Raw genomic sequence first — 230,686 nt, forward strand, 5'->3', positions numbered from 1 at the left:
GCCTTAACATAAGGTGTAAGTATTGCGTTCTCTTTGTTGATGTTGATGTTTGCAATGTTGTAAATTGCGGTTAAAGCAGCAGACCATTCAATTTTTGTTTCATAGCTAGAACCACTAAGGTAGGTATTGTCGCCATTGGCATCCAATCCTCCGGTGTTAGACCTTAAACCTTCAACTTTCCCCCTTAGGAAGTCGGCCTGGATTCCTAAAGACGGAAGTACCTGCTTTTTAATGAAGCCGCCATAGCCGATGGTTTCTTTAGCAGTTTGAAAATCGCGCTCTTTACCGTTGAAAATTGTATTCTGACTAAGTACGCCGCCATGTACACCTACAGACCAGGTACGAAATGACTTTTCGGAAAACCTTCCTGAATCCTGAGCAAATAATTGCGTCGATAACCCCATTAGGGACAGCACTAAAGCCGTTTTTGTAATTTTTGAGTTCATATTGATTTTGTTAGATGTTTAATCTTTCGGCTTTCAGTCCGAATGCTTACGTGCTTGTAATAATCCTGCCAAAGCCATTTTTTTGAATCAATAATCGGGAACTTACTAGAAATCAGTGTTTTATTTTAGTGCTTTGCTTCGCTTTAAAAAAGGAGCTCCTCAGCTAAATCCTAAAAAATATGTATAGTATTTGCTACAGAATTGAGGTTTTATTTGAAATTATAATTCGAATGATTCTCCTTTTTTCGGAATTGTAACGGCATAATTTTCTTCCTGAAGGCTACCGGAGAGTGCTTGCAGGCTTTTATGCTCTCCATGTACCAGGAATACCTGCTTTAATGTTGAAGGGTTTTGCTGCCTGACGATATCCATCAGGTCGTTATGGTCACCGTGCCCGCTTAGCAAGTCGGTCTGCTTTATTGTAGCATATACCATAAGGTCACGGTTTCGCAACCTGATAATCGGATCTCCACGCAAAAGCCGTTCGCCCAAAGTTCCTTTGGCGCAGTAACCTATGAACAAAATGGTGCAATAGTAATTTTGAAGGTTATAATATAAATGGTCCTGGATGCGCCCTCCTTCCAGCATGCCCGCAGAAGATATAATAATGCAGGGCTCGTGGTAGTTGGCTACAGCAATGCTTTCGCGTTTATCCTGAACATAAGACAGTTCTTTGAAACCGGAGTTGTTGTTTTTATCTGCGTAAAAATCCTGTGCCTCCCGATTCAGGAGCTGCGGGTATTTCTGATAGATTTCGGTGGCAGCACCGGCCAGCGGGCTATCGATAAATATTTTAACGGGCGGAAGCAGTCCCGTGCTGAAGATTTTGTTTAAGGTATAGGCCAGGGCCTGTGTCCGCCCAATGCTAAAAGCCGGGATAATGAGTCTGCCGGGGTACTTGATGCAGGATTCGCTGATGATGTCGATCAGCTTTTGGGTCAGGGTGGTATCTCTGCTGTGCAGCCTTCCCCCATATGTTGATTCTGAAACCAGGTAATCTACCGGTGGGAGGGGTTCTGGGTCGCTGAGCAGGGGATAACCTTTTCTGCCTATGTCACCTGTAAAGGCAATCTTTTTTGTTGATCCATTTTCTGTTACCGTTAAAACTATAGCCGCGGCGCCCAACAAGTGCCCTATAGGAATTAAGGTTAGCGTTACATTTTCATGGAGGCGAAATTCTTTATGGAAAGCAATGGTAACGAAACGGTCTGTCGTTTCCATGACCTGCTTTTGCTGGTAAAGAGGTTCCGGGCCGGTTCTGCTTCTTTTTGAACCTGAGCGTTTGTTTTGTTTGCTTAGAAAAACATTTACCGAATCGAGCAGCAGCAATTCGCTGAGTTCAGCGGTAGGGGCTGTGCAAAGAATCTGGCCGTTGAACCCCATGCTCACAAGCGTAGGCAGGTTTCCCGAATGATCAATATGGGCATGGGTTAATATTACTACATCTATTGTGGAAGGATCAAAAGGGAAATACAGGTTCTCATGCTGATAAGTGTCCTTTTCGTAGTCCAGGCCACAATCTATCAATATATTGTAATTGGTTAATTGCAAGAGGTGCATGCTGCCGGTTACCTGTTCTGCGGCCCCTAAAATTGTGAGTTTCATATTTCTGTTCTAATGATTTGTACGGGCATTAAGCCAGCTGATCCAGTTTGTAACCTGGTAAGTATAATTTAATAAAGGTAGATGGATGCTTGAAATTATTTTCCATTTTAACAGTTCATCTTTAAAAACCGGTGTAGTTAAATTTGCATTTTGAGTTGCAATGGTATAAAACTCCTGTTTGGCAGGATGGTGAGGACCGCAGGCATTGAATAGCTGCCCGTATGCCTGTCTGGCCATTAAATTCAGACTGAAACCAATACAGTCGTTAAGATGGATGAGGTTGACAGGCGCTTGTCCGTTGGGTATATCGGTTTTTCCGCTAAAGAACCTTCCCGGATCCCTGCCTGGGCCGACCAGTCCGGCAAAGCGGATAATTGTTATGGTAATGTCTGTTTGGTTTTGCAGTAATGTTTCTGCTTCCAGTATTGCTTTTCCTGAATCTGTTTCGGGGGACGGGCTGTTCAATTCGTTCAACTCAGTATTCGTGTCGCCGTATACAGCTGTAGAACTTATAAATACAGCATTTGTTATTTTGTAACGTTTTGCCGCCTGGAGGATGCGCTGGATTTTATGCGGATAATCTGATTGCAGGCCTGCGGCCTTTTTTGGGGGGATGCAGATAAACAATACATCTGTTTTAAAAAAGAGCGGATCGTAGTGTTCAGCATCCTTTTCAAAATTGACGTTGAAGGCTTGAATGCCTTGTGCCGACAGGTGCTTTAATTTTTCGGGACTTGTAACGGAGCCCTTTACCTGATAACCCTGTGCAATCAGCGCTTTAGCCAATTCCATTCCATACCATCCGCACCCAAGAATACTTACTGTCGTTGATCCTGTCACTTAACTTTTTGCATTGTGTGCACACCTTGATACATATTGGACGTGAAAGTAGCCAATTGGTGTTTAATATCATAATTTTTGAACTTATCCGGCGTTTTCATTGTTGAAACATCTATGAAAAAGAGAGAAAAAAAATGGAAAGCGAAAGGTATGAGCAGTTCCGCTTGCGATGAAAATTTGGGGCTGGATGCTGACGGGTCTTCTGCCGATGATACTTTGTATAACAATTTGAATAACGATAATGACCGGATTTCCGGAAATCCGGACGGTGAAGATGATAGTCATGATACTACAGAGCCTGCAGGGCACTCCCCAATAGCCGATAAGTGATTTTGGCATCATTTTTTCATGACTAAACATGTTAACTAAAAACAAATGAAGATGAAAAGGATAGTTTTGGTATGTATAGCAGGGGCAATGCTAGCTGCTTGTACAAATAACAATGCTCATGAGGAGGCATTAGTGAAACAAAAGGTGGTGGCTGCCATTAAAGATAGCTTAAAACTGGACAGTTTTAAAAAGGCAGAAGCCAAAATAAAAGAAAAGGAACAGGAAACGCAGCGACTGGCCAAAATAAAAGAGGAACGTCGCATGCTTTTGCTTTCAGAGCGGAATGAAGCTGCGCCTGCACGGTCTTATAACAGTGAAGCGGCAGTTCCTGCAAAGAAAAAAGGATGGAGTCAGGCTGCCAAAGGTGCAGTTATTGGCGCTGGTGCCGGTGCCCTTGGCGGTGTACTGCTGGATAAAAAGGATGGCAGGGGTGCGATTATAGGAGGGGTTGTTGGTGCCGGAACAGGGTACCTGATTGGTAGGGATCAGGACCGTAAATCTGGTAGGGTACAACCTAAGAACTAAAATGAAGGCCTGGAACTAGATCAGGATTTAAGTAAAAACAGCTATCGGACGATGAGTCCGATAGCTGTTTTTATTTCCTCCTGGGTTTGTACGAGCAAGTCATTCACTTCAGTTTCGTTGTAGCTGTTTAATGATCCTATTTTTTTAGAGATTACCGCAAGGGCGGTAAGTCCGGATACGATAGCTGTATCGTACATTTTTTGACCCAACTCCTGTATTCTTCCCAGGTCTTTATTTGACACATGTTCTTTAAAATCCCTGGAGAAATTCATCAGCTCAGTTCTTAATAAGGATAATACTTTGGTTAAAACGGAGGCATCATTGCCAACATATTCTTTAAGCAATTCTATGTTAAAATGGTATGCACTGTCTTCCGAGGCCGAAAGCGACAATTCACTATGTGGATCTTCTGCAGGATTTTTCAGCCATTTTTTTAGTGACAGTGCAATGGTGTGCGCTACCACTGGTTTGGATATAAAATCGTCCATTCCCGCCGCAAAACACTTTTCCTTCTCACCTTTAACATTTCCTGCGGTGAGTGCAATAATAGGTATATGTGGTTTATGCCTGATGGACCTGATCTTTTTGGTGGCCTCATAGCCATTCATCTCTGGCATTTGAATATCCATTAAGATGATGTCTATTTTTGTATCTTTATAACATTCTAATGCTTCCAGTCCTGTTTTCGCTTCAAAAATAGTTGCATTAGGCGCAATCCGTCTCACAATTGTTTTAGCAAGCAACATATTTACCGCGTTGTCTTCCGCAATTAGTACCTGTATAGGGTCATCCATCCGGTCTGCTTCCTGTACAGCTATATTTTGTTTTTCAGCTTTTTTAGAAATTACACTGAATAGGGAGCTGTACAGATCCTTAAGTTTGATGGGTTTAAGCAAACGATGGTGTACATGCAGCTTTTCGCAGGCCGCGATGATAGATTCATCCGACGAGCTATGAAGCAGTACAATTGCCTGTTCTTTTGGTGAGTCTTTTAAGATTTCCCTCATTCTCTTAATGGTTTCCAGTCCATCTAAATCTGGCATATGGTAGTCCATCAGTATCACGTCAAACCGTTCCCCTGCATTCAGAAGGCCAATAGCCTCCATGCCATTGGCAGCTTCCACGGAGGTGATTTGCTTAAGGGAAAGCATTTTGTTGATGATAAGCCGGTTATTGGTATTGTCGTCTACGATCAGTACTTTTCTAACGGTATCCAGGTTTTGGATTTCGATGGACTCTCCAGCTTCCGATTGAAGGGTAATCTCGAAATAGAAAATACTTCCTTTGCCCATCACACTTTCCACCTGAAGCTTGCTGTTCATCAGACCCAGCAGTTTGTTGGAAATGGTTAGGCCTAAGCCTGTACCGCCATATTTTTTGGTGGTTGAAGCGTCCTCCTGCGAAAATGCATCAAAAATTTTGAGCCTTTTATCCGGATTGATCCCAATTCCAGTATCCCTAACAGAAAAGCGGTATTTAATTTCTGGTAATTCGGGATTGCTTAAAGCTTCTACCTTAAGTTCTATTTCACCTTTTTCAGTAAACTTAACCGCATTGCCCAATAAATTAATGAGAATTTGTTTAAGCCGGAGCTCATCGGCCCATATATACTTTGGGAGGTCTGCTGAAATATTTAATAGTAATTCCAGTCCTTTACTTTGCACCTGATATTTAATGACATCTGCAGATTCTTCTGCCATTTCATACAGATTGAATTTAGACCAGTTCATTTCGAGTTTACCGGCTTCGATTTTTGAAAAGTCTAAAATATCATTGATGGTATTTAATAAGGCATTTCCTGATTGCGTTACAATGGAAAGGTACTGCTGTTGGGTTTCATTGAGCTGTGTTTTGATCAGTAGATCAGTAAAGCCTATAATTCCGTTTAACGGTGTTCTGATTTCGTGGCTCATGTTTGCCAGGAATTCAGACTTAGCTTTATTTGCAAGCTCTGCATCTTCTTTTGCGGAGATGAGGCTGGCTTCCATGTTCTTTATCTTGGTAATGTCCTGAACAGTTCCTCGTATTTTGTAGCATCTGCCTTCCATGAATTCGGGAATACCGATTGATCTTATCCAGATATCGTTGCCTTTGGCGGTGGAAAGCTCCAATTCAAGATCCCAGCCTTCCCCTTTAAGTACTGCTGTGTTAAGGGCATTAAACCGGTTATCCCTACTGGTACCTGGTTTGTAAAACAGAAGTTCATTTTCGGGGTTAGGATCAAAATCCGGTTCAATTTCAAATATCTCCCTCGTCACTTCAGACCAGGCCAGTTTTTGTTCTATCAAATCGAGTTCCCAGCTGCCAAGACGGGCAATGTTATTTGCCTGCTCCAGTTTTTTATTCTTGTTCTTTAGTTCTTTAACCAGATTGTGCCGTTCCGTGATATCAATCGAATTGCAAATGACATACGGTTTGGTAGCTAAGTTGTTTTCAAGGACGGAGTTAAATATCCATATCACATGATTACCCTTTTTGTGTTGGGTGGTCATTAAGCCCTGAGCGGTGCCGTTGAGCTTAATTTCATTCAGGTAATTGTTAACCAGGGGGTGATGGCTTTTTGGAATAATGTCAAACAGCCCCATGTTTTGCAGTTCCGTTTTGGTATAGCCCAGGTGTAGTGCACCTGCGTTATTGATGAACATAAGATTTCCCGAGAGGTCGTGCGTAAACATGAAGCCCTGGGCATTCTCAACAAATGACTTTAGTTTACTTTCGCTGCTCAGGATCTTTTGCTGAAGGTTTCTGTCCCGGGTAATGTCACGTGCAATTGCAAGTATTTTATGCGAACCTGTTTCGGTTGTTGCACTCCATTGTAATGTTCTGTATTCTCCTTTTTTTGTTTTAAAACGGTTGGTGAAGTTTACGGCATTTTTTCCGTCCGACAGTTTCTTAAGTTCGTCGTTGGTAAGCTGCAGGTCGTAAGGATGAATAAAATTATAAAAGGAATTGCCTAACAGATCCTCTTCAGCCCAACCCAGTGTAGTTGTGAAAGCAGGATTGACCCTTTTTAAAAGGCCGTCGGTATCTGCTTCACAAATCAGATCGTGCGATGATTTATAGAGTTTAAGAAAGTGATTGAGCTCTTTTTTGCTTTTTACTTCATTTACCAGAGAAACTATTTCAACAGAAAGGAGTTCGAGCAGTCTTTTCTGTTTTGTGGTAAGCTCTTTTTTAGGTTTCGTATCAAAAACAGATAAAGTACCAATGGTAGTGCCATTGGAATCGATTAGTGGAAACCCTGCATAGTACATCATTTTGATGTACTGATGATTGGCGTTTATTTTAAACCTGACATCACTGGAAGTATCCTGTATTTCCAGGAAACCTGAATTCTTTACGGTCTGGCGGTAGAAATCATTTTCAATAGAGATTTCTTCGGCAGTGAAAATCTTATTTGATCTGTACCACTGTTTATTTTGATCAATTAAAGTGATAAAGGCAATTGACGTGTCGCATATGGAAGAAGCAAGTTCTGTGATCCGTTCAAAATGGGCCTCGTATGCAGGGTCAAATACCTGAGCATTTTGTATTACCTTCAATCGTTCTTTCTCATTTTCGGGAAGAGGTGTGTATTTCATATGAAAAAGGCTGTTGATAAGCTGTTCTCAACAGCAGAGTAAAAATAGTGATTTATATATGATATAGATAAGTAAAATCTATAAAAAAGCATCTTAATGAGTTTGTTTGGTTATGGTTTGAAATTCAGGGTGCTAATATACTCATTATAAGTGTTTTGTTGGTTGATTTTTGTTGAAGTTTATTTTTTATAGGTGATATGACCGTCGTTCGGATGTTCTTTATACCTATAATTGCTCTTGTTTTAAGAAATCGCGTTAAAGAATAAGTGTTTACTTATTTATAATATTGATGAAAAAAATCCACATAGTGGGGATTTTTATGGGGAAAATTAAAGGGTTGCTAAAAAAGTAAAGAGACCTTATAGTTAGTGAAGATTTGGGGTTTTGGGCTCGTAAAGAGGTTCTGGCTATGTTTTTCAGTTTGAATAAGTGTAGAATCACTATTGTTGTGTTAATGGCCTGATTTTTTCAATGGGATTCGTGAAAAAGTAATAAAAAATGAAAATCTCAACCACCCTATTGATTCTTCTCATTTTGTCCTTTTGCAGCTGTAAGAAGGAGTCACTTACCAGTGATTTGTCGGATGTTGTGCTTAATAATAAGGGAATCCTGAGAGTAGAATGCAGCGATTGTCAAATCAGCTATTCTGTTCAAAATAAAGACTACAATGTAAACGTAAAAGATGGCAGTGAAGACATAGCCTTTTTTTATGCTTCAGATTTTAACTTAAAAACCCAGGTGAAGTCCCTCGAAGCTCAGGGTATCCGTTTAATGGTCATAGATTCCTACGGAAGGGTTGTTTCCAACGAGCTAAATTCCTGTGCCAAGGGAGAAGTTCGGGAAGGATCTTTCAGGATCAATGCCAGATAACCTCATAGGCAGTTTGCCCGAACTTGTTTTTTACCCAAATTAAAACATTTTGAAATCAATTACTGAGCATGTATTTAAGTACTTGCAAGAAGAAATTCTTGTGGATAAATGAGATTTTGTCCATGTATTTAAAAGAGTTGAATTATTTAATATTTTATTGTGAGAAATGTTATTTTTATGCCTAACTAAATAAAAACTTCATTGAAGCTATGAAAAGCTTAAATAAATGAAGTTAGTTGGAATAATTTGTTTACGTTTGAATTAATTATAATAAGCTAAAAAAACGCCCTAAAAAGTCATGGAGAGTAAGGACGGTAGTAAAAAGACAATACTCGTTGTAGATGATGAGCCAAGCATACTTAAGTTGTTGAATTTTATACTATCTGCTAAATATACTTTGGTGATTAAAACAAGTGGGATCGAGGCAATTGCATGGCTGGAAGAAGGAAATGATCCTGATTTGATTATATCTGATTTAATGATGCCCTATTTTGACGGAAGTACACTGATAAAAAATCTAAAAATCAGCGGATTTTATAGAAATACACCAGTAATACTGTTATCTGGGGCAGATGATTTGGAAGATAAGGTGAAAGAAATGCCATTTAAAATTGACCGCTTTATGGAAAAGCCTTTTAATCCAACGATTTTAAAATCTCATATAACAGAACTACTCTCATGATGATAACTACAACCATGAACAGGCCTGAGATCAATGCAAAAATTGTGTATTTTGGCAAACTTCTTAAAAGCGTAGTTTTTGAAGATTTTGATTCAAATTTCAACGTAGAGCATCTTGAAAATGCCGATGATTTTAAAAAATACCTGGACAACAGGTCGCTGCTGAGCTTACCGGATATCATACTAATTGAAGTGGATGACAACAAGGACTGCTTTGATCAGGTAAGCTATATAAAAAATAACCCCCTGCTTCATGGGTTGGTTATTGTGCTGCTCGGAATAAAAGAAAATAAGGAATGGAGAAGCAAAGCATTAAAGCTGCAGGTAAATGATTACTATACTTATCCTTTTCCGGTAGAAGATTTTTATGAGAGGCTTAATTTTTTGATCAAATTCAAACTCATCAAACCGAAACTTCTGGAACTTTCCAAACAAATGGATGTGGAATACCAGATTCCTTTAACAAAAAGGGTATTTGATGTGCTAACTTCCGGATTTGCATTGTTGTTTTTGACACCGATTTTCATTCTGGTGGCCATACTTATTAAACTGGAATCAAAAGGCGCTGTTATTTATAAAAGTAAAAGGGTAGGTGCAGGATATAAGATATTTGACTTTTACAAATTCCGGTCAATGCGGAGTGATGCAGATCAAATGATTGCTTCAATAGCAGATTTGAACCAGTATTCTAACGAATCCAACAAAAAGAACGGTAAAGCTGCGTTTGTTAAGTTCAAGAACGACCCAAGGATTACTAAACTTGGTTCCTTTTTAAGACGAACCAGTATTGACGAACTGCCTCAGTTGATTAATGTATTTGTTGGAGATATGTCGTTGGTAGGGAACAGGCCCTTACCTTTATATGAAGCAGAACAATTAACCACAAATGAATGGTCCACCAGATTCCTCGGGCCGGCTGGTTTAACCGGTTTATGGCAGATCAGTAAAAGGGGAAAAAAAGACATGTCTGAAACAGAAAGAAAAGAATTGGACAATTATTATGCAGCCAATTATTCTATCTTTTTAGATCTCAAAATCATACTTAAAACCATACCGGCACTCATACAGAAGGAGCAGGTTTAATTTGTTCTAATAATCAATTGAAAAATTAATATACTCAATAAACTAATAAAAAATATATGAAAAAGTCATTACAAATTATTTGCATATTTTTAATGTTCCTGAGCGTAAACGCTGTTGCCCAGGAGTCTGTAATTCCAGAAATCAAATATGCTGATCTGGAAAAGTACATTGCCCTGGCAAAGGAAAATTACCCTAGAAAGAAGATTTTTGAAGAAAGACAAGTTGGTATCAAAACAGGAATTCCAATTTCATATGTATCTTTCTTTGATATGTTTAATGCTTCCTACTTTTATCGTCCTGATGATAAGTCGGTGATTGATCCTATTAACCCTTATAACTTTAACGGATTTCAATTGGGTGTCAATGTAAATTTAGGCAATGTGCTTCAGAAACCGTTTATGGTTAAAAAAGCAAAGTCAGATTTTAAAGTTGCACAGCTGGAGACACAGGAGTATATCATGCAGCTGGAAACTGAAGTGAAAAAAAGGTATTATGATTACATTTTGCAACTGAACCAACTTAAACTTGCTACACAGAGTGCTTTAGACAATAAAACAGTTACAGATGGGCTGCGCAATAAATTTGAAAAAGGTGAGATTACCCTGGATGCATATAGCACTGCAAAAATTAATCAAACTGCTTCAAGTACAGCGAGGATCCAGACCGAAATTAATTACCTAAAGGCAAAAGATTCATTGGAAGAAATTATTGGGAAAAAACTGACTGACGTTAAATAATTAGATTAACCTGTTATCATACATGGATATTAAATCATTCCTGAAATTATTGTTTAAATATAAATGGGCACTTATAATGGTGCCCGTTGTTGCTGTTGCGATTACGTATTATTTTGTTCAGAACCTTCCAAAAGAATACAGTTCGGAAGTTCAAATCTCTACCGGTTTGCTGGATCCTTCCAAACAAGTTCTTGCTGACCAAAATATTGATTATTTCAAGGTAAATCAGCAATTCAATAACATCATGGAAAAATTGAAGATGAAGCGCATCATCAATATTCTTTCCTATAATCTTATTTTGCACGATCTGACTTTACCTCAAAAGGCTTTCAGAAAGAATATTCCACTGATTGATTCACTAACAGCGACTGAAAAACAAGAAGTAATCAGACTATTTCAGGAAAAGTTATTGAGCAAAAATATCCTCACCCTGGCAGACAATAAGGGAAAGTACAAATTACTTGATATCGTTGCTTCGATAGGTTACAGTGAATATGCTTTGGGCAAAGGGATAGAAGTTAGCCATGCGGATAACAGTGATTACATCAATATACAATTTGTTTCAGAAAATCCCGATTTGTCAGCTTATGTAGTAAATACACTGGCCTCCGAATTTATAGCGAATTACAGTTCAGACGTAAGTACAAATCAGAACAATTCTATTGTTCTGCTGGATTCATTGCTGAAGACCAAGCAGCATATAATGAATCAGAAGAATACAGCTTTATCTGATTTTAAACGTCAGAAAGGCGTATTGAACCTGGATGAGCAATCGGCCATTGTTTATGGGCAGATATCTGAATATGAGGCACAACGTACACAAGCCCTCAAGGAAATTCAATCCAATCAGGGAGCGATCAGTGTTATTGAAGCGAAATTAAGAGGAAGCGACCCTTTACTGGCAGGAAGCAGCCGGGCTGATAACAGGGAAATCATCAATTTGAAACGGCAGCTTGAAGTGGCAAATTCTAATTTGATTGATGGAAATTTTAAAGCTTCAGACCAAAGAAAGGTCGATTCATTAACCAGATTGCTGACCATAAAGGGGAACCAGAATGCGGATGAGAATGTGACAGATCCGCGTGCATCGAAACAATCGTTGATTCAGCAGAAGTTAACATTGGAAGTCGCTATGCAGCAAGCAAAAAGCAGCATTAGTTCATTAGACAGACAGCTGGGAATACTAAGGGCAAGGTACAGTGGTATGGTGCCTTATGATGCTGATATACAGAACTACCAGCGGGATGCTGAACTTGCAACTAAAGATTATATGGCAGCACTGGATCGGTTTAACAATACCAAAACCGAGCAGAATATGAAACTTAAGCTGCAGATCGAGGAATTGGGCATGCCCGGTTTGCCATTGCCGTCAAAAAAAATACTGTATCTGGGCGGTGCTGGGGCTGGGAGCTTTTTACTTACGTTCGGGGTGGTATTTTTGCTTTTCTTTTTAGACAGGTCTATAAATACTTCCAGTCAGTTGGCTGCTGCAACTAAAATGCCGGTACTAGGCAATTTGAATTTTCTGTCGGGCCCTGATAGGGGTATTCGCAGTATATGGAACCACGAGGAAAACCAAAAGGAATTTGGTATTTATAAAAACCTGCTCAGGTCCTTGCGTTTCGAAATCAGCAATCAGCTGGTGGCTGATGAAAGTAACATTCTTGGGGTTACCAGTTTGAATGATACTGAAGGTAAAACAACCATTGCCTACAACCTGGCCTATGCCTTTGCAATGGTTGGTAAAAAAGTGCTGCTATTGGGTGAGGAGCCTAGAAATGCAGGTGATCCGAATGCCAGAAGCCTTGTCACAGGTCAAAACTTTGAAGCTTTCCTGGTTAAGAAAGAAATTGTTGCAGAAGATCTGATTACAGTTTTAAATAAAAGCGTAGCTAATGCTTCTTTACTGGAAATGCAAAACGAGCGCAGCCTTAAAGCAGGTTTTGATGTACTAAAAAGCCAGTTTGACATGATTATTATAGATATCAATAGTTTGCGTGATACCAACATCGCAAAGGAATGGCTTTCTTTCACTGAAAAGAATATTGCAGTTTTTGAAGCAGGAAAATCTATTAGTGACAGTGATAAAGAATTCCTTACATTATTGAAGAAAAGCAATGGGTTTTTAGGATGGGTTTTAAACAAAATTAAGTTAACTGATATTAAGACTAACCAGTCTGCAGGTTAATTTCACCTATGGCTGCGAAAAGGATACTCTATTTATTACTGATCTATTGTTTTACCTCATGGTTAATTACCAGAGAGTTAAGCCTGGTTTTTCCTGCCGGAACCTTAATAGAAGGTTTTCTGATCCTAACGTTTATAGCGGCTATATTTTCGGTAACCAAAACCGGTTGGGCCCAGGTAAATACAGACATGTTTTACCTGCTGTTATTCTGGTTCTTTATCAGTGTTGCCGAAGTAGCTAACCCCGAAGGGGCAAGTATAATGGGATGGTTAAAAGAAATAAGGTCTGCAGCCTTGTATCCTTTAATGATTACGTCACTCACACTGATTGTATTTGACCGCGAAAAGGACCTCAATACCTTTATTTTTATTGTACTTTTCTTTTCTACAATGGCCGCGCTTGACGGCTTAAAGCAAAAGTATATTGGATTATCGCAAGGTGATTTTAATTTCCTGGCCTATGGCGGGGCGCAGACACATATTATTTTTGGCAGGCTAAGGATATTCTCATTTTATTCAGAAGCTGCGCAATTTGGCGCGTCACAGGCCCATATTGGGCTGATGGCATTGGTGCTTGCATTGGGGCCAATCCAAAAGAAGTACAAAATCCTTTTATTAGTTATTTCTGCGTTGATGCTTTATGGGATGTTACTTTCAGGTACCAGGGGTGCATTGTTTGCTTTGGTACCAGGTGCGTTTTTCGCAATTATACTCACCAAGAAATTTAAGGTATTGATTTTGGGTGGTGCAGTTGCTATTGGTTTTTTGTGCTTTTTGAAATTCACTTATATTGGAAATGGCAATTACGAAATTTACAGGCTCAGATCGGCTTTGAACCCTGAAGACCCTTCATTAAATGTCCGGTTTAACAGCCAACGGATCTTAAAAGAATACATGAGTTCACGGCCATTTGGTGGTGGGTTGGGTATTATAGGCGCTAACGGAATGGAATATAATTCCGATAAGTTCCTTTCGAAAGTTCAACCCGATAGCTATTGGGTTAAGATATGGGCCATGTACGGAATAGTGGGGTTTATCATCTGGTTTGGTATTATGTTATATATACTGGGGAAATGTTGCGGCATCACCTGGAAAATTGAAGACCCCGGGCTTAAGATTAAATCAATTGCGCTTACTTCCGGATTTGGGGGGATTCTATTTTGCAGTTATGGAAATGAAGTGATCAATACCATGCCTTCGGCAATAATTGTTTTTATGTCCTGCGCATTTGTTTATAAAATGCCGAAATTTGATCGGGAAATAAAAGAACGGAAAACTTTAACTGAATAGCTATTATGCCATATGAAATTTTTGCATTACCGGCTTTAATCTGTTTTATCATCGGTTTTGTTCGGGGGCTAAAGCATCTGTACGAACCGGAAGATGAAATCGTAAACTGAAAATCCAATGTCACTTACAGCTAAAATAAAATCCAATCCAAGGCTTAAGAAATTTTTTCTCAAGTTACTGATCCCAGCTAATGATCATAGGCCACGGCTTTGGGTAAGGCTGTTTGTTAACCCCTTTATTCATAAAAAGGGAAAGCATTCCATTGTCAGAAACAGTACCAGAATGGATGTTTTTCCTTTCAATAAGTTTAGCCTAGGGCATAGATCTATTATTGAATCGTTTGCCACCATTAACAATGGCGTGGGGGATGTACATATAGGGAACGATACCATTATCGGGATTGGCAATGTGGTTATTGGGCCGGTGAATGTGGGTAATGATGTGATGTTTGCACAAAATATTGTTGTTTCTGGCCTTAATCATGGATTTGAAGATATTACTGTTCCCCCATCCAAACAAAAAGTAAACTGTAAACAGATAGTGATTTCTGATAACGTATGGATTGGGGCTAATTGTGTTGTTACTGCTGGTGTAACCATTGGCAAGCACAGCGTAATAGGGGCAGGAAGCGTAGTTACCAAAGATGTTCCGCCGTTTTCGGTAGCAGTGGGTAATCCGGCAAAAGTTATCAAACAATACAATAGTAATTCGGGGCTGTGGGAACGGGTTTAGGTAATAAAAAAACAGACAATGAGTACAACACCAACTTATTTTGAGGACGTTTCCTTAATGGTCACCCATTACAACAGGAGCCAGTCGTTAGAACGTTTGCTTTCAGAAATGAAACGTGTCAATTGCCAGTTTAAAGAGATTGTAGTTTCAGATGACGGCAGCAAACAGGAACATCTGGATTATATCGCTCAGCTTAAAAATAATTATGATTTTAAACTGGTAACTACACCAAAAAATAAAGGCTTGGGAAATAACCTGAATAAAGGGCAGGACGCAGTTGAAACCCCATACACACTTTACATTCAGGAAGATTTTATCTTGCTCAATAATTTTGCTTCAAACCTGGCCAATGGGTTGGCCTTGCTTAAGGAACATCCTGATTTTGATATGGTAAGGTTTTATGCCTACAACAAATATCCTTATCTGAAAAAATGCAGGGACGGTTTTTCGGAGATGCTTTTTAAATGGTGGTATCCGGGCCTGGATAAATTTGCTTATTACAGTGATCATCCCCACCTCAGGCGTACTACTTTTCCAGAAAAGTTTGGGCGTTACCGCGAAGGTGTATCCGGAGACAAGACTGAGTTTGCAATGATGATGTCGTTTTTGAAAAATAAAGGCAAGGCTTTTTTTTATGATGCCCATAAATCTGCACTTGAGCAGGTCAATTCAGCCGAAGAACCAAGTACCATGCACAGAAACAGGTGGAGAAACAGTGATAACTTCTTCATACGTAATTTGCGCACAATATACCGGTACTTTAATTGCTATTCAGGATTGTTTTTTAGAAAATTTTAAATGCTTTTTATGCCGGACAAGATTAAGGGAAGAGATATTATTGTTGTTGGACAGCAGCCCTGGGATACGGAAATTGGAAGTAATTGCAAAAATATTGCCCTGGAATTTAGTAAAGACAACAGGGTTCTGTATATCAACTCGCCGCTGGACAGGATTACTTTATACAGAAGTAAAAATGACCCTAAAACTCAGAAGCGCCTGGAAATTATCAAAGGAAAGCAAGAAGGCCTCATCCAAATTGAACAACAGCTCTGGAATTATTATCCAGATTGTATGGTTGAATCTATAAACTGGATTGGAAGTACCCGCATATTTGATTTTTTTAACAGGTTAAACAATGTTAAACTGGCAAAATCTATTGCAAAAGCCATATCAGAATTGAATTTTAAGGATTTTATCCTGTTTAATGACAATGAGATATTTAAAGGTTTTTACCTGAATGATTTTCTAAAACCGGCAGTCAGCATTTATTATTCCCGTGATTATATGGTTGCTGTTGATTACTGGAAGAAGCATGGTGAAAAACTGGAGCCCCAACTGATTGCAAAAAATGATATTTGTGTAGCCAATTCAACATTTCTGGCCCAATACTGTCAAAAATACAACCCCAATTCTTATTATGTAGGTCAGGGCTGCGAACTTGATATTTTCTTTCCAGAGAAAGCCAAGGATCTCCCTGCTGATCTGTCGGGCTTAAAAAGACCTTTAATAGGTTATGTTGGTGCGCTGCAAAGCATACGGCTGGATATTGAACTGATTGAATATATTGCATTTGCACGTCCCGAATGGACTATTGTACTGGTAGGGCCAGAAAACGAAGTTTTCAAAAACAGCGGTTTGCACCAATTGGGCAATGTTATCTTTACCGGCGCCAAAGCCGTTGCCGAATTACCAGATTATATCAATGCCTTTGACGTTTGTATCAATCCGCAACTGGTAAATGAAGTAACGATAGGGAATTACCCGCGGAAGATTGACGAATACCTGGCCATTGGCAAGCCTGTGGTTGCTACAAATACCAAAGCAATGGAAACATTTAAAGATTTCGTTTATCTTGCAGCATCTAAAGATGATTATGTAACCCTGATAGAAAAAGCCCTTAAAGATGACAGTGAGCAGGAGCAGCACAAAAGAAGGGAATTTGCACTGGGGCACACCTGGGAAAATAGTGTTTCCGCAATTTATCAGGCAGTAATCGGTACAGGTAAATGAGTTAATAAATAATACTTTATGACGAGATTGTTCCTTATTCTTTTCTTTACTGTACAGGTTCTGGTTGCCGCTAGTTTGATGTTTCCGTTTTTGCTTTACCTCTTTAATTTTTTCAGAAAAAAATTCAGGGCAGGTATTGCGGCAAGCTCCGATCCGGATTATGCAGTTATTGTAACAGCCTATCAGCAAACCGGGTTGATCCCGGCGGTAGTGGATTCTATATTGAAATCAAACTACCAAAATTATATGGTGTATGTGGTAGCCGATGCCTGTGACATTAGCGGGCTCAACTTTTCTGACGAACGGGTTGTAGTACTCCGGCCAGAAGAGACCCTTTCAAGTAACACCAGGTCACACTTTTATGCCATCAGGAATTTTAAAAGAGCACATGAGTATTTGACAATTATTGATAGCGATAACCTTGTTGAGCCAGATTATTTTAATGAATTGAACAAATATTTCCTGAACGGTTTTATAGCTGTTCAGGGCGTAAGAAAGGCCAAAAACCTGAATACCAGTTATGCGTGTCTGGATGAAGCGGGTGATATGTATTACAGGTTTATTGATCGTAAACTGTTGTTTGAAAGCGGTTCGTCAGCATCACTTGCAGGTTCGGGAATGGCATTTACTACCGCCTTTTACAGGGAATGCCTGGAATTGTTGAACATTGAAGGCGCTGGTTTTGATAAGGTGCTGCAAATGGAAATTCTAAATCGTGGCATGAGGATTGCCTTTGCGGAAACCGCTGTGGTTTATGATGAAAAAACCTCCAAATCAGACCAATTGGTAAATCAGCGGGCAAGATGGATCAACACCTGGTTTAAATACGCAGGGAAAGGTATTGTGTTGGCTATAAGGGGTTTAGCAAATCTAAACTGGAACCAGTTTTTATGCGGTCTGGTATTCTCCAGGCCACCCTTGTTTATCGTTGCAGCATTAACAATGCTCAGTATAATCATTGATTTTTTTATATTTCCGGAGTTTCTTTTGCTTTGGCTGGCTGCAGTATTGTGTTTCCTGTTTATTTTCTTTAAGGCATTAAGCTATTTCAAAGCGCCGCGTGTTATTTACACAGCACTGAGCCGGATCCCTGTGTTTATGTTCCTGCAGGTGATTTCCCTGTTTAAAGCAAAACGGGCAAATCAGATATCCACTGCCACCGTTCATTACTATGAAAGTAACATCAACGATCTGGAAAAAAAGGACACACCATGAGCACAAATAAAAAGATCAGGATTTTACACGCCATCAGGCAGGGGAAAGTAGGAGGTGGCGAAACCCATGTACTGGATTTGGTAAATGCACTCGATAAAGATCATTTTGAATCGGTTATATTGTCTTTTACAGAAGGTCCAATGGTAGATAAGCTGCGTGCCGATGGTTTTAAAACCTATGTTGTGCATACTGAAAAGCCCTTTGATTTTAAGGTATGGACCGCCGTAAAGGGAATTGTGGCAAATGAAGGAATAAACCTTATTCATGCCCATGGCACCCGTGCAAATTCAAACACATTTTATGCTGCCAGATCACTAAAAATTCCATTGATCTATACCGTTCATGGCTGGTCTTTTCATCCAGACCAAAGTAAACTGGTGAAAATGATCAGGACGCAAAGTGAACGTTTGCTGGTTTCCCTGGCTAATAAAACCATTTGTGTGTCAAAAAGCAATCTGGAAGAGGGCAAAAGAAAATTCAATATGCCGCGTGCCACTGTAATTGTCAACGGCATTAACCAGGTAAAGTTTAACCCGGATAAGGCATATAGGGATGTTAGGGCTGAACTCGGAGTTGATAAAGATCTAATCCTGGTCGGATATGTGGCAAGAATTACCGCTCAAAAGGCACCTTTAACTTTTTTAAAGGCTATCGCTGAGTTGCCTGAGAACCTGCCGGTCAAATTCCTGATCGTAGGAGATGGGGACCTTAAGCCACAAATGCTGGCCCTTGCCAGCGAATTGAAATTGAATTCGAGGATTATCTTTCAGGATTTCAGGAGTGATATTCCTGATGTATTGGCAGCAGTAGATATTTTTTGCCTGCCATCCTTATGGGAAGGATTGCCTATTGCCTTACTTGAAGCGATGGCGATGAAAAAAGCCATTGTTGCGTCAGAAATTGACGGGATTAATGACCTCATTGTACACATGAAAAATGGCCTGCTGGTACCGGTTTTAAAACCAGGCCTGTTAAAAGATGCCCTTGAAACTTTGGTGAGCGATGCCGGTTTAAGAGAAAGACTGGGAAAGGAAGCTGGGGCAACTGTAAATGAAAAGTACAACGTTCAGCTGATGACGGAAAACATAGCGTCGGTTTACAGGCAGGTACTTCAGGAATTTGCCACTAAAACAAAAGCATAGCCTTTAAGTACTTCTCTTCATATGTTTAAAACTCAGGTTTTTAACCAGGCGATCAAATGTTGCTTTAAAAAAACCACCGTCAAGCTGTATACGCCGGTCGGTAGTCCACACTATACTTCTGTTATGTGTTACCCAATGTAGTTTGCCATACCCTTTAGTTCGCAGCTTAATGGCCAGCCATCCATCCTCGTTGGTTTGGGGAGGATGGTTAAAACCATCTACATCCACACATTGTTGCCGCCGGCAGGCAGAATTAAATCCATATACATTTAAAGCCTCTTCCTTGAACAACTGGCAGATTTTTCTGTTGAAATCTGACAGGTACTCGTAAAAGAAGTAAACAGATCTGGGGGTGCCTGCAGTTGGAACAAAAGAAAACTTGCCATAGGTTAAACAAATACCTTCATTTTTTAGTAAAGGGCTAACCATGTCATCAATCCAGTTGGGCGGATAGATGGTATCTGCATCCGCATTAACAAGATAGGTGCCTCTGGCGTGGGCAAGGCCGCCATTCCTGGCATTGGTAATGCCCTGCTTGGTTTCTTTTATACAGGTTACATTGCAGGCCAGGGCCAGGCTTTCTGTTTCATCAACAGAATTGTTGTTTACCACAATTACTTCAATTCCATGTTTCGAATTAGTGAGTGATAGTGAATACAATGTTTTAAGAATATTTTCTTCCTCATTATAGGCGGGGATCACAATCGAAATTAGCGGGGTATCACTGTTGATCTTACTGAAATTTTTGGCAATTTCCGGTATTTTGTCCAGCAGTTCGGCTTTTCCCTTATTAATGGCTGATATTCCTCCAGGAATGGAAAATGGTCTCATGAAACGAATCTAGAAAAATTTTTCCATTAATTTATACTTACTGATAACCCAGGGCTGAAATTTCAATTCCAGCAAATAAGCTACTCCAAAAATGAGTATAGATTTAATAACCAGTACGCCATAAATATGATCAATAACGGGTATTTCCAGCTGAATGATTGGGAAATGTACTACATACAGTGCGTATGAAATTGGTGCAAGCCGGGCAAATGCGCCAAGCAGAAAGTCGAAGCCATACAATTTAAACTGCCACCATATTTTTCCGATCAGGATAAATAAAAATGCTTCGACAAAGTGATACAGGTAATTGGTGAGTGGGTATTGACTGTTAATTTGAGCTATGCTCTTGTGGTCCAGCAATAAGGCCTTGGCTACAGGCAGGCCAATTAAGGCCGACAGGAAAAACAAACTGCCCAAAACAGGTAACAGATCTTTCCAGCTAAAGGTTCCGCTTTCCAGGTAAATTTCTGCACAGTAGTAGCCGGCCCACCACAATAGGAAAAAGTTCAGTACCAGGAAAAAATGATCCGGCAAAACCAGGAACAGTAGCCAGGCTACCACAGCTATTGCTGTTAAAGTATAAATACCCCTAAGCTTCCTATTGCCCCCCATTTTTCTGAACAAATGGAACAAAGGGAAAAAAAGCATATAAAACCACCATTCGTAGGCAAGCGACCAAAGCGGGTAATTGTTAAGAAAAGTAGGGAGCTTAAAGCCAGGCTCATCTTCCATTCTTTGAAACTGGAGCAGGTTACCCACAAGGTTTTTGACGTCAGTGAAAGAAAACTGGTAACCGTTTGCCCAGAACACGACTGTAGATAGCAGGAAAGTCATGAGCAGGATAGGATAGATCCTTAAAAACCTTTTTTTAAAATACCGGTAAAAACTGTCCTTGCCGTTCTTTTGCATCGAGAGGCAGATTACAAAACCAGAAAGCAAAAAGAATATCAGTACAGCTTCTCTACCAAATCTGAAAAGCAATTTTAAGAATTCTGGTGTGCTGCTGTACAGTGGGGTAAATAGGATCAAATGATGTATGACTACATAAAAGGCTACAAAACCGCGTATTGCTTCTAATTTAACTACTTTCATTGATCTCGACAGCATTATGCTGATGTTTCAAAAATAAAATATATTTCGGGATAATATCCATAATTTTATCGCATCTTCACGTTTGTTTTAAAACGTGTATACAAACAATATATGAGGTTGATCAATAAGCTGCTCTCTGCTGCCAGAAACATACATTTCCAGTCTCTTGTTGGCAATGGGATCATGTCTGTTTTTGGAATGCTTACCGTAGCCATCCTATATCGTGCCCTGTCGCTTACCGATATCGGTATCTATGTTTTTTTTATGACTGTTCTGGGCCTTATAGATACCATCAGGTCTGGCTTTCTTACCAATGCTTTCATCAAGTTTTACTCCGGTACCGAGCCAAAACGGGCAAACGAAGTAGCAGGCTCTGCCTGGGGCCTTGCCATTGCCATTACCGTGGTTTGTATTGTGCTAAATGTAATCACTTTTTTTGCATCCAGGTACATTACCAACGAAAGCATCATTCTTTTTCTTAAATATTTCTCCCTGATTTCTATTGCTACTTTACCTTCTTTTATGGCTAATCTTGCAGTACAGGGCGATAAAAGGTTCGACAGACTTTTATGGATGCGGCTCATTAACCAGGTTTTATTTACCGGCAGCGTAATCGTTTTAACCATTTTAAAGAAATCAACACTGATCACGGTAATCTGGGCCTATATAGGTTCCAATTTTATAGCGAGTATTGTTATTTTGTTTCTGGGCTGGACCAAGCTGGGTACACTTCGCTACTTCAGTATGGATAGTTTTAAAGAGATTTTTCATTTTGGTAAGTACAGCATGGCAACCAGTGTCAGTTCAAACCTGTTTAATGTTACCAATACCTTCTTTATCAACTTTTTTATTGGCCCGGCAGGATTGGCAGTGTATAACCTTGGGGGGCGCCTGATCCAGATTGTGGAAATTCCTCTACTTAGTTTTGCTGCCTCTGGTATGCCAAGTTTATCTGGCTATTACAACCAGAATAAAAAAGAGGAGATGATGTATGTGATGAAAAAAATGGTGGGCATGCTTACTATAGTGATTGCCGGTATTGCGGTTTTGTCCATCATTTTTGCAAACCCAGTTATTTTATTGCTGGGAGGCGAAAAATACCTGCATACAGAGGCCCCAAACCTGTTCCGGATTTTTATGACCATGGCTATTTTGTACCCGGCTGATAGGTTTTTTGGACTGACTATAGACGTTATCCATATGCCAAAAATAAATTTTTATAAAATTATAGTGATGCTGGTCATTAACCTTGTGGCCAACTATGTAGGGGTATCCATCTTTCATTCCATTTATGGTATCGCTTTTGCTGGCATATTCCCCATGTTGTTTGCCATTATTTTTACGTATATTCCGCTTAACAACTACTCCAAATTTAATTTCTGGAGTGTGTACGTGGTTGGATATAAAGAGGTAATTTTGTTTATCAGGCAGCTTTACAGCAACCTTACAGGAAAAGAAAAGGCCGCAAACTATTAATGTTTAGTTACGTTATTTTAAATTAAAACCATCATTAAATAAAGCTTTAAAATGAAAAAAGAGCACATCTCAATTGTTGTAGCAAGTGACAATCATTATTCCATTCTAATTGCTGCACTTTTAAAATCCATAGATGTAAACCATCATACGGACGAGCATATAGATTTTCATATTATTGATGATGGTATTTCAAGCAAAACCAAGGAGAAGATCCAAACCATTGCAGATCCTTCCAGGATTACCATTAAATGGTTTAACAGCAAAAAAATTATACCAGATAGCATTGTAATACCTGTAGATAATTCTGCTTTTCCACTTACTGTGTATTTGCGGGTATTTTCGCCCTATGTGGTTGACAAGGATGTAGAAAAGCTAATTTATCTCGATGTAGATACCATTGTTCAGGACGATATCTCTAAATTGTGGAATACACCTTTAGGCGATTATATTGCCGGGGCCGTACAGGATGTTGGCAAAACAATGGATTGCGAATGGGGTGGGGTACCCAATTATAAAGAATTGGGCTTTACTGCAGATACCAAATATTTTAATTCGGGTGTTTTAATGATCAATGCTAAACGGTGGAGAGAAGAAAATTATTCTGCACAGGTAATTTCGGCTTTAAGCAAGTACAAGGAGCATGTAAGACTGGCAGATCAATATGGTTTAAACGTTGTTTTGGCCAATAAATGGCTCGAGCTGGATCCGAAGTGGAACTGGTTCGCTTTTAAAGAAAATGAAGATCCGTCCATTGTCCATTTCCTGGATATTAAACCTATATTTACTTCTTATAATTCTAAAGAAGTATACAGGGAAGAGTTTTTCAGGTATTTATCAATGACGCCATGGAAAAACTTTAAGCCAATTAGCGGTAACAAAAGAAACATCCGCAAGATTTATAACAAAATAAAGAAGGCTTTTTTAAAGCTTTAACTTTCATCCCATAAAAAAGGGCTATTTCAGAAATGAAATAGCCCTTTTTTATGGGATGAACAATATTTTTGAGTTATTTCTGTATTGCAAGCGAGTTTATGTTCGATATGCCCGCCTCCTGAGCACTATTGTAATAGGTGTTGTTGGTCACAGTAGAGGCTGTATTGGCTTGTGTGTTTGTAAATTTACTTGCCGGGCTAGGGGCCGGGAAATTAAAGCCTATGTTGTTGTATACCTCACACGAACCGCCAGCCAGGCTGTAAATGTCGAGAATAACACCAACCCAGTCTTTGCTCAAATTCAGGTCGCCGCAAATGTTGTCGTACACTTTAACATTTGCATAGGTGGTTTTTCCGGCCGAAATCTCGTTGGCAAAAGATTGCACCTCAAATGCAGAGTACTTTCTTGAGTTCACCACCGTATTGTTATAAATTAATATATTTTTAGGTGTGGTGCCCAAACTTCTGGACCACGCCCTGATGGCATTTCCCTGGTGGTTTCTGATGAGGTTATGGTGGAAAGAACCGCTTCCTTTTATGGTAAAGATACCGTTGTGGTTGTTGTTGGTGCTGTTGATGTCGGTTACTGTATTGTGGTGGATATTGTAATCGTCGGCATTGCCTACAAAAATAATGTTGCCGCAATTAGAGTTCTTGAAATTCAGGTAGCCTATTTCCAGGTTTTTTACCAGGCGGGTAAGTACCCCGTTTTCAGATCCGCCGTCTATTTGCAAAAACGTAGAGGTGTTATCGCAGTCTATATTCAAAAATTTCAGGTTATTGGTATAGGTGTTAGGATCTGATGGTGAATACACTACATCTGAATACACAAAGTATACCACATAGTCGCCTATATTCTTGAAAGCAAAGTTTTCGATGGTCAGGTCGTTTATTTTTCCGGATAAGATGATCGAGCGGTGTTGGTCATTATCCCTTGATACAAAACCTTTTGCAATGTTAGCATCTCCTGTTCCTGAAATGGTAAGGTTGCTTACATTTGAAAGATTCCAGTGGTCTGAATTTCCGGTTACCTCTACAAGCCCTTTGTTCTGAACTTTAATAGGGCATCCGGTATTGATGTTTTTTATGGTAATGCTTTTATAAGAACCACCTTGTATCAAAATAACATCATTACATTGCAGGCTAAAAGTTGAACCATCAATTACCAGATTTCCAGATCCTGTACCAAAAGGAATGTACCTTACGTTTGTAACAGGGGGTACGGGTGTGGTGGTGGTAGTATCTTTTCCTGGTTTACCTGGGGTTTCAGGTGTAACAACCTGTGGCTGCTCTGTAATTATCGGGTTCTTTTTGCACGCTGAAAAGGAAACAAGAGCGATTAATGCTGGCAGTGCCAATAGTTTTAAACCTGTCGTCATATTTATTTTCTCTTTTAGAAAAATTTTTACTTTGTATTGGCTAAACTCCCTATTTGTAAACCAAGTACGAATTGTAATTCGGGTCAATGATAGGAAAAAAAAATGAAATACAAGAGTAATTTTGAGAAATTATGTAATAAAATGATTACAAAGTGTGGAAAAGTGTGGATTTTAATGCCCATTGGTGTGCGTTGGAACGATTTTTTTCTGAAAAACGCTGATGGTAAAATCAATGTTTTAACTTATAAATTCTGTAGAATTTAAGTCGTTGGGATTAAATGAAATTTTGAAGAAAGGCATCGAAACTTACTTTATCAGTGTTTTTGATGCTTGTGCTAAAGGTAATTATTATATTTATATTTTTAAGTTAAATTTTTGTTAATTTAATTAAATTGTGGTATTTATTCTACAGTATTTTTGAGTTTTAAAAAGGAAACTTTTAAGGCTGGAAGTATAGATAAAACAGCTGTAAACTATTTCAAATTTGAATCTCGGCCCCGAATAACTATATTTATCGCAAATTGCTTTTATATTGAACAGAAGAACTTATTTAAAGGGCATTGGTGCTGCACTTACTTTAGGGTTGGTGTCTGTTCCTGCTTATAAATGGATAAGCATGAACAGACCTGTAAATGCTGCTGTTTTAAAAGAAAAAGAACACCTTATTGCTGAGTTGGCCGAACTGATCATTCCTGAAACAGATACCCCTGGTGCAAAACGTGCCGGTGTGGCTGCCTATATTATTGGTGTGATGGGCAATTGTATGGATGTGAGACAGCAAAATAAGTTTGTAGGCGGAATTGAGAAACTCGAGGAGTATTGTCTGGCACATTATGAAAAGGAATTCCTAATGTGCAGCGAATCCCAGAAACAGGAAGTTTTAACTTATTTTGCAGATCATGATGGTTATCCATTTGCTATACTGAATAAAATAAACAACAAATTTTTAGGTGGCTCATTTTACAATACACTAAAGAATTTAACCGTTGAAGGCTATTGCACTTCTATGCTTGGGGCAACCCAAGGGCTTGCCTACGACTATATTCCGGGAACATTTGAAGCCTGCATCCCGCTTAGGCCAGGTCAAAAATCGTGGGCTACAAAATAAACTATGTATATAACCGGAAACAACAAAGCAGCAAATACCTATGATGCCATAGTGATAGGATCTGGTATAAGTGGTGGCTGGGCTGCCATGGAACTTTGTAAAAAAGGGCTTAAAACACTATTGCTGGAGCGCGGCCGTGATGTAAAACACATTACCGATTACCCCACCGCCAATCTGAACCCATGGGATTTTAAGTATGGCCTTAACAATACGCTGCAGGACCGTGCCGAAGACCCGGTACAAAGCAGTGCCTACAGCCCGGCCGATAAGCACTTTTATGTAAGGGATAAAGAACATCCGTATATACAGGAAAAGCCATTTAACTGGTACAGGGGCTACCAGGTTGGCGGCCGTTCGCTGATATGGGGCCGGCAGTGTTACCGCTGGAGCGATCTTGACTTTGAAGCCAATTTAAAGGATGGGAACGGGGTAGACTGGCCTTTGAGGTATAAAGACCTTGAGCAATGGTATGCTTATGTTGAATCTTTTATTGGGGTAAGCGGTAAACAGGAAAACTTAAGGCAGCTGCCCGATGGCGAATTTTTGGCCCCCATGGAATTGAACTGTATTGAAAAACACCTGGGAGAGGCCATAAAGAAAAACGATGAGACCAGGCTCCTGACCATTGCCAGGGTAGCCAACCTTACCCGGGGATGGGACAACAGGGGCCCTTGCCAAAACAGGAACTTATGCAACAGGGGCTGCCCCTTTGGTGGGTATTTTAGCAGCAACAGTTCTACCATTCCGGCTGCAGCTGCTACAGGTAACCTTAAATTAAGGCCTTTTTCAATAGCTACCGAAGTGATATACGATGCGGCCACAAAAAAGGCAAGCGGTGTACGTATTATTGATTCCCTGAGCGGGGAAACACACGAATTTTATTCGAGAATTGTTTTTGTAAATGCTTCTACTATAAATACAACTGCGTTGCTGTTAAACTCTACTTCAGCGCGCTTCCCCAATGGGTTTGGGAACGACAGCGGGGCATTGGGGCATTACCTTATGGACCACCATTCATCGGCAGGGGCATATGGGGTACACGATCAGTATACCGACCAGTATTACAAAGGCAGGCGCCCATGTGGCTTTCTGATACCGAGGTACAGAAACTTATCAGTTAACGAAAACCTTAACTTTAAACGCGGGTATAACATACAAGGGCATGGCGAGCGCCAGGAATGGTGGGACAAATCCGGAAACATTAAGGGTTTTGGAAAAGATTTTAAGGCCCAGCTGGGTACGCCCGGGCCCTGGACAGTATGGATGGCCGGCTGGGGCGAGTGTTTGCCCTATAAAGAGAATAAGGTAAGCCTGGAAAAAGGCCAGACCGATAAATGGGGGCAGCCGCTCATTAAAATTGATTTTTCATTTAAAGACAATGAAAACCGTATGATGGATGACATCAAAACCAGCTCTGCTGAAATGCTGGAAAAGGCAGGATTCAAAAACATCAGCAGTTTTAATTACAATAAGCCGGGTGGCTCAACCATTCATGAGATGGGGACTGCGCGGATGGGAAAAGACCCTAAAACTTCGGTCTTGAATGCGTTTAACCAAGTTCATGCTGTAAATAATGTATTTGTTACCGATGGAAGCTGTATGACTTCCTCGGCATGCCAGAACCCCTCATTAACCTATATGGCGCTTACTGCAAGGGCTTGTAATTTTGCGGTTGAGGAAATGAAGAAAGGGAACATATGAAAAATAAGAGCCTTGTACTGCTTTCTTATGGCAGAATATCTGAATATAAAAGGGCAATTTTTTGCATATTAAGCTTATGGGCGTGGGGAAAGGAACATTTGCCGGATTGGAGAATTTTAATTTATACAGACCAACCTGATTTTTTTAAACCTTATTTAAAAGGGCTTAATGTACAATATGTTCATCTTACAGACGAACTGACCACGGCAATGCTGGCTGGTACAACGTATTTTCACCGGCGTAAGGTTGCAGTTATCGACATGACCTTTAAAATGTTTCCTGGGGATGCATTAATGTTTATTGATTCGGATACATTTTTTATTACTGAACCGGCAAAGCTATTGAACAGTTTTGAGGTAGGAAAGTGCTTTATGCACAAACGGGAATATATGCTGAAAGATGGGCTTGCGCTTTTTTCTTCATTTAACCAGGGTCAGTATCCCGAAGCTTTTTTAAAATATATTGCCGGCAGGTCATTTGAAATAGGAGGGCTTATAGAACAGTTCAGTGATTTAGATTACAGCTGGAATTCTGGTGTGCTGGCTTTGGATCAAAGCTTTGCAACCTATATGCCAGATGTGTTTCGTTTAACAGACGAATTTTATGCGAATTCAGAATGGTTTATTAGCGAGCAGCTCGCTTTTGCGCTTGTTCTGCAGAAAAGAACAGAAATACGCAGTGCCGAAGAGTTTGTTTTACATTATTGGGGGGCACAACAAAAGGTACTGCTGGATGGCTTGCTGGATAAACTTTTTGAAAGTACACCTGCCGCTGAGCTTTTTAACAAAACCCAGATATGCGCTTTGACAAAAAAATGGGAGCGGGCGGTAAAAATAGATATGGCTGTAGAACAGATCAATATTGCATATGCCAATCAGAACACCATTTATGGTATAAAACAGAGCGTAAAGCTGGTGTTGCAAATGCCATTGTACCCTCAGGTTTACAAAAGTTTATTTAAAACGCTCAAAAGTAATTAAGGCTGGTTTTTAACTGAAGCTTTGATGAGGCTATCGGTTTTATACGTAAACTTTTTTGCCCCTTTTTCATTTAAATGGTCTGCATCATAAAAATCGGCTTTGGTGAATGAGGGGTCTTCCAGTAAATCAAAATAATGTACATTTTTGTAGTTTACAGCTAGTTGTTTTGCAGCGTTAAGGCTGCGTGTAAGCTGTACCTGGTTAAGCCGGTCGGTATAAGTTTTATAGGCTGGCGAGGTAATCAGAAATACATCAATTTTGTTCCTTTCTGCAAATTCAATGATTGTTTTCAGCTTTTGTAAATTTTCATTAAAATTTCTATCGTCTTTGGAGGTATGCCTTATTGCAGCCTGTTTTCCTGTTTCATCAAGGTCATTTTTTGTTTTGGCGGTATAACCCGTGCCCCAGCCTAAGGCTGAACAGGTAATGACCTTGTCGTGCTGAAAATAGTAATTGTTAATTTTATGCAGGTTGTTTTTAAACTGGCTTAAAACTTCCATATGATCGGCAATTTCAGTTTCTAAGTGTATCCCATAATAAATGATGTAATTTTTTTTTCTCCAGCTTTCCACTCCATCTTCCAGTTTTCCATACAGGGAAAGATAATCTACCGAAATTACAATTTGCCGCAGGGCAGGCCAGTTGTACTTTTGCAATATGGCCAGATCGTAATTGAGGTACTGCGCCACATAGGCGGCATTGAATGTATTAGGGGCCAGGTATACCGGGTCGATACCGTAATAGATATGGGAATTGCCCAGGTAAAGGGTTTGGATAGCTGTACTATGCTGGTCCAGGTATTCGCTTTTGTATTTATAATCGTTAGGTATTTTGCGCAGCAATACTTCTAAAATGATACCCAATACAAGAACAGGAAGTAAAAAAGCGAGTACACCTTTTATGAAACGGTTCATAATTAAAATTGAAAGTAAATAAATTGTTGTTCACCGCCTGCGAAAAGAAAAATCGCAATCAAAATAGCATAGTAGGTTGCCCACCTGAGTGGCCTTGGCCAGCTTGTGCCAAAATGTGCCAGGGCATATTGCCCTTCGCGGCCCAGCCATTCTACAATTAGAAATACCAATGCAAGTGCCAATAATAGCGGCTTAACATAAGGGACGGTAAACAATGAAGGAGAAAAAATTTCTCCGATATAGGTAAAGGCGGCTTCAACGCTTTCGGCCCTGAAAAAGATCCAGGCAAAAACCGTAAGGCCAAACGTGATGACCATAGCTATAAATTCTCTGGTAGTGGGAAAAATTTTTCCCTGGGCCACAATATCGAGGTGGTTTCTGTTGGTGTTAAAAATGATGGAAGGCATAATGTAGAGTGCGTTTAAGAAACCCCATATGATAAAGGTCCAGTTGGCACCATGCCAAAAGCCGCTTACCAGGAAAATAATAAAGGTATTCCGTATTTTTAGCCACATGCCACCTTTGCTTCCGCCCAATGGTATATACAGATAGTCTCTGAACCACGTAGAGAGCGATATGTGCCACCTTCGCCAGAATTCGGCAATATCCCTCGAAAAGTAAGGGAAACTAAAATTCCTGAGCAGCTCAATACCAAATAACCTGGCCGTACCAAGTGCAATATCAGAGTAGCCAGAGAAATCACAATAAATCTGAAAGGCAAAAAAGATGGCCCCCAGAATATGTGTGCTGCCCGAATAATCGGTATGGTGGTTAAAAATCTGGTTAACATACTCGGCACTTCTGTCTGCAATCACAACCTTTTTAAAAAGCCCCCATAAAATTTGCCGAAGCCCGTCTATTGCCCTCGCATAATCGAAACTTCTTTTTTTCTGGATCTGTGGCAGCAGGTGTGTTGCCCTTTCAATTGGGCCGGCAACCAGCAATGGAAAAAAGCTTACAAATACAGAATAGTCTACAAAATCTTTTTCCGGTTTGATCCTTTCTTTATAAATATCGATAACATACGATAAGCCATGAAAAGTATAAAAAGAAATACCCACCGGAAGGATAACTTTTAATGTCCAGGGGTTAAATGACATGCCGAGTTGCCCTACGGCTTCGGCAAAAGAGCTGATGAAAAAGTTGTAGTATTTAAATACCCCAAGAAAACCCAGGTTAACGGTTATACTTAACCAGAACCAGAATTTCTTCATGCTCTTTTTTTCGGAGGAAGCAATTTTTAAGCCGGTGTAGTAGTCAAGCGCTGTAGAAAATACAAGCAGGAACAAAAATCTCCAGTCCCAGCAGGCATAAAAAAAGTAACTTGAAACCAGCAACAGGATGTTTTGCGCTTTAAGGTTTTTGTTGGTTACAAACCAATACAATACGAATACGATCGGCAGGAATATAGCGAAGTTAATCGAATTAAAAAGCATTTGCTAATATATAAAAATTTTCACTTGGGCTCGGGTATTTCGGCTGCAGGATATAAAACAAAAGAATAAGGGTTAGACAGGGGGCTGGTATAAGGATTGTATATGCCCAGGTAACTTACCGTTTTGCGCTCATCTGCTTTATTGGTAAAGAAATCAGTGGATAGCAGGAAATATTTGATCAGGTCCCTGATGCGATCAGATTTTTCCCAGTTGTAACCCAGATAGTACAGTGCTTTCCACTTTACTTTTGATAAAAGATCGTTTCCTGTTGCATTGAAATAATCTTCTACAAACTTTGCCGCGCTGCCAGGGCTTAATTTTAGGTAATGTAATTCTTTTTCAAGCAGTTTAACGGCAAACTGTTTTACTTCGGGGGCAACGTAATATAGTGCAGGTGGCAGCAGCACCATCCCCGAGGCAAGTCCTGCCAGTTTAATAAAATTTCGTCTTTTCATATCAGAACACTTTATCGGCAGCAAAAAGAGACAATGCGCAAACGGTTAGGGTAGGGTTTGAAGGCCCGTAGGTGGTAAAGGCCCCGGCACCTAAAACAAATAGATTGCGGTATTGATGATGGATCAGGTGACTGTCTACCACTCCTGTAGTTTTATCCCTGCTCATTCTTGTGCCGCCTAAGATATGGCCTTCGTTGGGTTCGGGAGGAAGGTGTTTGATGTCTTCTACCGGTAAACAGGATAGAATTTCAGGTAACTTTATTTTCATCTGCTCAACTGCTTTTAGCGTGTATGCCGAACGGTCTTTGAAATGGGCAACCGGTACATGCTTATTTTCAGAGGTGGTGATGTAGTTGCTTTGAAGCGGCAGATCTTCAAAGACCATTCTGAAACTGGCCATATTAAGGTATTTGCCCCGCTCTACCCTGATGTTATATGGTGCATTATTAACCTCTATAAGGCAGGCGGCATGATCCTTTCTATGCGCACCATCGTATAACATATAGCCATTGGCATTTACCCATGAGCTTCCGCCAACATTGCTCATGCCATCCAGGTAAATGAGCGCCTGCATGCCAAGTTGCTCACCAAAACCAACTCCTGTTAAAGGGTTTTTATCGCCGGCATTGAGCAATATATTGACATTGAAAAAAGGATTGGCGCCCAATACAAATGCCTCAGCTTTAACCGAGTATTCCTTACCATCTTTTTGGAACAATATTGTCTTTACCACATTATTTTCAATATCCATACTATAAACCGAGCAGCCGTATAACAGTTCTACACGGTTGTCCTGATAGATCGACATTCCGGAATTTTCGATGGTAAATTTAGCATCTACAGGGCAGGTATGACAGGTGCTGAATGCCATACAGCCATTTCGTTTGTTTAATGGACGGCTTGCCCTTGCGGTAGGTTGGCTGATGTATTGCGTACCATAAGTTTTATGGAGTATTTTGTCGACCAGGCTAAAACTATGTGCCGGCAGGGGGTATTTGCCTTTTCTGGGAAAAGGGGTGTTGTCCGGGCCGGATATGGACATGATCTCTTCAGCTTCGTAATAATAAGGATCGAGCTCTTCATAGGTTACCGGCCAGTCCTGTTCTATCCCAAACAAAGATTTCATTTTAAAATCGGAAGGCATGAAACGTGGCGTGCAGCCCCACCAGCAATTGGAAGAGCCCCCATAGGAAGTGCTGAACTGCCATACTTTTTCTTTATTGGGGTTTACAATATTGTTGTACCAATGCGATTCGTATTTTTTATAAGATGATGGCTGGCCCCTTAATATCTTTAACCGTTCGGCAGAAGGAAAAAAATGCCCTTTTTCCAGCACCAGTACTTTCTTTTTCTGATCTGTTTTTGATAAATATTTTTTTAGAAAAAAACTGGAAGCAAATCCTGTACCTACAACAACTAAATCGTAATGCTCGTATTTCATGGGGTAAATAATGATATTTAATAATTGTTGGCATTTTTAAGAAACCAGTACAGCCACGGAATATCTACAAACATGAGCACACAAAGCATAATGGTAAACAGTATGAGATACAGCATAAACCATTTCCTGGTATAGAGTTTCTCTGATCCCTGTACAGGTGAGTCTTTAAGCAAACCGATACGAAGGTACCATGAAAACAGCAATGCAAAAAATGGAAAGCTGAGCAGAAGCTCAATCCTGTCTTTAATCAGGAAAATGCCCATAAAAAAAGCGCAGGTGATGGCATAGAAGAACATAGAAACCAGCAGGCTGTTTTCTGTATAAAATTTAAAAGACCTGCGGTACTGGCCTGCAATTTCAGGATCGCCAATTAGCCTGTATTCTGCAAAACGCTTGGTAGCCATTAAAAAAGCCCCGCCCATCCAATAAGCAATGATGATGCTAACAGGTGGGAAGGTATTGATCCAGTCCAGGTCCCATTTGCTGCTCGGAATTCCAAGGGCCGGGGTAAATATGAACCAGCCTGCGGCAAAACGTATTGGGTTGTTAACAGACTCGCTCAATACATCCAGGAAAACGCGGTCTTTACTTCTTAATGGCCTTACATTATAAATTATGCCCATAATGAGCAATAGCAGGGCCATAGATAAAAACTTCAAAGAAACCAGGTAAGCAATAAGCAGTCCCGTTGCCCCCAGTAAGGCATACTCCAGGTATACAATTACCGGGTTAACCTCTGATACTACAGACGACCTTTTGTTTTTAAGCGGATGGTATTTGTCATAGCCGGCATCGAGATATTCATTGATGACATAATTTGCTGATGCGACAAGGCAGATGCTGACTATACCATACAAAATTTTTAGCAGCAGCTCATTGCTAAATGGTGTATGAAATATGGACAGGGCAAATAACATGCCCGGTACCATAAAGATGTTTTTAACCCAATTGTCGGGCCTGGCTATGGCAATGTAGTCTTTTAAAGTAGCAGTTTTTTTATGTGTAGTTGTTGCTGATGACATTTTACCTTGATCTGATTTTGTTGGAAAGCAATGGATAAAAATTTGTTTTGGCAGCGGTTTTATCCAATAGTAAAAAATTAACCCCTGCGTTTCTGGCGCATGCACCATCAAGCTCGTCGCGGTCTCCGATGAAAAGGCAGGTTTCTTTATTTTGTATACCAAGTTGTTCAAGAATATATAAAATTCCATTTGGGGCCGGCTTCAGTGCGTTGATGGCAGGATCTGTTGAATTCACAACCAGGTCGGCTTTAAGGCCCATCGCTTTCAATTTTTGAGCAGCCGGGTAATCGGAATATATGGCTGTTGATATGCCTTGTTTTTGCAGCTCATTAAAAAAAATACCTACACCAGGGTACATGTAGTGTTTTAAGTACTTATTGGGATGTTCAAACATCCATTTGTTGGTTATTTTTTTCATTTCTTTAACTGAAAACCGTGTTTTGGCACTACACCAGTTGTATTGTTTCGCTTCCAGATCGCTTGCCGCAAAGCCCGCTTTTTTTTCTCTTTCTTTTCTGAAATGGTAAAGAAACAGGATTTCCCTGAAACGCCATGGCCTTAATATATAATACCCTAGAATTGCAAAAAGCATTCTTTTTCTCAGCGGTTTCTGATGATAAAGTGTACCGTCTACATCAAAAATGACTAATTTTAGCTGATTAAATAGCAGGTTTTCCAATTATTTCTATTTGATTTGTAAAACTATTAAAAAAATTAACACTTAGGCATATATGCGCTTATAAATGAATCTGATAAGTACAAAAATATTTACTGATCCGATCAATTGGAAAAGACTGACTACTTTTTTTTTAATTACAGGCTGCGCTATCAGGCTGTTTCATTTTTTTTCAGACCGTTCTTTATGGCTGGACGAAGTTTACCTGGTTTCGGGTTTGGTTCATCTTGATTTTAAGGGACTGATTAACGGGCCATTGGATTACCAGCAGAAGGCACCTGTGTTTTTTTTGATTTTAGTTAAAATCGTTATTAGTTTGTTTGGAAACAAGGAAATATGGCTTCGCCTGGTTCCCCTGATATCGGGGCTTGCAACATTGTTTCTGTTTGTGCTGGTGTGCAGATATTTCTTAAACAAACCAGGTTCTCTTGTGGCCATAGCGGTTGTCTGTCTTTCACCTGCCTTTATTTACCATAGTGTAGAAATTAAGCAATATGCAACAGAGTTGTTTGGTTCAGTACTTTCTTTGTATTTATTTGTCAGGTATAAAGATAGCCTGTCTGTCACACGCCTATTGATCTGGGGATTTGCTGCCGGCCTGATTTTGTGGTTATCCTATTCCGCTGTTTTTATTCTTGCCGGTATAGCTGTTGCATTGAGTATAGACAGTCTGTTAAAAAAAGAATGGCAGGCTTTTTTTTATCGCCTAATTCCTTTTACCATTTGGCTGGCCAGTTTTGCAGTCAACTATCTGTTATTTACGCATAAACATGCCGATGAAGACTGGGTTGTTTACTGGTTCAGGTTCTATCAGAATTTTATGCCTATGCCGCCCCAATCGTTTTCAGATTTGAAATGGTTTGCTGTAACATTTTACAGAATGTTGGACTATCCGCTGGGGCTATTGTGGAATTGGAATGTTGTGCTTAAAATGTCGATTGTTCCGATTGCGCTGATTTTATTAGGAAGTTATAAGTTCATTAAATCTGAAATGCTGAACGTACTGGTGCTTTTTTGCCCATTATTATTTACCCTGCTGGCTTCCGGGTTAGAACTTTACCCGCTTACAGAAAGGTTTTGGTTATTTATAGCCCCTGTTTTTTTATTGATTATCGGTAAAGGGTTTGATGTGGTATGGACCAGAATTCAGTATGGTTTCTGGAAATGGATTTTCTTTATTGTAGTGGTTACAGGCCCGGCCAGCCAGGCAATAGCTTCGGTTTTACAGCCCCAAAATTTTTACATGCATAAAAAATCCTATCAGAAGGAGACTTTAAATTATATTGATCAGCATTACCAGGAGGGAGATGCGGTGTATGTTTACTGGAATATTTTACCCCAGTTCAGGCTGTATAAAGAACTGCACCGATATCGGTTTAAAGCTGTAGAAGGACGGGACTTTAGAAGTTCCTCTGTTGATATAAGCTCCTATAAAAAACATCTGGTAACAGATATTGCCCGGCTGAGGGGTAAAAAGCGGGTTTGGTTGATTTTGAGCCATAAGTTTCTGGCCGATATTGGGGACCGTATTAATGAACCGAGCTGGTATTACAAAAAAGAAGGAAACCCAACCAACATTGTTGTTGAAGAATTCCTTAAATTAGGCCGGCTTAATGAAAAGATGGTAACCACAGATGTTACTGTGTTTTTGTTTACCATGAAATAGAGATAAGAAAGCTAATGCGTATAGCACATGTTATAATGGCTCATCATGTGTAACAGCTATTTCAAGTCTTACATACCTTTCAGTATTTCCAACGTCTATTTTTGGAAGAGCGACAGCAGAAGAAATAGTTTTTTCTGTTGTAGCTTTAGGGGTAGACTGACTGCAGCCGGAAAAAAAAGAAACCAGGAAAATTAAGGTAACGCCAATGGTTCCTGAAGGAATATTGAATGTATTCATTTTTTTCGGATTAAAGTAAGGATAGCATACATATAGTCGTAAATGGCCAGCCATAAAACATAAGGAAATAATAAAATATGTACGATAAGTACTGTTATGTTCAGATGATCTGTAAAGGAGGCCGCTAATAAAAGCGAAAGCGGCCAAAATAACTGGTAATAATCGGCCATTAAAATCTGAAATGGGCGGTCATCTTTTTTCATGACCAGTATGATCTGGTTTTTATAAACCAGGTAACGGATACATACCAGTGAAATGTATGCTGCCATTGCTAACAATGGCCCTATGTTAGCCAGTTGATACAACATTACACATAAGGCCATTAGCTCAATAGCAAACAGCCATTTGGCCTTATGGTAAAAAGAATCGGGCCGGACCTTACTGGCATATGTATTGAGTTTTACTTTAATATCGTTGTCCCTGTCTGCAAACTGATGCCACAAAATTCCCCTTAGACCGTAGGAAAAGGACCAGGTACCCACTGCAATAAACCACACCAGGTTTAGTTGCTGGCCGGTAATATAACTTATGGTCGATACCATCAATAAACCTGGAAAAACGTGTGAGCCGCAGGCATCGGCCAGGACTCCCCATATTCCCCGGTTTTTTAAACGAAAAGGTTTAATGGAGTAAAGGCTAAAAACGATCCAGGAAAGCAGATAAAGGAGACAGGATAAGCGATCCGGATACATCAGAAATGTACAGCCTATACCTATAACGAGGCAAAGCACCGGGATTAGCCATCTCCATTCAGGACTTATGCGCTGAATCCTGTTTGATTTTCCGCTGGCAAGATCCTCATCTAAATCTGTAATGTCGTTAATGACACTGACATAAATAGCCCCAACCACCAAAGAAAACAGCAGAAATATAAGCCATATAGCTGTTTGGTATAAATGGATTTTGGACATTAAAGCCGTAGCATAGCCAATGGCAAGCAAAGGGGGCAGTTTATGTGCCCACCATTCCTGTGACCTGATAATACTTAATAGATTCATATTTTCAGACTTTTTTGGTAAAGCGCAAGTGCTTCCAGGCAAAAACCTGTTGTAGCTTCTTCTGATCCGTAACATTGCAGTTTTTTGGGCCCTCCATAATAGAGTGCCCAACGTGGCCATTCCCCATTTTTTTCTTGTTTGGAAATGATAAAATTCACAGCTGCCCTAAGTACTAAATTGTTCTCATAGCCCAGGTTAATCAGGCTTATCACTGCCAGTGCCGTGTCCAGCACTCCATTTCCGACCGCCCCGTTTTCCTGAACTTTAGCCAGTATGCGTTCGGTAACAGGTAGCTTTATAGCTTCCAGTTCTGTTAGTCCGGCAGCGTAATTCCTTGAAAAGAAATAATAAATAGTAAAAGGGTTTCTATACCATTTATCGCAGTCATTTTCTTTATTCGTTAAAATGATATCCTTTATGAACTTAATTATAGGCCGTGTACTGTCTTTTAATCCCAGGTAAAAAAGCACATTCGCATTTACCGCGCCGTCAATATCGTATTTTCCCGCTTCATTTTTAGTCCAGAATATCCAGGAACTTAGCGGAAACCTTAATTCCCGCAAAATTAACATCCAGTAGTCGCGGTTCCATACCTTATTTGGCCTGAAAGTAAACCAGGTATAAAATAGTCCTTTATTATTGCGGTTTAGCAACAGGATCTGTTCATTATTGGTAAACTCACGTTGTAACCTTTTCAATACTATTGAAGCGCATGCGGTGTTATCTACATCTGCCGGGCATATTTTAAAATATTTGTGTGCTTTGGTAAAATTATTCCAGACACCGGCCCGCATACTTTGGTATTGAAGAAAAGACGCTGTGAGCTGTAATATTTCGTCTACCTCGTCCAGATGTGCCAAGGGTAATAATGAAAAGCATATTAAAGAAGTAGGAAAGATGTTATTATCGGGTACTGTATCTTTCATACTGTCTTCATTACCTATATAACAGCAAAATTCACCATTGGGCATCTGATGCTGATGGAGAAACCTTACACCTTTTAGTATTGACTGATCAATATCCGGCTGATACATGTAGCTCTTATTTGTTAACCAGGTTTAAAATTATTTGTGCGAAATCATTTTCCGGGCATTTTGGAACATTTGCGCGGACAAATGCTGCAGCCTTTTTTCCGATTTGTTCCCATTCTTCACGTCTTTCCCAAGCCCGTTCCATAGCTGCCTCAAATGAGGCTTCATCGGGATATCCAATAAAACCTGTAACACCTTCTTCCACCAGTTCGGCGTTGCCCCCGGCATTGGATATGATTACCGGTCTTCCTGCCGACATTGCTTCTACCATTGATAAGGGCAAGCCTTCACTTCTTGATGGGAGGATCAGTGCATGATATTCTCCCCACATATGTTCTATATCATGTATATGCCCCCTGAAATCTACATTTTTTACACCAAGCAGGGCTGCCATGTCTTTCAGGGCCGCTTCGTCATCCCCCTTGCCAATAAATGACACGGTAAGGGGGCGCGCCTTCCATTTTTCGGAAGCAAGGATGCGGATCAGCATATCCTGTCCTTTATCCAGTAAAAACAGGCGGCCAAGACAAGCCAGTTTGTACTGACCTGAAGTGTTGGGAAAAGGAACGATATTTCCGGAAAGTTTTACAGGATTGAAAATAACTTTACCATTGGGAAGCCTTTTTCCAAACTGTTCTTCTGTTAAACGTAGGTTATGCTTAGAGACAAAAAAGGTATTTCTTGCACCTAGCAAAGCCTTTAACATAAAATCGCGGTCATTTTTATGCGGCCAATAAAAGTCGACCGCTTTTTGGGCAATTACTACATAGGGGATTTTTAATAGCAGACATTGATAGGCCAGCTTTAAACCGTCGAAATTAATGCCTTGTGAAATAATGACCAATGAAGGCGACTCCTTACGGATAATCCGGATAAAGCTGGTAAAATCTTCGGGCCTTGGGGGGCTTTTTGTGATGGCCACCATTGTTTCATGATAGGTTTTTACCAGCTTTTTTCCTATTCTCTTCAGCATATCATGGGCCGGAAAAATCTCTATCAGTTTTACCTGTCTTTCTGCAAGTTTTACAAATTCAGGGTGGTTCCTGTTGATGTAGTATTTTAATACTGAAACATTAAAGCCAGCAGCTTGCAATGGGGGGATGCTTCGGCCCCATAGTTCCTCACTACCTCCCCAATCTTCTGTGCATGTACTGATAATAGCTATTTTTTGCATAAGGTTTTACGTTGTTCCGGCTTTGCTGTTGAATAATTGGTAATATGTACCTTTTAAGGCCAAAAGTTCTTCATGCGTTCCTGATTCTGAGATACAGCCTTCAGTAAGCATATAAATATAATCTGCGTGTTTAACCGCCGATTGCCTGTGGCTGATGATCAGGGCAGCCCTGTTTCCAATCCTTTCCCTTAATGAATCAAATAACTCCTGTTCAGACCGTGCATCTAGGGCACTTGTAGCTTCGTCTAATATAATAAAGCGGGAATTGCTGTAAAATGCCCTGGCTATAGCTAATTTCTGCCATTGGCCTATGCTCACTTCATGCCCATCTTCAAAAATGCGGCCCATAACCGTATCGTAGCCCTCCGGGAATTTATCAACAAACATATCGGTACCTGAGTTTCTGGCCGCCTCTACAATTTCCTCCGGTTTTCTTGATAAACTATGGATGTCACCAAACCTGATGTTGTCTGCAACACTGAGGTTGTATTTTCCAAAATCCTGAAAAACAGCACAGATCTGCTTATGATAATCTGTACTGCTGAAATTTCTGATGTTCTTGTCATCCAAGGTAATTTCTCCTGAAGTTGGGTCGTAAAGTCTGCAGAGCAATTTCATTAAGGTTGATTTACCAGCTCCGTTGCTGCCTACTATTGCAACAATTTTTCCTGCAGGCAGTTTTAAACTAATATTGCTAAGGGTAGGTTTTGTGGCATGTGGATAAATGAAATTTACCTGCTTTAGTTCCAGATCTACCTGCTGGGCGGTAGGAAGGGGCAAAGGTTGCGCAGGTTCGGGTAAATTGCTTTTCAGGTCAAATAATTCAAATAAACTCTTGACAAAAATATTATTTTGATAAAGCGTAGAGATACCTGATGACAGATTTTGTAAAATGGTAAAGGATTGGGGAAATGCGATAAAAAACAAAGCAATATCACCTACGCTTGTTGTTCCGCGAATGCTGCCTATTGCGATGTAGGCAATGCAGGAAAAAAAGCCAAGTGTAGCTATCGACGAGGTCATGATCTCCTTAAATGTTCGTTGTCTGCTGATCTTAAGCCGGCCCTCCAGCAATTCCAGACGGATGGCAACGTATTTTTTTCTGATGTAATGCCCCAATCCGAACCCACGTATTTCTTTTGCATGTATATCAGAAGTGATCAATGAACTCATATAGCCTGATTTCCTTTCCAGCGCGGTTTGTGAAAGCCTGAGTACATTTTGAATATCTGCAAAATTGATTCGTACCCATAGTGTAGGTATAACAAACAGGGCCAGGATTGGAAATAGTCTCCAGTCAATCGAAACCAGCATTGAACCGATAAGGATCAGCATTACGGAATTTTTTGCAATATCTACCATTGTAGCCACTATAAGATTGGGACGGTCGCTTCCCATATCCCTTGCCCTTTTTAGGATATCGAAATACTCAGGGCTTTCATAAAAAGAAAGGTCCAGGGCAATAGCGCTCCGGTGAATCTTATCGTCAACATATTCGGCCACCTTTGCTGCTTGTTTTTCGATAATATAGGCAGATATCGCTTTTACAGAAACATACAAAATAGCTGACAGTGCGGCAAGTAGCAAAAGATTTACTACCATAGGTTCATCCTTCAGGTTGTTGGCACCATGTTTTGAAAGTGTGTCTACCAGCAACTTTATCAGGTAAATAGAAGCGTAAAACAAAGCACTTTCAATCAGGATAAACAAAATAGAAATCAACATCCATTTTTTAGATGCAGTTCCAATTAATTTAAGTATTCGGATGATGTTTAAGTTAGTGCTTAATTTCTGAACTTTACTGGCAAAGGATTTTATCATTGTACAGGCAGGAAAGTATGGGTTTGTAATGAATAAATACCAAAAGTAGCAAAATTACACTTCTGTTACCTGCTTTTTTTTATTAAAGAAACTGAAAAACGTATGTAGGATATAATTAGCAAACCTGGATAAGGGCTTTTCAATGACAATGTGCAACAGCCATGAAACTATCAGTATTACAAAAAGCAAACCGAATAAAAGCAGGTCGGCCTGAACTTTGTTACTTAAATACCAATAAAAAACAAGGAAATAGACGTGGAAAAGATAGAAAGGATAAGAAATTTCTCCTAAAATCCTGGTAAATGCACTTGCCCTGATGTTTATTTTGTTGGTTGTTATGAGATAAAAGACCAGATAAATTAAGGTAACCAATGCGCAAAATATTTCATAACTGAACTTTATCTGGTCCCTGAAAAGGTCTTGAAGATCAAGCGCCATCATTTTTCCGGTTACAAGTGTAATGGACAAGCAGGCAATAAGCAAAATGTACAGTGGCCATTTGGTGCCAGCTTCTTTTTTAAGTAAATAAAATAGCATTCCAGCTGCGCAGGATGGGAAAAAGTTTTGTAAACCCGCTTCTCGGTCGAGTGCATGAAATGCACAATAGACCAGTACCATGGCAATCACTACAAGCACTCTTTTCCAGAGCTTAAAGAGGATAATAAACCCGATAAAAAAATAGAAGAGCAATTCGACGATAAGTGTATAAAAAACGGGGTTTATGATGGGGGCACCCAGAAAGGGGGGAATCATTGTTAGATTGGCCAGAAATACTTTGAATGAGCTGTATTCCAGGTAGCTGTGTCCAACAAGCCGTGGCAAAATAAAGGCTGCCAGGCAGCTAACCCAATACAAGGGGTAAATTCTAGACAAACGCGCAATGGCGAAATCTTTCAGGCTACGGTTTATGGAGGTCATTGTAATGACATAGCCGCTGATTATAAAAAGTATCAGCAAAGCCACACGTCCGTACCGAAATACAGGTGCCCATTTAAGGTTTTCGGGTACAATCTGATAGCTAACGTTAAAGGTATCTGTATAATGGGCAAAGAAAACAATAATAACGGCCAGGAAACGAAGCAGGTCAAGTGCTCCATCCCTTGTATTTTTTTTGGCTGTGGTTTGGTTCATCTTATAAAGATATATTTTCTTTACTGATCAGGGTTTATGCATATGCATTCAATAGATCTATAACATGTAATATATCGGCCTCTGTATGCGCAAAGGAACAGGGCAGGCTTAAGGTTGTGCTGTGTATTTCTGATGAAAGCGGGAAATCCATCTGGTTCATTGCTGATAAGGCTTTTTGTTGATGCGGTGCAATAGGGTAGTGGATTTCGGTACCAATGCCATTGTCACTCAAATAAGATTTGATGCGGTCACGTTCGGGATGCCTGATATTGAAAATATGGTAAACGTGTTTGAAATCCTGATCAACAACAGGCCTGATAAAAGTCTCCTTCAGTTTTTCATGGTATAAACCCGCAAGTTTAATTTTGTGTGTATTGATCTGATCCAGGTAAGGTAGTTTAATACTTAAAAATGAAGCCTGTATTTCGTCCAGCCTGGAGTTATAACCAACAAGGTTGTTGTGGTATTTTTTTTCGGACCCATAGTTCCTCAGCTGCCTCAGGATTTCATAATCGCTTTCAGTTTTGCATATTACAGCGCCGGCATCACCTAGTGCGCCCAGGTTTTTTGTTGGATAAAAACTGAATGCCGCAAAATCGCCAAATGTTCCTGCAAGCCTGCCTTTGTAAGTTGCCCCATGCGCCTGAGCGCAATCCTCTATCAATTTCAGTTTTATTTTTTTTGTGATGGTAAGTATCGGGTCCATTTCACAGCATTGTCCGTACAGGTGTACCACCATAATTGCCACTGTTTTGGCGGTAATGGCTGCTTCTATTTTTTTTGGATCAAGGTTATAAGTCTGGATATCCGGCTCCACAAAAACAGGTATCAGTTTACATTGTAATACAGCAAGTATACTGGCGATATAGGTATTTGAAGGTACAATAACTTCTGAACCTTCAGGAAAATTGCAGCACCGGAGGGAAAGCACCAGTGCATCAAGGCCATTTGCTACCCCAACTGCATACTTTTCATGATGATAGGCTGCAAAATCCTTTTCAAATACAGCCACCTCATTACCAAGTATATACCAGCCATGCGCTAAAAAATTATTGAATTTCGTTTTAAATTCAGTTTCAAAGGGCTTATTGAGCGTTTTTAAACTTTCGTATGGTATTGTAAGGCTCATATATGTAGTCTTTTGGGTCAAATTCGGTAGATGCCAGTACAAGCAGTATAGCATCCTCGCTAAAGTCGTGCATCACATGCCAGTCAACCGGTTCAAGGATCAGGCATTTTTCGGGACTATCAAGAACGAAAGTCTCAATTTTTTTATTGTTGTCATTTGTAATACTGCATGAACCTTTTATACAGATTGCTGCCTGGTGGGTGTCGTGATGGCGGTGCCCGCCACGGTCAGAATTGTCGACAGCATAGATATAAAAAAGCCGCTTGATTTCAAAATTTACAACTTTGTCTAACACCGTAAGAATTCCCCGGGTATCTTTAAATGTTTTCAGGTTAATGATGTGCGCCATAGGCGGCTAAGATAATATATATTGGCAGAAAATTACTTGCTGATTTTTACAAACAAAAGAATTACTTTTATCATCTGAATGAATATAACCTCCATCATTACGGTAAACTATAACCAGCCGGCAGTTACCATCGATTTTTTGAAGTCGGTTAGAGCAAATACAGACCAGAATAATGTTGAAGTGATTTTGGTTGACAACGGCAGCGTAGAAAACCATGAAGCTGCTTACAGAGCAGCCTATCCAGCGCTTGTTTACATCCGCTCGGAAGAAAACCTGGGTTTCGCAGGAGGAAATAACCTGGGTATCAGGGTGGCCAAAGGAGACTATCTTTTGCTGCTGAACAATGATACCGAGATTTCGGACAACCTGGTTACTGCAATGGTTGCTGAATTTGAAGAACATCCAGAAATTGGCCTCCTATCTCCACTGATTCTCTATTATGAAAATCCGGGAGTAATACAATATGCGGGTTTTACACCTATGAATTATATGACCTGCAGGAATGAAGGGATAGGGAGTTTTGCAAAAAACAATGGTCAGTATGATAACGATAGCCGCGAAACCGCCTATTGCCATGGGGCGGCAATGATGTGCCGCAGAACAGATCTTGGGCAGGTAGGATTGATGGCGGAAAACTTCTTTTTATATTATGAGGAACTGGACTGGTGCGAAAAATTTAAAAAAGCAGGTAAAAAGATCTGGTTTACAGGAAAAACAAAAATATATCATAAAGAATCGATGAGTGTAGGTAAAGAAAGTAACATCAAGACCTATTTCATGACCCGTAACAGAATGCTCTTCATCCGTAGGAATACAGGGCCGTTGAATACGCTGTTTTTTAGCCTGTATTTTATTTTGATTGCCGCTTCAAAACAAATGGTACTGTATTTAATGAAGGGGCGCGGGGACCTGGTAAAATGGGTGATAAAAGGGCTATGGTGGAACTTTACCCACAGTAAAAATAGTAATGAACTCGGATTTAAAATTGTATAAAATAAATGATTATCGCATTCTGGATCAGCCTCTTTTTGGTTATATATACTTTTATTGGCTATGGCATTGTATTGTACTTATTGGTGAAAATTAAAAGAATATTTACAAAAACTGCTGAATTTTCTAAAACTGCCGATCTTCCTGCGGTAAGCTTACTTATTGCCGCTTACAATGAAGAAGACATCATTATAGAGAAAATAAACAATACACTTGACCTTAACTATCCAAAAGACAGAATACAATTTCTGTTCATTACCGATGGATCTTCTGACCGGACGGCTGAACGGGTAAGGGAATTTAGGGAAGTGGTTTTATTACACGAAGATGCACGTTCGGGAAAGATGGCAGCGATAAAGCGGGCAATTCCTTTTATTACGGGAGATATCACCGTATTTACCGATGCCAATACCTTCCTGAATAAAAATGCAGTACTTGAACTGGTAAAGCATTATCAAAACCCAAAAGTAGGGGCGGTAGCAGGCGAGAAAAGAATTCTGGTAGAAGAGAAAGCAGATGCAAGCTCTGCTGGCGAAGGATTTTACTGGAAATACGAATCCCTGTTAAAAAAATGGGATTATGAACTGTATTCAAATGTTGGCGCTGCAGGAGAATTGTTTAGCATCCGCACCGCGCTTTACCCGCCGGTGGAGTCGGATACGATAATAGACGACCATATGATCGCAATGAGAATAGCGGAAAAGGGATATATTATTGCTTATGAACCTGGGGCCTATGCCATGGAAACTGCGTCTGCAAATACAGCCGAGGAACTAAAGCGTAAAATAAGGATTGCGGCAGGAGGTATCCAATCTATACTCAGGTTAAAGAAGGCCGCCAATCCATTTTATTATCCTGTGCTTACTTTTCAATACATCAGCCATAGGGTATTGCGGTGGACTATTACCCCCTTTTTATTGATTCTGGCTTTTATCCTTAATGTAGTTATTGTAGCGTCTGCGGGTAATCCGCTTTACCAGGTTACCCTGGCACTACATGTATTGTTTTATATGCTCAGTTTAGCAGGATTGGTTTTTGAATCCAAAAATATCCGTATAAAGGCTTTCTTTGTGCCGTACTATTTTTGCTTGATGAACTATGCAGTGATGGCTGGCATATTCAGGTACTTCAGAAAAGCGCAGAGTGCCGCCTGGGAGAAATCGAAAAGAAAATAGATTGCTATAACACAGTCCAGTAACTGCAGGGATTGTGGTTGCTAAGTGCAAGTGTAAATAAGCAATCGGATTGAATAAAACTATGAAGCTGATACTGTTGGCCTATTCTGCTGGGTGTGTCTGAAAGTATATTGACGAGAAAGAGCTGATCTGTTAAGCCTTCGCCACTGGCCTTAAGTAAGGCTTCTTTACGTGTCCATAACATATAAAAAAGCTGGGATCTGACAGCTGCGTTGCTGTTGATGAAACGGATTTCTTCGGTATCAAAAAGTTCGGGCAAAAGCAATTCAAAATCAAAACCTGGGTTGAGCATTTCCGCATCTATTCCTACCGGGGAAGAACTAAATGCAAGAAAGACATAATTTCCGGTATGACTCACATTAAACTCAATTCCTTGTGTGTATGGCTTTTTTTTTGCAGATAAATTGAATTTTATATCTCCTGCGGCGCAGTTGAGAAACCCTCCCAGAAAATCCCGCAGGAGATATTTGCTGACCAGGTACCTTTGCTGGTCACTTTGATTCAGGTATTTTGAAGCTTTAAGTACCTCTCCAGCCGTTAGGGTTTTGCTATACAAATCTCCCATTCGGGAAAAGTAGCGGTCAATCGCGACCTTAAACACATGATTTTCATTTAAATCCAGGTTCCATTGAACCGGAAGCGGTTTCCAGTTTACCTGGGATTGGAGTTCAGGTCCATTCATCCCGCATAGGTTCAATTTGTTTCGCGGCCTGGTCGAGTTGTTCCTGCAGCTTATCTGCAAGTATGGAAACAAAGCGTGGTTCAAAGAAATCGAGATGTCCTATTGGTACATTTATCCTTGTAAGGCCTTTACTTAAAAATGGCCCCCATCCGTTACTTTCATAATTGTTAAAATAAGTAGTTTCCGGATCATTGCTTTTAAACAAGTAAGCATGCCCGTCATAAGGCTTGAAATGGTAATTTTTTAATGAACGGTCATGTGATTCTGCCAATTGTCGGATAGCATATTCAGGGTCATCCTTATTTATTTTTTTCTTTGGTTTGAGTCTGGCGTATATATTGTAAAGTGTGCCTGCAGTAAAATTGAATTTATCAATAATAAATGCTTTTGGATGACGTATAAAGAATTTGGAATTGACGATCTGTTTTTTGATAAAATACGATACCATCTGTAGTATTTTACCTTTTTTCTTTAATTCACAGTAATCATTGATGGTTACAAAAGAATCAAAAAAAGCAAGAAATGCCACTTCTTTTCCGAGCTCTTTAAGCTGCCTTGCCATTTCGAAGGCGACCACTCCGCCCGAAGAATAGCCTGATAGAAAATAAGGCCCTGATGGGTTATGAAGCATGATTTCATTCACATAATGGGCTGCTGTTTCTTCCGTGGTATGAAAAAGCACATCGCTGCCATTTAACCCTTTGGCCTGCAGTCCGTAAACAGGTTGTTCCGGATCTGCAACATTGGCCAGGTTGCGAAAGCCTAAAACATTGAGTCCCCATCCATGAACAATATAGAGTGGAGGTTTACCGCCTGATGTTTTAATTGGAACCAGAGAGTCCCAACTGATCCCTTCTTCATCAGCGTTCAGCAATTTTGCCAGTTTTTCGATACTCGGGTTCTCAAATAATGCTGCCAGGGGCAACCTTTTACCGGTTTCAGCTTCAATGGCCACCATTACTTTTACAGCAATCAAAGAATGCCCTCCGATTTCAAAAAAATCACTGTCGATACTGATGTTACTGATGCCGAGTGCATCAGACCATATTTTTGCCAGTATAATTTCCTGGGGTGTTTTTGCAACTTTCAGCACTTTAGTTTGCTGGTCGGAAAAATGGCTAAGCTTTGGTATTGCCTTGCGGTCTATTTTTCCGGTTGCAGTTAAAGGGAACTCCTTTAACAACACAAATTCAAAAGGTATCATATACTCCGGAAGATTACTGCGTAGGTTATCTTTCCATTGTTCAATGTTTTCCTGGCTTAAACTGCCAAGCTGGTGGGCTGTAAGATTTGCGATCAATCTCGTGTTTCCGGATTGGTCTTTTTGTACGGTAACTACCGCCTGTTTGATCTCCGGTTCCTTGTTCAGGTAAGCTTCAATTTCTCCAAGTTCGATCCGGAAACCGCGTATTTTAACCTGGTTATCTTCCCGGCCCAGAAACTCAATATTACCATCAGGCTGATATCTTGCCAGATCTCCCGTTCTGTATAGCCGAAGCCCTGGGAAATTCTTTTGTTCCAGTGTAATAAACTTTTCATTTGTGAGTTCCGGTAAATTCACATAACCCTCTGCTAAGCAGGTTCCGGCAATGCAAAGTTCACCTACCACACCAGCAGGCTCTTCTTTTAACTGCTTGTTTAAAATTAGGATCTGGGTATTGTCAATGGGTTTTCCAATAGGTGGCAGATTTGGCCATTGTTCAGGATCGCCGGTCAGTTCCAATTGCGTAACTACGTGCGCCTCTGTGGGGCCATATTGATTAAACAGCACACAGCCTTTTATTTTTTTAAAGAAGGAAACAATTTGCGGCGTAATTTTTAGCTGCTCGCCTGCTGTCATTACTTCTTTTAAAGCGTCTGGATAGGTACCTGTTGCTGCCGCACTTTCGGTCAATGACTGTAGCGCAACAAAGGGGAGGAAAATCCTGTTGATGCCTGTTGATTTTAAATGTTCGAGTAAACTTCTCGGATCGAGCCTGACTTCATCAGAAATTAATGACAGGTAACCACCTGTAAGTAGTGTAGAAAAGATTTCCTGAAAAGAAACGTCAAAAGGCAGGGGAGAGAACTGCAGGGTTTTACTGCCTACGCCAGCAATTGAACACTTAGCTTGCCATTGAAGTAAATTTACCAGGGCATCGTTGGCCATGCAAACGCCTTTTGGTTTGCCGGTTGAGCCTGATGTATGAAGCACATAAACCGGGTTATTGTCCGGTATGATCAATTTCGGTTCTGTATCCGGATAAGTTTTGCTGGCTTCAATTACATCATCAATGTAAAGCTTTCCTTCAAAACCTACATAGTTTTCGGCCCTATCTTTCTGGACGATAAGTAACTCAGGCCTGGCATTTAGCAGGATTTGAGAAATCCGTTCTTTAGGGTAGTTAATGTCTATTGGTAAATATGCTGATCCGGCTTTTATTATGGCCAGCAATACCACGATCATATCTGGCGTGCGATCTAATGATAATGCTGTAAAATGGCCGGGTTTAATTCCCGATTCAATAAGATAATGCGCAAGCTGGTTACTGCGCTGGTTTAACTGTTGATAGCTAAGGGTTTGATTTTTAAATAAAAGCGCTGATTTTGCTGCGTATTTTTTTGCAGCTTCGTTTATTAAGGTACCAAGTGCAGGCAGAACGGTTTTTTCCGCAGGTGTCTTTTTTTGAATAGATAGATCATCTGCAACGATCAGGGATATTTTATCCAGTAAAAGTGCAGGGTCTTTTGTAATCTGGCTGAGCAGGCCCGCAAAGCGCTGATGAAATAAATAGATCGTTTGGGGCGTAAATAAGGATTTGTTGTAATCCCATCTGATGGTCATGCTATCTACGTACTCTACTACATCCAGGATCAGCTCGAAATTCTCAAATGATTTCCGGTTTTCAACAAGTTCATTTCTGACACCCGAAAATGAAGCGCCTTCATCCATCCAGAGCGCAGTATTCATCACCACTGAAATCAATGGTGCGCGCGACTGGTCGCGGCTGGTATTTAAAATTTCGAGCAGGTGACCAAAAGTAATATCCTGATAACTGTAGGCTTCCAGGATTTCTTGTTTTCGCCTGTTTAAATAGCTTAAAAAAGCTGCATCTCCGTCAAGACTGGTTCTGAGCGGCAGCATGTTTACACAGTGCCCTATTAGGTTGTCTTTTACCTCCACCAGCTGACCTGCTACCGGCAGGCCGGTGATGATATCTTCCTGGCCGGTAAGGCGGTATAAAAGTACTTCAAGCGCTGCCCTAAGCGTAATGGCAATACTTGTGTTTGCAGAAACTGCTATTTTTTTTATGCCTGAAGCGAGTTTCGAGTCTATCGTATACGTAACGCGCTCACTTTCATAACTGCGGTTTTTGGGGCGTGGAAAATCAAGCGGGAGTTCCATCACAGGTAATTCTCCCTGAAATTTACCCAGCCAATAGTTTTCAATGTCCTTATAATCTGCAGTACCGTAATATGCCTGTTTTTTCAGGGCATACTCACTAAACAGGGCCGGTTCATCAAGGCCGGTAGGAGTGTTATTTACGATTGCCGAGTATAAAATGCCAAGTTCGTGCATCGCAACCCCATAAGACCAGCCGTCGAAAACGATATGGTGGGTTGCTATGGTAAAATAATGCTGCTGATCTGATAGTTTTATCAGAAAAGTTCTAAAAAGAGGCCCTTCGGAGAGATCAAATGGCGTACTGGTATTTTTTACAGAGAGTTCCTCAATAAACTGATTTTGATCTGCTTCAGATTTTAAAGAAAGATCATAATAGTGCCAGTCAGCCTTTAAATGCTCACTGATATGCATTTCTGCACCATGTTTATGAAATGTTGCCCTTAGCGATTGATGCCGGTTAACCAGTTGCTGTATTGAAGATTTTAACGCATCAGCATTGAGGCTGCCATGAAAATACTGTGAAAATGACAGGTTAAATGCTTTGCTGGCATCCGTGCCGCCGAGTTCACAGGCCAGCCAAATCTCTTTCTGAGGATCTATAGTTGGTACATGAATAATATTGGGGGTACCCCCACCGGGAAAAGGGTCGTCCTGATCGCCAGGGCCGCCCTCATCATCACCGCCATCGGGTGAGTCGGGGGCAATCACTTTAGCCAGTTTCTGAATGGTGGAATTCTCAAACAATGTGGTAATCGGCAAACGGATACCCGTTTCTTTTCCAATTGCCAGCATCACCTTAACGGCGATAAGCGAATGCCCGCCAAGCTCAAAGAAATTGCTGGTGATGCTGATCTTTTCAATGTTTAACAGCTCAGACCAGATGCCTGCAATCATTTTTTCAGTAGCTGTGCGGGGTTCAACTACACTGCCTTCATTTTCCTGACGGGATTCATGATCTGGCTTAGGCAGGTTTTTACGGTCAATTTTCCCGTTACTGCTAACCGGCAACTTATCCAGGGCAACGTATTCACCTGGTATCATATACTCGGGGAGTACATTTTTTAATTCATTTTTCAGGAGCTGAAGCTGGTGTTCCGGAATATCGATGACGTTTACCTCATGATCGTTTTCCAAGCCATATTCTTTTGCCGATTTAACCTGTAGTTGTTCTGGTTTTGAAGGAATAGCATTTCCGTAAGCCTCAGGAATAAACACAGCTTCAACATTTCCATCTTCGCCATTGGCAGACCAGCGTACATGGGTTTTGTAGCCTGATTTTTCGCCCAACTCCCAGAGATCGGTAGGGTTAATGCCAGAAACAGGAAGCTGCTGAAGCTTCTCTTTCAGCTGTTTTACACTTGTTTGTGCATCAGCCCCTTGCACCAGCTGCATTAAAGCCACGTCTTTACTTACCCTGCGGTTTGGAATGGCAGTAACCTGTACCACTTTTCCTTTGTTTGCCGACAGGCATTCTGCTATCCAGCCGATGCCGGCACCTTCATATTTCAATGATACCTCAGGGGCAACTACATTTGGAACATCGCCGCCAATATATAACCAAACGTCGTAATGGCACTTAGTGGCTTCGTTGGAATAATCACCACCCCGTATTTGAACATCTACGGCTTTTATTTCCGGCAAAATGTTGGGCAGGAAGTAGAAGAAATCAACGTCAATGGAAATTTCTTCTTCTTTTCGGATACGGAAATCTGAGATCTTTTTAAAATCGGCTACAGAAACGTCGTCTTTCGTAATACCAAGCTGGTCATGATAAAAGTGCATGGTAATGGCATCTAAAGTCTGCGGGTCCCCAATGTAGATACAACCACCAGCTCTTACTGCTTTTACCGCACCTTCAATTACTTTAAGCACATAACTTAGGCTTGGGAAATACTGAACAACCCCATGGAAGAATACCAGGTCAAATGAATTGTCATCAACGCCGGTAAAATCATCAGCAAGTGCTTCATATGCGCGTACATGTTTCCATTTTTCAGGTGCAAGGGCCAGCTTTTCTTTAAGTTTGCTAATGGCAACATGAGAGTAATCTGTAGCTACATACTTGTTTACTTCCTGTCCCAGGGTAAGCATCAGGTGGCCTCCGCCAGTTCCAAGCTCCATAATATCATTGGCTTTTAATGCCCTGATACGTTTTAAGCCTTCATTTGTCCATTCAATTCCATGTTCTCTTATATTTTCATCAGTATTGTATTGAGAAATAATGGCAATATCCAGGTTCTGTTCTTCCAAAGGAAGGTCCTGTTCATTCTGAACACCCAGCTGGTAAAGGTCTTCCCATCTTTCCTGCCAACCGGTACCATCTTTCTGGTCGGGAACAATATAAGCTACCAGACGCTGATCGCCAGCTTTATCCTCTCTTGCAATAACTACAGCTTCTTTTACACCTCTTTGTTTAATGAGGTGGTGTTCAATCTCTCCTGGTTCTATCCTGAACCCTCTGACCTTCAATTGCTGGTCAACCCGGCCAAGACATTCAATATCATTGTCCTGGTTCAGTTTCCCTAAATCCCCTGTCCGGTATATCCGTGTTGGGGTAGGGTTAATGAAATTATTTGAAGCAAAACTTTCCGCAGTCAATTCCGGACGGTTCAGGTAACCGCGTGCAAGTCCGGCCCCTGCAATACAGATTTCGCCCGGCACACCATCGTTGACCGGATGCCCATAAGCATCAAGAAGATATACCTGCGTATTGTTTATCGGCTTCCCGATGGTAGTACTTTTACTGTCTTTTTGCAGTTGCTTGATGATGGAATAAACGGTGGTTTCGGTTGGGCCATACATATTCCACACTGCATCACAAAGATCCAGCATACACCCGGCCAGATCAGCAGGGAATTGTTCGCCTCCGCAGAAGGCGCGTAATCTGGAATTAGGTTTCAAACCGGCTTCCACCAGAATTCTCCATGAAGAAGGTGTAGCCTGAACAATGCTCACGTTTTGTTTCTCTATGAGGTCCAGAAGGAGGCGGCCATCCTTGATGTCGTTCGTTTCTGCCAGAACGATGCTGGCACCGCTGATCAAAGGCAAATACATTTCTACCCCGGCAATGTCGAATGATATGGTTGTAGAGGCCAGGAAGCGATCAGAGGCCTGAATCCCGGGAGCTTTTTGCAGGCTCAGCATTAAGTTGGTAATGCTGTGGTGCTCAATTAACACGCCTTTAGGCCTGCCGGTAGATCCTGAGGTATACAAAAGGTAAGCGAGGTCCTTGCCAGTAACTTTTAATGCAGGAGGCTGGTCAGAAAGCCCATCCGATCCAGACCAGAGTTGTTCCAGTTGAAGAATTTTTGCAGATGACGCAAATACCGAGTCTTTTGGCTGGTCTGTGAGCAGAAGGGATGCACTGGAATCAGTCAGCATAAATTCTATACGCTCGTTAGGAAGTTCCGGATCTATAGGCAAATAAGCTGCCCCGGCTTTCAGGATACCTAATATGCTGATGATTAACCTTGGCGAGCGTTCTAGCTTTATGGCTACAATATCTCCTGTTTTAAGACCTTCTTTCCCGATAAAATAATGCGCCAGCTTATTGGATTGCATTTCGAGTTCCTTATAGCTGATTTCCTGATCTTTAAAGTATATGGCCGTTTTTAAGGCATTCTCAGTAGCAGATTTACCAATCAGTTCTGCTATTGCGGTATCTTCAGGGTAGGCGACTTTAGTATCGTTGAAATTGGAGGTTTGCCCGGTTTGTTTCTTATCCAGTAACGAAAGTTCACTAATCCTGATGTCTGGGTTGTTTACCACTTCCTCCAGCAGAATGGTAAATTCCTCCATCATTCTTTTGATACTTTCTGCTTTGAACAGTTGGGTGTTGTACGACCATTCCAATGTCATCGATTGCTGTGTCCCTGTGGCATTCATGAAAATTTCAAAACTCTCGTATGCCCTTGGATTGGAGATCAGCTGGTGTTCAAGCCCATAGAATGAAACATTTGCATCCATTCCCATATCGATGTTGAACACCACTGGAACAAGCGGAATTCTTGAACTGTCGCGCGCCATGTTCAGTTTTTTCAGCAAGCTGCCAAAAGTAAACTGCTGGTGTTCATAATCGTTAATTACTTTCTGCTTTCTGATCTTCAGGTATTCCATGAAGGATTGATTGCCTTTAGGTTTACTCCGTAAAGGCAAAAGGTTTACGCAATGCCCCACCAATACATTATGGCCCGTTGCAGATTGCCCTGCGGCCGGCAGGCCCAATACAATATCGGTCTGACCTGTTAACCTGTGCAGGTAAATTTCAAAGGCAGCCATTAGTGTACTTACCAGACTACTTCCTGCTTTTGCACCGGTTTTCCTTACAGCCTTAAGCAAGTCCTGGTCAAGCGTGAAATCGTCACGCCTGCTTTTATAGGTACGTAATGATGGACGGGGATAATCTGTAGGCAAATCCAGTACGGGTACATTCCCAGAATACTCATTTAGCCAATACTGCTCAGTTTTTTTATGTTCGTCAGATTGCGAAAAACGTTCGAGCTCGTCAGCATAGTCGCTAAATGGAACTGGTGTCTCCATTACTGGCTGCTGTCCCTGAGCATAAGCCGAGTATAATTTTCCAAGATCTTCCAGGATGATACCGAATGACCATCCATCGCATATAATGTGGTGGGCGGTTAACCTTACAACATGTTCAGTCTCGCCCAGTTTATAAATAACCGGGTTGAAAAGGGGGCCATCCATTAAGTTAAAGGCAGATTCAGCATCTTCCTGATCAATTTCTTTCAACCGCTTTTGTTGCTCAGCAGCAGGCAGGGCCGAAAGGTCTTCATAGGAAATAAATATTGGATTGTCTTTATAGATACACAGGCTTTTTCCATCTGCGCTTATGGTTGCCCTTAAAGCCTCATGACGGTTTGCAACTTCATGTATTGCCTTTTCCATGGAATTGTGATCAAAAACACCGCTCAGAATTAGCGAAACCGATTCATTGTACGAACGGTTCGCATCTTCTCCACCTATTGCACAGGAAGCCCATATCTCTTGCTGTGACTCAATCGCAGGGATACTTTTGTCGAGTTCACCACCTTCAAAGGGATTAAAATCTACGGATGTCAGGTTATAGTCGTTATTCATTAAGTTCGTTTATAATTAAGATTGTACTTGCAGGTATTTTCCAGGATTATTTTCATCTCTAACAAACCAGGCAGGGTTTCCTTCTCTGTCTTTGCCAAGTCTGGCACCTGGAACAGGAGGTTTTCTGGGATCGTGATGTGTATTCTCTTTGGTGTTTTCCCATATATGTTGAGGAATCAAACCTACGTGTTTAAGTTCTTTCACACTTTCTTCGAATGTTGAAATGATCCGATCAATATCGGCTCTCTGGTGTGCTGTGGTAAGGAAACAAGGGAAGCCATCTAAAATATGGATGCCTTTATCCCGCATCAGTGTAAAGAGCAATTCGCTGTAAGCATATTCTGTATGGTACTTGATTTTCCATACAGAGCAGAACTGGGCAATATACATCGGTGTCTGATATTGCCTGCAGATATGGTTTAGCTGGTCGGCAAGATATTGTGCATTGGCGTTCAGGTTTTCCTGCAGTGCAGGCCCTTGTTCCTTCATATAGGTTAGGGAAGCCCTGGCGCTGGCCAGTGCCAGCGGGTGCCGGACAAAAGTCCCTGCAAAATAGGTAACGCCAGCTTCGGGAGCTGAATCGTCTCCAAATTGCCATGTGCCACCATCAAGTGCATCCATGTAAACCTGTTTGCCGGCAATAATACCAATAGACATGCCCGCACCAACAACTTTACCGTAGGTTGCAATATCGGCTTTAATGCCAAACATGGCCTGTGTACCTCCAGGATGGAACCGGAAACCAGATACCACTTCGTCAAATATCAATGCCGTTTTAGAGGCTTCAGTAATTTTTCGTATTTCTTTAAGGAAATCTATCGGCTGGAATTCAGGGCGCCGGCTTTGAACAGGCTCTACCAGTACAGCAGCAAGTTCATGCGCCCGTTCTTTAATAATTTTCAGGGATTCCTCAGTACCGTAGTCAAGAATCAGCATGTTTTGTACCGCTTCTGGCATGATACCGGGAGCAGCAGGGAAGGATTTCAGTTTTTTGCTGCCCCTTACAATTACTTCATCAACAATACCATGATAAGAACCTGTAAAAGCGACAATCAGTGATCGTCCTGTAACTGTTCTGGCTATGCGCATGGCACCCAATACAGCTTCGGATCCGGTGTTACATAAACCGGCCCTGTCAAAACCCGAAAAATCGCAGATCAGTTTGCTCACTTCTCCGGCTAATTCGTGCTGTGGGCCTATCTCATATCCTTTTTCAATCTGATCTATCAGCGCTTTTTTTATGAAATCAGGCTGATAGCCGAGCATGTTTGAGCCAAACCCGTTCAGGGCATCGATAAATTCATTGCCGTCAATGTCCCAAATGCGGCAACCTTTTGATTTTTCAGCAACAATAGCATATACCAGCTCTTTTGTGGCGGGCTTGAAGCCCGAAACCACACGCGGGTCGGCCATATAAGGTCTATGTTTTTGGGTATAGGCCTTACTGCCTTTGGTTTTTTCGTTATATCTTTTTGTAAGATTGCTCAGAAAATCCTGCTGTGCGCTGGTCAGTTCCGCAGATTGCTTCTCTATTCTTGCTGTAGCACCAAAAGGTTTCTTAATTTCTGCCAGTTCCTCAGAAGAAAGTTCATTCAAAGAACTGTCATGGATATGGTTGTTTGCATTGTTTTGTGGTACATGGACAGCAACGGTTGGGGAAGAAACACCGTTTTGCAAAACCGCGATCTGTTGCGCCAGAAACTGCAGCTGTTGTCCGATCAGGTCTATTGCAGGGTTATTTCCGTTTGAACTGAACTGAACAGCTTGCGGCTGAAAGGATGTTGCCAGGTTTTGAACCGGGGCGCTTTCGACGGGAAGTTTTTTATCCAGGTGACTGGCCAGGGCGTCCATCGTATTTAGCTCTTCGTTTAGCTGACGAAAGGTAATGTTCTCATTAAATTCTTTTTTTAAGAGCAGTGCTGCCTGGGTTAGCAGCAAAGAATCGAGCCCTGCTTCCATAAAATTCATTTGCGGCGTAACTTCATTCATTTCGATTCCGGAAGCATTTTCCAGGATTTCTCTGATCTTACTTATCAGATGCTCTTTTCTCATAGGTTTTGCTAATGTTTTTGAATTGTTTGTTAAGTCTGAATGATTTTGAATCATTGGCTTTTCCGGTATTGCAGCAGCACGGTTAACCGTCAGATTTGGTTTCAGCCAATAGGTCTTACGTTGAAAAGCATAAGTTGGAAGATCAGAAATACGGTTACCTTCCTGATCTTTATAGAATGAAGACCAATCAATTTCCTGCCCGCTTACCCAAAGCTGGCCCAATGATTTCAGCAGGGTCTGACACTCTGCCAGTGGTTGTGATTTGTTTTCAATGGATGACAACACTAGGAGGTTACCGGTACTTTGCTGCCTCATAAATGTTGAGGTTACTGTCCCAGGGCCCATTTCTATGAAGACTCTTTTTCCGTCGCTGATCAGCATTTTTGCCGCATCCTCAAACAAAACGGTCGATCTTAAATGATGTGACCAATAGGAGGGGTCTGTAGCCTGCGCTTTAGTTAGCCAATCGCCGGTTACGGTGGATGCGACAGTTACAACCGGCTCATTTAATGTTACAGTACGTACAATTGCTTCAAAAGGTTCAATTACGCTGTCCATCATTGCTGAGTGGAAAGCATGACTGGTATTTAGCAGTCGATTGGGGATATTATTGGCATCCAACATAGCTGAAAATGCTTCAATAGCAGGTGTTGGGCCAGCTACTACCTGTAAATTAGGACTGTTTACTGCTGCTATTGAAATAGCAGCGGGCAGCATTGCACGGAGTTGTTCGGTTGTTGTTCTTACAGAAAGCATGCTCCCGGCAGGCAGGTCACTCATCATCCTGCCGCGGGAAGTAATTAAAAGTACTGCGTCCTCTAATGAGAATATACCCGAAAAATGTGCTGCCACAAACTCTCCGATGCTATGGCCGATGAAAGCGGAAGGATGTATGCCCCAGCTCATCCATAATTTGGCCAGTGAATACCCTAAGGCAAATAATGCCGGCTGGCTGTATCTTGTATTCTGCAATTTCCCGGCGGCATTTTCCACGGTTTCGGCAGGATAGATAACGGCAAGTATATCTTCTCCCATTTCTTTTGAGATGATCGCGCAGCATTCATCCATAGCCTGGCGAAATACGGGTTCTGCATTGTATAAATCACTTCCCATGCCAGGATACTGCGCGCCCTGTCCGGGAAACATGAATGTAATTGGCCTGTCTGTGGTGTCTGCAGTGCCTGAATTGGCGGCCACAAGTGTTTCATTACTTAAAATTTCGGTCAGCTCTGGTGTATTACCTGATAAAACGAAATTCCTGAACCTGAACGCTTCTCGATAACTGCTGAGGTTGTAGGCGAGATCGTTAAGAGAGGTATCTGGATGTTGAGATAGGTAACTAGCCAGTTTTGTTGAATATTGACTCAGACTGGCTTCATTCATAGCCGACCAGCTGACCAGTTTCAGTGGTCTTGATGTTTTGCTGTGCTGAAGGGTAGCAGCTTCAGCTTCTTCAAGCACCACATGTACATTTGTTCCGCCTACGCCAAATGAGCTCACACCAGCACGTCTTGGTCCATTGCTTTGCCATGTTTTTAAGGTGTCATTTACAATAAAGGGACTATCGGAAAAGCTGATGTACGGATTTGGTTTACTATAATTAATTGATGCTGGGATTTGTTTGTGGTATAGTGCGAGCGTTGTTTTAATGAGACCTGCAACCCCTGCAGCATGTGTAAGGTGCCCCAGGTTACTTTTTACGGATCCGATAGCACAATACTGCTTTTGGTCGGTCTCACCAAATGCCAGTTTAAGCCCCTCTATTTCAATAGGGTCGCCGAGGGGAGTAGCAGTACCGTGTGCCTCTATATATGAAACTGTAGAAGGGGCAATTCCTCCGTCTTCAAGGGCCATAGTGATGCATGCCGCCTGGCCTTCGGCACTTGGTGCAGTAAAACTGCCTTTTTTGCCACCGTCATTGCTCAGGCCAACTCCTTTTATTACCGCAAATATCAGATCTCCATCAACCTCTGCCTGTTTTTTGCTTTTTAGCACAACCACTCCTGCGCCATCACTGAATAATGTACCCCGGGCATCTGCGTCAAACGGCTTGCAATGACCATCTTTGCTTAACATGGCCCCTTCTTCATAAAGGTGTCCACTATTTATTGGTGAAGTAATGGATACCCCGCCTGCAATGGCAACATCACATTGGCCTTTTCTAATACTTTCTACCGCTTGGGCAACGGCCAGCAACGATGTTGAACAGGCTGATAATACAGTTACAGCAGGACCTTTTAAATCCAGCGCATATGCAGCCCGAGTTGATATATAATCTTTATCGTTTACGGTTACCACTTGCAGTCCACCTGCGTTTTCAACCATTTCTGCGTTGCCGATCACGTTGTTTACCAGGTAGGTGTTGTTCGCACAGCCCGCATATACCCCTATGGCACCTTCATAACGCTGGGGCATGTATCCTGTTCGCTCTAATGCCTCCCAGCAGATCTCCAAAAAAACACGGTGCTGCGGGTCCATCAGTTCGGCATGTTTCGGTGTAATGCCAAAAAAAGAAGCATCAAAATCTGTAGCATGGTTAATGATTCCGCGTGCTTTTACATAGTCAGCAGAATTTCTTACGGTCGGGGGAATGGAAGAGTCCAATTCGTCATCTTTAAAGAAATGTATCAGTTCCTTTCCCTGAATGAGCGCTTCCCATAATTCTTCTATGCTGTCTGCCCCGGGAAAACGTCCTGCCATTCCAATAATGGCGACGTCATTATCCTGCTGATTATCTTTATGCAATTTTTTCTTTTTATGTTGTGGCTTATTTTTACGACCATCTATAAAAGCCGCAACACCAGCTACAGTTGGGTACTGGTATAATTTGGTAACCGGCAACACCAGGTTCTGCTCCTTTAGTATGGCAACTGTTTTTTGGGCCAGCAATGAATTCCCACCCAATTCGAAAAAATTGTCGTGGGCGCCAACACGCTTAACGCCAAGTAAAGTTTTCCATATTGTCGCGAGTTTAATTTCGGTTTCGCGCTTTGGTTCTGCGAAAACTGTACTTAGCAATTCTGACGCATCCGGATTCGGAAGTGATTTTTTGTTTACCTTTCCATTACTTGTAAGCGGAATCTCTTTTAAGGGTACCAATAGCTGAGGTACCATATAATCAGGTAGTTGTTTTTGTATAAAGTAAAGAATAGCATCTTTATCGAAAGCGCCAGATGGAACTACATAACCGATAAGTCTGTTATCGCCATTATGCTCACGCGCAATCACAATAGCATGCCTTACACCGGGGGCCTGTTGCATCACGTGCTCAATTTCGCCCAATTCAATCCTGAACCCACGGATTTTAACCTGATCATCTATCCGGCCGAGATATTCCAGCGTACCATCTGGCAATTTTTTCGCAAGATCACCTGTTCTGTACAACCTTGCTCCGTTATTGGCACTGAAAGGGTCTTTTATAAACCTCGATGCGGTCAGTTCAGGTAAATTCAGGTATCCCCGGGCCAGGCCATCACCACCAACATACAATTCACCCGGCCTGTCATCCTCAAGTAGTTTTTGCTGTTCGTCCAGAATAACGGCATATAAGGTAGGTATGGGGCCGCCAATCACACTGATATTGCTCTCTAAATGTCTTTCCTCTATTTGCTGGTAGGTTACATGTACGGTTGTTTCTGTAATCCCATACATGTTAATTAACCTGCAATGAGGGTAAAGCAGGTACCATGGTTTAATCTTGCTGGGATTTAATGCCTCACCTCCAAAAATAACATATCTGACCTTCAATTCGCTTCTGTTTTCTCGATGTATCACGTGCTCCTGAAGGATGTAGAAAGCTGATGGCGTTTGATTCAGTATAGTTACTCCTTCCCTTATCATCAGCCCGGTAAATAGTCCTGCGTCTTTAGCTGTGTCTTTGGACACGACAACCAGTTTTCCACCATACAACAAGGCACCGTACATTTCCCATACTGAAAAATCAAAACAAAATGAGTGAAACATCGTCCATACATCGGTTTCATTAAAATCAAATAACGGACGATCATTAATGAACAAGCGGTAAACATTCCAATGCGTGATCATTACACCTTTAGGTCGTCCTGTTGAGCCAGAGGTATAAATAATGTAGGCCAGGTTATTACCGCTCAGTTCATAGTTAATATCCTCTACCGGCTCCTTGTCAATAAGGTGCCAGTCCGTATCCATGTTCAGCAAATGCAGATGAACACGTTCAGAAAAAATAGAGTTGTTAACAGATTGGGTAATTACTACTTTTTCGCCAATATCGTCAAGCATATAGGCTATTCTTTCAGCAGGGTAGTCTGGGTCAATCGGCACATACGCAGCTTCAGCTTTCAAAATGCCCAATATTCCTACAATCATATTCAGTGACCTGTCGAGGCAAATGGGGACAAGACTTTCTTTTTTTATGCCATTTTTTTTCAGATATCTCGCAAGCTGGGTAGATCGGGTATCAAGTTCTTTGTAAGTGAGCTGCGTATCTTCAAAGACAACAGCTATGTTTTCAGGCGTTTTTTTTACCTGTTCAGAGAATAAATCAACAATAGTGTTTTTATCAAACATATGTAAAACTGAGCGCTTAATTTCTAATTATCCGGTTATAGCATGCTTGAATTTCCCTACAAACAGATTATCATTTTGAAATCACTTCGCTATGAGCTCGTTTCGTTTGCGGTAATTCTGCTTTAAAGATAAAGAAAATATCCTATAACGAGGATAACGAAAATGATACAGAAGGCGAATTCCGTAAAAGAATAAGCCATTTTTTGAATACCTTAAAGCTTTATTATATTTAAAAGTTCTTTGATCCTGTTTTTATAAGTGTTGCCAATCGGGATTTGCAAACCGTTGTTAAGGAGTATTTTTCGTTTTTGTATTTGTTTAATTGCGGAAGTTGAAATTATGAAAGATTTATTTACACGGATAAAATCTCCCAAAGAACTCAGTTTATGTTCATAGTCCAGCATTTTTGCATATGTAATGTAGTTCTTCTGGTCCAAAGTATGAATTTGTACGTAATTGGAAGCTCCTTGTACGGCAATAATGTCATTTACATATATTTTGGTTACTTCGCTGATATTTGATTTAATGAAGAAGTATTCGTTTCGCCTGACGTCTTCAAGCTTTCTTTTCTCCTTTTCTACAATCTTCATTATTGTTTCCCAAAGTTTTTGCTTGAGTATTGGCTTTATTAGATAACCGCGGGCATTAACATCAAATGCATCCAATACATAAGATAGATCATACGCTATGATAATCAGGTATTTAATTTTATTCATTAGCAACTTCGCTAATTGGATTCCGCTAATTTGACCTTTAAGTATTCCGATAAAAGCGATGTCTGGTATATCGTTTTGTTGGATTTCTGCCAGTGCTGTTAGCGGATCTGAATAGGTCTTAATGAGTTGAACGTAAGCTTTGAACTCGATAAGGTGACTTGAGAGAAGGTTGATACAAGGTTTGGAGTCATCTACAATGATGCAGTTTAATACCATAGTTGAGGCGTTTGTGTTGATGCAAAATATCCAATTGAATCAACAATGACAATAGCATTTGCAGCAAAGTTCATTTTGCATAAAAGATGTTGCATTTCACATAAAAAAAAAACTTTATAATATAATGTTGCTGATATTCACCCAAAAGTTAGTACTGATCAATTACTTAAAACCTTAATATAATGCGGATAAAAAACAACAATTTAATCAGTAAGTTCCCTTCCTTGCAGACCGGATTTGGGTTCTGGAACGACTCAGAAGTGTGGGATGATAGTGAAAACTGGACGGATTAAATATTTATTTAACATATATGGCACAGACATTCAATAATGGCGAAAGCAACGCGAGCGTAAGAGCTAAATTAAATGCGAACGCAACAGAGTTAAACAGTACAACGGCCGCTTCTACCAATGCAAGCGCATTAACTACCGGCACTTTGCCTGATGCAAGGTTGTCAGCTAATATCCCAAAAAAGGTAGATGGGTTGATTTTAACGTCGGATTTGCCAAATGCGTTATTATCACCCGATCAGTTTGAGATGTTACCCAATGGTACCATTGGCATCAAAACATCTTACCTTGAATCTTTGGGGCTTGGGGGGTTACCAACGCCTACAGCGCCTACAGTAACAGTGTCGGGCAGAAATGTGTCCGCTATTCATCCGGCTTATCCTAATCAACTGGAATATAGTTTAAATAATGGTGCTTTTGCCAGCTATGTAGATGCAACGCCTATCGACGCCGGGCCGAATGAAGTGCTGGCCAATTACTATCGTTTTCGGGTAAAAGCGTCTTCAGGTGTAAATAATGCCGGGGCGATAGCTGGAAACCCGTATATAGCACCTGCATCAGGTAGTTATGTAGTGGAAAACACTATAATCGCCAACTTCTCAAGCGAATACGCCGGACCAGCAACAAATCCGCCTTTCAACACCTTAAATCCACCTTCGGCAGACTTACAAACGGCTAACGGATATACTTCGCCATTGCTGGAAAACACTACCGGCGTTGAATCTGCCATTACATTAACAAATTCGGGTGCCTTTGCTGGCCAGGTTGCACTAGTAAGTGCCAGCCAGGATGCTGTCGGAAATACTGGTGTGTTTGAAAACGCTGTTGTGAACACCGCCTGGACAGTTAATGGGGGGACCTCAGCCGCCTTGCTTATATCTGGTTTAAATTCGTCGAAATTTTATCAGTTGTATTTTTTGATGCCTACTGATAATCCGGATGCTGTAAGGGGAGTGACGATTAACAGTGTGACAAAAAATAGGACAGCAACTACTGTACTGGGGAGTTTTGGCCAGGCAGCTAACGGTTTAAACGATTCGGAATGGATTGTTTTTAACAACATTACAGGTATTACCACTGTAACAGCACAAATTAATAGGGTTAGTGGAGATTATGGGGCAAATTTAGCTTGTTTGGTTGTTGAACAGTCAAATGTCGCCAAGTCATGATAAAACAAGCGAGAAATTATGTTATCAGTGGTTTGCCTGAACCCAAACATACAATAAAGACTATTGTGAGGTTCGCTGCTCCCGCTACATTGGCGGTTGCGAATATAGCACCCTGGAAATACAATAAGAAAAATACAATGGCTTTTGAATGGGATGATGCAAGTATAGGCGCGCTCACTGGTCTGAATATTTTAAATGCAGCTTTTTATACAGACGGTTGTGGGAATAACATCAATTATTCAGCTACATTGGCTATTAATGGTGCAAATGAAACAACTGGCATCCCTTACACTTATGATGGGACAGATGGCAGGGTAAGTGCTGCTCAGATGATCAGTATGATCAATGCAGGCTGGGAGATCAGTGATCATGGATACTACCATGACCAGGTGGGGTTCGGAGCAACAGTTAACCCATTACAAAGCACCATTCTGATGCAAAGTTTTATCAAAAACTTATTGAATTACTGGACAAGATCTAAGGTTGTTCCAAATGCCGATGCAGGACATGCCCAGGCAGCTCATGATATTGGTTATTTGTATTCGACTTCGCAGGGGACATTCGACACATTTACTCCGGTATGGATGTTCGTTCCTCCGGGCAACTATAATGACGTGCCGCCGTTGTTTGGTGCATTAAGAAGGTATTTTACCGATCAGCTGGCTGTAGAACTTAATGATATTAAGGCAATTATTGATACCTTGTTGTCAGGAAATAATACTTTTTTCAGGCTGGCAAGTCACACTATAGATCAAACTGCGTTTCAAAACCTGGTCGATTATATTGAAACCAATGCTGAAGATGAACTGTGGGTAGCATCGCACAGGGAGGTTCTGGAATACAGGGAGATGAAGGCCTTACCAACCTACCAGGAATTTAATGGGGATACCCTTACCATTGTTACAGATATCACATCTTTGACCAATAAAAACCGTTATAAGGACCTGTCGTTTAATATCGCTTCGGATCAACCTATATTGTCGGTTACCACAGACGGGGATAATGCTACGTTTAATGCAACTACAGGATTGGTGAATATATTCAAACAGAAAAAACAATGGTTGGATACGGATGTTGACTTGTCTTTATATTTTGACCATATTTATGATTCTTCTAAGGCAAGGAACGGGAATAGTTTGCAGGTAGCTGATGGTGATATTGTGGCCAGTATTCCGGATTTAGGTAAAACCGGTGGGAAAGATATGTATTATACCGGGCCCGTAAACCCTGTATTAACTCAGGCTCCCCCGCGGTACCGTAGTCAGGTTGGTGGGTACATTCAGTTTCACAACCAGTTCGGTACAGCATATGTATCAGAGCAATATGCTGTAAATAAGCCTTTTCCAAGGGAGCTGTTTTTTGTAGCGAATCAGGCCAAATTTAATACCTATGAAGCTTTATGGAATAGCTTCAACAGTCATTACGTAGGTGATTTCGGTGATAACGCAATCAGGTTGAGGGGCGCTACAGATGAATCTCCTGTCGGTTTTCCCAACACAATACCAATAGGGTTTCCTATCAGGCAGAATTATTTGTTTCATATCAAATACATATTGGATGTACTTGGGATTAGATGTGAGGTGAGAATTAACAAATCGCTGGTAACGGGCGACCCGGCATATACCTATTCAGACGGCCGGTTAAACAAGCCAAGTTTTGCATGGGGAGCTGATACCAATTCCGGTAACTTTGGGGCTTGTTTTCAGGCCTGGAGTTTTACAGAGCTTACTGCGGATCAACGCACAATCATCGAAAATGAATTGTATGCCAGGTATAATATAGGTGTTCGTCTGGCACTGCCTATGGCAGAAGGCCTGGCAGGTATAAAAAATGGTACCCAGTATACTGCAAGTTACAATTATGTAAATCCTTTAGGGTACGCCGAAGATACCACAGCGAGATCTGTAAAATGGGTTATTTATAACGCAGGGATTCAATCTGGTACTTACTTTACGGCAGTTGATGGCTTGTTAACCTGGAATTCTAATACCTATCCATTGCCTTCAGGTTATGAGGTAGGCAGTGTAGAGGTAATTTGTGTTGACGTTATAGGTAATCGGTTCCATGTGCCCGAAAAGGTGTTTACTGTGGGCTCTTAACAAACCAGTTACTTTGCCAGTGAAACCACGTAACGTGTCAAAACCACCGCATTCATAATCGTATCGGTTTTCTTTTTTGCCTTCAGGGTTATACTATAAGTTTTGGGCGTATTAGCTAAATGGTATCTCAGCGAATCCGCAGAAATACCAACAGTCAGCGCAAGGTTACCAGTTGCGGCTTTGGTTGTAATAGTAGTGCTGCCCATTGTTGTTGTCTTGCCGCCGCTGTTGATGCTGAGCTTTATTGCGCGCAGGTTTGCCAGGTTGTTGCCCGTGTCGATCTTAGTTGTATTTAACGCAATGATCAGGTTGTTGAGCTTTATGGATCGGATATTACCAGAGGTAAAGCTCTTTGCCTGTTCCCTAATCTCAGTTTCAAGATCTGCCCCTGTTATTATATTCGGTATCGTAACAGGGGCAACCGTGTCCAGTGGCTGAATATCAAAAAATGAAGTGTCGTTAATAATAATGTCCCGTTCAATACTTTCCGATATTTTATTGCAGGACATATAAAGCAAAACTAAAATGGGCAGGCTTATGAACAGGATTTTATTTTTCATGACTTTATCTGGCAGGCAGTATGTGTTTGGCAAATATTCTAAATAAAACCCGGATTGGCAATTTCAAATCTCTCCTTTTGTAGAAAACGTAGAAATACGGTGAAAAGTGCCGGACTTTAATTTTATTTGGTATTTTTATATGGAAAAATTATATTTTGTACTAATTTATAACTATTTAAAATTCAAGTGACTTATTGTTGTCTTTCTAAAGTTTAAGTTAATAATGATTACAATGGTTTTTTATTTTTGCTGCTGAAATACAGAATTATATTCTGGTTTGTATTTAATAGGCTTGTCTTACAGTGATTTGGTGTTTTTATTTAAATTAATACTGCTGCCTATTGTAAGCCTCCGAAAAATCTTTGCGCATTTCCTTAAAACGTTCCACTACTGTAGTAATGAAAGCCTCATCCAGGATCTGGAAAATTTCATTTGCCCCGCCTCCCGTAAGGTCAAGCTCCGATAATTTATAACTCTGTTCCAGTGTGCCTTGTTCAAATTTTACAATGTATTTCTGGTTCATGTTAAACAGGGTGATCTTACAATCCGGATGTGGCAATTCTGCTAATACTCTCATATGTTTTTATGTTTAAAAAAAGCCATCCGCTCATGAGAGGGATGGCTATAAGGTAATTTATTTAGGGACTATATTTTTACGCCCATTTCTTTTAAAAGGAAGTTTGCCTTGTCAATTTTTGCGGCCACCCACAGTACATAACGAATGTCGACCCCGATAGATCTGCTGTAACTTTCGTTCCAAGCGTAATCGTTAATCGTAGCGCCATAAGCACGGTCGAAATTTACGCCGATCAGCTCGCCATTGGCATTCATTATTGGAGATCCCGAGTTGCCTCCCGTGGTATCCATGTTATACAAAAAGGCAACAGGCACATCTTTAAGATCTTTTTTCTCAAAAGGACCAAAATCTTTGGCTTGCCATAGCGCCCTGATCTGCGCCGGGTAATCAAATTCCGGGTTTCCGGTAGCGCCTTTTTCCAGTATTCCTTTTATGGTAGTGTAAGGGCGCATGTAAGAGGCGTCCGCAGGCCAGTAACCCCTAACATAACCGTAGGTAAGCCTTAATGTGCTGTTGGCGTCAGGAATAAAACCTTTCTTTAAAAACTTCTCCTTAACACTCACGTAGTCACCCATTAATTTGTTTAAAACACCCTCTCTACGGTCTTTCTCCGGCTTCAGCTCGGCAATTTGTGCCGCAACCGTTTTTTCAAATGTCAGAAGGGGATCACTATATTCTTTTAGCGACTTCGGTGAAGCAAGTAAAGTTTGAAATACATAATTGCTGTCTTTTAACCTGCTGGCGGCAAAAACGCTGTTGATGTAAGCATCTATGGCTTTTTCATCGCCAGTAATGCCGTTAGTCGCATTTACCCTTTGATTTGCCGGGAGTACTGCAGCATCAATAAGCATTCGCTTAAAGTTATTTCTATCGGCGGCCAGGTCAAATGCTTCGTAATTTCCAGACAGAAATTGTTTTAAGCGGGGTAGATTCTGGCTAAAAAACGCTTCCTGTTGTGCTGCTGGATAAGCTTCCATTGCAGTTTTAAATACGTTTATGTTTTTAGATAGTCCAAGCAGGCTGGTTGAGTTGTAGATCTGGGCCAGCCATAAATCCCTTTTGGCATCACCATTAATGAGTTTATAAAGGTTGTCAATATCGGTCATCAGGTTGCCATACTGAGCTTTTACAGCTACGTTGCCGTTGATAAAGCTGGCCAAGGCAGCATCTTCTTCTTTCTTTTTGCCAACAAGGTCAATTCCCTTCAGTCCCTGCAGTTTTCCTCTGTAATTTTTAAGTACATTGGCATTTCTTTTAATGCGGGTAGCCAGTTTGATCTCTGTTGCCTTATCTTTCTTTCCTGCTTCTTCCATGGTTTTGTTCTGGAAATCGTACAGGTCAGAAACATATGGCAATACAAATTGCTGTTGGTATTCAATAAACTGTGCCGGGCGATGGCGGAAAGTTCTGCCCGGATACCCCAGTATAAATACAAAATCCTCTTCATTGGTGCCATTAGCATTAACCTTCAGGAATTTTTTAGGGCTGTAAGGGATATTGTTCTTTGAGTATTTGGCTGGTTTTCCGTCTGGTGCTACATAGGCGCGCATAAAGGAGAAATCGCCGGTATGGCGTGGCCATACCCAGTTGTCGGTTTCACCTCCATATTCGCCAATCTGCCGGTTTGGTACATATACAAGGCGCACATCCTGTATGGTTTTATAACGGAACAGTACATAGGTCTTTCCAATAAACATTTCCGATACTTCGGCCTGTATGGAAGGGTCTTTTTTTTCGGCGTCCGAGGCAATGTTTTTCATCGCATCGTTAATCAGTTTCAATCGGGAAGCAGGGTCAGTCACCTGCGTTACGGCACCCAATACTTTGTTTGATACATCTTCATAACTATCAGTTATACGGCAAGTTAAACCTTTTGCTTCAATCTCCTCTTTACGCGTGCCCGCTACAAAGCCATTGGTTAGGTAATCGTGCTCAGGTGTGCTGGCTAGTTGCACTGCGCTAAAAGCACAGTGGTGGTTGGTGATGATCAGCCCCTGATTAGAAACAAACGATCCTGTACATCCGCCTACGTTAACCAGGGCGTCGACCAGGCTGGTGCCATTGGGATTATAAATTTCATTCTGACTGATCTTTAGTCCTGCTTTCTTCAAATCAAGCTTGTGGATCTCACTTAAAGGGAACATTCCTTCTTCCCAGGGTTTGTAGCCCGACTGTAACACACCAACTGTAAGCAGTGAGCAGGTCAACAGCGAAGTAACTAAGGTTTTTTTATTCATCTGTATTGTTTATTGTTAGTTAGCTGATATACCATCTTTGTTGATGCAATGGCAACCGAAAATGACAAATTTAGTTATTTTAATTTGAGTGGCTGATAAAGTAAGTTTCTTATTTTTGCTTAAATATTCTTGTACTATGGCCGAGGACCTAACGATAATAACCAATACGGATAAAGAAACCCAATATCGATCTTTAATCCCCCAGATAGCCGCTTTAATAAACGGCGAGGACGATCATATCGCCAACATGGCCAATATCACTGCGGCCTTAAAGGAACAGTTTGGCTGGCTTTGGGTTGGTTTTTACCTGGTTAAGGGTGATGAACTGGTATTAGGGCCGTTTCAGGGGCCGGTAGCCTGCACACGCATTAAAAAAGGAAAAGGCGTTTGCGGTGCTTCCTGGCAGCAGATGGAAACTTTAATCGTACCTGATGTAGAGGCCTTTCCGGGCCATATCGCATGTAGTTCCGCCTCGCGCTCTGAAATAGTGCTCCCTGTTTTTAAACAGGGGCAGGTAACCGCTGTTCTAGATGTGGATAGTCAATATTTGTCTCATTTTGATGTGATTGATGCTAAATACTTAAAGGAAATTGTAAGCTTGTTAAATGTCTAAATTGCCTTTTTCTTTCTATCAGAACGACGACGTGAACAGCCTTGCAGTTCAGTTGCTGGGAAAACAGTTGTTTACATATGTTGACGGGCAATTAACCGGGGGTACTATCGTTGAAACCGAAGCTTACAAAGGGGTTATCGATAAAGCATCGCATGCTTATGGAGGGAGGTTTACCAACCGTACTCAGGTGATGTATGCAGCCGGCGGATTATCTTACGTTTACCTTTGTTATGGCATTCATCACCTTTTTAATGTGGTCACTGCTCCGGAAGGAACACCTCATGCGGTTTTAATCAGGGGGCTGGAACCGATTACAGGTGTAGATGTGATGTTGAAGCGCAGGAACATGATAGCATTAAAGCCTAATCTGACAGCCGGGCCGGGCGCCTTGGCTAAAGCCTTAGCTATCGATAAAGTTTTAAATGCCAGAGACCTGCAGGGAGAGGAAATCTGGATAGAGGATAAAGGAATGCATATAAAACCTGAACAAATTGCCGCTGTGCCGAGAGTTGGAGTAGATTACGCAGAAGAGCATGCACTGCTGCCCTGGAGATACTATATTAAGGGCAATAAATTTGTAAGTAAGCCTAATCGTTAATGGGAAAAATGTTCTGGTAGAGCCTTTCCAGGAAGAATATTTTGAGCCGTATATGCGCAGCACTTTTAGATCTTTGCTAGACCCCTTCTAGGTCAAATGATCTTGTAATATCCTTGTAAGGATTTAATAAGGTTTAAATCGTGTGCAAAGTATCTGGAGAGCGGTGCACGCTCAGCCGTATTATTTTAAAAATGTGCATAAATGCTAAGTAGTTTTATATAAGTTTGAAACCACGAATTTTGGGCGCATTACCAGGCGCATTTTTTAACAGAATAGTATGATCAATTACAATCCTAAAGACTGGGTAACTTTTATATTTCATGTGCATAAAGCAGACACCATCAGAACCTTATGGCCATTAATGCTTAGTGTTGCTGCATTTTCAGGTCTTATTGCTTACCTGGAATTGAATTATCTGAAACTTGCAGAAACAACTTTTGTTAAAAACATAGGGATGATGCACAATCTTCTGGGTTTTGTCATTTCCATGCTGCTGGTGTTCCGGACCAATACATCTTACGACAGGTGGTGGGAAGGCCGTCGTTTGTTAGGGGCGCTAACCAATGTGAGCCGCAACCTGGCCATAAAGATCAAATCGCTAAAGCTAAGGCCAGAACATAATGAGTTTTTTGATTATGCCATTCCCAAATACGCTTTTGCGTTAAAGGAGCATTTAAGGGAAAAACAGTATTTTGGAAAGAACAGCTTGCTGATCGAAGTAGATGCCGGAAAGCATATTCCTAATCAGGTGGCAACCAGTATTTCATCAAGGGTTTTTGAGCTGCAGGCTAGCGGGGAGATCAGCCAGGAACAGCTGCTTATACTTAATGCAGATGTTCAGCAATTCACTGATATTTGTGGTGGCTGTGAGCGTATTAAAAGAACGCCAATTCCTTATTCTTATAGCGCATTCATTAAAAAATTTATATTTATATATGTCATCACGCTCCCTTTTGGCTGGGTGTTTAGTCTCGGGTATTTTGTGGTTCCTATTGTTCCCTTTATCCTGTACGTACTGGCGAGTTTGGAGCTGATTGCAGAAGAAATTGAGAATCCTTTTGGAGAAGACGCCAACGATTTGCCGGTAGATGAGATTTGCAATAATATTGAAAAGCATGTAGGGGAGATACTGAAATAAGATGGTGAAAATTGCATGGCATCCGCTGTATGCACATCCATTGCCAGAGGGGCACCGTTTTCCGATGGTAAAGTATGAATTGATTCCGGAGCAGTTGCTTCATGAAGGAGTGATTACAGCAGCCAATTTATTCTCGCCCGAAGCCCTTGATGAAGAAATTGTACTGTTAACCCATCAACAGGCTTACTGGCAGCAATTGAAGGAGCTTAGTTTGCCGGTAAGGGAACAGCGCAGAATAGGCTTCCCCTTAACAGGACAATTGGTAGAAAGGGAACTCAGGATCGCGAAAGGGACAGTTCAGGGCGCATTGTTTGCGCAGCAGGTTGGGATTGCATTTAATGTAGCTGGAGGTACACATCATGCTGGAAGTAACTGGGGTGAAGGGTTCTGTCTATTGAACGATCAGGCCATCGCAGCAAACTATTTGTTAAAAACAGGGCTGGCAAAGCGTATCCTTATCATCGATCTGGATGTGCACCAGGGAAATGGTACAGCTGAGATTTTTTACGATAAACCCGAAGTGTTTACTTTTTCTATGCATGGCGATAAGAATTTTCCCTTTAGAAAGGAAACCTCCGATCTTGATATAGCACTAGAGGATGGGACTGCGAACGAAGTGTTTCTGGAAAAATTAAAGGCAATACTTCCCGTACTTTTAGCCCATCAACCCGATTTTGTTTTTTACCTTTCGGGTGTGGATGTGCTGGAGACTGATAAATTGGGTAAACTGGCTTTGACTAAGGCCGGATGCAGGGAAAGAGATAGGATAGTGCTGCAGTTTTGCAAAGACAACCGTTTGCCGGTTCAGGTCAGCATGGGCGGAGGGTATTCTCCAGCCATAAAAGATATTGTTGATGCACATTGCAGCACATTTAAAATTGGTTTAGATATTTTTGAATAATTATGAAGATTGTTATTGCAGAGAAACCTTCGGTAGGGCGTGAGTTGGCAAAGGTTTTTGGTGCTACAACTAAAAAAGATGGGTATATTGAGGGAAAAGGCTATTCTTTTACCTGGGCGTTCGGGCATTTGTTACAGCTGGCCCCACCGCAGGAATATGGATTTATTGGCTGGAGAAGGCAGCATCTGCCCATGCTTCCTAAGAAGTTTAAGCTGGCCATACGGAAAATAAAGACCAAAGATGGGATGGTGGAAGATCCAGGGGTGAGGAAACAACTGGATATCATTAAAAAGCTCTTTGATGAGGCTACCGAAATCATTGTTGCAACCGATGCCGGGCGTGAGGGAGAGCTTATTTTTCGGTACATCTATTACTTTTTAAAATGTAAAAAGCCTTTTAAAAGATTGTGGATATCCTCTCAAACAGATGAAGCTATAAAAGAAGGCTTCAGAAATCTGAAACCGGGAACAGATTACGATACCCTGTTCAATTCGGCACATTGCCGTTCTGAGTCGGATTGGCTGGTGGGGATGAACGCTACCCAGGCACTGAGCATCTCGGCTGGTAACCGCTCGGTTTTATCGTTGGGTAGGGTGCAGACGCCTACATTGGCCATGATCTGCTCTCGCTACCTGGAGATTAAAAATTTTGTGCCCCAAACCTATTACCAGCTAGCCATACAGCTGGATAAGGATGGGCAACTTTTCAGAGCAATGTCTGTCAGCAATTTTGATAAAAAAGAGGAAGCAGAAGAACTGCTGGCTAAAATTGAGGATGTGGCCTCGGGATTTAACAATGGGGGTAAAATCTTAAATGTAGAAGCTAAACCGCGTAAAGAACCGCCTCCGCTGCTACACGATCTGAGCAGCCTGCAGCAGGAAGCCAATAAACGTAAGGGCTTTACAGCCGATCAGACCTTGAGTTTGCTGCAGGGGCTATACGAAAGCAAGCTGGTTACCTATCCGCGTACCGGCAGCCGCTACATTGGTGATGATATCTTTGCAGGTGTGCCTAACCTGATAGAGAAAGCTAAAGCGCATCCTGATTTTAGCCGGCAGGCAGAGTTTCTGCTGACTGTTCCTTTGAACAAGAGGAGTGTCAATGCAAAAAAAGTGACCGATCACCATGCTATTCTGCCTACAGGCGAATCTCCTTACCAATTAAGTGGTGATAAACAGGCCATTTATGATATGATAGTAGGACGAATGCTCGAAGCATTTCACCAGGAATGTGTGAAAGAGATCACCAAAATATCTGTAGAATCAGGCTCCCTGTTTGTGGCAAACGGAACCGTGATCCGCTCTGCGGGATGGCGTTCGGTATTCAATGAGGCCGATGAAGAAAAGAAAGATGAAGACAATCCGGCGCTGCCCAAAGTAAAAAAAGGAGAGGAACTGCCCGTTACCAATAAGGCCCTGCTGGAAAAACAAACCAAACCTAAGGCCATGTATAACGAAGCTTCTCTATTGAAGGCATTGGAGACCTCGGGTAAGGACATTGAGGATGAAGAGTTGAGATACGCCATGAAAGACAGCGGACTGGGTACACCTGCAACCAGGGCGGCAATTATAGAAACACTGATCAACAGGGAGTATGTGAGCCGGGAAAAACGGAACCTGGTGCCTACAGCAAAAGGTTTGGCGGTATATGATGTGGTTAAAGACCAGAAAATTGCCCAGGCTGAATTAACTGGGCAATGGGAGAAACGCCTAGAAGAGATCCGTTCGGGAGCTTCGGTTGTTGATTTTAAAGCTGAGATTGCCGATTATACAAAACTGATCACCAATGAGCTTTTGCTTGCAGGCAACACCCTGGCCCAGAAACTGGCCGAACCAAAAGAAGAAAGTAAATGAGGAAAGCTATGTATTCCATATTAATTGTTATTGTTGTATTGGCTTTGCTGACCGTATGGGTATTGAGCTGGCCCGTATTTGGGACTGCCCCTAAAGGCGAACGTTTGGCGCGTCTTTCAAAATTGGCTAATTTTAAAGATGGTACACTTTCAAACCTATCGCCAACTCCAATGAAGCCCGATAGTATAAGTTATTGGGATATGATTGTGGGGATGATCAAGGGAAATGAAAATAGTGCACCTAAAAAGACGCTGCCCCATGTGAGGCCCGACTTTTCTGAAACGGATAAAACCAGGATTACCTGGTTTGGGCACTCTTCTTACCTGATACAGGTGGATGGCGTTAAAATCCTGGTAGATCCTGTTTTTAGCAAGCGTCCGTCGCCTTTTTCTTATATCGGTACGGGAAGTTATATGGGGACTGACTTCGTTAAATGTGAAGATTTTCCTGAACTCGATATTGTGCTGATTACGCACGATCATTATGATCACCTGGACTATCAAAGTATCCTGAAGCTCAAAAGCAAGACCCGGCTTTTTATTACCTCGCTTGGCGCGGGTGCGCATCTGGAATATTGGGGTGTGCCTTCAAAACAGATCGTTGAACTGACATGGGGGGAAGAAACGATTGCTAAAGGGCTGAAATTTACAGCTGCTCCAGCACGCCATTTTACCGGCAGGGGCTTTAAAAGGAATCAGAGTTTATGGTCTGCCTTTATTTTACAGGCTTCTAAACATAAGCTGTACCTTGGTGGGGATTCGGGCTATGACACTCATTTTAAAAAAACAGGGAAGCAGCATGGACCTTTTGATCTTGCCATTCTGGAGTGTGGACAGTACAATGCCTACTGGCCGCTGATACATATGTTTCCTGAACAAACTGTACATGCCGCCAAGGATTTAAATGCAAAAGTGTTGCTGCCGGTTCACTGGGCTAAGTTTACGCTGGCCATGCATGCCTGGAACGAACCAGCCATCCGTGTAACCAGGAAAGCCCGTACAGAAAACCTGAAAATCACAACGCCATTATTGGGAGAACAGGTTATATTAGATGAAAGTTATCCGTCGAAAGAATGGTGGCTGGATTAGTGTTTTTTGGTAAACAAAATTCTGCAAACAATGTTGTTCAGGTAGTAGCTTTTCAAACCGGTTTTAATAGGATCATTATGGCAGTAAAGACAGATTTTATAGAAATATTTCAAACCATAAGGGCGGTGCTCCAGCCTTATGCTACCTTGGGGTTCAGCAACAGGATCAATAGTGAAGTAACCTATGACCTGTGGAGTGACAAGAATGTGGAAATTGAAGGGCAAAAAAGAAATGAAATATACTTTGCCGGCCTGATGATCAAAAAAAGCCATGTCGGTTTTTATTACATGCCGGTATATGCAGAACCCGAGATGAAAAAGATTTTTGACCCCTCACTGTTAAAGTTATTAAAAGGGAAATCCTGCTTTCACCTCAAAAAACTGGATGACGAACTTCTGGGACATATCGAAAGTGCTTTGGCTGAAGGCTATAGGTTATATAAGGAAAAGGGTTGGGTGTAGAATTGAATTGGCAGGGCAGTGTCTTACTGGCCTTGAAGGATAAGGGGATTGAGGTGCAGTCATTTCTGCACGAAAATTACAGTATGCTGTTATGTAATGGTCTGGTGGCAATTCACCTGATTCCACTTGGCAATGTTTATAAGGCTGAGGAATTAATAGTGCTGCAAAGGATGTATCAGCTTAAAGGGGTTACGGTATTGCAACTCTGGCAGGATGTATGGTACAGCAGAAGTGCCCAGGTGCTGGGTAGGATTAAATCTGTTTTGGGCCTAAATAAACGTCTATATGGTCGTAAAGCTAAGGTTGTGTCGATCAATCAGCAACAGGCAGATGATTTTTTAAATGACAATCACCTTCAGGGATCTGCAAAATCAAGGTATAAGTATGCACTTGTGCTGGAAGGGGAGCTTATCGCAGTAGCCTGTTTTAGTAATGTCAGGTATATGAAAAAGATTGCACCAGGCTATCGCTCTGTGGAATTGATCCGGTTTGCTACGCGCATAGGCTTTACAGTTACGGGTGGCTTTACCAGGCTGCTAAAGCATCTGATCAAAACAATTGGGCCTGATGATGTGATGAGTTATGCAGATCGCGATTGGTCGTTGGGCAATGCCTACCAGCAGGCGGGTTTTAAACTGACGGAAGTAACCTTGCCAGCATCCATTTGGCTTCGCAGGAAGGATATGCAGCGTTTTTTTTCACATCGTTTACCAGCAGACGCTTTGCCTGGCAGAGATGCAGATCTTTTAGCTGTGCCGGCGGAGAGGGCATTTATTCCGGTCTTTAATACCGGTAATCTCAAATATTTGTTATACTTGAAATCACGACAGCATTAAATTATGGATAGGGAAATGAGCGAATATAAAAAGCCATTACTGGTTGTGTTGGGGCCTACCGCTTCAGGTAAAACCAAGTTGGCTGTCAATCTGGCAAATACTTTAAACGGGGAAATTGTGAGTGCCGATAGCAGGCAGGTGTTTGAGGGAATGGATATTGGCACAGGGAAAGATCTGGATGAATATGTTATTGCCGACAGGAAAGTTCCCTACCATTTAATCAATATCAGGCAGGCGGGTGACAGCTATAATGTAAATGAGTTTAAAGAGGATTTTTATAGCATTTTTACAAAAATAAGCGACAGAAATCTGCTTCCTGTACTTTGCGGAGGGAGCGGGATGTATATTCACAGTATTTTTCAGGATCATCAATATACCGCCATTCCGCCAAATCATACACTCAGAGCATCTTTGTCTGATTTGGAACTGACAGTATTGCGCGAGCTTTTGTCAGGTTATTCTCATAAATTCCGCGCACATGCCGATCTCTCTTCCAGAAAAAGAGTAATCAGAGCCATAGAAGTTTCGGATTATTTATCCTCAAATACACTGGAAAAAAAAGAACGCCCGGCTTTCGATTCTTGTGTGGTTGGTCTGGCTCCGGAAATTGACCAGCGTCGTAAAAAGATCATCGACCGGCTTTCGGTCAGGTTAAAGAAAGGGTTAATTGAGGAAGTGGAAGAATTGATAGCTTCGGGGGTTTCAAAAGATAAACTGATATTCTACGGTCTTGAATATAAGTTTGTTGTAGCTTATCTTTCGGGCAAATTTAATTACAATGAGCTTCAGGAGAAATTAACTATTGCGATATGTCAGTTTGCGAAGCGCCAGATGACCTTTTTCAGAAAAATGGAAAAGGATGGGGTGAAGATTAACTGGATAGATTCTCCGGATCAGGCCGAACAGTTTGCCTGGGCCATGGCCATATACAATGGCCATTTCAATAACCCTGTTTAATTTTAAGGGTAAAAACAGCAAGCTTAACTTTATTGTTACAATTTGTTAATAAGAAAAACATAGACAGCGTTGGCATGCTGTTTGTGTAAAGGGGTGTAGTAAACAGTTTTGATTTATGAGGTACTGAAATTTATCCATAATAAAATAACTGTTTGTAACACACAAGTACAATTAATAAAATAGAAATTAAAATGAAAAAAGTTACAAAAATTTTCGCGATTGCAGCAGGTCTTTTTATTTTGAGCGCAACAGCAACTCAGGCACAACAAAGAGAAAATGCTAAAGGTGTTCGTTTAGGTGTGGGTATCAGTGCCGGTGCGCCAACTGATGGTTCTCCATTTAAACTGGCTTACGGTGCAGACCTGGGCTTCCAGTTTGAGTTGTCAAGGGAACTGGCGCTTACGGCTACAGGTGGTTATACTTCATACAAAGCAAAAGACGGACAGGGAGATGATTATAACATGATCCCCGTAAAAGGTGGTGTTAAGGTATTTCCTCAAATTGGAGGTTTATATTTATCAGGTGAGGCCGGTTGTGGTTTCGGTACCAAGAAAGATGTTAAAGAAGCTTTCATTTATTCAGGTGGTATAGGTTACCAGACTGCTGGTGGTTTTGACATCGGTGCAAGATACGAAGGTGTTACTCAGCAAAAAGAGTCGATTTCTTACAGACCACAAAACGGTCAGTTTGCATTGCGTTTAGCTTACAGCTTCAAACTGTAATCAAAAAAATACCAATTTAAAAAAGCTCCTGAGCAATCGGGGGCTTTTTTTGTTCAGCGGCCAGGTAATGGCATGCTGTTTGTAATTACGATGCTATGGTGGCAAAAAATCCATCTTAACCCTAAAGTAAACATTATTAATATGAAAAGAACTATTCGATTTATGGCCATTACAGCAGCTGTTGTGGCGGTATTTTCTTTTACAAATGCAAATGCTCAATCTGCAGATTCCAAAGCGCTTCGTTTAGGTATTGGTCTTAATGCAGGTATTCCTACTACTGAAGGTGCCAGTTTTGTAATTGGTGGCGATCTACGTCTGCAAAAAGACTTCAGCTCTAATATTTCTGGCTTGCTGTCTGCCGGTTATAACCACTGGACACTTAAAGATGATGCCGGAAGCTTCGGTATGATCCCTGTAAAAGCTGGTGCGAAGATCTTTTTTGCTGAAAGCGCTTACTTTTCCGGTGAGCTTGGAGCAGGATTTTCAACGGAGAGCGGAGGTAAAACCTCGTTCTTATGGGCACCTGGGATAGGTTACGGTTTTGATAACGGCCTTGATCTGGGATTGCGTTATGAAGGAGCCGAAGTAAGTGGCGGTTCTTTGGGGCAGGTTGCCCTTCGTGTAGCCTACGGATTTAAACTTTAATCCGGTTTTTCAATAATTTTTTAAAAGCTCCTGATTTTTTCGGGAGCTTTTTTATTTATTTAAAATTAAAATGCTATTTTAACCACAAAAAACAAAACAATGAGGAAATACCTGGCAGTAATGCTAATCACAGGGATAGTTTCCTGCACAAATACAGAGAAAAAAGTAGCAGGGAATTCGGATACAACAGCAAAAGTGGAAGCTGCCGTACAAAACAACGTAGAATTGAAAGATGCTAAAGTGCAGGCCATTTATGATGGTTATATTGCATTAAAAAACACACTGGTAAATACCAATTTCGATGAAGCAAAAAAAACTGCAGCAGCACTCGGACCTGTTTTGGCCGCTTACAAAGGATGTGAAAATACCGCTTTGATTGCCGATAGAATTGCTTCTGCAAAAGATGTAGCTGCACAGCGTAAAGAGTTTACTGCTTTGAGTACTGATGTGATTGCTTTGTTTAAACATGCCGACTTGAAAAAAGGATCTATTTACGTACAGCATTGTCCAATGGCCAATAATGGGGATGGAGGCGATTGGCTGGCTGCAGAAAACAAAATCCAGAACCCATACTATGGAGATGAAATGATGGAATGCGGTCGTGTTCTGGAAGAAATTAAACCTGCTATGTAGGTTTTCTTACTTGTTTTTGACGCTCATTTAATAATAATTTAACAGCTTTGTTATAGTTAGCTAAAGGCTAATCCGAATAGATTAGTTAAGTTTGTTTTTATAAATTTAAGAATATATATGTCAGATATTGCAGAAATTAAGATTGATGGAAAGGTGTATGAATTTCCCGTTATCACTGGTACCGAAGGGGAGAAAGCTATAGATATTTCTAAACTCAGGGATTTAACGGGACACATTACTTTAGACTTTGGGTACAAGAATACGGGATCTACAAAAAGCGCGATTACTTTTTTGGACGGTGAACTTGGGATTTTGAAATACCGTGGCTATCCTATTGAAGAACTGGCTGAGAAATCAAACTTTTTAGAGGTTGCATATCTGCTGATATATGGTGAGTTGCCTACACAAGAGCAGCTGACAAATTTTCAAGCGCAAATCAGCAGGCATACACTTATCCATGAGGACATGAAGAAATTCCTGGATGGATATCCGTCCAAGTCTCACCCTATGGCCCAGCTTGCATCACTGGTTTGTTCCTTATCTACATTTTATCCGGAATCTTTAAAAGCCAATTCATCGCCTGAAACAATGGACCTGACGATGATCAAGCTGCTCGCAAAGTTCCCCACAATCGTTTCTTTCATTTATAAAAAATCCTTAGGTCACCCGCTGATCTATCCAAAAAATAAATACGACTATGTAAGCAACTTCCTGTATATGATTTTTGGTCAGCGTACAGAAGAGGTAGAAATTGATCCTGTAGTGGTAAGCGCTATGAATACTCTGCTGATTTTGCATGCTGATCACGAACAAAACTGCTCAGCATCAACAGTTAGAATGGTAGGCTCCTCCGACTGTAACCTTTATGCTTCTGTTTCAGCTGGTATTGATGCTTTATGGGGGCCGCTTCATGGTGGTGCCAATCAGGCGGTAATTGAAATGCTGGAGTTGATTAAAGAGGATGGAGGGGATACCGAAAAATGGATCAATAAAGCCAAAGATAAAAATGATCCTTTCCGTATGATGGGCTTTGGACATAGGGTATATAAAAACTTTGACCCACGTGCCAAAATCATTAAAAAAGCCTGTGATGATGTACTTGAGAAACTAGGTATCAACGATCCGGTACTGGAAATTGCCAAGAAACTGGAAGAAGCCGCATTGAGCGATCCTTATTTTGTTGAGCGTAAACTTTATCCTAACGTGGATTTCTATTCAGGGATCATATACAGGGCGCTAGGATTTCCTACGGATATGTTTACGGTATTGTTTGCCCTTGGTCGTTTACCGGGATGGATTGCGCAGTGGAAAGAAATGCATGAAAACAAAGAGCCTATCGGTCGTCCACGTCAGATTTATGTTGGATATACCGACAGGACCTTCACTAAAATTGAAGACAGATAATATCTGGTTATTTAATTCAATAAAAAGGCCGGTTAGTATTTTACTAACCGGCCTTTTTATTGATAGTAATCAATGTCCCATGGCTTTGATGGCAGTTTCCTCAGCCTTATTGTGTTTGTGCTTAAACATAACAGCAAATACAATGGTAATGATGAGTGCATAGCAGGTAAATGAGAGCCAGATGCTGTGCCAGTCCTTAATGTCCAATACACGGCTCAGGCTGCCATTTTCCAATATACTGATGCCTTTGTTTTTCAGAAAGCTTAGCAGATGCTCATTTTTAGCATCCGTTTGCGCGTAAGTTGCAAGAGATTGGACATCGCTATACGATCTGGTAAAGTACTTATCTATCATCCAGCCGGAAACCAGGCTGCCAAATACGGCACCAAAACCGTTGGTCATCATCATAAACATGCCCTGTGCAGAAGATCTTGTTTTGGGGGTAGTGGAGGTTTCTACAAATAGAGAGCCTGAAATGTTAAAGAAATCGAAGGCCATGCCATATACAATACAAGACATGACGATCATCCACAGATTGCCGGTAGGATCGCCATAGGCAAAGAACCCAAAACGCAATACCCAGGCAAACATGGCAATTACGATCACCTTTTTAATTCCGAACTGCTTCAGGAAAAAGGGAATGGCCAGGATGAAAAGGGTTTCGGAGACCTGTGATATGGACATAATGATGGTAGAATACCGGATCACAAAAGAATCGGCATATACCGGAAACAATTTGAACTCGTCCAAAAACACGTCTCCATAGGCGTTAGTAAGCTGTAGGGCACCGCCTAAAAACATAGAAAAGATAAAAAACAAAGCCATTTTATAATTGGCAAAGAGTTTAAAAGCTTCCAGTCCGAATGCCTGGGCAAATGTTTTTTTCTCAGCTATAAGGCCCCTCAGGGCGGCAATTAGGAAGCGTAAAGGCATACAAGCCCAGTGCCAGTGCAGCGATACCGGCAATGTAAAACTGGTACGCGGTAGCTTTATTGCCGGTAAGATTGGTCGTCCACATGGCCACAATAAAGCCTATTGTTCCCCAAACCCTTATCGGTGGGAAGTTTTTGATAATGTCTAGCTGGGTTAATTTCAGTGTAGTGTAGGAAATGGAGTTGCTCAGCGAAATGGTGGGCATATAAAAACACATGGCCAGCAGCATTACCCAGAAAAACGAATCCGGACTATTTACCTGAGGCAGATAAAACAAAACAGCAGCATACATTATGTGGAGGATTCCGTACAATACTTCGGCATTTACCCATTTATCTGCAATAATCCCTGTTAAAGTTGGCATGACCAGCGAGGCAAAGCCCATGGTTGCGAAGATGGCCCCGAACTGCGTTCCGTCCCATTGTTTTGTCCCAAACCAGTAATTTGCAATAGTAATGAGCCAGGCACCCCAAACAAAGAATTGCATGAAACTCATCAGGGTTAAGCGAAACTTAACGTTCATCATAAGAATGGTTTAGTTTATTTTGAATTTCTTTTGTTTAGCTCATCCCGGATACGTGCGGCTTTTTCATAGGCTTCTTCTGCAATGGCTTCCTGAAGCTTTTGATTGAGTTCTTCGATAGATAATGATTTATAGTTTGAAGAAGGTATGGAAGAGATGTCTTCAGTCCCCTGTTCTTTGGATAGACTGTCCATGTTTTCGAGGAACAGAAAGTCGTTCCCTTCTATTACAATACCTGCTGAAGAAAGGATAAATTCGTAGGTATAAATGGCAGCGTTAAACCTTACTGCCAAGGCAATGGCATCAGAAGTGCGCGCATCAATTTCTTGTGTGGTTGTGCCATCGGTACAGATCAGTTTCGCATAAAAAACACCCTCTACCAAGTTATAGATCAGGATTTCTCTGATTTCGATGTTGTAGATCTGCGCAAAGGTTTTGAACAGGTCGTGCGTCAATGGCCTGCTTGGGGTCATCTTTTCTATTTCTATGGCAATGGCCTGTGCCTCAAACGCACCAATAATAATCGGCAAACGCCTTCTGCCATTTACCTCTCCAAGCACGAGGGCGTAGGCACCCGATTGCGTCTGGCTGTAAGATAAACCAACAATGTCTAGTTTTACTTTTTTCATTTTATTGAAATGTCATTTCGAACCTGTTAAATGCATATCTGTACTTCAACAGGTTCAGTATGACAGTGATCTAACCTTTATGTGCTTTTAATGCTTCTATTAATTTTGGTACTACTTCAAATGCATCCCCAACAATTCCATAATCAGCAACTTTGAAGAAAGGAGCTTCAGGGTCTTTATTGATCACCACGATCACTTTAGATGAACTTACTCCGGCAAGATGCTGGATGGCACCTGAAATGCCGATAGCAATATAAAGGTTCGGACTGATGGCAATCCCTGTCTGGCCAACGTGCTCTGAATGCGGCCTCCAATCGGCATCAGAAACCGGCTTGGAACAGGCTGTTGCTGCACCCAGCAGCGCCGCCAGTTCTTCGATCATTCCCCAGTTTTCTGGCCCTTTCAAACCTCTTCCTGCCGAAACTACCAGTTCTGCGTCCGGTAAGGATATTTTATTGGTGGCCCTTACAATTTCTTTTACAATAGCTGCGAGATCCGTCGATTTAATTTCAGGACTAAAAGTTTCAATAGCTGCATCAGCAGCATTTTCCTTAACCCCAAAGGCATTCGGGTTAAGTGCAATTACTTTAACAGCTGAAGTTAACTCGGTAAGGGCAAATGCTTTTCCGGAGAAAGCAGTTTTCTTTACCTGGAATTTTCCTCCATCCAGTTGTGGTAGTTCAACTGCGCCATCCACCAGCCCTGCTTTAAGTTTTACTGCAATACGCGGTGCTAAACCTTTACCGGAGAAGGAATTGGATAGTACCACTACATCAGCATTTTCTTTTTTTGCGGCTTCTGCAATTACAGCAGCATAAGCTTGGTTTACAAAGTTTTTCAGCTGGTCATTCGAGACATTTAATACTTTAGCAGCACCATATTTTCCTAATTCCTTTAATTCAGCATCGGCAACATTCCCGATAGAAACAGCTGTTAAATTACTATTTTGTTTGTCTGCAATGGCTTTTGCATAAGAAACTGCTTCAAATACAGATTTCTTAAACTTACCATCTACTTGCTCTACATATACTAAAACTGACATAAGCTCTTTATTAAATGATTTTTTTAAAATTTGAAACAGAATAGATTAAATTACTTTCGCTTCCTGATGCAGCAGGTCTATCAATCTGGCAGTTTCTTCTGCCGGAACCAGTTTAACTGTACCGCGGGGAGGCGGGGTTTCAAATTGCTGTATTTTACTGAGTTGTTCTACTTCTTTGGCTTCAACCACCAGCAGCGGTTTGGTACGGGCCGACATGATCCCTCTCATATTTGGTATCTTGGGCTCTGCAGTGCCTTCTGCGCAGCTGGCAATAAATTTCCCGCTTACGGTGATGACTTCCTTACCACCTTCAATTTCGCGTTCTATGGTAGCAGTGCTACCATCATAGTCTAGTTTTTTAATGATAGAGATAGAAGGGATGTCCAGAAATTCTCCTACCATTGCTGCTACCTGTGAGCCATTGTAATCAATAGATTCACGGCCGCATAATATCATGTCAAATTCATTGCTCTTTGCATATTCAGCGATCTGGTAAGCTGTAAAATAAGCATCTCTTGGCGCTGCATTGATCCTTACGGCATCATCTGCACCTATAGCGAGTGCTTTTCTTATGGTTGGTTCAGTAGTGTTTTCGCCAACATTAATTACGGTAACTGTTCCTTTGCCACCTTCACAAAGCTCAATTGCCCTTGACAAGGCAATCTCATCATAGGGATTCACAATGAACTGAACTCCGGATGTATTGAATTGTGTATTATCGTTGGTAAAAGTTATTTTTGTCGTTGTGTCTGGCACATTACTGATACAAACTAATATTTTCATAGAGTTATAAATTATAAATTTGTTTTTAGGTGATGAAAGTTCTTACGAACGATACATTGTCTTTTGCAAATCTAATTAAAAAAGCAGGGATTTAAAATGCAAAGTACCCGATTGGCAAAGTTATTGGAGTTTTTACAAAGTGACCCTAATGATCCTTTTGTATTGTATGCGCTCGCTACAGAATACAATACATCAAATGATACGGAAAAGGCACTGGAATATTATTTGAAATTAACCACGGATCATCCGGATTATGTGGGAACTTACTATCACCTGGGTAAACTTTACGAAAAATTGCAGCAAAGCGATAAGGCGATAGTTGTGTATCAGAACGGAATGGCTGTTGCGCGCAACAAAAGGGATATGCATGCCTTTTCCGAATTGCAGGGTGCTTATAATTCTGCCGCCGGTTTAGATTACGAAGACGATTAATCAGGGAAGCAGGTGGGCAAAAGGAAATTGTTGTTTCTCAGGAACGTAGTTCTTTTCACCTTTACTGCTTTTGGAGGTGCCCAGGCACACCTGGCACTGCTGCTTAAATATTTTGTTAAAAATTCCAGGTTTGTTTCCGAGGAAGAGCTGCTGGAATTAAACGCGCTGGCACAGGTATTACCAGGACCGGCATCTACACAAACCCTTGTAGGTGTTGCGTATAAGGTTGGTGGGCTAAAGCTTTCTATTATTACTTTTCTGATCTGGATACTGCCTTCTGCAGCAGTGATGACCTTTGCTGCTATCAGCTTTGCCAGGCTGGATCAAAAGGAGAAATTTACCGAGATATTGGAGTATATCCAGCCCATTGCCCTGGGAATTGTAGCTTATGGTGCTTTTAACCTGGCTAAGCGGGTTCTGGTATCACAGCTAACCATTTTTCTGGCTATTTCTGCTGCTATTGTTACCCTGGTATTAAGAAATGCCTATGTATTCCCAATGGCTATTTTGTTGGGTGGGATGGTGTCATCTGCTATCGGCACCCCGGCCGAGGAAAGTACCATTCGCTTAAAGCTGTTCTCCAATATCAACCCTAAAAAGTTGACCTATTTTTTTGGTGTATTGTTGTTCCTGGCATTGCTTGGTGCAATTATCAACAGGACATCACCTTTTAGCTTGCCCATCAGGTTGTTCGAGAACTTTTACCGTAACGGTATCGTAATTTTTGGAGGCGGACAGGTGCTGGTGCCGCTGATGTTTACAGAGTTTGTACAGATGAAGCAATATCTGAGTGCTTCAGGCTTCTTATCGGGTTTTGCACTACAACAGGCCTTACCTGGGCCTACATTTTCATTCACCAGTTACCTGGGCGCGTTGAGTATGCGGAACTTTGGTTTTGGGATAACAGGTCAGATTTTAGGTGGCCTGGTGGGTGTAATCGGGATTAATTTGCCTGGATTGATCCTGGTATTGTTTATCGTTCCTTTCTGGGAGGATTTAAAGAAGATCACACGCATCAAGTATTCACTAACGGGTATCAATGCAGTAAGTGTGGGCTTCATTATTGCTGCTTTTGTACTTTTGCTGATCCCTGTTGCGCTAAACGGGCTGACTATAGGCATTATGGTTGCTACCTTTCTGATCCTGAATTACACAAGGATCAGCACCCCCTTTATCGTGCTGGCCGGTATACTGCTGGGTTACTTTTTATAGTTGCGTTAAAATGGTGCATCATCGTGCATGTCATCCATGCGCGAAGGTTTAATGATGACATTTCCCGCAGGTCTGTCAAAATCCTGAGATGGAGACATACCTGCGCTTGGACTATCCATAGAGAATGAAGTAGGGGCTGCAAAACTTTCTTCAAGATCGGCAAACTTAACATACTTACCAATAAAGCGGAGTGGTACAATTCCGGTTTCACCATTACGGTGCTTGGCAATGATTACTTCACCCACACCAGCCTGCGAACGTCCCTGTTCATCTTCGGTGATTCCATAGTATTCAGGTCTGTATAGAAACAATACCATGTCCGCATCCTGTTCAATAGATCCGGATTCACGCAAATCCGATAGCATTGGCCTTTTTCCATTTACACCCGGCCTGCTTTCCACGGCACGGCTCAGCTGCGAAAGCGCCAGCACAGGTACGTTGAGTTCTTTGGCTACTGATTTTAGTGCCCTGGAAATACTACCGATTTCCTGCTCCCTGTTACCGCCGCCACCCTGGCCTTCACCTTTACCATGCATTAGCTGCAAATAATCTATAATAATCAGCTGGATATCATATTGTGCTTTCAACCTCCTGCATTTAGCCCTGAATTCAAAGATATTTAATGCAGGGGTGTCATCTATCAGGAGTGGGGCCTCAGTTAGTCCGCCTATCTTGCTGTGTAATTGCTGCCATTCCCATTCAGCCAGGTTTCCTTTACGGATCTTTTCCTGTTCAATTTCTGCTTCACCTGAAATCAGACGATTCACCAGCTGTACTGAAGACATCTCTAATGAAAATACTACCGCAGGGCGTTTAAACTGAACGGTGGCATTGCGCGCGCAGGTAAGTACAAAGGCTGTTTTTCCCATCGCCGGACGGGCAGCGATGATCACAAGGTCAGAAGCCTGCCAGCCTCCTGTAATGCGGTCCAGATCTGTAAAACCCGAAGGTACACCGGTCAGACCGTCACTTTTGGTTCGCAGTTCTTCCAATGTGGCAAGCGATTGTTTAACGATCTCGTCCATTTTCTGGGTATCCCTGCGCAGGTTATTCTGGGCGATGTCGAACAGGTTCTTTTCCGCATGGTCCAGCAGGTCAAAAATATCTGTAGTGTCTTCGTAGGCATTTTGAATAATCTCCGAAGAAATCCGGATCAGCTCACGCTGTATATATTTCTGAGAGACAATACGGGCATGAAACTCTATGTTGGCCGCTGACGCAACCCTATTGGTAAGGTTGGTGATGTAATAGGCGCCACCAATCATTTCCAGGAGCCCCAGGGTACGCAATTCTGAAGTAACGGTGAGAATGTCAACAGGCTTTGATTTCTGAAATAGCCCTTGTATGGCTTCAAAGATTTTCTTATGCCCTTCGTGATAAAACATGTCGGGCTTAAGAATATCGATAACAGTAGATAAAGCATCCTTCTCGAGCATCAAGGCACCTAAAATTGCTTCTTCAAGATCAGTAGCCTGAGGAGGTATCCTTCCCATGGTGTTCATGGTATTGCTTAACCTTGCCTTTCTTGTACTGAAATTTGTTTTATCCTGGGATGAAAGCTGATCGTTACTCATAAAGGCAAAATTAGGTAAAAAATAAGTCCTTTCTTTATTTCTTTATGCACATTTCCACCAGTTGCAATACAAGCATAGCTATAGCGCTTTCTTGAATTTTACCTTTTTGCTAACAAAACTATGTGGAAAAGAATGCCTATTTTTGCCGCTCAATTTTATAGAAATGGAAAATTTCAGAAGACCTTCAAGACCTAAAGAAAATAATGAGTTTGTGTTTGGTATACGTGCTGTAATAGAGGCTATTAAAGCTGGAAAAGATGTGGAGAGCATTTATGTTCAACGTGGCCTTACAGGAGGGATTATTCTGGAACTGAAGGCTTTGCTGAAGGGGAGTGACATTCCGGTGCACAATGTGCCTGTAGAGAAGCTAAACCGCATGACACAGAAAAACCACCAGGGGGTAATTGCTGTAATTTCTGCCATTACCTTTCAGAAGATTGAAGACATCATTCCTCAGATCTATGAAAAAGGAGAAACACCATTGGTATTGATACTTGATGGGGTGACTGATGTCCGGAATATGGGAGCCATAGCCAGGACAGCAGCCTGTGCAGGGGTTCATGCATTGATTGTGCCTTCTAAAAATTCTGCTCAGATCAATGCCGATGCCATTAAAACTTCTGCTGGCGCTTTATTCAGCATTCCAGTTTGCCGGCACCAGAGTTTACACAAGGTTGCTTTGTACCTGCAGGAATGCGGTTTACAGGTGGTTGCCTGTACAGAAAAAACAAACGACCTCATTTATGCGCCGGATTACACTGCCCCAACAGCCATTGTAATGGGCTCTGAAGATGAAGGAATCTCCAATGAAATCATGCGTATGGCAAATTACCTGGCAAAAATACCGATGTCAGGTGAGATCAGTTCCTTAAATGTATCTGTATCTGCCGGGGTTATTCTTTACGAAGCCATAAGGCAGCGTCAGTAATGTCGTTTAAATAAACTTTGAACCAAATCTGTTTTTAACATCAGCTACGATCTGTTTGATGCTTTGTTCCTCAGATCGCGGACAAATCAGTAATGTATTATTCGATTCGACTACGATGTAGTCGTGCAGGTCCTGTAAAATGACCAGTTTGTCTTTGGGTACGTTCACCATACAATTCGATGAGTTGAACATCATCACTTTCTCGGCAGGTATTACTGCATTTCCAACATAATCGTGTTCTGCAATATCGTATATGGATGCCCAGGTGCCCAGGTCAGACCAGCCAAAATCAGCAGGCAGCACATAAACATTATCGGCTTTTTCCATAATTCCGAAATCTATGGAGATGTTGGTACATTGCTGGTAAGCATCGCTGATGAAACTTTTTTCGTTCTGGGTGTTGTAAACAGAACTGCCCTGGGTAAAGATTTCATGCATATCGGGCAAATGTTTCGAAAAAGCCCTATTGATGGACTTGGCAGACCAGATAAAGATTCCGGCATTCCAAAGGAAATCACCGCTCTGAATGAAGGATTTCGCCAGTTCAAGATTTGGCTTCTCTGTGAAGATTTTTACCTTATGGATCTGTTTGTCGGTTTTCAAAGTGTTTTCGATGTATTGGATATAACCATAGCCTGTGTCAGGACGACTTGGTTTGATGCCCAGGGTAATGAGGCAGTCGTTCGCCGAAGCCGCTTGTAAAGACTGTTCAATGGCTGCTATGAACGCGTCCTGATTGGTGATGGTATGATCGGAAGGAGCTACGACAATAGTTGCATCAGGATTCAGGCTGGCAATTTTCATGGAGCCATAAGAGATGCAGGGAGCGGTATTGCGCATAATCGGCTCTGCAAGGATCTGGTTTGCATGCAATGCCGGAAGTTGTTCCTGAATGATGTCTGTATAAATTTCATTGGTGACCACAAAGATGTTTTCTGCAGGGCAGATCTTCAGAAAGCGGTCGTATGTACTTTGTATCAGTGTTTTTCCAACACCAAAAAAATCAATAAATTGTTTTGGATATTCAGTTCTGCTTACCGGCCAAAAACGGCTGCCAACGCCGCCAGCCATTATTAATGCGTAGTTATTTTTATTCATGTCTATTGGAAAGGGTTAAATAATACCTTCCTGGAGAAGGTCGTGCAAATGTACAATGCCAAAATAACTTCCGGCATCGGTAACCAACAATTGGGTAATGTTATTTTCTTTAATAATTTCGAGTGCATTTATGGCTAAAAGGTCCTTCTCGATCTTTTTAGGATTAGGGTTCATTAAGTTGCTCGCTTTTATATGGGTTAAATCTGAATGTTTTTCCAGCATTCTTCTGATGTCACCATCAGTAATGATGCCCAGAATCACATCACCATTCATAACAACCACGGTACCCAAACGGTTTTGGCTAATTTCAACGATGACATCTTTTACGGAAGCATCTGGATGTATTCTTGGCTTTTGGTTTTTCAGGGCCAGATCGCCTGTTTTTAAATAGAGCTTCTTACCCAGTGAACCGCCCGGATGGTATCTGGCAAAATCCTGCTCATTAAAATTTCGGGCGTGGAGGAGGCAGATGGCCAGCGCATCGCCCATAGCCAATTGGGCTGTGGTACTGGTAGTTGGGGCGAGGTTATGCGGACAGGCCTCTTTTTCTACATGGGTATTTAAGATCAGATCGGCCTGCATGGCGAGCTCAGAGTTCAGTTCTCCAACCATTCCTATCATGGTATTTCCAGACTGTTTCAGTAAGGGCGCAAGTACTTTTATCTCGGGTGTATTGCCGCTTTTAGAAATGCAGATCACAATGTCTTCTTGCCGGATCATGCCCAGGTCGCCATGCACTGCATCCGCGGCATGCATAAAGATAGCTGGAGTGCCTGTGGAATTGAAAGTTGCCACTATTTTTTGTGCAATAATTGCACTTTTTCCAATACCGGTAACGATAACACGACCCTGGCTTTCAATTATCAGCTCAATAATTTTAACAAAATCATCATTTATATTTTTGACCAGACCTAAAATGGCCTGGGCTTCCAACTGTAAAGTGCTGACACCAGCCTCGATAATAGATTTTTTACTTTTCAAACAGAATTAATTAGTATATTGATGCTTTGAATTAGTGCAAAATTATGTTATTTTGAAGTAAAAATAGCACTGAATATTTTATAGACGAAATGGATGTGAAAAAGTCGTTGTTTGACAACTTACAAACCTTTTTTGGTTTTGATAATTTTAAAGGTGATCAGGAGTCAATAATCACCAATGTTCTTGAAAAGAAGAACACTTTTGTTATTATGCCTACTGGTGGGGGAAAATCCATATGTTATCAGTTACCTGCTTTAATGAACGAAGGAACTGCAATTGTTATATCCCCATTAATCGCCTTGATGAAGAACCAGGTGGATCAGCTGCGGGCTTTTGGTGGAAGTGATAGTATAGCACATTTTTTAAACTCTTCTTTAAATAAGACAGAAATCACCCAGGTAAAGAGTGATTTATTAAACGGGCAGACAAAGCTGCTGTATGTGGCACCTGAGTCACTTTCGAAACAAGATAATATCGATTTTCTGAAACTAATCAAAATATCTTTTGTAGCGGTAGATGAAGCCCACTGTATTTCTGAATGGGGGCATGATTTCAGGCCTGAGTACCGTAAGATCAGACATGTCATCAGCGGCCTGGGAGAGGGTATCCCTATTATTGCTTTGACTGCAACGGCAACGCCAAAAGTACAGCAGGATATCATTAAGAACCTGGGCATGAGCGACGCCACCTTGTTTAAATCTTCTTTTAACAGGCCAAATCTTTTTTATGAGATCCGCCCCAAGCGCGATGTGTTAAAGGAGATCATTCGCTACATTAAGTACAATACCGGTAAATCGGGGATCATTTATTGTCTGAGCCGTAAAAAGGTAGAGGAAGTTGCCGAATCGTTAAATCTGAATGGCATTAAGGCATTACCTTACCATGCCGGACTGGAGCCCAAAGTAAGAGCGGAAACCCAGGACAAGTTCCTGATGGAAGATGTGGAAGTAATTGTGGCTACCATTGCTTTTGGTATGGGTATAGACAAACCAGATGTTCGTTTTGTGATCCATCACGACATTCCAAAAAGTATGGAAGGCTATTACCAGGAAACCGGAAGGGCTGGCCGTGATGGTGGTGAGGGCGTTTGCATCGCATTTTATACGCAGAAGGATGTAGATAAACTGGCCAAATTTATGAAAGACAAGCCGGTATCTGAACGTGAAATTGGTACCCAGATCTTAAAAGAGGTGATCGATTATGCCGAATCCGGCGTCTGCCGAAGGAAGCAAATTCTGCATTATTTTGGCGAGAACTTTAATGAGACAGGATGTAACAGCATGTGCGACAATTGTAAAAAGCCTAAAAAGCTTTTTGAGGCAGAAGAATCCCTGCTGGTACTCTTGAAACTGATCCGTAACATGGGAGAGAAGTTTGACGACGCGCACATCATTAATGTGCTGATGGGCCAGGAAACTGCTCAAACCATTGCCTATGAACACAGTAAGCTGAAGGAATTTGGTTTAGGGGTTGTAGAGGGCGAAAATCATTGGAAATCATTGGTGAGGCAGGCCGTGTTGAACAACTTCCTGTCTAAAGATATAGATAATTATGGCTTACTTGGCTTAACCAATTCGGGCCGGGATTTTATAGAGAACCCATATAACCTCAAATTTATACTAAACGAGCCTATTGAAAATGCTGCAGACGATGATGAAGATGACGTAAAACATGGCTCAGGAACATTGGATACCCAATTGCTCCAGCTATTAAAGGATTTACGGAAAAAGATTGCCAAGCAAAAAAATGTACCGCCTTTTGTGGTTTTCCAGGACCCATCGCTGGAAGAAATGTGTACACATTATCCCATTGCGATGGACGAACTGAAGCAAATTTCAGGTGTAGGTAATGGTAAAGCCCTTAAGTTTGGCGCACCTTTCCTCGAACTGATCAAGAAATATGTGGAAGACAATGATATTGAGCGTCCTATAGATCTGATCATTAAAACCCAGGCCAATAAATCGCAGCTCAAAGTTTCTATCATTCAGAACATTGACAGGAAAATTGGACTGGAAGATATTGCGAGGGCAAAAGGCATCACTTATGATGACATTTTAAAAGAGATTGAAGCAATTGTGAATTCAGGAACCAAACTGAACCTCAACTATTTTGTAGACGAGGTGATTGATGAGGACCGTCAGGATGAGGTATTTGATTATTTCCAGTCTGCTGAAAACGATTCTATTGATGAAGCCCTCAAAGAACTGGGAGAAACCGACTATTCTCGTGAAGAGATCCAGCTGATGCGTATAAAATTCATGTCTGAATTAGGTAACTAATAGCATAACGATAATAATGACCAACTTTTTAATAGATAAATTAAAAAATACAAATTCCGGTAATTTCTTTTTAATGGCGGGTCCTTGTGCAATAGAAGGAGAAGATGTTGCCTTTCGCATTGCCGAAAAGATTGTCACCATTACCGATAAATTGCAGATTCCTTATATTTTCAAAGGTTCATACCGTAAAGCCAACCGTTCCAAAGGTGGTTCTTTTACAGGCATAGGCGATGAAAAGGCACTTAAAATACTGGAAAAAATAGGAAAGACCTTTGACGTACCTACGGTTACAGATATACATGAAAGTGGAGAAGCGGCCATGGCTGCTGCCTATGTAGATGTGCTGCAGATTCCTGCCTTTTTATGCAGGCAAACAGACCTGCTCATCGCAGCTGCAAAGACCGGTAAAGTAGTGAACGTAAAAAAGGGACAGTTCCTTTCTGCCGGGTCGATGAAGTTTGCGGTAGAAAAGATTGTGGAATCGGGCAACAACAGGGTGGTCCTCACCGACAGGGGCAATACCTTTGGTTACCAGGACCTGATTGTAGATTACCGCGGACTACCCGAAATGCAGAGTTTTGGGGTACCTGTAGTGATGGACTGTACACATTCCCTGCAGCAACCCAACCAAAGTTCTGGAGTTACGGGTGGTAAGCCGGAGTTAATAGAGACCATAGCCAAAGCAGCCATTGCTGTGGGTGCTGATGGCTTATTTATTGAAACACATCCGGATCCGGCGAATGCAAAGTCCGACGGTGCGAACATGCTCCATCTTGATCTGCTGGAGGAATTGCTGGTTAAACTGGTGAAGATAAGAAAAGCGGTTATTTAACCGCTTTTATATTTTAGTGACCACAAAAGATGTTCTGCGATTTTGTTTCCTGCCTGCCTCAGTATCGTTTGAGACGACAGGTTTGGTTTCTCCATAGCCTTTAAACGTCAGCCTTTCCGGGGCAATCTTATTTGCGATCAGGTAATCGTAAACGGATCTGGCCCTTTGCAAGGATAATTTTTCATTTTGAAGGTTGTTGCCCACATTATCTGTGTGGCCCTGAACTTCTATATGAAGCGTAGCGTTATTGGTCAGCAATTGGGCAAGGGTGGTCAATTCTGTTACAGATGCAGGTAGCAGCTGGTATTCATTGGTATTGAAAAAAATGTTCTTCAATACCATATTTTTACCATTAACCAATTTTTCCAACCCAACCGCTACCAGAAAAGGCCTGCTGATATAGGCGCTGTCGAGCTGGTAATTTTCTGAATAAAACAGATACCCGTCTGCAGTTACATTAAATGCATAGTTTTCGCCCAGGGGCATAACCGCCAGGAATTCCCCCGTAGCTGCAGAAGTATAATCCTGATATACCATTTTCCTGGTCTTTAAATTTACCACCTGCACATGTGCCTCCAGAAAGGCCTTGCTCTCCTTATCGGTCACAATTCCTTTAACATAGGTAATCGGCTGGGGCTTTTTAGCATCGGGCATTTTAAACTGATAAATGTCCATATCGCCCAGTCCACCTTTTAAATTGGAAGAAAACAAGGCATGGTTACCATCAGGTGTTACAATCAAACCAGTTTCTTCGTTAAAAGTATTGATTGGATAACCCAGGTTTTCAGGGATTGTCCATTTGCCCTGCTCATCTAACCTACTTAGAAAAATATCCTTATTGCCCATTCCTGGCCATCCATCGGATGAAAAATACAGGGTCTTGCCATCGGGATGCAGAAAGGGGGTATGCTCATCATATGGGGTATTAATTTCCGGACCCAGGTTTTCTGGCTGCGACCAATAACCATCCGCTTTCAATGAACTTTTCCAGATGTCATACCCTCCCAGCCCCCCCGGTCTGTTGCTTACAAAATAAAGTGTGCTGCCATCAGGACTAATGGCTGGTTGTGATTCCCAGTATATGGTGTTGATCGGGGCACCCAGATTAAATGGCGCCCCCCAATCTTTGCCCTCTTTATGGCTTAAATAAATGTCGCATCTGCCCAAGCCATCTGGCCGGTTACAACCTGTAAAAAACAGGTACATTCCGTCGGGAGATATGGATTGCGCACCTTCATTGTATTTAGTAGTGTTGATTTTTTCACTTAAGGGAACAGGCTTGCCCCAGGCGTTATCTTTCATCCTCGAGATAAAGAAATCTTCATTTCCATTGATGTTGCGACTGAAAATCAGTTGTGCACCGTCGGCTGTTACTGAAGGAAAATAATCCCGGTATACAGAATTAATTTCGGGCCCCATGTTTACAGGGTCGTAATTTACTGGTTTCTTTAGGGCTTCAATGGCAAATTCACAATCCTTTTGGTATTTTTTTGCCCTGTTCAGAAAATCAGGATCTGTACCTTTATAATTTTGGATGAAATAAGTGATGTTTTTTAGCGCTGATGTGTAATCGCCGGTATTTATACCAACTTCCGCAAATCCATAATACATCCTTGGATCGGGATTGCCTCCAAGTGCTATTGCACTCATATAGCTGGCTTTTGCCCGCTCATATCTCTTTAACCTTCTGCTGAGATCGGCAAGCTGTATGAAAGCGAACTGAAAGGAAGGGTCTGCTTTTACAGCTTCCTCAAGCAGAGCGGCTGCCTGTTCAAAGTCGTTGCTTTTAAGGTATTCCTGTGCTTTGTCAAAACTACCTTGCGCTTTTTTTACAGATGAAGTTTGTGCAACAACAGCTGGCATAAGGAAAAGCAGGAAGAGGATAAGCGTAATTTTCTGCATCAATGCTACTAATTTAATAATAGATTAAATGTAGCTAAAAAATAACAGGCTATTAAGGGATATTTAAAAACTTATGTGTTTGCAGGGAAATCTCCCATTTAGGGTTGGCCATTACATAATCAATGATCAGAGGGGTGATCTCTTTGGATTTTGACCACTCTGGCTGGAGATAGAGCTTACAATTGGGTGAAACCGTTTCAGCATATTTCTCTGCCCAATCAAAATCACTCTTGTTGAAAACAATTACTTTTAGCTCATTGGCAAAAGGGGTAATATCAGGGCGAGGTGCTTTAAACTTTTTGGGTGATAAACAGATCCAGTCCCAGTTTCCCGAAAGGGGGTAGGCACCCGATGTTTCTATAAAAGTCAGAATCCCTTTCTGTTGCAGGGCTGTGGTCAGATAATCCAGGTTGTAGATCAGCGGCTCACCACCTGTGATGACTACCGCTTTACCGGGAAAACCGGCAGCTTTTTCTACAATGGCATCGGTGGGCGTTAAAGGATGTAATTCTGCATCCCAGCTTTCCTTCACATCGCACCAGTGGCAACCTACATCACAGCCACCCAAGCGTATAAAATAGGCAGCTTTTCCTGTATTAAATCCTTCGCCCTGTATCGTGTAAAACTCTTCCATTAAAGGAAGTAATGTGCCGTCTTCCGGTATTTGATGTGCCATATAAAGGCTGCAAAGGTAAATAATTATCCCGTCAAAATAAGATTATATGTATCTTCAGTGGAAGATATGACCAATGGATGAATAAGTTAAAGTGGCATAAAATTGATTTTGAAGCAACTGAACAGGATTTTGTGCGGCAAATTCAGATAGAGGGGAAAAAGCTATGCCTGGTAAAACATCAGGGTGAATTTTTTGTTGTACAGAATTATTGTCCGCATGCCGGAGGTGTACTGAGCGGCGGCTGGTGTAAGGACGGGTACCTGGTCTGTCCGATCCATAGATGGGAATATAACCTGCACAATGGGCGTGGGGCAGAGGGACAGGGCGATTATATCGACACCTATCCGCTTGAGATGCGTGATGACGGCCTATATGTTGGCCTTAAGGAAAGTTGGGTAAAACGTCTTTTTGGAGGTTAAGGCTGCTAACTGTAAATTTCTTTTTTGGCGGAAGCCAGGGTATTTTTCAGTAAGCCTACAATGGTCATTAAACCTACACCACCCGGAACAGGGGTAATCCACGAAGATTTAGGGGCTACATTTTCAAAATCAACATCACCAAATAATTTATAGCCCGATTTGGTCTGTTCCGAAGTCTCCCTGTTGATGCCTACATCAATAATGATAGCACCAGGTTTCACCATATCTGCAGTAACAAAATTCTTTTTACCAATGGCAGCCACAATGATATCGGCCTGTAAGGCCAGCTCTTTTAAATTTGCGGTGCGGCTATGGGTGAGCGTAACGGTACAGTTGCCCGGATTGGCATTACGTGCCATTAAAATGCTCATAGGGCTACCTACAATATTGCTACGTCCTACAACCACACAGTGTTTGCCGGCAGTGTCAATCTGATAGGCCTGCAGCATTAACAAAATGCCATAAGGCGTTGCCGGGATAAAGCAGGGCAGGTTGCGCATCATTCTGCCCAGGTTTACCGGGTGAAAGCCATCTACATCTTTACGGTAGTCGATTTTCTCAGTTACCTTTTCAGGATCGATGTGTTTGGGCAGGGGTAACTGAACAATTAACCCGTCTACACCCGCATCCTGATTTATTTCTTCAATTTTTTGCAACAGTTCAGCCTCTGTTACGTCAACATCATACCTGATCAGGGATGACCGGAAGCCAACCTTCTCACAGTTTTTCATTTTACTGGCCACGTAAGTTTCACTTCCGCCGTCGTTACCTACTAAAATCGCTACCAGATGTGGTTTTCTACCGCTCTTAGCTAAAAAATCTGCAGCTTCCGCCGCTATCTCCTGTTTTATTTTTTCTGATGCGAATTTTCCGTCAAGTAACTGCATGAATTGATGATGTTGTTTTAAGGTTCAAATATAGTCAGCAAGATTTTACATTGCATGAATTAATCCAGTTTTAATACGGCCATAAAGGCAGTTTGAGGAATCTCTACGTTACCCACCTGGCGCATGCGCTTCTTTCCCTGTTTCTGTTTTTCCAATAGCTTACGCTTACGCGAAATATCGCCACCATAACATTTTGCGGTAACATCTTTACGTAAAGCACTGAGTGTTTCCCTGGCAATAACTTTTGCACCAATAGATGCCTGGATCTTGATTTCGAACTGCTGCCGCGGGATTAACTCTTTCAATTTCTCGCAGATTTTCTTTCCGAAATCGTAAGCATTGCTACGGTGGATCAGTGAAGATAAGGCATCAACAGGCTCTTCGTTCAAAAGCATATCCAGCCTTACCAGATCCGATTTTCGGTAACCTACCTGGTGATAGTCAAATGAAGCATAACCTTTTGAAATGGTTTTTAGCTTATCGTAGAAATCGAAAACGATCTCTCCCATAGGCATCTCAAATACAAGCTCTACACGATCTGATGTCAGATAAGACTGGTTAACGATGATCCCCCTTTTCTGGATACAAAGTGACATTACAGGGCCTACAAATTCTGCCTTGGTAATGATGTTTGCTTTGATAAAAGGCTCTTCTACTGAATCCAGTTTGCTGGGATCAGGTAAATCAGAAGGGTTATTTACAATAACCTCGTCGCCTTTGGTGGTGCGCGCAATATAAGATACGTTGGGGACAGTTGTAATTACTGTCATGCCGAATTCACGCTCCAGACGTTCCTGGATAATCTCCATGTGCAGCATACCTAGGAAACCACAGCGGAAACCAAAACCCAGTGCCGCAGAACTTTCTGGCTCAAAAACGATAGAAGCATCATTCAGCTGCAGTTTATGCATCGCTTCACGCAATTCTTCAAACTCGTCTGTATCTACAGGATAAATCCCTGCGAATACCATTGGTTTAACCTCTTCAAATCCCTGGATAGATTCCAGGGCCGGTCTGTCTACTGTTGTGATGGTATCACCTACTTTTACTTCACGGGCTTCTTTAATACCGGAAATGATATAACCCACATCGCCGGTTTTTACCGCATTACGTGGCGCCATATCCAGTTTAAGGATACCTACCTCATCGGCAAGGTATTGTTTACCTGTATTGATGAATTTAACTTTATCCCCTTTTTTTATTTCACCGTTTACTACTTTATAATAAGCGATGATTCCCCTGAATGGGTTAAATACAGAGTCGAAAATCAGTGCCTGTAAAGGTGCCTGAGGGTCGCCAACAGGAGCAGGAACGCGGTCTACGATCGCCTGGATAATATCAGGGATTCCCATACCGGTTTTACCGGACGCAGGGATGATATCCTCACGTTTACAGCCAATCAGATCAATGATCTGGTCTTTTACTTCTTCAGGCATTGCCCCTGGTAAATCCATCTTATTTAAGATGGGGATAATTTCAAGGTCGTGCTCTAAAGCCAAATATAAATTTGAAATGGTTTGTGCCTGAATACCTTGTGAGGCATCTACGATAAGCAATGCACCTTCACAGGCTGCAATAGAACGAGAAACTTCGTAAGAAAAATCCACATGCCCCGGTGTATCGATCAGATTGAAGTTGTATTCAATGTCTCCAACCTTATAATTCATTTGTATGGCATGGCTCTTTATGGTGATCCCACGCTCACGCTCCAGGTCCATGTTATCCAGCAACTGGGCCTGTGCCTCGCGCTGGCTAATGGTTTGGGTGTATTCCAATAAACGGTCAGCTAAAGTGCTTTTGCCGTGATCAATATGTGCAATTATGCAAAAATTACGTATGTGCTTCATCAGTGGCGCAAATATAAGATTTTGCCTTGATTATTTTTTTTGAATTTCATCAGGGGCTTAGCTGGCCTGGTTTGCCAGTTCAATTAAGCGTTGTACCGTCTCGCTATCAGTCTGTTCATAGCTAAATTCATCGGCTACCGCACCCATATTCAGCCGGGTGTTCCTGAACTGCATCCTGCTCTTAACAGGCCCTTTTGCAGAAGCATGAAATTCTACCGCCCCCGTAGTTTGGATGAGCTGGATGATGTTGTTTGCAGAAACACCGGCACCGGGCATCACAATGATTCTGCCTTTTGCCTGATGGATCAGTGCTGCGATGTTTTCTGCCCCTTTGATGGCCGAAGCTTCCCCACCGGATGTAAGTACCCTTTCGCAGCCAAGCGCAATGATGTCTTCAAGTCCTTGCCGTAAGTCATTACACATATCGAATGCGCGGTGAAAAGTTACCGGCATAGGTCTGGCCAGCGCAATCAGTTCTGCACATCTTTCTGTATCAATGCTGCCGTCGGCTTTCAGAATTCCGACAACTACACCATTGCAGTTCAGTGATTTACAGGTTAGAATATCGGCTTTCATTAAGTCAAACTCTAAATCTGAATAAAGAAAATCACCACCCCTTGGACGAATGATGGGATATACCTTTATAGTCAGTAACTTTTTTGCCAGGGCAATCTGGGCATAGCTGGGGGTGGTTCCACCTTCAGGTAAATTGTCGCACAATTCTACACGTATAGCTCCGCCTGCTTCTGCTGCCAGTGCCGATGCCACAGAATTGGCACAAACTTCCATATTTACCATTGTATAAAATTAAAGGTTATTAATAATGGCTTTTTCCGGGAACGAGCAGATCGTTTTTCTGTTCTGTACAAACAGCGTAGCTAAAGCCCTGCTGTATGGCATAGGCTCCGTATTCGCCTTTTTTGTTTAAGGCCAGGAAGCCGACCTGAATCTTTTTGGCAGTTTCGGGTTTTTTCCTGATGATCCTCATTACAGCTTCTTTACAGGCCTCTTCAGGTGGGTATCCCTGCCGCATCAATTCTACCACCAGGAAGCTGCCGACATTGCGGATCACTTCCTCGCCAACGCCGGTCGAAGTTGCACCGCCAATTTCATTGTCTACATACAGGCCCGCACCGATAATCGGACTATCACCTACACGTCCGTGCAGTTTATAAGCCATCCCACTGGTGGTACATGCTCCGGAAAGATTTCCTTTGGCATCAAGGGCCAGCATGCCAATGGTGTCGTGGTTGTATTGATTTCCGGGTAGCCTGGTAGGCGCTGCTTTGTCATAGAGTTTGTTCTCAATATTCATGACCGGCTCATACTTTGCTGTTTTAAGCCATTCTTTCCATGCTTTTTCACTTTCTTTAGTCAGCAGGTTCTGCTTTTTAAAACCATTCTCCAGGGCAAACTGCAAGGCGCCATCCCCAACCAGCATTACATGTGGGGTCTTATCCATCACCAGGCGGGCTACAGAAATGGGATGCATAATGTGTTCCAGACCTGCAACTGAACCACAATTGCCGAATTCGTCCATGATGCAGGCATCTAAGGTAACACGACCGTCCCTGTCGGGTAGTCCGCCATAACCTACAGATTGGTTTTTAGGATCTGCTTCAGGTACATGAACTCCTTTTTCTACAGCATCAAGGGCCCTTCCACCAGAAGAAAGTACTTTCCAGGCAGCCTGGTTGGCTGCTATACCAAAATCCCATGTTGAGATGACTATAGGCTTAGCACCTGTATGGACCATAGCAGGCGCAAATGCTGCAATAGTTTTTTTATCAATCGCCAGCAAGGATGCTGATGCGACACTTGTTTTTATGAATTTTCTGCGGTTGAACATTTTACTGCTTAAATGATCTTAAAATTATCAGCATCCTTTAAAAAAGGAAAGCTTTCCCGGGTTCTGGCAAGCTCCTCGTATCCTATACTGAAAGTATAAAGGTCTTCATCTTCAGGCTTGTAATAAACCGTTTTTCCCATAGGGTCCAAACACATGGAATGTCCGCTGTAATAAACTTCTTTGCCATCGTGGCCCATACGGTTGGTAGCTATCACGTAGCACTGGTTTTCAATGGCACGTGCCGGGATGAGTGCCTTCCAGTGAGCGGACCTTTTATCCGGCCAGCTGGCTACCAGCAACAGGATGTCGTATTCCTCATTCTGGTTGCGTAGCCATACCGGAAAGCGAAGGTCGTAGCATATGGCCAGGCGTATTTTCCAGCCTTTTAATTCAACAATTACCTTGTCGTTTCCGGCGGTGTAGTTTTTATCTTCTTCACCCAGTCCAAACAAGTGCCTTTTATCATAATGGCTGGAGGTCCCATCCGGCTGCATCCAAATCAGACGGTTGTAAAAATGTCCGTTTTCCTTGATGATCAGGCTGCCGGTCACTACACATTCATATTTATCAGCAATCCCAGCCATCCATTGCATCGTTTTTCCATTCATTTCTTCGGCAAGTTCAGCAGCATTCATGCTAAAACCTGTGTTGAACATTTCAGGTAAAACGATCAGGTCTGTTTTCTCTTTTACGCCCATTGACAGTCGTAAAGAGAGGTTTTGCAGGTTCTTATCAATGTTTTCCCAGAAGAGGTAAGCCTGAAAACTGGTGACTTTAAGGTTACTTATATTTGGACTTTCCATTATGCTAGTTTAAAGGGATATAGATTATAATTTCATTAGTCTTTCAACGGCTTTTTCCAGGGTTTCTTGTTTTTTTGCGAAACAAAAGCGTAATACCTGATGATCAGTGCCTTTTGTATAGAAGGCCGAAACCGGTACACTGGCTACACCATACGTTTTTACCAGTTTTACCGCCATATCTGTGTCTTTTTCCTGGTTAAGGTGCGCATAGCTAACGCATTGAAAATAAGATCCATTACAAGGTAGCAATTTAAAACTTGTTTCAGAAAGCAGGGAACGGAAGAAATCACGTTTCTCCTGGAAAAATGCTGACAGACCCAAATAGGTGTCTTTGTTCTTAAGATAATTGGCTATTCCAACCTGCATAGGAGTATTTACGCTGAAAACGTTAAACTGATGCACCTTTCTAAACTCTTTGGTCAGCCATTCCGGGGCCAGGCAATACCCGAGTTTCCAGCCTGTGGCATGCAGCAATTTCCCGAATGAAGCTGTAATGAAACTCCTTTCCCTTAATTCGGGATATAAAGCAATACTCTGGTGTTTCAGGCCATCAAATATGAGGTGTTCATAAACCTCATCACTTAAAATCAGTATGTCCGTATTTTTGGTGAGTTTAATCAGCGCTTTGATGTCTTTTTCTGATAAAGTACAGCCGGTAGGGTTTTGAGGACTGTTCAGGATGATCATTTTGGTATTAGCGGTAAACAACTTTTTTACCATTTCCCAATCTATCTCGTAGTTTGGCGGTGCCAGTTCGTAAGGTTTAACCAAACCGCCTAGCAATTTTACCGTAGGGGCATAACAGTCGTAGGCTGGTTCAAAAATAATCACCTCATCTCCCGAATTGATAACTGCGCTTAAAGCCGTAAAAATAGCTTGGGTACCACCTGCTGTAATGGTTACTTCGTTATCAGTATGATAATTGGCACCATATAAATTGCTCACTTTTTCGGCAATCAGTTCCCTCAACTCCGGAAGTCCGGGCATAGGGGCATACTGGTTAAAACCTTTTTTCATGGCTTCGTTTACCAGGGCAATCAGTTTAGGATCGCAATCATAATCAGGGAAGCCCTGGGAAAGGTTAATGGCCTGGTGTTCTTCGGCCAGTTTAGACATTACAGAAAAAATTGTAGTGCCGGTATGGGGTAATTTTGATTGTATAGATATCATGCTCCAACGAAAATAGAAATAAAATATTTATCCCTTTATATCAGATTTATTTAATAATTTCAGCCTGCTATGAGTTTTAAAACAAAAGAGAGCAAACTTTTGCTCGTTTTAGGATCTTTTTTTGTTGCCAATGCTATTTTGTCCGAGTTTATCGGCGTTAAAATATTCACGGTAGAAGGAACATTGGGAATAAAACAATTTGACATCAGTTTACTCGGCGTACCTAATTTGTCATTTAACATGTCGGCCGGTGTACTGACCTGGCCATTGATCTTTATCATGACTGATATCATCAATGAGTATTATGGGGTCAGGCAGGTTAGGTTTTTATCTGTATTGACAGCGGTTTTAATTTCCTATGCCTTTATTATTGTAGGGGCAGCCATGCACCTTACCCCATCCGGGTTCTGGGTAAACCAGAACATCAACGGACAGCCCGTAAACATGAACGCGGCCTTTGCAGGGATATTCGGACAGGGCATGTGGATTATTGTAGGTTCTATCATAGCTTTTTTAGTGGGACAGATTGCCGATGTACTGATCTTTCACCGCATTAAAAAGATTACTGGTGACAAAGCGCTGTGGCTGCGTGCTACCGGCTCAACGCTGGTTTCACAATGCATAGATAGCTTTGTGGTGATCTTTATTGCATTTTACCTGAACCCGCAGTATAATTGGAGCTGGCAAATGGTGGCTGCCATTGGCTTGGTTAACTATACCTATAAATTTATTGTAGCCATTTTGATGACCCCGATATTGTACATGGTTCATGGCATTATCGATGGTTACCTGGGCCGTGACCTGGCCCAGCGGATGATCAAAATGGCTGGTAGGAGGTAGTGTAGTGGGCTTATGGCCTGTTAACTGCCAGAATTTTAAATTCTTGTATGCCATCAGGCATCTCCCAATTGATGCTGTCACCCGTTCTGTAGCCAAAAAGTGCAATGCCGATGGGTGCAAATACCGATACTTTCTGCATTTTAATGTTTGCTTCTTCGGGCATAACCAAAGTGAAGGTAAACTCTTTACCCGTTTTTACATTTGCTATCCGGGCTTCTGATTTCAGGCAAACCACGTCGTCGGGAAGTTCTGCTTCAGTATAAATAGTGGCCGATTTAAGCTCTGCCTGTAGCTTCTCCTTATTGTAAGCGCTCATGTTTGATTTTTCCAGGTGCTCTTTTAAAAGTTTGAAATCGCTTTTTGACAGTGATAATGATTTTGTTTCCATGATTGTAATGTTTTGATGTATTTGATAAATGATTTGCCCACACGTAAGCAGACAAAAATGAAATCCAGAGGCCTTTCAGGTTAAAAATTTAAATAGAATGATTGATCAGAAATTTCTGAGCCCCTGAATCGAAAAAGGTAAAAGAAAGGATTCGGGGCTTAACTGATAAAGTCTTTACTCGTTGTATGAAAGGTAAAGCCCAGTGGGTAGTTCTCTCTGGAGAATTTTTTGAACAGGGTATAAGCCTGCAACTGACTTTTGTTGTAAGTCGCTATTAGTGCTTTATGAATCCCTTTTTGTTTCATTTCTGCTAAGGTCGTTAGCTTTTTTCAGAATTCAAAGGAAAATGAGCATCCTTATGCTTTAATTCTGCGATCAAACACAAAAGTCTCTGATTTTAACAATTTAATGGCATTAAAATCGGGGTGGAGTGGATTGATCAGGTAATTGTACTCCGCGTTGATAATAGAAGAGGGAACTTTTAATACAGCAGATTTGTTGTCCTTTATCCATTCTTCACCTAATTGCTGAGTAAGGGGAATGTGCTGAAATTCAGTCCAGTCTGCAGGTAATTTTTTTTGCTCAATGCTAAGAATACAAATGTCATCTGGTATTTGGATGGTCATTACTTTGAAATACTGGTTCAGTCCGATCTGGTTTCTGTGCACTACGTTTTCCAGGCAGGCCAGGGAGCGGGAAGAGGCCGTGTAGATCATTTCTATATCGTTGGGATTCCAGCGGGCCGCCCTTCCTGAGGCTGTCAGTTTAACAGCATATTTAGCCAGGCAAATACGAAAGACCTGCATCTTATGCTAAATCGCCGTATTCAATCCTAATCAGCTCTTCTTCAATAAGAGAAATACCCGTAATGGTATCCATCAGATCAAAAGGAATCTGGTTTCCCAAACCATAAGCAGGCATATTTAACCATTGATGGAATGTTTTGGCAGAACCAAAAATTTCTATCCCTTTGTCAAATAAAGAAAATGACTTTAAAAGCTTTTCGCTTAAAGCAGCATCCAGTTTTGATGAATTGCTTACATAATTCTGTATGGTTTTGACATTTGTTTTAAAGGTATCCTGAAATTCTTCTTTGCTGAAACCTGAAAGGTTTAAAAAATCGAGGGCTGCTTTTGCTGACAGGCCCTTTTTAGAACTGGTGAGCAGACTGATAGGATTATCATATAAAGATTGATATGTTGCAATCAAGGCAGATTCAGCAACTATAGAAACTTTTGCTTTTGTTTTATAAGGTTTTGGTGTAGCAGCCATATCACATGTAATTTAGTGTATATGCAAATATAAGAAAAAATTCCTTTTGTGTTGGAATATTTTCTTTATTAGGCTGGTAATTGTTTTTTGACCCTTTGAAGAAAATAATCGAGATCAAATGGTTTACTGATGAAATCGTCTGCACAAGCCTCTTCCAGCACCGATTTTTCGGCAGCATGGGCAGACATAATAATGACGGGTATATGTAGTGTTTCGCTGCTTGTTTTTAAATCGCGGCAAATGGCAATCCCATTGCCATCGGGAAGCATAACATCTAAAATAATCAAATCGGGCTTATCATTCTGTATTCCCTTAATGAACTCCTTGGCGCCGCCAAAGGATTCTACATCGTAATTTTCGTCTCTCAACAGGTATTCTACGATAAATCTAATGTCTTCATCATCTTCAACAATGTGTATACGTTTTGCCATAAGTAAATTGTGATACTTCTCTAATTAAAATCAAGGCATTTGCAAAAACAACCCATTTTGAGGGCTAAAAGTTTTGAAAACAAAAAAGTTTAAATAGAAAAAATGCAATAGGGGGCAAGTTCTGTGCGTTTATTTGCAAAATAATATATATTTGGCTCAAATTAAAAAATCAAAACATGAGGGGCTGCCCAGGCAACTTCTCAACAATTAAAAGAAAACATGGAAAAATTCTCAAAAGTTAAAGAATTGTTAGCTTCAGTTGAAGCAGATGCAGAAAAATTTTATAATGCAGGTAACAGCGCTGCAGGTACAAGAGTACGTAAAGCAATGCAAGATTTAAAAGTCCTTGCTCAGGAAATCCGTACAGAAGTTACTGAAAAGAAAAACAGCGGTAAATAATAACCTTTTGAAAAATCAGCAGCCAGGGCATGGCTGCTGATTTTTTTATTTCTAAAATATGTCATATATACCCAATCCCTCCCGATATTCAAAAATGGAATACCGTCGCTGTGGCAATAGCGGGTTAAAGCTACCTGCTATTTCTTTGGGGTTATGGCATAATTTCGGTCATGTTGACCAGCTGGAAAATTGCAGTAACATTTTAAAACTGGCTTTTGATAACGGAATTACGCATTTTGACCTGGCCAACAATTACGGGCCACCTCCGGGCTCGGCCGAAGAGAATTTTGGCCGGTTGTTAAAACGCAATTTCTCTGGTTACAGGGATGAAATGATCATTTCTACAAAAGCAGGATATACCATGTGGGAGGGCCCATATGGTGACTGGGGCTCTAAAAAATACCTGGTATCCAGTCTGGACCAGAGCTTAAGGCGAATGAACCTTTCTTATGTAGATATTTTCTATCATCACCGTCCAGATCCTGAAACCCCGATTGAAGAAACCATGTCGGCGCTTAACCTCCTTGTCAGGCAAGGCAAAGCCTTGTATGTGGGGCTTTCCAATTACAAACCGGCAGAAGCGGCCCGGGCCATCCAGATCTTAAAGGAACTGGGGACACCTTGTCTCATTCATCAGCCTAAATACTCCATGTATGAACGCTGGATTGAAGATGGCTTACTTGATCTTTTAGGGAACGAAGGTGTAGGATGTATTCCTTTTTCGCCACTGGCGCAGGGGATGCTTACCGATAAATATTTGAAGGGCATTCCTGCTGATTCCAGGGCGGCCAAAGCGCATGGTTTTTTAAAACCGGAGCAGGTTACATCTGAGAAAATCAACCAGTTGCAGCAATTGAATGCACTTGCAGCGGAAAGGGGTCAGAAACTGGCCCAAATGGCTTTGTCCTGGATACTTCGCGATCAGCGCATTACTTCGGTGCTGGTAGGGGCAAGCAGGCCAGAGCAGCTGGCCGATTCCTTAAAATGCCTGGATAATATTACATTCAGCCAGGCAGAACTGGATAAAATAGACCGTATCCTTTGATTTATTTCTATATTTAGAGATGGAACCATCACAAAAATTACCAATTTTAGATGGTGTTGAGCTCCGTGTACTGGGTGTACTCATGGAGAAGTCGAAAACAACACCGGAATATTATCCCATGACTATCAATGCCATTACCCTGGCCTGCAATCAGAAAACCTCCCGAAAACCAGTGGTCCAATACGACGATCAGACAGTAACACTTGCCCTGGATACCCTCAAAAGAAAAAGCCTGGTATCTACAGCAACCGGAGGTTCGAGTCGCAGTGTAAAGTATAAACACAATTTTGCTATAGTATTTCCCGTGCTGCCACAAGAAGTTGCCATCATGTGTTTGCTGATGTTGAGAGGACCGCAAACCCCAGGTGAGTTGAATACCAATTCGGGGAGGATGTTCGAGTTTGAATCCCTTGACGAAGTGCAATCTGTGCTGGAAAGACTCTCTGATCCGGAAATGCCTTATTTAATGCAACTGCCTAAACGTGCGGGGCAAAAGGAAGTACGTTACATGCATTTATTAGGAGGTGAGCCAGATCTGAGCCAGATTGAGCAGCAGGAAGAGGGATACAGTAAGCCAGCAGGAGAACTGGAAACAAGACTGGCCAAAGTAGAAGAGGAACTGGCTGAATTGAAGGAAGCCTTTGAAAAATTAATGAAAGAACTGTACTAACGGGTAGTTAACATTTTTTAAAATTAATTTAGCAATTAAAAATTAAAATTCTATCTTTGCACCCTCTTCAAACAGAAGATGATTCCGTAGCTCAGCTGGTAGAGCATTACACTTTTAATGTAGTGGTCCTGGGTTCGAATCCCAGCGGGATCACAGAAAAGCACACCATTAGGTGTGCTTTTTTTGTTTAAACTCGATTCGAACATACCTGAGCTCATCTAATAACTCGATAATCTGTCCCGGTTTCTTATTCAGTTGCGCTAAAGGCAGCCGCAGGGAATGTTCGTCTTTAAGTCTTACCACAAGCGTCTTTTCACTAGCTGTTCCATGGCCGGTATCGGCAGAAAAGTAAGTGTAGCTGCTTTCTTCTACGAAATAGGATTCAATATTTTCCCAGGGATAAAATTCCTTATTGTCTACAATCAAACCCTCAGTTTTTATAGTGATGTGGCTGTAGAGCCGTAAAGAAATGATCACATAAAATGCGATAACAGTAACAATGAGCAGATAAATGAGGGATAAGATAAAGACCACCATATTACCCCAATAGGCGAACATCAAATACAGTCCGCCAAATACGGCCAGGCCGGTATTCATCAGCTCAATTGGTACTGTTTTCCAAGTTTTTTTAATTACAACGGGCTTCATTTTTAGGAAGGCTTTTACCTGTAACTAATATAGAAAATTAGCAGGAGAAAAGAAATGGCGGCGGGAAAGATGGAGCCCAGGGTTAGCGGGCAAATAAAAGGCAAGGGCACATTATTCCCGTTTATTTGACGTAAACCGTTTTGATGTTTACAAATTCATGGATGCCAAACATACCCAGTTCGCGGCCATAGCCGCTTTGGTTGATGCCTCCAAAGGGCAGGTGTGGATCTGATTTCACGAGCGAATTCACAAAGCATGATCCTGCCTGTAACTTGTTTCGTGCAATTTCTTCTCCAAGCTGCACATTACTGGTAAACACGGCAGCACCGAGTCCAAACGACGTATCGTTTGCCAGGCTGATTGCATGTTCGGTATCCCGGGCTGTCAGGATAGCCGCAACGGGCCCAAACAATTCCTCACTGTAGGCCGGCATGCCTTTTTTTATGTTTGTAAGTACTGTAGGCTCATAATAGGCATGTTCGCCTTTCCTTGCCGGTACCTTGCCTCCCAGTATACATTTGGCCCCCATTTCTGTATTCTTCAATACCTGCGCGTGCAGCTCATCACGCAGATCGGCCCGTGCCATAGGGCCTAAATCTGTTCCGGTCTCAAAAGGGTCGCCTATTTTCCTTTGCTTTATCCTGTCTACAAAAAGTGACGTAAACTCCCTTTCTATTTTTTTAGCCACAATAAATCTCTTGGCTGCTATACAGCTTTGCCCGTTGTTGATGAGCCTGCTGCTGGCGCATACATCAGCCGCCATTTCCAGGTCAGCATCCTCAAGCACCAGGTAAGGGTCACTTCCTCCAAGTTCCAGCACAGTCTTCTTTAACAAGAGACCAGCCTGGGCCGCAACTTTTGTGCCGGCAACGGTACTGCCGGTAAGTGTAACCGCTTTTACAAGCGGATGCTCAATTACTGCAGCTACGGCCTTACTGCCAATCAATAAGGTTTGAAAGACATGGGCAGGGAAGCCTGCATCTTTAACCATTTGTTCAATGGCCAGTGCACAACCCGGTACATTTGAAGCGTGCTTCAGTACTCCACAATTGCCCGCCATCAATGCAGGGGCCAAAAACCTGAACACCTGCCAGAAAGGAAAATTCCAGGGCATAACGGCCAATACTGTTCCTAAAGGCTGGAAGCTCACATAGCTTTTTGCGGCCTCAGTAGTTACCAGCTGGTCCTGAAGAAAAGCGCTGGCATTGCCGGCATAATACTGGCAAACAGCAGCGCATTTATCTATTTCTGCCAGGCCATCTTTCAAAGGTTTGCCCATTTCAACAGCCATAAGCGCCGCCAGCTTGTCCCTTTCTGCATGTAGCCGCGCAGCAAGTTTATCCATTAAAACGGCCCGCTCCCCAAAACTACTTTCCTTCCAGCTCAGCCATGCTTTATGCGTTTGCCCAATTTTCCTAATCACCTTGTCCGGCGGGTCTTCCCTGTAAGATTTAACGATTTTTCCGTTGGCCGGGTTAACAGATTGTATGCTCATAATGAAAGTACTATAGGATCAATGAAAATAGCACATAGCTGAAACCACTACCACAGCACTAATGTTTTCCTTTTTGTAAAGATGTTCCTTAATGAAGCGGATAGCGTTTACCATGTGGCTGTTCACGGTTGCTGCTGTAATGCCAAGTATATCTGCGGCTTCCTGGTAAGATTTACCTTCGATTTTGCAGAGTATGAAGACTTTTCTGCGCGATTCGGAAAGGCTGTTAATAGCTTCCTGTATCATGCCCGAAGTTTCCTTGTTAATGAGGGCCTCCTCGGTTTGCATGTAATAATCTACCGCATTTACCAGTAAACGCGCATGCAGGCGCTTATCTTTTGAAATCTTCCTGAAATAATCGTAAACCAGGTTATTGGCCACAGTATGCAAGAAAGAAACAAATGATTGCTCAGGCCTGATGTCTTCCCGTTTTTCCCATATTTTCAAAAACAGGTCCTGCAAAAGCTCATCTGCAACAGATTCATCTTTCACAACACGGTTTATTTTTTTATACAATGGTTTACTGTAGGTCAGGTACAAAGTGTTAAAGGCCGGTTCATTGCCTTGCTTCAATTGCAATAACAAAGCTGCTAATTCTTCTGCTGCTAAAAACTTCATTGATCTTTGTATGCTGATTTCGCCCTGTGCTAAATTACATATTTAGTCATAAAGCATTTTCAATGATATTGATTATTTTTTGAATAACCGCGCAACGTGCTAAAATGCCAGGATCTGTTAATTTTATTTTGTTGATTATTAGCTTATTATTAAATAATTGTAAATATTTTCATATCAGCATCAATGTATTTCCACGCTGCTCCGTATTGGTTTATATAAGGGCATCCCTAACTGCCTTTTAAACTTATGGACCATTTAAGACCACTTTTTACAAAATATATGGACGACAGCTGTACCACAGCTGAGATCGGATTGCTGATGCAGTATTTTAATGAACTGGAAAATGAAAGCGGGCTCAAAGCGCTGATTGCCGCTGAAATGGCAAAAGATGTTGAAGAAGAAACCGATGAATCTGCACTCGACAAGCGTCTGCTAAAGATTTATGATCAGTTACAAACAGACCTTATTCCGGCCGTACCTGCAGCAGCTGTCATCCGTCCAATACGTAATTATTTTAAATATGCAGGTGCAGCGGCCGTTCTTCTCATCGTTTCGGCGGTCTTGTATTTTTATGTGCAGCGCAACCAAAGCAGCAATGTGTCAAATTTAACAGCTGGGCAGCTGGCCAGGGATGTCGGTCCCGGGGGTAACAATGCCATTTTAACGCTGGCCGATGGGTCGGAAATTTCGCTTACAGATGCCGGAAATGGTGAATTGGCCAGCCAGTCTGGCATTACCATTACTAAAACCAGGGATGGGGAACTGGTTTACGAAATCGCAAAAGGTAAAGCGCTTGGTGCAACACAATACAATAGCATCAGTACGCCAGCAGGCGGTCAGTACCAGGTTAATCTTCCCGATGGCAGTAAGGTATGGCTAAATGCGATGTCTTCCTTAAAATATCCCACTGTGTTTAGCGGAACCGACCGTAGGGTCACCCTTAGGGGGGAAGCTTATTTTGAAGTGGCCAAAGATCAGGGCAGACCATTTGTAGTGGCTTCCAGCGCGGCGGGAAAGTCCCAGGAAATTACTGTTCTGGGTACACACTTTAACATCAACAGCTATGCAGATGAACCTGTCATCAAAACTACGCTTCTGGAAGGGAGTGTAAGGGTAGCAAGCGGTACCGCCTCAAAAGTGCTCCGGCCAGGGCAGCAATCGGCTGTTTCGGAACGGATTATACTTACAGAAGTGGATGTTGACCAGTTTGTTGACTGGAAAAATGGTAATTTTTATTTTGATGATGAAAATATTGAATCCATTATGCGCAAGCTGGCACGATGGTACGATATAGATGTGGTTTACCAGGGCAAAATACCGGACGCCGTATTTGGTGCAGAGATATCCCGGGCAAAAAGACTGTCAGAAGTCCTGAAAGGGCTGGAAACGGCCGGAAAAATCCACTTTAAAATAGAAGGAAGGAGGGTTACCGTTATGCAGTAAGCTCTACACCTGTAGTTGATCTACACATCGGTAAATCAAAATAAAAAAGGCCAGGAGTGCTTGGACCCACCCCTGGCCATAAGGCCTGATTTACCTACAATAATGTTTCGCACACTATAATTAACTAAAACCAAACCAAGAGCCCTAAACCTAATCAGGGCCCTAAAATTCAAATGTATGAAATTTTATGCGCTATTTAAACGCGGGTATTTTGCCTGCGTGGCACAAACAATTTTGTGTATTATGGATTCGGTTATACACCTGGTTCGTAATACAGATCAAAGAAAACTGATTATGCGAATCAACCTCACCGTAATCCTGTTAACCAGCTGCTTGCTCCAGGTAAGTGCCAGCAGTTATGCACAGAAAATCAACCTGACCAAAACCAATATCTCACTTACCGAGGTATTTAAAGAGATCAGAAAACAAAGCGGATACGATTTTATCTATGCCACACCACAAATTAAACTGGCCAGAAAAGTAGATGTTTTTGCCCGCAATGCCTCTTTAACCGAAGTACTGGAAAAATGCTTTGCCAACCAGCCATTTACCTACGAGATCCAGAACAAAACCATCGTTATCCGCGAACAGAATGATTTTACAAAAGTAAAGATCATCAGGGGGAAGGTGGTTGACAATGCTGATGGCAAGCCGCTGCCAGGGGTAACCGTACTCATAAAAGGTACAAAAAGCGTAGCCCAAACTGATGAAAAGGGAAATTTTTCCCTCAATGTTCCCGATGGGGCACAAACGCTTGTGGTGCGGTTCATTGGCTATAAAACACAGGAAATAGCACTCTCTAACTTCATGATGTTCAACATCAAAATGGTAGAAGATCAGCAATCGCTGAGCGATGTAGTGGTAACAGGTGTATTTGAACGTCCGGTAGAGAATTTTACCGGTGCGGCCAGGACCATCGATGGGCAGGAGTTGAAAAAGGTAAACTCCAACAGTATTTTCGCTGCCATAGCAGCGATTGATCCTGCACTGCGACTGGTACCCAACAATGTCATGGGCGGAAACATCAATACTTTGCCTGAAATACAACTCAGAGGGGCCAATTCCCTGCCTAACCTGACGGGCGAGTTTGCCGACAATCCCAACGCACCGCTGTTCATCCTGGATGGTTTCCAGGTAGGGGCACAGCGGATTTTTGACCTTGACATGAACATGATCAAATCCATTACCATCTTAAAAGATGCCTCCGCTACTTCCATTTATGGTTCAAGAGGGGCTAACGGCGTACTGGTCATTACCACAATCACGCCAAAGGCAGGAAAGATCCAGGTAACAGTAAACAATGACTTCAGGTTAACCACCCCCGACCTTTCGGTATACCATCTGCTCAATGCCGCAGAAAAGCTGGATTTTGAAAAACGGGTGGGCTTTTATTCCGCTGCTCAATCCAACCAGCAATATATGCTGGACGAAATTTACAACAGCAGGGCCAGGGCAGTGGCCAGCGGGGTAAATACCGATTGGCTATCCTTCCCGGTACAAACAGGTACCAGCAACAGAACTTCGGTATATGTTGAAGGTGGCGATGAATTTATCCGCTATGGGCTCCAGATGACCGGCGATTTCCAGAAAGGAGTAATGAAAGGTCAGAACCGGAACAACTATTCGGGGCAGTTCGACCTGAGCTATAACGTGAAAAAGCTGCGTTTCAGAAACTCTATCAGGCTTTTTCAAAATATGTCCAATGAATCACCTTACGGTGCGTTTTCCCAATATGCCCTCATGAACCCATACTGGAAACCCTTTGATGAAAATGGCAACCCCTTAAAGGTCATGGAAAGCAATCTCATAGGTACCTTCAGCAATCCTTTATATGATGCCCAGCTGAACACCATCAACAAATCGCAATACTTTGGCGTGTCCAATAACCTGCAGGTCCGTTGGAACATCATGCCTTCTCTGTATTTAGAAACCGCATTTAGCCTGAACAAACAAACAGGTTCTTCCGACAAGTTTTACCCGGCCCAGCATTCGCTGTTCAACAACGAAAAAGACCTGAAACGAAAGGGCTCTTATGATGTAAGCAATAACAATTCCCTGGGTTTTGAAAGTTTAACCACGGCCAACTACAACAAAAGTTTTGGAAAACACCTGATTTATTCCACGCTGGGGCTCAATATCGCCAGCACCTCCAGTAATTTTTATAATGTGCAAACCGTAGGTTTCCCTTTTGATCAGCTGGATAACCTACTTTTTGCTACGCAATATAAACCAGAGGCGCGCCCAACAGGAGATGAAAGCACAGTTCGGCGCCTGGGCTTATTGCTCAATGGCAATTATGCCTACGACAACCGCTACCTGGCCGATGTTTCGGTGCGAAGGGATGGATCATCCCAGTTTGGGGCCAACAAACGCTACGGGATTTTCTGGTCTGCCGGCCTGGGATGGAACGTACACAATGAAGCTTTCTTTAAAGAAAACCCTAATGTTAACCGCTTAAAACTAAGGGCCAGTTATGGATCTTCCGGCTCACTCAATATCCCGGCATACCGTTCGCAAACCAGGTATACCTTTGGTGTAGAGAATGTTTACGATGGCGATCTTGGTGCGGCCATTATGGGGCTGGGCAATAAAGAACTGGGCTGGCAGGATGTGCGTACGCTAAACCTGGGCCTGGATATGACCTTGTTCAAAGAACGGCTGGATATGCGTTTTGACCATTACAGGAGCATAACGCACAATACCATTACCAGCGTTTCCCTGGCACCATCTAATGGTTTTTCAGATTACTCAGAAAACCTGGGTAAAATCCAGAATACCGGTTATGAGCTCTTTGCCCGTTATAAAATCATCGACAACAAACAAAAAGGACTGCTCTGGTCGGTTAATGCTGCCGCGGTAACCAACAAAAACATCCTTAAAGAGCTTTCCAATAAACTTAAGGCCAGCAATACAAAGGCAAATGCCAGCAGTAACCAGAAAGCCCCAAATATTATGCTGGAAGAGGGGCAGGCCATCAATACACTTTTTGTAGTGCGCTCGCTCGGGGTAGACCCCATAACCGGGGCCGAAGTGCTGGTTAAAAAAGATGGTAGCACTACTTTTACCTGGAGCGCGGCCGATAAAGTTGCCCTTGGTGTAACTGATCCTAAATGGAACGGGACCTTTGGTTCTAACCTGAACTATAAAGGTTTTGAGTTGGGCCTCATCTTTAGCTACCGTTTTGGCGGACAGATTTACAACCAGACCCTGGTTGACAAGGTGCAGGGTGCCGATACGAAATACAATGTAGACAGGAGGGCATACGACCTGGGCTGGACTAAACCGGGTGATGAATCCATGTTCACAAAATTTGGGACCAACCCGGTGCTCACCAGGTTAAGCTCAAGGTTTGTACAGGACGAAAACACGATGAGCCTCAACTCGGCTTCTGTAGGTTATAACTTTTACAAACATGCTTTTGTAAAACAATTGGGATTGAATAGCTTATCGCTTACTGCAAGCACCAATGATCTCTTTACAGTCAGTTCTGTTCAGTTGGAACGCGGTACAAATAATCCATTTTCACGGACCTATTCCTTATCCATACGGGCGGGTTTTTAACATGAATTGTATTGATATGAAAACAAAAACAAAAATATTTGCCCTGCTTACCATTTGTCTAGTGGTTGGGGGCACAGGATGTAAAAAATTTCTGGAAGTTGATCCTAAATCAACCGTGGGGGAGGATCAGCTTTTTAGCTCAGAAATTGGCTTTCAGCAGGCACTCACAGGGCTATACTCGCAAATGGCCAGCCGTGATTTGTATGGCAATAACCTCACTATGGGGTTCAGCAGCCTGATTGCGCAGAATTACAGCACAACCTTAAGCGGCGTTTTTTCCTTTCCAACAACCGTTGCGCTCAATTTTAAAGGTGCCGATGCGGTGCCGCTGGTATCCGGAATCTGGACAAAAGGCTACAATACCATTGCCGCGGCCAATAATATCCTCGAGAAGATTGATGGCAGGCAAAACCTGTTCACAGGAAACCACTATGCGCTTGTAAAAGGTGAAACCCTGGGGCTGCGCGCTTATCTGCATTTCGACCTACTGCGCTTGTATGGTGCTAATTTTGCCACAAACCCCACAAAAAAGGCCATTCCTTTCCGTACCGAACTGAATGCGCTGTCCAAAGTCCCTTCAACCGTTGATGAAGTGTCTGCCGCTATTCTTGCAGATCTGAAAACGGCCGAGGTACTGATGAAAGATAAAGACCCGATTTCAACAGAAAAAAGCAGACGTTTCCGGATGAATTATTATGCCATAAAGGCGCTGCAAGCTAGGGTATATTTGTTCAGGGGCGATAAAGCAAATGCTGCTGCCGCGGCAACTGAAGTGGTAAATTCCGGTATATTTACCCTTATAGACCCCAAAAGTGTTTCAGCAGCCGCCGCTGGCCGAGACCGCACCTTTTCTACAGAACAGGTATTTGCCATCAGGGTAAAAGATATCCGCATTTGGGTGGAGACGGATAATGCCTACTTTAAATCGGTATCTGATAACAGAAACAATCTTACCCGAACGCTGTCCGATTTTCAAACCTTATACGAAACCAGTACCGGTGGTGGTACGGATATCCGTTTTGCCAACCTGATTGAAGCGGATGGGCTGACCTATTTTTGTACAAAATACTGGCAAACCTGGGTGGGCACGGTTGAAAATGACCGGCTGGACCAGAATGTTTCTTTAATGCGCTTGTCGGAAATGTACTATATCCTCGCCGAAACGGCAGCTACGCCTGATGAAGGGTTGGTGTTCCTCAACAAGGTGCGCGAGAAACGTGTCATTCCTGTCATCAGCCCAGGGCTTACCGCGCAAAAATTAACTGATGAGCTTACCAAAGAATACCAGAAGGATTTTTATGCCGAAGGGCAGCTGTTTTATTATTACAAGCGTAAGCTGTTTAACAGGATGCAGTTTTCGACAAGGAATTTAACCGAAGCCAGCTACATTGTTCCGGTACCCGATAATGAGCTCGAATTCAATCCAAACTATAACTAAAGCAACAGGAAATGAATAAGATATTAACTCTATGCGTGCTGCTGATGGTATTGGCATCATGTAAAAAAGACCCGCAGTCTGTATTTTCCGGAAAAGATGGCATCACTTTTTATTACAAATCTGGCCTGGAGCAGGATAGTGTCAGCTATTCCTTTAAGCTAAACCAGGTGCCCAAGACAAGGGATACCGTGTGGGTCAAAATGCGCCTGGTGGGTAAATTGTCCAAACAGGTAAGGCAAATCAAGATTATTGCCGGCCCGGGTACCACAGCCACAGAAGGAAAGCACTTTATACTGCCCGATTTTTCTCTTCCTGCCGATTCTTTCCAGGTAAAATACCCGCTGGTATTGCTCAGTACATCCGATCTGGACAGTAAAGCAGTAAGACTGGTGATGCAGATCGCCGAAAGTGCGGACCTGATTGTGGGCACAAGAGGGCAGGCCGATGTGTCAACTGCCAATACCGTCCAGTTTAAAGTCAACTTCAGCAACCGGCTGATAAAGCCCGATTACTGGAACTATATCGCTTATTACATAGGCGAATACAGTGCCGTAAGGTATCAGTTTATGATCGACACATTTGGGATGTCCGATTTCAGGCCAGATACCAAAGGCGGGATCATTGGTTATGCCCAATGGGTAAACATCAAAGGAAAGCTGAGAAATGCCCTTGATGCATATGTGAGCAAGAATGGGCCATTGATAGATGAAAACGGGGGAAAAGTAGAGTTTCCATTGTAAAAATGAAAGTTATGCGAATTAAAGAAATCATATCAGGGGCACTAATTGGCTGTACCCTGCTGTTTGCCTGTAAAAAGGACAACAATAAATATACCTACAATGAGGTCAACGAACTGACCATCACCGGGCCCCAGCAGGAAATCCTGGTTGTGCAGCGTGATACCATCCGCATCAATCCTGTCATTGCTGAATCGGTAAGTGGCGGCGGGCCATATACCTATCAATGGGAGGTTTACCGTTCCAAAGACCTGAACAGCTGGGAAATTACCCCTATTAACCCGGCTACCACCTCAACAACCCTCTCTACCGAAAAAAACCTGAAGGTTCCCGCCCTGGTTGCCCCCGGAACTTATATGCTGCAGTATACAGTAACCGATACCAAAACAAACCTGCGTAAGTCGGTCCGGTATCCGTTAACAGTGAATGGCAAATATTATGAGGGCTGGCTGGTAACGGCCGATATAAGTGGTAAAACCATGCTTTCCTTTGTACGGCAGGACGATGTAGTCTTCAACGATGTAATTGGCGCTTCCAATCCTTCGCTGGTCATTGCCGGCAAGCCGCTGGCAGCGTTCTCAGGCATACAGGCCAAACTAGAGGATGTCAACGTGTTTACCGACCAGGGCATGTACCGCTTCAGCGCCAACGATTTTTCTTTCAGCGGTAAGTCGCCAGATCTTTTTGAAACGGCCATCAATCCGGTATCAGGTCCAACGTATGCCGTGAACAGTGTTAATTTCGACCAGTATGTAGTTAGCAATGGCAACGTATATGGTACGCTGGCACCAAACCAGGGCATCGCCAAATATTCGGAGCGCTTTAACGGCCCTGCGGGTTATTCGGTGTTTCCGTATTTTATGAGCGGAACCCAGTATTGGACCCTGTTTTATGATAACAATGGCAAGCGGTTCCTGCACGCTACTTATACCAGCCGCTCGTTCAGCACTTTTCCTGCTGCGGCTGATGCAAGCGCTGTCTTTAACATGAGCAACGTAGGCAAAACATTGGTAGGGGGTGATAAAGGGCCAAATACAGAGTATTACCTGGTGATGAAAGATGCAACCGGTTATTACCTCTGCTCGGTATTGCCCAACAACAAACAGGCGGCGGGGCTGATGGACAAAATGGACAGCGCACCTGAGATTGACAAGGCCTCTATTTTTGCGGCTTCGGAACTGAATAAACAGCTGTATTATGCTGTGGCCAACAAAATTTACCTGTACGATGTGCTGGCCAGAACTGCACGGTTGGTCTATACTTTTCCTGCAAATGTCCAGATCAAAGACCTGAAGATGTTTAAAGGGCTGGGCTGGGGCAAAGCCAATACCGCCTACAATACCCGCCTTGTGGCGGCAACCTATAATGGAACAGAAGGAGCGCTTTACTACCTCGATTTGCTGGCCATAGGTGATGTAGCCAACGGCACCTACAGCAAAAAATTCGGTGGCTTTGGCAATATTGTCCATATCAATTACCGTATCCCTAACCTGTAAACCAATTACAATATGAAAAAAAATATCACAACAGCTTTGGCCATGCTTCCGTTACTGGCCATGGCACAAACCAATACTTATACTTTACAAGGCAAATTTAAATCTGCATCCGTTGCGGGTAAGGTCTATATGCAATATTACAAAGGCGGAATTACCAAAAGAGACAGTGCAACTGTCAGCAAAGGTGCTTTTGAATTAAAAGGGCCTTTAGACGGGCCACAACAGGTATACCTTACTTTCTTCAGCAAAGATGCGCCAGCAGATAAGCGAATGCGAAACCAGGATGCCCGTTCTATGTACCTCGATCGGGGCCTCATCCGTATGGATATTTCCGATTCCATCAAAACTGCCAGCCTTAGCGGGACCATCAATGCCGATCACAAAAAATACGAACAGGTCTTGAAAACAAAAGAAGGACAGGAGGCCCGGCTTACCGCTTTCGTAAAACAAAACCCTGATTCCTATTTCAGTCTGCAGGCACTCCTTAAACTGGCGGGGGCTTATTTTGATGCTGCTAAGGTAGAGCCCTTATTTAAGGGGCTTTCTGCTGGAAATCGCAATTCCAAAGAAGGACAGGCATTTGCAGCTACTATTGCCGCTTCCAAAGCTACTGTTGCAGGCAATATGGCACCTGATTTTACACATAATGACACCAATGGCAAGCCGGTAAAATTGTCTGACTTTAAAGGAAAGTATGTATTGCTCGATTTCTGGGCATCCTGGTGTGGCCCTTGCCGAGCTGAAAACCCTAAAGTATTAAAGGCCTATAATGCCTTTAAAGACAAGAACTTTACCGTTTTGGGGGTATCGGTTGACAGGGCCGAAGACCGTGATAAATGGCTGAAAGCAATCAAAGATGATGGAATGCCATGGACACAGCTCAATGACGCCGATCATACCGATCTCAAGGGGGCGGGTAACCTGTACGCTATTAAAGCCATCCCATCCAATTTTCTGATTGATCCCAGCGGAAAGATCATCGCTAAAAACCTGAGGGGCGATGCCCTGGAAAAGAAACTGGAAGAAATGATAAAGTAAAAACAAAAGAGCCGGCTTGCCGGCTCTTTTGTTACTTTTCAACGATGGTTTTCAATTTATCCAGACCACCCTGTAAATCCTTTCCGATCATCTCTTCCATATTCATACAAAGCAGCATGAGGTTCATTGGCCAGGGCATTTTTCCTGTAAAACCCCATTTAACTTTGGTTTTATCTGCACCAATGGGCTCTGTAGTCATATAGGCATTGTCTTCGGCCTCAAACGGTTCTTTAAAACGCAGCTTCATTTCAATACGCTCGCCGTCGGTAATTTTAGTGATCTCCTGCTCACCCTTACCCGCATTTTTGTTGGTGCTGTCCCAGGCATAAATAAAGCCAACCGTACCATCTGTTCCGGTATAACTCTTTTTCATAGCCGGATCTATATTGTTCCATACACTGTACTGGTCCTGGTTCTTCACAAATTTGATAAAATCAAACACTTCCTGTTTAGGTTTGCTGATGGTGACTTCTCTTTCAACCGCATAATCTTTTTTGGTAAAGAGTGCCACAACCAGGGCCAATACAATGATCCCCAGAATGACAAACAGAATTTTTTTCAAAATTTTCATAATAGTAAGTTTTGGTTACATAAAGATGATTAATTTTTTTCAATTGCCAATAACATTTAGACGGCTCCGAAGCTAGCTGGCAGGGATATTGCCCTGCTTCATGAATGAAAAAGTTATTCCTATTTATGTTTATAAGTGTGTTTGGCCTGCAGTTAAGGGCGCAAGATAACACTATTAGCACCAGACCGGTAGCTGTAAAATTAGATAAAAGCCCCCAGGCGCTGGGAATTGCTCCGCAGGTAAGCGCCAGACTTAAAACCATAACAAATCCGCCCACAAACATAGCGCTGTTTGCTGTAGATAAACGCCAGGAACAGGATAAAGCAAACTCAGATGTGATTATGGTTATTTCTGTTGATCAACAGAGCGGAAAGATTAAAATGTCTTCCATCATGAGGGATGCCTATGTGAATATAGACGGACATGGAATGGATAAAATCAATGCTGCTTATGCCTTCGGCGGACCGCAACTGGCTATAAAAACCATCAATCAGAATTTTGGCCTTGACATTAAAGACTATATTAATGTTGATTTTTACAGTGCAGCGAAGATTGTGGATGCCTTGGGAGGGGTAGATGTGAATGTAAAAGAGGCAGAGCTTCCGGTATTGAACAATTATCTTGATGAATTGGCCATTTATGAGAAAGTACCCGCAGTACACGTGAATACTGCCGGCTTGCAGAACCTAACAGGCAGACAGGCCGTAGCTTATACACGTATAAGAAAAGTGGGCAATGGTGATTATGAAAGAACCGAAAGGCAACGCTCGGTGCTTGTAGCTTTGTTCGGTAAAATGAAAAGCTCTGGTCAGCAAGCTTTTCCCGCCTTCGCTTCGCAGATTCTACCTAATTTAGAAACAAGTATGGGTAGCATGACGCTGTTAAATTTTGCGGGAAACGTGCTGAATTCAAAACATAAAGTGATTGATGAGGCAAGATTTCCGTTAGATGGGCAAAGCGCGGGGAAAAGGATCAACAACGTCTGGTACCTCACTACCGACTTAAAAGCAACATCCGCAGCCATTCATAACTTTATTTATAAAGGAATAAAACCTGTTTCTAAATAGAAAACGGCAAATAATCCGACAAAAAAAATACAAATCAGTTGCCTGCTATTTAAACGGTAGCCCTTATATTTGCGGCAATACCAATATAAAGCGATACAAACCAGCTGATTATGTTTAAGAAAATAGCAGGCTTATTGATTCTACTTTCCTTTTTATTGATAAAAGGGGCGCCGTTATTTGCTGCATGGCAACATACTCAAAATGCTGTGGCTTGCTGTACTGATCAGACAACTGATGATACCAGCGATGCTGAAAAAGAAAACAAACAGCTGGAAACCCCTGATGAAGATTTTGGAGGGCAGCCCGTTCTGGAGCCTGCTTCTTTAACTATTGCTAAGAAAGCAAGGCACATCATCGTACCTGACGTAAGTGCGCCTTATATTTCATTGCCTTACCCGCCCCCCAACAGCTGTTCATAATTGCAGAACAGATTCCCTGGTTGTGATCTGTAATAGGTCATGCAACCCATATTTATATATTAACACAAAATTTTATTTTATGAACTATCCTTTGTTTAAAGGTTCTGTAATGGGACTTTTATTAGCTGCGGCTACATTAACGGCCAGTGCGCAAAAAATTAACGAGCAGGAACTGAAAGTTAATGTTGGTAAAATTTCCAATTCAACACAGCATTTAAAAAACCTTGAACCTGTCACATTTAAGTACGATGTAAGTAAGTACAAGCACCTGAAGCTCCCTTCCGGAGAGCAATATGGTTTCCTGGCCAGTAATGTACAGCCAGAATTTCCGGCAATGGTTTACGAAGCTTCAAAAACTTATGAAGCCGGTAAAAACAACGCTAAGGTAGCCCGGTATAACGAAGTGCAGACAGAGAACCTGATCCCTGTACTTGTAGCCGCCATTAAAGAGCAGCAGGCAGAAATAGAGCTTTTAAAGAAAGAAGTGCAGCTGCTGAAACAAAAATCCAAATAAATACTTTTTTTTAGTTTAAGTGTTTTGGGAAGTCATCCGTAAGGATGGCTTTTTTTGTTAAATTAGTAACCATGAACACAAGAACAAGGTATAAATTTAAGCTGCTGTTTATCCTGACTTTATCCTGGCTGTTTATAGGATTACTGATTGCCATATACGATTACCTGGTCCTGCATACACACACTTCAAAGGGTGCTGATCCTGCTTATTCTTTTCTCTTTTCTGTTGCGGTAAATATGGGTTCTGGCTTAATTGGCGCTTTGCTGGGCGGAAGCCTGCTTATATTTTTTATCAATGTAAAGTATCAGGATAAGTCCTATGGCTATACCGTAATCACAGTAACCTCGTTTTTTATCCTGATCATCCTGCTCATCAATGTTATTTTAAGAAGTATTGGTTACGCCGATACTGCGAGGCTTTTCAAAAGCGGACTGGTCTGGGCTGTGGTTGTTGCCATTACCCAGCTGCTGCTGCAGATCAACAGTAAGTTCGGGCCGGGCGTTTTCTGGAACATTGTCCGCGGAAAATACAATACCCCCAGGGAAGAGTCCCGGATCTTTATGTTTTTTGATCTCAATTCCTCTACCTCTACCGCAGAAAAACTGGGCGACAAAAAATATCATGCCCTGCTTAAAGATATTTTTACTGATGTAACCAACCCTATACTGGACAATAAGGGCGAGATTTACCAGTACGTGGGCGATGAGGTAGTGGTGGCCTGGACCTATAAAGATGGGATTGAAGACAGCAGGTGCATCCAGTGCTTTTTTGACATTAAGAACTACCTGGAAGAAAGAAAAGAGAAATACCTGCAGCAATATGGCCTGCTGCCCACCTTTAAAGCCGGCATCCATTGCGGCAGGGTAGTGGCAGGTGAAGTCGGGATCATCAAAAGGGACATCACCTATTCGGGCGATGTCCTGAATACGACTTCGAGGATTTCCGGACTATGCAGGCAGTTCAATGCCGAAGTTATTGTATCTTCCGATCTGGCATCCATACTGCAGCTGGGTAACTTTGCTACCCAGTTACTGGGGGCCATCAAACTAAGGGGCAAAGAAAAGGAAGTGCAGCTGATTTCGCTCAGGCTGGCAGTTCCTTAAACTTTGCATGCTTTTTAATTATTTACCAGTTTTAATGCACCTTCACTATACCTGGCGCCAGTATTTGGATACTTCGCCGTTAATTCTTCAATAGCGCTTAAGTCGGCGGCCGACAATGACACCTCTACTGCTCCTGCATTTTCTTCCAGGTATTTACGTTTTTTAGTACCCGGAATAGGAATGATGTCCTCACCTTTTGCCAGCACCCATGCCAGGGCCAGCTGTGCAGGTGTTACATTTTTCTGTGCGGCCAGGGCAGCAAATTCTTTTGTCAGCGATTGGTTGTTCTCATAATTTTCGCCATTGTACCTGGGCAGCGATTTACGGAAATCTGTTGCGGCAAGCTGATCTACCTGAAGTGTATTGGTAACCAGGCCCCTGGCCAGCGGAGAATAAGGCACCAGCGAAATGCCAAGCTCCCTTACCGTATCCAGGATTTCCCCCTCAACATCGCGGGTAAGCAAGGAGTATTCACTTTGCAAAGCGGTAATGGGGTGTACGGCATGTGCTTTACGGATAGATGCAGGAGAAGCTTCGCTCAAACCCAGGTAGCGCACTTTTCCCTCTTTTACCAGCTGGGCCATGGCACCCACAGTATCCTCTACAGGAACGTTCGGGTCTACCCGGTGCGCATAATACAGGTCTATCGTATCTATTTTTAAGCGCTTCAGGCTACGCTCTACTGCTATTTTTATCCATTCCGGCGATCCGTCGAAATAAGTGCCCCCTGCTGCATAGCTGTCGCCCGCAACGTCGTCCTTAAAGAGGAAGCCAAATTTGGTGGCAATAAATACTTTGTCGCGGTTAGGCACCAGAACTTTCGATATCAGTTCTTCGTTTGCCCCGTTCGCATACATATCGGCAGTATCCCAAAAGTTGATGCCCAGGTCTAATGCTTTATGTAAAGTGGCAATACTCTCCGTATCATCAGTAGGCCCGTAAGCAAAGCTCATGCCCATACAGCCCAATCCTATGGCCGATAATTGCGCTGTGGTAGTTCCAAGTTTTCTGTACTTCATGTCTTTATTTTTTTGATACAACAAATTTACTGCACACAATTGCAGTCTGATGTACAGTATTCAAACGGATACTTATAAAATTCAAACCAATGTATTTCTTACCTCGCCGGGTGTGGCACCAGTCATCTTTTTAAAGAAATTGTTAAAATAAGCGGGGTATTCAAAACCCAGGCTATAGGCAATTTCAGATATGTTCCAATCGGTGTGCAGCAACAGGGCCTGGGCTTCCTGTACAATCCTGAGGGCAATGTGCTCAGTAGTGGTTTTACCCGTAACCTGCTTTACCGCACGGTTCAGGTAGTTTACATGTACAGACAGGTTAAGGGCATAATCGGCGGCCGTATTTAACTTTAAGGCCCGTTCCGGACTATCAATCGGAAACTGCCTTTCCAGCAGTTCCTTAAAAAGATTGCTGATGCGGAAAGCTGCATTGACTGGTTTCTGGTAATTTTGGGCAGGGATCATTTTCATGGCCTGGTGGATCAGTAAATGCAGGTAGGTATATAACAGGCTGTATTTCTGCGGATAATCGGAGCCGATCTCCTCCATCATTTTCCTGAATATGCCTGAAATTTCGGCCTGCTGCTGCTCATTTACAAAGAAGACCGGGCTACCGCCCAGCTTAAACAAGGGCGATTCCTGTAAAATCCCCTGCTGCTGGCCCGGCTGTACAAAAGCTTCGGTAAACAGGCAAAACCAGCCATCCTGTATTTCCGATTCTGCTTCAAAGGCATAGGGGATCACCGGATTGGAGAACAACAGGGCAGGGCGGTCAATCTCTATCCATTTATCGGCATAATGCAGTTTACCTGTACCAATGATCAGCGAAACCTTGTAATAATCGCGCCGGCTATAAGGCGAAACAAAGGCGCAGGCCGATCTTGTAAACACATTTACGTGTCCTGCGCCAGCATTGTTTAAAGAAAGATTGAGCGGGTTGGCCGCCGGAATCCGATCGTAAAATTCTTTTACACTTTCAGTATGGTCCATACCTTAAAGTTATAAAAATCAAACTACCCTTTATACATCTTGCTGTAATATTCTGCTGCCATCCGGCCAGCTTCAAAAGCAGGAACAACATCTGCTGCAGCATTTTTAACCATGCCCAGCCATTTATCCGGACTGTTGTAATACAAAGGCAATACAGTTTGCTCCAGGGTATCCATCAGGCTAAGGTTTTCCAGTCTGTCCTGGTCCTGCTCTGAAGAACCATCCGGTGCCGGCTGGATCAGGAAGCTGTTTATTTTATCCTTAGCAAATTCAGGTACCCAGCCGTCGGGCAGGGAAAGGTTAATGCTGCCGTTCATCGCAGCGGTCATGCCACTGGTACCGGAAGCTTCGCGGTACATCCGGGGATTGTTTAGCCAGACATCCGAACCTTTTTTTAGCAGGGCAGACAATTCAAGTTCATAGCCCGTAAGTACCGCACAATTTTTTAAAGGCAATGCACGTGAAATGATCTGGTTAAACAAACCAATTGCACCAAAATCCTCTGGATAAGGCTTTCCAGCCCAGATAAACTGCACCGGAAGCTTTTCATTTTCAACCAGGCTTAAAAAACAGTTCCAGTCCTGCATCACCAGATCGGCCCGTTTGTATCCCGCAAAGCGCCTGGCCCATACAATGGTAATTACATCCGGACTAAAGAGCTTACCGCACTGGTCGGCCACTACTTTAAACAGTTCGGCCTTCATTTCTTTTTTTCGCTGTACAAGGTCTTTGTCGTTACTGGCAGCTATCGCTTTTCCAAAAACCGGGTCCTCCCAGTAAAGCTGGTTCTGGGCATTGGTAATGGAGGTGATCTCACATACACCAGGGTAGTGGCTCCACATGTCCCTTGCAACTTTTCCATGCAGTTCAGATACGCCGTTGGCCTTTCTGGAGAATTTTAATGCGGCAAGCGTATAGCTAAACTGATCGCCATCCATGCCCAGTACAGATTTTACTTCGTGTTCCTGTAAATGATAAAAGAAAGACATCTCTTTTAGCAGACTGTATTTATGCTCCTCATTACCGGCCATTTCAGGCGTATGCGTAGTAAATACCACTCTTTTTTTAACCTCTTCAAGGCTTTTGTGCATGGCATAAAGGTAAAAGTTAAGTGATACAGAATGGCCTTCGTTCATGTGGTACAGATCGGGTGTCATGTTCAGTATGTCCAGCAGCATGGCGCCTCCCGTTCCAAGAATGATGGATTGGGCAATGCGCGTGGTTTCGTGCGGGTCGTACAGCCGGTGTGTAATGGTGCGCGAAAGGTAGTCGTTTTCAGGCACATCGGTACTCAGCAAAAATAAGGGGGCAGTGCCAAAAGTTTCGGGTTTAAGCAGGTATGCCCTTACGTGTACAGGCGCATCATGTACCGGTACGGTAAAAAGCATGCCCGTATCTACCAGGTAGGGGTATTGTTTTTCAGTATAAGCGGGTTTCATGAGCTGGTCCTTATCCCTGGTCTGGTCGTAATAGCCATATTTCCACAGCATGCCAATGCCCAGCAGGTTTTGTTTCAGCTGGTAAGCACTCCTTAAATGTGAGCCTGCCAGGAAGCCTAATCCGCCACTGTATATCTTTAATGCCTGGTGAACGGCAAATTCCATAGAAAAATAGGCCACAGCAGTACTGTACTGCTGATCTGGCGTGTAACCGAAAATGTCTTTTTTAGATAGCATGCGCTTAAATTAGGAAATTTTACCTAATAAAGTACTTCGGCTTCAATTATGTGTTACCTGAATATTATTTATGACGCGGGAAAGCTTTCCCGACTGAAAAAAGCCAGCATTTGCTCCAATGCCGTTCTGGAGTGCATGATTTCGGTATTTTCCAGCGTATCCCGCGTTGCTGCCGCTGCCCTTTTAACCATTTGTTTTTCAAAATGCGAGATGGCCGCCTTAATTGTTATGAATTTATTGCTCGTTAAACACTCTGCCAGTTCAAAGGCGTCCTGCATCGCTACGTTTGCACCTTCACCCGCAAATGGCGGCATACAGTGTGCGGCATCACCAATCATGGTCAGGTTTTCCTGTGTTTCCCAGTTTTGATCCAGTGGAAAATAGTACTGTGGCCGCAGGATAAAATGTACCTCATCGTTTGTGAAAAACTCATGCCATTCCTCAGCCCAGCCAGAAAATGTTGCTTTGAACCAGGCGAAAACCTGGGCTTTATCTTTAAAATCAATATTTAGTGCCGGATGCTCCGGTGCTTTGAAACTTGCGACAAACATCATCGAGCCATCGCCTTTTGTACCATATCCAATAAACCGCTCATTGCCAAAAGCCATAACCTTTCCTCCCTTTGTAAACCCGGATAGCCTGGGCACATTTTTTTCTGCATGGTAGATATTTCCTTCTATTAAGGTAACACCAGCGTAAACAGGGGCCTCTGCACTTAAATAGGGGCGAACTTTTGAGTTTGCCCCATCGGCTGCAATAACCAGATCGGCATAAGCGCTCGTCCCGTTCTTAAAATGCAAAAGCCAGCCATCGCTTTGTCTTTCCATGGCAGAAAAGTGGCTGTCCCAGACCACGGTGTTGGGTTTCAGCGAGTTCAAAAGGAGATCGCGTAAGGGGCTACGGTCAATTTCAGGACGCTGTTCTGCAATGTTGTTTTCGCTGTCATGGTCATCAAACCTGATGTTGAGGCTTTGGTCTACAATGCGCATCTTGCTTGCAATCGGGCGATAGTACCTATAAAATTCGTCTGTTAAGCCTGCACGCGCTATTGCTTCCAGACCAGAGCCTACGTGCAGGTCCAGTGTAGAGCCCTGAACACGGACATTGCGATTAAGGTCCCTTTCGTAAATTTTTACATTTACATTCTTCATTTGCAACAAACGGGCTAAAGTCAATCCGCCCATTCCTCCACCAACAATGGCAACTGTTTTATTTTCTACCAGCATTATTCTGCAATTTGTTTTATAAAAGCAAAACTATTTCTTTGGTAATGTGGATAATAGTATAAATCGGTCGTTTTTATTTTTGAACAGTTCTTTGGGCACTACACCCGAAAACTTCTTTATTTCTTTGATGAAGTGGTTTTGGTCGGAAAAATTCTCTTCAGGGTAGAGTTTTCCTTGTGCAATATGTTCAAGCGAAGCTCTGAACCTTAAAACATTGCAGTAGGCCTTCAGTGAAATGCCAAATTGCTGATTAAAATAGCGGTTAATTTGGCGGCTGCTCCAAAATACCCTTTCTGAGAGTTCATTTACCGTAATGCCACCCTTTGTTTCATAAATCAATCCGAACAGCTTTCGCTTGCGCTCATCAATTTCGTTCGGCAGAAGGGATTGGATTTTTTGCGCTGCCTTTTTTATAAACTGGTCAAAATCATCCATGTCATTTGCTGAAAAGCCCCAAAAATCATCAGGCAGAAATTTTCCGTTGTTCAGCAGGTCCGAAATTGTTTCCTGAAAAATGTATTCAATGGCAAGCAATTTAAAGCTGACGGCAAAGATTAAACCTTTAGGGGGTATGAAAGCCGGCTCGTGTTGCCGCGTGCCCAAGCCAAGCAGCACGATACGGAAAGGCTCACTTGCCGATTGAAATAGAAACAAGTCTACACGTCCGTCAGGTAAGCCTGTAGTTTCTTTGCTTTTGTCCGATTGGTTGTGTACAAACCAAAAACTATCTACAAAGTCTGAAAGCGGCGGCCCGGGTTGAATGACGCTATATTTCAGGTCCTTATCCATATACCAGGTGAATTTCTCATTTAATTGGAATAAAGCTAATAAAAAGCGCAAATAACAATACCTGCATACTAATTTCTTACAAAAAAAACTTAATATAGCATCAGGAATACAAGCACATAAATCAGCAGATGGTATGGTGAATAATATACAGTTTGGTATTGATGTTCTTTTGGCCCAACAGCCGGTTTGGAAAAGCAAGCGCATCGCTTTAGTTACCAATCATGCGGCTACCACCCGTCAATTTCTTCCCTCGCGCCTGGCCCTGTTACAACAGGGATTTAATATAGTGAAATTGTTCTCGCCCGAACATGGACTCGATACAACAGGCGCTGACGGCCAGGCTATGGACAATGCAATAGATACCCTTACCAAACTGCCGGTAATCAGTTTGTACGGCGATAAACTGGAGCCATCCCGGTCGGATCTTGTGGGTATTGACCTGGTGTTATTTGATATTCCTGATATAGGCAGCCGGTTTTATACCTATTTATGGACAATGTCGTATGTATTAGAGGCCTGCGCTGCTTTAAACATTCCCTTTATCCTGGCAGATAGGCCCAACCCTTTGTCGGGCAATCTGGGGCTGGCAGAGGGGCCGATGCTGGATGAGCAGCAGTGCAGCAGTTTTATAGGCCGTTGGTCGATACCAGTAAAACACAGTTGTACAATTGGAGAGCTGGCCCTTTATTTCAACAGCTCAAGAGGGATCAACTGTTCACTTGAAGTTATCCCCTGTGTGAATTGGCACCGAAATATGTACTATGCTGACTGGAGTGCTTCCTTTGTGCCGCTATCACCAGCTATCCCTGTTTTTGAGTCGGCATTGCTATATCCCGGACTTTGTTTTCTGGAGGCTACCAATTGCAGTGAAGGAAGGGGGACAGCCAGTCCTTTTCGCATGGCGGGTGCGCCCTGGTTGCTGGGCACTGAAACTGCAGGTTTGTTCAATACCATGATACCGGCCATTTCGAAGGATGTATATGCCCGTCCGGTTGTCTTTACACCAACAGAAGGCAAGTATGCCGGGCAACGATGCGAGGGTATTATGCTGCATGTTGCCGATTCGTCGGCCTTTCTTCCGGTAGCTACCGGATGGTTACTGATCAGGATTATAAAGGAACTTCACCCGAAAGATTTCCGATGGGCAGCATATCCAACGCATGTAAACCCATCTGGTAAAAAACACCTTGATCTTTTATCCGGCATATGGAATACGGAAAGCCTTTTTGATGAAGCTTTACCTGATTTTGTTTCGGTTGTAAAGCGCTGTATTGTGCTTAACGATTGGTCAATGCAGGTACAACCTTATTTGTTATATTGATTTAGTTTTAGGGCTGATAAATGATAATTTACAACTGCTGTCTGCTACCACGGTTGAAAACGGGCAACGTACTGAAACAGATTATACCAAAGGCAGGCGTATGATAAAGATTATCAACGATACCCATTTTGCTTTCTTAAACCATGAGCTGGAAACAGTCAGAGACAGTAGCAATCATTTTGATGAGTTTTTAGACTTTTATAAGGATAAAAACTGGGAGGGTAAAACTTTAAATTTTAAGGTAAGCATCCAAAACGATACTTTGATTCAAACAGGAGTAGAAAAGTAGCAGCTGCAGGGATAGACCGTACCATAACCGAAAAATATTTAAGAATAGAATGACGATACCATCTAAAGAACAATTCTGGGATTATTTTATACTTAGTGCAAGGATATTGCTTGCCTTTATCCTTTTAAGCTATGGTTTTGCTAAATTAACAGGCAACCAATTTGGCGTCTCAAATGAGACTATGCAACTTCCGCTAAAGGATGTTGGTTTGTTTAAGGTGTCCTGGTATTTGGCCGCCCATGAGCCATTTAAATCATTCATAGGGCTTTCCCAGATTTTAACGGCCCTGCTGATGTTATACAACCGTACAGTTATTTTAGGGGCATTTATGGCCATTCCTATCTGGTTAAATATACTGGTCTGGGATATTACATTTATGGGATTTTATACTCAATTCACAACCAGGCTTTCGTTTTATCTGGTATTGACTTTTTTAATACTATGGCATTACAGGGACAAAGTGCTTCCGGCAATACAAAGTTTGCTCAAAAACACCACTACAAAATTTAAATATCCAATTTGGGCATACTTGATCCTGCCCTTGTTCGCCGCGGCTTTAGAACTTATTGGAACAGTACCTAATTTCATCATTTATGCGATTAGATATCTTGTTAAATAAGAATCAAGGAGTCCGTTGTACCATTTTTTCCGACAGATTCTTTTTTATTGAAGTGGCATAAAATTTGACGAAAAAACACCACACACAAATATAAATCAAATGAAAAAAACAATCCTCTTTATGGCAGTTTTTGCCATGATTGCTTCCTGCAAGAAGAAATCTGATGAAATTGCAAAACCCGATGAGCAAGAGAATTTAGCCAGGGATATTGAACTGGTGGTTAAGGGAGCGACCCAAGAAAGCAAACCCCTGTATGAAAGGCCTGAAACCTATAATTTTCTAGGGTTTGGATACGATGTTGCAGATAAGTTCAATGATGAGGAATCTGTAAGGGCAAGTGTTGTTGATGTTTTAGCTTATGCAGCTAGTGGACCCCAAAAAATTAACGTTAATAGAAGTACTAACGGATCATGGGAAACCATTCAAGCTAAAAATGCGGTAGAGCTCGCAGAGAAATTTTCTAATTCATATAAAGAAACCAGAGGTTTGAAGCTTTTTGGAAATACCATCGAGAAAACATTTCCCGGAACCGTCGTCACAGATAAAAAGTATATTTATGGATATTATTCCAATTATGCCGTATGGAGAAGATATTCATTTTATTATGAGCAATCTGTAAATAACTTTTTAACAGCTGGTTTTAAGCGCGATATGATACTATTAAGCGCCAGCGAGCTCGTTCACAAATATGGTACACATGTGCTAGCCGGGATAGAAATGGGGGCAAAATTTGATGTTGTGTATCAGGCAGTAGCACCGGAGGTCAATAGAGAAAATATCATTATGGAAGGGTTACGCTATGCGCTAAAACGAACATTCGGCTTACCGACGGGTTATCTGGATGAGGTGAATTTACGCGACTTAAATGCTAATTCTTCAGCCCAAATCTATTATAGCTCTATTGGAGGTGACATGAGCAAATTGCAAACTGAAATTATAAATAATAGATTAATGTTGAATATTACAAACTGGCGCTCAACTGCCACAGAAGATAAGGCTCGGTTTATAGGTGTTTTTGGCGATCGTTTGGTTCCCCTTTATCATTTTATTGATGATCCCGCAAAAAAGGCTTTGGTAAAATCTTATCTCGAACAATATTTTGCCGAAAAAGCAGTGAGATTGACAAATTAAAAATAAAAAGCCTTGCAATTATTGAATTGCAAGGCTTTTTGTTTCTGGTGATCCCGCTGGGATTCGAACCCAGGACCACTACATTAAAAGTGTAATGCTCTACCAGCTGAGCTACGGAATCATCGTTCTATTTGAACTGTTTACTTTATCGTTTCCGTTAAAGTGGTGCAAATATAGGATTACGCCATTTATTCTGCAAATTATTAATTCATAAATTATTTAGTATGCTGATTTAAAGATAGATTATTATAGTTTTACCTAGTTGTTGATCATGATTTCGAGATTTTCATCCTTGTTTCTCAAATCCAGGCCACCCTCATAAACAGATTTTAAGTTGATCAGGTAAAACGTCCAGCCAGAGGCGCAGCCCAACCTTATGTACTGCTTGGATTCATCATCTGTAGGAATATTTTTATGCGTAAGTTCTACAATGGTGTAATCACGTTCTGTGGTCAGCTTTACCTCTACAATACATTCCCCTTCAAAAGTAAAGCTGAAAAAATCCTTGCCATTTGCTTCCAGTATCCTCCCTTTCATCAGGTCATCATAGATGTGCCATTTCCATTTGTAGGTAAAGCCGGTTTCAGCACCTTGTTGGTTTGTGGTGCGGCTCTTATCCAGATCGTAGAATTTTACTTCTTCTAAAAACCATCTTTCCAGTTCTTCTGGTGTAGTCCAGGCGGCATAAATTGCACTTAGTGGTGCTTTAACAGCAATTCTTTTTGTAAAACGGGTCCAGTCAAAATTTTTCATTCGTTCAGATTAATATTTGGTAATGTAATTTAAGTATTTTTTTTAAAGTAGGCATAATCATTGCTCGTAACTTCTACCTATGAAACTGTATGTATGAAAAGTTTAAGAACAGTACTTATACTAGTTGTTATTGCGCTGATTGCAGGCAATAAGACGCTTGCGCAGATTGGTAACCCTGGCTTGATGTACCAGGGGGCTTTTAACAATGCCATGTTCCTGACCACCAAAGGGGCAATTGAGCGCGGCATGAAAAGCAGGCCTTCTGCTGTAAACACGGCAAAATCCAGCCTGAACTTCGTTTCCACCCCTGAAGTACACAATAAGGTATTGGAATTGATCGCATCGCTGGCTGCAAAGGGAGATAAGGATAAAATTAAATCTGCTGCTGCAATAATTGAAAAAGCAAACTTTCTTGATGAATTCGATAAAGTGCTCAAGCCATACGGTTTCAACAGTCATAATATGCCCGATGTTTTTACCGCATTTATAGTTCTTTCCTGGCAGGCGGTTAAAGGTAGTGATGCCTCAAAATATCCCGAAGGCATTCAGATCTTCAGAAAGCAAATCCATAGCGTTATGAATGGCAATGCAACTTTGTCGAAATTTACGAACGCGCAAAAACAGGAAATGTCTGAAACTTTGGCTTATATGGCTATGCTTTTTACTTATGGTAATCAGAACCAGATTAAAAGTGGAAATACCGCTGCATTGGCTGCTACGCGTGAAAATATACGGCAGGGAGTAATCAAAGTATCTGGAATTGACCTGACAAAATATACGCTTAGCAATGAAGGCTTCAACTGATTTGTTATTGAAGATGACCTGAACCGCTATTTAAAATTTCGTCCCTCATGAAATATCCCGCTGCCGTTGTTTTCCACTTCGGTGAGGGCATTCAGATAAGCAGACTGGTCACTACAACAGGTAACCACAACATGTGTTACTTCACCTTCCCGTTGCAGCTTTCCTTCAACCATTAAAAGTTTAGCCCTTAAAATCTCTTTACGGTATTTGTCGAACCATTTTTTAAAGACAACCAGGTTGGCAAAACCGGTTTCATCTTCAATGGTAATGAAGCAGACTCCGGTGGCGGTGCCCGGTCTTTGCCTTACCAACACCAGTCCCGATACCTTTACAATATCACCATCGGCATGCTGGTCGAGTTCTCTAATGGGCAGTACTTTAAGCAGGTTCAGTTTTTCGCGTACAAAACTCAGCGGATGGGCCTTAAGGGAAAGTGTTGTCGAATTATAGTCCTGCACAACATGTTCAGATAAGCTCATGACGGGCAATCCGACCTCTTTTTCGTGCCTGCTTTCCTGGACTTGCCCCTCAAACATGCCCACAGGGCTATCGCTAAGCGCCGATACTTCCCAAAGCGCCTGTCTTCTGTCCAGCCCCAGTGAGCGGAAAGCATCGGCATCGGCAAGCCTTTCCAAAGCTGCCAGGGAGACCCCGGCATTCAGCAGGGCATGGATACTGGTAAAAGGGGATTGCCGGGCTGCAAGCAAAACCTGCATTTCTTCTTCGTTCAGGCCTTTAATCTGCCTGAAGCCAAGCCTTATTGGGTGGTACCTGCCACTTTTGGTTTCCAGCAGGTTGTCCCAGGAAGAATGATTGACATCTGCAGGCCGTACTTCAACCCCATGTTTCCGGGCATCAATCACAATCTGTGCAGGCTGGTAAAAACCCATAGGCATGCTGTTCAGTAAAGCGGTAGCAAATACATCGGGGTAATGGCATTTTATCCAGGAGGAGATGTAAACCAGCAGGGCAAAACTGGCGGCATGGCTCTCGGGGAAACCATAGCTCCCGAAACCTTCCAGCTGCTTAAAAACCCGCTGGGCAAATTCCTCTTTATAGCCTTTGGCCACCATTCCGCTTACCAGCTTATTGCGCCATTCACTTACCTTGCCATGCGATTTAAATGTGGCCATGCTGCGGCGCAAACCATCTGCCTCTGCCGGGGTAAAGCCTGCAGCAACAATGGCAATTTCCATGGCCTGCTCCTGAAACAGGGGGACGCCTAAGGTCCGGCCCAATATTGTTTCCAGTTCTTTTGATGGATATTCAATAGGCTCCTCGCCATTGCGCCTGCGCAAATAGGGGTGTACCATATCGCCCTGTATAGGCCCAGGCCTTACAATGGCCACTTCAATAACCAGGTCATAAAAGCATTTGGGGCGTAAGCGGGGCAGCATAGACATTTGTGCCCGGCTTTCGATCTGGAATACGCCCAAAGTATCGGCATGACTGATCATTTCGTATACTTCAGGGTCATCCTGTGGTACATTGGCCAGTGTAAGGTTCAGCCCATAATGCTGTTTGGCCAGATCAAATGCCTTGCGGATGCAGGTGAGCATGCCCAGGGCCAGTACATCTACCTTAAGAAAACCGAGGGCCTCAATATCATCCTTGTTCCATTCCAGGCAGGTCCGGTTTTCCATGCGTGCATTCAAAATAGGGCAGAGGTCAGTTATTTTCCCCCTGGTCATTACAAATCCTCCGGTATGCTGGCCCAGCTGACGCGGGAAACCGATATACTGCTGTGTAAGCTCCAATACTTTTTTCAGGTGCGGGTCGCTGGCATCAAAACCTTCACTCGAAACTGTCCTGCCATTGTGCCATTCATCTGTAAATTCCCATGCCGAGCTGGCCAGGCGGTTAATGGTATCAACAGATAAGCCCATTACCTTGGCCACATCACGTACGGCACCCCTGTAATGTACCTGGGTAACTGTAGCCACAATGGCGGAACGGTCGCGCCCGTATTTGGAGTAGATGTATTGCATCACTTCTTCGCGGCGCTCGTGCTCAAAATCTACATCAATATCAGGTGGTTCATCCCTGGCATCGCTCATAAACCGGGCAAACAGTACTTTAAACTTGGAGGGATCTACAGAGGTGATCCCCAGGCAATAACAAACCACTGAATTGGCCGCAGAACCCCGTCCCTGGCATAAAATGTTCTGGCTCCTGGCAAAACGCACAAAATCGTATACCGTAAGGAAATAAGCCGCATAGTTCTTGCGCTCCATAAAGTCCAGCTCATACCGGATGGTTTCGCATATTTCTGGAGGGATTTTATTACCAAATTTTTCTTTTGCACCTTGCCAGGTAAGGTGTACAAGCTCCTGTTGTGGGTTGCGCCCCTCAGTTGTAAGCTCTTCGGGATAGACATATTCGAGACTGTCTAAAGAAAACTGGCATGCTTCGGCAATCTCCTGTGTACGCTCAAGGGCCTGCGGGTACTGGCTAAACAGACGGTGCATCTCTGCAATGGGTTTCAGGTACCGTTCTGCATTCTGGTGCAGGCGGAAACCAGCATTGTAAATGGTACATTTTTCACGGATACAGGTAAGGATATCCTGTAATTCCCTTCGCTGCGGAATGTGGTAATGCACATCATTGACCGCAATCAATGGGATTCTCAGTTCATCCGACAGCTGTGAGAGCCGGAACAGCCGTTTGCCGTCATTGGCCTGGTAAGAGCGGCTTGCTGCCAGGTAAAGGTGGGTACCTAATGCCCAGCGGTATGTTTTAAGTGCCTGTTTAAACTCAGGGTCAAAATCAAAACCGCTATTCAGGTTAATGGGTGCTATGGCTATAAACTTTATGCCTTCGGCATAACGGTACACATCGGCCTTGTACAGATGGCATTGTCCTTTTTCTGCACGTAGGTTACCTTCAGACAGCAATGTTGAAAGCCTTGAATATGCCGCCCGGTCTGTCGGATAAGCCAGCAGCGGAGGGCCATCCAGCAATTCAAGGTGGCAGGCAGGAATAACACGGATGTTTTTACCCCTGGCTGCAACGTGCGCCCTTACAATACCTGCAAGCGTATTGCGGTCGGTTATGGCAATTTCTTTATGGCCTAACGCTGCAGCTTGTTTAACCAGCTCTTCGGGATGCGAGCCGCCCCTGAGGAAGCTGAAATTGGTGGTTACCTGTAATTCGGTGTACTGCATAAGCGGTTCTTCTAAGCAAAAAATCCATGTATAAACCATTCAGGGTCGTTATCGTTGTAATGGCCCAGGCGAAAAAGCCAGTAACGCCCACCCATATCATCTTCCACGCAATAATAATCCCTGTACAGCCCCTCTTCAATCCACCATTCCTGTTCTATTCTTTCCGGACCATCAGCTTTGCTTACTTTGAAAACCTTGCCCTTATACCGGAACAGTATAGGTGGATAATCGGGCAGCGGCACGGTAACTTCAATGGTTTCGGGCTTAGGCAGCAGATGAACAGGCCTTGGTAAATCTTCAGGCCAGCTTATTGCGGGCTTTTCATCAAAATCGGCCGCAGGTTTTACCGAGCGTTCCGGCCAGTGATGTTCCTGCGGCAAATAGCGGCGGATGCTATGGCCGCCCACCTTACCGGCCAGCCTGTCCAGTAGCTCAGCTACTTCAGCATTGTTTTGGTTAACAGTATTCCATAAGGCATTCTGCGCTGCAGGTATAGCTTCTACTTTAGTAGCTTCTATCAAAAAAAGCTCAAAGCCAAGTGCCGGTTCCAATGTGGTAATTTTAATTTCAAACAACTTAAACAGGTGTGCTGCATGGTTAGAAACTCGGTTGGTTCCTATCTCAATTTGCTGAATATTGCCATCTATACGATAGGCCTTAAATGTACAATTGCGTAGGCCCAGGCCTTCTTTGTCAAGTCTGTGGCAAAGCAGATCCAGTAACTGCTTAAGTGCAATTTCTATTGCCGTTGCTGTTTTTATGGGTTCAAGAACGGGCAGGCGTTCCTGGTAGGGTGCTATAGGTTTTATGGGTTCTATTACTTCTGGATGCTGCCCCAGGGCCTGTTCCAGTCTGCTGAGTAATGGCATGCCGAAACGCCTGCGCAGCGCAGACCGGGGCATTTTAATGAAGCTGCCGATGGTATATAAGCCCAGTTTTTCCAATCGTGCTGTAATCAGCGGATCAAGCCGAAGGGCGGCCGGGGGCAAAGGGAGCAAGGCATCTGATTGATGGCCTGGTTCAATAACGGTCTTGGGTTTTCCGAACCTGGCCACTGCCCATGCAGCACCAATGGTGTCGGCCATGGCTGCTTTTACATGATAGCCGAAAGCCCCTAGTTTGCCAAGTATATCTGTGAGGTAGGCATGCTCTCCAGCCCACAAATGTGCACAACCACTGCTGTCTAGTACCAGGCCCTCCGGCAAATCGGCTGCTACAATGGGGCTGTAACGCAGGCACCATTCTGCCAGGGCATTCAATAACTTCTCTGCTGTTCCGGGTATGTCGTCAATTACCTGTAATGCAGGCAATACGGCCCTGCAGTCTGCCACTGTCATACCGGCACGTATGCTCTGGGCCTGTGCAGGTTTACTGGCAGCTTTTACCACTACGCGGCCCCTTTCGGAAGCCGCTATAACAAAAGCAGTATCTTTAAGTTCAGGCCTGCGGCGTATAAGCCAGTCTGAGGTAAGATCGGGGAACCATATGGCAACATAGCGGGGCATATTATCCGGCTTTTAGTTTCTGGATTTCCGGTAGGGCCTGCTCCTTCACAGAGTGATGCCTGAAACCGTATTCAAACCACTCTACCTGCCATTTGCCGGGCTGTCCGTTTTTTACTTTAAGGAGCTCAACATTCCAGCTGGGGATGCCAATGCCGGGCATACCCAGCGGCAAAATGCTGGGCAGGGGACTGATTTTCCAGCGGGTGGTACAGGCAACAGCATTTGCTGCTGTGGGCTGGTGGCGATGGATAAAGCCTGTAACCTTACTCTTTTCTACAGCAAGCTGCAGCCTTCTGGATTCGGTAAAGCTCAGTTCTTTGATTTCGCCTACTACCGCTGTCAGCGCCTTGCATTTCAGTGCTTCCTCAATGGCCCATAGGGCATCCTTTTGCCGGTAGAGCTCAACAAAAATGATCCTTTCGGGCAGGATGTTAAAAACGGGCAGTGCAGAGGGGAACAGGCTGCGGTTGGTACTGATCCAGACACAGGTTCCGCCCTTGTCCATCAGCTTACCCAATAAGCCTGAAATAAAGCCGTTGGTAGCGGCACAATCGGGCCCATTATCGCTTATAAATTCATGTACTGCTGCGGTAGGGAATACCTGGCCGGGAAAAGCATTTTGTATTGGACCCAGTCCCATATCCTGATGGGGATTGCCGGGATATTTTACGAGTCCCTGTAACAGGAGGATGTCCTGCTGCAACTTTTGAATGATCCTGTTTTTATCTGTCAGCTGCTCCACGGTATTTAATATCTATAGCAAAGATAAGTATAACTTATGTATTTTGCTAAAAATATTAGTAATATTATGCCCGCTCAGCATAGCCAGTTCAAGGCTGTCTATTGGTTTAAAAAATTATAAAAATCGGTCTTTGTTATTTGCTGCCGGTACGTTGCCGGCAAGTATAGACCTGAATAAAAAATATTTTTAAAGTTTTGTCCAAAGCAGAAAGTCTGGTTGTCATTAGTTTTTAAAACAAAGATAAAAACATGGAACAAAGAATTAACATCCACCAAAAAGGACAGGAAGCAATGAAAACCATTTTTGGAATCGGCGCTTATCTAAAGAAGAGCCCGGTAGAAAAATCGCTGCTTGAACTTGTTTATTTTCGCGTATCTCAAATCAATGGTTGCGCCTATTGTTTGGACATGCACTCAAAAGATGCACGTGCAGCCGGAGAAACCGAACAACGCTTGTACGGACTAAGCGCTTGGGCCGAAACACCTTACTACACAGAACGTGAAAGGGCAGCTTTTGCCTGGGCCGAAGCGCTTACAGCCTGTAACGTACCCGACAGTGTTTATAACCTGGTAAAAGCGCAGTTTACCGACGAAGAATTGATAGATCTTACCTTGGCCATTACCACTATCAATACCTGGAACCGCATCAATTTAGCCTTTCCATATGCAGTTGGTACTTACAAAGCCGGACAATTCAGTTAATTATTATTAAATTATACCCATTTAGAAAAGAAAATCATGAACGAATTTTTAATAGTCATTCACAGGGATATGAGCAGCAAAGATGCAAGCCCTTCACCCGAACAAATGCAGCAGGCCATAAAACCTTTTCAGGATTGGATTGGTGGCATAGCGGCGCAGAACAAACTGGTAAGCAGGCCGCAGCGCTGGGATACAGATGGCCGGGTAGTTAAAAAAGGCAATGCCGTAATTAACGGACCTTATGCCGAGATTAAAGAATCAATAGGAGGGGTACTCATTATTAAAGCCGAAAACTATGACGAAGCAGTTGATTTTGCCAAAGGCTGCCCTATTTTGCAGTGGGGCGCTACAGTTGAGGTACGTATGGCAATGCCTAACCCGCAGTAAATAAGCCATGTCTGAAACCGGCTTGTTGCCCAATTTATTTAGAACAGAGTACCAGAAGCTTGTTGCGGTACTCTGTTCTTTATTTGGTATTGAACATATTGAGGTTGCTGAAGATCTGGTGAGCGATACTTTTCTGACAGCTACAGAGACCTGGAGCCTTAAAGGTGTACCGGATAATCCGGTGGCCTGGTTGTATACCGTAGCAAAAAATAAAACAAGAAATTACCTGAAGCACAATACGGTTTTTAGACAAAAACTAACGCCAGAACTGATATACCGTACAGAAAAGGTAGAAGAACTGGAAATCGATCTCTCGAAAAAAAACATAGCCGATAGCCAGCTTGCGATGATTTTTACAGTATGTACCCCCTTGATACCTGGCGATGCGCAGGTGGCCCTTGCCTTAAATTTATTATGCGGGTTTGGCTTTGATGAAATAGCTGATGCTTTTCTGACTAATAAGGAAGTGGTCTACAAAAGGATCAGCAGAGCCAAAGAAAAGCTGCGGGAGGCAAATATTAAAATTGAGCAACCATCAATAACACATCTTCAGGAACGGCTGGATAATGTATTGAAAACCCTGTACCTGATGTTTTCTGAAGGGTACTATTCTACCTCACAACATAGTACGCTACGTAAAGAGGTATGCGCAGAGGCCATGCGTTTAACCCGCTTGCTGATGGATAATGTAAATACCGCCCGTCCTGCTGTTGCTGCCTTGCTTGCCTTAATGTGTTTTCATGCTTCGCGGTTTGAAGCCAGGATAAACGGGGCCGGTGAACAGGTTTTATACGACAATCAGGATAAGCACCTATGGGATCAGAAATTGATTGCAGAAGGAACAGCTTATCTTAACAAAGCCTCAACTGGAACGGAATTAAGCAAATATCACCTCGAAGCAGGGATTGCCTACTGGCATACCCAGCAGGAAGATACACCTGGTAAATGGGAGCAGGTTCTGCAGCTTTATAACCAGTTACTGATATTACAATACTCGGCTGTTGCAGCGTTAAACCGTACCTTTGCACTTTCCAAAGCCAGAGGCAAGGAGCAGGCGATAGCAGAAGCAGAAAGGCTGGACCTTAAGGATTATCATTTTTATTATTCGTTGCTGGGCTATCTGTATACTGGTATTGATGACAATAAAGCCCGTACACATTTTGAAACGGCACTAATACTAGCCAGATCTGCCGCTGATAAAGCCATGATGCAAAAGCACATTGATCAGTTTGGCACACTTTGAAAAGCATCTATCTTCAAAATTGCGTTCAGCAAAAAACACCAAAGTGTGTTCAGCTAAAGTCAAATATTCTTTAAAACTTAGTGCCAGCTAACCAAAAAGACTGATTTATGAATTTTGATGACATTCTTAACAATACTAATGCGCTTAAGGAACCTACAGTTATCTGCTTTGGAAATAAAAAATTGCCCCTTCATTTCCTGGCTGAAGGCCATGCGCTTGAATTTGCTCTTGTTAATGGTAAAAGAAAAGTTATCCGTTTCATAGATAGTGGGCAATTTGTATTCCGGTTTAACCTTGGGCATGGTATCGAAGCTAGTGAGCATTCCACATTCCTCAAGCTGGAATGGGACAAGCTGGTACAGATGTTAAAGAAATTCCCTGGTGAAATCCCTCAACTTCACAAAAAGCTTAAAGAAAAGCATATTCAAGACTTAAAAGAATACCGGGCGGATTTAAAGAAAACACCGGCTGAACGTTATTTCCATCTACTGGAAAAACAGCCTTGGGTAAAAGTACTGGCTACTCCCGAAGAAATTGCTTCTTATCTTAACTTATCATTGGCGCAATATCATAACCTAACGGGAGTAGAATAGTTATTGCTTACCAAAAATATCAGCTATTGTAAATAGCTATTGTGTAGAAGCATCGCCATCTCATACGGTGCAGAAGTAGTCGATAGCGGCTATGTTTTTTCTCCTCAAAATTCTGCGAAATACTCCAAAATTTAATAACAAAACACATAAAATTAATTATTGAGAAATATTTGGTTGTTTAAGTTGTTGTTTGTATATTTGATTTAACTTATTGTGTATAAAGTAAACAAATAAGTATATGTGGACCGGTAGGGCAGCTATCAAAAGCGTTAGGTTATACTAAAAATAAGGAGGAAGCTAATAAAATTCATTTTGATGTAGGACATAACTGGAAAAATGTCCGTTTTAGACAAAATTTGTTGCGCTCATTTGCGAATATTTGGTCTATAGCTGATAAAATAGGGACGTAAAAATGTGTCAATTTATAGGGATAACATGTATTAATTAAAAATGTTTATAGAGATAACAAGGATTAATTAAAAATGTGATTTTTATCACTTTTTTGCAATCTAAACAAAAACATTTTACGTAAGTTTATACTATAACAGACAAATAACTAAGCTAAAAATGAGGGAGATAGCTAATTATTACGCTTTGTTTAATGCTCAGGCTCATCAATTTTTTACCCGGATGATATCGCCGTATTACGCTTGTAAATGGGCTTTGAACGGTTGTTTTTATCGCTGAATGAATAAATTGAACAAGATTTAAGAATGCGAAAATTATCATATTGTAATGGGATTTAACACATTATTTCAGGTTAGGAAAGAGCGCAAATGAAGGCATATAAAGATCTTTCGGAGGCAGAGTTGGTTTTTCTTTTAAGAGAGGGAGATCATGGTGCTTTTAAAGAAGTTTTAATCAGGTACAATGCCATAATCATCAACTATGCATATCGTAGGGTACAGGATAGAGATTTAGCCAAAGATCTGGCGCAGGATGTTTTTACTTCTTTATGGGAGAAGCGCCTAAAATATGCTTTTAATGAAAATATTGAAGCCCATGTTTTTACTGCTATCCGTAGCCGGCTTATTGATTACTACAGGAGGCAAAATGTATCTCAAAAATACATGGATAGTTTTACAGCATTTTATTCAGAGGAAGAAAACACAACAGATTATTTGGTCCGGCACAACAATTTATCGGCTATAATAGAAGATGAGATTGCCGCTTTGCCCCCTAAAATGCGAGAGGTATTTGAATTGAGCAGAAACAAAGAGATGCAAAGGAAGGAAATTGCCATGTTGCTGGGCATGCCCGAAAATACGGTTAAAACTAACCTTCAACGCGCTTTACGTATCCTAAAACGGAAGTTTGGAAGCTCTTTTTCAATACTGTTCATTTTTTTTTAACAATTTATTTACCAAAAGTGAATACTTATCTAATACCAAAACGATTACACTATTAAATTATAAACAACGCTATGGAAAAACATGAGCTCGAAGAGATACTTAAAAAGTATCATGCCGGCGAGTATACTGAAGAAGAACGTGTCCTGGTTGAGTACTATTTTCTCAACAATACAGGCGCTTCTCTTTCTGATGCTGAACTGGAAGAGAGTTCAAATAGCTTGGTTGTAGCTGTAGAAGATGATTTGTCTGCAATAAAAAGAACAAACTGGCCAATACGTATTGCAGCGATGGCTGCAACACTAACGGTTGTATTAGGGATAGGTCTTTGGATATTTAATGCCTTTGAAAAGCCTGTTGACACCACTTATGCAAAAGACATTAAACCCGGAACGAACAAAGCGACATTAATCTTACCTAATGGCAGGACTATCGAATTGAATGATGTTAAGAATGGGCAGCTGGCAGTTGATCGCGGCGTAACCATAATTAAACAAGCTGATGGTCAGTTGTTATATCAATTTAATCCAGGCGCAGTTTCTGCATTAGCCTCAAGTCAGCCTGATTCAATTTTTGAACTTGTTGGAACAGGAACCAGGAGGGGAACGGGACCGGAAAGATTGAATACTTTGAATACGCCACGAGGCGGCCAGTACCATATTGCTCTTCCTGATGGCACTAATGTATGGCTTAATGCAGGCTCAACATTAAAGTTCCCATCCACCTTTGAAGGGCTTGCTGAGCGAAGGGTGCTGTTAATAGGAGAGGCCTATTTCGAAGTATCTAAGGTTAAAACCTTGTTTGGTATGAAAAAGCGGGCAAGAAGGCAGCCTTTTATTGTAAAAACGGCCGAACAGGAAGTAACTGTGCTGGGCACTCATTTTAACATTAATTGTTATGCCGACGAAAAAGAGACCAAAACAACGCTGCTTGAGGGTTCTGTTGGTATCACAGCTCCATTACTGCAGGCCGATCAAACCGTACTTGAGCCAGGCGAACAAGGGGTAAATAATGGTTCGGAAATTAAAGTGAAAAAGGTTAACGCTGATGAAGCCGTTGCCTGGAAAAATGGATATTTTCAATTTGATGATGTGGGCATTCAAGCATTAATGAGGCAATTTTCACGCTGGTATAATATCGACGTGGTTTATGAAGGCGGTATTCCGAAGGGTAATTTTAGGGGGCAATTACCAAGGAAAATGACATTGAAGAAGGCACTGGAGGTATTAAGTTTTTCGGAGATAAGTTACAGGCTTGAGGGGAAAAAAATAATTATTAAAAACGAGTAAACTAGGAAGGTTTACCAAAAGATATTTAGCGTTCTCGAGTCAACTAATTGTACTAAAAACTTAAAAACAGCTATGACAACAGCTAGATTAATATATCTAATTGCTATTCCTATTTTCTGCAATTTTACTTTAATGGCGCAGAAAGAAAATGATAAACAGCCTACGTTCATTATAAAAACTTCTAAAGGAACTGAAATTCCGGATAGCGTTAAAGTTCTATATTTAAATCAGAATGTTTCTTTTCTGGCTAAACAAGCGTCAATGTTTGCTCAAAAGATCGGAAATGATTTTGAAATCAAATTACCTATTAAAGATCCATTAACAAGGTTTTCCTTACAATTTTTTTACAAGGGTAATATCACAAGCTCAAATATTTATTACACAGAACCTACCGATAGGTTAACAATCACTTTTTATAAACCAGAAGGTGAAAAAGCGCAATTTAGTTTTTTAGGTAAAGGTTCAGAAAAATTCGTTTTGAGGGATTTATTAGATTTGGAACTGAGAAAGCTATACAGCAAAATCGGCAAATTTAGAAAGACTAATCTTTCAAAAAAACTTGCCTTAAATCAAGCTTCAAAAGCTGAAATAGTTGAATACATGGACACAGTTTATTCTTATATTTCTAGAAATAATACCGTGAGTGAACACCTTTTGAAAAGCTTTAGAGGAAAAATAGATAATAAGGTATTAGATTTTTTTAAGTATGAATTTGTAGCTGGTAACGGAATAAGCCTTTTAACAGAACCTTATTTTATAGTTGAGACAGCGCAATCAAAAAAATATGTTTCGGATTATTATTTCTCAAAAAGAATAGACTCTCTTGAGCATTGCTATGAAAATCATCCTCTTGTAAAATACAGCAGCCTTTATGTATTTAACCGAAGTGTCAATCTTTTCAGAGAACAATTTATGAGAAATGATGGACAAGATTTTTCATTTAAAGATCGGTACATGGCTTTAAAAGAAATAAAGAGTGTAGATCTTAGAGATAGATTGATTGCTGAGTTCTTTCTTACTCCGGTTCGACTTCAAAACCACATTAAGGATTTTGGTGAAAGAGATTCCTGTCTTAAAGATGCACTCCTCTTAATTAAAGAGCCACTTTTAATTGTAGCTTTAAGAAAAGAACTATTGTTTTCGCCAGGTAGCAGAGTTTATGAGTTTTCTTTTCAGGATTCAACTGGAAACTACATAACTCTAAAAGATCTGAAAGGAAAGGTATTTGTGATTAAATTTTATGGAACAGGTTGTGCAGGTTGTGCAGAATTTTGCAGTCAGTTCAATAGCGATATTCTTCCAGAATTTGAGAAAGATTCAGATTTTAAAGTGTTGAGCGTTAGTATAGATCTTAGCAAAAAGATTTGGTATAACACTATTAAAAGCGGGAGATACACGGGAAAAGATGATATACATTTGACGGCGGGAAACGAATCTGCGCATAATCCAATGTTTAAATATTATAATGTTAATTCCATTCCCTTTATTTTGCTGGTAGACAAGAACGGCAAGTTGATTATGAAAATTAACAATGGAATGTCCAGCGCTTCCATACGGAAAGAGATAAAAATTGCATTAGGTAAAAGTCGATTAATAGAAAATTCGAAATAGATTTTTCAGGGATAACACACTAAAATAATAAGTAAAGTATGACTTAGGATAAACAACTGCAACATGGTGGTTCAAATAAAGCCGCAGAAGGGCTGAAGACACTTCTACGGCTATAAAGTTGGATTAACCCTTTCCGATAAAATCGGAATAAATTAATTTATTCAAATCATTCACGAACTAATCCAACCCGATAAAAGTATGAAATTATCTACTTTTAACCTAGGTAGACTAAATTTTAGTCTACCTAACAAGCTGCTATTGATTATGAAAATCACCACATTCATTTTAATCATTGCCCTGGCGCAGGTAAGTGCAAAATCGTTTAGTCAAAAAATCACTATCGTTAAATCAGGTATAAGTATTGAGGCTGTTTTTAATCAAATCAAAACTCAATCTGGATATTCTATTCTGTACAAGGATGTTGATTTTCATAAAACAAAGATTGACGCTAACATCCGAAATGTAAGTTTAGAAGAGGCATTAAAAGTTTGCTTGAAAGATCTACCTGTTGATTACAAAATTGATAGCAAGACCAAAATAATTTTATTGAAAAGTGAAAAAAACTCAATTGCCAATATGCTAACTGATATTGCTACGTCTTTTTTTCGCAGTATAAATATTAGGGGAATAGTGATAGACTCAGCGGGAAATCCAATCACAGGGGCTATTGTTAGAATCAAAGGGAGCAATATTACAACTACAACAAATAATAAAGGAGAATTTTTTATAAAAAATATTGATGAAAGTGCCTTAATTGTAATTTCCTACTTAGGGTATGAGAAGAAGGAGATAAAAGTTAAAACAGATTTAGGAAATATAGAACTTAAAGTAATTAATACGAATCTGGAAGAGGTTAAAATAAATGCAGGATATTATAAAGTGAGTGATAAAGAACGAACTGGGAGCATTTCAAAAATTACTGCTAAGGATATCGAGAGACAGCCAGTAAGTAATTTACTAGCTACGATGCAGGCAAATATCCCTGGTATCCAAATTACACAAACAACTGGTGTTCCTGGTGGTGGATTTAATGTCCAAATAAGAGGAAGGAATAGCATCTCTCAAGGAAATAATCCTTTCTATGTGATCGACGGCGTGCCTTTTACTGCCACAACAATTCTTCCGGTTACAGTAGGCCAGTTAATTACGCCAAACCCAAGCCCTTTATCTAGCATTAATCCCGCTGATATAGAGAGTATTGAGGTGTTGAAAGATGCAGATGCGACTGCCATATACGGGTCTAGGGGAGCAAATGGGGTGATATTAATCACTACAAAAAAGGGAAAGACAGGGAAGTCAAAAGCCACAGTTTCCATTAGTCATGGAATTTCCAGAGTAGGCAGGCAAATAAAATTGATGAATACTGAGCAATATTTAGAAATGAGAAAAGAAGCATATTTTACTAACGATAAACTAACAACATCCTCGTCGCAATTTGCAACTCAATATGATCTTAATGGCTCTTGGGATGAGAATGCTTACACGAATTGGCAGAAGGAACTGATTGGTGGGAATGCGCCGCTGACAAATGCTCAAACATCTCTTTCAGGCGGAACCCCTAATATTCAATATCAAGTAGGTGGAGGATATTATAAGGAGGGGACGGTATTTCCAGGCGACCAATCATTGTCAAGGGCTTCTGGAAATTTCAGTCTACAATATAGCTCAGATAATAGGAAATTCAATGCAAATTTATCGAGTACTTATAGTAAGTCTAAAAGTAATTTGTTTACAGCAGATATAACCAGCTACATATACCTCCCTCCAAATTATCCTTCGTTGTTAAATACAGATGGCTCGTTAAACTGGCAAAATAATACTATGTTTTTTAACCCTGTTGGAGATACAAGAAATCCATTTAAAATAGATACTGATAATCTAATAAGTAACGGCTTGATAAGTTACTCTCTCTTACCAGATCTTAAAATCAGCACCAGTGTTGGGTATACAACAAGCATAATAAAAAATTATAGCGCTTTGCTTACAGGTACGCAAAGTCCAGCAAATTTGTTACCAAGATCAGCCAGTTTTGGAAATAACTCTATAGGAACCTGGATAGTAGAACCTCAAATAAATTGGAATAGGAAGTTGGGAAAAAATAAATTGGATGTTCTCTTTGGAATGACTTTTCAGGAAAGCGTTACAGATGGTCAGAACATTACAGGGACTGGCTATACGAGTGATGCTTTGTTAAATAATATAGGTTCGGCATCACTATTAACAGTTTCTTCCAGGCAGTATCTGCAATATAGGTACGCCGCTATTTATAGCCGACTTAATTACATTTTTAACGAGAAATATATAGTTAATGCCACGGCAAGAAGAGACGGTAGTACGCGTTTTGGAAGTGACAAACAATTCGCAAATTTCGGTGCAATTGGTGCAGCTTGGATCATCAGCAATGAAAACATATTAAAGCGATTATATTTCATCAGCTTCGCAAAATTGAGAGGTAGTTATGGAATTACCGGTAATGACCAAATTGGGGATTATGGGTATCTATCGCTGTGGGGAAACAATTTAACAAACCCTACTTATCAGGCTAATACAACAATAAAGCCGGAAGGCCTAGCTAACCCAGATTATGCTTGGGAAATTAACAAAAAATTAGAAGCTGCTTTAGAAATAGGCGTTTTAGACAATAGGCTTAATTTTGAAGTTAATTTTTATAGCAATAGGTCTACTAATCAGTTAGTTGGTAGGCAATTAGCTCCGTCTATTGGTTTTACTTCAATCCAAGATAATCTGCCTGCAATTGTCCGCAATACTGGATGGGAATTTATGTTGAATTCAAAAAATATTGCACGACAAGATATACAATGGTCAACCTCAATAAATTTAACTATTCCTGAAAATAAGCTGCTGTCCTATCCAGGGCTTAAAACTTCTGGAGCCGATGCTAATTTTTATGAAGTTGGTTTTCCATTAAACATTAAAAAACTCTATAATACTTATTTAGATGTGAATTCAGGTTTATTTGTTAGAGAAGACTATGATAATAATGGCATTCTTGACAATAACGATAAATATGTAATTCAATTTCTTGGTAGAAATTATTATGGAGGCATCCAGAATACCTTTACATACAAAGGAATAGAATTGGATTTTTCTTTTCAATTTGTTAAACAAACAGGTTTAACTGGCCTGCCGTCTTCTACTCCGGGTAGATTCAGAGCCAACACCGGAAATCAACCCATTGAAGTACTAGATCGTTGGCAAAGTGTTGGAGAGAATACAAAATTTCAAAAATTTACAACCCTTAGCGCGTCAGCAACTGCTGATATGTATGCAAAAACTGAAGGGTCTTTAGCAGTCGAAAATTCATCCTTTATAAGAATGAAAAATCTCTCTTTATCATATAGCCTTCCAAAGAATATTGTTGAAAGGTTAAAAATCAATCACTTGAAGTTTTATTTACAAGGACAAAACATATTTACAATTACAAAATATAAAGGGTTGGACCCTGAAGGGCAAAATGGAGGATTTTTACCTGCTTTGCAAACATTTACTGGTGGGGTACAACTTACACTTTAAAATATTTTAGCTATGAAACGATTACTTGGATTATTGATATTTTTAATAATTATAGCTCTTAATTCTGCTTGTAAGAAATTTCTTGAAATTGATCCGCCGAAAGATAAGTTTGGCGTTGCTCAAGTTTTTGAAAATGATGAGACCGCAATTTCTGCTATTACTGGTATATATAGCAGAATGGCTTTTTCTGGTTTTGCTTCTGGTGATGTAAATTCAGTTGCAAACTTATCTGGTTTAACGGCAGATGAATTCAGGAGCCATATCAGTTCACTTGACTTCTTTTATCAAAATGAAATTCCCAGCAGTTCTACTGCGATAAGCAGTTTGTGGACTAATATATACACATATATTTATACTGCTAACGCAGTGATTGAAGGACTGCCTTCGTCTGTAGGTGTAACTGACGCTACAAAAAAACAATTAATGGGAGAAGCTAAGTTTACAAGAGCATTTTGTTACTTTTATTTAGTCAATTTATTTGGAGATGTACCTTTAATGGTTAGTACTGATTATCGGACTAATGATCAGGCGCCAAGATCGTCAACTACGAAGGTATATGAGCAAATTGTAACGGATTTAGTTGACGCAGAAACTTTACTTGGCAACAATTACCCAACTGCAGAGAGAGTACGTCCAAACAGATCAGCTGCAAAAGCGTTGTTGGCTAGAGTTTATCTGTACACGAAAGATTGGGCCAATGCGATTGCAAAAGCAACAGAGATAATTGATCAAAAATCAACATATACACTTGTGACTGATCTGGATCAGGTATTTTTAAGAACCAGCAAGGAAGCAATATGGCAATTGATACCGCCAGACGGCAGGAATACTGTAGAGGGGGGATATTTTATTTTAACGGCAACGCCAAACAGGGTTTCCCTTACCCCTGTACTTATGACAGCTTTTAGTGATGTTACAGACAACAGAAAGACAAAGTGGATAGGTTCATTTTCCAATACAACAGGAACGTACTATTATCCTTTCAAATATAAAATCAAAACTAACGTAACCACTTCTGTAGCTGTCACTGAATATTCAATGGTTATTAGATTAGCTGAATTGTATTTGATTAGGGCAGAGGCAAACGCTATGTTGAATAAAGTCGATCTGTCTTTAGAAGATATTGATGCTATTCGAAAAAGAGCTGGGATTGTTGTGCCTTTGACTGGGTTAAATCAGACTCAAGCCCTTGCCGAAATTGAAAAACAAAGGCGCTTGGAGTTTTTTAGTGAATGGGGGCATAGGTGGTTGGATTTAAAACGTTTGGAAAGAGCCACAGTTGTTTTATCTCCGTTGAAAGGCTCGACTTGGAAAGACACAGATATATATTATCCGCTTCCAGATAATGAGATTAACAGGAATAATAATTTATCTCAAAACCTTGGATACTAGGTCAAAAAAGTAAGAATTAGTTACGAAAAGCGATAAACCATTAAAGTATTACCATGTAAAGCGAACAGTTTATTGTCACTCACCTTAAAACGAAGTAAATTCTTATTCTTTATTCTTGGAATGTAAAAACTGTAAAGGTATTTACCATTTTCAATGGCATACACGTCAATTATATAGACTTTGTTGTAAGTGTCTGACTTTTCGTTACTGGCTTTTAAGTAAGATTGTATAAACAAATTCCCCTTAGAAACTGAAATGTTTCTATTAATTACCCGGGGTGGTTTACCTAATGTTACCACTTTTACCTCTCGGTTTTTTATGACGGCATTTCTTTTTCGGGATTCTACTGTCGAAAGTCTATTTGTATCAATTGTATGAGTTTTATACAGAACTTTTAAATTAGTGTCCAGGCAAACAAATTCTCCCCGGTAAGCGTACGTGTATATGATTTTATTTGAGTTACTATCATATACGCAATACCCATCGGTTGAAAAAAAGCTCTCCTTTTGTTTAGTTGGAATAAACCTTGCTACCTCCCTACCATGCCAATTTACCTTTTTTATAGCTCTTACATCCATACTATCTTTAGATTTTGAGGTCATTAGTAGGAAGGAATCGTTATTGATTATTTCAACATTTCGAAATGGTAAGCTATCTATTTTGGTTTTCTTCACTTTATCATTTTTGGTATCTATTCTCATAGAAATTGCATTTACTCTATCAAAAACGTAAATATTGTCTTGATATAAATAGCTATAGGTTAGTTTTGGAGTGCTACCTCTATCGAGCAAGTCCTCAAAACGATACTGTTTTATTGGATTCAATGTATATGAAAGCAATGTTAAATTTGCGCCATCAAATAGATTGTTCATTGCTATATGTCCCTGAGCAATTTCTGAAAAATAGTAACCATCCGAATTAAGATTTAACTCATTCAGTTGAATACAATGGTTCGTTTTTACCTTACGTTTAAATCCATTATGCCCTGATTCATTTTCGTGCAAAATAATGTACATTGATACAAATACGACTAAAGCAAATAAAATTACTCCAAAAGAAGCCCTTATATGTTTCTTATAGCTGTGTTGAATTGAGTTGTTCATAAACTAAAGATGGTCTATTGAATAGAGTATGTTTGAATTCTGGTTTTTTATTGCCTGAAATATCAAATACCAGGGCGATATCGCCCTGGTAAATGTTGGTTGCTTACAGAGTTGGAGCAGCTGGTACAAATTGACGCTCAAGTAAGTCTTGAGAAGGGATTGGTTGACCTTGCGCATCATAAAGAGTCTGAGTGGTGCTGCAATCTAGCAACTCGTTTTCAATACAGTCACCGATTTTAGTGCCTGTTGAATTATAAACTGGAAATGCATAAGCGCTACCTACGGCAGCAACTGCTACTAAAGCAGCAAAGAATAATTTTTTCATCTTTTTATTTTTAAAATTAGGTGCTTACTCTATTGGTTACAGGTTTTCAGCTTCCCCTGATTCAATTGCGCAATGAATATTTTTAAACTCTTGTGGTTTTTCTGATATGTAGTTTTAAATAGATTCCAACAATGGCAAACACTATAAATACAACATTGAAAATAAAATGCTGCTGCCAGCTCATGTTCTGTAGCACTCCTCCGCAACTGCAAGGCACATAGCTGCTAAAATTCAAAATGCTATAGATGTATACCGTAAACAGAACCATTAGCATCAAAGCTGCATATAACCCATTTAGTACAGTTTTTGGGATGACCAATAGCAAGCCAATTATAATTTCAGTTACCGGCACCAACCATACTAGTATGTGCGAATAATCGGTAATAATAGGGGATTTTGACATCTGCAATTCAGATTTATCATAATCCATCAGCTTGCTTGTAGCAGTGTAAAAGAAAAGCGCAACATACAAATAGATGATGATGTCCACCAAAACCTGTTTCGTCTTGTCACAGATCAAGGCTTTTGGTTGTGGTTTGTTCATTGTCGTTTCCATCTTTATTATTTTACTCATCTATTATTTAAATCCAAATTCTCTTTATTTTTAACAATGACCAGGACCAGCTTGACATTAGCCCATGGCCATTGTTAATATTAAACAAACATGAATAACGATAGAAAAAGTAGCTTCATAATTGCTATATCAGCAGGTTCCTTGTTAATGTTTGTATAATATTTTCCAGTTGTTAAATCTTTTTTGTTACCTCTCAAATTTACCTGCTTCTTTATTGTCTTCTTGTCCCTTTTGGGACAATTTGATGTCCCAAAAGGGACAAATTTATTGAGCGTAGGTTTTGTGCATTAATTCTGGCTTTTTAGAAAAGACCCAGGCCAACTCTCGCAAAATTGGCCCCGGGCCTGTTCTCGATCTAAAAACAATTTATAATATATGATAGAGGGTTAAATTCATGACGCTACCTGCCTCTTAAGTTCAAACGTGTTTGCTGTATTTTATGCCTTTCCCAGGCCAAATCCCACTCTCCGTTTTTAATCGCACTGTTCCTGATCAGCAGTGCCTTTCTCAGCGCATCTTTTTCACTAAGCGCAAATATCTTTGTAATGAAAAGCCCCTGATGTATTTCGGTTCCCCCGTAAAAACAGATGTTGTATTCTTCCTGCCTGCTTTCCAGATTGCGGTTGTAGTCGCACATAAAAATGTCTTTAGGCATGCTGCCAGTCCGTGCCAGGGAGATATAATAAGGCTCTGCTTTTAGTTCCAGGTTAAAATCCGGATTTAGAACGCCATCTACAATCTCCAGATCTGGTCTGCTTTTAAACTTCTCTACAAATTTTGCTGCCTTTTCCTTCGAATCAAAAACTGCATAAACCTCGTCAAAGACGTCGTAATTTTTTGGCTTCACTAAATGTATAGGGGTGTTCACTTTCATAAGAGGTTAATTTTATTTTTCTATTTTTTTAAGCTCGTCATTTTTTATTGTTGTTTGTTGAATCAAATTTAATGGGGAATTAAGAGGGACAATGTCCCAAAAGGGACAAAATCGTGTCCCTTTTGGGACAAAATTTTTCTAAAAAATACCTCTGTTCGTTAAAGCCTGCGCAAAAAAAAGCACATTTAGGTACATCATTACTCATGAAAACATTTTGCAGTTCGTATTAGTGTATCATCCCTAAAAAAAGTAATAGATGTATTCAAAAATCAAACTTCATTTGGCTACCATATCATCCGAAGCCAGGTCTAACAGTACGCTCTCTAATTCCAGTACTATGCCTTTGCGTATGGCCGAGGTTCAACAATATAAAATGGAAGATGGGTATGTATTGGCACAATCGGCCAGTCATTTTCTGGCCCATTTGGAAATGTTTGAATATGAAGCCAGCAAAGAATGCAGGATAGGTTTCTCTATTATTGAACCGGCTTTTTTGTTCTGCGCAAACCTGCAGACCAATTCCTGCTATCTTTGTTACCGTCCAGCGGGCAACTACTATAAAAAAATGGATACAGGCAAACATCAGCAATTCCTGCTAACCCTAAGGCCCGATTGGTTGTTTCATCAAAGTAACTACCAGCCAGAACTGGCAGACCTTACTGCCCATTACTGTAAAAATGGTAACCAAGCCAGAACTCTGCCGCCTTGTTATATAGCCGGTAAACTATTTAACCGGTTAAAAAGGATGGGCAGGCGCATTGATAACTTAAATACGGATGCAGAAGGCTATATTTTTATTAATGAGTGCATCCGGCAATATTGTGATGGCCTTAGCAGTGGTAAGGTATCAGATTATCGGTCAGAGAAAATTGCGGCACTCAATAATTTTATAACGATGAATTTCGCTACCTCAGTGGTAAATGATTTAACTGAGATGGCAAGTTTATTCTGCGTATCCGAAAGAACCCTTGCGCGGCTTGCCAAAATGGCATTCGGGATACCCATCCACGAACAGGTTATTAGTGTTAGAATGAAATTTGCGTTCAACCAGCTTTCCACAACAAACAAGCCCATTTTTGAGATCGCCAGGTTAAGCGGTTACACCGATCCTCATTACTTTAGTAAGGCCTTTAAAAAGTATCATGGTACTTCTCCTAAACAAATAGAGCGGCCCCATAAACGTAGCCTTACTTATAGCTCATAAGGCTGCGTTTATACACAGTTACCTGCTTGCTTACCTGACGCTAATTTACAGTTGCAACAACGACAATTGTTTTTCTTTATGCTTTGCATAGGCACTACTAAATTTGCTTCTTGATATGTCCAGGTATAAAGCAATAATGTCTTTATTAATCCTGTGTTCTATTCCGGGGTTATCCCTAAGGTATCGCTCAACTTTATCATCAACACTAAGCTTTAGCAAATCCTGGTAATACAAGGCATAACTTTCGCGTTCTTCCTGAAGGCAAAGTAGAAAAACTGCCATTTTTTTTGAATAATCTCCCATCAGCAATTTTAAACTTTTAAATGTGAAGATTATCGCTTCGCCCTCTTCCAATGCCTGAACGCTTTCTATACGTGTTGTTTCGTTTTTAAAACTCTTTGCGTCAAATATCACTTCACCTTTTTTCCATATTCTTGGAATCACCATTTTATTGGTTCCAGGGGTAAAATAAACAGTCCGGGCTATGCCACTAACCAGATAAAGTAGCTTTCCATCTTCAAAATCCTTGCTTTCTTCCAGGTATTGGTCTTTGGCAAAAGATTTAAGCTTACCTTCAGTAACCAGCTTTTCTGTAAAACCTTCAGGCTGTTCGCCTCCAAGCGATATCAACTTGGGGGCTATATCCGTCCTGATGATTTTTTCTAATCTTTCTCTATTGGATTCATTTTCAAATTTTGTCATAATATGAGGGTTTAAGAGCTTGTTTGCTATGCAATGGCAGGCAACCTGGATAGGTCTCCTTTTAGGTGATATAATTCCTATTGGTAAAGTAGATTTAATTAGAGAACGCATATCAAGCGGTTTTTTTTAATCAAGTGAGCTATACCGGCATCACCGAGCGGTTAAATGTTCTTTTATATTTTATTGTTAGTTAGTCTAAAATTCTGAACTAAATTTCAAAATAGCTGAACACAGTTGTTAGTTTTTTGCTGAATACACTTTTCGGTGAACCACTGCAATCAGCAGCCCATCCACAGCTGAAGTTTAGGACGAATTCGATGTACCTTGTTTCTTCCGGTAATTCTTGGTACATTTAAATAATTAAACATCGCTCGTTTACGCTACAATCTCCAAATCTCTTTCAAAGTAGTAACCGTATTAAAGGCAGGTTGTACCTTCTCTCGTAATAACTACATATAATTCACATATAAAAGACATATAAAATACTAGATTAACTTACCATTAAGTTACCCTTGAGTTACCGTTGGAATAGGGTTGATATACCCTAGGGGTATTCCAAGGGTAAGTCAAGGGTATTCCAAGGGTATTCCAACTATGTGATTTACTTGTGTTTTATATGTGAATATTATGACATTATATGCCGCTGGTATACTATGGATCAGGAAGTTAAATGCTATCTTTATAGATTGGCCCGGGAATTTGGGCTGAGGTGATAACCAAATATAAACAATTATGGCAATAACAGAAAGCGGCCCGGGGGGCCATCATAGAGGTAAATTAGGGAACATGGTTTATTATACCCTGAATGGAAAAAGGGTTGTACGTGAAATTGGCCGTACCCTGAAACCACCAACCGAAAAGCAGCTTGCGTCCAGAATGATTACTAAAATGAGTAGCGCTTTGTTGAAGCATTTACTGGATTTTATCCAGGCAGGTTTTTCGCAACAGGCCATTAAAACCCAAAATAATGCTTTTAATGAAGCCGTTAAGGCCAATAAAAAGAACATCATCAAGGGCATTTATCCCTATCTGGAGATTGCATATGACCAACTTTTATTGAGCGTGGGTACTTTAAAGCCAGCCCAATACTGGCATGTAGAACAGGTAGCGCATGGGTTACAGTACAGCTGGGCTACCGACCCGCAAATGGCCTGGCCCGAGGCTACAGACCAGGTCATGATGCTGGCTTACTTCCCGAAACAGGAAAAAGTTCATTTTACATTGTTTGGCAAGGACAGGTTAGCCGGCAGCGACCTGCTGGAAATACCGCCAAGCCTGCAGGGAGAATACATGGAAACTTATATGTCATTTATTGCGGCCGACAGGAAACAGGTATCGAACAGCACCTATACCGGTAGTTTCAATGCTGAAACCACCGAAAATTAATCTTCTAAAATTTTGTTATGGGAATTTTACAATCCGGGCCTTTGGGGCCTTTCAGAAAGAAAACAGGGCCTCTTATAGGCCGTAAGCACCGCGGTATCAATGTCATTACCTCATTGCACCATACCAGCAAAAAGAAGCCTACGCTAAAACAATCAGACGCTCAGTATAAATTTGGTTTGCTGAACAATTTCCTAAAAATAATCAAGACCTCAGTTAATTCGGGGTTTGCCTCGTATGCCAAAGGCCAGAGTGCGGTAAATGCCGCTTTTTCCTATAATTTTGACCATGCTTTTGTGCTTGACGAAGCAACGGGGGAATACCAGATCAATTATCCGAAAATGGCATACAGCAGGGGGCGCATAGTTACGCCCGAAGCTGCAGAGGTAAGCGTTTCTGCAGGGCAGCTTAGCTTTAGCTGGCAGCCTCAAAACCAGTCTGCATATTGCCAGTTTACCGATATGGCAAGCTTTTTGGTTTACAATCCGGTAAGAAAAACACGGATTTCGTTTGCGCGTGCGGTTAACCGGTATGCACAGCGTTATACCATTGAAATGCCCCAGGATTATGCCGGAGAGATAGTGCATTGCTACATGAGCTTTTCTTCGGCAGATGGAAAACAACAGGGCGATAGCGTATATCTTGGTGAGGTGATGTGTTAACCATACCTATTTCTGAAATTTTACAGTCTAGGAATCAATGGGGTATACGATAGTTGATTTTATAATTTGCGGTATCGTATTGTGAAAACTATATTTGCGGCTCCTAAAATACGCATTTAGGAAAATGATTCCGTAGCTCAGCTGGTAGAGCATTACACTTTTAATGTAGTGGTCCTGGGTTCGAATCCCAGCGGGATCACGAAAAGCCTCAACGCAAGTTGGGGCTTTTGTGTTAAACGGTAATTGTAAAAATTAGCAAAAATGGTGGGCTATCTTATTATGTCTAATATCCATGGCAATAGTTACCGCTTAATCGTAGATATAGAATATCGATTAAAAATTGTTTTTATTATCTGGTTTGGATCGCATAATCAATATGATAAAATAAACGCTAAAACAATTAGTTATGTTAAAACCAATTAAAACTGAGAAAGAATACGATGATGCTCTGGCTCATGTATATGAGTTGATGCAAACTGATATCGTAGAGGGCTCTGCAATTTCTGATGAATTAGAAATCTTAAGCCTATTAATCAAAGAATATGAACAGGTACATTATCCTGTTTCTTATCCAAATCCAATAGAAGCTATAAAGTTTCGAATGGAACAAATGAACTTATCAATTGCAGCTAAAACGTACCGAAAAAAATGGTGAGCGATTAGGTGAGTCAAAATCGGAAACCTTTTGATCATCTGCTTCCATTTATTGGATAAGGATATGAAAGGTGTATGGATAGAGCTGCCGTTCCTGCTGTTGTCATTGGTGATTGTATACCTGCAGCATCCGCTGTCCAAATAGACTTAAGATGAAAAGACACAACAAAAACGAGTAACCATGGAAACTGGTGGGGATCTTTTTAACTAAATTTACTTCAAGCAATAATACAGATGAACGCATCAACCGGCACTGCAGCCAGAAAACAATATCATTTTATAAAATAAAGGTACAGTGGTCGTATTCAATGGTGATAGTAGGTCAGAACTAAACACTGACAATTTTCTTGAAATAAAATTATAAAGGAATAACGACTGATGTATAAAGGCCACAAACTTTCCAGCCCAAAGATTGATACAGCAATTTTCCCTGTTCTGTTGCAACCAAAAAATTTTTGTAAACATTTTTTGATATCGCAATTCGTTCCAGCTCTTGTATCAAAAAAGTAGCAAGACCGTTTCGCTTATGATTTTCTTCTGTTGTTATCCTATCATAAACAGCTAGATCATCTACAATAACCATACGACCTGCGGAAGCTAACTCCCCGTTTTTAGTCCTGATTTTAACAAGGGTTGTTGAATTATAATTGTCAAATTCCATTTCATAGCCGTTGGGTAGATTAACCTGTATATTCATAGGAGAAACACAAGACATTAGGTATCCCTGTGGTTGAATTACCCATTTTGCAGATATTTTATTTTTAACCTCTTCAGGAGAAGCACAAACTTTTAGGAAAACCCAGGTTTCGTTAATGGTTTCCGAAAGTTGGATAAAATCGTCATTAAGTTCAGAAAATACATAACGAGCTTTTTGCTGCTCATAGCCAACATCAACCTTATAACCAGATTTAAAATTAGTCGGTAATGGCAATTCTCTTGACAATGACCAAGCGGTAAGCCACTTTTGTATAACATTTGGGGAAACATGCTTTTCCATTGAATTGACCTTATTTTTAGTATTTTTTTGAATGGATTTTATCACCATTCCATTTTATCCAGACTTACGGTTCCGCTCATATTGACATTACTTAAGCGGGTGTACGAGCAGTCGATTGATTTTAGCTTTCTTAATCCGATGATATTAAGGGAGATAAGCGGATTATCTCTTAAAGATAACTCCTCAAGTTCTTTAAATTGACTGAAGTCCAGCGTCGACAATTGATTTTCGCTCAGTCTGATCAGTGTAACAGCAGGACATCCGGATACTTTAAACTCGTTTAAGTTATTTTTCTGAAATTCAATCCGTACGAGTTTTGGAAGGTTGGGAATACTTACCTTATAAAGTAAATTGTCATGCATCTTTATGTCCTCAAGTTTGAGCAATCCCGTCAGGTCCAAAGTGCTGATTTTATTTTGATGAACATATAAAGTTCTGAGGTTTACCATTCCCTTCAGGTTAACTGTCTGAATCTGGTTGTTGTAACCAAAGATCTCTTCAAGGTTTTTCATGCCTTCCAGCTCTAACATACTAACCTGGTTGTTCCAAAAACTGAGTTCCTTTAAGTTCGTGAAGCTTTTAATACCGATAAGTGAGCTTATATTGGCCTGATCTACATTTAACTTCGTTACTTTCTGCGCTTCCGACACCTGGATCTCGCCATCTCCATTGAGGTCTATTCCAAGAAAAACCAGTTTCTTTTTAAAATTCGGATCAGGTATTTTGACAGTTTGGGCATTGGAGTTGAGGGAGAGGAGGATTCCCAAAAGGACTGAGCTCAGGTATAGATGGATGTTTTTCATAGGTTTAATTCTTTAATTTTTAGTTGCTCACTACTACATTTACAACTCCGTCTGTTGCTGTCACATCTACAAAACCACTCACTTCATTCTCAATAAAAACATCATAGTGATAGTCTTCATATATCGGTGATGAACCTAAAACATACCCATACACATTATAAGAAGTACTGGTACCCGTCTGAACAGCTGTTGTTTTTTGTCTTGCGAAGCTGATCCAGCTGATGATGTAATATTTTCCCGGCTTAAGACCGGTAAACTGAAACGTTCCTTTATCGTCTATAAATCTTCCTTCAACGCGGTAGGTGAAGGCTGTGCGGCCCATGGTTGCCTGTTTCTTACGGCTGTTATATTTTTTCTTTAGTTCCAGAAATTCAGTAAAATATGGGGTTACAGGGAACAGCAGAATCTGGCTTCCTTTTACGCCGAAATTATCCTTGCCTTTCTTTTTTAATTTAGCGGTTCCCTGGATGGTGGCGTTTCCTTTTTCCATCAGTTTAGCTGTTTCAGCCTCATTGAAGGGGGTTGAAGGAAGAACCCATTCCGGAGTTTGCTGAGCATAGGAGCCCTGGACCAATAACAAAAGTAAAACTGCAATGGATAATACCTGTGGTATTTTTATATTCATGACTGACGTTCTTCGGATTAAGATAACATTTTCTAAAGATAAAAGCGGGCAGGTAGAATTGAAATACCGGTAAACCAGTATTTTTATGAAGTCTGCATAAAATGTTTGTGAGATATTGAATGTTTTAATCCCGGAATATAAAAATACTTGTTAACTTCGGTTACGTTACCGATGTAATAATGGACAGTCTCTATTTTAACTATATGGTCATCCGAAAAAAAATGTGCTTAAGGTTCGGTACCCTGTTCCTTATTTTTTTGACTTTAAATCTGCAGGCGCAGCATAAGCATAACGCGGCACTGAAAATATTAAGCAGAAAGGTTAGCAAAGATATGCCTCATTTGCACGGGAGCGTGTACACCGGTAATCACACACTAAACTTGCGGTCTGGAGATTTTATTTCAAGGGATAATGGGAAAAGCTGGGAAAATTCTCCAATGACACCTGATTTTTCACTTGGACTTCCATTTGGTTTTCGAAGAGATCTGATGGTATCCGTACTTGATACCCCTCGGCAAAAAATGATCGCTATTTTAAATGCCCTGGACCTCGAAAATTTAAACCCAGGTATCCGGGAACCTCCTATAGCGCAAAAATCCTATTACCTGAGGTATCGGGTGTCGGACGATGAAGGGAAAACCTGGAAGTTTGATCAACCAATTATTCAACAGGGTAATTTTACGGCAAAAAATCCTTTTTCCGGCGTTTTTATCGGAAAGAACGCAATCTATATAGGGGATAGGGGATCAAGGCCCCTTGTTACCAAAAACGGAAAAATTCTTGTGCCTGCGCAAACTACGATCTTAGGAGCTGATTCAGAACTGTCTAATCCCGGTAATGGCCATACCTATACCGATGCAGTTGTACTGATTGGCAGCTGGGTAAAAGACAATAGCATTGCATGGGAAATGTCTGCGCGTATAACCGGCGATCCCGAACGGTCGACCAGGGGCATGATAGAACCAACGCTTATAGCACTCAACAACGGGCATTTGGTTGTGGTAATGCGGGGTAGTAATGAGCAAAAAGGGAGTAAAAATTATACATTGCCGGGCTATAAATGGTTGTCGGTTTCAAAAGATGAAGGTAAGCATTGGAGCAAGCCGGAACCATTGAGGTTTGAAAATGGAAGAGAAATTTATTCTCCCTCTTCTATGTCTACATTATTTAAACACTCCAGTGGCCGGTGCTTTTGGATAGGAAATATGACTACGGAAAATAACGAAGGAAATCTGCCCAGGTGGCCACTTGTCTGTATCGAAATGAATACAAAAAATCTTAGATTAAAAGAAAGTACTTTATTGGTGTTGGATACCCGGCAGGAAGAAGACAAGTTGAAAGGCAGGTTAGATATTTCGCATTTTTCAGTTATTGAAGACCGGAAAACCAAAGAGATGATCATCACCTACCCACGTTCCTATAATGCATATAAGCTTCAGGAATGGATCACCATGCATATTAAAGTTGATTAATTTGTTTCTTCTGGCTGAGCTCATTTGTTCATTGCTTTCCAGAAGAACGAACTACCCGTACAGTACATCAATACATCTACAACATCTCCTGTATATCTCTCCATCAAAAGAGGAAGCAGGATTTCAAATAAGAAGCTAAAAAGGGTAGTGATAAAAATGACCTGCCATGCCCGCAGTACCAGGCTGCTGTCTTGCAGTAGCCACCTCATAAATTGTATGGACAGGCCGGCAACTACCGGGACAGCAAGGAGGTCGCTAACGTAGTATTGCACCAGCGGCGGGAATATAAAACCAGTCATTTTTACCAGATAAATAATCAGATAAATGGTCAGAAATACCCATAGCCATTTCATTAGCCGGCAGCCAAAACGATCAAAGCAGTGATCAGTAGAATAAAGCCGATAAATAGGGTAGAAGCATAGTTGCCCAGCTTTTTGAGGAAGGGATTTTGTTTGGCTAACCGGGCCTGTTCCATTTCATCTTCGATGTCCTTTTGGGCTTTCAGTTCTGCAATTTTGTCGATTTTATGCTGTTCCAGTAGTGCATTGCAAAGCTTGCAGCGGTCGTATAATTGCTCCTGCCATTCTGTCCAGCCAGCACAATCCGGACATTTAATTTCTCGTTTGGCCATAAAAATTATTTGTTATTTATGGGCAAAATTCGGCCATAAACTGCTGTGTTAAAAGAGCGATATATCGGCAGTTCTGGTCGAAATCACGGATTTTTGTAAATATTGACTAATTTTGCGCTGAAAGCCTTTAGGGCTGATTGAACGATGTCTATACAATCAAAATCTGCTATTCCCGCATTTAGCTTGTCAGAAGCTGTAAAACTAGCTAATCCTGATCCGGTACCCGGTGCAGACTATAGTGTAAATTCATTTTCTTCTGCCGTTGAATTAAATGGTGTTCCGCATCGCGCATCGTATTTTGGGATTGCGCTATGCCTGGAGGGGAGCGCAAAACTGGTTGCCGACCTGGAAGATTACCGGCTTTTACCTGGTTCGCTTATTGTTATGCCGCCGGAAACAATCCGGACCTGGAAACTGGTTTCAGCTGATTATAAAGAAGAAACCTTATTTTTTACAGCAGCATTTTTTCTGGAAACGGAAACAGCACTTCTGGCATTTAAACAATTCAGGTTTTTCCAGACGGAGGTGCCTAAGGTTATCCGTCTGGGAGGGGAGGTCCGTATTTTAATCAGAAACTTATTACAGGACATTAAAAAAGCCACCGGCGGCCACACATTACGCAAGGATGCGATTGTAAGAAGTTATATCCATATCTTATTGAACCAGGTTGCAGATTTGTATGATGAATACTGTCCGGATGATAAGACGGAATTGACCGCAGCTGCAAAGATCGTATCCGATTTTAAAAAGCTGCTTATTGAAAAGCAGCTTCAGTTGCGTTCTGTGAATGGTTATGCAGATATTTTAAATGTGAGTGCGAAACACCTTAGCCAAACCCTGAAAGACCAAACCGGCAAGACTGCCGGAGACTGGATCCATGAGGCCCTGATCCTTGAAGCAAAGGTACGGTTAAAACAAACCGCGCTTACGGTTGCCCAGATTGCCGAAGCCCTTAATTTCAGTGATCCCTCTTTATTTGGTAAATATTTCAGGCGTTATGCGGGGTGCAGCCCTGCTTTTTACCGCAAAAATACCGTTGTGATGGTATAGAAATATTTTACCTGGTTGTGTAACCGCCGTTTGCAAAAATGGTTTGTCCGGTAATCCACCATCCATCGGTTACTAAAAATTCTACCAATGGTGCAATGTCTTTAATGTCGGTCAATCCGCCCAAAGCAGATGCAGATTTGTGATAGGCTACTGCTTCAGGCGCTTCTTGTCCATAAAAAAATGGAGTATCCATAGGGCCTGGAGCAACTGCTGTAACCGAAATGCCACGGTTGCCAAATTCTTTTGATGCCATTCTTGTAAAATGTTCCACGGGTGCTTTTGCACCAGCATAAGTAGAATACAGGCCTGTGTAAGCTGCCAGTAAAGAGGTTACGATAGTATTGATTTTCCCATTCTCGTTCAAATGTTTTCCCGCCTCTTGAATAAAGAAATAGGCTACCTTTGAATTGATGTCGAACATGGTGTCGTATTCAGCTTCTGTAGTCTCCAGGAAAGGTTTTTTCAATACCATTCCTACCGTGTTGATTGCAATGTCGATACCGCCAAACTTTTCTTTTGCTGCTTCAAAAAGCTTTGCAATGTTTGCTACTTTAGTTAAGTCGGCTTGAAACAAAAATGCTTCACCACCTCCATTGGTAATAGCTGCCAAAGTTTGTTCTGCATCTGCCTTTGTACTATTGCTATTGTAATGAACAGCTACTTTAGCGCCTTTTGAGGCAAAAGTATGGCTCAATAACCCGCCTAAATTTTTTGCACCACCTGCAATCAGGACTACTTTTCCTTTTAAATCATTTCTTGACATTGTCTGTATATTTAGTTGTTTATTAAATAATATAAAGGTCTGGAAGTGATTTATTTATTTCGTGGTGAACTTTTCGGAACTTTTGAAATTATTTGGTTTTTGTTGTTTTCTAAATTCGCCTGCGGTTTGTCCGGTGAATTTTTTAAAGAATTTAGAAAAATTGGATGGGTCGTATGTTAGTTTTTTAGCAATGAAAGCAATGGATAAATCAGTTTCTATTAAGAGTAGTTTCGCTTTTTCCACAATTTTAAGGTCATAAAAATGACATGGATGATGCCCCGTTGATTTTTGTATAGTGTCGGAAAGATGGGAGTGAGATATGTGCAGCGCATCTGCAATTTGATTCAACTCCAAAAAGTCGATGGCATTGCCGTTGGCCACATCTTCCACATGTTGGTCTAAAAAAGTAAAGTATTGTCTGGTTATTTGCTCAGCACGCTTGTTTCCGTTATGCTCCATATCACAAGTGTTGTTACAGAATTGACTTATAAAGTTCGGTATTCCGATGCAAACAAACAGGGTGAACTTTTCGGATATTACACTAAGCGTCTAAATACATTGCGACGTGAAAAAATATCGACTAAAATTTGCGTAGTTAAATAGCTACATATATATTTGTAGTCAAATGACTACATAATGAATTTAAGACGCGATGTATTTCAGGCCATAGCCGATCCGACAAGAAGGGCAATACTCATGCTGGTTGCTTCTCAGGCAATGACCGCCGGGGCAATTGCGGCCAATTTTGATACGGCAAGGCCAACAGTTTCGAAGCACCTGCAGATTCTTACGGAGTGCGAGTTGCTGGAGCAGCAACAAAATGGCAGAGAAAATTATTATTACATCAACGCAAAAAAAATGAAAGAAGTAGCCGATTTTATTGAACCATTCCGCCAGATGTGGGATGAGCGGTTTAACAAACTGGAAGCGATTATGAAAAGCTATAAAGGTAAATGATATGGAAATGAAAACTAAAATTGATGCCGGTGAGGGCAAACAGGAACTGGTAATTACAAGGGAGTTTAACCTGCCGCTGGAATTGCTGTTTAAAGCCCATGAAGAGCCTGAAATTGTAGAACAATGGATGGGCACAAAAGTACTGAAGCTGGAAAATAAAAAACATGGCGGCTACCAGTTTGAAACCACTGATCCAAGGGGCAACAAACATGGGTTCAATGGGGTGATCCATGAGTTCAGTCCAAATCAGCGCATCATACGTACGTTTGAAATGGAAAATACCCCTTTTGCAGTCTGGCTTGAATTTCTGGAATTTGAAAAACTGACCGAAGATACCAGTAAGCTAAAGATGCATGTGATCTATAAATCGGTTGAGCTCAGGGACCAGCTGCTGCAGATGCCATTTACCCAGGGAATTAATATGGCCCACAATAAGCTGGAAGAGATCTTAAGTAAATTAAAATAACACATCATGACAAAAAAAAACAAAATCATCTATTGGATTGCTACCCTCTGGTTGGCTTTGGGCATGCTTTCGACCGGAATAGTGCAATTGCTGAAATTAAAACAGGAAGCGGATATGATGACAAAACTGGGCTATCCGTTATATCTGCTTACCCTACTCGGCGTTTGGAAAATCTTAGGTGTAATTGCGATACTCGTTCCTAAATTTGGCCTGGTCAAAGAATGGGCCTATGCAGGCTTTTTCTTTGCCATGTCGGGTGCTGTATTTTCTCATTTTGCCCTTGGCGATGCAGCCAAAGATTTTTTCGGTCCGGTATTATTATTGGTGCTGACCTTTGTATCTTGGTATTTCAGACCGGCTGACAGGAAAGTAAGTCCGGCTAACAACCTTTAAAACATAACCATATGAACCGCAATAAAAAAGAACTGCTGCCCGAGCAGCGCGAAGAATTGATCAGAACCTTAAAAGAACGTTTTGAGAAAAATATGAACCGTCATAAAGATATGGAGTGGACAAAAGTACAGGCTAAACTGGATGCCAACCCAGAAAAACTATGGTCGCTCGACGATATGGAAATCACAGGCGGCGAACCGGATGTGGTGGGTTACGATCAAAATACAGGGGAGTATATATTTTACGATTGCTCGGCAGAGAGCCCTAAAGGCCGCAGGAGCCTTTGTTACGACAGGGCCGCATGGGAGTCCAGAAAAGAGCATAAGCCCGAAAACAATGCCATGGAGGCCGCGGCAGCAATGGGAATTGAAATTTTAGATGAAGAACAATACCGGGAATTGCAGCAGTTTGGAAAATTCGATACCAAAACCTCAAGCTGGGTAAAAACACCGGCAGATGTCAGAAACCATGGCGGAGCCATTTTTGGGGATTACCGTTATGGCCGGATTTTCATTTACCACAACGGAGCGGAATCCTATTATGCAGCCAGAGGGTTCAGAGGCTGGCTAAGGGTTTAATTTTTACTGCTGGTTTAAAGGAAGCAGTTTTTCTATGACCTTGTTCAGCTTCGTTTTATCTTTTGCATAAGGAGCCAGGTCAAATAGTCTTACTGTCTTAAAATCAATAGGATGGCTTTCGCTTTGCAGAGAAATATAACCGCTGCTTAGCATTTTGCCATCCTCTTTTATTTTAGGATCGTAGTTACTTACACTGCCACCACCTATTTGAGGTTTGGTGTATTCCAGCACTACTTGCTTATCAATGATGTGTTTAATTACAGAATCTCCCAGAACCAGGAATTGGGCAGTAACCCACTGCTCGCCCGCATAGGTCTTTGATTTTGAGTTCAGGCAGTGCGCTGTAAATGGCTTTTCGCCGTAAACGATTTGCGTTCCCGGGGTGCACACATTACTGGTGTGGCGTTCATGAGTACCATCGCCGCCCAGCAGCTGCGCTTCAACTGAGATTGGAAAATCCTGGTTCTTCAGGATCGTCTCCGGCGCCTGGCAATGCAGCATTGCCCCGCTGTTTCTCAGGGCCCAGCCTTCGCCACCTTTGGCCTGCTCGCCAACAAAACGATAGGTTACTTCCAGAAGGTAATAGGAGTAAGGGCTTTTGTAATAAATATGACCGTATTGCTGATCAAAATTTTGATAGCCATCATAACGTACTTTCATCAGGCCGTCTTCCACACGGAAAGTATTGGCATAGTTGTCCCTATAATCGTGTTTGGCGATTTTAATGTTCCAGTCTTTCAGGTCCTTTCCGTTAAAAAGCTTGGTCCAGCCCTTTTGGGCTGAAGCTTGGTTTGCAAGCAGGAATGCAAAAGCTACCAGGAGCGGTAAGCTGATTTTTAAGTTCATAATTGTTAACAATGTTTTTTAAAAATAGGAATTAATATTTTGCCGGCCATATTTTAGGGTGTATTTCTTACACTTTGTTTTGTGGAAATATTTATCATATTTGTGTCAATGCAAAACTAACCAGATTATGATTAACAAGACTGAAAACAACAGTTACACCATTCCCTTTGCAACTTTGACCACACTTTTTTTTATGTGGGGGTTCATTACCTGCATGAATGATGTGCTTATTCCACACCTTAAAGAATTATTTAACCTAACCTACCTGCAATCGATGCTGGTGCAGTTTTGTTTCTTTGGTGCCTATTTTATAGGCTCAGTGGTTTATTTCGTGACCTCTTACCTATGGGGAGATCCGATCAACAAAATAGGGTACAAGAACGGGATGTTGCTGGGCTTATTTATTGCTGCCATCGGCTGTTTCCTGTTTTATCCTGCAGCTGTGTTTTCGGCCTACGGACTCTTCTTAAGTGCTTTGTTTATCCTCGGACTGGGTTTTACCTTATTGCAGATTGCGGCAAACCCCTATGTGTCCTTATTAGGGAAGCCTGAAGGGGCTTCCAGCCGGTTAAACCTTGCGCAGGCTTTTAACTCTTTAGGTACCACCATAGCCCCGGTAGTAGGGGGCTTTCTGATATTTGAGTTTTTTGCAGAGAACGGTAAGATTACTGCCAGGGCTACAGAAATGCCTTACATTATTTTTACCGGAATATTTGTATTGCTGGCCATATGCCTGTACCTTATCAGGTTGCCGGAGTTTAAATCTGAGGAGCACACCGAAAAAGGACTGGGTGCATTGCAGTTCCCACAGTTGAAGCTCGGTATTTTAGGGATATTCTTTTACGTAGGTGCAGAAGTGTGTATAGGCAGTTTCATCATCAACTTTCTGGCACTTCCGGAAATTATGGGCATCCCCGAGTCGGTGAGTAAAAATTACCTGGCCCTGTATTGGGGCGGCTCCATGATCGGGCGTTTTCTGGGGGCAATTTCATTGAACCAAAGTATATCCGGTGTTAAAAAAATTGGTTTTATGATAGCCGCCGCTGCTGCAGTGTTTCTGCTGATTTTTTCTATTGTAGACCTCAGTTTCGCCCAGATCACTATGTTTCTGGTGTTTATGGGCGTTAACCTGCTTGGCTTTTTTATTGGTAAAGCGGCACCGGCACGTACACTTATGGTATTTGCGCTGGTTAACGTGATGCTGGTTTTGCTGACCATCTTTAATGCAGGTTCCTTTGCCATGTGGACCATCCTGAGTGTAGGTTTGTTCAATTCAATCATGTGGTCGAACATATTTACACTGTCTATCCATGGATTGGGCAAATACACCAGCCAAGGGTCATCCTTATTGGTAATGGCTATTTTAGGCGGGGCATTGCTGCCGCTGGTACAGGGGGCATTTGCAGATGGTATGGGTATACACCATTCTTTCTTTGTGCCGGCCCTGGGTTATCTGTACATTGCCTTCTTTGGGTTTTACTGCTCCAGAAAACTGGGTAATGTTAAGGTGGAAAGCGTAGCCGGAGGGCATTAAAAAAATAGCGGGACCGATCATTATTGATCTGTCCCGCCCATCTAATCTAATGTTCTCAGTAATAAATACGTTTGGTGCAGGTAATTATTGCGTCTGCAGTAAAAAATCATCCTTTATATTTTCCTCAGTACCCTGCACTTTGCTTCTGTGCATGTTTCCCCAGTCAGACATCGCCTTTAACATGGGCTTCATGGTTAAACCCAGTTCAGTTATTTCATAATCTACGTGTGGTGGAACTACAGGGTGGACAATTCTTCTGATGACCTGGTCAGCTTCCAGTTCGCGCAGCTGCGATACCAGCATGCGCTCCGAGATGTTGAGGATCGAGTTTTTTAAATCGCTGTAGCGCATCTTTCCATACAATAGCCTGCATAAAATGGCTGGTTTCCACCTGCCCCCAATTACCGATAGGGAATAGGCCATGCCGCAACTGTCGTTGATCTGCTTTTCATTTAAAGCGTTCGTAGAGGTGTCTTTTCTCATTTCTTACTATTTTGTTAGTACCTAACAATTTCATCTGTACTTACAAATATACAGCAGAGTATCTACTTTTGATCATCAAATTATGATGTATATGAAACGTTTAGAAAACAAAGTGGCCCTGGTAACCGGCGGTGGCAGGGGGATGGGTGCTAACATTACAAAAAGGCTTGCAGCAGAAGGTGCTGCTGTGGTACTCACTTATTCCAAATCTGCAGAACAATCGGAAAAGATTGCTGCGCAGATCAATGCAGCAGGAGGTAAGGCTTTGGCCCTGAAAGCCGACAGCGCCTTTCCGGAGGAAGTTACCAGTGCTGTCAACAAAACCATTGCCGAATTCGGGCATATAGATATCCTGGTAAACAATGCTGGTATTTATATTGGAAAAGCTTTTGAAGCGCACGCACTGGAAGATTACGAGCTGATTATGGCAGTTAATGTGCGTGCAGTATATGCAGCTGCACTGGCTGCAGTTCATCATATGCCAGAGGCTGGAAGGATCATCACCATAGGAAGCAATATGGCTGATTTTGCGGGGGGAGCTCAATCTACCTTGTATGTGATGAGTAAATCAGCGCTTAGCGGACTTACCAAGGGGTTGGCACGCGACCTGGGACCGAGGGGGATTACTGTAAACCTGGTTCAGCCCGGGCCAATTGATACCGACATGAACCCTGCCAATACCGAACTGGCTGATTTGTTAAGAAGCAGGATGGCTTTAAAGGATTATGGAACGGGCGATGATGTTGCCGGCTTAGTGGCCTTTCTGGCCAGTGAAGAAGGTAAATACATTACCGGAACAGCCCTTACAATTGATGGCGGATATAACGCCTGAGGCTACGGCAGAAATTGCTACCTTTAGGCTTTAAAATTTAAAGAAAATAAAATTGGAAGCACAGTTACTTGAAAGAAGCGAAAACAAATGCGAGTTGTGCCAGTCTGCAGATCCCCTGAAATTATATAAGGTACTTCCGCAGACCAGCAGTAACGCAGAAAACACCATATTGATATGCGATAAATGCCGGGGGCAGATCGAAAAAACAGCGGAACTTGATGTGAAACACCTGAACTGTTTGCGTACCAGCATCTGGAGTGCCGTTCCGGGCGTACAGGTGGTGACCTGGCGTTTGCTGAACCGCTTAAATGAAAGCTGGGCTGTTGATTGCCTGGAAATGATGTACATGGATGAGGAGACCCTGGCCTGGGCCAAATCCGGTTTAGCTGAAGATAGTGATGTGGCAGACGATGTGCATAAGGACTGCAACGGACAAGTGCTTGAGGCTGGTAATTCAGTAGTGCTGATCAAAACCCTGGATGTAAAAGGGTCTTCGTTAAGCGCAAAGCTGGGTACGGTGGTAAAAAATATCCGTTTGGTAGAGAACAATACCGACCAGATTGAAGGTAAAATAGAAGGTCAGACCATCGTGATCCTTACCAAATATGTAAGGAAACAGAGCTAAACCGGCAGATGATGAAGAACAAAGCAATTTTTCTGGACCGTGATGGCGTGCTCAATCACGAAATACACGATTACATTACCAGGCTGGAAGATTTTAAGATATTGGACTATCAGATCCCTCCATTAAAAAAACTATATGATGAAGGCTATCTTTTAGTGATCATTACCAATCAGGGCGGAATTGCGCAAAGCAGGTATACTGAAGATACATTGGCGGAGATGCACGCCGACCTGAAACTTAAATTTGAAGCACAGGGAGCTGTAATTACCCATGCATATTATTGCCCGCACCACCCTACAGTTTCGGGTGACTGCAGCTGTAGAAAACCTAAATCGGGCATGTTGCTGGAGGCAATTGCCACATACAATATTGATCCTGAATTGTCGGTAATGATTGGCGATAAGCCCAGGGACGTAGAGGCAGCCAATGGGGCAGGGGTAAGAGGGATATTGATTGCACCTGACGAGCAGATTGATTATGACCTGGTGAAACAGGTGTTGTCCGGTACGGAATTCCAGGTGCTTAGCGCTGGTATAAAATAAAAAAGCGTGTGCTGATGATCAGCACACGCTTTTTTTATATTTGTTTGCCGCTTATTTACCTGAAGCTTTTGCATGATCGGCAAGAAAAGTTGCCAGTCCGCTATCAGTTAAGGGGTGCTTTAACAATGCTGTGATGGCAGCTAAAGGGGCAGTAATTACATCTGCACCTAACTTAGCGCAGTTTACGATATGTAAAGGACCGCGGATAGAGGCTGCAAGAATTTCAGTTGCATAACCATAATTGTCAAATATCAGCCTGATGTCTTCGATCAGCTGTAAGCCATCTGTAGAGATGTCATCCAAACGCCCCAGGAAAGGAGAAACGTAGGATGCTCCGGCTTTGGCTGCCAAAAGGGCCTGGCCAGGCGAGAAAATCAATGTACAATTGGTCCTTATTCCTTTTGAAGTTAAGTATTTGATCGCTTTTACACCGTCTTTGATCATTGGTACCTTCACAACGATCTTTGGATCCAGTTTAGCCAGGGCTTCACCTTCTTTAATGATTTCTTCATAAGTGGTCGAAATGACTTCAGCACTTACATTGTCATCAACAATTGCGCAGATGGCCTTATAATGTGCAATTACATTCGCATCACCCGTAATGCCTTCTTTGGCCATAAGGCTGGGGTTGGTGGTTACACCATCCAAGATTCCAAGATCCTGTGCTTCTTTTATCTGGTCAAGATTAGCGGTATCAATAAAAAATTTCATATTGTTTTAAATTATCAAATTGGTTAACGGATTAACTGTCTATTACCGGAAGCCAAAATTAGGCAATTCCTTTGAGGTCTTATTATGAAATAACAGATTAAAATAGCAGTTAGTGTGATTTTTACTTGATATAGAAAAAGTAAAAAAAGGGCAAGCACCTTTTATCGCATCGCTACAACCTTCTACCCTTGCTTCGTTCCCGCCCTGGGGGAGTTCAAAGGGAGCTGATCGTAAAAGACTTGCCCGGCGCAAATGTAGCAAAAGAGTTTAATCTACAAAAGCTAAAAACAGAATAATTTGCCTTTTTTGCATAGAAATGAGGTAATGCGTTGAGGTTAAACTTATTGTGTACTATAAAAAAATCTATTTTTTTGTAGCTTTATAAGGAGTGTTGTAGAATTGAAGAAAAAATATGCCGATCTGAAGGCCTGCTGCATATTATGAAAAACAATTCTAAATAATGTGATTGTAAATATTGTAATTTCAATCGTTGTATTTTGTAATATTGGCAATAATGCAAAAAATAATTTAGAATATGTTGTGTATTTCCTAAAAAATATATCAATATTATAATTCATGAAATATTATTCGTATCTTAGTGTCCGAAATACACTATACCAAACTATTATTAAACGGAACTTATGGAACTAACACAAGATAACCAGGGGTTATACGACCAGCGTTTTGAACATGATGCCTGCGGCATTGGATTTGTAGCTCACATCAAGGGCAGAAAGTCGCAGCAAATCATTTCTGACGCCATAACCATTCTTGAAAATCTTGATCACCGCGGGGCAGTCGGAGCTGAAATCAATACGGGTGATGGGGCCGGTATCATGATACAGATACCTCACGAATTCTTATATGATGAATGCCTTAAAATCGGGTTCAGCCTGAACGAATCGGGTGACTATGGTGTAGGGATGCTTTTCTTACCGAAAGATGTAAAAGCAAGAGAAGAATGCAGGGAAATCATTTATCGCGCGGCTGAAAAGCTGGGCCTTGAAGTTTTAGGCTTCAGGAAAGTGCTGACCAATACTGATGGTATTGGCGACATGGCTTTATCTGTAGAACCAGAGATGGAGCAGGTGTTTATAGCACGTCCTTATGCCATTAAGGCCGGGGCAGATTTTGAACGCAAACTTTATGTGTTTAAAAATTACCTTTCTAAAACCATTAACAATACGGTAAAGGGCATCAACGGCGAGTTTTATATTGCTTCGTTTTCTTCTAAAACAATTGTATATAAAGGTCAGCTTACCTCTTTGCAGGTACGGTCTTACTTTACAGAACTGAGTGATAAAAGGGTAGTTTCGGCCTTTGGTTTGGTGCATTCCCGTTTTGCAACCAATACTTTCCCATCCTGGCGATTGGCGCAGCCCTTTAGGTATATTGCCCATAATGGCGAGATCAATACTTTGCAAGGCAACCTGAACTGGTTCAGGGCAAGTGTGAAATCATTTGCATCTTCTTATTTTACACCCGAAGAATTAAATATTTTATTGCCTGTAATTGACGAGACCAACTCCGATTCGGGATGCCTGGACAACGTAGTAGAACTCCTGCTGCACTCCGGCCGCTCATTGCCTCATGTTTTAATGATGCTGATCCCTGAAGCCTGGGATGGCAATGAGGATATGGATGAGTTGAAACAGGCTTTCTATAAATTCCATGCTACTTTAATGGAGCCTTGGGATGGCCCTGCCGCTGTTTCCTTTACCGATGGCAACCTGATTGGCGCCACTTTGGACAGGAACGGTTTACGTCCGCAGCGTTATGCCATTACCGAAGATGACCATGTGATTATGGCCTCCGAGGCCGGTGCACTGGCATTGGACCAAAGCAAGATCATTGAAAAAGGCAGGTTAACGCCAGGCAAAATGTTTGTGGTAGACATGGAGCAGGGCAGGATTATTAGTGACGAAGAGATCAAGCAGCAGGTTTGCGGAAGCAGGCCCTATGCAGACTGGATCAACAAATACCAGATCAGACTGGAAGAGCTACCTGAACCAAGAGTGGTATTCAGCGGCCTTTCCCAGGAGTCTATTTTCAGGTACCAGCAGGTATTTGGCTACAGCAGGGAAGATGTTGACCTGATCCTGAAGCCTATGGCCAGGGATGGTAAGGAGCCTATTGGTTCAATGGGAACAGACATTCCGCTGGCTGTACTTTCCCAAAAGCCTCAGCACCTTTCTTCATACTTTAAACAACTGTTTGCCCAGGTAACCAACCCGCCAATTGACCCGATCAGGGAAAAAGTGGTGATGAGCCTTGCAGGCTTTATGGGCAACAACGGCAATATCCTGGAAGAAAATGCCATGCAATGTCATTGTGTAGGCATCAAACACCCGATATTGACCAATGTAGAACTTGAAAAATTAAGGAGTATAGATACTGGTGTATTCCAATCCAAGACCCTTCAAACCTATTTCAGGGCCGACGGACAACCGGGGGCAATGGCCAAGGGCTTAGACCGTTTGTGCCGTTATGCGGTAGATGCGGTTGAAGATGGTTTCCAGGTGATCATCCTTTCGGATCGGGCCCTGGATTCAGAACACGCAGCTATTCCTTCATTGTTGGCAGTTTCAGCAGTGCACCACCACCTGATCCGCAAAGGATACCGGGGGGCTGTAGGTATTGTGGTTGAGGCCGGCGACGTTTGGGAAGTACATCATTTTGCAACCTTAATAGGCTTTGGTGCTACGGCAGTAAACCCTTACCTGGCATTGGAAACCATTGCCGGTTTTGAGACCGAGTTTGATGCCAAAAAAGAGAAGCTGTTTAAGAATTACATTTATGCAGTAAATAACGGACTGTTAAAGATTTTCTCTAAAATGGGAATTTCTACTTTACAATCGTACCATGGTGCACAGATCTTTGAAATTCTGGGGATCAATAAAAGTGTGGTCGACAATTATTTTACCGGTGCAGTTTCAAGGATTGGCGGACTTGGTTTAGACGAGATTGCCAAGGAGACCTTAATCAAACACAACAGGATCTTTAAACTGGCTAACCGCCCCGATCCGATCTTGCCTACCGGCGGTAATTACAAATGGAAGCGTAAGGGAGAACAACATTTGTTTAACCCTCAAACCATCCACCTGCTGCAAAATGCTACCCGTAAAAAGGACTATGGCATTTATAAACAGTATGCCAAACTGGTTAATGAACAAACCAATCAGGCTTACACCATCAGGGGCTTATTTGAATTCAATTACAACCGTCCGGCAGTTCCATTGGAGGAAGTGGAGCCGGTTGAAAACATATTGAAGCGTTTCGCTACAGGGGCCATGTCTTTCGGCTCTATCTCGCACGAAGCCCACTCTACCTTAGCTATTGCCATGAACCGAATTGGCGGCAAAAGCAATACCGGTGAAGGCGGGGAAGACGAACTGAGGTACGAACTGCTGCCTAATGGGGATTCCATGCGTTCGGCCATCAAGCAGATCGCTTCTGCACGTTTTGGCGTAACCAGTTATTACCTCACCAATGCAGATGAATTGCAGATTAAAATGGCACAGGGTGCCAAACCTGGCGAAGGCGGACAGCTGCCAGGTGAGAAAGTAGATGACTGGATCGGAAAGGTTCGTCATGCCACACCAGGGGTAGGTTTAATTTCTCCTCCTCCGCACCACGATATTTATTCTATTGAGGATCTGGCACAGCTGATCTTTGATCTTAAAAATGCCAATCGCGCTGCAAGGATCAACGTGAAGCTGGTTTCTAAAGCCGGTGTGGGCACAATTGCGGCAGGGGTTGCCAAGGCGCATGCCGATGTGATCCTGGTATCCGGATTTGATGGTGGTACAGGTGCCTCACCTTTAACTTCTATACAGCATGCCGGTTTGCCATGGGAGCTTGGTTTGGCCGAAGCGCACCAGACCCTGGTTAAAAACCGCCTGCGCAGCAGGGTTGTACTGCAAACAGACGGACAGCTGAAAACCGGTAAAGACATCGCGATAGCAACTTTACTGGGCGCTGAAGAATGGGGCGTGGCAACTGCTGCGCTGGTAACTTCAGGCTGTATCATGATGCGTAAATGTCACCTGAATACCTGTCCTGTTGGCGTAGCCACCCAGGACCCGAACTTAAGGAAGCTGTTTACAGGCGAACCAGACCATGTGGTGAACCTGTTTTATTTCCTTGCAGAGGAATTGAGGGAAACCATGGCTGAACTGGGCTTCAGATCGGTACAGGAAATGGTGGGTCAGGCAGATGCCCTCAGCGTTCGCAATATAGACCAGGCCGATTGGAAACTAAAAGATCTTGACCTTTCTGCCATATTGTATAAGGCACCTGATAACGGTTTAAGCCTTTACCAGACAGAAGAGCAGGATCATGGGCTGGCCACAGTGCTTGATCATGAGCTGATTAAAGCTGCACAGCCGGCATTGGCCAGTAAAGAGCCTGTATATAAAGAGTTTGATCTTAAAAATACAGACCGCGCCATTGGTACCATGCTTTCCAACGAAGTATCCAAAATCTACAAAAGCCATGGGCTGCCTGCCGATACAATCAACTTTAAGTTTAAAGGCTCGGCCGGACAAAGCTTTGGTGCCTTTGCAGCAAAGGGGATTTCTTTACAGCTTGAGGGAGAGGCCAATGACTATGTGGGTAAAGGACTTTCGGGCGCGAGACTGGCCATTTATCCTTTCAGTAATGTAAAATATGTGCCTGAGCAGAATATCATTATCGGCAACGTGGCCATGTACGGTGCAACTTCTGGTGAGTTGTTTGTACGCGGACAGGCAGGTGAGCGTTTTGCGGTAAGGAACTCTGGTGGTACGGCTGTTGTAGAAGGTTTGGGAGATCACGGCTGCGAGTACATGACAGGCGGTGAAGTGCTGGTGATTGGGGATACAGGAAGCAATTTTGCTGCCGGTATGAGCGGTGGTATTGCCTGGGTTTATGATGCGAAAGGTGATTTTGCCAGCAAATGCAATAAGGAAATGGTAGATCTTGATCCGCTGGACGAGCAGGATGAGCTGAGGATAAATGTATTGCTGAAAAGGCATATACAGCTGACCGACAGCAGTGTGGCCAGGTTTATTTTAAACGACTGGACTACCCAATCTGCACATTTCATTAAGGTATTCCCTAAAGAGTACAAAGCCGTATTACAGAGCAGGGCTCAGAAAGTTAAAGTTTAAGCCGCTCACAGAAAGAAAAGAACATGACCACAATAAACAATTCAAATAAAGCTTAGACCATGGGAAAAGTAACTGGATTTTTAGAGTATGAAAGAACTGCTCCTGCAAAAGAAGATGTTAAAGTTCGTTTAAAACACTATAATGAATTTGTTGAAGCTTTTGAAACTGAGCAAATTAATAAACAGGCAGCCAGATGTATGGATTGCGGGGTGCCGTTTTGCCAGTCGGGCTGCCCGCTGGGTAACGTAATCCCAGAATTTAACGAGGCTGTATATAAAGGAGACTGGCAACTGGCAACAACCATTTTGCTGAGTACCAATAATTTTCCTGAATTTACAGGCAGGATTTGCCCGGCCCCATGTGAGTCTGCATGTGTACTGGGGATCAACAAATCGCCTGTGTCTATTGAAGAGATTGAAAAGCACATTATTGAAACTGCTTTTGCCAAAGGTTACATCAAAGCGGAGCAGCCATTGATCCGTACCGGTAAAAAGGTGGCTGTGATAGGCTCTGGTCCGGCCGGACTGGCAGCAGCAGCGCAGCTCAATAAAGCGGGGCACGAGGTGGTGGTTTACGAACGTGACGATACCCCGGGAGGCTTGCTGAACTATGGCATTCCTGATTTTAAACTGCAGAAAGATGTGGTAACCAGGCGTATTGCGTTAATGGAGAAAGAAGGCATTGTTTTTAAATGCAATGCCAATGTTGGTGTAAATGTAGAACTGAATACCCTGTTAAGGGATTACCAGTCTATCATTCTGGCTGGTGGCTCTACGATCCCGCGCGATCTTCCTGCCCAGGGCAGGGATGCCAAGGGTGTACATTTTGCAATGGACTTTTTAAAGCAGCAGAACAAACGTGTTCGTGGTTTTGCCGTTGAGGGAGAAGACATACTGGCTACCGGAAAAGATGTGATTGTGATTGGTGGCGGCGATACCGGATCTGACTGTATCGGTACTTCTAACCGCCAGGGTGCTAAATCGGTGACCCAGTTCGAGATCATGCCAATGCCGGCATCGACCAGGACTTCAAATATGCCATGGCCAACGTATCCGATGCTGCTGAAGGTGACGACCTCACATGAAGAAGGCTGCGAACGCGGCTGGGGCGTGAATACCAAAGAATTCATTAAAGATGAGCAAGGAAACCTGAAAGCGGTAAAAGTGGTTGATGTAGAATGGGATATAGATCCTTCGGGCCGTCCGCTAAACTTCAAGGAAAAACCTGGTACCGAACGCGATCTGCCTTGCCAGCTGGTATTGCTGGCTATGGGCTTCCTCCATCCGCAAAAAGAAGGCTTGATTGAAAAATTGGGCGTTGAAACAGATAACCGTGGTAATGTTAAGGCCGAGGAAGGTAAATACCAGACCAATATAGCCAAGATATTTGCTGCCGGCGACATGCGCCGCGGTCAGTCACTGGTGGTTTGGGCCATTTCCGAAGGCAGGGAAGCTGCACGTAAGGTAGACCAGTACCTGATGGGACACAGCAGTCTGCCCTCTAAGGATGGTATTCCTTACGCTTAAAAAACCTGTGTGAGGTGTGTTGTATATAAAAGCGCATTGGTTCTTCCAATGCGCTTTTTTTATAGCCTTAGTTTGGCAAAGAAATCCCAAAGTACAATACCTGCAGAAATCACAATATTGAAAGAGTGTTTGGTGCCGAATTGCGGTATTTCTACGCATTCGTCAATTTGTGCCATGACCTCATCGGCAACCCCGTTTACCTCGTTGCCAAAAATCAATGCATATTTTTTTGTACGGGAAGGCTTATAGGTATTTAACATGATGCTCCCTGCAGCCTGTTCAATGGCGATGATCTGGTAACCATCCGCCCGCAAAGCCGTTATAGCTTCAGTTGTGCTTTCAAAATGTACCCATTCTACGGATTGGGTGGCGCCCAGGGCTGTTTTTTCTATTTCGCGATGCGGTGGCTGTGCGGTAATACCACAGAGGTATAGCTTTTCGATGGCAAAACCATCAGCAGTTCTGAAAACCGAGCCTACATTGTGCATACTGCGTACATTATCCAGTACCACTACAACAGGCAGTTTTTCCTGTGCTTTGAATGCTTCGATATCAACACGGTTCAGCTCATCTAATTTTAACTTTTGCATGGGGCAAAAGTAAAATTAAATTGCGGAAGCACCATTGCCAATTTCACTGATGTAAATGGCAGCCGGATAACCCACGCGCGCCACATAGAAATCGGTTAGTTTTTTGGCAAAATCTTCTTCCTGTCCCTTTTTAAGCAAGGCGATAGCACAACCGCCAAAACCGGCACCTGTCATACGTGCACCGATGACAGGTTCATAACCGGCACAGAATTCCACTACGGCATCCAACTCCGGGCCGGTTACTTCGTAAAGGTCTTTTAAAGACTGATGGGAGGCGTACATCAGGCGTCCAAATTCTGTGAGGTTACCTTCGTTCAGGGCCTTGGCGGCTAAATTCACCCGGTCGTTCTCCCGGATCACATGTGTTGCCCTTTTCAGAACTGTAGGATCGGTAATGAGGTGACTGTGCAGGGCAAACTTCTCGGCATTCAGCTCACATAAATTGTGCAGGGTAATTTCCTGGTTCAGCTGCTTCAGGGCAGTCTGGCATTCCGCAACCCGCTCATTGTATTTAGATTCCGCAAGTTTACGCGGTTTATTGGTATTAATGATGGCAAGCGAATAACCGCCCAGGTTGCAATCTACCAGCTTGTATTTTAAGGTATTACAGTTCAAAACAATGGCCTTATCGGTTTCCCCAAAAGCCACGGCAAACTGGTCCATAATGCCGCAGTTTACGCCTATAAATTCGTTCTCTACTTTTTGGGCAAGTAAAGGGATCTCTATTTTGTCGTAACCCAGGTTAAAGTAATCGTTTAAGGCATAAGCCATGGCTACCTCAATGGAAGCCGATGAAGACAGGCCGGATCCGATTGGAATGTTGCCAAAAAACAGCAGGTCCAGCCCGACAGGTAATTTATGCTTTTTTAAGATTTCATGGAATACACCCAAAGGGTAGTTGTACCATTCAGGGCCGGTTTTGGTATAGGCAGATTGAAGTTCAAACTCCTGTTCTTCAGGAAAGTTCAGGCTTTTGAACCTGATCACATTGTCATTGTTCGGCGCAATGCTTAACCAGGTACCGAGTGTAACGGCACAAGGCATGACCAGGCCGCCGTTGTAATCAATATGTTCTCCGATAAGGTTTACACGTCCGGGAGTGAAGTAATTTTTTGCAGGTTCGTGTCCATATTTTTCTAAGAATTTACTGATCAGTTCGGTTTTCATTACAAGGTTTAAATTATATTTTAAATTAAGTTTCGGTTTTAAATAAAGTATTAATAGTATTGTTTTAAATAACAGATGATTCGAATATACAATTTATGGATCATCATAAGTAATTCAGCTGTAAAAAAGCACCGGATTATTATGCCTGAGGGGATTTTTATTGTAAATAACCGGTAATGGTACGGCACTTTAGGAAGATAAACACAAAGAGGAAAATAAGCACAAATGAAAACAAAGCTGATCAGGACAGGTAAAATTATTGATGGAAAAGAAGTCCTGGGAATAGAACTGACCAATACCAAAGGTACTTATGTGAAAGTATACAATTATGGAGCGATCCTGAATAAGTTCGTAGTGACCAATAAACACGGCGAAAAGCAGGATATTGTTTTAGGATTCGACGACATAGACCAATATATAAGTGAGGCCTATTTAAACGATTACCCTTATTTCGGTGCAGTAATCGGGCGTTATGCCAACCGGATTAAAAACGGGCGGTTTACCATTGATGGCGTAACCCACCAGCTTTCGCAGGCCAAAGGGGGCGATTGTTTGCATGGGGGAGATATAGGCTTTGACAGAAGGGTATGGGAGGTGTTGTCTACGATCGATCCAAGCGTTACACTTCAGTATGTGAGCCCGGATGGTGAGGAAAATTTTCCGGGGAACCTAACCGTACAGCTTACTTTTAAACTTACAGATGAAGATGAACTGATCCTGGATTTTAAAGCCACTACCGATGCGCCAACAGCGGTTAACCTGACACACCACAGTTATTTTAATTTGTCACCGGATTTAGGTTCCATTGCCAACCATATCCACAGAATGCCGGCCAGTAACTACCTGGAGCAGGATGACAACTATGTGGTTACCGGAAAATTGCTTCCGGTAGAAGGGACAATACATGACTTTTTAGGAGACAAACCCATCGGGCGCGACTGGGATCCCGCAGAAGGTTATGACCAGACCTATGTATTGGATAAAAATTATGGCGAATTTACATTGGCTTCCGAGACTGCAGAGGAGCAGAGCGGCTTAAAGCTATCGGTTTACACTACAGAGCCTGTAGCTCATTTCTATACGGCAAAATATTTAAATGTAAAGCATGGTAAACAGGGAAAGGATTATCATCCTTTTGAAGCATTTTGTGTGGAAACACAGCACCAACCTAATGCGGTAAATATACCAGCTTTTCCATCTACAATTTTAAGGCCTGGTGAAACCTACAAACAAACTACAATTTATAAAATAGAACATACCTGATGAAGATAGATATCTGGTCGGACGTACGCTGTCCGTTTTGCTATATAGGCAAAAGAAAGCTTGAAAAAGCTTTGGCACAGTTTGAGCATAAAGACAGTGTAGTGATAGAATGGCATAGTTTTGAACTGGACCCTCATGCGGAAACGCTGATTGGTGTAGACGCCTATGATTACCTGGCTGAACGTTATGACAGGGGCAGGGAATGGTCTGTTGAAACCCACAACAGGGTTGCCGAGTCGGCAGCTCAGGTGGGCTTAACTTTCAATTTTGACAAGGCAATTATGGCCAATTCTTTTGATGCACACCGGCTGATCCAAATGGCAAAAGGCATCGGTGCGGACGGGGAGGCGGAAGAATTGCTTTTTAAGGCACATTTTACAGACGGGCTGAATATAGCCGACCATGCAGTGCTTATTGAAATTGGAAAACAATGTGGCTTAGGCGGCCTGGAAGTAGAAATGATGCTCAAGGGCAAGGATTTTACTGAGGAGGTGCGACATGATGAGGATATTGCCCAGCAGATTAGGGTTAAAGGGGTTCCTTTCTTTGTGCTTGAAGGAAAACTGGGGATATCCGGAGCACAGGAACCAGAGGTATTTCTGGATGCCATGAACAAAATTGAACGTGGAGAGGACCTTCAATAACAGCGTACAGCTGGTCCTTTATTGTATGATATCTGAATCAATCGTAGCCAGGCCGGGTACAGTGGTAGTTTAGACGCCAATTGGTCGTCATTTTCCGGGCAACTCCCCGCTGACAACGAAACAATTCCCTGGAGGATAATCTTAAACAGACTTTTAATAAATAGTAATGGGTATAATTATAAGAGTGGCGAGGCCAGAAGATCTGGACGTTTTGTTGGAATTTGAACAGGGGGTTGTGTCGGCAGAGCGGCCGTTTAACCCTACCCTTATTGATGGTAAGATTCAATATTATGATTTGAATTATTTGATGTCTACGGAGCAGGCAGTGGTTGCAGTAGCTGAAGAAGAAGGTATAGCAATTGCCAGCGGATATGCCCTCATTAAAAAAGCGGAGAAGCCCTATTTTAATTTTGACACCTATGCGTACCTCGGTTTTATGTATGTTAAACCGGAATACAGGGGTAGAGGCGTTAATAAACTGATATTGGATTTTTTGATGGATTGGTCAAAAGAAAAAGGTATCTCAGAAATCAGGCTGGATGTGTATGACAAGAATGAATCTGCTATAGCAGCCTATGAAAAGGCAGGCTTTGAACCTCTATTACTTACCATGAGGTTGAGGTCTTAAACCCCTATAAAAAAAGAAAGAGGCGTCTCATCCAAGCACTCCTCTATTCTAACCAAATATAAACCTGTATGAACGGGTTTTCTCTTTAATTCTGCCAGTGTTAGCCTGGACAGAAATTGTTGTCATTTTTAACACTACAAATGTACATACTTTTTTGATATAGTGTATATAGTACACTATTAAAATTTCATTTTTATGACTTTAATTTTATAATTGTCGCAAATAACCCTCTTTTTTGACGCTTTTAAAGCCTTTTTTGAAAAATAATTCCCTTATTTTTATTTTAAAATAAGCTTAAAATTATACTCAATCCATACACTTTAATCTTTAAAAACACCAAATCATGAGCAGAAATGAACTTATAAAAGCAGTAGAAAATGCGATATCAGGCTTTCAGGAGCAGCTTTCTTTAATCGATACAAATCAACTCAATACCATACCCTATGAAGGAAGCTGGACAGCCGGGCAGCTGGGACAACACATGCGTATGGCCAATTCAGGTTTTGTGGAAGTAATTAACGGACCGGTTAAAGATACCGAACGGGCAGCGGATGCCCAGGTAGCAGGTATCAGGGAAACTTTCCTGAATTTCGGCTTAAAAATGGATGCCCCCGATTTTGTAGTGCCCGAATTGAGGGAATATAAGAAAGATAGTCTGGTGAACGGCCTGGAGAAAGTAAAACAGGATGTGGTCAGGGCGATTGAGGAACTTGATCTGGATAAAACCTGTGTTGCGTTTGAATTGCCGGTTTACGGATACCTGACGCGGCTTGAGGCCATTACTTTTATCATTTATCACACCCAAAGGCATGCACAGCAGCTTAGCCGCATTCGGGAAAGCCTGCAAGCCTGATCTGCAGCTCGGGTAAATATCGTCTTAATGTAAAATAACTATCCTGCAGGCGGTATGCGGAGCTTTTGCTTTAAATTTGAATGCTCAAAAGGACATCCATGAAAACAACTTCGATAACGATTCGCGCACACTTCTCATCTTGGTTGCTGATGGCCTTGTTTGTATGCCAGGGGGCTTTTGCACAAACTGCCGATAATAGTGACCCTTCACCTTTAAAGTTTCCGGTTCCCCAGGGGATCAGTAACCAGTTGTTCTATTTACAGAGAGATCCCAATACCAATACCATCATTTGTGAGCTGAACGTAGATGGAAATGGGGAACTGAATAAGAAAGAGCCTATAAAGGTATATTGGCTGCGTTATGCAGAAAAAGGAGAGAAGGAGGGCTTGAGTTATATCCAAAAGAAGTTTGCTTATGGCATTCAGACCAGGGATATAGGGAATGATCAGTACGAGCTTAAATTCGTATCCTACAAAAAGTTTCCGATGTACCTGATGAGATCAGCAGAAGACAAAAAATACCATGTATATGTTACGGCCAATAAAAAGAAGATCCAGCTGGAACGTATCTTTCTTCGGATAGAAGGTGGGTCTTTCTGGCTGCCCAATGTAAAATATGTGGAGTTGAAAGGGCTCAATACGGCTAACAAGGCACAAACTGTGGAAAGAATAAAAGTTTAATTTTTGTTATCTTTATTAAACTAATTATTTAAAGTCATGGAAAAAGAAGCCATTATATCACTTTTAGAGATCATTGACCAGCAGGTAAGTTCTTCTATACTGGGCGGAATGGAAGAAACTTACGAGGAACTGGAGAGATTAGGATACATCAGGATAAACAGGGACAGCGTTCAGCATTCTGCATCCATTACCGCAGAAGGTTTAAACTACCTGGATCATGTAAGGAGGGAATAAAATAATCTCCCTAAAACAATTTACCGAGGGACATCCAGATGATGCGGATGCTGGATATGATGACGATTACGGCAACCCCGATAAACATCTTTTTAATGGGAAGTTTACCTACCAGTTTGGCTGCTATTGGTGCCGCTATTACCCCACCAACGATCAGGCCGATAATGGATTGCCAGTGACTTACACCCAATATAAAAAAGAAGGTGATGGCGCTTGCCATGGTCACAAAAAACTCCGTTAAACTTACTGAGCCAATAACATATTTAGGCGTTCGTCCTTTAGATATAAGTGTGGATGTTACCAGCGGCCCCCATCCGCCGCCGCCAAAAGAATCCAGAAAACCTCCGGCACCGGCCAGCCAGCCGGCACGTTTAACCTTTTGGGGTTTTGGTTTTTCTTTAAATGCATTGCTTAGTATGCGGATTCCCAGCAAAAGCGTGTATATGGATATCACCGGCCTGATCCATTGCGAAAAGGCATCTCCGGCATAGCCCAGTAAAATTGCCCCTGCAATTGCCCCCAGTACACCGGGGATAAGCAATGTTTTGAACAACTTCTTATTGACATTCCCGAAACGATAATGGCTGAAGCCAGAGGCGCCACTGGAAAACATTTCGGCAGTATGTATACTGCCCGATATCACTGCGGGGTTTAATCCGCCGGATAACAACAAGGTAGTAGATACTACACCATAGCCCATGCCCAGCGCCCCGTCTACCAGTTGCGCCAGAAAACCTACCGCCAGCATCCAGAAGAATTTCTGATCCATCTGTCCATAGAGATCCCTGCCTAAAGCAACAAGGGTTTCATAAGTTAGATAGGAATATAGGGCATAACCTACAAAAAGGACAGTAAGGATAAGCAGACATAAATAAGCTACTGTCCTCCATTTTTTTTCCTGCGATTTACGTTGGATACTGACTTTAATTTCGTTTTCCTGGATACTCATTGGTTCTGGTAAGTTTTGTTCATCTAAAATCCGATAGCCCTTTGCGGAGCTATCGGATATACTTTTGTTATTTTTCAGACTGCCTTATTTGGTCAGCAGCCCATCTAATGTAACTGCAGCGTAGTAGAGCGCCCCAAGTGTTGGTCCGCCTGCATACTGCACGTAGTTTTTATTGAATATATTGGTGCCGCCAACTTTAAGCGTTGCTTTAGATTGCGGTACGCGGTAAGTAACCTGTGCGTCGAACGTATTGAAGGCCGGTACTGTTCCGTTAACAAGCGGGCTTTCCCACAAGAATTCTTCCTGCCATTTCCATGCAATGTTGAAACCCAGGTTTTTCAGGATCTCGCGGTTACCAAAAGAAATATTCGTAGACCATTTAGGGGTATTGAAGCCAGTTACGAAAACATCTGCCTGTTTATTTTTCGTGATGTCGTTAAAGCTGACATTACCTACAACTGTATATTTTTCAAAGAAATTATAGGTGATACCTAAAGAAGAACCGTAGTTGTTGTATTTGTTTTTTGCATTGGTATAAACCCTGTAGCGTGTTTGCTGGGCATTTCTTTTAGAAGCCAGCGCGGCAATGGCCGCATCATCCGACCCAACGGTAAGCTGGCTGGTAAGGCCGGCTGCATAAGGGACGGCCACTTCTACCTGGCCAAGAAAACCGTCATACTGGTTCACATAGGCATCTATATCAACCACCAGCTTGTTGTCTAAAAGGATGCTTTTGTAGCCCACCTCAAATGAATTGATCCGCTCTGGCCTGGTTGCCGACAGGCTTGTGATTTCCAGCAGTGCCTTGTTGTTGATGGCAGCCTGGTTTTCTGTTAAGGTACCCCCGGAAGCCTTAACATCGGCGTTTACCTTTGCATTGAACACATTAATGGAAGACAAGGTGTAGGAGTTATCCAGGTAATTGAGGCCATCGTTGATGTAAGACAAACCGCCAACCCTTCTGATATTTCCATTGTTTACAAAAGATACCGCTTCAAATAAAGCCGGGAACCGGTACCCGTTTTGGAAAGAGGCGCGGAAGTTGTGCCTTTTGGCTATAGTATAAACCGCAGCCACTCTTGGATTGATCTTCGCTTCAAATTCAGGATTGTAGTCTACACGGATAGAACCGAACAATTTCAGCTTTTCATCAAAGAAAGTTTTGGTGACCTGAGAAAAAGCGCCGAATTTTTTATAATACACATTATCCCCAAAAGAGCCATCCGCTAAAGGTTTGTTCCTGTCGGCCAGGGGTCTTTTAAAATCTACAAAGTTATTCCCATCAGGGATCACCTCGTAAATACGGGCATCGGCACCGATCAACAGGTCTAATACCTTGGTGTACTTGGATAAGTTCCACTGTGCATCGGCATGATAGGTACGGCTTTCCTGTTTTAACCAGGCGCCACCCGTAACCGGAGCACCGGCTACATTTTTAGCATGGTCCCAGTTGTTGATGCCAATGATTGTTTTTTTAAGCTCGTTAAACTGAGCGGTGCCAGGTTCTGCCCGCCCTGCATCAGCAGCAATTCTGCCCAATCTGAGTGCATCGGCTAAAGATGATCCATTGTTCAGGGCATTCTGCGCGGCAGTTTTAAAATCTGCACCCCAAACACTGTTCGATTTGTTGGTCAGGTCTAGGTTATCTACCAAAGGCTTAATGTTGTAAGAATCGCCGGTAGATTCGCTCGACATATAGGTGCGGATAAAATAGTTATCGCCTTTTAACTCTAGTTTATGGTTCTGAACAATTACATTATCCAGCTGTATTTTATTTCCCCGCTGGAATACGCCATCCATTTTACCAATACGATAAGAGTAGGAGAGTTCGGCGTTATCGTTCAGGCGATAATGAAGGGCAGCATCAAATTTCAGGTTGTCGATATTAGGGCTAACCACATCTTTTTCCCAATAGCCTGTACGGCGTGTAATGATGCTGTTTGCCGAACCTTTTCCCGGAATGGTTAAACCGCTAATGGTTACGGCATTGCTTCCGCTGTCGTCGCCATATTTGTTCCAGGCATCATAGGCGGGGTTATCGGCATCAGCATTCAGCTCAGGGTAAGCCGGGTTTGCAGTTACGAGGTTATTGGGGTTCTGGTTGGTGCGTGTATCTGAAACCCAATCCGTACCTCTTAAATAGCTGAGGTTGATTTTAAAAGCAAACTTATTGTTAAATGCCTTTGCATAGCGAATTGATGTTTCTGTCAGATTGCTCAGGTCTCTGCCTGTTCCACCTATGTGGTTTACCCCGGTTTTCTGGTAAAAGCTTAATCCCTGGTAAAGGAATGGGCTTTTGGTAATTAAATTGGCCATACCGTTGATGGCATTCATGCCATACAATGCAGAGGCCGCACCGGGGGTGATCTCTACACTGGCAATGTCCAGCTCAGTAGGGCCAATGGCATTGCCCAGGGGAACGCCTAAGGTTGCAGCCTGCATATCCACACCATCAACCAGCTGCATAAATCGGAAGTTGTTCGGGATGTTAAAGCCCCTTGTGTTGGGTACTTTAAAAGTTAAGCTTGAAGTAATCATCTGGACGCCTTTCACGTTTTCAAGTGCATCGTAAAAGCTCGGTGCAGGCGATTCCCGAATGGCCCGGATGTCCAGCTTTTCAATCGCTACAGGCGATTTAAGAATACTTTCTTCAACCCGGGAAGCCGTAATTACCACTTCCTGTCCCAGTTGGGTTTGGGTAACCATGGCAATGTTTATCCTGGAATCGGTACCCTTTACCTCAAATTCCTGGGTTTGAAAGCCTACGCTCGACACCACCAGTGTAAAAGGGAATTTAGCTTTGGTCTTTAAATTGAATTCACCATCTGATCCGGTAGAAATTCCGTTAACTGTTCCTTTAATGAGTACGTTAACTCCCGGAAGGGGCTCTTTGGTTCCTTCGTCTATAATTTTGCCTGATATGACAATGAAGTTATTTCCCTGTGCGTAGGTTTTTTGATGGAACAGGGCTGCCACAGGCAGTATGATCAGATATAAAAATTTATGGATGTGCAGTTTCATTTTAATGTTTGAAAAATAAAAATCGATATGATGTTGATTGCTTGGGCTTTGATTTCAGATCAACAACAACAGGCAGATGGCCAGGAATTATTTTTCGGCGAGGTAGGATCATTTAGATTGCGTAGTTTTAGTTTCATATAATTTCTATCAAATTAGTCGACAATGTTAGTTCAACTTTTTTAATATTCAAAATAATTCTACTAATTTTATAGATTTAATTTTCAAAATCTGCTTCCACAGGTTTTCAGGGCCACAATAGGAGTGGCCCTGAAAACGGCGCAAATAGAAATAAGATAGCGTTGTTAATCTCCAGAACTGCTGATCAGCACTTTCGTTTTGCTCTGGAACCTGATGAAGAGCAGGACAGAGGCGGTAAGCAAGCCAAATGTGAGGCCGTACCAGATGCCGTTAACCCCAAGCCCCAACACTATACCCAGCAGGTATCCCAGGGGGATGCCAATGATCCAGTAGGCAATAAAGGTAATGATGGTAGGGATGTTCACATCACCAACACCACGTAAAACACCGAGTCCGACTACCTGTGTGCCATCAAATAGCTGAAAGAAGCCTGCAATGATCAATAGCTGAGCAGCTATGCTGATTACAGCTTTATCTTCCGTATAGATATACGGAAGAAAGTTGTTGGCTGCGATAAACATAATTGCTGTTATGCTCATGAACAAAAGAATGACATGATAGCTGGCAATGGCTGATTTCCTGAGATCATCAAAGTTCTGTTTACCAAAATTATTGCCCGTTTTAATGGTCGCAGCTGATGCAATTCCGCTGGCCATCATATAAGTTACCGCGGCCAGGTTAATGGCAACCTGGTGCGCAGCCTGTTCTACAGCACCAATGGTGCCGATCAGAATGGCGGCACCGCTAAAGGCACTGATTTCAAATGAATATTGTAAGGCAACAGGCGCACCGATTTTTACAATTTTCAGGCTCCTCACTTTATCTATGCAGGTTAACCTGAAACTTTGAATGTAGCGCTTAAAATGTTCCGAACGCATCACGTAGGCCGACATCACTATAGCCATTAGGGTACGGTCTATCAATGTGCTTAGTCCTACACCTTTAACACCCATTGCAGGTATGCCAAACATTCCTTTTACAAAGATAATTCCAAGGATCACATTCAGCAGGTTACCCCATATGGAAACAAACATGGCCTGTTTGGTAAAGCCAAGACCTTCGGCAAATTGTTTGAAAGTCTGGAATATCATTAAGGGTATAATGGAAATTCCCAGATAGCCCAGATAAGGCTTTGCGTAAGCCACTACCTCTGGCGATTGACCAATATGGTCTATGACCAGTAAAGTGCCCAGGTGAACAAAAGTATACAGGATTAAGGCAGTAAAGAAATTGATGATGAGACTGTTTGACAACAGCTTTCCACATTCCTCATAGTTTTTACGGCCATTTTCCTGTGCAATCAATGGGGTTAATCCATAAGCCAGGCCCATGCCGATCACCAGGATCAGCATAAATAAACTGTTTACAAGCGATACGGCCGCGAGCTGAACAGTTCCGGCAAAATGACCTACAATAACACTATCGGCCAGATGCACCAGGGTATGTCCAAGCTGAGACACTACGATAGGCATGGCCAGACGTAAATTATCGGAATAATAAGGTTTGTATTTTGTATAAAGACTCGTCAACATTCGGGCAAAAATCGGGTTTTTAAGGCTGATTTTTGCCAGTTCAATTTGAAATTATTGATGAAACACGGTTTAAAACGTTTAAAATAATATCGGCAGAGCGGAAATGAATTTGGTATGACACGGGCATTGCTCAGTTACCGGTAAAATATTCTTCCTTTTCGGAGGAATGGGGTGTAATTACACCACTGATGATCAGGTTTACCAATACCTTTTGTGCCTGCCTGTACGAACTCCTGGTTAGCTTGCTGAATTCCTTCAGGGTGATGCGGCCTTTCTCACCCAGATGCTCAAAAAGCTTTTTCTCCTGTTCTGTATAAGTAATCAGCTGCCCGTTTTTATCGCTGCTTTTTTTGATCACATCAACCATGATCTTACTGGCGAGCAAACTTTTGTCTTTAACCCGGTAATATACCCACCATTTCTTGTTTTCATCCAGCGCATAGTGGGGCTTGGTATCACTCGCTGCGATCTTAACCACAAGGACCAGTTTATCATCTACATATACCTCTTCAAATTCTGGTTCAATAGCGGGCTTGCAAAACTGGTGTGCTGATTTCGTGATCATATACCGTTCTTCATCTTCCGATTTTACACCTTTTATGCTGCCATCGTCGGCCACGCCGATCAACAGCTGCCCGCCCTTATTGTTGGCAAATGCAACAAGGCTTTTGGCTATTTTTTCATTGCTGGTAATGGTTTTTTTGAAATCTAATGTGGTACCTTCACCCTGTAAAATTAGTTTCCTGATATTCATCTGCGTTTCTTAAAGGGTTAATAAGCAATACGTGGTTCTTCTCCCTGATGGAGGTTCCGTATATAAACCTCGTTCATTACTGTGGCACAAAGCTCCCCGGCTGCATTTGTAATTTCCATTGGATAGGCTTTTACAAACTTACCGCTGGTATTTAACGCTATTATGGCATCGTTTAGCATTTCATCCGTAACTGTTATGGTAAAATATAAATTTCCCCTTCCTGGTTTAAGGTACTGAATGGAGGCGCTTTTAAGCCAGACCCGCACTTTGAAGCCTGCTCTTTGCAGCAATTGATCGAACAGCAGGGCATAGAAGGGGTCGGTTGCCGCATAAATGGTGCCGCCAAAAATAGAACCATTGTAGTTTTTATTTAAAAGGCTTTTTGCAATTTTCACATCAACGCCCCGAAAACCCTTATGAAATTTTCTGACCCATATGCGCTGAAATAATAAAGGAGGATATAAACACAAGCCCCATTTAAGGGTTTTTTCCGATACAACCATGATGCTTAAATATCAGAAAGTTTATTGAACAATAAAATTTAATTGTACTGTGAAAAGGTAAAATTTTAGTAAATTAGAACCATGTACATATACGACACCCTTACCGACGCAGTATCAGACCTGGAGAAACGGGGCTACGAACACGATTTCAATTTAACAGCTGAATATATAGAGTGTAAAGCTATAGACATTCAGTTGATGCCGGAAGAATTTGAGATTGACGAGTTTTATCGTTTTGAAGGAATGACCGATCCGGATGATAGTGCAGTCATCTATGCCATTTCATCTCCTGTGGGTAATTTAAAGGGCGTACTTATCGACGCTTATGGCGCATATGCTGAGAATATCTCGCCGGAATTGCTGGATAAATTAAAGGTACATCATTAGCATTTTAAAACTTTTTACAGGAAAGGGTTGTTAATCAATTGAATTTAAAACAGATCCTTATGAAAAAGCTAATTTTAAGTCTTGCTGTTGCCGGTACTTTGACAATAGCCATCTCAGCATGCAATTCAACAAAAAATGTTTCGGGCAGTTCAGATACAACGAGGGTTGACACAACAATGGCTGTGCCACCCGCAGACACAACTAAAAAAATGCCGGATACCATGAAAACAATGCCGCCTGATACCACAAAAATGCCACCTTCCCGATAACGTTAAGGCAAAAAAGAAATGAAAAGGCCGTTCATTTTTATAATGATTACGGCCTTTTTCATATAAAAATTCTCAGTCATTAAATTTGTTTGTACTTTCAGTTGCCAAACAAAACCCATATGACTGAAAAAGAGAAAAACAAAAACCGGTTTTTTCTGATCCTGGTAGCCGCACTTGGTTATTTTGTAGATATATACGACCTGCTTTTGTTCCTGATCATCAAAAACAAAAGCCTTACCGCGCTTGGTGTCCCTGCCGGTAGAATAACAGCAACCGGACTGAACCTGATGAACTGGCAAATGGCTGGTTTGCTGATTGGTGGCGTATTCTGGGGTATGTTAGGTGATAAAAAAGGCAGACTTTCTGTGCTTTTTGGTTCTATACTGATGTATTCCCTGGCCAATATTGCCAATGGTTTTGTAAACAGCATACCTATGTATGCAGCATTGAGGTTTATTGCCGGACTGGGCCTGGCCGGTGAGTTGGGGGCGGGCATTACACTGGTCAGTGAAAGTATGAGCAAGGAGAAAAGGGGATATGGTACGATGATGGTTGCTGGTATCGGCCTGAGCGGGGCAGTAGCAGCCTACCTGGTAGGCGACCATTTTGAATGGCGTACCGCCTTTTTTGTAGGAGGGGCATTAGGGATAATACTTTTACTCTTAAGGATTGGTGTTTTTGAATCCGGGATGTTTCATGCCATGACAAAAAAGGAGGTCTCCAAAGGGAATTTTATGATGCTGTTCTCAGACCGGAAACGTTTCTTTAAATACCTGAATTGTATACTGATAGCCGTTCCGCTTTGGTTCGTGGTAGGGATACTGATAGGTATAGCGCCCGACTTTGGTAAGGCCCTGAACGCCAGGGATGCACTAGACAATGGCAAGGGCGTGATGTTTGCCTACATCGGCATTTCGCTGGGGGATTTCCTGACCGGCGCATTGAGCCAGGTATTTAAAACCCGAAAGAAGATCGTTTTCGTTTTTTTAACGCTTACTTTTTGCACTATGCTTTTTTATCTGTTCAATACAGGCTGGACAGCTTCGGGCTTTTATACGCTATGCCTGCTGTTCGGAATTTTTACAGGGTATTGGGTAGTATTCGTGACCATGGCTGCAGAGCAGTTTGGTACCAATTTAAGGGCCACGGTAACCACGAGTGCCCCAAATATGGTGAGAGGTTCTTTGATCCTGGTTACCCTATTGTTTCAGTGGCTGCTGGGCAGTATGGGGATCATTAAAGCGGCCTTATGCGTTGGCATAATTACCGTGGGCCTGGCTTATATTGCCCTCTATAACCTGGATGAAACCTATGGACGCGATCTTGATTTCATTGAAGAATAGTGTCAAAACAATGTACTATCTGTAAATTTAGCAGACCTTGACCTTTTATTAAGGTTAACTTTGAGCTTAGTTTTACTGAAATGGTGTTTAAAGATAAAGTAGTAGCGGCCTATCAGAAGATCCAGGACGAGATTTGTACCAGTCTGGAGCTTGCCGATGGAAAGGCAAAGTTTGAGCAGGAGATCTGGAACAGGGAAGGTGGAGGCGGTGGAAGAACCCGCATCATGCAGCATGGGGATGTGATTGAAAAAGGAGGGGTTAATTTTTCAGCAGTGCACGGAAAATTACCTGATCCGATTAAAAAAGCCTTTAAGGTAGAGAGCGATGAGTTTTTTGCAACAGGTGTATCGATTGTCATGCACCCTTCAAACCCGTTTGTACCCATCATTCACATGAATATCCGTTATTTCGAAATGGATGAACACACCAGGTGGTTTGGGGGTGGGATAGACTTAACCCCACATTACATCATTGATACAGACGCCCGTTTTTTTCACCACCTTTTAAAGCAGACCTGCGATAAATTTGATCCCGAATTTTATACCAGGTTTAAAACGAATGCAGACGATTATTTCTTTATCAAACACAGAGAAGAAACCAGGGGAGTTGGAGGCATATTTTACGACCGGTTAAAACCCGAAAATACAGGCTTATCTTTTGAACAATTGCTCGATTATTCCATTGCTGTCGGAAATACCTTTATTCCTGCCTATACAGAACTGATTGAAAGAAACAGGGATAAGGAATTTACGGCCCAGCAGCAGGAATGGCAATACCTGCGCAGGAGCAGATATGCTGAGTTTAACCTGGTTTACGATGCAGGTACCAAGTTTGGCCTTGAAACCAACGGACGCATAGAATCTATACTGATGAGCCTGCCGCCAATGGCCAAATGGACATACAATTACCAGCCTGTTTCGGGCAGTGAAGAGTCGTACACTTTAAGCAAACTAAAAAAGGGAATTACATGGGCATAAATGCCTGATAAATGCCGGATTTATAGGTTAAAATTTTTCCACAATGCGCCTTTATGGCGCATTTTTTATTAGATTCGCAAGGTTATAAGAATACCACATTTAAAGCGTTCTTAAGGAACATTAAGATTTATGGCAGAAGATTTAGAAAATCAGGAAAACGACAAAATAATTAGAATCGATATTGACGAGCAGATGCGGTCCGCGTACATCGATTATTCGATGTCGGTTATCGTATCGAGGGCTCTGCCCGATGTTCGGGATGGTTTAAAACCGGTTCACCGCCGTGTTTTATACGGAATGCTCGATCTGGGATTAACAAACAACAAACCATATAAAAAGTCAGCACGTATTGTTGGAGAGGTACTGGGTAAGTACCACCCGCATGGTGATGCATCGGTATACAACACCATGGTAAGGATGGCCCAGGAATGGAGCCTGCGTTACCTGATGGTAGAAGGACAGGGTAACTACGGTTCAATTGACGGTGACTTTCCGGCGGCAATGCGTTATACAGAGGCCCGTTTCCAGAAAATAGCCGAAGAGATGCTGGCCGATATCAATAAAGACACGGTTGATTTCCAGTTAAACTTCGATGATTCACTGGAAGAACCAACTGTTCTTCCCTCAAAAGTGCCCAACCTGCTCATCAATGGTTCATCTGGTATTGCTGTAGGTATGGCAACAAACATGCCTCCGCACAACATTACTGAAACCATTAACGCCACCATAGCCTATATTGAGAACAATGAGGTTACGGTTGCTGAACTGATGAAACACATTAAAGCTCCGGATTTTCCTACAGGAGCCATTATTTATGGCTATACAGGCGTACAGGAAGCATTTGAAACTGGCAGAGGCCGTATTGTCATGCGTGCCAAAGCTGAAATTGAAGCTTCAAAAGACCGTGAAACCATTATTGTAACAGAAATACCTTATCAGGTAAATAAGGCCCAGATGATTGAGCGTACAGCTGAATTGATTGGCGAGAAAAAAATTGAAGGTATTTCCAACATTAAAGATGAGTCCAATAAAGATGGTATCCGCATTGTTTATGAAATAAAACGAGATGCAAATGCCTCTATTGTTTTGAATAACCTGTTTAAGCAAACCGCTTTACAGACTTCATTTAGTGTAAACAATATCGCCCTTGTTAAGGGCAGGCCACAGTTATTGAACCTGAAAGACCTGATCCACTATTTTGTGGAGCACAGGCACGAGGTGGTGATCCGCAGGACCAAGTTTGAACTTGCTGAAGCCAAGAAACGTGCCCATATCCTTGAGGGTTTACTGATTGCATTGGATCACCTTGATGAAGTAATTCAGCTGATCCGTAGTTCAGATACCCCTGAAGATGCCAGGACAGGCTTAATGGAGAAATTTGGTCTGACTGACATTCAGGCCCGGGCCATTCTTGATATGACCCTGCGCAGGTTAACAGGTCTGGAACGTGATAAGATCAAAGAAGAGTACAACGAATTGATGAAAACCATCGAATACTTACAGTCAATTTTAGATGATGAAGGAAAACGTATGCAGATCATCAAGGACGAGCTGACTGAAATGAAGGAGAAATATGGTGATGAACGCAGAACCTCCATTGTACATTCTGCGGAAGACATGAGTATGGAAGACTTCATCGAGGATGAGGAAGTTGTCATTACCATTTCTCATGAAGGCTACATCAAACGTACCCCTGCTACGGAGTATCGTACACAGGGACGTGGCGGAAAAGGATCAAAAGGCAGCGACTCCAGGAATGAGGACTTTATTGAGCACCTGCTTATTGCCTCAAACCATAACTATATGCTGTTCTTCACCGAAGCCGGCCGTTGCTTCTGGTTAAGGGTTTATGAAATTCCTGAAGGATCAAGGATCAGTAAAGGAAGAGCAATCCAGAACATCATCAATATTCCTAAAGAGGAGAAAATCAAAGCCTTTATCAAGGTTAAAAACCTGAAAGACCAGGAATACCTTGAAAACAATTACATCATTATGTGTACCAAAAAGGGAACGATTAAGAAAACCTCTTTAGAGGCTTATTCGAGACCAAGGGTAAATGGCATCAATGCTATAAACATCAATGAAGGTGATCAGCTGCTTGAAGCAAGTTTGACTACGGGTTCAAGTGAAATTGTAATGGCTTTGCGCTCAGGAAGGGCTATCCGCTTCAATGAAACCAAGGTAAGACCAATGGGCAGAACGGCCACAGGAGTAAGGGGAGTGACACTGGCACATGAAAAAGACGAGGTGATTGGCATGATTGCTGTAGATGATCCAGGAGCAACTGTACTGGTAGTTTCAGAAAAAGGTTATGGTAAACGGACTGATATTGAAGACTACCGTGTTACCAACCGGGGTGGTAAAGGTGTTAAAACCATTAACATTACAGAAAAAACCGGAAACCTTGTTGCTATTAAAAATGTTACTGATGCAGATGATTTAATGATCATCAATAAATCTGGCATCGTAATCAGGATTGTGGTTAGCGAATTAAGGGTAATGGGCCGTGCCACACAGGGCGTCCGTCTGATTAATCTTAAGGGAAGTGATGAGATCGCTTCCGTAGCCAGGATTGAGCACGAAGAAGAGGAAAGCGAAGAGATAGAAAGCCATGTAGTAGTAGATGGTGAACCTGCTGGTGAAGTAGAAGATGAACCGGCTGAAGATGCTGCTGAAGAAGAGGGCGAGGAAGGCGAAGAAAGCGGTGAGGACACTGAAGGAGAGGAAGCTTAAGGAACAAAGAGCCGGATGGCTCATAAATAAACGCAATAAATAAAATAAAAGATGAACCTGATCGTTTCATCAACATTAAAAAACAAAAGATAAAAAGATGAAAAAAGTACTTTTAGGAATGTTGTTTGTAGGTGTCGCCTCACTCGCAAACGCTCAAAAAAGTGAAATCAGCGAAGCCAAAAAAGCATGGAATCTTTTAAGTATTACTTCGGGTAAGACCCTTGCTGATAATTTAAAAGCGCTTAATGACGGGTTAGGGCATACTGATAAAGCTATAGCAAATGAGAAGTCTAAAGATTTACCGGATGCATGGTCTTACAGAGCGCTGTTTGCTTCCAGAATTGCCCTGGTAGATTCAGTAGACCTGAACAATGCCAAGGCCAATCAAAAAATAGCTGAAGAAGCCATTACAAAAGCCAAAGCCTTAGATACCAAAGGCGCTGAAAAAGATAATATTCAAACGGCAAGCGTAAATGTAGAGAATGCTTTAAGAAACAGGGCCATCTATGCTTTCAACAAAAAGAATTTTGAAGGAGCACTGGAAGCTTTTAACGAGATTACCACTAAAAACCCTAACGACACCACCATGTATGTAAATGCTGGTGTAACCGCGAAGGAACTGCAGAATTATCCTGAGGTAGTGCGTAACTTTAAAAAAGCGATTGACCTGAATTATAAAGATTCAAAAGTCCTGTATTCAGAGATCGTGAATATTACTTTTGATAAGATCAAAGACAGCGTTGGCGGACTGGCCATTTTAAAAGAGGCTTCTGCTAAATTCCCTGATGATTCTTATTTCATCGGTATGGAAACTGACCTTTACATTAAAAAAGGAGATATTGAAAAATCTCAGGAAATGCTAACCAAGCTGATCGCCAAAGACCCTAAGAATGCAATTTATCAGTATTTGATGGGGGATACCTATTACAAGCAGGCTTTAGCAATTCAAACCAAAAGAAATGCTTTGGATGTGAAGAAAACTAAAGAATTCAATGAACTGGGTGCGAAAATGACCAAATTAATTGATCAGTCTGTGCCTTATTATAAAGCGGCCTTAGATCTTGATCCAAAAAATGTAAATGCTTTGGAGAACCTGAAGATCATTTACCTGTTTAAAGACGATAAGGTAAATTACGAAGCTATCAATAAAAAACTGGCAGAGTTAAAGCCATAATTCATTCAGAATAACACATTAAAAAGAGGGGTAATTTTTATCCCTCTTTTTTTTTTTTAAGTTTGTACCAAGAACACGTTTTGTATGAGTAAGATATCTTTAGCTGGCAGTATATTCCTGGTTTCATTGAGTTTTAATGTGGCTTTTGCACAAAAAAGCCAACTTCAAATTGCACGTAACAGCGTAGGTAAGCTACAGGTGGCTATAAATGCTAAGCAAGATGCCAAAAAACAACTCAGTGTGCTGGGAGAGGGGGTTAAGGCAGCAGAAGCGGCGCAAAATGACAACAAAACAAAGAAATGGCCGGAAACCTGGGCCATCAAAGCCTATTTGAGTGCTTATATTTCGATTATCGAAACTGATGAAGGGAATGCCGACAGGTATTACAATCTTGCTATTCAGGCATTGGATTCAGCTAAAAGGCTGGACAAATTCCAGGCGAACTATCGTTTAATTGATGCGGCAGCATACAACGTAAACATCAGAAAACAGAAAAAGGGAAATATGGCTTATGCCAAGGGCGATTATGCAGGTGCTTTTGAGTTATTGAAAGAAGTGAGTGATCTTTTACCAAAAGATACGACCATTGCCATCAATGCCGCCTTGTCTGCGCAAAATATCCAATCGTACGATAAGGCATTGTTTTATTTTAAACGCGCTAAGGAGAACGGCATCAAAAATCCTGTTGTGTTCCAGAACATGGCCAGTATCTACAGCTCTAAGTTTGAACATGAACTGGCCATACGTACCCTGGAAGATGGAATCAAAGCAAATCCCTATAATGTATTTTTAACCAACGACTACATCAACCTGTTGCTGGATAACGAAAAATACACAGAAGCCCTGCATGTCATAGAATCAACATTAAAGGTAGAGACGAATAATAAACTGCTGTATTTTCTATACGGTTACCTGCAGCAAAATAAAGCCAACAACAGTACTGCAGAGCTGGCTTACAACCGGGCACTCGGATTGGACGAAAATTATTTTGATGCCTTGTATCAATTGGGATTGGTTTACATCAACTCGGCAAATGAAGCCTTTAAATCAGGAAAACCAGAAGAACGTAACCAGAAATATGTTTCTTACATCAACAGGGCTGAAATTGCTTTATTACAAGCCCACGAGATCAATCAGAACGATAAAGCTACTGTACAGCTGCTGACGGAGATTTACACCCGTAAAAACCGCCTCGATAAAGTTCAGGAACTCAAAGGAAAGCTCGAAGAATTCTAAACAGGCAAATAGCCCGGAATACGGATAATAGGGTTGTATTATCATATATTACTTAACATAATATTAATTATGATTCAAAATGACCGTTATTGAATTGTGCTGGACTATTAGACTTTTTGTGGTTTGCTGGCTATTGTCATACCTGGTTAAATATGACCGGATGAGAATTTTCTCATTAAAATTAAATTAAGATAAAAAATGTTGATATTAATAGCTGAATGGTCAAATAATTGATATGTAATTAACAATCTAAGTTTGCAATATGTTTAATCGTCCTGTCAGAAATATTCATGATTTTTTATTAAGTACTTATTTTGCTGACGGTCTTCGTATTACACTTGGCGTACTTTGCCCATCGCTGGTTTTAGCACAATTTGGCCTGCTACAATACGGAATGACAGTATCACTTGGCGCCCTTTGCGCCAGTGTTGTCGATTCCCCGGGACCAATTGTACACCGCCGGAACGCCATGCTCATTACCACAGGGCTGATTACGGTTACTTTTATTATAGTAGGTTTAACCAATAGTAATATTTATTTCACAGCTGTACTGATTGTCATTTTCAGTTTCATTTTTTCTATGTTTTTCCTGTATGGGAACCGGGCTGCATCCATCGGCACGGCTGTGCTGCTCATTATGGTGCTCAGTATTGATGACCTCAGGCCGTGGCGGGAAGTGCTTTTTTCTTCAGCACTTATTTTCTTTGGAAGCCTATGGTATACAGGTTTAAGTTATTTCTTTTATCGTATACGCCCCTATCGTCTCGTGCAGCAGACTTTAAGTGACTCCATTCATGAAGTCAGTCTTTTTTTAAGGGCAAAAGCCCGGTTTTACCATAAAAATATAGATTACGACGATAATTATGCTGAACTCCTGCAGCTGCAGGTACTGGTACATGAAAAGCAGGACGAAGTGCGTGAAGTCTTGTTCAAAACCCGTGAAATTGTTAGGGAATCTACCCCTGAAGGACGATTTTTACTGCTCGTTTTTGTAGATATGGTAGATCTTTTTGAGCAGGTAATGTCTACTTATTACAACTACAAGCAGCTGCACGAACAGTTTGATGCTTCCGGCATCCTTAAACATTATGAGTCTGTCATTATTAAGATTGCAGATGAACTGGACGATATTGCCTTCGCGCTTAAAACCGGTGCCACCCCTAGCCTGCCCACTTCCTTAATAGAAGATGTGGAGAAACTAAAGAATGAAATCACTGCGCTCGAAACCAATAATACCGATGGAAAATACAATACATTGGGTATCATTGCTTTAAAAAATATAGAGGTCAACATAGAAAACATTCTTTCGCGTGTTAAAACCATCAACAGCTATTTCAATAAAAAAGAAAAAAAGAACCTCAAAACAAGAGATATAGAAATAGACCGTTTTGTGAGCAGACAAAACATTGATGCAAAACTGCTTTACGAGAACATGACCTTCAGTTCTTCAACTTTCAGGCATTCCCTGCGCGTCGCTATTGTAATGCTGATTGGTTTTATTGTGGCCAAAACTTTAAATCTTTCACACAGCTACTGGATATTGCTTACCATCCTGGTAATTTCCAAGCCTGGTTTTAGTTTAACCAAACAACGCAATTACGAAAGGATCATCGGTACGGTTGTCGGTGCTTTCATAGGTATGGGCATTCTGGTGTATGTGCAGGATAAAAATACGTTATTTGTTATCCTTCTTTTTTGTATGATTGGCGCTTACAGTTTTCAGCGTAAAAACTATGTCGTCAGCGTGCTGTTTATGACCCCATATATCCTGGTGTTGTTCGACTTTTTGGGAATGGGTAGTTTATCTATTGCCCGAGAGCGCATTTACGATACCCTGATCGGCTCAGGCATTGCCTTGCTGGCCAGTTATTCTTTGTTTCCTAACTGGGAACACGAGAAACTGAAAGAAGCCATGATAGATACTTTAAAAGCTAATATGAAGTACTTTGAAGAGGTGGTATTGCTGTATGTTGATAAAGTCCATAACCTTACCAATTATAAGGTAGCCCGTAAAGAGGTTTATGTAACTTCAGCCAACCTGGCATCGCTTTTTCAGCGGATGTTTTCTGAGCCTAAAAGCAAACAGATGATGATGACCGAACTGCATCAGTTTACTGCACTTAATCATCTTTTTTCCTCTTATATAGCCACACTTTCACTTTATAAAAAGGAGCACGCCTTTATGGTGGCCAATTTTGATGACCTGAAACCCACCGTTCAAAATACCCTGTACCTGTTAAACCTGTCTGTAGAAAACCTGGAGCACAATAAAGGCCTCAGCAGTAACGTGCCCCTAATCAGGAACAACATTGCTGAATCTATACACGATAAAAATGATGAGATCATTGTAGCAGAGCAAATTGACCTGATCCAGAAGGCTGCTTATGACATATTTAAACTATCAGAAAAAATTAAATTATAGTAGTAAAAGCTAAAAAGCTGAAACTTTGGCGTGTTTTCTGCTGTTATATTAATCAATTAAAAACACAATAATTATCATGGAAAAGTTGTATACAGCCTCGGTTACAGCCAGAGGCGGCCGGAATGGTCATATTAAATCCAGCGATGGGACAATAGAGTTTGATGTAAGAAAGCCAAGGGAAATGGGCGGTCAGGGAGGTGCTACCAATCCTGAGCAATTGTTTGCAGCAGCATGGGGACCTTGTTACTTAGGTGCATTGGCAGCCATAGCTGAACACGATGGGGTCGATACTTCCGAGGCCACAGTTGAAGTACACGTTTCATTTAATCAGGATGGTAATTCATTTTTATTGTCTGCTGATCTGGATGTACATATACCTGGTATTTCACTCGAAGAGGCCCAGCAGCTTGCCGATAAGGCGCATAGGGTATGTCCTTATTCGAAAGCGACCAGGGGCAATATAGAAACAAGGGTAACAGCTATTTAACCAGCTGTTACCTCTTCAGTTTTATTCAGCGTATTTACAGGCCTGCCATTCTTAAAAGCGTCCCGGGTTTTTAATCCCAGCAATTCGAACATGGCCATATCATCTACAAAAGCAGGATTTGGTGTAGTCAGCAGTTTATCCCCGGCAAAAATTGAACTGGCACCGGCCATAAAGCAAAATGCCTGCTCTAGGGTGCTCATTTCATTTCTTCCGGCCGATAAGCGTACCACCGAGTTTGGCATCACAATTCTGGCAGTAGCAATCATTCTCACCATATCCCATATAGGAACGCGTGGCTGATCTTCTAAAGGCGTGCCTTTTACAGGAACCAGAGCGTTTACCGGCACAGATTCAGGATGTGCTTCCATATTAGCCAGCGTTTGCAGCATAGAAACACGGTCTTCCGTAGTTTCTCCCAAGCCAATAATGCCTCCGCTGCAAACGGTTAATTTTGCTTTGCGTACATTTTTAATGGTATTTAAACGGTCATCATAGGTGCGGGTAGAAATGATGCGTTTATAATCGTCTTCGGAAGTATCTATGTTGTGGTTATAGGCGTATAAACCAGCGTCTGCCAGGCGCTGTGCCTGATTCTCGGTAAGCATGCCCAAGGTACAGCACACCTCCATATCCATGGCATTTACGGCTTTAACCATTTCGATAACACGGTCAAAATCGCGGTTGTCACGCACTTCACGCCAGGCAGCGCCCATGCATAAACGTGAGGCCCCTCCCTCCTTCGCCTTTACTGCTGCACTTACCACCTGCCCAAGCTGCATCAGTGGCTGTACTTCCAGGTCGGTATGGTAACGGGCTGCCTGCGGACAATAGGAGCAATCTTCTGCACATCCGCCTGTTTTGATCGAGATCAGTGAGCTTACCTGTACTTCATTGTAATCCTTATTCTCGCGGTGTATGGTTGCAGCTTCATAAACTAAATCCAGAAAGGGCTTATGGTATATAGCCGATATTTCTTCCTTAGTCCAGTTGTGTCTAGTTGGTTGCATATATTGTTTTTAATTAAAGTAAAAGTTTACTTGCCAGTCCCAGCAAGAGCAAAAATCCGAAAACGTCTGTAAATGTTGTAATAATTATTGAAGAAGCAATGGCCGGATCTATGCCAATACGTTTTAAAATAAGTGGAATGCCTGCTCCAGTAATACCGGCAATCAGTAAGTTCCCACTCATGGCCAGAAAAATAACCAATCCTAACAGTGGATTACTGTCAAAAAACAAAGCGAATAAAAATACGATCAAACCCGTGCAGGCTCCATTGATTACCCCTACCGTAAGTTCTTTGAGCACTGTTCTATAAGCCTGATTATCCGTCAAATCATATAGTGAAATCCTTCTTACCGTTACCGCAAGGGCTTGTGTGGCGGCATTTCCACCCATACCGGCAATAATGGTCATGTAGGCAGGCAACACAGCGATCAGTTTAATGGTGGGTTCAAAATGGCGGATTACACCGGAAGCAAGAAAGGCTGTGCCAAGGTTCAGGATTAGCCAGGGAAGACGGGATTTTACCGCTTCTACCCAGTTACCACTCAGTTCCTCGTCTTCTGATACCCCGGATATTTTTAAGATATCTTCCGTATTCTCATCTTCCAGTACATCGATTACGTCGTCAAAAGTTACCCGCCCCAATAGTTTCATGTCTTTGTCCAGTACGGGGATACTGGTAATATTGTATTGAGAGATTAGCCTTGCCACTTCTTCCTGGTCTGTGTCCGGGTATACCCAGGCTACTTCAGATTTTACCAGTTCTGTTATCTTTGCATTTCCCTTGGCTTTAATGATGTCCTTCAAAGAAACAATACCCTGAAAGGTATTGTCGTCATTTATCACAAATATCGTATAGAATTCTTCTATTTCTTCGCTTTGGCGGATGATCTCATCAATTGCGTCCTTCTTGGTCAGGTTCAGGTTAATCCGGATAAACTGTGTGTTCATCAAACCACCAGCGGTTTCTTCGTGGTAGCTTAAGAGGTTCCTGATATTCGACGCATCATCTTCGCTCAGATCGGCCAGGATTTCTTTCTGCTCATGCTCCTCCAGTTGCGAAATGATGTCTGTGGCATCATCATAATCCAGCTCTTCAACGATTTCGGTTCGCTTATCCGGATGTAACTGCAACAGCAATTCTTCAGGATGTGATTCCTCGTGCATTTCAGCAATGACTTCCGAAGCCGTTTCTACATCCAGTAGATTGATGATCCTTTGCTGCTCATCTTTATTCAGGCTCTCGAATAAAATGGCGATCTCAGAGGCATGATATTCCCCAAGAAGAGCTTTGAGCTGTTCATCATCACCGTTTAAGGCTACCTTAATCTTAGAGACATCTGTCCTGTCCAGATCGAAAGATTGCATACGCCGGTAAAGGTAATAATAATCGGTTCTATTTAAACCATCCCTTGCGCCAGAAATATAGGATTTGTAATACCGCAATGGCGGCCATCACAAGCATGGTGTATAAGTAGCCATGTTCCTGGTACAATTCAGGCATATTTTGTGGCAATACTTTGCCGGTAACCGGATCTTCAATGGCAAAGTTCATCCCATAAATACCCGCAATAAAAGTTAAAGGGATGAATATAGATGAAATGATGGTCAAGACCTTCATGATCTCGTTCATCCTGTTGCTGATGATGGAAAGGTACATGTCGATATTACTGGCAGAAATCTCCTTTAAAGACTCTACAATATCAATGATCTGTATGCAATGGTCGTAAGCGTCCCTGATGTACATCTTCGTCTGATCAGGGATCAGCAGGCTGTCGCTTCTTAGTATATCGTTCAGTTTGTCCCGTTCCGGCCATACTACGCGCCTCATATTGATCAGGTTCCGTTTTACAATTTGGGTGTCAAACATCACTGTGCGGTCTGGCTTATCGAACAAACGGTCTTCAATCAGGTCCAACTCATCACCCCAGGCACCCAGGATTTCAAAATAGGTATCAATGATGATGTCCATCAAAGCATACATCAGGTAACTGCTTCCGGCAATCCTGATGTTCCCTTTTCCTACTCTTAAGCGGTTCCTTATGGGCTCCAGACAGTCTTCATAGCCTTCCTGCAAAGTGAATAACGCGTTTTCCATTAAAATAAAGGAAACCTGCTCGTTATCAAGGTTCTTGTGTTCATCAAAATGGAGCATTCTGCTGATGGCGAAATCATATTTACCATACTCCTCCAGCTTCGGGCGCTGATAAGTCCGCGTGATGTCTTCCAAAACCAGCTTGCTGATGCCGAAATCGCTGTTCAGGGTTTCAAACATCGCCACGGAATTGAAACCTTTGATCTCTATCCAGTAATTGAACTCTTTATTCGCCAGTATCCGGGATAAATTTTCAATATTATCCAGTTCTTTAACTGCATAATGATGGTCGTTATAACTGTGAAAAGTAATGACAGGCTTTAAAGAATGCTCATCAATATACACCAAGCCCGGACTGGAGCCGGCTACTGGTAAAGAGTAGTGTTTGCGTTTGCGCTTGTGTTTTGCCGGTTTAGCCATAACTCAAAAATAGTTTTTAGCCTGAGGGCCCTGGTTAAACAACAGATCAATCATACTTAGGTTTGGTTTAAAGCCCTGCCTGTCATCAAAAACCTGGAAATATGGCTTAAAATTAGTAGCTATAGTATTTTTCTTGAAATGTAGTTTTGACCTGAAATCCAGTTCGGGTTCAACCTCTTTAACGTACTCCGTTGTAAAATGAAGATCAGGCTGAACTTTTAACTGTTTAAACAACCACTCCAGCAACTGAAAATTAAAATCAAACAGGTAATCAAATGGCTGCTGGTAAAAACGGATAAATTCGTCTTCGTAATATTCAAAATAGGCTGAATTTCGGTAACAGCTTTCAAAACTCTTCCAATGCAGCCTTTGCCAGTTAAAATCATTACTGATTTTCACATCTTTAACTTTGGTATGTACCTTAGCGCCCTTAAGTACTGGAACAATCAGGTCCAGAACGCCATTTGGCGAATATATCCTTGCCCGGTTCCTATAGGTCTGTTTAGGAAAATGCTCTTCTTTTTCCATTAAAAAATTGTAATTCAATTCTTTTAAACCAGAAAAATAAGCGACTGGCGGAAGATAAAAAAGTGGGAATATAGCTAAACTTTGCATCTGATATTTTATGTTTGCATTCTCAACTCGCCAAATTAATGATAAAAAAAACCTTTTCTTATATAGGAATATTTTTTTTGAACTTTTTATCACTCCTGCCCCTCTCCATCCTCTATATCTTCGCAGATCTGGCTTATTACATCGTGTATTACATTGTCCCTTACCGCAAAAAAGTGGTACGGGAAAACCTTCAGCATTCCTTTCCAGATAAACCATTAAAAGAGATCATACAAATAGAAAAGAAGTTTTTCAGCTATTTCATGGATATGGTTTTTGAAATGCTGAAAATGCATTCTATTTCTGCGACTGAAATCAAAAAAAGGGTCCGGTTTACCAATCTCGACCTTGTAGAAGCCCATTTTAACAAGGACGAGAGTGTTTTGGCCTGCACGGGGCATTACGGCAATTGGGAACTGGGAACGATGGCCCTGGGCCTAAACCTTTCCAAACCCGCGTATGTGATCTATAAAACTTTAAACAACCAGATATTCGACAATTGGTTTTACCAGTTGCGCACTCGCTTCGGAAATAGGTTTATCCCCATGAAACAGACATTGAGGTCTATTGCAGGCACCAGGAATGAGGCCAATATCTATTGCTTTGCGGGCGATCAGACCCCCTTCTGGAACGAAACGAATTACTGGATCAATTTCTTAAACCAGCCGACAGCAGTGCTGCTGGGACTGGAAAAAATAGCGTTGCAGACCAACAGGCCAATATTTTACTTTAAAACAAAGGTAGTCAAAAGAGGATATTATGAGATCGACTGCATTCCCTTATGCCTTAATCCTAAAGAAACAGAAGGGCACCAGATCTCTGATATGCAGTTCGACCTTTTAGAAAAAATCATTAAAGAAGAACCCGCTTACTGGCTTTGGAGCCACAGGCGATGGAAACATAAACCCCAAAGCGCAGGACAATGACAGTACCCAGTGTAGCAGTAGTAATTTTAAATTGGAACGGAAAGGCCCTGCTTGAGCAGTTTTTACCCAGCGTAGTACAATCGCAATATCCTAATCTACAAATTATAGTTGGCGATAATGCTTCAACAGACGATTCTGTCATTTTTACAAAAGTGAATTATCCGGAGGTAAAAGTGATGGTGAACGATCACAATTATGGTTTTGCCGAAGGTTATGGTAAATTGCTGGAGCAGATTGAGGTCGATTATTATGTGCTGCTCAATTCTGATGTTGAAGTGCCGCAAAACTGGATACAGCCCGTAATTGATGTAATGGAGGCAGATGCGCAGATTGCAGTTGCCCAGCCAAAGATCAAATGGCAGAAACATAAGGAGCAGTTTGAATATGCAGGTGCTGCCGGAGGCTATCTGGATTTGCATGCCTTTCCTTTTTGCCGGGGCCGCCTGTTCGATACTGTAGAAAAAGACAACAACCAGTATAACGATCAGAAAGAAATTTTCTGGGCCAGTGGTGCGGCATTATTCATCAAAAGCAAGTGCTGGAAAGAAGCCGGAGGACTGGATCCTGATTTTTTTGCCCATATGGAAGAGATAGACCTCTGCTGGCGGTTGAAAAACCTGGGCTATAAGATCATTTACTGCCCACAGGCTGAAGTTTACCATGTAGGGGGCGGTACCCTGAATTCAAATAACCCTTACAAAACCTATCTGAATTTTAAAAATAACCTGGTCATCATGCAAAAGAACCTTCCCTTAGCCGATGCCTACCCGAGGATTTTTATCCGCATGTCTATCGATTTCATCGCCTGGATCCATTTTCTAATGCAGGGCAAGGCACAGTTTGCCTGGGCCATAAACAGGGCGCATTACGATTTCCTTTGCAGCCTGTCAAAAAACGGGGCAAAAAGAACTGCAATACAAATCCCTTTCCTGAAACACACAGGCCAGTACCGTTCCAGTATTGTATGGGCTTATTTTATTAAAAAGATCAGGTTCTTTAGCCAGCTTGGAATTTAGTTTTTCTTTTCGGGGACAAAGACAATGGCTTCTTTACGGTTGGCAACGCTTAAGATGGCCTTGTAAACGTAATCGCATACCAGTTTTTCTCCTGCCACATTGATCAGCGACGCCTGATCTTCAGGTGTATGGTATTGTGGATGCCCCCCGGTATGGAAACCCAGAACTGAGATGTCTTTTTTGTAAAATGAAACATGATCTGATCCACCCACATCGTAGGCAATCACGATAGGGTTAATGCCTGCTTCCGGTCCGAGTTGTTTCATCAGTTCCACGCCTCCGTTGAAAGAGGCCGCGCCACCCATGTACAGTTGTTTTTCAGCATTCATACGGCCTACCATATCCATATTCAGCATGAGTTTTATAGATTGCAGCGGGATGACAGGATGCTCAACAAAGTACTTCGATCCCAGCAGGCCCTGTTCTTCCGCGCCAAAAGCAATCAGCAGTACACTGCGTTTCAATTGTTTCCGGTTTGTGGCCAGTTTTTCCCCGATTTCCAGTAAAGCCGCAGTACCGCTGGCATTATCATCGGCCCCAAGATGTACGCCTGTGGTATCCGGCTTTTTAGAAGAAGGCCCTCCCATGCCCAGGTGGTCATAATGTGCACCCAGTACAATAAACTCCTGTTTCAGCAGGGGGTCTGATCCTTCAATAAAACCGATCACATTCTGCGTAAGCACCCTTGGGGTATCGGTAGTCCCTTTTTTTACCCTTATTTTAGCGGTAAAATCCTGTGTATAGGATTTTCCATAGGGCCTAATACCCGATTTTTTGAATTCCTTAATCAGGTAGGCCACCACTTTTTTATTTTCCGCGGTACCAGGAAAACGTCCGGCCATCTCAGGCGAAGCCAGAAATGAAATATGCGCTTTGATCTCTTTTTCAGTAACTTCTGATTGTGAAAATGCAGTAATACTTAAACTGGTGTATATGGCCACCAGCAAATATTTTTTAGTGTTCATCGTTATCCTTTCAGTAAACTCTCTATCGCCAGACGGTAGCCGTCCATGCCAAAACCTGTTAAAACGCCTTTGCAGTTCTTTCCGGTGAGCGAAACATGCCTGTATTCTTCCCTTGCATAGATGTTAGAGATGTGTACCTCAACTACAGGGGTTTTTATGGCTGCAATGGCATCAGCAATCGCTACAGAAGTATGGGTATAACCACCGGCATTGATCACAATACCGTCATAGCTAAAACCAACTTCGTGTAATTTATTGATCAGTTCACCCTCTACATTACTTTGAAAATAATCTATTTCGAGGATACTGTATAGGTCCCTGAGTGATTTGAGGTATTCATCAAAGCCCTGGTTTCCGTATATGCCAGGTTCACGAAGCCCTAAAAGGTTTAAGTTTGGGCCATTAATAATTTGTATCTTCATCAGCTCAAACTTAGCCAAAAAAAACGTACCGTATAAAATTTATTTTGTGATCCATAACCCCTATCTGCAGTCGTACAGAAATTACCTCAAACTGGAACGTTCCCTCTCTGTAAATTCCATTGAGGCCTATCTTAATGATTTAAATAAACTGTCTCAGTATTTTGAATCATTGGAACAACATCCTCATATAAAGGATATTAATGCTGAAGACCTGAAGCTATTTATTTCATGGATCAACGAATTGGGTATGTTGCCCAGTACACAGGCCAGGGTGCTTTCCGGCCTAAAATCTTTCTTTGGTTTTTTAATGCTCGAAGAGGTCATTACCACCGACCCTTCTGCCCTACTGGAAACGCCAAGGCTCGGCAGGCACCTGCCCGATACATTGGATATTCACGAAATCAATGGAATGATAGCAGCTATCGATGCATCCAAACCCGATGGTATGCGCAATAAGGCCATTTTAGAAACCCTTTATGGCTGTGGTTTAAGGGTATCTGAGCTCATCAATCTTAAAATATCAGATGTTTTTGAAGAGAACGAGTTCATCCGGGTAATTGGTAAAGGGAATAAAGAACGCTTGATACCTATTGGGGTTACAGCCTTAAAATACATCAATATTTACCTGCAGGAAACCAGGGTGCATATCCATATCAAGAAGGGATTCGAAGACTATATCTTTCTCAACCGGGGCGGAAGCCGGCTTTCCAGGGTCTCGGTGTTTAGTATCATTAAAACCCTGGCGATAAAATCGGGTATAAAAAAGAGCATCAGTCCGCATACCTTCCGCCACTCTTTTGCAACACATTTAATTGAAGGTGGTGCCGATCTGCGTGCGGTACAGGAAATGCTTGGGCATTCCAGCATCACTACTACGGAGATCTATACCCATCTGGACCGCGATTATTTGAGGGGTATCATAAACGGGTTTCACTCCCGCAGCTAGGCTTTATACCGGCTGTCCTCTCCTGCACCTTATCATTCTGTCCTTGCCTTGCATATCTTTTTTTAATTCTATGTTTATAAATGATTTAGTAGTCAGCATTTCAACAGTTTCCTGACCTAAATTTGCATTGATCTCAAAAAAAAGCAGGCCCATATCGCTTAAATGCACCTGCGCAAAATCGGCAATGGCCTCATAAAACTCCAAAGGCTTTTCATCAGCAACAAACAAGGCCAGGTGTGGTTCATGTGCAAGCACATTTTCATGCATTTCAGCTTGTTCCTTTAGGGTGACGTAAGGCGGATTGCTCACCATCAGGTCAAACTTTTGCTTTGTACTATACCTACGGATGTCAGCTTCAATAAACAGGATATCTAACTCATTTAAAGAAGCATTAGCGGTTGCTGTTTCAATTGCAGCTTTAGATACATCCAAGGCAAAAACTTCAAAGCCAGGCAGGTTTTTTTTCAGGCTTACAGCAATACAACCACTTCCGGTGCCAATGTCCAGGATGCGCATTTTTCCGCCTGTGGCTACGGTAAGTGCACAGCTTTCCAGTACCCATTCTACCAGCTCCTCGGTCTCGGGTCTGGGTATCAGCACCGCCGGGTTTACTTTAAACGGTAGTCCATAAAACTCAGTTTCGCCCAATATGTACTGGATGGGCCGGCCGCTTTCCAGCGCTTTTAATATAGCTGCATAACGATGCGTTTCTGCCATTGTCAGTTTCCTGTCTTTTGCTAAACTGAGCTCGGCCCTGTTTAATCCGGAAACATGTCCGGTTGCAAGGTTAAAGATAGACGCAACTTCCTCAGCGTCATAAATGTCGCGTAATTGTAGTGTAAAATGTTGCAACAGCTGCCTTAAATTCATACCCTGCAAAAGTAAGTAAATCGAACAATATACCTTACTTTTGCTGTAATGACCGATAATTTATACATGCAAAGGTGCATCGAGCTCGCCGCTATGGGAATGGGAAGTGTGAGCCCGAATCCTATGGTAGGTTGTGTTATCGTAAACAATGGAAAAATCATAGGCGAAGGCTATCATGTTAAGTTTGGTGAAGCGCATGCCGAGGTAAATGCTATAAATTCGGTATGGAATGCCTATGGAGACCAGGCCCCGGAATTACTGGCCAAAGCTACGGTATATGTAAGTCTTGAACCCTGTGCCCATTTTGGCAAAACCCCACCTTGCGCCGATCTGCTCATCAGGCACAAGGTCAGGAAAGTGGTGATTGGAAACCGCGACCCTTTTGATGGGGTAAACGGCAAAGGCATAGGAAAACTAGAAAATGCGGGTATTGAGGTAGTATCCGGTATACTCGAACAGCAATGCTATCAGCTCAACCGGAGGTTCTTTACACGGATCACCCGACAGCGGCCCTACATCATTTTAAAGTGGGCAGAAACGGCTGATGGTTATTTTGCACCCAAAGATAAGCTGCAGCAATGGATCAGCGGACCTCTCGCTAAAAAACTGGTGCATAAATGGCGTACAGAAGAGGATGCGGTTCTGGTGGGCAAACAAACGGCCCTTGCGGATAACCCAAAGCTCAATGCGCGGGAATGGAAAGGTAAAAATCCCATCCGGCTGCTCACTGACAGAAAACTGGAGGTTTCAACAGGCAGCAACCTTTATAATAATCAGGTCAAAACAGTGATATTTAATGAAATCAAGACTGCTGTGGAAGGAAATATCCATTTTATACAAATGGAAGACATGCAGTATTACCTGCCCCAGAAAATAGCTTTTCAGCTTTATCTGATGGATATCGCTTCTGTGATTATTGAGGGCGGGGCAAATATACTCAACCAGTTCATTTCTGCTGGCCTTTGGGACGAGGCAAGGGTATTTACTGCTGCCCATACCTGGAACGATGGCCTTGCCGCACCAAAAATACAGGGACATAGGATCGAAGACCTGGACCTTGGTAACGATAAATTAACGGTCTATCAAAATAACCATTCATGATCTATTTACTCATTAGTATTTGCTGTAGCGTTACAGTCGCTGTCCTCCTCAAACTCGCCCGAAGGTATAAGATCAATATTGTACAGGCCGTAACATGGAACTACTTGTTTGCCATTGTACTTAGTTTATTCTTTTTTAAGCCTTCCTTTAGTGATCTGACCAGTGCCCCGGTCAATTCAGTTTACATTGCTTTGGGTATTTTGTTACCGGTTGTTTTCTGGTTTCTTGCTGGTTCGGTAAGAAATATAGGCATTGTAAAAACCGATATTGCGCAACGTCTGTCGCTGTTCCTGCCTATAATGGCTGCTTATTTTATCTTTAAGGAGCAGTTCAGTCTCCCTAAAATAGCCGGATTGTCAATAGGTTTTATTGCTATATTTTTTACGCTCTATAAAAAAACTGCCCAAAAGAATGAAGGCTTAAACTGGCTGTACCCAATTTTTGTGTTCATTGGTTTCGGAATTATCGATATTCTTTTTAAAAAGATTGCCCAGATCAAGGCCATTCCCTATACCAGCTCACTGATTGTGATTTTCATCCTGGCTTTTGTCATCTCACTGGCCGCCGTTTTCTACCTCTCGGCCTTTAAAAAACAAAAAATGGAGTTTGTTAATTTCATTTGCGGATGTATCCTTGGCTTCTTTAATTTTTTCAATATCCTTTTCTACCTTAAGGCACATCGCATAATGGCCGATAACCCTTCGGTGGTATTTGCTGCCATGAATATGGGGGTTATCATTGCCGGTAGTCTGGTAGGTATACTTATTTTTAAAGAAAAGCTAAACAAGTTGAACTACTGGGGACTTGCCCTTGCCCTGCTGGCCATTTTGCTGATTACAAATCCGTTTAGTTAATGTTATTCGACGATACTTATAAAACCATAGCAGCGGCAGCTGAAGGGGTATTCCGCGACAGGGGAAGTAAATTTATCGGCTATGCGTATCCGGTGTTTTCTGAAGATGAAGTTAAAGATATACTTTCTAAGCTTAGGGCCGAACATGCCAAAGCCAGGCATTTCTGCTGGGCCCTGCGCTTAAGCCCCGACAGAAGCATCTTCCGCATTCAGGATGATGGAGAGCCTTCGGGCACCGCAGGGAGACCTATCCTCAATACCCTGCTCTCGGCCGATATTACCAATGTGCTGGTAGTGGTAGTGCGCTATTTTGGTGGTACCTTGCTTGGTGTGCCAGGTCTTATCAATGCCTATAAAACTGCCGCTGCAGAAGCCATTCAGGCGGCAGCAATTGTAGAAAAGACAGTCAACGACATTTATGAGGTTCAGTTCGATTATCTGCTCATGAACGATGTGATGAAACTGATCAAAGAGGAAAAATTAAATGTTTTGTCCCAAAGCTTTGACAACTCCTGCAGCATGAGGCTGGAAATCAGAAAATCGGTTCTGAACAGTATTCTCCATAAAATTGAAAAAATTGAAGGTCTCCGGGCAAAATACCTATTTACTGCCTGAAATTTGATAACTTTAAGCTTATGGGCCAAGAATTGTCGGCTGCCGATCTGATCATTAATCCTGATGGCAGTATATACCACCTTAACCTTTTACCTGAAGATGTTGCCGATACTGTAATTACAGTTGGCGATCCGGACAGGGTACCAGAGGTTTCCAAACATTTTGACACGATCGAGCTGCGTAAGGGCGGACGGGAATTCATCACCCATACCGGCCATCTCGGTAAAAAACGACTCACAGTGGTCTCTACAGGTATAGGGACAGACAACATTGACATCGTGCTCAATGAACTTGATGCATTGGTAAATGTCAATTTCAAAACCCGACAAGTTAAAAAGGACCTCCGCTCGTTAAACATCATCCGGATCGGTACTTCCGGTGCGATACAGGACGATGTGCCTATGGGTACCATCCTGGCTTCCTCCTTTGGTCTGGGAATGGACGCGCTGATGAATTATTATATGCACGAACTATCCGGTGACGAACACAGCCTGCTAGATGGCATAAAAACGCATTTTTCCCACTTCAAAGGCATCAGTCCTTACATTACTGCAGCCGATAACGGACTGCTGAACACTATTGGAATCGAAATGGAAAAAGGGATCACAGTAACCGCTCCGGGCTTTTATGCACCTCAGGGCCGACAAGTAAGGGCAAAAAATGCGATCCAGAACCTCATTCCTCTGCTGAGTTCCTTTCGCCATTCCGGTTACAGGATTACCAACCTGGAAATGGAAACAGCTGGAATTTATGCCCTGGCAAAAGTTCTGGGTCATAAAGCCTTATCTGTAAATGCCATACTGGCCAGCAGGGTAAACCATCAGTTCAGTAACGAACCAGCAAAGGTGATTAACAAAGCCATAAATATGGTGCTGGAGAAGTTATAGGGCATTTTTGATTGCCGGCTGACAAACAAAAAGAAGCTTTTAAGCGTTAATTGAGTAGTTATTAATAGAAAATTATGTTTAAAAAAATAAAAGACGAGTTCACTACTTCATTAGTTAGCTCCTTACTTACAAAATACGAAGCCGAAGAACTGGATGCGGGGAAAAGACTGATTTCCGTCGTTGCAGGTGTTTACATGTTGCAAAAAGGGATTAGAAAAATCCGAAAACATCATATTGTAGCAGTCGAAGAAATTGTATTGGGTAGCATACTGCTTTACAGCGCCGCTTCAGGGCTCCACAAAAAGATCATTAAACAGCCGGTCCAGCCGTCGGATATCAGAAAAAACCAGATACAAGGCAACGATCCACGTTCAGATGTTCCTGCCTTCGTCTAACGAAAAAGTGAACAACTGACAAAAGACGGGGCCGAACCCCCTCTCCTTCTTCGCTTTCCATAAAATTTGGTGTCTTTAAGAAGAAAGATTACCTGATTTTATCTGTCATCACAAATCTTAAAACCCCGCCATCAATAATATCGGCATGCCTGATGGTATGCCCTTTAAGCAGCCTCCCATTCAAAAGCACTTTAGCTACATAAATGTGCTTATCACTTTGGTTAACTGCCTCGATGGTCAACTTCTTCCCGTTCTCTAAATTCAGCACGGCAGTGTTCACAGCGGGGCTTCCCAATGCATATTCATCAGAACCTGGCGAAACCGGATAAAAGCCTAATGATGAAAACATATACCAGGCGCTCATCTGCCCGCAATCGTCATTTCCACCCAATCCGTCCGGCGTAGGCTTATACTGCATTTTCAAGATCATCCTTACCCTTTCCTGCGTTTTCCAGGGTTGCCCTACCCAGTTGTACAGGTAGGCTACATGATGCGCCGGTTCATTGCCATGCACATAACCTCCAATAATGCCCTCCCGTGTAATGTCCTCCGTTTCAGCAAAAAACTCATCGGGCAGGTGCATGGTAAAGAGCGAGTCCAGGCGGGCGGCCACTCTTTTTGCACCACCCATCACCTCAATCATTGCCTTAGGGTCATGCGGTACAAAGAAGCTATAGTTCCAGGTATTGCCCTCAATAAAACCCTGATCGTGCGTGCTCAGCGCATCAAAATCCTTTTTAAAAGAACCATCAGCCAGCCTTGGGCGCATAAAACCTATACGGGCATCAAACACATTCCTCCAGTTTGCTGCCCTTTTTATGAAAGTCGAATAAACATCTTCCCTGCCTAGTTTTTTAGCCATCTGGGCAATACACCAATCGTCGTAAGCATATTCCAAAGTATTGGAAACCGAAGTCCGGTTATTTTCTGCAGGGATATAGCCTTTGTCAATATAATCCCCGATCCCTTCATAGCTGCGACGGTTTGCGGTGGTAACACACGCCTCCAGTGCTCTGGCGGCGTTACCATTATAAACGCCTTTAACCACTGCGTCAGCAATAACAGACACGCTATGGTAGCCGCTCATGCACCAGTTGTCGTTGGCGTAGTGCGACCATATCGGCAACATTTTTAAAGTGCTCTGGTCGTAATGGGCCAGCATAGATTTCACTATGTCGTTGTTGCGCGATGGCTGCATAATGTTTAGAAAAGGATGCAGCGCCCTATAGGTATCCCATAAGGAGAAAGTAGTGTAATTTGTAAAACCATTGGCTTTATGTACATTCTGATCCAGTCCTTTGTACTCAGTATTTACATCGGTGTAATTGGTAGGGTTAATAAAAGCATGGTACATCGCTGTATAAAAATTAATCTTATCGTCCTCACTGGCGTCAATAACAATTTTATTCAGCTCTGTATTCCATTTTGCCTGTGCCTTAGCTTTTATCCTGTCAAAATCCCAGCCTGGTGCTTCACTGCGCATATTTTCCAATGCGTTTTCCTGGCTTACTGGCGAGAGTGCAAATTTAATCACAACCTGTTCCTCATCAGTAGTAGTAAAATCAAAGTACATCCTGATGCGTTTTCCAGCGATGTCAGGGAAATTTCTGGTTTGGTCAAATTTTCTCCAAAAGCCTTTGTACACCTGTGTTTTATCAAAATTCTTTTGACCGTACCCCTTAAACGGTTTTGAGAACGACATGGCAAAATACACTGTCCGGGTTCGTGCCCAGCCATTGGTTTGCCTGTAGCCCGTTACCAGTGTATCGTTTACAACCCTTACAAAGGTCCATACATTTTTGTCTTCATAATTGTAAATGCCCGACATCAGGTCCAGCACCACATGCGAGTCTTCCGATTTCGGAAAGGTATAACGATGCAGTCCCACACGCTCAGTGGCGGTCAGTTCTGCCATGATCTGGTGATCATCCAGCTTTACACGATAGTAACCTGCTTCAATATGTTCATTGGCATGAGAAAATCCTGAACGGAAGCCACTGCCGGGGTTATCTGCTGTGCCGGGATTTAACTTAAGCCTGCCTTGTGTGGGCATCACTAAAAAATCACCCAGATCTGAATGTCCGGTGCCGCTAAAATGGGTATGGCTAAATCCCACTATTGTTTTATCCTCATATTTATAGCCGGCACAATATTTATAAACATCCCCATTGTACTTTCCATTCATTTCATAAGAAAGGGTATCTGTATCCGGACTTAGCTGTACCGCTCCAAAAGGTACTGTAGCCCCAGGATAGGTATGTCCCATTTTCTGTGTTCCAATAATGGGTTTTACGTATTTTACCAGGGCCTGTTGCGCATAGGTCCGCTTTGGAAGCAATGCCAGCAAAAACAGAACTGAAAACAAAAATAAACTGCGTAACCTACGCAAAAACAAAATACCAGCCATAATTACCATAAAAAATAAAAGCCCTAATCTATAAAAAATCTTCATTGTTTCCGCACACAGTAAAAATAGTTCGTAATTATTCTTCTATCCTCATCAACTCATCTTTGCCCCGCTCACTCCCCAAAATTTGGTGTCTTTAAGAGCACATAGGAAAATTTTGCCTTTTTCAGGCAAAGGTTTCCCGTCCGAAGAAAGATCACCAACTTTTAATTTTACAAGCCCATTAAACTTTTCCGCTTTAAATCCCGTACTTTTGTGCCTTAATTTTATTTACCGGGCTTTGAACCCGGTCTATTTTAAAATACAATGAGCAAAAGAGGTAGAATATTGGTCGCCATGAGTGGCGGTGTCGACAGTTCCGTAGCCGCAGTGATGCTGCACGAACAAGGTTACGAAGTAATTGGTTTAACCATGAAAACCTGGGATTACGCGACCTCAGGAAGCAACAGCAAGGAAACCGGCTGCTGCAGTCTCGACAGCATCAACGATGCCCGTACCCTTGCTGTAAACTACGGCTTTCCCCATTACATACTGGATATCCGCAATGAGTTCGGCGATTTTGTGATCGACAACTTTGTTGATGAATACCTTGCAGGACGTACCCCTAACCCCTGCGTACTGTGCAATACGCATATCAAATGGGAAGCCCTGTTAAAACGCGCCAATAAACTCGACTGCGAATTTATTGCAACCGGTCATTATGCCAATATCCGTTTGCAGGATAATGGCCGTTATGTCATTTCTAAAGGGAAAGACGAAAACAAAGACCAGTCGTACGTACTCTGGGGCGTTTCTCAGGAAAACCTTTCCCGTACCCAATTCCCTTTAGGCTCATTTGCCAAATCGGAGATCAGGCAGATGGCACTGGATATGGGGCAGGAAGAACTGGCAAAAAAAAGCGAAAGCTACGAGATCTGTTTCGTGCCTGATAACGACTACCGTTCATTTTTAAAACATAAAGTAGAGGGCCTGGAAGAGCGGGTTGCCGGTGGCAACTTCGTGAATAGCCAGGGTATGGTGATCGGCCAGCACAAAGGTTACCCTTTTTATACGATTGGTCAGCGTAAAGGCCTTGGTGTTGCTTTTGGAGAACCGATGTTCGTTACCCAGATCCTTCCGGAAAGCAATACTGTGGTATTGGGCAGGGCCGATGAACTGGAGCGTAAAGAAGCCATGGTCAGGAACCTTAACCTGGTTAAATACGAGCATATCAACGAGCCGCTGGATAATGTGGTTACTAAAATCCGTTATAAAGACGCAGGGATGCTAAGTACCATTGTACAGGAAAAAGACAAAATGCGCGTGGTGTTTGATCACAATGTTTCAGCCATTGCACCCGGACAATCAGCTGTATTTTATGAAGGAAATGATTTGCTGGGTGGCGGCTTCCTTTGCTAAGCCTTAGCTTTCCAGTGCATTGGAAATCAGGTAGGGCGATGCGGTTTTGACCCGCTTGCCTTTATACCTTTCAAAGTAATAATCGATGCGGCCTAAATTGATGCCCGCAAAACCTACCTGGTTAATGCTGGTGATGCCCCCATCCAGGTTCTGTACATCTTCGGGCTGATCCATAAAGGTATGTGTATGCCCCCCGATAATCAGATCTATATTCCTGGTGTTCTTTGCCAGTACCTGGTCAGATACCTTGTCTGAATTGTATTTATAGCCCAGGTGCGACAGGCAGATGACCAGGTCGCATTTTAGTGCATTTTTAAGCAGATCGGCCATTTCGCTGGCTTTTTTTACCGGATCTATATAGATGGTATCACCATAGTTTTTATCCTCTACCAGGCCTTTTAATTGTATACCAATGCCAAATACCCCTATTTTAAGCCCCCCTTTTTTAAATACCTTATAAGGCTGTGTAGATTTGTTCAGTAAGGTATTTGAAAAATCATAATTGCTGCAGATGATCGGGAAATTTGCATGTGGCAGTTGTTTGTGGAAGCCTTCCAGTCCGTTGTCAAAGTCATGGTTGCCCATGGTGGCCGCATCGTAGCCCATGGCGGTCATCAGTTTGATCTCCAGTTCGCCACCAAACCTGTTAAAATAGGGTGTGCCTTGAAAAATATCGCCGGCATCCAGCAACAGTACATTTTTTTCGGCTGCCCTGATCCGGTTGATCAAAGCGGCACGTCTGGCCGTACCTCCCAGCCCCTGGTTTCTTGACCCATCCATGGGGAAAGGTTCAATACGGCTGTGCACATCATTGGTATGCAATATAGTCAGCTTTACCAGGTCGCCCGCTGCAAAAGCACTAACTGCATCCAGGTTTAGCGCCAGAGCGGCAGCGGCTACCCCGCCAGTCCTGATGAAATTCCTGCGGTTAATCTTTAGTAATTCTTCCATCCAGTTTAGCATTAATGGTTTTACCTGCGGCTTCGGTCTCTTTTACAAAGCCAATCAGTGCGTCCCTTACTTTCAATCCCAATACCTTCTTTTCCAGCGGATTTTTGAAGCCCAGGGCATTGTCGCCCCCACTGGCGATATAATCTGAAGTTAGCACCCGGTAGGTTTTTTTGGCGTCAAAGGGTTTTCCATTGATCATCACCTCTTCCGGCTTTTTATTTTTGATCTTCATCCTCAAGCCAGAAACCGGCTGTCCGCTTGTAGCTGCAATAAAATTGATCAGGCTTTGGGTATCGGCCCCGCTTAAGGTAAAGGCAACCAGCTCATTTTCAAACGGCATCAGCTCAAATATATTCGACAGCGTTACATTCCCTTTGGGCAAGGCTACCCTGATACCGCCCTTGGTAGAGGGCATGGCAAAATCTATTGTAGCATCGTATTTCCGGGCCTGTTGTAAGGTGGCATCCGCAAAAAAATTGCCAAGCAGGCTTTCCGGTATGGTATCCACTTTGGGCATCTGTAGCTCAGAATGACCAATAACCTGGTTCATTTCTGCATCCAATTGCGTCTTATAGGGCAGATAAGCTTTAATAACCGCACTGTCTGGTGAAACACTGTTGTTGATGGCATATTCTGCCCGGTTGGCCTTAACCAGCTGGTAGTGCTGACTACAGGAAACAAAACTTAATGCAATTGCTGAAGCAATAAAAATCCGCAGGTGCCTCATTTGATCCATGCCTGATCGCTATTACAGGTTTTTGGTAATGGCTTCGTCCAGCGGTTTCACTTTAGAGCGGAAACGGTGCACGAGCTGTCCTTTCTCATTGATCAGAAATTTTTCAAAGTTCCAATTGATATCGCCCGTAAAATCCGGGTTTTCAGCTGTGGTAAGGTACTTGAATAAGGGGTTGATGTCCTCTCCTTTTACACTGCTCTTCTGGGCCAGTAAAAAAGTAACATTAAACTTTCCGGTACAAAATTCTTTGATCTCACTGTTGGTGGCCAGCTCCTGTCCGCCAAAATTTCCTGCAGGGAAACCGATCAGCACCAGCTTGCTGCCGTATTGTTTGTGTAGTTTTTCAAGATCTTCATATTGCGGTGTATAGCCACATTTTGATGCCGTATTTACAATAAGGATTTTCTTTCCTTTAAATTTGGAGAGTTTAACTTCTTTACCATCAATGGTTTTGAAAGAAAAATCGTAAACGCTTTTTGCTGGCGGTGTAAAAAACAGGCTCAGCAGAATTAATAATGTATTCATAAGTTATGTATTTTTATTGGATGGTCTAAATTAGCTATTATTAGGTTAGGAAATTATAATTATTCGGTAAAATCTGGCTGAGGGAACTGGTATGTCTATTTGACTACATTCGGGATGCGTTTTAGGTTGGTTAAGCCTTGGTTAGGCCTTGAATAAGTGTTAGGTAGGGGTTGATATACCCTAATGCTTTATCAACCCCTACCTAACACTTGCTTAACCTCTGCGCAAACTCGGATGCATTTCGAGTGCATGCCAAAGTTAACCCCCTGTGGGTTCCGGTTATCCCGGCTATTTAATTAATACTATATATTCAGTTAAATGAGTCATTTGTAAATAAAAATGCCATAAAATTCTATCGAATTTTGAAATTAGGCTTATTTATAGCTTTATTTGCAGAAAAACCGGTCTGAATGGCGAAGAATTTATTAATAGTTGAGTCACCTGCGAAAGCAAAAACGATTGAAGGATATTTAGGTAAAGATTTTCTTGTTAAATCGAGTTACGGGCACATACGTGATCTGGTTAAAGGAGATATGGGGATTGATATTTCCAATAATTTCGCCCAAACCTATGAAGTTCCAGCTGATAAGAAGCAGGTGGTGGCAGAACTTAAAAAATTAGCCAAAGACGCAGAAATGGTATGGCTCGCATCCGATGAGGACCGCGAAGGAGAAGCCATATCCTGGCACTTATATGAAACTTTGGGCCTTAAGGAAAACAAGACAAAAAGAATTGTTTTTCATGAAATTACCAAGCCGGCCATCCTTAAAGCCATAGAAACCCCGCGAAGCATAGACTATAATCTTGTAAATGCCCAACAGGCACGCAGGGTACTCGACCGGCTGGTAGGTTTTGAGCTTTCACCAGTATTGTGGAAAAAAGTGAAACCTTCCCTCTCGGCCGGGCGTGTACAATCAGTAGCTGTTCGCCTGATTGTAGACCGCGAACGTGAAGTCAATAAATTCAACGCAACTGCTGCGTATAAGATTACTGCTGAATTTTCGACCAGTGCCAATGGCAAAGAACTGGTTAAGGCCGAACTGCCGCAACGTTTTGAAAAGGAGGCTGATGCAGAAAAATTCCTGAACGATTGTATTGGTGCAGGCTTTTCCGTAGATAACCTGGAAACAAAACCTGCTAAACGTAATCCTGCTGCACCTTTTACTACCTCTACCCTTCAGCAGGAGGCTTCCCGCAAACTGGGTTATTCAGTGAGCAGGACCATGCAGATTGCACAACGCCTGTATGAAAGCGGGCGCATTACCTACATGAGGACGGATTCTGTAAATTTATCAGAAACTGCCTTACAGGCTGCAGCCAATGAAATCAGATCGGCCTGGGGTGATAAATATCACCAGCCAAGAACCTATAAAACTAAATCTGCAGGGGCCCAGGAGGCACACGAGGCCATCCGCCCTACTTATTTCAACCAGCATACAGTACCCGGCGATAACGCCGAACAGCGTCTGTATGAGCTGATCTGGAAAAGGGCAATCGCATCGCAAATGAGCGAAGCCCTGTTTGAAAAAACAACTGTACAGATTGGTGTCAGTACCCGCAAGGAGCAATTGATTGCCGAAGGTGAAGTCCTGAAATTTGACGGGTTCTTAAAGGTATACCTGGAATCTTCAGACGATGAGGATATGGAAGATTCGGAAGGCGGCACTATGCTGCCTCCTTTGGCGCGTGGGCAGGAACTTCATTTAAAGGTCATGAATGCAACCGAAAGGTTCTCCAGGCCACCGGCACGTTATACTGAGGCCAGTCTGGTTAAAAAACTGGAAGAATTGGGTATTGGCAGGCCATCTACCTATGCCCCTACGATTTCCACCATCCAAAACCGCGGATATGTGGTTAAGGAAGACCGGGATGGCCGTCCGCGCCCATTCGGAGCTATTCAGCTGGCAAACGGTACGGTGACGAAAAAAACAAAAACAGAAATTACAGGTGCCGAAAAAGCTAAGCTGTTCCCTACCGACATCGGTCAGGTAGTGAACGACTTTCTTGTAGAGCATTTTAAGGGGATTGTTGATTTTAACTTTACCGCCAACGTAGAAAAAGAATTTGATGAGATTGCCCAGGGCTTACAGGAATGGACAAAAATGCTCCACTCCTTCTATACCCCCTTCCATATAGAGGTAGAAACTACGCTCGAAACGGCCGACAGGGCCAATGGTGAGCGTTTGCTGGGAATTGACCCGGCAACAGGCAAAAATGTATACACCAAAGTGGGCCGTTTTGGTCCTCTGGTACAGATCGGGGAAAACGATGACGAAGAAAAGCCCCGTTATGCCAGTCTGACCAAATCACAATCTGTAGGTACCATCACCCTGGAAGAAGCATTAGAGCAATTTAAATTGCCTTTCCAGCTTGAAGATTACCAGGGCAAAGAGGTTTCTGTGGGTATTGGCCGATTTGGACCGTATGTGAAATGGGGAGATGCTTTTATCTCCGTACCTAAAAACGAAGATCCATTATCTATAGATCAGGATCGCGCCATAGAGATCATTACTGAGAAAATCAGTGCTGATGCGCCCGTGGCACACTACGAAGGTATGCCGGTTACCAAGGGCAGCGGACGTTTTGGTCCTTTCATCAAATGGAACGATTTGTTCATCAACGTTCCGAAGGCCTATAACTTCGATCGTTTATCGCAGACTGATATCGAAGAATTGATTACGAAAAAGATTGAAAAGGAAGCAAATAGATTTATCCAGCAGTGGGCGGCCGATAAAATTGCCATAGAAAACGGCAGATGGGGACCATTTATTCGTTTTGGAAAGGAAATGCTGAAACTTCGTAAAAATCCGGCAACCAATGATAAGTATACTGCTGAAGAACTGGCAGTGATTTCGCTGGATGAGGTTAAAAAACTGATTGTGGAGCAGGTCCCAAATGCATTTGAACCTAAAAAGAAAGCTGCGGCGAAAAAGGCGCCCGCCAAAAAAACGCCCGCAAAGAAAAAATAATGAAGAAAGACCTTCCGGAAAATATAGTTGAAGATGTGGGCATGGCTGTGGTGCTGATTGGCGAAACCCCTGAAGTAAAGAACTGGACGGTGTATGTTGTCAATCTGAAAGATGTAGGACTCGATAATGTTTTGATCAGTTCCAAGGGCTATGGCGAAAAAGATGGCAAAATGGTTAAAACTTCCGTCTTACGCCATTTTATTGGAGACCTGAAGCCCGGCTCTTTTGCAGGTGTGGAGGCAATAGACCCCGAGGTTTTCGGCCTGACCAATGAGTACTGGCTGAGTTATTATATAGACGGGGTCATTTATGACAAGAAATTTATCTTCCTTCCGGAAAGTATTGTAGATGAAAACCTGATCCATATCCCACTGGTAAATATGCCTGGGGTGATGATCAGATAACAAAAACAGATGCTGCTTAATTGGCAGCATCTGTTTTTGTTTCTATAATGTCCTGCAAACTTACCGGTAGTCCGGATAACAGGTTATAACCGGTAGCGGCCTCAATAGAACGGACACTCACCCTGTATTTTTTCCAGTCGGTTTCAATGGTGTTCACATTGGGTGTGTTTACCGCAATCACGCGTGTGCTGGCCGAAACCCGGTTGATGTCATCGTTACCTGCAGGGATGATGACGGCTATTTTCCATATGTTGGAGGGTACGGTTACTTTGCCCCCCGCAATAGTGTTTGCGTTGCCTTTACTGCCTGTACCTCCGATGCCATAACTGCCCATGATGATGTAAACTTCATTGCCTTCCAGAACTTTTGTACGCAGGTAACCTTCAAGGCCGTTCCAGGTTTGCTGGTTGTTTTGAGGGGCCTGGGGGATCATATTGCTCATCAGGAAAGTGGCGCTGTTGGCATTGGTTGAACTGGTCCGGTCGGCCGAGGGCACGTTATGGCCCCGGTCAAAACCTGAGCCGGAATAACTGTTGCTTTGCACTATAAAAGCGTCCTGGGGCAAGCCCGTAAAGCCGGCAAAGTTATCGAGCCGGTCAGATGCTCCCGTAATGTTGCTGGCATCCAGATGCCAGCTTACCCAGTTTGGTGTGCCACGGCTGCTGCTGTAAGATTGCACATAATAGCTCTGGTCGATCAAAAAATTATCAATACTTACCGAATTGGCACCCGAGGGGTTGCCAAACAGCAGGTTGCTGTTGTCGCCGGTTGCCGGTTGTGCGTCGGTACCTGCGGTAACACCCCTGGGCATTGATGCGGGGCTTCCATCAGGGTCTGCAGGATCAGGATCTGGTGTGGAAACCACAAGTCCGGGATCGCCATTGCCCTTAAAGGTAATGTCATCTATGTTTATCCGGGTTGTCCCCTCCTTCTGGATCTGGAAACGTACTTTTCCAGTGCTGTTCACTGCAAATGAATCCAGTTTTAAAGTACTGTTGGTTTCTGAAATATCCGTTCCCAACTGATTAAAGGTTGCACCACCATCAGTGGAAAGCATCAGCTTCCAGGTCGAGGCCGCATCAGTGCCATACTTACCATGTTTGATGTACAGCATGGTCATACCGCTTACATCAAAATTCATGGTGATTTTCCCGGTGCGGAGCCTTAAGCTCTTTAATCCGTTCTTTAAATCAGCTGTCAGATTGCCTACCAGGGCATCGTCAAGGATCCAGCTTCCGGTTGGCATTTTTACCGTTGCGATGGCATAAGCACCTTTGGCAGGTGTGTTTTCAAAATCTTCGGTAATGGAATAGGCCGCAGGCGGCACAACAACAGGATCAATCGGGTCAGGTCTTAATTCCTGAGTGGTTTTTTTGGAACAGCCGGTAAGTGCAAGCACCAGGCCTCCGTACAAAAGCAGATGTTTTAGGGTCATATATGTTTTCAATAAGGAGGTACAAATTTGGTAGTTTTATATTATCTAAATGTTAGAATACTGATATTTATTTTGGTTTTTTTTAAGTTCAGATAATATTATGGAAATGCTTACAGAATTCTGTAAAAGTTGATGTTGATAACAATTCTGAGGTTAAATCAAACCTTTTTGCTAATTTTCCTACACATCTTATTGTTAAACATCAATGTATGGAAAGTACTAAAAAACGCATGCTCATCGGCGCCACTGCCGCCG

The 230,686-nt window shown here is 42.1% G+C and carries 209 protein-coding genes, 3 tRNA genes and 1 other RNA gene (2 of these 213 only partly in view); 116 read left to right on the forward strand and 97 right to left on the reverse strand.

Annotated elements, in window-relative coordinates; genetic code table 11:
* From B9A91_RS18410 to B9A91_RS18420, 3 genes are all read right to left on the reverse strand, one after another.
* Positions 1-446, reverse strand: partial view of an OmpA family protein gene (locus tag B9A91_RS18410; RefSeq protein WP_084240493.1) — the 5' end (the start) only. 883 nt of this gene lie to the left of the window's left edge; only the first 446 of its 1,329 coding nucleotides appear in the window; it begins with the start codon at positions 444-446; its stop codon lies beyond the left edge, outside the window.
* Positions 447-665: 219 nt separating this feature from the next.
* On the reverse strand, positions 666-2,051 hold the full coding sequence (locus tag B9A91_RS18415) for an MBL fold metallo-hydrolase (protein WP_084240494.1): 1,386 nt from the start codon (positions 2,049-2,051) through the stop codon (positions 666-668).
* 9 nt (positions 2,052-2,060) lie between these two features.
* Positions 2,061-2,891, reverse strand: a complete 831-nt coding sequence (locus B9A91_RS18420; RefSeq protein WP_235012601.1) for an NAD(P)H-binding protein — start codon at positions 2,889-2,891, stop codon at positions 2,061-2,063.
* A gap of 114 nt (positions 2,892-3,005) precedes the next feature.
* On the opposite strand from B9A91_RS18420, the gene B9A91_RS18425 reads away from it, so the two are divergent.
* Entirely contained in the window at positions 3,006-3,221 is a 216-nt protein-coding gene (locus B9A91_RS18425; protein ID WP_084240496.1) for a hypothetical protein, read from the forward strand.
* Positions 3,222-3,272: 51 nt separating this feature from the next.
* Positions 3,273-3,746: a YMGG-like glycine zipper-containing protein gene (locus B9A91_RS18430; RefSeq protein WP_084240497.1), complete on the forward strand. Its 474-nt coding sequence runs from the start codon at positions 3,273-3,275 to the stop codon at positions 3,744-3,746.
* A gap of 41 nt (positions 3,747-3,787) precedes the next feature.
* Here the strand turns inward: B9A91_RS18430 and B9A91_RS18435 are convergent, their stop codons facing one another.
* The gene (locus tag B9A91_RS18435) at positions 3,788-7,327 is read right to left on the reverse strand and encodes a PAS domain-containing hybrid sensor histidine kinase/response regulator (RefSeq protein WP_084240498.1); all 3,540 of its coding nucleotides are present in this window, start codon (positions 7,325-7,327) and stop codon (positions 3,788-3,790) included.
* Positions 7,328-7,825: 498 nt separating this feature from the next.
* Here B9A91_RS18435 and B9A91_RS18440 point away from each other — a divergent pair, with 498 nt between their 5' ends.
* The 11 genes from B9A91_RS18440 (at position 7,826) to B9A91_RS18490 (ending at position 19,274) form a co-directional block, all read left to right on the forward strand.
* Complete coding sequence (locus tag B9A91_RS18440) at positions 7,826-8,197, forward strand: hypothetical protein (RefSeq protein ID WP_084240499.1); 372 nt, start codon at positions 7,826-7,828, stop codon at positions 8,195-8,197.
* 298 nt (positions 8,198-8,495) lie between these two features.
* Positions 8,496-8,879 (forward strand): response regulator, encoded by a 384-nt coding sequence (locus B9A91_RS18445; protein WP_084240500.1) that lies wholly within the window; start codon positions 8,496-8,498, stop codon positions 8,877-8,879.
* Positions 8,876-9,961, forward strand: a complete 1,086-nt coding sequence (locus B9A91_RS18450; RefSeq protein ID WP_084240501.1) for a sugar transferase — start codon at positions 8,876-8,878, stop codon at positions 9,959-9,961. Before B9A91_RS18445 ends, B9A91_RS18450 begins: the two co-directional genes overlap by 4 nt.
* Positions 9,962-10,017: 56 nt before the next feature.
* A complete protein-coding gene (locus B9A91_RS18455) occupies positions 10,018-10,698 on the forward strand; it encodes a TolC family protein (RefSeq protein ID WP_084240502.1) in 681 nt (226 codons plus the stop codon).
* A 22-nt stretch (positions 10,699-10,720) separates the two neighbouring features.
* Positions 10,721-12,886, forward strand: a complete 2,166-nt coding sequence (locus B9A91_RS18460; RefSeq protein WP_084240503.1) for an exopolysaccharide transport family protein — start codon at positions 10,721-10,723, stop codon at positions 12,884-12,886.
* 8 nt (positions 12,887-12,894) lie between these two features.
* Positions 12,895-14,175: an O-antigen ligase family protein gene (locus B9A91_RS18465; RefSeq protein WP_084240504.1), complete on the forward strand. Its 1,281-nt coding sequence runs from the start codon at positions 12,895-12,897 to the stop codon at positions 14,173-14,175.
* Between the two features lie 117 nt (positions 14,176-14,292).
* Positions 14,293-14,907 carry an acyltransferase gene (locus B9A91_RS18470; RefSeq protein ID WP_084240505.1) on the forward strand — a complete coding sequence of 205 codons (615 nt, stop codon included), beginning with the start codon at positions 14,293-14,295 and terminating at the stop codon, positions 14,905-14,907.
* Positions 14,908-14,925: 18 nt separating this feature from the next.
* On the forward strand, positions 14,926-15,705 hold the full coding sequence (locus tag B9A91_RS18475) for a glycosyltransferase family 2 protein (protein WP_084240506.1): 780 nt from the start codon (positions 14,926-14,928) through the stop codon (positions 15,703-15,705).
* A gap of 9 nt (positions 15,706-15,714) precedes the next feature.
* Complete coding sequence (locus B9A91_RS18480) at positions 15,715-16,917, forward strand: glycosyltransferase (protein ID WP_084240770.1); 1,203 nt, start codon at positions 15,715-15,717, stop codon at positions 16,915-16,917.
* Positions 16,918-16,935: 18 nt separating this feature from the next.
* Positions 16,936-18,132, forward strand: a complete 1,197-nt coding sequence (locus tag B9A91_RS18485) for a glycosyltransferase (protein WP_084240507.1) — start codon at positions 16,936-16,938, stop codon at positions 18,130-18,132.
* Positions 18,129-19,274, forward strand: coding sequence for a glycosyltransferase family 4 protein (locus B9A91_RS18490; RefSeq protein ID WP_084240508.1), 1,146 nt, complete (start codon positions 18,129-18,131; stop codon positions 19,272-19,274). The genes B9A91_RS18485 and B9A91_RS18490 overlap by 4 nt, the downstream gene beginning before the upstream one ends.
* Before the next feature lie 3 nt (positions 19,275-19,277).
* Here B9A91_RS18490 and B9A91_RS18495 read toward each other — a convergent pair whose 3' ends face one another.
* Positions 19,278-20,105 (reverse strand): glycosyltransferase family 2 protein, encoded by an 828-nt coding sequence (locus B9A91_RS18495; RefSeq protein ID WP_084240509.1) that lies wholly within the window; start codon positions 20,103-20,105, stop codon positions 19,278-19,280.
* Positions 20,106-20,114: 9 nt separating this feature from the next.
* On the reverse strand, positions 20,115-21,197 hold the full coding sequence (locus B9A91_RS18500) for an acyltransferase family protein (protein ID WP_159451738.1): 1,083 nt from the start codon (positions 21,195-21,197) through the stop codon (positions 20,115-20,117).
* A 111-nt stretch (positions 21,198-21,308) separates the two neighbouring features.
* Here B9A91_RS18500 and B9A91_RS18505 point away from each other — a divergent pair, with 111 nt between their 5' ends.
* Positions 21,309-22,673 (forward strand): oligosaccharide flippase family protein, encoded by a 1,365-nt coding sequence (locus B9A91_RS18505; RefSeq protein WP_084240511.1) that lies wholly within the window; start codon positions 21,309-21,311, stop codon positions 22,671-22,673.
* 51 nt (positions 22,674-22,724) lie between these two features.
* Complete coding sequence (locus B9A91_RS18510) at positions 22,725-23,606, forward strand: glycosyltransferase family 8 protein (RefSeq protein ID WP_084240512.1); 882 nt, start codon at positions 22,725-22,727, stop codon at positions 23,604-23,606.
* Positions 23,607-23,679: 73 nt separating this feature from the next.
* Here B9A91_RS18510 and B9A91_RS18515 read toward each other — a convergent pair whose 3' ends face one another.
* The gene (locus B9A91_RS18515; RefSeq protein WP_084240513.1) at positions 23,680-24,984 is read right to left on the reverse strand and encodes a pectate lyase family protein; all 1,305 of its coding nucleotides are present in this window, start codon (positions 24,982-24,984) and stop codon (positions 23,680-23,682) included.
* A gap of 532 nt (positions 24,985-25,516) precedes the next feature.
* Here B9A91_RS18515 and B9A91_RS18520 point away from each other — a divergent pair.
* Genes B9A91_RS18520 through B9A91_RS18530 form a run of 3 tightly spaced genes read left to right on the forward strand, consistent with a single transcriptional unit; the run spans position 25,517 to position 28,773 of the window.
* Positions 25,517-26,092 (forward strand): gluconate 2-dehydrogenase subunit 3 family protein, encoded by a 576-nt coding sequence (locus B9A91_RS18520; RefSeq protein WP_084240514.1) that lies wholly within the window; start codon positions 25,517-25,519, stop codon positions 26,090-26,092.
* A 3-nt stretch (positions 26,093-26,095) separates the two neighbouring features.
* Complete coding sequence (locus B9A91_RS18525; RefSeq protein WP_084240515.1) at positions 26,096-27,793, forward strand: GMC oxidoreductase; 1,698 nt, start codon at positions 26,096-26,098, stop codon at positions 27,791-27,793.
* Positions 27,790-28,773 (forward strand): hypothetical protein, encoded by a 984-nt coding sequence (locus B9A91_RS18530; RefSeq protein WP_084240516.1) that lies wholly within the window; start codon positions 27,790-27,792, stop codon positions 28,771-28,773. Before B9A91_RS18525 ends, B9A91_RS18530 begins: the two co-directional genes overlap by 4 nt.
* Here B9A91_RS18530 and B9A91_RS18535 read toward each other — a convergent pair.
* Genes B9A91_RS18535 through B9A91_RS18560 form a run of 6 tightly spaced genes read right to left on the reverse strand, consistent with a single transcriptional unit; the run spans position 28,770 to position 34,720 of the window.
* Entirely contained in the window at positions 28,770-29,687 is a 918-nt protein-coding gene (locus B9A91_RS18535) for a hypothetical protein (RefSeq protein WP_084240517.1), read from the reverse strand. The genes B9A91_RS18530 and B9A91_RS18535 overlap by 4 nt on opposite strands.
* Before the next feature lie 2 nt (positions 29,688-29,689).
* Positions 29,690-31,123, reverse strand: coding sequence for an MBOAT family O-acyltransferase (locus B9A91_RS18540; protein WP_084240518.1), 1,434 nt, complete (start codon positions 31,121-31,123; stop codon positions 29,690-29,692).
* Between the two features lie 20 nt (positions 31,124-31,143).
* Positions 31,144-31,578: a hypothetical protein gene (locus B9A91_RS18545; protein WP_084240519.1), complete on the reverse strand. Its 435-nt coding sequence runs from the start codon at positions 31,576-31,578 to the stop codon at positions 31,144-31,146.
* A 1-nt stretch (position 31,579) separates the two neighbouring features.
* Positions 31,580-33,019: a GMC oxidoreductase gene (locus tag B9A91_RS18550; RefSeq protein ID WP_084240520.1), complete on the reverse strand. Its 1,440-nt coding sequence runs from the start codon at positions 33,017-33,019 to the stop codon at positions 31,580-31,582.
* A gap of 17 nt (positions 33,020-33,036) precedes the next feature.
* On the reverse strand, positions 33,037-34,041 hold the full coding sequence (locus B9A91_RS18555) for a UbiA prenyltransferase family protein (protein WP_084240521.1): 1,005 nt from the start codon (positions 34,039-34,041) through the stop codon (positions 33,037-33,039).
* Position 34,042: 1 nt separating this feature from the next.
* Positions 34,043-34,720, reverse strand: coding sequence for an HAD family hydrolase (locus tag B9A91_RS18560; RefSeq protein WP_084240522.1), 678 nt, complete (start codon positions 34,718-34,720; stop codon positions 34,043-34,045).
* A gap of 64 nt (positions 34,721-34,784) precedes the next feature.
* Here B9A91_RS18560 and B9A91_RS18565 point away from each other — a divergent pair, with 64 nt between their 5' ends.
* Positions 34,785-36,383 carry a glycosyltransferase family 39 protein gene (locus B9A91_RS18565; protein ID WP_084240523.1) on the forward strand — a complete coding sequence of 533 codons (1,599 nt, stop codon included), beginning with the start codon at positions 34,785-34,787 and terminating at the stop codon, positions 36,381-36,383.
* A 30-nt stretch (positions 36,384-36,413) separates the two neighbouring features.
* On the opposite strand, the gene B9A91_RS18570 is transcribed toward B9A91_RS18565, so the two are convergent.
* The 8 genes from B9A91_RS18570 to B9A91_RS18600 form a co-directional block, all read right to left on the reverse strand.
* Complete coding sequence (locus tag B9A91_RS18570) at positions 36,414-36,620, reverse strand: hypothetical protein (RefSeq protein ID WP_084240524.1); 207 nt, start codon at positions 36,618-36,620, stop codon at positions 36,414-36,416.
* Positions 36,617-37,618, reverse strand: a complete 1,002-nt coding sequence (locus B9A91_RS18575; protein ID WP_159451739.1) for a UbiA family prenyltransferase — start codon at positions 37,616-37,618, stop codon at positions 36,617-36,619. Before B9A91_RS18575 ends, B9A91_RS18570 begins: the two co-directional genes overlap by 4 nt.
* Positions 37,615-38,544 (reverse strand): hypothetical protein, encoded by a 930-nt coding sequence (locus tag B9A91_RS24170; protein ID WP_159451740.1) that lies wholly within the window; start codon positions 38,542-38,544, stop codon positions 37,615-37,617. Before B9A91_RS24170 ends, B9A91_RS18575 begins: the two co-directional genes overlap by 4 nt.
* 115 nt (positions 38,545-38,659) lie before the next feature.
* Entirely contained in the window at positions 38,660-39,823 is a 1,164-nt protein-coding gene (locus B9A91_RS18580) for a glycosyltransferase family 4 protein (protein WP_084240526.1), read from the reverse strand.
* Between the two features lie 6 nt (positions 39,824-39,829).
* Positions 39,830-41,644, reverse strand: coding sequence for an ABC transporter ATP-binding protein (locus tag B9A91_RS18585; RefSeq protein ID WP_084240527.1), 1,815 nt, complete (start codon positions 41,642-41,644; stop codon positions 39,830-39,832).
* Between the two features lie 54 nt (positions 41,645-41,698).
* Complete coding sequence (locus B9A91_RS18590) at positions 41,699-42,775, reverse strand: acyltransferase family protein (protein ID WP_084240528.1); 1,077 nt, start codon at positions 42,773-42,775, stop codon at positions 41,699-41,701.
* 34 nt (positions 42,776-42,809) lie between these two features.
* Positions 42,810-43,904, reverse strand: coding sequence for a DegT/DnrJ/EryC1/StrS family aminotransferase (locus B9A91_RS18595; protein WP_084240529.1), 1,095 nt, complete (start codon positions 43,902-43,904; stop codon positions 42,810-42,812).
* Positions 43,861-44,253, reverse strand: a complete 393-nt coding sequence (locus tag B9A91_RS18600; RefSeq protein WP_084240530.1) for a sugar 3,4-ketoisomerase — start codon at positions 44,251-44,253, stop codon at positions 43,861-43,863. Before B9A91_RS18600 ends, B9A91_RS18595 begins: the two co-directional genes overlap by 44 nt.
* A 78-nt stretch (positions 44,254-44,331) precedes the next feature.
* On the opposite strand from B9A91_RS18600, the gene B9A91_RS18605 reads away from it, so the two are divergent.
* Positions 44,332-45,246, forward strand: coding sequence for a glycosyltransferase family 2 protein (locus tag B9A91_RS18605; protein WP_084240531.1), 915 nt, complete (start codon positions 44,332-44,334; stop codon positions 45,244-45,246).
* 5 nt (positions 45,247-45,251) lie between these two features.
* Positions 45,252-46,418, forward strand: a complete 1,167-nt coding sequence (locus tag B9A91_RS18610; RefSeq protein ID WP_084240532.1) for a glycosyltransferase family 2 protein — start codon at positions 45,252-45,254, stop codon at positions 46,416-46,418.
* A gap of 4 nt (positions 46,419-46,422) precedes the next feature.
* On the opposite strand, the gene B9A91_RS18615 is transcribed toward B9A91_RS18610, so the two are convergent.
* From B9A91_RS18615 to B9A91_RS18630, 4 genes are all read right to left on the reverse strand, one after another.
* The gene (locus tag B9A91_RS18615) at positions 46,423-47,121 is read right to left on the reverse strand and encodes a 4'-phosphopantetheinyl transferase family protein (protein WP_084240533.1); all 699 of its coding nucleotides are present in this window, start codon (positions 47,119-47,121) and stop codon (positions 46,423-46,425) included.
* The gene (locus B9A91_RS18620; protein WP_084240534.1) at positions 47,108-55,603 is read right to left on the reverse strand and encodes a non-ribosomal peptide synthetase; all 8,496 of its coding nucleotides are present in this window, start codon (positions 55,601-55,603) and stop codon (positions 47,108-47,110) included. The genes B9A91_RS18615 and B9A91_RS18620 overlap by 14 nt, the downstream gene beginning before the upstream one ends.
* A 15-nt stretch (positions 55,604-55,618) precedes the next feature.
* Positions 55,619-62,200, reverse strand: a complete 6,582-nt coding sequence (locus B9A91_RS18625; RefSeq protein WP_084240535.1) for a type I polyketide synthase — start codon at positions 62,198-62,200, stop codon at positions 55,619-55,621.
* A gap of 212 nt (positions 62,201-62,412) precedes the next feature.
* Positions 62,413-63,132 (reverse strand): LytR/AlgR family response regulator transcription factor, encoded by a 720-nt coding sequence (locus tag B9A91_RS18630; protein ID WP_084240536.1) that lies wholly within the window; start codon positions 63,130-63,132, stop codon positions 62,413-62,415.
* 310 nt (positions 63,133-63,442) lie between these two features.
* Between B9A91_RS18630 and B9A91_RS18635 the strand changes: the two genes are divergently transcribed.
* Together B9A91_RS18635 and B9A91_RS18640 are read left to right on the forward strand one after the other, a co-directional pair.
* Positions 63,443-64,591 (forward strand): hypothetical protein, encoded by a 1,149-nt coding sequence (locus B9A91_RS18635; protein ID WP_084240537.1) that lies wholly within the window; start codon positions 63,443-63,445, stop codon positions 64,589-64,591.
* Complete coding sequence (locus tag B9A91_RS18640) at positions 64,588-66,690, forward strand: hypothetical protein (RefSeq protein ID WP_084240538.1); 2,103 nt, start codon at positions 64,588-64,590, stop codon at positions 66,688-66,690. The genes B9A91_RS18635 and B9A91_RS18640 overlap by 4 nt, the downstream gene beginning before the upstream one ends.
* An 8-nt stretch (positions 66,691-66,698) precedes the next feature.
* Here B9A91_RS18640 and B9A91_RS18645 read toward each other — a convergent pair whose 3' ends face one another.
* The 3 genes from B9A91_RS18645 to B9A91_RS18655 form a co-directional block, all read right to left on the reverse strand.
* Positions 66,699-67,250 (reverse strand): hypothetical protein, encoded by a 552-nt coding sequence (locus tag B9A91_RS18645; protein ID WP_084240539.1) that lies wholly within the window; start codon positions 67,248-67,250, stop codon positions 66,699-66,701.
* Positions 67,251-67,575: 325 nt separating this feature from the next.
* Positions 67,576-67,827 carry a hypothetical protein gene (locus tag B9A91_RS18650; protein ID WP_084240540.1) on the reverse strand — a complete coding sequence of 84 codons (252 nt, stop codon included), beginning with the start codon at positions 67,825-67,827 and terminating at the stop codon, positions 67,576-67,578.
* A 68-nt stretch (positions 67,828-67,895) separates the two neighbouring features.
* Positions 67,896-70,064, reverse strand: coding sequence for a S46 family peptidase (locus B9A91_RS18655; protein ID WP_084240541.1), 2,169 nt, complete (start codon positions 70,062-70,064; stop codon positions 67,896-67,898).
* Positions 70,065-70,200: 136 nt separating this feature from the next.
* Between B9A91_RS18655 and B9A91_RS18660 the strand changes: the two genes are divergently transcribed.
* The 13 genes from B9A91_RS18660 to B9A91_RS18720 all read left to right on the forward strand — a co-directional run bounded on the left by B9A91_RS18660 (position 70,201) and on the right by B9A91_RS18720 (position 81,913).
* On the forward strand, positions 70,201-70,677 hold the full coding sequence (locus B9A91_RS18660; RefSeq protein ID WP_084240542.1) for a GAF domain-containing protein: 477 nt from the start codon (positions 70,201-70,203) through the stop codon (positions 70,675-70,677).
* On the forward strand, positions 70,670-71,275 hold the full coding sequence (locus B9A91_RS18665; protein WP_084240543.1) for a DNA-3-methyladenine glycosylase: 606 nt from the start codon (positions 70,670-70,672) through the stop codon (positions 71,273-71,275). Before B9A91_RS18660 ends, B9A91_RS18665 begins: the two co-directional genes overlap by 8 nt.
* A 277-nt stretch (positions 71,276-71,552) precedes the next feature.
* Positions 71,553-72,413 carry a bestrophin family protein gene (locus B9A91_RS18670; protein ID WP_084240544.1) on the forward strand — a complete coding sequence of 287 codons (861 nt, stop codon included), beginning with the start codon at positions 71,553-71,555 and terminating at the stop codon, positions 72,411-72,413.
* Position 72,414: 1 nt separating this feature from the next.
* On the forward strand, positions 72,415-73,314 hold the full coding sequence (locus tag B9A91_RS18675; RefSeq protein ID WP_084240545.1) for a histone deacetylase family protein: 900 nt from the start codon (positions 72,415-72,417) through the stop codon (positions 73,312-73,314).
* Positions 73,315-73,316: 2 nt separating this feature from the next.
* A complete protein-coding gene (locus tag B9A91_RS18680; RefSeq protein ID WP_084240546.1) occupies positions 73,317-75,167 on the forward strand; it encodes a DNA topoisomerase 3 in 1,851 nt (616 codons plus the stop codon).
* A complete protein-coding gene (locus B9A91_RS18685) occupies positions 75,164-76,255 on the forward strand; it encodes an MBL fold metallo-hydrolase (RefSeq protein WP_084240547.1) in 1,092 nt (363 codons plus the stop codon). The genes B9A91_RS18680 and B9A91_RS18685 overlap by 4 nt, the downstream gene beginning before the upstream one ends.
* A 77-nt stretch (positions 76,256-76,332) precedes the next feature.
* The gene (locus B9A91_RS18690) at positions 76,333-76,716 is read left to right on the forward strand and encodes a DUF1801 domain-containing protein (protein ID WP_144008995.1); all 384 of its coding nucleotides are present in this window, start codon (positions 76,333-76,335) and stop codon (positions 76,714-76,716) included.
* Positions 76,707-77,552: a hypothetical protein gene (locus B9A91_RS18695; protein WP_084240549.1), complete on the forward strand. Its 846-nt coding sequence runs from the start codon at positions 76,707-76,709 to the stop codon at positions 77,550-77,552. The genes B9A91_RS18690 and B9A91_RS18695 overlap by 10 nt, the downstream gene beginning before the upstream one ends.
* A 15-nt stretch (positions 77,553-77,567) precedes the next feature.
* Complete coding sequence (miaA, locus tag B9A91_RS18700; RefSeq protein ID WP_084240771.1) at positions 77,568-78,509, forward strand: tRNA (adenosine(37)-N6)-dimethylallyltransferase MiaA; 942 nt, start codon at positions 77,568-77,570, stop codon at positions 78,507-78,509.
* 191 nt (positions 78,510-78,700) lie between these two features.
* Positions 78,701-79,231 carry an outer membrane beta-barrel protein gene (locus B9A91_RS18705; protein WP_084240550.1) on the forward strand — a complete coding sequence of 177 codons (531 nt, stop codon included), beginning with the start codon at positions 78,701-78,703 and terminating at the stop codon, positions 79,229-79,231.
* Between the two features lie 141 nt (positions 79,232-79,372).
* The gene (locus B9A91_RS18710) at positions 79,373-79,876 is read left to right on the forward strand and encodes a hypothetical protein (RefSeq protein WP_084240772.1); all 504 of its coding nucleotides are present in this window, start codon (positions 79,373-79,375) and stop codon (positions 79,874-79,876) included.
* A gap of 99 nt (positions 79,877-79,975) precedes the next feature.
* Positions 79,976-80,509: a DUF3347 domain-containing protein gene (locus tag B9A91_RS18715; protein WP_084240551.1), complete on the forward strand. Its 534-nt coding sequence runs from the start codon at positions 79,976-79,978 to the stop codon at positions 80,507-80,509.
* A gap of 117 nt (positions 80,510-80,626) precedes the next feature.
* Complete coding sequence (locus B9A91_RS18720) at positions 80,627-81,913, forward strand: citrate synthase (RefSeq protein WP_084240552.1); 1,287 nt, start codon at positions 80,627-80,629, stop codon at positions 81,911-81,913.
* 69 nt (positions 81,914-81,982) lie between these two features.
* On the opposite strand, the gene B9A91_RS24540 is transcribed toward B9A91_RS18720, so the two are convergent.
* The 5 genes from B9A91_RS24540 to B9A91_RS18740 form a co-directional block, all read right to left on the reverse strand.
* Positions 81,983-82,846: an MFS transporter gene (locus tag B9A91_RS24540; protein ID WP_317043343.1), complete on the reverse strand. Its 864-nt coding sequence runs from the start codon at positions 82,844-82,846 to the stop codon at positions 81,983-81,985.
* Positions 82,800-83,372 carry an MFS transporter gene (locus B9A91_RS24545; RefSeq protein WP_317043344.1) on the reverse strand — a complete coding sequence of 191 codons (573 nt, stop codon included), beginning with the start codon at positions 83,370-83,372 and terminating at the stop codon, positions 82,800-82,802. Before B9A91_RS24545 ends, B9A91_RS24540 begins: the two co-directional genes overlap by 47 nt.
* 14 nt (positions 83,373-83,386) lie before the next feature.
* Positions 83,387-83,998 (reverse strand): bifunctional nuclease family protein, encoded by a 612-nt coding sequence (locus tag B9A91_RS18730; RefSeq protein ID WP_084240553.1) that lies wholly within the window; start codon positions 83,996-83,998, stop codon positions 83,387-83,389.
* 70 nt (positions 83,999-84,068) lie between these two features.
* The gene (locus tag B9A91_RS18735; protein ID WP_084240554.1) at positions 84,069-85,040 is read right to left on the reverse strand and encodes an electron transfer flavoprotein subunit alpha/FixB family protein; all 972 of its coding nucleotides are present in this window, start codon (positions 85,038-85,040) and stop codon (positions 84,069-84,071) included.
* Positions 85,041-85,085: 45 nt separating this feature from the next.
* The gene (locus B9A91_RS18740; RefSeq protein WP_084240555.1) at positions 85,086-85,823 is read right to left on the reverse strand and encodes an electron transfer flavoprotein subunit beta/FixA family protein; all 738 of its coding nucleotides are present in this window, start codon (positions 85,821-85,823) and stop codon (positions 85,086-85,088) included.
* A gap of 96 nt (positions 85,824-85,919) precedes the next feature.
* Here B9A91_RS18740 and B9A91_RS18745 point away from each other — a divergent pair, with 96 nt between their 5' ends.
* Both B9A91_RS18745 and chrA read left to right on the forward strand, forming a co-directional pair.
* Positions 85,920-86,255, forward strand: a complete 336-nt coding sequence (locus B9A91_RS18745; protein WP_084240556.1) for a tetratricopeptide repeat protein — start codon at positions 85,920-85,922, stop codon at positions 86,253-86,255.
* Positions 86,256-86,267: 12 nt separating this feature from the next.
* On the forward strand, positions 86,268-87,467 hold the full coding sequence (chrA, locus tag B9A91_RS18750) for a chromate efflux transporter (protein WP_235012602.1): 1,200 nt from the start codon (positions 86,268-86,270) through the stop codon (positions 87,465-87,467).
* Positions 87,468-87,472: 5 nt separating this feature from the next.
* Here chrA and dnaB read toward each other — a convergent pair whose 3' ends face one another.
* The gene (gene dnaB, locus B9A91_RS18755; protein ID WP_084240557.1) at positions 87,473-89,041 is read right to left on the reverse strand and encodes a replicative DNA helicase; all 1,569 of its coding nucleotides are present in this window, start codon (positions 89,039-89,041) and stop codon (positions 87,473-87,475) included.
* A 163-nt stretch (positions 89,042-89,204) separates the two neighbouring features.
* On the opposite strand from dnaB, the gene rlmB reads away from it, so the two are divergent.
* Positions 89,205-89,969 carry a 23S rRNA (guanosine(2251)-2'-O)-methyltransferase RlmB gene (gene rlmB, locus B9A91_RS18760; protein WP_084240558.1) on the forward strand — a complete coding sequence of 255 codons (765 nt, stop codon included), beginning with the start codon at positions 89,205-89,207 and terminating at the stop codon, positions 89,967-89,969.
* A gap of 6 nt (positions 89,970-89,975) precedes the next feature.
* On the opposite strand, the gene B9A91_RS18765 is transcribed toward rlmB, so the two are convergent.
* Positions 89,976-91,067 (reverse strand): mannose-1-phosphate guanylyltransferase, encoded by a 1,092-nt coding sequence (locus B9A91_RS18765; protein WP_084240559.1) that lies wholly within the window; start codon positions 91,065-91,067, stop codon positions 89,976-89,978.
* 15 nt (positions 91,068-91,082) lie between these two features.
* Positions 91,083-92,048 (reverse strand): KpsF/GutQ family sugar-phosphate isomerase, encoded by a 966-nt coding sequence (locus B9A91_RS18770; protein ID WP_084240560.1) that lies wholly within the window; start codon positions 92,046-92,048, stop codon positions 91,083-91,085.
* A gap of 89 nt (positions 92,049-92,137) precedes the next feature.
* Here B9A91_RS18770 and recQ point away from each other — a divergent pair, with 89 nt between their 5' ends.
* Positions 92,138-94,327, forward strand: a complete 2,190-nt coding sequence (gene recQ / locus B9A91_RS18775; RefSeq protein WP_084240561.1) for a DNA helicase RecQ — start codon at positions 92,138-92,140, stop codon at positions 94,325-94,327.
* Between the two features lie 16 nt (positions 94,328-94,343).
* Positions 94,344-95,159: a 3-deoxy-8-phosphooctulonate synthase gene (gene kdsA, locus B9A91_RS18780; RefSeq protein ID WP_084240562.1), complete on the forward strand. Its 816-nt coding sequence runs from the start codon at positions 94,344-94,346 to the stop codon at positions 95,157-95,159.
* A 6-nt stretch (positions 95,160-95,165) separates the two neighbouring features.
* Here kdsA and B9A91_RS18785 read toward each other — a convergent pair whose 3' ends face one another.
* A complete protein-coding gene (locus tag B9A91_RS18785) occupies positions 95,166-97,061 on the reverse strand; it encodes an OmpA family protein (RefSeq protein WP_084240563.1) in 1,896 nt (631 codons plus the stop codon).
* A gap of 52 nt (positions 97,062-97,113) precedes the next feature.
* Positions 97,114-97,737, reverse strand: coding sequence for a 7-carboxy-7-deazaguanine synthase QueE (locus tag B9A91_RS18790; protein ID WP_084240564.1), 624 nt, complete (start codon positions 97,735-97,737; stop codon positions 97,114-97,116).
* A gap of 77 nt (positions 97,738-97,814) precedes the next feature.
* On the opposite strand from B9A91_RS18790, the gene B9A91_RS18795 reads away from it, so the two are divergent.
* Positions 97,815-98,156 (forward strand): Rieske (2Fe-2S) protein, encoded by a 342-nt coding sequence (locus B9A91_RS18795; RefSeq protein WP_084240565.1) that lies wholly within the window; start codon positions 97,815-97,817, stop codon positions 98,154-98,156.
* A gap of 5 nt (positions 98,157-98,161) precedes the next feature.
* Here the strand turns inward: B9A91_RS18795 and B9A91_RS18800 are convergent, their stop codons facing one another.
* The 6 genes from B9A91_RS18800 to B9A91_RS18825 are packed head-to-tail and all read right to left on the reverse strand — an operon-like array spanning position 98,162 to position 104,712.
* Positions 98,162-99,043 (reverse strand): bifunctional 5,10-methylenetetrahydrofolate dehydrogenase/5,10-methenyltetrahydrofolate cyclohydrolase, encoded by an 882-nt coding sequence (locus tag B9A91_RS18800; RefSeq protein WP_084240566.1) that lies wholly within the window; start codon positions 99,041-99,043, stop codon positions 98,162-98,164.
* Between the two features lie 59 nt (positions 99,044-99,102).
* The gene (gene lepA / locus B9A91_RS18805; RefSeq protein ID WP_084240567.1) at positions 99,103-100,890 is read right to left on the reverse strand and encodes a translation elongation factor 4; all 1,788 of its coding nucleotides are present in this window, start codon (positions 100,888-100,890) and stop codon (positions 99,103-99,105) included.
* Positions 100,891-100,947: 57 nt separating this feature from the next.
* Complete coding sequence (locus B9A91_RS18810) at positions 100,948-101,688, reverse strand: copper homeostasis protein CutC (RefSeq protein WP_084240568.1); 741 nt, start codon at positions 101,686-101,688, stop codon at positions 100,948-100,950.
* 19 nt (positions 101,689-101,707) lie between these two features.
* Entirely contained in the window at positions 101,708-102,739 is a 1,032-nt protein-coding gene (locus B9A91_RS18815; protein WP_084240569.1) for a glycosylasparaginase, read from the reverse strand.
* 8 nt (positions 102,740-102,747) lie between these two features.
* Positions 102,748-103,542: a nitrilase family protein gene (locus B9A91_RS18820; protein ID WP_084240570.1), complete on the reverse strand. Its 795-nt coding sequence runs from the start codon at positions 103,540-103,542 to the stop codon at positions 102,748-102,750.
* A 24-nt stretch (positions 103,543-103,566) separates the two neighbouring features.
* Positions 103,567-104,712 carry a methionine aminotransferase gene (locus tag B9A91_RS18825; protein WP_084240571.1) on the reverse strand — a complete coding sequence of 382 codons (1,146 nt, stop codon included), beginning with the start codon at positions 104,710-104,712 and terminating at the stop codon, positions 103,567-103,569.
* 69 nt (positions 104,713-104,781) lie between these two features.
* On the opposite strand from B9A91_RS18825, the gene B9A91_RS18830 reads away from it, so the two are divergent.
* The gene (locus B9A91_RS18830; RefSeq protein WP_084240572.1) at positions 104,782-105,552 is read left to right on the forward strand and encodes a queuosine precursor transporter; all 771 of its coding nucleotides are present in this window, start codon (positions 104,782-104,784) and stop codon (positions 105,550-105,552) included.
* A 10-nt stretch (positions 105,553-105,562) separates the two neighbouring features.
* Here the strand turns inward: B9A91_RS18830 and B9A91_RS18835 are convergent, their stop codons facing one another.
* The 4 genes from B9A91_RS18835 to B9A91_RS18850 form a co-directional block, all read right to left on the reverse strand.
* The gene (locus B9A91_RS18835; RefSeq protein WP_084240573.1) at positions 105,563-105,940 is read right to left on the reverse strand and encodes a GreA/GreB family elongation factor; all 378 of its coding nucleotides are present in this window, start codon (positions 105,938-105,940) and stop codon (positions 105,563-105,565) included.
* Positions 105,941-106,296: 356 nt separating this feature from the next.
* Positions 106,297-106,746 (reverse strand): RES family NAD+ phosphorylase, encoded by a 450-nt coding sequence (locus B9A91_RS18840; protein ID WP_084240574.1) that lies wholly within the window; start codon positions 106,744-106,746, stop codon positions 106,297-106,299.
* 1 nt (position 106,747) lies between these two features.
* Positions 106,748-107,212, reverse strand: a complete 465-nt coding sequence (parS, locus tag B9A91_RS18845) for a type II RES/Xre toxin-antitoxin system antitoxin (RefSeq protein ID WP_084240575.1) — start codon at positions 107,210-107,212, stop codon at positions 106,748-106,750.
* 68 nt (positions 107,213-107,280) lie between these two features.
* Positions 107,281-107,643: a response regulator transcription factor gene (locus B9A91_RS18850; RefSeq protein WP_084240576.1), complete on the reverse strand. Its 363-nt coding sequence runs from the start codon at positions 107,641-107,643 to the stop codon at positions 107,281-107,283.
* Between the two features lie 219 nt (positions 107,644-107,862).
* Between B9A91_RS18850 and B9A91_RS18855 the strand changes: the two genes are divergently transcribed.
* From B9A91_RS18855 to B9A91_RS18870, 4 genes are all read left to right on the forward strand, one after another.
* A complete protein-coding gene (locus B9A91_RS18855) occupies positions 107,863-108,042 on the forward strand; it encodes a histone H1 (protein ID WP_084240577.1) in 180 nt (59 codons plus the stop codon).
* A 58-nt stretch (positions 108,043-108,100) separates the two neighbouring features.
* Entirely contained in the window at positions 108,101-109,087 is a 987-nt protein-coding gene (gene mgrA / locus B9A91_RS18860) for an L-glyceraldehyde 3-phosphate reductase (protein ID WP_084240578.1), read from the forward strand.
* 19 nt (positions 109,088-109,106) lie between these two features.
* Complete coding sequence (locus tag B9A91_RS18865) at positions 109,107-109,757, forward strand: YceH family protein (protein ID WP_084240579.1); 651 nt, start codon at positions 109,107-109,109, stop codon at positions 109,755-109,757.
* A gap of 80 nt (positions 109,758-109,837) precedes the next feature.
* A tRNA-Lys gene (locus tag B9A91_RS18870) sits at positions 109,838-109,910 on the forward strand.
* A 15-nt stretch (positions 109,911-109,925) separates the two neighbouring features.
* Here B9A91_RS18870 and B9A91_RS18875 read toward each other — a convergent pair.
* The 3 genes from B9A91_RS18875 to B9A91_RS18885 form a co-directional block, all read right to left on the reverse strand.
* Positions 109,926-110,405, reverse strand: a complete 480-nt coding sequence (locus B9A91_RS18875; RefSeq protein ID WP_084240580.1) for a hypothetical protein — start codon at positions 110,403-110,405, stop codon at positions 109,926-109,928.
* Positions 110,406-110,526: 121 nt separating this feature from the next.
* The gene (locus B9A91_RS18880; protein ID WP_084240581.1) at positions 110,527-111,900 is read right to left on the reverse strand and encodes an NAD-dependent succinate-semialdehyde dehydrogenase; all 1,374 of its coding nucleotides are present in this window, start codon (positions 111,898-111,900) and stop codon (positions 110,527-110,529) included.
* Between the two features lie 18 nt (positions 111,901-111,918).
* Positions 111,919-112,518 (reverse strand): RNA polymerase sigma factor, encoded by a 600-nt coding sequence (locus B9A91_RS18885; protein ID WP_084240582.1) that lies wholly within the window; start codon positions 112,516-112,518, stop codon positions 111,919-111,921.
* A 246-nt stretch (positions 112,519-112,764) separates the two neighbouring features.
* Between B9A91_RS18885 and B9A91_RS18890 the strand changes: the two genes are divergently transcribed.
* From B9A91_RS18890 to B9A91_RS18915, 6 genes are all read left to right on the forward strand, one after another.
* On the forward strand, positions 112,765-113,961 hold the full coding sequence (locus tag B9A91_RS18890; RefSeq protein WP_084240583.1) for a FecR family protein: 1,197 nt from the start codon (positions 112,765-112,767) through the stop codon (positions 113,959-113,961).
* 177 nt (positions 113,962-114,138) lie between these two features.
* The gene (locus B9A91_RS18895; RefSeq protein ID WP_084240584.1) at positions 114,139-117,522 is read left to right on the forward strand and encodes a SusC/RagA family TonB-linked outer membrane protein; all 3,384 of its coding nucleotides are present in this window, start codon (positions 114,139-114,141) and stop codon (positions 117,520-117,522) included.
* A gap of 16 nt (positions 117,523-117,538) precedes the next feature.
* A complete protein-coding gene (locus B9A91_RS18900) occupies positions 117,539-118,960 on the forward strand; it encodes a RagB/SusD family nutrient uptake outer membrane protein (RefSeq protein ID WP_159451741.1) in 1,422 nt (473 codons plus the stop codon).
* 11 nt (positions 118,961-118,971) lie between these two features.
* Complete coding sequence (locus B9A91_RS18905; RefSeq protein ID WP_084240586.1) at positions 118,972-119,700, forward strand: DUF4843 domain-containing protein; 729 nt, start codon at positions 118,972-118,974, stop codon at positions 119,698-119,700.
* A gap of 11 nt (positions 119,701-119,711) precedes the next feature.
* Entirely contained in the window at positions 119,712-121,193 is a 1,482-nt protein-coding gene (locus B9A91_RS18910) for a PKD-like family lipoprotein (RefSeq protein WP_159451742.1), read from the forward strand.
* 12 nt (positions 121,194-121,205) lie between these two features.
* Positions 121,206-122,231: a TlpA disulfide reductase family protein gene (locus B9A91_RS18915; protein ID WP_084240588.1), complete on the forward strand. Its 1,026-nt coding sequence runs from the start codon at positions 121,206-121,208 to the stop codon at positions 122,229-122,231.
* Between the two features lie 31 nt (positions 122,232-122,262).
* Here B9A91_RS18915 and B9A91_RS18920 read toward each other — a convergent pair whose 3' ends face one another.
* Positions 122,263-122,802, reverse strand: a complete 540-nt coding sequence (locus B9A91_RS18920) for an SRPBCC family protein (protein ID WP_084240589.1) — start codon at positions 122,800-122,802, stop codon at positions 122,263-122,265.
* A 104-nt stretch (positions 122,803-122,906) separates the two neighbouring features.
* On the opposite strand from B9A91_RS18920, the gene B9A91_RS18925 reads away from it, so the two are divergent.
* From B9A91_RS18925 to B9A91_RS18940, 4 genes are all read left to right on the forward strand, one after another.
* Positions 122,907-123,869 carry an LCP family protein gene (locus B9A91_RS18925; protein WP_084240590.1) on the forward strand — a complete coding sequence of 321 codons (963 nt, stop codon included), beginning with the start codon at positions 122,907-122,909 and terminating at the stop codon, positions 123,867-123,869.
* Between the two features lie 110 nt (positions 123,870-123,979).
* The gene (locus tag B9A91_RS18930; protein ID WP_144008996.1) at positions 123,980-124,288 is read left to right on the forward strand and encodes a hypothetical protein; all 309 of its coding nucleotides are present in this window, start codon (positions 123,980-123,982) and stop codon (positions 124,286-124,288) included.
* A gap of 79 nt (positions 124,289-124,367) precedes the next feature.
* Complete coding sequence (locus B9A91_RS18935; protein ID WP_084240592.1) at positions 124,368-124,802, forward strand: tail fiber domain-containing protein; 435 nt, start codon at positions 124,368-124,370, stop codon at positions 124,800-124,802.
* Between the two features lie 71 nt (positions 124,803-124,873).
* Positions 124,874-125,905 (forward strand): adenylate/guanylate cyclase domain-containing protein, encoded by a 1,032-nt coding sequence (locus B9A91_RS18940; RefSeq protein WP_084240774.1) that lies wholly within the window; start codon positions 124,874-124,876, stop codon positions 125,903-125,905.
* 14 nt (positions 125,906-125,919) lie between these two features.
* Here the strand turns inward: B9A91_RS18940 and B9A91_RS18945 are convergent, their stop codons facing one another.
* The 5 genes from B9A91_RS18945 to B9A91_RS18965 all read right to left on the reverse strand — a co-directional run bounded on the left by B9A91_RS18945 (position 125,920) and on the right by B9A91_RS18965 (position 131,605).
* The gene (locus B9A91_RS18945; protein WP_084240593.1) at positions 125,920-126,924 is read right to left on the reverse strand and encodes an aldo/keto reductase; all 1,005 of its coding nucleotides are present in this window, start codon (positions 126,922-126,924) and stop codon (positions 125,920-125,922) included.
* 81 nt (positions 126,925-127,005) lie between these two features.
* On the reverse strand, positions 127,006-127,914 hold the full coding sequence (locus tag B9A91_RS18950) for a helix-turn-helix domain-containing protein (protein ID WP_084240594.1): 909 nt from the start codon (positions 127,912-127,914) through the stop codon (positions 127,006-127,008).
* A gap of 23 nt (positions 127,915-127,937) precedes the next feature.
* A complete protein-coding gene (gene glgP / locus B9A91_RS18955; RefSeq protein ID WP_084240595.1) occupies positions 127,938-129,590 on the reverse strand; it encodes an alpha-glucan family phosphorylase in 1,653 nt (550 codons plus the stop codon).
* 68 nt (positions 129,591-129,658) lie between these two features.
* A complete protein-coding gene (locus tag B9A91_RS18960) occupies positions 129,659-130,816 on the reverse strand; it encodes an FAD-dependent oxidoreductase (RefSeq protein ID WP_084240596.1) in 1,158 nt (385 codons plus the stop codon).
* Positions 130,817-130,846: 30 nt separating this feature from the next.
* A complete protein-coding gene (locus B9A91_RS18965; RefSeq protein WP_084240597.1) occupies positions 130,847-131,605 on the reverse strand; it encodes a helix-turn-helix domain-containing protein in 759 nt (252 codons plus the stop codon).
* Positions 131,606-131,738: 133 nt separating this feature from the next.
* Here B9A91_RS18965 and B9A91_RS18970 point away from each other — a divergent pair, with 133 nt between their 5' ends.
* From B9A91_RS18970 to B9A91_RS18985, 4 genes are all read left to right on the forward strand, one after another.
* On the forward strand, positions 131,739-132,926 hold the full coding sequence (locus B9A91_RS18970; RefSeq protein ID WP_200815694.1) for an exo-beta-N-acetylmuramidase NamZ family protein: 1,188 nt from the start codon (positions 131,739-131,741) through the stop codon (positions 132,924-132,926).
* Between the two features lie 100 nt (positions 132,927-133,026).
* A complete protein-coding gene (locus tag B9A91_RS24030; RefSeq protein WP_144008997.1) occupies positions 133,027-133,215 on the forward strand; it encodes a hypothetical protein in 189 nt (62 codons plus the stop codon).
* A gap of 49 nt (positions 133,216-133,264) precedes the next feature.
* Complete coding sequence (locus tag B9A91_RS18980) at positions 133,265-133,834, forward strand: hypothetical protein (RefSeq protein ID WP_084240599.1); 570 nt, start codon at positions 133,265-133,267, stop codon at positions 133,832-133,834.
* Between the two features lie 99 nt (positions 133,835-133,933).
* A complete protein-coding gene (locus B9A91_RS18985; protein ID WP_084240600.1) occupies positions 133,934-134,965 on the forward strand; it encodes an MAC/perforin domain-containing protein in 1,032 nt (343 codons plus the stop codon).
* 45 nt (positions 134,966-135,010) lie between these two features.
* Here the strand turns inward: B9A91_RS18985 and B9A91_RS18990 are convergent.
* A tRNA-Lys gene (locus tag B9A91_RS18990) sits at positions 135,011-135,086 on the reverse strand.
* Between the two features lie 137 nt (positions 135,087-135,223).
* Positions 135,224-135,718 carry an SRPBCC family protein gene (locus B9A91_RS18995; protein WP_084240601.1) on the reverse strand — a complete coding sequence of 165 codons (495 nt, stop codon included), beginning with the start codon at positions 135,716-135,718 and terminating at the stop codon, positions 135,224-135,226.
* Positions 135,719-135,811: 93 nt separating this feature from the next.
* Between B9A91_RS18995 and B9A91_RS19000 the strand changes: the two genes are divergently transcribed.
* The gene (locus B9A91_RS19000; RefSeq protein ID WP_084240602.1) at positions 135,812-136,522 is read left to right on the forward strand and encodes a DUF6683 family protein; all 711 of its coding nucleotides are present in this window, start codon (positions 135,812-135,814) and stop codon (positions 136,520-136,522) included.
* Between the two features lie 26 nt (positions 136,523-136,548).
* Here the strand turns inward: B9A91_RS19000 and B9A91_RS19005 are convergent, their stop codons facing one another.
* From B9A91_RS19005 to B9A91_RS19015, 3 genes are read right to left on the reverse strand one after another with little or no spacing between them, the layout of a single operon-like run.
* Positions 136,549-139,686 carry an error-prone DNA polymerase gene (locus tag B9A91_RS19005; protein ID WP_084240776.1) on the reverse strand — a complete coding sequence of 1,046 codons (3,138 nt, stop codon included), beginning with the start codon at positions 139,684-139,686 and terminating at the stop codon, positions 136,549-136,551.
* Between the two features lie 11 nt (positions 139,687-139,697).
* Positions 139,698-141,191, reverse strand: coding sequence for a Y-family DNA polymerase (locus B9A91_RS19010; RefSeq protein WP_084240603.1), 1,494 nt, complete (start codon positions 141,189-141,191; stop codon positions 139,698-139,700).
* 1 nt (position 141,192) lies between these two features.
* The gene (locus B9A91_RS19015) at positions 141,193-141,933 is read right to left on the reverse strand and encodes an ImuA family protein (protein ID WP_200815695.1); all 741 of its coding nucleotides are present in this window, start codon (positions 141,931-141,933) and stop codon (positions 141,193-141,195) included.
* Between the two features lie 248 nt (positions 141,934-142,181).
* On the opposite strand from B9A91_RS19015, the gene B9A91_RS19020 reads away from it, so the two are divergent.
* The 9 genes from B9A91_RS19020 to B9A91_RS19060 all read left to right on the forward strand — a co-directional run bounded on the left by B9A91_RS19020 (position 142,182) and on the right by B9A91_RS19060 (position 154,032).
* Positions 142,182-142,634 (forward strand): carboxymuconolactone decarboxylase family protein, encoded by a 453-nt coding sequence (locus B9A91_RS19020; RefSeq protein WP_084240604.1) that lies wholly within the window; start codon positions 142,182-142,184, stop codon positions 142,632-142,634.
* Positions 142,635-142,670: 36 nt separating this feature from the next.
* Complete coding sequence (locus B9A91_RS19025; protein WP_084240605.1) at positions 142,671-143,021, forward strand: YciI family protein; 351 nt, start codon at positions 142,671-142,673, stop codon at positions 143,019-143,021.
* Positions 143,022-143,028: 7 nt separating this feature from the next.
* Complete coding sequence (locus B9A91_RS19030; RefSeq protein WP_084240606.1) at positions 143,029-144,264, forward strand: RNA polymerase sigma factor; 1,236 nt, start codon at positions 143,029-143,031, stop codon at positions 144,262-144,264.
* A 107-nt stretch (positions 144,265-144,371) separates the two neighbouring features.
* Positions 144,372-144,857, forward strand: a complete 486-nt coding sequence (locus tag B9A91_RS19035) for a cyclic nucleotide-binding domain-containing protein (protein WP_084240607.1) — start codon at positions 144,372-144,374, stop codon at positions 144,855-144,857.
* 776 nt (positions 144,858-145,633) lie between these two features.
* On the forward strand, positions 145,634-146,209 hold the full coding sequence (locus B9A91_RS19040; RefSeq protein ID WP_084240608.1) for an RNA polymerase sigma factor: 576 nt from the start codon (positions 145,634-145,636) through the stop codon (positions 146,207-146,209).
* A gap of 71 nt (positions 146,210-146,280) precedes the next feature.
* Complete coding sequence (locus B9A91_RS19045; RefSeq protein ID WP_084240609.1) at positions 146,281-147,495, forward strand: FecR family protein; 1,215 nt, start codon at positions 146,281-146,283, stop codon at positions 147,493-147,495.
* A gap of 72 nt (positions 147,496-147,567) precedes the next feature.
* A complete protein-coding gene (locus tag B9A91_RS19050; protein ID WP_084240610.1) occupies positions 147,568-149,106 on the forward strand; it encodes a TlpA family protein disulfide reductase in 1,539 nt (512 codons plus the stop codon).
* 264 nt (positions 149,107-149,370) lie between these two features.
* Positions 149,371-152,640 (forward strand): SusC/RagA family TonB-linked outer membrane protein, encoded by a 3,270-nt coding sequence (locus B9A91_RS19055; RefSeq protein WP_159451743.1) that lies wholly within the window; start codon positions 149,371-149,373, stop codon positions 152,638-152,640.
* A gap of 12 nt (positions 152,641-152,652) precedes the next feature.
* Positions 152,653-154,032 (forward strand): RagB/SusD family nutrient uptake outer membrane protein, encoded by a 1,380-nt coding sequence (locus tag B9A91_RS19060; RefSeq protein ID WP_084240612.1) that lies wholly within the window; start codon positions 152,653-152,655, stop codon positions 154,030-154,032.
* 20 nt (positions 154,033-154,052) lie between these two features.
* On the opposite strand, the gene B9A91_RS19065 is transcribed toward B9A91_RS19060, so the two are convergent.
* The 4 genes from B9A91_RS19065 to B9A91_RS19080 all read right to left on the reverse strand — a co-directional run bounded on the left by B9A91_RS19065 (position 154,053) and on the right by B9A91_RS19080 (position 156,908).
* Entirely contained in the window at positions 154,053-155,135 is a 1,083-nt protein-coding gene (locus B9A91_RS19065) for a hypothetical protein (protein WP_144008998.1), read from the reverse strand.
* A gap of 103 nt (positions 155,136-155,238) precedes the next feature.
* Positions 155,239-155,460 (reverse strand): hypothetical protein, encoded by a 222-nt coding sequence (locus B9A91_RS19070; RefSeq protein ID WP_084240614.1) that lies wholly within the window; start codon positions 155,458-155,460, stop codon positions 155,239-155,241.
* A gap of 82 nt (positions 155,461-155,542) precedes the next feature.
* Complete coding sequence (locus tag B9A91_RS19075; RefSeq protein ID WP_235012603.1) at positions 155,543-156,016, reverse strand: DoxX family protein; 474 nt, start codon at positions 156,014-156,016, stop codon at positions 155,543-155,545.
* Positions 156,017-156,434: 418 nt separating this feature from the next.
* Entirely contained in the window at positions 156,435-156,908 is a 474-nt protein-coding gene (locus B9A91_RS19080; protein WP_084240616.1) for a hypothetical protein, read from the reverse strand.
* A 256-nt stretch (positions 156,909-157,164) separates the two neighbouring features.
* Here B9A91_RS19080 and B9A91_RS19085 point away from each other — a divergent pair, with 256 nt between their 5' ends.
* Positions 157,165-158,112 carry a helix-turn-helix transcriptional regulator gene (locus B9A91_RS19085; RefSeq protein ID WP_084240617.1) on the forward strand — a complete coding sequence of 316 codons (948 nt, stop codon included), beginning with the start codon at positions 157,165-157,167 and terminating at the stop codon, positions 158,110-158,112.
* Between the two features lie 45 nt (positions 158,113-158,157).
* Here the strand turns inward: B9A91_RS19085 and B9A91_RS19090 are convergent, their stop codons facing one another.
* Positions 158,158-158,814, reverse strand: a complete 657-nt coding sequence (locus B9A91_RS19090; RefSeq protein ID WP_084240618.1) for a Crp/Fnr family transcriptional regulator — start codon at positions 158,812-158,814, stop codon at positions 158,158-158,160.
* Between the two features lie 732 nt (positions 158,815-159,546).
* Here B9A91_RS19090 and B9A91_RS19095 point away from each other — a divergent pair.
* From B9A91_RS19095 to B9A91_RS19115, 5 genes are all read left to right on the forward strand, one after another.
* On the forward strand, positions 159,547-160,200 hold the full coding sequence (locus B9A91_RS19095; RefSeq protein WP_084240619.1) for a DUF6266 family protein: 654 nt from the start codon (positions 159,547-159,549) through the stop codon (positions 160,198-160,200).
* Between the two features lie 17 nt (positions 160,201-160,217).
* Positions 160,218-160,859 (forward strand): DUF6266 family protein, encoded by a 642-nt coding sequence (locus tag B9A91_RS19100; RefSeq protein ID WP_084240620.1) that lies wholly within the window; start codon positions 160,218-160,220, stop codon positions 160,857-160,859.
* 126 nt (positions 160,860-160,985) lie between these two features.
* A tRNA-Lys gene (locus tag B9A91_RS19105) sits at positions 160,986-161,058 on the forward strand.
* Positions 161,059-161,120: 62 nt separating this feature from the next.
* Positions 161,121-161,282 (forward strand): type II toxin-antitoxin system HigB family toxin, encoded by a 162-nt coding sequence (locus B9A91_RS19110; protein WP_084240621.1) that lies wholly within the window; start codon positions 161,121-161,123, stop codon positions 161,280-161,282.
* Positions 161,266-161,514: a helix-turn-helix domain-containing protein gene (locus B9A91_RS19115; RefSeq protein ID WP_200815696.1), complete on the forward strand. Its 249-nt coding sequence runs from the start codon at positions 161,266-161,268 to the stop codon at positions 161,512-161,514. The genes B9A91_RS19110 and B9A91_RS19115 overlap by 17 nt, the downstream gene beginning before the upstream one ends.
* Before the next feature lie 357 nt (positions 161,515-161,871).
* Here B9A91_RS19115 and B9A91_RS19120 read toward each other — a convergent pair whose 3' ends face one another.
* Genes B9A91_RS19120 through B9A91_RS19130 form a run of 3 tightly spaced genes read right to left on the reverse strand, consistent with a single transcriptional unit; the run spans position 161,872 to position 163,938 of the window.
* Complete coding sequence (locus B9A91_RS19120; protein WP_084240778.1) at positions 161,872-162,510, reverse strand: GNAT family N-acetyltransferase; 639 nt, start codon at positions 162,508-162,510, stop codon at positions 161,872-161,874.
* A 41-nt stretch (positions 162,511-162,551) separates the two neighbouring features.
* On the reverse strand, positions 162,552-163,313 hold the full coding sequence (locus B9A91_RS19125) for a leucine-rich repeat domain-containing protein (RefSeq protein WP_084240622.1): 762 nt from the start codon (positions 163,311-163,313) through the stop codon (positions 162,552-162,554).
* Positions 163,314-163,332: 19 nt separating this feature from the next.
* Positions 163,333-163,938: a hypothetical protein gene (locus B9A91_RS19130; RefSeq protein WP_084240623.1), complete on the reverse strand. Its 606-nt coding sequence runs from the start codon at positions 163,936-163,938 to the stop codon at positions 163,333-163,335.
* Between the two features lie 521 nt (positions 163,939-164,459).
* Between B9A91_RS19130 and B9A91_RS19135 the strand changes: the two genes are divergently transcribed.
* The gene (locus B9A91_RS19135; RefSeq protein ID WP_159451744.1) at positions 164,460-165,410 is read left to right on the forward strand and encodes an exo-alpha-sialidase; all 951 of its coding nucleotides are present in this window, start codon (positions 164,460-164,462) and stop codon (positions 165,408-165,410) included.
* A 20-nt stretch (positions 165,411-165,430) separates the two neighbouring features.
* Here the strand turns inward: B9A91_RS19135 and B9A91_RS19140 are convergent, their stop codons facing one another.
* The gene (locus B9A91_RS19140; RefSeq protein ID WP_084240625.1) at positions 165,431-165,763 is read right to left on the reverse strand and encodes a hypothetical protein; all 333 of its coding nucleotides are present in this window, start codon (positions 165,761-165,763) and stop codon (positions 165,431-165,433) included.
* A complete protein-coding gene (locus tag B9A91_RS19145) occupies positions 165,763-166,041 on the reverse strand; it encodes a hypothetical protein (RefSeq protein ID WP_084240626.1) in 279 nt (92 codons plus the stop codon). Before B9A91_RS19145 ends, B9A91_RS19140 begins: the two co-directional genes overlap by 1 nt.
* 144 nt (positions 166,042-166,185) lie before the next feature.
* On the opposite strand from B9A91_RS19145, the gene B9A91_RS19150 reads away from it, so the two are divergent.
* On the forward strand, positions 166,186-167,091 hold the full coding sequence (locus B9A91_RS19150) for an AraC family transcriptional regulator (RefSeq protein ID WP_084240627.1): 906 nt from the start codon (positions 166,186-166,188) through the stop codon (positions 167,089-167,091).
* Between the two features lie 7 nt (positions 167,092-167,098).
* Here the strand turns inward: B9A91_RS19150 and B9A91_RS19155 are convergent, their stop codons facing one another.
* Together B9A91_RS19155 and B9A91_RS19160 are read right to left on the reverse strand one after the other, a co-directional pair.
* Positions 167,099-167,854, reverse strand: a complete 756-nt coding sequence (locus B9A91_RS19155; protein ID WP_084240628.1) for an SDR family oxidoreductase — start codon at positions 167,852-167,854, stop codon at positions 167,099-167,101.
* A gap of 54 nt (positions 167,855-167,908) precedes the next feature.
* On the reverse strand, positions 167,909-168,313 hold the full coding sequence (locus B9A91_RS19160) for a helix-turn-helix domain-containing protein (RefSeq protein WP_084240629.1): 405 nt from the start codon (positions 168,311-168,313) through the stop codon (positions 167,909-167,911).
* Between the two features lie 177 nt (positions 168,314-168,490).
* Here B9A91_RS19160 and B9A91_RS19165 point away from each other — a divergent pair, with 177 nt between their 5' ends.
* From B9A91_RS19165 to B9A91_RS19180, 4 genes are read left to right on the forward strand one after another with little or no spacing between them, the layout of a single operon-like run.
* On the forward strand, positions 168,491-168,811 hold the full coding sequence (locus B9A91_RS19165; protein WP_084240630.1) for an ArsR/SmtB family transcription factor: 321 nt from the start codon (positions 168,491-168,493) through the stop codon (positions 168,809-168,811).
* A 7-nt stretch (positions 168,812-168,818) separates the two neighbouring features.
* Positions 168,819-169,277, forward strand: coding sequence for an SRPBCC domain-containing protein (locus B9A91_RS19170; protein WP_235012604.1), 459 nt, complete (start codon positions 168,819-168,821; stop codon positions 169,275-169,277).
* A 6-nt stretch (positions 169,278-169,283) separates the two neighbouring features.
* A complete protein-coding gene (locus B9A91_RS19175) occupies positions 169,284-169,670 on the forward strand; it encodes a DoxX family protein (RefSeq protein ID WP_084240632.1) in 387 nt (128 codons plus the stop codon).
* An 11-nt stretch (positions 169,671-169,681) separates the two neighbouring features.
* Complete coding sequence (locus tag B9A91_RS19180) at positions 169,682-170,248, forward strand: DUF4256 domain-containing protein (protein ID WP_084240633.1); 567 nt, start codon at positions 169,682-169,684, stop codon at positions 170,246-170,248.
* Positions 170,249-170,251: 3 nt separating this feature from the next.
* On the opposite strand, the gene B9A91_RS19185 is transcribed toward B9A91_RS19180, so the two are convergent.
* On the reverse strand, positions 170,252-171,094 hold the full coding sequence (locus tag B9A91_RS19185) for a 3-keto-disaccharide hydrolase (RefSeq protein ID WP_084240634.1): 843 nt from the start codon (positions 171,092-171,094) through the stop codon (positions 170,252-170,254).
* Between the two features lie 127 nt (positions 171,095-171,221).
* Between B9A91_RS19185 and B9A91_RS19190 the strand changes: the two genes are divergently transcribed.
* On the forward strand, positions 171,222-172,628 hold the full coding sequence (locus B9A91_RS19190) for a sugar MFS transporter (RefSeq protein WP_084240635.1): 1,407 nt from the start codon (positions 171,222-171,224) through the stop codon (positions 172,626-172,628).
* Between the two features lie 84 nt (positions 172,629-172,712).
* On the opposite strand, the gene B9A91_RS19195 is transcribed toward B9A91_RS19190, so the two are convergent.
* The gene (locus tag B9A91_RS19195; RefSeq protein WP_084240636.1) at positions 172,713-173,111 is read right to left on the reverse strand and encodes a winged helix-turn-helix transcriptional regulator; all 399 of its coding nucleotides are present in this window, start codon (positions 173,109-173,111) and stop codon (positions 172,713-172,715) included.
* A gap of 91 nt (positions 173,112-173,202) precedes the next feature.
* Here B9A91_RS19195 and B9A91_RS19200 point away from each other — a divergent pair, with 91 nt between their 5' ends.
* From B9A91_RS19200 to B9A91_RS19210, 3 genes are read left to right on the forward strand one after another with little or no spacing between them, the layout of a single operon-like run.
* The gene (locus B9A91_RS19200) at positions 173,203-173,943 is read left to right on the forward strand and encodes an SDR family oxidoreductase (RefSeq protein ID WP_235012605.1); all 741 of its coding nucleotides are present in this window, start codon (positions 173,203-173,205) and stop codon (positions 173,941-173,943) included.
* Between the two features lie 52 nt (positions 173,944-173,995).
* Complete coding sequence (locus tag B9A91_RS19205; protein WP_235012606.1) at positions 173,996-174,568, forward strand: PhnA domain-containing protein; 573 nt, start codon at positions 173,996-173,998, stop codon at positions 174,566-174,568.
* Between the two features lie 8 nt (positions 174,569-174,576).
* Positions 174,577-175,110, forward strand: a complete 534-nt coding sequence (locus tag B9A91_RS19210; protein WP_084240639.1) for a D-glycero-alpha-D-manno-heptose-1,7-bisphosphate 7-phosphatase — start codon at positions 174,577-174,579, stop codon at positions 175,108-175,110.
* A 51-nt stretch (positions 175,111-175,161) separates the two neighbouring features.
* Here B9A91_RS19210 and fsa read toward each other — a convergent pair whose 3' ends face one another.
* Both fsa and ffs read right to left on the reverse strand, forming a co-directional pair.
* A complete protein-coding gene (gene fsa / locus B9A91_RS19215) occupies positions 175,162-175,821 on the reverse strand; it encodes a fructose-6-phosphate aldolase (protein ID WP_084240640.1) in 660 nt (219 codons plus the stop codon).
* Positions 175,822-175,966: 145 nt separating this feature from the next.
* Positions 175,967-176,066: signal recognition particle sRNA small type (gene ffs, locus B9A91_RS19220), an RNA gene on the reverse strand.
* Between the two features lie 396 nt (positions 176,067-176,462).
* On the opposite strand from ffs, the gene gltB reads away from it, so the two are divergent.
* Together gltB and B9A91_RS19230 are read left to right on the forward strand one after the other, a co-directional pair.
* Entirely contained in the window at positions 176,463-180,971 is a 4,509-nt protein-coding gene (gltB, locus tag B9A91_RS19225; RefSeq protein WP_084240641.1) for a glutamate synthase large subunit, read from the forward strand.
* A gap of 59 nt (positions 180,972-181,030) precedes the next feature.
* Positions 181,031-182,497: a glutamate synthase subunit beta gene (locus B9A91_RS19230; RefSeq protein ID WP_084240642.1), complete on the forward strand. Its 1,467-nt coding sequence runs from the start codon at positions 181,031-181,033 to the stop codon at positions 182,495-182,497.
* Between the two features lie 59 nt (positions 182,498-182,556).
* On the opposite strand, the gene B9A91_RS19235 is transcribed toward B9A91_RS19230, so the two are convergent.
* Both B9A91_RS19235 and B9A91_RS19240 read right to left on the reverse strand, forming a co-directional pair.
* Complete coding sequence (locus B9A91_RS19235) at positions 182,557-183,087, reverse strand: RNA methyltransferase (protein ID WP_084240643.1); 531 nt, start codon at positions 183,085-183,087, stop codon at positions 182,557-182,559.
* A gap of 15 nt (positions 183,088-183,102) precedes the next feature.
* The gene (locus B9A91_RS19240; RefSeq protein ID WP_084240644.1) at positions 183,103-184,254 is read right to left on the reverse strand and encodes a galactokinase; all 1,152 of its coding nucleotides are present in this window, start codon (positions 184,252-184,254) and stop codon (positions 183,103-183,105) included.
* Positions 184,255-184,479: 225 nt separating this feature from the next.
* Between B9A91_RS19240 and B9A91_RS19245 the strand changes: the two genes are divergently transcribed.
* From B9A91_RS19245 to B9A91_RS19270, 6 genes are all read left to right on the forward strand, one after another.
* The gene (locus B9A91_RS19245) at positions 184,480-185,517 is read left to right on the forward strand and encodes an aldose epimerase family protein (RefSeq protein ID WP_084240645.1); all 1,038 of its coding nucleotides are present in this window, start codon (positions 184,480-184,482) and stop codon (positions 185,515-185,517) included.
* Positions 185,517-186,161: a DsbA family oxidoreductase gene (locus B9A91_RS19250; RefSeq protein WP_084240646.1), complete on the forward strand. Its 645-nt coding sequence runs from the start codon at positions 185,517-185,519 to the stop codon at positions 186,159-186,161. The genes B9A91_RS19245 and B9A91_RS19250 overlap by 1 nt, the downstream gene beginning before the upstream one ends.
* Positions 186,162-186,327: 166 nt before the next feature.
* The gene (locus B9A91_RS19255; RefSeq protein ID WP_084240647.1) at positions 186,328-186,789 is read left to right on the forward strand and encodes a GNAT family N-acetyltransferase; all 462 of its coding nucleotides are present in this window, start codon (positions 186,328-186,330) and stop codon (positions 186,787-186,789) included.
* Between the two features lie 343 nt (positions 186,790-187,132).
* The gene (locus tag B9A91_RS19260; RefSeq protein ID WP_084240648.1) at positions 187,133-187,642 is read left to right on the forward strand and encodes a DinB family protein; all 510 of its coding nucleotides are present in this window, start codon (positions 187,133-187,135) and stop codon (positions 187,640-187,642) included.
* A gap of 98 nt (positions 187,643-187,740) precedes the next feature.
* Positions 187,741-188,322: a DUF4833 domain-containing protein gene (locus B9A91_RS19265; protein ID WP_084240649.1), complete on the forward strand. Its 582-nt coding sequence runs from the start codon at positions 187,741-187,743 to the stop codon at positions 188,320-188,322.
* Positions 188,323-188,358: 36 nt separating this feature from the next.
* The gene (locus B9A91_RS19270; RefSeq protein ID WP_084240650.1) at positions 188,359-188,556 is read left to right on the forward strand and encodes a hypothetical protein; all 198 of its coding nucleotides are present in this window, start codon (positions 188,359-188,361) and stop codon (positions 188,554-188,556) included.
* Between the two features lie 10 nt (positions 188,557-188,566).
* Here B9A91_RS19270 and B9A91_RS19275 read toward each other — a convergent pair whose 3' ends face one another.
* From B9A91_RS19275 to B9A91_RS19295, 5 genes are all read right to left on the reverse strand, one after another.
* On the reverse strand, positions 188,567-189,505 hold the full coding sequence (locus B9A91_RS19275) for a sulfite exporter TauE/SafE family protein (RefSeq protein ID WP_084240651.1): 939 nt from the start codon (positions 189,503-189,505) through the stop codon (positions 188,567-188,569).
* 84 nt (positions 189,506-189,589) lie between these two features.
* Positions 189,590-192,526: a TonB-dependent receptor gene (locus tag B9A91_RS19280; protein ID WP_084240652.1), complete on the reverse strand. Its 2,937-nt coding sequence runs from the start codon at positions 192,524-192,526 to the stop codon at positions 189,590-189,592.
* A 302-nt stretch (positions 192,527-192,828) separates the two neighbouring features.
* Positions 192,829-194,196 carry an MATE family efflux transporter gene (locus B9A91_RS19285; RefSeq protein ID WP_084240653.1) on the reverse strand — a complete coding sequence of 456 codons (1,368 nt, stop codon included), beginning with the start codon at positions 194,194-194,196 and terminating at the stop codon, positions 192,829-192,831.
* 130 nt (positions 194,197-194,326) lie between these two features.
* Positions 194,327-194,950 (reverse strand): AlbA family DNA-binding domain-containing protein, encoded by a 624-nt coding sequence (locus B9A91_RS19290; protein ID WP_084240654.1) that lies wholly within the window; start codon positions 194,948-194,950, stop codon positions 194,327-194,329.
* Positions 194,951-194,967: 17 nt separating this feature from the next.
* Positions 194,968-195,453, reverse strand: a complete 486-nt coding sequence (locus B9A91_RS19295) for a DUF4442 domain-containing protein (protein WP_084240655.1) — start codon at positions 195,451-195,453, stop codon at positions 194,968-194,970.
* An 81-nt stretch (positions 195,454-195,534) separates the two neighbouring features.
* Between B9A91_RS19295 and B9A91_RS19300 the strand changes: the two genes are divergently transcribed.
* The 9 genes from B9A91_RS19300 to B9A91_RS19340 all read left to right on the forward strand — a co-directional run bounded on the left by B9A91_RS19300 (position 195,535) and on the right by B9A91_RS19340 (position 206,481).
* Positions 195,535-195,840, forward strand: coding sequence for a phosphoribosylpyrophosphate synthetase (locus tag B9A91_RS19300; protein WP_084240656.1), 306 nt, complete (start codon positions 195,535-195,537; stop codon positions 195,838-195,840).
* Between the two features lie 59 nt (positions 195,841-195,899).
* Positions 195,900-196,109, forward strand: a complete 210-nt coding sequence (locus B9A91_RS19305; protein WP_084240779.1) for a coproporphyrinogen III oxidase — start codon at positions 195,900-195,902, stop codon at positions 196,107-196,109.
* Positions 196,110-196,228: 119 nt separating this feature from the next.
* Positions 196,229-197,452: an MFS transporter gene (locus tag B9A91_RS19310; protein WP_084240657.1), complete on the forward strand. Its 1,224-nt coding sequence runs from the start codon at positions 196,229-196,231 to the stop codon at positions 197,450-197,452.
* A gap of 80 nt (positions 197,453-197,532) precedes the next feature.
* The gene (hemF, locus tag B9A91_RS19315) at positions 197,533-198,429 is read left to right on the forward strand and encodes an oxygen-dependent coproporphyrinogen oxidase (RefSeq protein ID WP_084240658.1); all 897 of its coding nucleotides are present in this window, start codon (positions 197,533-197,535) and stop codon (positions 198,427-198,429) included.
* Between the two features lie 129 nt (positions 198,430-198,558).
* Positions 198,559-201,162: a DNA gyrase subunit A gene (gene gyrA / locus B9A91_RS19320; RefSeq protein WP_084240659.1), complete on the forward strand. Its 2,604-nt coding sequence runs from the start codon at positions 198,559-198,561 to the stop codon at positions 201,160-201,162.
* A gap of 97 nt (positions 201,163-201,259) precedes the next feature.
* Complete coding sequence (locus B9A91_RS19325) at positions 201,260-202,336, forward strand: tetratricopeptide repeat protein (protein WP_084240660.1); 1,077 nt, start codon at positions 201,260-201,262, stop codon at positions 202,334-202,336.
* 84 nt (positions 202,337-202,420) lie between these two features.
* The gene (locus B9A91_RS19330; protein ID WP_084240661.1) at positions 202,421-203,572 is read left to right on the forward strand and encodes a tetratricopeptide repeat protein; all 1,152 of its coding nucleotides are present in this window, start codon (positions 202,421-202,423) and stop codon (positions 203,570-203,572) included.
* Between the two features lie 262 nt (positions 203,573-203,834).
* On the forward strand, positions 203,835-205,994 hold the full coding sequence (locus B9A91_RS19335) for an FUSC family protein (protein WP_084240662.1): 2,160 nt from the start codon (positions 203,835-203,837) through the stop codon (positions 205,992-205,994).
* A 76-nt stretch (positions 205,995-206,070) separates the two neighbouring features.
* On the forward strand, positions 206,071-206,481 hold the full coding sequence (locus B9A91_RS19340; protein ID WP_084240663.1) for an organic hydroperoxide resistance protein: 411 nt from the start codon (positions 206,071-206,073) through the stop codon (positions 206,479-206,481).
* On the opposite strand, the gene bioB is transcribed toward B9A91_RS19340, so the two are convergent.
* The 4 genes from bioB to B9A91_RS19360 are packed head-to-tail and all read right to left on the reverse strand — an operon-like array spanning position 206,478 to position 210,613.
* On the reverse strand, positions 206,478-207,488 hold the full coding sequence (gene bioB / locus B9A91_RS19345; RefSeq protein ID WP_084240664.1) for a biotin synthase BioB: 1,011 nt from the start codon (positions 207,486-207,488) through the stop codon (positions 206,478-206,480). The genes B9A91_RS19340 and bioB overlap by 4 nt on opposite strands.
* A 13-nt stretch (positions 207,489-207,501) precedes the next feature.
* Positions 207,502-208,851: a magnesium transporter gene (gene mgtE / locus B9A91_RS19350; RefSeq protein WP_084240665.1), complete on the reverse strand. Its 1,350-nt coding sequence runs from the start codon at positions 208,849-208,851 to the stop codon at positions 207,502-207,504.
* A gap of 28 nt (positions 208,852-208,879) precedes the next feature.
* Positions 208,880-209,998: a magnesium/cobalt transporter CorA gene (corA, locus tag B9A91_RS19355; RefSeq protein WP_084240666.1), complete on the reverse strand. Its 1,119-nt coding sequence runs from the start codon at positions 209,996-209,998 to the stop codon at positions 208,880-208,882.
* Between the two features lie 3 nt (positions 209,999-210,001).
* Complete coding sequence (locus B9A91_RS19360) at positions 210,002-210,613, reverse strand: WbqC family protein (protein WP_084240667.1); 612 nt, start codon at positions 210,611-210,613, stop codon at positions 210,002-210,004.
* Between the two features lie 77 nt (positions 210,614-210,690).
* Here B9A91_RS19360 and B9A91_RS19365 point away from each other — a divergent pair, with 77 nt between their 5' ends.
* Both B9A91_RS19365 and B9A91_RS19370 read left to right on the forward strand, forming a co-directional pair.
* Positions 210,691-211,536 (forward strand): lysophospholipid acyltransferase family protein, encoded by an 846-nt coding sequence (locus B9A91_RS19365; RefSeq protein ID WP_235012607.1) that lies wholly within the window; start codon positions 210,691-210,693, stop codon positions 211,534-211,536.
* On the forward strand, positions 211,533-212,552 hold the full coding sequence (locus tag B9A91_RS19370; RefSeq protein WP_084240669.1) for a glycosyltransferase family 2 protein: 1,020 nt from the start codon (positions 211,533-211,535) through the stop codon (positions 212,550-212,552). The genes B9A91_RS19365 and B9A91_RS19370 overlap by 4 nt, the downstream gene beginning before the upstream one ends.
* Here B9A91_RS19370 and B9A91_RS19375 read toward each other — a convergent pair.
* Together B9A91_RS19375 and aroQ are read right to left on the reverse strand one after the other, a co-directional pair.
* A complete protein-coding gene (locus B9A91_RS19375) occupies positions 212,549-213,517 on the reverse strand; it encodes a M20/M25/M40 family metallo-hydrolase (protein ID WP_084240670.1) in 969 nt (322 codons plus the stop codon). The genes B9A91_RS19370 and B9A91_RS19375 overlap by 4 nt on opposite strands.
* A gap of 2 nt (positions 213,518-213,519) precedes the next feature.
* Positions 213,520-213,939, reverse strand: coding sequence for a type II 3-dehydroquinate dehydratase (gene aroQ / locus B9A91_RS19380; RefSeq protein WP_200815697.1), 420 nt, complete (start codon positions 213,937-213,939; stop codon positions 213,520-213,522).
* Between the two features lie 46 nt (positions 213,940-213,985).
* On the opposite strand from aroQ, the gene xerD reads away from it, so the two are divergent.
* Positions 213,986-214,885 (forward strand): site-specific tyrosine recombinase XerD, encoded by a 900-nt coding sequence (gene xerD, locus B9A91_RS19385; RefSeq protein WP_235012608.1) that lies wholly within the window; start codon positions 213,986-213,988, stop codon positions 214,883-214,885.
* A gap of 3 nt (positions 214,886-214,888) precedes the next feature.
* On the opposite strand, the gene prmC is transcribed toward xerD, so the two are convergent.
* Entirely contained in the window at positions 214,889-215,755 is an 867-nt protein-coding gene (gene prmC, locus B9A91_RS19390) for a peptide chain release factor N(5)-glutamine methyltransferase (protein ID WP_084240672.1), read from the reverse strand.
* Positions 215,756-215,803: 48 nt separating this feature from the next.
* Here prmC and ribD point away from each other — a divergent pair, with 48 nt between their 5' ends.
* The 5 genes from ribD to B9A91_RS19415 all read left to right on the forward strand — a co-directional run bounded on the left by ribD (position 215,804) and on the right by B9A91_RS19415 (position 219,606).
* On the forward strand, positions 215,804-216,856 hold the full coding sequence (ribD, locus tag B9A91_RS19395) for a bifunctional diaminohydroxyphosphoribosylaminopyrimidine deaminase/5-amino-6-(5-phosphoribosylamino)uracil reductase RibD (protein WP_084240673.1): 1,053 nt from the start codon (positions 215,804-215,806) through the stop codon (positions 216,854-216,856).
* A complete protein-coding gene (locus B9A91_RS19400; RefSeq protein WP_084240674.1) occupies positions 216,853-217,710 on the forward strand; it encodes an EamA family transporter in 858 nt (285 codons plus the stop codon). The genes ribD and B9A91_RS19400 overlap by 4 nt, the downstream gene beginning before the upstream one ends.
* Positions 217,710-218,324, forward strand: a complete 615-nt coding sequence (locus B9A91_RS19405) for an IMPACT family protein (RefSeq protein WP_084240675.1) — start codon at positions 217,710-217,712, stop codon at positions 218,322-218,324. Before B9A91_RS19400 ends, B9A91_RS19405 begins: the two co-directional genes overlap by 1 nt.
* 20 nt (positions 218,325-218,344) lie before the next feature.
* Entirely contained in the window at positions 218,345-219,211 is an 867-nt protein-coding gene (locus B9A91_RS19410) for a nucleoside phosphorylase (RefSeq protein ID WP_084240676.1), read from the forward strand.
* Positions 219,212-219,285: 74 nt separating this feature from the next.
* Complete coding sequence (locus B9A91_RS19415) at positions 219,286-219,606, forward strand: hypothetical protein (RefSeq protein WP_084240677.1); 321 nt, start codon at positions 219,286-219,288, stop codon at positions 219,604-219,606.
* A gap of 88 nt (positions 219,607-219,694) precedes the next feature.
* Here B9A91_RS19415 and B9A91_RS19420 read toward each other — a convergent pair whose 3' ends face one another.
* Positions 219,695-222,013, reverse strand: coding sequence for a GH92 family glycosyl hydrolase (locus B9A91_RS19420; RefSeq protein WP_084240781.1), 2,319 nt, complete (start codon positions 222,011-222,013; stop codon positions 219,695-219,697).
* Positions 222,014-222,319: 306 nt separating this feature from the next.
* Between B9A91_RS19420 and mnmA the strand changes: the two genes are divergently transcribed.
* Entirely contained in the window at positions 222,320-223,411 is a 1,092-nt protein-coding gene (gene mnmA / locus B9A91_RS19425; RefSeq protein ID WP_084240678.1) for a tRNA 2-thiouridine(34) synthase MnmA, read from the forward strand.
* Positions 223,412-223,414: 3 nt separating this feature from the next.
* Here the strand turns inward: mnmA and B9A91_RS19430 are convergent, their stop codons facing one another.
* The 3 genes from B9A91_RS19430 to B9A91_RS19440 are packed head-to-tail and all read right to left on the reverse strand — an operon-like array spanning position 223,415 to position 225,623.
* Complete coding sequence (locus B9A91_RS19430; RefSeq protein WP_084240782.1) at positions 223,415-224,362, reverse strand: bifunctional metallophosphatase/5'-nucleotidase; 948 nt, start codon at positions 224,360-224,362, stop codon at positions 223,415-223,417.
* A complete protein-coding gene (locus B9A91_RS19435) occupies positions 224,340-225,098 on the reverse strand; it encodes a 5'-nucleotidase C-terminal domain-containing protein (RefSeq protein ID WP_084240679.1) in 759 nt (252 codons plus the stop codon). Before B9A91_RS19435 ends, B9A91_RS19430 begins: the two co-directional genes overlap by 23 nt.
* 12 nt (positions 225,099-225,110) lie before the next feature.
* Entirely contained in the window at positions 225,111-225,623 is a 513-nt protein-coding gene (locus tag B9A91_RS19440) for a glutathione peroxidase (RefSeq protein ID WP_084240680.1), read from the reverse strand.
* Positions 225,624-226,033: 410 nt separating this feature from the next.
* Between B9A91_RS19440 and topA the strand changes: the two genes are divergently transcribed.
* A complete protein-coding gene (gene topA / locus B9A91_RS19445) occupies positions 226,034-228,592 on the forward strand; it encodes a type I DNA topoisomerase (protein ID WP_084240681.1) in 2,559 nt (852 codons plus the stop codon).
* On the forward strand, positions 228,592-228,996 hold the full coding sequence (locus B9A91_RS19450) for a hypothetical protein (protein WP_084240682.1): 405 nt from the start codon (positions 228,592-228,594) through the stop codon (positions 228,994-228,996). Before topA ends, B9A91_RS19450 begins: the two co-directional genes overlap by 1 nt.
* Before the next feature lie 16 nt (positions 228,997-229,012).
* Here the strand turns inward: B9A91_RS19450 and B9A91_RS19455 are convergent, their stop codons facing one another.
* Entirely contained in the window at positions 229,013-230,431 is a 1,419-nt protein-coding gene (locus tag B9A91_RS19455) for a DNA/RNA non-specific endonuclease (protein ID WP_084240683.1), read from the reverse strand.
* Between the two features lie 209 nt (positions 230,432-230,640).
* Between B9A91_RS19455 and B9A91_RS19460 the strand changes: the two genes are divergently transcribed.
* Positions 230,641-230,686 carry the 5' portion of an alpha-2-macroglobulin family protein gene (locus B9A91_RS19460; RefSeq protein ID WP_084240684.1) on the forward strand. Its footprint extends 5,513 nt past the window's final position, so only the first 46 of its 5,559 coding nucleotides appear in the window; the start codon lies at positions 230,641-230,643; its stop codon lies off the right edge, out of view.

The organism is Pedobacter africanus, assembly GCF_900176535.1.
Taxonomy (GTDB): domain Bacteria; phylum Bacteroidota; class Bacteroidia; order Sphingobacteriales; family Sphingobacteriaceae; genus Pedobacter; species Pedobacter africanus.

Bases quoted from the DNA above. Each gene is read 5' to 3' on its own strand.
- B9A91_RS19150 (WP_084240627.1), top strand. From the start codon at position 166,186: ATGTCTATACAATCAAAATCTGCTATTCCCGCATTTAGCTTGTCAGAA.
- B9A91_RS19325 (WP_084240660.1), top strand. From the start codon at position 201,260: ATGAAAAAAGTACTTTTAGGAATGTTGTTTGTAGGTGTCGCCTCACTC.
- ribD (WP_084240673.1), top strand. From the start codon at position 215,804: ATGACCGATAATTTATACATGCAAAGGTGCATCGAGCTCGCCGCTATG.
- B9A91_RS19370 (WP_084240669.1), top strand. From the start codon at position 211,533: ATGACAGTACCCAGTGTAGCAGTAGTAATTTTAAATTGGAACGGAAAG.
- B9A91_RS18670 (WP_084240544.1), top strand. From the start codon at position 71,553: ATGATCAATTACAATCCTAAAGACTGGGTAACTTTTATATTTCATGTG.
- B9A91_RS18505 (WP_084240511.1), top strand. From the start codon at position 21,309: ATGAGGTTGATCAATAAGCTGCTCTCTGCTGCCAGAAACATACATTTC.
- B9A91_RS19405 (WP_084240675.1), top strand. From the start codon at position 217,710: ATGTTATTCGACGATACTTATAAAACCATAGCAGCGGCAGCTGAAGGG.
- B9A91_RS19450 (WP_084240682.1), top strand. From the start codon at position 228,592: ATGAAGAAAGACCTTCCGGAAAATATAGTTGAAGATGTGGGCATGGCT.
- B9A91_RS18690 (WP_144008995.1), top strand. From the start codon at position 76,333: ATGGCAGTAAAGACAGATTTTATAGAAATATTTCAAACCATAAGGGCG.
- corA (WP_084240666.1), bottom strand. From the start codon at position 209,998: ATGGCTAAACCGGCAAAACACAAGCGCAAACGCAAACACTACTCTTTA.
- B9A91_RS18735 (WP_084240554.1), bottom strand. From the start codon at position 85,040: ATGTCAGTTTTAGTATATGTAGAGCAAGTAGATGGTAAGTTTAAGAAA.
- B9A91_RS19160 (WP_084240629.1), bottom strand. From the start codon at position 168,313: ATGGAGCATAACGGAAACAAGCGTGCTGAGCAAATAACCAGACAATAC.
- mgrA (WP_084240578.1), top strand. From the start codon at position 108,101: ATGTCATATATACCCAATCCCTCCCGATATTCAAAAATGGAATACCGT.
- B9A91_RS18595 (WP_084240529.1), bottom strand. From the start codon at position 43,904: ATGAGCCTTACAATACCATACGAAAGTTTAAAAACGCTCAATAAGCCC.
- B9A91_RS19005 (WP_084240776.1), bottom strand. From the start codon at position 139,686: ATGCAGTACACCGAATTACAGGTAACCACCAATTTCAGCTTCCTCAGG.
- B9A91_RS19360 (WP_084240667.1), bottom strand. From the start codon at position 210,613: ATGCAAAGTTTAGCTATATTCCCACTTTTTTATCTTCCGCCAGTCGCT.
- B9A91_RS18585 (WP_084240527.1), bottom strand. From the start codon at position 41,644: ATGATAAAATCCTTTGCCAGTAAAGTTCAGAAATTAAGCACTAACTTA.
- B9A91_RS18600 (WP_084240530.1), bottom strand. From the start codon at position 44,253: ATGGCGCACATCATTAACCTGAAAACATTTAAAGATACCCGGGGAATT.
- B9A91_RS19100 (WP_084240620.1), top strand. From the start codon at position 160,218: ATGGGAATTTTACAATCCGGGCCTTTGGGGCCTTTCAGAAAGAAAACA.
- B9A91_RS18800 (WP_084240566.1), bottom strand. From the start codon at position 99,043: ATGCAGTTACTTGACGGAAAATTCGCATCAGAAAAAATAAAACAGGAG.
- rlmB (WP_084240558.1), top strand. From the start codon at position 89,205: ATGGAAAATTTCAGAAGACCTTCAAGACCTAAAGAAAATAATGAGTTT.
- B9A91_RS19210 (WP_084240639.1), top strand. From the start codon at position 174,577: ATGATGAAGAACAAAGCAATTTTTCTGGACCGTGATGGCGTGCTCAAT.
- B9A91_RS24030 (WP_144008997.1), top strand. From the start codon at position 133,027: ATGATAAAGATTATCAACGATACCCATTTTGCTTTCTTAAACCATGAG.
- B9A91_RS18620 (WP_084240534.1), bottom strand. From the start codon at position 55,603: ATGAATAACGACTATAACCTGACATCCGTAGATTTTAATCCCTTTGAA.
- B9A91_RS18510 (WP_084240512.1), top strand. From the start codon at position 22,725: ATGAAAAAAGAGCACATCTCAATTGTTGTAGCAAGTGACAATCATTAT.
- B9A91_RS19095 (WP_084240619.1), top strand. From the start codon at position 159,547: ATGGCAATAACAGAAAGCGGCCCGGGGGGCCATCATAGAGGTAAATTA.
- B9A91_RS18895 (WP_084240584.1), top strand. From the start codon at position 114,139: ATGAAATTTTATGCGCTATTTAAACGCGGGTATTTTGCCTGCGTGGCA.
- prmC (WP_084240672.1), bottom strand. From the start codon at position 215,755: ATGAATTTAAGGCAGCTGTTGCAACATTTTACACTACAATTACGCGAC.
- B9A91_RS18540 (WP_084240518.1), bottom strand. From the start codon at position 31,123: ATGCTTTTTAATTCGATTAACTTCGCTATATTCCTGCCGATCGTATTC.
- mnmA (WP_084240678.1), top strand. From the start codon at position 222,320: ATGAGCAAAAGAGGTAGAATATTGGTCGCCATGAGTGGCGGTGTCGAC.
- B9A91_RS18815 (WP_084240569.1), bottom strand. From the start codon at position 102,739: ATGTTCAACCGCAGAAAATTCATAAAAACAAGTGTCGCATCAGCATCC.
- B9A91_RS19125 (WP_084240622.1), bottom strand. From the start codon at position 163,313: ATGAAAAACATCCATCTATACCTGAGCTCAGTCCTTTTGGGAATCCTC.
- B9A91_RS19060 (WP_084240612.1), top strand. From the start codon at position 152,653: ATGAAACGATTACTTGGATTATTGATATTTTTAATAATTATAGCTCTT.
- B9A91_RS18880 (WP_084240581.1), bottom strand. From the start codon at position 111,900: ATGAGCATACAATCTGTTAACCCGGCCAACGGAAAAATCGTTAAATCT.
- B9A91_RS18850 (WP_084240576.1), bottom strand. From the start codon at position 107,643: ATGGCAAAACGTATACACATTGTTGAAGATGATGAAGACATTAGATTT.
- B9A91_RS18985 (WP_084240600.1), top strand. From the start codon at position 133,934: ATGAAAAAAACAATCCTCTTTATGGCAGTTTTTGCCATGATTGCTTCC.
- B9A91_RS18785 (WP_084240563.1), bottom strand. From the start codon at position 97,061: ATGCAGAAAATTACGCTTATCCTCTTCCTGCTTTTCCTTATGCCAGCT.
- B9A91_RS18940 (WP_084240774.1), top strand. From the start codon at position 124,874: ATGAACACAAGAACAAGGTATAAATTTAAGCTGCTGTTTATCCTGACT.
- B9A91_RS18545 (WP_084240519.1), bottom strand. From the start codon at position 31,578: ATGAAAAGACGAAATTTTATTAAACTGGCAGGACTTGCCTCGGGGATG.
- B9A91_RS18920 (WP_084240589.1), bottom strand. From the start codon at position 122,802: ATGAAAATTTTGAAAAAAATTCTGTTTGTCATTCTGGGGATCATTGTA.
- B9A91_RS19055 (WP_159451743.1), top strand. From the start codon at position 149,371: ATGAAAATCACCACATTCATTTTAATCATTGCCCTGGCGCAGGTAAGT.
- B9A91_RS18680 (WP_084240546.1), top strand. From the start codon at position 73,317: ATGAAGATTGTTATTGCAGAGAAACCTTCGGTAGGGCGTGAGTTGGCA.
- B9A91_RS18825 (WP_084240571.1), bottom strand. From the start codon at position 104,712: ATGATATCTATACAATCAAAATTACCCCATACCGGCACTACAATTTTT.
- B9A91_RS19190 (WP_084240635.1), top strand. From the start codon at position 171,222: ATGATTAACAAGACTGAAAACAACAGTTACACCATTCCCTTTGCAACT.
- B9A91_RS18515 (WP_084240513.1), bottom strand. From the start codon at position 24,984: ATGACGACAGGTTTAAAACTATTGGCACTGCCAGCATTAATCGCTCTT.
- B9A91_RS18740 (WP_084240555.1), bottom strand. From the start codon at position 85,823: ATGAAAATATTAGTTTGTATCAGTAATGTGCCAGACACAACGACAAAA.
- miaA (WP_084240771.1), top strand. From the start codon at position 77,568: ATGAGCGAATATAAAAAGCCATTACTGGTTGTGTTGGGGCCTACCGCT.
- B9A91_RS18835 (WP_084240573.1), bottom strand. From the start codon at position 105,940: ATGGAAACAAAATCATTATCACTGTCAAAAAGCGATTTCAAACTTTTA.
- B9A91_RS19080 (WP_084240616.1), bottom strand. From the start codon at position 156,908: ATGAAAGTGAACACCCCTATACATTTAGTGAAGCCAAAAAATTACGAC.
- B9A91_RS19270 (WP_084240650.1), top strand. From the start codon at position 188,359: ATGGAAAAAGAAGCCATTATATCACTTTTAGAGATCATTGACCAGCAG.
- B9A91_RS18635 (WP_084240537.1), top strand. From the start codon at position 63,443: ATGGCACAGACATTCAATAATGGCGAAAGCAACGCGAGCGTAAGAGCT.
- B9A91_RS19415 (WP_084240677.1), top strand. From the start codon at position 219,286: ATGTTTAAAAAAATAAAAGACGAGTTCACTACTTCATTAGTTAGCTCC.
- dnaB (WP_084240557.1), bottom strand. From the start codon at position 89,041: ATGAGTAACGATCAGCTTTCATCCCAGGATAAAACAAATTTCAGTACA.
- B9A91_RS18565 (WP_084240523.1), top strand. From the start codon at position 34,785: ATGAATCTGATAAGTACAAAAATATTTACTGATCCGATCAATTGGAAA.
- B9A91_RS18575 (WP_159451739.1), bottom strand. From the start codon at position 37,618: ATGAATCTATTAAGTATTATCAGGTCACAGGAATGGTGGGCACATAAA.
- B9A91_RS19165 (WP_084240630.1), top strand. From the start codon at position 168,491: ATGAATTTAAGACGCGATGTATTTCAGGCCATAGCCGATCCGACAAGA.
- B9A91_RS18795 (WP_084240565.1), top strand. From the start codon at position 97,815: ATGAATAAGTTAAAGTGGCATAAAATTGATTTTGAAGCAACTGAACAG.
- B9A91_RS19340 (WP_084240663.1), top strand. From the start codon at position 206,071: ATGGAAAAGTTGTATACAGCCTCGGTTACAGCCAGAGGCGGCCGGAAT.
- gltB (WP_084240641.1), top strand. From the start codon at position 176,463: ATGGAACTAACACAAGATAACCAGGGGTTATACGACCAGCGTTTTGAA.
- B9A91_RS18500 (WP_159451738.1), bottom strand. From the start codon at position 21,197: ATGAAAGTAGTTAAATTAGAAGCAATACGCGGTTTTGTAGCCTTTTAT.
- B9A91_RS18630 (WP_084240536.1), bottom strand. From the start codon at position 63,132: ATGGTATTAAACTGCATCATTGTAGATGACTCCAAACCTTGTATCAAC.
- kdsA (WP_084240562.1), top strand. From the start codon at position 94,344: ATGACCAACTTTTTAATAGATAAATTAAAAAATACAAATTCCGGTAAT.
- B9A91_RS19455 (WP_084240683.1), bottom strand. From the start codon at position 230,431: ATGACCCTAAAACATCTGCTTTTGTACGGAGGCCTGGTGCTTGCACTT.
- B9A91_RS18640 (WP_084240538.1), top strand. From the start codon at position 64,588: ATGATAAAACAAGCGAGAAATTATGTTATCAGTGGTTTGCCTGAACCC.
- bioB (WP_084240664.1), bottom strand. From the start codon at position 207,488: ATGCAACCAACTAGACACAACTGGACTAAGGAAGAAATATCGGCTATA.
- B9A91_RS18455 (WP_084240502.1), top strand. From the start codon at position 10,018: ATGAAAAAGTCATTACAAATTATTTGCATATTTTTAATGTTCCTGAGC.
- B9A91_RS19010 (WP_084240603.1), bottom strand. From the start codon at position 141,191: ATGCCCCGCTATGTTGCCATATGGTTCCCCGATCTTACCTCAGACTGG.
- B9A91_RS18745 (WP_084240556.1), top strand. From the start codon at position 85,920: ATGCAAAGTACCCGATTGGCAAAGTTATTGGAGTTTTTACAAAGTGAC.
- B9A91_RS18655 (WP_084240541.1), bottom strand. From the start codon at position 70,064: ATGAATAAAAAAACCTTAGTTACTTCGCTGTTGACCTGCTCACTGCTT.
- B9A91_RS18475 (WP_084240506.1), top strand. From the start codon at position 14,926: ATGAGTACAACACCAACTTATTTTGAGGACGTTTCCTTAATGGTCACC.
- B9A91_RS19075 (WP_235012603.1), bottom strand. From the start codon at position 156,016: ATGGAAACGACAATGAACAAACCACAACCAAAAGCCTTGATCTGTGAC.
- B9A91_RS18930 (WP_144008996.1), top strand. From the start codon at position 123,980: ATGTTTAAGAAAATAGCAGGCTTATTGATTCTACTTTCCTTTTTATTG.
- recQ (WP_084240561.1), top strand. From the start codon at position 92,138: ATGGATGTGAAAAAGTCGTTGTTTGACAACTTACAAACCTTTTTTGGT.
- B9A91_RS19295 (WP_084240655.1), bottom strand. From the start codon at position 195,453: ATGGTTGTATCGGAAAAAACCCTTAAATGGGGCTTGTGTTTATATCCT.
- B9A91_RS19250 (WP_084240646.1), top strand. From the start codon at position 185,517: ATGAAGATAGATATCTGGTCGGACGTACGCTGTCCGTTTTGCTATATA.
- B9A91_RS19280 (WP_084240652.1), bottom strand. From the start codon at position 192,526: ATGAAACTGCACATCCATAAATTTTTATATCTGATCATACTGCCTGTG.
- hemF (WP_084240658.1), top strand. From the start codon at position 197,533: ATGGTGTTTAAAGATAAAGTAGTAGCGGCCTATCAGAAGATCCAGGAC.
- B9A91_RS18685 (WP_084240547.1), top strand. From the start codon at position 75,164: ATGAGGAAAGCTATGTATTCCATATTAATTGTTATTGTTGTATTGGCT.
- B9A91_RS18865 (WP_084240579.1), top strand. From the start codon at position 109,107: ATGGAACCATCACAAAAATTACCAATTTTAGATGGTGTTGAGCTCCGT.
- B9A91_RS24170 (WP_159451740.1), bottom strand. From the start codon at position 38,544: ATGAAAGATACAGTACCCGATAATAACATCTTTCCTACTTCTTTAATA.
- B9A91_RS19265 (WP_084240649.1), top strand. From the start codon at position 187,741: ATGAAAACAACTTCGATAACGATTCGCGCACACTTCTCATCTTGGTTG.
- B9A91_RS19050 (WP_084240610.1), top strand. From the start codon at position 147,568: ATGACAACAGCTAGATTAATATATCTAATTGCTATTCCTATTTTCTGC.
- B9A91_RS18610 (WP_084240532.1), top strand. From the start codon at position 45,252: ATGATTATCGCATTCTGGATCAGCCTCTTTTTGGTTATATATACTTTT.
- B9A91_RS18465 (WP_084240504.1), top strand. From the start codon at position 12,895: ATGGCTGCGAAAAGGATACTCTATTTATTACTGATCTATTGTTTTACC.
- aroQ (WP_200815697.1), bottom strand. From the start codon at position 213,939: ATGAAGATACAAATTATTAATGGCCCAAACTTAAACCTTTTAGGGCTT.
- B9A91_RS19230 (WP_084240642.1), top strand. From the start codon at position 181,031: ATGGGAAAAGTAACTGGATTTTTAGAGTATGAAAGAACTGCTCCTGCA.
- B9A91_RS24540 (WP_317043343.1), bottom strand. From the start codon at position 82,846: ATGCCTTTACGCTTCCTAATTGCCGCCCTGAGGGGCCTTATAGCTGAG.
- B9A91_RS18570 (WP_084240524.1), bottom strand. From the start codon at position 36,620: ATGAATACATTCAATATTCCTTCAGGAACCATTGGCGTTACCTTAATT.
- B9A91_RS18840 (WP_084240574.1), bottom strand. From the start codon at position 106,746: ATGCAGGTCTTTCGTATTTGCCTGGCTAAATATGCTGTTAAACTGACA.
- B9A91_RS19200 (WP_235012605.1), top strand. From the start codon at position 173,203: ATGAAACGTTTAGAAAACAAAGTGGCCCTGGTAACCGGCGGTGGCAGG.
- B9A91_RS18720 (WP_084240552.1), top strand. From the start codon at position 80,627: ATGTCAGATATTGCAGAAATTAAGATTGATGGAAAGGTGTATGAATTT.
- B9A91_RS18480 (WP_084240770.1), top strand. From the start codon at position 15,715: ATGCCGGACAAGATTAAGGGAAGAGATATTATTGTTGTTGGACAGCAG.
- B9A91_RS19410 (WP_084240676.1), top strand. From the start codon at position 218,345: ATGGGCCAAGAATTGTCGGCTGCCGATCTGATCATTAATCCTGATGGC.
- B9A91_RS19195 (WP_084240636.1), bottom strand. From the start codon at position 173,111: ATGAGAAAAGACACCTCTACGAACGCTTTAAATGAAAAGCAGATCAAC.
- B9A91_RS19330 (WP_084240661.1), top strand. From the start codon at position 202,421: ATGAGTAAGATATCTTTAGCTGGCAGTATATTCCTGGTTTCATTGAGT.
- B9A91_RS19045 (WP_084240609.1), top strand. From the start codon at position 146,281: ATGGAAAAACATGAGCTCGAAGAGATACTTAAAAAGTATCATGCCGGC.
- B9A91_RS18810 (WP_084240568.1), bottom strand. From the start codon at position 101,688: ATGGTAAATATGGAAGTTTGTGCCAATTCTGTGGCATCGGCACTGGCA.
- B9A91_RS19025 (WP_084240605.1), top strand. From the start codon at position 142,671: ATGAACGAATTTTTAATAGTCATTCACAGGGATATGAGCAGCAAAGAT.
- B9A91_RS18960 (WP_084240596.1), bottom strand. From the start codon at position 130,816: ATGCTGGTAGAAAATAAAACAGTTGCCATTGTTGGTGGAGGAATGGGC.
- B9A91_RS18790 (WP_084240564.1), bottom strand. From the start codon at position 97,737: ATGGCACATCAAATACCGGAAGACGGCACATTACTTCCTTTAATGGAA.
- B9A91_RS18665 (WP_084240543.1), top strand. From the start codon at position 70,670: ATGTCTAAATTGCCTTTTTCTTTCTATCAGAACGACGACGTGAACAGC.
- B9A91_RS19275 (WP_084240651.1), bottom strand. From the start codon at position 189,505: ATGAGTATCCAGGAAAACGAAATTAAAGTCAGTATCCAACGTAAATCG.
- B9A91_RS18915 (WP_084240588.1), top strand. From the start codon at position 121,206: ATGAAAAAAAATATCACAACAGCTTTGGCCATGCTTCCGTTACTGGCC.
- B9A91_RS18660 (WP_084240542.1), top strand. From the start codon at position 70,201: ATGGCCGAGGACCTAACGATAATAACCAATACGGATAAAGAAACCCAA.
- B9A91_RS19085 (WP_084240617.1), top strand. From the start codon at position 157,165: ATGTATTCAAAAATCAAACTTCATTTGGCTACCATATCATCCGAAGCC.
- B9A91_RS19140 (WP_084240625.1), bottom strand. From the start codon at position 165,763: ATGAAATGGCTATGGGTATTTCTGACCATTTATCTGATTATTTATCTG.
- B9A91_RS18435 (WP_084240498.1), bottom strand. From the start codon at position 7,327: ATGAAATACACACCTCTTCCCGAAAATGAGAAAGAACGATTGAAGGTA.
- parS (WP_084240575.1), bottom strand. From the start codon at position 107,212: ATGGCTGCTACACCAAAACCTTATAAAACAAAAGCAAAAGTTTCTATA.
- B9A91_RS18525 (WP_084240515.1), top strand. From the start codon at position 26,096: ATGTATATAACCGGAAACAACAAAGCAGCAAATACCTATGATGCCATA.
- B9A91_RS18905 (WP_084240586.1), top strand. From the start codon at position 118,972: ATGAATAAGATATTAACTCTATGCGTGCTGCTGATGGTATTGGCATCA.
- B9A91_RS19240 (WP_084240644.1), bottom strand. From the start codon at position 184,254: ATGAAAACCGAACTGATCAGTAAATTCTTAGAAAAATATGGACACGAA.
- B9A91_RS18875 (WP_084240580.1), bottom strand. From the start codon at position 110,405: ATGAAGCCCGTTGTAATTAAAAAAACTTGGAAAACAGTACCAATTGAG.
- B9A91_RS19155 (WP_084240628.1), bottom strand. From the start codon at position 167,854: ATGTCAAGAAATGATTTAAAAGGAAAAGTAGTCCTGATTGCAGGTGGT.
- B9A91_RS19255 (WP_084240647.1), top strand. From the start codon at position 186,328: ATGGGTATAATTATAAGAGTGGCGAGGCCAGAAGATCTGGACGTTTTG.
- B9A91_RS19285 (WP_084240653.1), bottom strand. From the start codon at position 194,196: ATGTTGACGAGTCTTTATACAAAATACAAACCTTATTATTCCGATAAT.
- B9A91_RS18445 (WP_084240500.1), top strand. From the start codon at position 8,496: ATGGAGAGTAAGGACGGTAGTAAAAAGACAATACTCGTTGTAGATGAT.
- B9A91_RS18530 (WP_084240516.1), top strand. From the start codon at position 27,790: ATGAAAAATAAGAGCCTTGTACTGCTTTCTTATGGCAGAATATCTGAA.
- B9A91_RS19435 (WP_084240679.1), bottom strand. From the start codon at position 225,098: ATGGATCAAATGAGGCACCTGCGGATTTTTATTGCTTCAGCAATTGCA.
- B9A91_RS18995 (WP_084240601.1), bottom strand. From the start codon at position 135,718: ATGAAAAATTTTGACTGGACCCGTTTTACAAAAAGAATTGCTGTTAAA.
- B9A91_RS18910 (WP_159451742.1), top strand. From the start codon at position 119,712: ATGCGAATTAAAGAAATCATATCAGGGGCACTAATTGGCTGTACCCTG.
- B9A91_RS18830 (WP_084240572.1), top strand. From the start codon at position 104,782: ATGAGTTTTAAAACAAAAGAGAGCAAACTTTTGCTCGTTTTAGGATCT.
- B9A91_RS18495 (WP_084240509.1), bottom strand. From the start codon at position 20,105: ATGAGACCATTTTCCATTCCTGGAGGAATATCAGCCATTAATAAGGGA.
- B9A91_RS18715 (WP_084240551.1), top strand. From the start codon at position 79,976: ATGAGGAAATACCTGGCAGTAATGCTAATCACAGGGATAGTTTCCTGC.
- B9A91_RS19130 (WP_084240623.1), bottom strand. From the start codon at position 163,938: ATGAATATAAAAATACCACAGGTATTATCCATTGCAGTTTTACTTTTG.
- topA (WP_084240681.1), top strand. From the start codon at position 226,034: ATGGCGAAGAATTTATTAATAGTTGAGTCACCTGCGAAAGCAAAAACG.
- B9A91_RS18820 (WP_084240570.1), bottom strand. From the start codon at position 103,542: ATGGAAAGTCCAAATATAAGTAACCTTAAAGTCACCAGTTTTCAGGCT.
- B9A91_RS19020 (WP_084240604.1), top strand. From the start codon at position 142,182: ATGGAACAAAGAATTAACATCCACCAAAAAGGACAGGAAGCAATGAAA.
- B9A91_RS19180 (WP_084240633.1), top strand. From the start codon at position 169,682: ATGAACCGCAATAAAAAAGAACTGCTGCCCGAGCAGCGCGAAGAATTG.
- B9A91_RS19070 (WP_084240614.1), bottom strand. From the start codon at position 155,460: ATGAAAAAATTATTCTTTGCTGCTTTAGTAGCAGTTGCTGCCGTAGGT.
- B9A91_RS18945 (WP_084240593.1), bottom strand. From the start codon at position 126,924: ATGAAGTACAGAAAACTTGGAACTACCACAGCGCAATTATCGGCCATA.
- B9A91_RS18615 (WP_084240533.1), bottom strand. From the start codon at position 47,121: ATGAATGGACCTGAACTCCAATCCCAGGTAAACTGGAAACCGCTTCCG.
- B9A91_RS19245 (WP_084240645.1), top strand. From the start codon at position 184,480: ATGAAAACAAAGCTGATCAGGACAGGTAAAATTATTGATGGAAAAGAA.
- B9A91_RS19260 (WP_084240648.1), top strand. From the start codon at position 187,133: ATGAGCAGAAATGAACTTATAAAAGCAGTAGAAAATGCGATATCAGGC.
- mgtE (WP_084240665.1), bottom strand. From the start codon at position 208,851: ATGCAATCTTTCGATCTGGACAGGACAGATGTCTCTAAGATTAAGGTA.
- B9A91_RS18555 (WP_084240521.1), bottom strand. From the start codon at position 34,041: ATGTCATCAGCAACAACTACACATAAAAAAACTGCTACTTTAAAAGAC.
- B9A91_RS18470 (WP_084240505.1), top strand. From the start codon at position 14,293: ATGTCACTTACAGCTAAAATAAAATCCAATCCAAGGCTTAAGAAATTT.
- B9A91_RS18460 (WP_084240503.1), top strand. From the start codon at position 10,721: ATGGATATTAAATCATTCCTGAAATTATTGTTTAAATATAAATGGGCA.
- B9A91_RS18625 (WP_084240535.1), bottom strand. From the start codon at position 62,200: ATGTTTGATAAAAACACTATTGTTGATTTATTCTCTGAACAGGTAAAA.
- B9A91_RS19035 (WP_084240607.1), top strand. From the start codon at position 144,372: ATGAATTTTGATGACATTCTTAACAATACTAATGCGCTTAAGGAACCT.
- fsa (WP_084240640.1), bottom strand. From the start codon at position 175,821: ATGAAATTTTTTATTGATACCGCTAATCTTGACCAGATAAAAGAAGCA.
- B9A91_RS18580 (WP_084240526.1), bottom strand. From the start codon at position 39,823: ATGCAAAAAATAGCTATTATCAGTACATGCACAGAAGATTGGGGAGGT.
- B9A91_RS19120 (WP_084240778.1), bottom strand. From the start codon at position 162,510: ATGGAAAAGCATGTTTCCCCAAATGTTATACAAAAGTGGCTTACCGCT.
- B9A91_RS19065 (WP_144008998.1), bottom strand. From the start codon at position 155,135: ATGAACAACTCAATTCAACACAGCTATAAGAAACATATAAGGGCTTCT.
- B9A91_RS19420 (WP_084240781.1), bottom strand. From the start codon at position 222,013: ATGGCTGGTATTTTGTTTTTGCGTAGGTTACGCAGTTTATTTTTGTTT.
- B9A91_RS18885 (WP_084240582.1), bottom strand. From the start codon at position 112,518: ATGAAGTTTTTAGCAGCAGAAGAATTAGCAGCTTTGTTATTGCAATTG.
- B9A91_RS19440 (WP_084240680.1), bottom strand. From the start codon at position 225,623: ATGAATACATTATTAATTCTGCTGAGCCTGTTTTTTACACCGCCAGCA.
- B9A91_RS19290 (WP_084240654.1), bottom strand. From the start codon at position 194,950: ATGAATATCAGGAAACTAATTTTACAGGGTGAAGGTACCACATTAGAT.
- B9A91_RS19430 (WP_084240782.1), bottom strand. From the start codon at position 224,362: ATGGAAGAATTACTAAAGATTAACCGCAGGAATTTCATCAGGACTGGC.
- B9A91_RS18965 (WP_084240597.1), bottom strand. From the start codon at position 131,605: ATGGATAAGGACCTGAAATATAGCGTCATTCAACCCGGGCCGCCGCTT.
- B9A91_RS18425 (WP_084240496.1), top strand. From the start codon at position 3,006: ATGAAAAAGAGAGAAAAAAAATGGAAAGCGAAAGGTATGAGCAGTTCC.
- B9A91_RS18535 (WP_084240517.1), bottom strand. From the start codon at position 29,687: ATGAACCGTTTCATAAAAGGTGTACTCGCTTTTTTACTTCCTGTTCTT.
- B9A91_RS19110 (WP_084240621.1), top strand. From the start codon at position 161,121: ATGGTGGGCTATCTTATTATGTCTAATATCCATGGCAATAGTTACCGC.
- B9A91_RS19115 (WP_200815696.1), top strand. From the start codon at position 161,266: ATGTTAAAACCAATTAAAACTGAGAAAGAATACGATGATGCTCTGGCT.
- lepA (WP_084240567.1), bottom strand. From the start codon at position 100,890: ATGAAGCACATACGTAATTTTTGCATAATTGCACATATTGATCACGGC.
- B9A91_RS18645 (WP_084240539.1), bottom strand. From the start codon at position 67,250: ATGAAAAATAAAATCCTGTTCATAAGCCTGCCCATTTTAGTTTTGCTT.
- B9A91_RS18855 (WP_084240577.1), top strand. From the start codon at position 107,863: ATGGAAAAATTCTCAAAAGTTAAAGAATTGTTAGCTTCAGTTGAAGCA.
- B9A91_RS18765 (WP_084240559.1), bottom strand. From the start codon at position 91,067: ATGAATAAAAATAACTACGCATTAATAATGGCTGGCGGCGTTGGCAGC.
- B9A91_RS19040 (WP_084240608.1), top strand. From the start codon at position 145,634: ATGAAGGCATATAAAGATCTTTCGGAGGCAGAGTTGGTTTTTCTTTTA.
- B9A91_RS18430 (WP_084240497.1), top strand. From the start codon at position 3,273: ATGAAAAGGATAGTTTTGGTATGTATAGCAGGGGCAATGCTAGCTGCT.
- B9A91_RS18970 (WP_200815694.1), top strand. From the start codon at position 131,739: ATGGTGAATAATATACAGTTTGGTATTGATGTTCTTTTGGCCCAACAG.
- B9A91_RS18440 (WP_084240499.1), top strand. From the start codon at position 7,826: ATGAAAATCTCAACCACCCTATTGATTCTTCTCATTTTGTCCTTTTGC.
- B9A91_RS18485 (WP_084240507.1), top strand. From the start codon at position 16,936: ATGACGAGATTGTTCCTTATTCTTTTCTTTACTGTACAGGTTCTGGTT.
- B9A91_RS18550 (WP_084240520.1), bottom strand. From the start codon at position 33,019: ATGAAATACGAGCATTACGATTTAGTTGTTGTAGGTACAGGATTTGCT.
- B9A91_RS19175 (WP_084240632.1), top strand. From the start codon at position 169,284: ATGACAAAAAAAAACAAAATCATCTATTGGATTGCTACCCTCTGGTTG.
- gyrA (WP_084240659.1), top strand. From the start codon at position 198,559: ATGGCAGAAGATTTAGAAAATCAGGAAAACGACAAAATAATTAGAATC.
- B9A91_RS18605 (WP_084240531.1), top strand. From the start codon at position 44,332: ATGAATATAACCTCCATCATTACGGTAAACTATAACCAGCCGGCAGTT.
- B9A91_RS19305 (WP_084240779.1), top strand. From the start codon at position 195,900: ATGAAAAAGCTAATTTTAAGTCTTGCTGTTGCCGGTACTTTGACAATA.
- B9A91_RS19000 (WP_084240602.1), top strand. From the start codon at position 135,812: ATGAAAAGTTTAAGAACAGTACTTATACTAGTTGTTATTGCGCTGATT.
- B9A91_RS18980 (WP_084240599.1), top strand. From the start codon at position 133,265: ATGACGATACCATCTAAAGAACAATTCTGGGATTATTTTATACTTAGT.
- B9A91_RS18925 (WP_084240590.1), top strand. From the start codon at position 122,907: ATGAAAAAGTTATTCCTATTTATGTTTATAAGTGTGTTTGGCCTGCAG.
- B9A91_RS19030 (WP_084240606.1), top strand. From the start codon at position 143,029: ATGTCTGAAACCGGCTTGTTGCCCAATTTATTTAGAACAGAGTACCAG.
- B9A91_RS19300 (WP_084240656.1), top strand. From the start codon at position 195,535: ATGTACATATACGACACCCTTACCGACGCAGTATCAGACCTGGAGAAA.
- B9A91_RS18950 (WP_084240594.1), bottom strand. From the start codon at position 127,914: ATGGACCATACTGAAAGTGTAAAAGAATTTTACGATCGGATTCCGGCG.
- B9A91_RS19170 (WP_235012604.1), top strand. From the start codon at position 168,819: ATGAAAACTAAAATTGATGCCGGTGAGGGCAAACAGGAACTGGTAATT.
- B9A91_RS18415 (WP_084240494.1), bottom strand. From the start codon at position 2,051: ATGAAACTCACAATTTTAGGGGCCGCAGAACAGGTAACCGGCAGCATG.
- B9A91_RS18490 (WP_084240508.1), top strand. From the start codon at position 18,129: ATGAGCACAAATAAAAAGATCAGGATTTTACACGCCATCAGGCAGGGG.
- B9A91_RS18650 (WP_084240540.1), bottom strand. From the start codon at position 67,827: ATGAGAGTATTAGCAGAATTGCCACATCCGGATTGTAAGATCACCCTG.
- glgP (WP_084240595.1), bottom strand. From the start codon at position 129,590: ATGCTATCTAAAAAAGACATTTTCGGTTACACGCCAGATCAGCAGTAC.
- B9A91_RS19400 (WP_084240674.1), top strand. From the start codon at position 216,853: ATGATCTATTTACTCATTAGTATTTGCTGTAGCGTTACAGTCGCTGTC.
- B9A91_RS18590 (WP_084240528.1), bottom strand. From the start codon at position 42,775: ATGAACCAAACCACAGCCAAAAAAAATACAAGGGATGGAGCACTTGAC.
- B9A91_RS18675 (WP_084240545.1), top strand. From the start codon at position 72,415: ATGGTGAAAATTGCATGGCATCCGCTGTATGCACATCCATTGCCAGAG.
- B9A91_RS19090 (WP_084240618.1), bottom strand. From the start codon at position 158,814: ATGACAAAATTTGAAAATGAATCCAATAGAGAAAGATTAGAAAAAATC.
- B9A91_RS19375 (WP_084240670.1), bottom strand. From the start codon at position 213,517: ATGAACACTAAAAAATATTTGCTGGTGGCCATATACACCAGTTTAAGT.
- B9A91_RS18730 (WP_084240553.1), bottom strand. From the start codon at position 83,998: ATGAAAAAAGTAAAACTAGACATTGTTGGTTTATCTTACAGCCAGACG.
- B9A91_RS18710 (WP_084240772.1), top strand. From the start codon at position 79,373: ATGAAAAGAACTATTCGATTTATGGCCATTACAGCAGCTGTTGTGGCG.
- B9A91_RS19235 (WP_084240643.1), bottom strand. From the start codon at position 183,087: ATGCAAAAGTTAAAATTAGATGAGCTGAACCGTGTTGATATCGAAGCA.
- B9A91_RS19135 (WP_159451744.1), top strand. From the start codon at position 164,460: ATGATCGCTATTTTAAATGCCCTGGACCTCGAAAATTTAAACCCAGGT.
- B9A91_RS19185 (WP_084240634.1), bottom strand. From the start codon at position 171,094: ATGAACTTAAAAATCAGCTTACCGCTCCTGGTAGCTTTTGCATTCCTG.
- B9A91_RS18705 (WP_084240550.1), top strand. From the start codon at position 78,701: ATGAAAAAAGTTACAAAAATTTTCGCGATTGCAGCAGGTCTTTTTATT.
- B9A91_RS19145 (WP_084240626.1), bottom strand. From the start codon at position 166,041: ATGGCCAAACGAGAAATTAAATGTCCGGATTGTGCTGGCTGGACAGAA.
- B9A91_RS19310 (WP_084240657.1), top strand. From the start codon at position 196,229: ATGACTGAAAAAGAGAAAAACAAAAACCGGTTTTTTCTGATCCTGGTA.
- B9A91_RS18450 (WP_084240501.1), top strand. From the start codon at position 8,876: ATGATGATAACTACAACCATGAACAGGCCTGAGATCAATGCAAAAATT.
- B9A91_RS18935 (WP_084240592.1), top strand. From the start codon at position 124,368: ATGAACTATCCTTTGTTTAAAGGTTCTGTAATGGGACTTTTATTAGCT.
- B9A91_RS24545 (WP_317043344.1), bottom strand. From the start codon at position 83,372: ATGATGAACGTTAAGTTTCGCTTAACCCTGATGAGTTTCATGCAATTC.
- B9A91_RS19335 (WP_084240662.1), top strand. From the start codon at position 203,835: ATGTTTAATCGTCCTGTCAGAAATATTCATGATTTTTTATTAAGTACT.
- B9A91_RS18890 (WP_084240583.1), top strand. From the start codon at position 112,765: ATGGACCATTTAAGACCACTTTTTACAAAATATATGGACGACAGCTGT.
- B9A91_RS18900 (WP_159451741.1), top strand. From the start codon at position 117,539: ATGAAAACAAAAACAAAAATATTTGCCCTGCTTACCATTTGTCTAGTG.